The organism is Agromyces sp. GQ35, from assembly GCF_059758475.1.
Genome location: NZ_JCAXEO010000001.1, coordinates 337405 through 568090 on the forward strand (window position 1 = coordinate 337405; position 230686 = coordinate 568090).

Annotated in this window: 193 protein-coding genes, 3 tRNA genes, 2 pseudogenes and 1 riboswitch (2 of these 199 running past the window's edge); of the genes and pseudogenes, 85 read left to right on the top strand and 113 right to left on the bottom strand. The window is 69.4% G+C overall.

All coding sequences use genetic code 11. From position 1 onward, the window contains the following. Together AC6CH0_RS01655 and radA are read left to right on the top strand one after the other, a co-directional pair. A protein-coding gene (locus AC6CH0_RS01655) for an SGNH/GDSL hydrolase family protein (protein ID WP_498097927.1) crosses the window boundary here: on the top strand, positions 1-323 show its final stretch. Its footprint begins 472 nt before the window's first position; 323 of the gene's 795 nt are visible here — the last part of the coding sequence; the start codon falls outside the window, past its left edge; its stop codon occupies positions 321-323. A gap of 9 nt (positions 324-332) precedes the next feature. Continuing rightward, complete coding sequence (gene radA / locus AC6CH0_RS01660) at positions 333-1697, top strand: DNA repair protein RadA (protein WP_498097928.1); 1365 nt, start codon at positions 333-335, stop codon at positions 1695-1697. Positions 1698-1758: 61 nt separating this feature from the next. Here the strand turns inward: radA and AC6CH0_RS01665 are convergent, their stop codons facing one another. Next, a complete protein-coding gene (locus AC6CH0_RS01665; RefSeq protein ID WP_498097929.1) occupies positions 1759-2169 on the bottom strand; it encodes a dehydrogenase in 411 nt (136 codons plus the stop codon). Between the two features lie 301 nt (positions 2170-2470). Here AC6CH0_RS01665 and AC6CH0_RS01670 point away from each other — a divergent pair, with 301 nt between their 5' ends. Next, positions 2471-2815, top strand: a complete 345-nt coding sequence (locus AC6CH0_RS01670) for a hypothetical protein (protein ID WP_498097930.1) — start codon at positions 2471-2473, stop codon at positions 2813-2815. A gap of 8 nt (positions 2816-2823) precedes the next feature. Here the strand turns inward: AC6CH0_RS01670 and AC6CH0_RS01675 are convergent, their stop codons facing one another. From AC6CH0_RS01675 to AC6CH0_RS01705, 7 genes are all read right to left on the bottom strand, one after another. Beyond that, on the bottom strand, positions 2824-2973 hold the full coding sequence (locus AC6CH0_RS01675) for a hypothetical protein (protein WP_498097931.1): 150 nt from the start codon (positions 2971-2973) through the stop codon (positions 2824-2826). A gap of 105 nt (positions 2974-3078) precedes the next feature. Beyond that, on the bottom strand, positions 3079-3714 hold the full coding sequence (locus AC6CH0_RS01680; RefSeq protein ID WP_498097932.1) for a hypothetical protein: 636 nt from the start codon (positions 3712-3714) through the stop codon (positions 3079-3081). Between the two features lie 120 nt (positions 3715-3834). Next, positions 3835-4338: an amino-acid N-acetyltransferase gene (locus tag AC6CH0_RS01685; RefSeq protein ID WP_498097933.1), complete on the bottom strand. Its 504-nt coding sequence runs from the start codon at positions 4336-4338 to the stop codon at positions 3835-3837. Beyond that, a complete protein-coding gene (locus AC6CH0_RS01690) occupies positions 4335-4796 on the bottom strand; it encodes a MerR family transcriptional regulator (RefSeq protein WP_498097934.1) in 462 nt (153 codons plus the stop codon). Before AC6CH0_RS01690 ends, AC6CH0_RS01685 begins: the two co-directional genes overlap by 4 nt. Then, positions 4748-5188 (bottom strand): hypothetical protein, encoded by a 441-nt coding sequence (locus tag AC6CH0_RS01695; RefSeq protein WP_498097935.1) that lies wholly within the window; start codon positions 5186-5188, stop codon positions 4748-4750. Before AC6CH0_RS01695 ends, AC6CH0_RS01690 begins: the two co-directional genes overlap by 49 nt. Before the next feature lie 105 nt (positions 5189-5293). Then, positions 5294-7825 (bottom strand): ATP-dependent Clp protease ATP-binding subunit, encoded by a 2532-nt coding sequence (locus tag AC6CH0_RS01700; RefSeq protein WP_498097936.1) that lies wholly within the window; start codon positions 7823-7825, stop codon positions 5294-5296. A 200-nt stretch (positions 7826-8025) separates the two neighbouring features. Next, the gene (locus tag AC6CH0_RS01705) at positions 8026-14133 is read right to left on the bottom strand and encodes a prealbumin-like fold domain-containing protein (protein WP_498097937.1); all 6108 of its coding nucleotides are present in this window, start codon (positions 14131-14133) and stop codon (positions 8026-8028) included. Positions 14134-14486: 353 nt separating this feature from the next. Between AC6CH0_RS01705 and AC6CH0_RS01710 the strand changes: the two genes are divergently transcribed. Together AC6CH0_RS01710 and AC6CH0_RS01715 are read left to right on the top strand one after the other, a co-directional pair. After that, entirely contained in the window at positions 14487-15116 is a 630-nt protein-coding gene (locus AC6CH0_RS01710) for a hypothetical protein (protein WP_498097938.1), read from the top strand. After that, the gene (locus AC6CH0_RS01715; RefSeq protein WP_498097939.1) at positions 15116-15352 is read left to right on the top strand and encodes a helix-turn-helix domain-containing protein; all 237 of its coding nucleotides are present in this window, start codon (positions 15116-15118) and stop codon (positions 15350-15352) included. The genes AC6CH0_RS01710 and AC6CH0_RS01715 overlap by 1 nt, the downstream gene beginning before the upstream one ends. A 40-nt stretch (positions 15353-15392) precedes the next feature. Here AC6CH0_RS01715 and AC6CH0_RS01720 read toward each other — a convergent pair whose 3' ends face one another. After that, on the bottom strand, positions 15393-15851 hold the full coding sequence (locus AC6CH0_RS01720) for a hypothetical protein (protein WP_498097940.1): 459 nt from the start codon (positions 15849-15851) through the stop codon (positions 15393-15395). A gap of 115 nt (positions 15852-15966) precedes the next feature. Here AC6CH0_RS01720 and AC6CH0_RS01725 point away from each other — a divergent pair, with 115 nt between their 5' ends. Next, the gene (locus AC6CH0_RS01725) at positions 15967-16995 is read left to right on the top strand and encodes a pirin family protein (protein WP_498097941.1); all 1029 of its coding nucleotides are present in this window, start codon (positions 15967-15969) and stop codon (positions 16993-16995) included. A 7-nt stretch (positions 16996-17002) separates the two neighbouring features. Here AC6CH0_RS01725 and cls read toward each other — a convergent pair whose 3' ends face one another. The 17 genes from cls to tilS form a co-directional block, all read right to left on the bottom strand. Continuing rightward, the gene (cls, locus tag AC6CH0_RS01730; protein WP_498097942.1) at positions 17003-18469 is read right to left on the bottom strand and encodes a cardiolipin synthase; all 1467 of its coding nucleotides are present in this window, start codon (positions 18467-18469) and stop codon (positions 17003-17005) included. Positions 18470-18474: 5 nt separating this feature from the next. Then, positions 18475-18651, bottom strand: a complete 177-nt coding sequence (locus tag AC6CH0_RS01735; protein ID WP_498097943.1) for a hypothetical protein — start codon at positions 18649-18651, stop codon at positions 18475-18477. A gap of 132 nt (positions 18652-18783) precedes the next feature. Beyond that, entirely contained in the window at positions 18784-21213 is a 2430-nt protein-coding gene (locus tag AC6CH0_RS01740) for a prealbumin-like fold domain-containing protein (protein WP_498097944.1), read from the bottom strand. A 301-nt stretch (positions 21214-21514) separates the two neighbouring features. Further along, positions 21515-21673, bottom strand: a complete 159-nt coding sequence (locus AC6CH0_RS01745; RefSeq protein WP_498097945.1) for a hypothetical protein — start codon at positions 21671-21673, stop codon at positions 21515-21517. A 4-nt stretch (positions 21674-21677) separates the two neighbouring features. After that, complete coding sequence (lysS, locus tag AC6CH0_RS01750) at positions 21678-23210, bottom strand: lysine--tRNA ligase (RefSeq protein ID WP_498097946.1); 1533 nt, start codon at positions 23208-23210, stop codon at positions 21678-21680. 68 nt (positions 23211-23278) lie between these two features. Beyond that, positions 23279-24145 carry a pantoate--beta-alanine ligase gene (gene panC / locus AC6CH0_RS01755; protein WP_498097947.1) on the bottom strand — a complete coding sequence of 289 codons (867 nt, stop codon included), beginning with the start codon at positions 24143-24145 and terminating at the stop codon, positions 23279-23281. Then, positions 24142-24900 carry a Rossmann-like and DUF2520 domain-containing protein gene (locus AC6CH0_RS01760; protein WP_498097948.1) on the bottom strand — a complete coding sequence of 253 codons (759 nt, stop codon included), beginning with the start codon at positions 24898-24900 and terminating at the stop codon, positions 24142-24144. The genes panC and AC6CH0_RS01760 overlap by 4 nt, the downstream gene beginning before the upstream one ends. After that, entirely contained in the window at positions 24890-26755 is a 1866-nt protein-coding gene (locus tag AC6CH0_RS01765; protein WP_498097949.1) for a PH domain-containing protein, read from the bottom strand. The genes AC6CH0_RS01760 and AC6CH0_RS01765 overlap by 11 nt, the downstream gene beginning before the upstream one ends. Then, positions 26752-27282: a PH domain-containing protein gene (locus tag AC6CH0_RS01770; RefSeq protein WP_498097950.1), complete on the bottom strand. Its 531-nt coding sequence runs from the start codon at positions 27280-27282 to the stop codon at positions 26752-26754. Before AC6CH0_RS01770 ends, AC6CH0_RS01765 begins: the two co-directional genes overlap by 4 nt. Next, positions 27275-27748, bottom strand: coding sequence for a DUF3180 domain-containing protein (locus tag AC6CH0_RS01775; protein WP_498097951.1), 474 nt, complete (start codon positions 27746-27748; stop codon positions 27275-27277). Before AC6CH0_RS01775 ends, AC6CH0_RS01770 begins: the two co-directional genes overlap by 8 nt. Beyond that, positions 27745-28230 (bottom strand): 2-amino-4-hydroxy-6-hydroxymethyldihydropteridine diphosphokinase, encoded by a 486-nt coding sequence (folK, locus tag AC6CH0_RS01780; protein WP_498097952.1) that lies wholly within the window; start codon positions 28228-28230, stop codon positions 27745-27747. Before folK ends, AC6CH0_RS01775 begins: the two co-directional genes overlap by 4 nt. After that, on the bottom strand, positions 28227-28613 hold the full coding sequence (gene folB, locus AC6CH0_RS01785) for a dihydroneopterin aldolase (protein WP_498097953.1): 387 nt from the start codon (positions 28611-28613) through the stop codon (positions 28227-28229). The genes folK and folB overlap by 4 nt, the downstream gene beginning before the upstream one ends. Then, positions 28606-29418: a dihydropteroate synthase gene (folP, locus tag AC6CH0_RS01790; RefSeq protein ID WP_498097954.1), complete on the bottom strand. Its 813-nt coding sequence runs from the start codon at positions 29416-29418 to the stop codon at positions 28606-28608. Before folP ends, folB begins: the two co-directional genes overlap by 8 nt. Beyond that, entirely contained in the window at positions 29411-30007 is a 597-nt protein-coding gene (folE, locus tag AC6CH0_RS01795) for a GTP cyclohydrolase I (RefSeq protein WP_498097955.1), read from the bottom strand. The genes folP and folE overlap by 8 nt, the downstream gene beginning before the upstream one ends. Positions 30008-30045: 38 nt before the next feature. Further along, positions 30046-32061 carry an ATP-dependent zinc metalloprotease FtsH gene (gene ftsH / locus AC6CH0_RS01800; protein ID WP_498097956.1) on the bottom strand — a complete coding sequence of 672 codons (2016 nt, stop codon included), beginning with the start codon at positions 32059-32061 and terminating at the stop codon, positions 30046-30048. Between the two features lie 75 nt (positions 32062-32136). After that, the gene (gene hpt, locus AC6CH0_RS01805; RefSeq protein WP_498097957.1) at positions 32137-32688 is read right to left on the bottom strand and encodes a hypoxanthine phosphoribosyltransferase; all 552 of its coding nucleotides are present in this window, start codon (positions 32686-32688) and stop codon (positions 32137-32139) included. A 71-nt stretch (positions 32689-32759) separates the two neighbouring features. Beyond that, positions 32760-33818, bottom strand: coding sequence for a tRNA lysidine(34) synthetase TilS (gene tilS / locus AC6CH0_RS01810; RefSeq protein ID WP_498097958.1), 1059 nt, complete (start codon positions 33816-33818; stop codon positions 32760-32762). 102 nt (positions 33819-33920) lie between these two features. Here tilS and ppa point away from each other — a divergent pair, with 102 nt between their 5' ends. Beyond that, on the top strand, positions 33921-34406 hold the full coding sequence (ppa, locus tag AC6CH0_RS01815) for an inorganic diphosphatase (protein ID WP_498097959.1): 486 nt from the start codon (positions 33921-33923) through the stop codon (positions 34404-34406). Between the two features lie 100 nt (positions 34407-34506). Here the strand turns inward: ppa and AC6CH0_RS01820 are convergent, their stop codons facing one another. Together AC6CH0_RS01820 and AC6CH0_RS01825 are read right to left on the bottom strand one after the other, a co-directional pair. Continuing rightward, the gene (locus tag AC6CH0_RS01820) at positions 34507-35775 is read right to left on the bottom strand and encodes a C40 family peptidase (protein ID WP_498097960.1); all 1269 of its coding nucleotides are present in this window, start codon (positions 35773-35775) and stop codon (positions 34507-34509) included. Continuing rightward, positions 35768-37096, bottom strand: a complete 1329-nt coding sequence (locus AC6CH0_RS01825) for a peptidoglycan DD-metalloendopeptidase family protein (protein WP_498097961.1) — start codon at positions 37094-37096, stop codon at positions 35768-35770. The genes AC6CH0_RS01820 and AC6CH0_RS01825 overlap by 8 nt, the downstream gene beginning before the upstream one ends. A gap of 221 nt (positions 37097-37317) precedes the next feature. Between AC6CH0_RS01825 and AC6CH0_RS01830 the strand changes: the two genes are divergently transcribed. The 4 genes from AC6CH0_RS01830 (at position 37318) to AC6CH0_RS01845 (ending at position 38089) form a co-directional block, all read left to right on the top strand. Further along, a tRNA-Glu gene (locus AC6CH0_RS01830) sits at positions 37318-37390 on the top strand. Between the two features lie 65 nt (positions 37391-37455). Continuing rightward, a tRNA-Asp gene (locus tag AC6CH0_RS01835) sits at positions 37456-37529 on the top strand. Positions 37530-37618: 89 nt separating this feature from the next. Next, positions 37619-37694 (top strand) — tRNA-Phe (locus AC6CH0_RS01840). A 170-nt stretch (positions 37695-37864) separates the two neighbouring features. After that, positions 37865-38089, top strand: a complete 225-nt coding sequence (locus AC6CH0_RS01845) for a hypothetical protein (protein WP_498097962.1) — start codon at positions 37865-37867, stop codon at positions 38087-38089. A gap of 18 nt (positions 38090-38107) precedes the next feature. Here the strand turns inward: AC6CH0_RS01845 and AC6CH0_RS01850 are convergent, their stop codons facing one another. The 3 genes from AC6CH0_RS01850 to AC6CH0_RS01860 all read right to left on the bottom strand — a co-directional run bounded on the left by AC6CH0_RS01850 (position 38108) and on the right by AC6CH0_RS01860 (position 41042). Further along, the gene (locus tag AC6CH0_RS01850) at positions 38108-39130 is read right to left on the bottom strand and encodes a PHP domain-containing protein (RefSeq protein ID WP_498097963.1); all 1023 of its coding nucleotides are present in this window, start codon (positions 39128-39130) and stop codon (positions 38108-38110) included. A gap of 15 nt (positions 39131-39145) precedes the next feature. Beyond that, entirely contained in the window at positions 39146-39925 is a 780-nt protein-coding gene (locus AC6CH0_RS01855) for a DUF2510 domain-containing protein (protein WP_498097964.1), read from the bottom strand. Between the two features lie 73 nt (positions 39926-39998). After that, the gene (locus AC6CH0_RS01860) at positions 39999-41042 is read right to left on the bottom strand and encodes a zinc-dependent alcohol dehydrogenase family protein (RefSeq protein ID WP_498097965.1); all 1044 of its coding nucleotides are present in this window, start codon (positions 41040-41042) and stop codon (positions 39999-40001) included. Positions 41043-41256: 214 nt separating this feature from the next. On the opposite strand from AC6CH0_RS01860, the gene AC6CH0_RS01865 reads away from it, so the two are divergent. Then, complete coding sequence (locus AC6CH0_RS01865) at positions 41257-42225, top strand: EamA family transporter (protein WP_498097966.1); 969 nt, start codon at positions 41257-41259, stop codon at positions 42223-42225. A 9-nt stretch (positions 42226-42234) separates the two neighbouring features. Next, positions 42235-42933: an alpha/beta fold hydrolase gene (locus AC6CH0_RS01870; RefSeq protein ID WP_498097967.1), complete on the top strand. Its 699-nt coding sequence runs from the start codon at positions 42235-42237 to the stop codon at positions 42931-42933. A gap of 368 nt (positions 42934-43301) precedes the next feature. Here the strand turns inward: AC6CH0_RS01870 and ypfJ are convergent, their stop codons facing one another. Next, positions 43302-44177: a KPN_02809 family neutral zinc metallopeptidase gene (ypfJ, locus tag AC6CH0_RS01875; RefSeq protein WP_498097968.1), complete on the bottom strand. Its 876-nt coding sequence runs from the start codon at positions 44175-44177 to the stop codon at positions 43302-43304. Between the two features lie 243 nt (positions 44178-44420). Beyond that, positions 44421-45371: pseudogene (gene pip, locus AC6CH0_RS01880) on the bottom strand (prolyl aminopeptidase); the annotation flags it as partial. A gap of 97 nt (positions 45372-45468) precedes the next feature. Between pip and AC6CH0_RS01885 the strand changes: the two are divergent. Both AC6CH0_RS01885 and AC6CH0_RS01890 read left to right on the top strand, forming a co-directional pair. Then, positions 45469-46482, top strand: coding sequence for a malate dehydrogenase (locus AC6CH0_RS01885; protein ID WP_498097969.1), 1014 nt, complete (start codon positions 45469-45471; stop codon positions 46480-46482). A gap of 68 nt (positions 46483-46550) precedes the next feature. Further along, positions 46551-46736: an HPP family protein gene (locus tag AC6CH0_RS01890; RefSeq protein ID WP_498097970.1), complete on the top strand. Its 186-nt coding sequence runs from the start codon at positions 46551-46553 to the stop codon at positions 46734-46736. A gap of 3 nt (positions 46737-46739) precedes the next feature. Here AC6CH0_RS01890 and AC6CH0_RS01895 read toward each other — a convergent pair whose 3' ends face one another. Next, on the bottom strand, positions 46740-47534 hold the full coding sequence (locus AC6CH0_RS01895) for a TetR/AcrR family transcriptional regulator (RefSeq protein ID WP_498097971.1): 795 nt from the start codon (positions 47532-47534) through the stop codon (positions 46740-46742). 84 nt (positions 47535-47618) lie between these two features. Here AC6CH0_RS01895 and AC6CH0_RS01900 point away from each other — a divergent pair, with 84 nt between their 5' ends. Next, complete coding sequence (locus tag AC6CH0_RS01900) at positions 47619-48656, top strand: ATP-binding cassette domain-containing protein (RefSeq protein ID WP_498097972.1); 1038 nt, start codon at positions 47619-47621, stop codon at positions 48654-48656. Beyond that, complete coding sequence (locus AC6CH0_RS01905; protein ID WP_498097973.1) at positions 48653-49492, top strand: ABC transporter permease; 840 nt, start codon at positions 48653-48655, stop codon at positions 49490-49492. The genes AC6CH0_RS01900 and AC6CH0_RS01905 overlap by 4 nt, the downstream gene beginning before the upstream one ends. A 60-nt stretch (positions 49493-49552) precedes the next feature. On the opposite strand, the gene AC6CH0_RS01910 is transcribed toward AC6CH0_RS01905, so the two are convergent. The 4 genes from AC6CH0_RS01910 to AC6CH0_RS01925 all read right to left on the bottom strand — a co-directional run bounded on the left by AC6CH0_RS01910 (position 49553) and on the right by AC6CH0_RS01925 (position 53339). Next, entirely contained in the window at positions 49553-51685 is a 2133-nt protein-coding gene (locus AC6CH0_RS01910) for an acyl-CoA dehydrogenase family protein (protein ID WP_498097974.1), read from the bottom strand. Positions 51686-51921: 236 nt separating this feature from the next. After that, the gene (locus AC6CH0_RS01915; RefSeq protein ID WP_498097975.1) at positions 51922-52317 is read right to left on the bottom strand and encodes a DUF7144 family membrane protein; all 396 of its coding nucleotides are present in this window, start codon (positions 52315-52317) and stop codon (positions 51922-51924) included. After that, the gene (locus AC6CH0_RS01920) at positions 52314-52727 is read right to left on the bottom strand and encodes a DUF7144 family membrane protein (RefSeq protein ID WP_498097976.1); all 414 of its coding nucleotides are present in this window, start codon (positions 52725-52727) and stop codon (positions 52314-52316) included. Before AC6CH0_RS01920 ends, AC6CH0_RS01915 begins: the two co-directional genes overlap by 4 nt. Positions 52728-52835: 108 nt before the next feature. Then, positions 52836-53339 carry a MarR family winged helix-turn-helix transcriptional regulator gene (locus tag AC6CH0_RS01925; protein WP_498097977.1) on the bottom strand — a complete coding sequence of 168 codons (504 nt, stop codon included), beginning with the start codon at positions 53337-53339 and terminating at the stop codon, positions 52836-52838. Between the two features lie 83 nt (positions 53340-53422). Between AC6CH0_RS01925 and AC6CH0_RS01930 the strand changes: the two genes are divergently transcribed. After that, a complete protein-coding gene (locus AC6CH0_RS01930) occupies positions 53423-54046 on the top strand; it encodes an NAD(P)H-dependent oxidoreductase (RefSeq protein ID WP_498097978.1) in 624 nt (207 codons plus the stop codon). A gap of 23 nt (positions 54047-54069) precedes the next feature. On the opposite strand, the gene AC6CH0_RS01935 is transcribed toward AC6CH0_RS01930, so the two are convergent. The 3 genes from AC6CH0_RS01935 to AC6CH0_RS01945 form a co-directional block, all read right to left on the bottom strand. After that, positions 54070-55902 carry a glycoside hydrolase family 3 protein gene (locus tag AC6CH0_RS01935; RefSeq protein WP_498097979.1) on the bottom strand — a complete coding sequence of 611 codons (1833 nt, stop codon included), beginning with the start codon at positions 55900-55902 and terminating at the stop codon, positions 54070-54072. A 134-nt stretch (positions 55903-56036) separates the two neighbouring features. Next, complete coding sequence (gene recQ, locus AC6CH0_RS01940) at positions 56037-58076, bottom strand: DNA helicase RecQ (protein ID WP_498097980.1); 2040 nt, start codon at positions 58074-58076, stop codon at positions 56037-56039. Between the two features lie 94 nt (positions 58077-58170). Beyond that, the gene (locus AC6CH0_RS01945; RefSeq protein ID WP_498097981.1) at positions 58171-59073 is read right to left on the bottom strand and encodes a MurR/RpiR family transcriptional regulator; all 903 of its coding nucleotides are present in this window, start codon (positions 59071-59073) and stop codon (positions 58171-58173) included. Positions 59074-59161: 88 nt separating this feature from the next. On the opposite strand from AC6CH0_RS01945, the gene AC6CH0_RS01950 reads away from it, so the two are divergent. Genes AC6CH0_RS01950 through AC6CH0_RS01975 form a run of 6 tightly spaced genes read left to right on the top strand, consistent with a single transcriptional unit; the run spans position 59162 to position 65441 of the window. After that, positions 59162-60349 (top strand): C45 family autoproteolytic acyltransferase/hydrolase, encoded by a 1188-nt coding sequence (locus AC6CH0_RS01950; RefSeq protein WP_498097982.1) that lies wholly within the window; start codon positions 59162-59164, stop codon positions 60347-60349. Further along, complete coding sequence (locus tag AC6CH0_RS01955) at positions 60346-61992, top strand: ABC transporter substrate-binding protein (protein ID WP_498097983.1); 1647 nt, start codon at positions 60346-60348, stop codon at positions 61990-61992. Before AC6CH0_RS01950 ends, AC6CH0_RS01955 begins: the two co-directional genes overlap by 4 nt. 2 nt (positions 61993-61994) lie before the next feature. Continuing rightward, a complete protein-coding gene (locus tag AC6CH0_RS01960; protein WP_498097984.1) occupies positions 61995-62945 on the top strand; it encodes an ABC transporter permease in 951 nt (316 codons plus the stop codon). Further along, a complete protein-coding gene (locus AC6CH0_RS01965) occupies positions 62942-63802 on the top strand; it encodes an ABC transporter permease (RefSeq protein ID WP_498097985.1) in 861 nt (286 codons plus the stop codon). The genes AC6CH0_RS01960 and AC6CH0_RS01965 overlap by 4 nt, the downstream gene beginning before the upstream one ends. Further along, positions 63799-64587 (top strand): ABC transporter ATP-binding protein, encoded by a 789-nt coding sequence (locus tag AC6CH0_RS01970; RefSeq protein ID WP_498097986.1) that lies wholly within the window; start codon positions 63799-63801, stop codon positions 64585-64587. Before AC6CH0_RS01965 ends, AC6CH0_RS01970 begins: the two co-directional genes overlap by 4 nt. Continuing rightward, complete coding sequence (locus AC6CH0_RS01975) at positions 64584-65441, top strand: ABC transporter ATP-binding protein (RefSeq protein ID WP_498097987.1); 858 nt, start codon at positions 64584-64586, stop codon at positions 65439-65441. Before AC6CH0_RS01970 ends, AC6CH0_RS01975 begins: the two co-directional genes overlap by 4 nt. Positions 65442-65512: 71 nt before the next feature. Here AC6CH0_RS01975 and AC6CH0_RS01980 read toward each other — a convergent pair whose 3' ends face one another. The 4 genes from AC6CH0_RS01980 to AC6CH0_RS01995 all read right to left on the bottom strand — a co-directional run bounded on the left by AC6CH0_RS01980 (position 65513) and on the right by AC6CH0_RS01995 (position 74531). Then, on the bottom strand, positions 65513-70063 hold the full coding sequence (locus AC6CH0_RS01980) for an ExeM/NucH family extracellular endonuclease (protein ID WP_498097988.1): 4551 nt from the start codon (positions 70061-70063) through the stop codon (positions 65513-65515). Between the two features lie 228 nt (positions 70064-70291). After that, positions 70292-72829 carry a DEAD/DEAH box helicase gene (locus AC6CH0_RS01985; RefSeq protein WP_498097989.1) on the bottom strand — a complete coding sequence of 846 codons (2538 nt, stop codon included), beginning with the start codon at positions 72827-72829 and terminating at the stop codon, positions 70292-70294. A 55-nt stretch (positions 72830-72884) separates the two neighbouring features. Continuing rightward, positions 72885-73613, bottom strand: a complete 729-nt coding sequence (locus AC6CH0_RS01990; protein ID WP_498097990.1) for an LGFP repeat-containing protein — start codon at positions 73611-73613, stop codon at positions 72885-72887. Positions 73614-73874: 261 nt separating this feature from the next. Next, on the bottom strand, positions 73875-74531 hold the full coding sequence (locus AC6CH0_RS01995; protein WP_498097991.1) for a TetR/AcrR family transcriptional regulator: 657 nt from the start codon (positions 74529-74531) through the stop codon (positions 73875-73877). Positions 74532-74626: 95 nt separating this feature from the next. Here AC6CH0_RS01995 and AC6CH0_RS02000 point away from each other — a divergent pair, with 95 nt between their 5' ends. Then, positions 74627-74920, top strand: coding sequence for a hypothetical protein (locus AC6CH0_RS02000; RefSeq protein ID WP_498097992.1), 294 nt, complete (start codon positions 74627-74629; stop codon positions 74918-74920). Between the two features lie 89 nt (positions 74921-75009). Then, positions 75010-77199 carry a hypothetical protein gene (locus AC6CH0_RS02005; protein ID WP_498097993.1) on the top strand — a complete coding sequence of 730 codons (2190 nt, stop codon included), beginning with the start codon at positions 75010-75012 and terminating at the stop codon, positions 77197-77199. On the opposite strand, the gene AC6CH0_RS02010 is transcribed toward AC6CH0_RS02005, so the two are convergent. The 4 genes from AC6CH0_RS02010 to AC6CH0_RS02025 form a co-directional block, all read right to left on the bottom strand. Then, positions 77174-77899 carry a DUF1353 domain-containing protein gene (locus AC6CH0_RS02010; protein WP_498097994.1) on the bottom strand — a complete coding sequence of 242 codons (726 nt, stop codon included), beginning with the start codon at positions 77897-77899 and terminating at the stop codon, positions 77174-77176. The two genes, AC6CH0_RS02005 and AC6CH0_RS02010, sit on opposite strands and share 26 nt — an antisense overlap. Before the next feature lie 53 nt (positions 77900-77952). Then, positions 77953-78873 carry an AEC family transporter gene (locus AC6CH0_RS02015; RefSeq protein ID WP_498097995.1) on the bottom strand — a complete coding sequence of 307 codons (921 nt, stop codon included), beginning with the start codon at positions 78871-78873 and terminating at the stop codon, positions 77953-77955. Positions 78874-79034: 161 nt separating this feature from the next. Next, entirely contained in the window at positions 79035-79838 is an 804-nt protein-coding gene (locus AC6CH0_RS02020; protein ID WP_498097996.1) for a hypothetical protein, read from the bottom strand. Between the two features lie 346 nt (positions 79839-80184). Continuing rightward, the gene (locus tag AC6CH0_RS02025; protein ID WP_498100982.1) at positions 80185-81174 is read right to left on the bottom strand and encodes an aldo/keto reductase; all 990 of its coding nucleotides are present in this window, start codon (positions 81172-81174) and stop codon (positions 80185-80187) included. A gap of 118 nt (positions 81175-81292) precedes the next feature. Here AC6CH0_RS02025 and AC6CH0_RS02030 point away from each other — a divergent pair, with 118 nt between their 5' ends. Both AC6CH0_RS02030 and AC6CH0_RS02035 read left to right on the top strand, forming a co-directional pair. After that, positions 81293-82249 (top strand): arginase family protein, encoded by a 957-nt coding sequence (locus tag AC6CH0_RS02030; RefSeq protein WP_498097997.1) that lies wholly within the window; start codon positions 81293-81295, stop codon positions 82247-82249. Next, on the top strand, positions 82242-82853 hold the full coding sequence (locus AC6CH0_RS02035) for a GyrI-like domain-containing protein (protein WP_498097998.1): 612 nt from the start codon (positions 82242-82244) through the stop codon (positions 82851-82853). Before AC6CH0_RS02030 ends, AC6CH0_RS02035 begins: the two co-directional genes overlap by 8 nt. Positions 82854-82906: 53 nt before the next feature. Here AC6CH0_RS02035 and AC6CH0_RS02040 read toward each other — a convergent pair whose 3' ends face one another. From AC6CH0_RS02040 to AC6CH0_RS02050, 3 genes are all read right to left on the bottom strand, one after another. After that, positions 82907-83347, bottom strand: coding sequence for a VOC family protein (locus tag AC6CH0_RS02040; protein ID WP_498097999.1), 441 nt, complete (start codon positions 83345-83347; stop codon positions 82907-82909). Positions 83348-83437: 90 nt separating this feature from the next. Next, positions 83438-83911, bottom strand: coding sequence for an SRPBCC family protein (locus AC6CH0_RS02045; protein WP_498098000.1), 474 nt, complete (start codon positions 83909-83911; stop codon positions 83438-83440). Then, positions 83908-84366, bottom strand: coding sequence for an ArsR/SmtB family transcription factor (locus AC6CH0_RS02050; protein ID WP_498100984.1), 459 nt, complete (start codon positions 84364-84366; stop codon positions 83908-83910). The genes AC6CH0_RS02045 and AC6CH0_RS02050 overlap by 4 nt, the downstream gene beginning before the upstream one ends. A gap of 212 nt (positions 84367-84578) precedes the next feature. Between AC6CH0_RS02050 and AC6CH0_RS02055 the strand changes: the two genes are divergently transcribed. Beyond that, on the top strand, positions 84579-85001 hold the full coding sequence (locus tag AC6CH0_RS02055; RefSeq protein WP_498098001.1) for a VOC family protein: 423 nt from the start codon (positions 84579-84581) through the stop codon (positions 84999-85001). A gap of 93 nt (positions 85002-85094) precedes the next feature. Here the strand turns inward: AC6CH0_RS02055 and AC6CH0_RS02060 are convergent, their stop codons facing one another. After that, positions 85095-85553 (bottom strand): MarR family winged helix-turn-helix transcriptional regulator, encoded by a 459-nt coding sequence (locus tag AC6CH0_RS02060; protein ID WP_498098002.1) that lies wholly within the window; start codon positions 85551-85553, stop codon positions 85095-85097. Positions 85554-85680: 127 nt separating this feature from the next. Between AC6CH0_RS02060 and AC6CH0_RS02065 the strand changes: the two genes are divergently transcribed. Together AC6CH0_RS02065 and AC6CH0_RS02070 are read left to right on the top strand one after the other, a co-directional pair. Further along, positions 85681-86910, top strand: a complete 1230-nt coding sequence (locus tag AC6CH0_RS02065) for an MFS transporter (protein ID WP_498098003.1) — start codon at positions 85681-85683, stop codon at positions 86908-86910. 33 nt (positions 86911-86943) lie between these two features. Further along, positions 86944-87645, top strand: coding sequence for a type 1 glutamine amidotransferase domain-containing protein (locus AC6CH0_RS02070; protein WP_498098004.1), 702 nt, complete (start codon positions 86944-86946; stop codon positions 87643-87645). 13 nt (positions 87646-87658) lie between these two features. On the opposite strand, the gene AC6CH0_RS02075 is transcribed toward AC6CH0_RS02070, so the two are convergent. Both AC6CH0_RS02075 and AC6CH0_RS02080 read right to left on the bottom strand, forming a co-directional pair. Next, the gene (locus AC6CH0_RS02075) at positions 87659-88027 is read right to left on the bottom strand and encodes a TFIIB-type zinc ribbon-containing protein (protein WP_498098005.1); all 369 of its coding nucleotides are present in this window, start codon (positions 88025-88027) and stop codon (positions 87659-87661) included. 272 nt (positions 88028-88299) lie between these two features. Beyond that, positions 88300-88506, bottom strand: coding sequence for a cold-shock protein (locus AC6CH0_RS02080; RefSeq protein WP_022893778.1), 207 nt, complete (start codon positions 88504-88506; stop codon positions 88300-88302). Positions 88507-89011: 505 nt separating this feature from the next. Here AC6CH0_RS02080 and AC6CH0_RS02085 point away from each other — a divergent pair. Then, positions 89012-89860, top strand: a complete 849-nt coding sequence (locus tag AC6CH0_RS02085; protein ID WP_498098006.1) for an NAD-dependent epimerase/dehydratase family protein — start codon at positions 89012-89014, stop codon at positions 89858-89860. 72 nt (positions 89861-89932) lie between these two features. On the opposite strand, the gene AC6CH0_RS02090 is transcribed toward AC6CH0_RS02085, so the two are convergent. Beyond that, complete coding sequence (locus tag AC6CH0_RS02090) at positions 89933-90136, bottom strand: cold-shock protein (protein WP_498098007.1); 204 nt, start codon at positions 90134-90136, stop codon at positions 89933-89935. A 363-nt stretch (positions 90137-90499) separates the two neighbouring features. Between AC6CH0_RS02090 and AC6CH0_RS02095 the strand changes: the two genes are divergently transcribed. The 3 genes from AC6CH0_RS02095 to AC6CH0_RS02105 are packed head-to-tail and all read left to right on the top strand — an operon-like array spanning position 90500 to position 92831. Next, the gene (locus tag AC6CH0_RS02095) at positions 90500-91063 is read left to right on the top strand and encodes a VanZ family protein (protein WP_498098008.1); all 564 of its coding nucleotides are present in this window, start codon (positions 90500-90502) and stop codon (positions 91061-91063) included. Between the two features lie 48 nt (positions 91064-91111). Beyond that, the gene (locus tag AC6CH0_RS02100) at positions 91112-91948 is read left to right on the top strand and encodes a sulfite exporter TauE/SafE family protein (RefSeq protein ID WP_498098009.1); all 837 of its coding nucleotides are present in this window, start codon (positions 91112-91114) and stop codon (positions 91946-91948) included. Next, positions 91938-92831, top strand: coding sequence for an NINE protein (locus AC6CH0_RS02105; RefSeq protein WP_498098010.1), 894 nt, complete (start codon positions 91938-91940; stop codon positions 92829-92831). Before AC6CH0_RS02100 ends, AC6CH0_RS02105 begins: the two co-directional genes overlap by 11 nt. Before the next feature lie 38 nt (positions 92832-92869). On the opposite strand, the gene AC6CH0_RS02110 is transcribed toward AC6CH0_RS02105, so the two are convergent. The 3 genes from AC6CH0_RS02110 to AC6CH0_RS02120 are packed head-to-tail and all read right to left on the bottom strand — an operon-like array spanning position 92870 to position 96153. Beyond that, a complete protein-coding gene (locus AC6CH0_RS02110; RefSeq protein WP_498098011.1) occupies positions 92870-94327 on the bottom strand; it encodes a hypothetical protein in 1458 nt (485 codons plus the stop codon). After that, on the bottom strand, positions 94317-95117 hold the full coding sequence (locus AC6CH0_RS02115; RefSeq protein ID WP_498098012.1) for a TIGR03943 family putative permease subunit: 801 nt from the start codon (positions 95115-95117) through the stop codon (positions 94317-94319). Before AC6CH0_RS02115 ends, AC6CH0_RS02110 begins: the two co-directional genes overlap by 11 nt. Continuing rightward, the gene (locus AC6CH0_RS02120) at positions 95110-96153 is read right to left on the bottom strand and encodes a permease (protein WP_498098013.1); all 1044 of its coding nucleotides are present in this window, start codon (positions 96151-96153) and stop codon (positions 95110-95112) included. Before AC6CH0_RS02120 ends, AC6CH0_RS02115 begins: the two co-directional genes overlap by 8 nt. Positions 96154-96375: 222 nt before the next feature. Here AC6CH0_RS02120 and AC6CH0_RS02125 point away from each other — a divergent pair, with 222 nt between their 5' ends. Then, a complete protein-coding gene (locus tag AC6CH0_RS02125; RefSeq protein WP_498098014.1) occupies positions 96376-97500 on the top strand; it encodes a carboxylate-amine ligase in 1125 nt (374 codons plus the stop codon). 39 nt (positions 97501-97539) lie between these two features. Here the strand turns inward: AC6CH0_RS02125 and AC6CH0_RS02130 are convergent, their stop codons facing one another. Genes AC6CH0_RS02130 through AC6CH0_RS02155 form a run of 6 tightly spaced genes read right to left on the bottom strand, consistent with a single transcriptional unit; the run spans position 97540 to position 104444 of the window. After that, entirely contained in the window at positions 97540-98442 is a 903-nt protein-coding gene (locus AC6CH0_RS02130; RefSeq protein ID WP_498098015.1) for a MurR/RpiR family transcriptional regulator, read from the bottom strand. Then, a complete protein-coding gene (locus AC6CH0_RS02135; RefSeq protein ID WP_498098016.1) occupies positions 98442-99818 on the bottom strand; it encodes an anhydro-N-acetylmuramic acid kinase in 1377 nt (458 codons plus the stop codon). Before AC6CH0_RS02135 ends, AC6CH0_RS02130 begins: the two co-directional genes overlap by 1 nt. Next, complete coding sequence (locus AC6CH0_RS02140) at positions 99815-101284, bottom strand: glycoside hydrolase family 3 protein (protein WP_498098017.1); 1470 nt, start codon at positions 101282-101284, stop codon at positions 99815-99817. Before AC6CH0_RS02140 ends, AC6CH0_RS02135 begins: the two co-directional genes overlap by 4 nt. Before the next feature lie 4 nt (positions 101285-101288). Then, positions 101289-102119, bottom strand: coding sequence for a carbohydrate ABC transporter permease (locus AC6CH0_RS02145; RefSeq protein ID WP_498098018.1), 831 nt, complete (start codon positions 102117-102119; stop codon positions 101289-101291). Beyond that, the gene (locus AC6CH0_RS02150) at positions 102116-103111 is read right to left on the bottom strand and encodes a carbohydrate ABC transporter permease (RefSeq protein WP_498098019.1); all 996 of its coding nucleotides are present in this window, start codon (positions 103109-103111) and stop codon (positions 102116-102118) included. Before AC6CH0_RS02150 ends, AC6CH0_RS02145 begins: the two co-directional genes overlap by 4 nt. Positions 103112-103139: 28 nt before the next feature. After that, positions 103140-104444, bottom strand: coding sequence for a sugar ABC transporter substrate-binding protein (locus AC6CH0_RS02155; protein ID WP_498098020.1), 1305 nt, complete (start codon positions 104442-104444; stop codon positions 103140-103142). Between the two features lie 109 nt (positions 104445-104553). Here AC6CH0_RS02155 and AC6CH0_RS02160 point away from each other — a divergent pair, with 109 nt between their 5' ends. Then, a complete protein-coding gene (locus AC6CH0_RS02160; protein WP_498098021.1) occupies positions 104554-105561 on the top strand; it encodes a BadF/BadG/BcrA/BcrD ATPase family protein in 1008 nt (335 codons plus the stop codon). Positions 105562-105634: 73 nt separating this feature from the next. Here AC6CH0_RS02160 and AC6CH0_RS02165 read toward each other — a convergent pair whose 3' ends face one another. After that, a complete protein-coding gene (locus AC6CH0_RS02165) occupies positions 105635-106135 on the bottom strand; it encodes a PKD domain-containing protein (protein ID WP_498098022.1) in 501 nt (166 codons plus the stop codon). A 302-nt stretch (positions 106136-106437) separates the two neighbouring features. Continuing rightward, the gene (locus AC6CH0_RS02170) at positions 106438-107031 is read right to left on the bottom strand and encodes a hypothetical protein (RefSeq protein WP_498098023.1); all 594 of its coding nucleotides are present in this window, start codon (positions 107029-107031) and stop codon (positions 106438-106440) included. Positions 107032-107422: 391 nt separating this feature from the next. Between AC6CH0_RS02170 and AC6CH0_RS02175 the strand changes: the two genes are divergently transcribed. The 3 genes from AC6CH0_RS02175 to AC6CH0_RS02185 all read left to right on the top strand — a co-directional run bounded on the left by AC6CH0_RS02175 (position 107423) and on the right by AC6CH0_RS02185 (position 112767). After that, complete coding sequence (locus tag AC6CH0_RS02175) at positions 107423-109156, top strand: ABC transporter ATP-binding protein (RefSeq protein WP_498098024.1); 1734 nt, start codon at positions 107423-107425, stop codon at positions 109154-109156. Beyond that, a complete protein-coding gene (locus AC6CH0_RS02180) occupies positions 109153-111246 on the top strand; it encodes an ABC transporter ATP-binding protein (RefSeq protein ID WP_498098025.1) in 2094 nt (697 codons plus the stop codon). The genes AC6CH0_RS02175 and AC6CH0_RS02180 overlap by 4 nt, the downstream gene beginning before the upstream one ends. A gap of 237 nt (positions 111247-111483) precedes the next feature. After that, positions 111484-112767: an MFS transporter gene (locus AC6CH0_RS02185; RefSeq protein WP_498100986.1), complete on the top strand. Its 1284-nt coding sequence runs from the start codon at positions 111484-111486 to the stop codon at positions 112765-112767. Between the two features lie 47 nt (positions 112768-112814). Here the strand turns inward: AC6CH0_RS02185 and AC6CH0_RS02190 are convergent, their stop codons facing one another. Further along, on the bottom strand, positions 112815-116729 hold the full coding sequence (locus AC6CH0_RS02190; protein WP_498098026.1) for a S8 family peptidase: 3915 nt from the start codon (positions 116727-116729) through the stop codon (positions 112815-112817). A gap of 118 nt (positions 116730-116847) precedes the next feature. Here AC6CH0_RS02190 and AC6CH0_RS02195 point away from each other — a divergent pair, with 118 nt between their 5' ends. Further along, a complete protein-coding gene (locus tag AC6CH0_RS02195) occupies positions 116848-117837 on the top strand; it encodes a TrmB family transcriptional regulator (RefSeq protein ID WP_498098027.1) in 990 nt (329 codons plus the stop codon). Positions 117838-117924: 87 nt separating this feature from the next. After that, the gene (locus AC6CH0_RS02200) at positions 117925-121089 is read left to right on the top strand and encodes a M14 family metallopeptidase (RefSeq protein WP_498098028.1); all 3165 of its coding nucleotides are present in this window, start codon (positions 117925-117927) and stop codon (positions 121087-121089) included. Between the two features lie 57 nt (positions 121090-121146). Here AC6CH0_RS02200 and AC6CH0_RS02205 read toward each other — a convergent pair whose 3' ends face one another. Next, the gene (locus AC6CH0_RS02205) at positions 121147-121659 is read right to left on the bottom strand and encodes a methylated-DNA--[protein]-cysteine S-methyltransferase (protein ID WP_498098029.1); all 513 of its coding nucleotides are present in this window, start codon (positions 121657-121659) and stop codon (positions 121147-121149) included. A 233-nt stretch (positions 121660-121892) separates the two neighbouring features. Between AC6CH0_RS02205 and AC6CH0_RS02210 the strand changes: the two genes are divergently transcribed. Continuing rightward, positions 121893-122144: a hypothetical protein gene (locus AC6CH0_RS02210; protein WP_498098030.1), complete on the top strand. Its 252-nt coding sequence runs from the start codon at positions 121893-121895 to the stop codon at positions 122142-122144. Positions 122145-122378: 234 nt separating this feature from the next. On the opposite strand, the gene AC6CH0_RS02215 is transcribed toward AC6CH0_RS02210, so the two are convergent. From AC6CH0_RS02215 to AC6CH0_RS02235, 5 genes are all read right to left on the bottom strand, one after another. Beyond that, on the bottom strand, positions 122379-123779 hold the full coding sequence (locus AC6CH0_RS02215; protein ID WP_498098031.1) for an HNH endonuclease signature motif containing protein: 1401 nt from the start codon (positions 123777-123779) through the stop codon (positions 122379-122381). 135 nt (positions 123780-123914) lie between these two features. Next, positions 123915-125078, bottom strand: coding sequence for a LacI family DNA-binding transcriptional regulator (locus AC6CH0_RS02220; RefSeq protein WP_498098032.1), 1164 nt, complete (start codon positions 125076-125078; stop codon positions 123915-123917). A gap of 33 nt (positions 125079-125111) precedes the next feature. Further along, the gene (locus tag AC6CH0_RS02225; RefSeq protein WP_498098033.1) at positions 125112-126083 is read right to left on the bottom strand and encodes a carbohydrate ABC transporter permease; all 972 of its coding nucleotides are present in this window, start codon (positions 126081-126083) and stop codon (positions 125112-125114) included. Positions 126084-126086: 3 nt separating this feature from the next. After that, positions 126087-127061, bottom strand: coding sequence for a carbohydrate ABC transporter permease (locus tag AC6CH0_RS02230; protein ID WP_498098034.1), 975 nt, complete (start codon positions 127059-127061; stop codon positions 126087-126089). A 142-nt stretch (positions 127062-127203) separates the two neighbouring features. Beyond that, positions 127204-128511 carry an ABC transporter substrate-binding protein gene (locus AC6CH0_RS02235; RefSeq protein ID WP_498098035.1) on the bottom strand — a complete coding sequence of 436 codons (1308 nt, stop codon included), beginning with the start codon at positions 128509-128511 and terminating at the stop codon, positions 127204-127206. Positions 128512-128721: 210 nt separating this feature from the next. Here AC6CH0_RS02235 and AC6CH0_RS02240 point away from each other — a divergent pair, with 210 nt between their 5' ends. Together AC6CH0_RS02240 and AC6CH0_RS02245 are read left to right on the top strand one after the other, a co-directional pair. After that, complete coding sequence (locus AC6CH0_RS02240; RefSeq protein WP_498098036.1) at positions 128722-131169, top strand: beta-galactosidase; 2448 nt, start codon at positions 128722-128724, stop codon at positions 131167-131169. A 134-nt stretch (positions 131170-131303) separates the two neighbouring features. Continuing rightward, positions 131304-133586: a glycosyl hydrolase 53 family protein gene (locus AC6CH0_RS02245; RefSeq protein ID WP_498098037.1), complete on the top strand. Its 2283-nt coding sequence runs from the start codon at positions 131304-131306 to the stop codon at positions 133584-133586. A gap of 99 nt (positions 133587-133685) precedes the next feature. Here AC6CH0_RS02245 and AC6CH0_RS02250 read toward each other — a convergent pair whose 3' ends face one another. Further along, entirely contained in the window at positions 133686-134405 is a 720-nt protein-coding gene (locus AC6CH0_RS02250) for a hemerythrin domain-containing protein (RefSeq protein ID WP_498098038.1), read from the bottom strand. Between the two features lie 297 nt (positions 134406-134702). Between AC6CH0_RS02250 and AC6CH0_RS02255 the strand changes: the two genes are divergently transcribed. Genes AC6CH0_RS02255 through AC6CH0_RS02280 form a run of 6 tightly spaced genes read left to right on the top strand, consistent with a single transcriptional unit; the run spans position 134703 to position 142056 of the window. Beyond that, complete coding sequence (locus AC6CH0_RS02255) at positions 134703-135776, top strand: LacI family DNA-binding transcriptional regulator (RefSeq protein ID WP_498098039.1); 1074 nt, start codon at positions 134703-134705, stop codon at positions 135774-135776. 45 nt (positions 135777-135821) lie between these two features. Next, positions 135822-137102 (top strand): extracellular solute-binding protein, encoded by a 1281-nt coding sequence (locus AC6CH0_RS02260; RefSeq protein ID WP_498098040.1) that lies wholly within the window; start codon positions 135822-135824, stop codon positions 137100-137102. 14 nt (positions 137103-137116) lie between these two features. Next, entirely contained in the window at positions 137117-138061 is a 945-nt protein-coding gene (locus tag AC6CH0_RS02265; protein WP_498098041.1) for a carbohydrate ABC transporter permease, read from the top strand. After that, positions 138058-138891, top strand: a complete 834-nt coding sequence (locus tag AC6CH0_RS02270) for a carbohydrate ABC transporter permease (RefSeq protein WP_498098042.1) — start codon at positions 138058-138060, stop codon at positions 138889-138891. Before AC6CH0_RS02265 ends, AC6CH0_RS02270 begins: the two co-directional genes overlap by 4 nt. A gap of 1 nt (position 138892) precedes the next feature. Further along, positions 138893-139996, top strand: a complete 1104-nt coding sequence (locus tag AC6CH0_RS02275) for a glycoside hydrolase family 130 protein (RefSeq protein ID WP_498098043.1) — start codon at positions 138893-138895, stop codon at positions 139994-139996. Beyond that, complete coding sequence (locus AC6CH0_RS02280) at positions 139993-142056, top strand: hypothetical protein (RefSeq protein WP_498098044.1); 2064 nt, start codon at positions 139993-139995, stop codon at positions 142054-142056. The genes AC6CH0_RS02275 and AC6CH0_RS02280 overlap by 4 nt, the downstream gene beginning before the upstream one ends. Before the next feature lie 167 nt (positions 142057-142223). Here AC6CH0_RS02280 and AC6CH0_RS02285 read toward each other — a convergent pair whose 3' ends face one another. Then, entirely contained in the window at positions 142224-143627 is a 1404-nt protein-coding gene (locus AC6CH0_RS02285; protein ID WP_498098045.1) for an HNH endonuclease signature motif containing protein, read from the bottom strand. A gap of 138 nt (positions 143628-143765) precedes the next feature. On the opposite strand from AC6CH0_RS02285, the gene AC6CH0_RS02290 reads away from it, so the two are divergent. Continuing rightward, positions 143766-144053, top strand: coding sequence for a DUF1905 domain-containing protein (locus AC6CH0_RS02290; protein WP_498098046.1), 288 nt, complete (start codon positions 143766-143768; stop codon positions 144051-144053). 135 nt (positions 144054-144188) lie between these two features. Next, the gene (gene glsA / locus AC6CH0_RS02295) at positions 144189-145403 is read left to right on the top strand and encodes a glutaminase A (protein WP_498098047.1); all 1215 of its coding nucleotides are present in this window, start codon (positions 144189-144191) and stop codon (positions 145401-145403) included. A 59-nt stretch (positions 145404-145462) separates the two neighbouring features. Here the strand turns inward: glsA and AC6CH0_RS02300 are convergent, their stop codons facing one another. Together AC6CH0_RS02300 and AC6CH0_RS02305 are read right to left on the bottom strand one after the other, a co-directional pair. Continuing rightward, positions 145463-145828, bottom strand: a complete 366-nt coding sequence (locus tag AC6CH0_RS02300; protein WP_498098048.1) for a hypothetical protein — start codon at positions 145826-145828, stop codon at positions 145463-145465. Between the two features lie 94 nt (positions 145829-145922). After that, complete coding sequence (locus tag AC6CH0_RS02305; RefSeq protein ID WP_498098049.1) at positions 145923-147182, bottom strand: hypothetical protein; 1260 nt, start codon at positions 147180-147182, stop codon at positions 145923-145925. 89 nt (positions 147183-147271) lie between these two features. Here AC6CH0_RS02305 and AC6CH0_RS02310 point away from each other — a divergent pair, with 89 nt between their 5' ends. Both AC6CH0_RS02310 and AC6CH0_RS02315 read left to right on the top strand, forming a co-directional pair. Next, complete coding sequence (locus tag AC6CH0_RS02310) at positions 147272-147856, top strand: dihydrofolate reductase family protein (RefSeq protein WP_498098050.1); 585 nt, start codon at positions 147272-147274, stop codon at positions 147854-147856. A 136-nt stretch (positions 147857-147992) separates the two neighbouring features. Next, positions 147993-148370 carry a YciI family protein gene (locus tag AC6CH0_RS02315; protein ID WP_498098051.1) on the top strand — a complete coding sequence of 126 codons (378 nt, stop codon included), beginning with the start codon at positions 147993-147995 and terminating at the stop codon, positions 148368-148370. 104 nt (positions 148371-148474) lie between these two features. Here the strand turns inward: AC6CH0_RS02315 and AC6CH0_RS02320 are convergent, their stop codons facing one another. The 3 genes from AC6CH0_RS02320 to AC6CH0_RS02330 form a co-directional block, all read right to left on the bottom strand. Beyond that, positions 148475-150040, bottom strand: a complete 1566-nt coding sequence (locus tag AC6CH0_RS02320) for a DUF3482 domain-containing protein (RefSeq protein ID WP_498098052.1) — start codon at positions 150038-150040, stop codon at positions 148475-148477. After that, the gene (locus AC6CH0_RS02325) at positions 150037-151551 is read right to left on the bottom strand and encodes a DUF2868 domain-containing protein (RefSeq protein ID WP_498098053.1); all 1515 of its coding nucleotides are present in this window, start codon (positions 151549-151551) and stop codon (positions 150037-150039) included. Before AC6CH0_RS02325 ends, AC6CH0_RS02320 begins: the two co-directional genes overlap by 4 nt. Positions 151552-151714: 163 nt before the next feature. Next, the gene (locus AC6CH0_RS02330) at positions 151715-152779 is read right to left on the bottom strand and encodes a hypothetical protein (RefSeq protein ID WP_498098054.1); all 1065 of its coding nucleotides are present in this window, start codon (positions 152777-152779) and stop codon (positions 151715-151717) included. 455 nt (positions 152780-153234) lie between these two features. Between AC6CH0_RS02330 and AC6CH0_RS02335 the strand changes: the two genes are divergently transcribed. Genes AC6CH0_RS02335 through AC6CH0_RS02345 form a run of 3 tightly spaced genes read left to right on the top strand, consistent with a single transcriptional unit; the run spans position 153235 to position 159039 of the window. Next, positions 153235-155916, top strand: a complete 2682-nt coding sequence (locus AC6CH0_RS02335; protein WP_498098055.1) for a DNA methyltransferase — start codon at positions 153235-153237, stop codon at positions 155914-155916. Further along, positions 155909-157882 (top strand): DEAD/DEAH box helicase, encoded by a 1974-nt coding sequence (locus AC6CH0_RS02340; RefSeq protein WP_498098056.1) that lies wholly within the window; start codon positions 155909-155911, stop codon positions 157880-157882. Before AC6CH0_RS02335 ends, AC6CH0_RS02340 begins: the two co-directional genes overlap by 8 nt. Next, positions 157879-159039 carry a GIY-YIG nuclease family protein gene (locus AC6CH0_RS02345; protein WP_498098057.1) on the top strand — a complete coding sequence of 387 codons (1161 nt, stop codon included), beginning with the start codon at positions 157879-157881 and terminating at the stop codon, positions 159037-159039. Before AC6CH0_RS02340 ends, AC6CH0_RS02345 begins: the two co-directional genes overlap by 4 nt. Positions 159040-159290: 251 nt before the next feature. Here the strand turns inward: AC6CH0_RS02345 and AC6CH0_RS02350 are convergent, their stop codons facing one another. After that, positions 159291-159632: a gamma-glutamylcyclotransferase family protein gene (locus AC6CH0_RS02350; protein WP_498098058.1), complete on the bottom strand. Its 342-nt coding sequence runs from the start codon at positions 159630-159632 to the stop codon at positions 159291-159293. Between the two features lie 66 nt (positions 159633-159698). Next, complete coding sequence (locus AC6CH0_RS02355; protein ID WP_498098059.1) at positions 159699-160952, bottom strand: hypothetical protein; 1254 nt, start codon at positions 160950-160952, stop codon at positions 159699-159701. A 95-nt stretch (positions 160953-161047) separates the two neighbouring features. Here AC6CH0_RS02355 and AC6CH0_RS02360 point away from each other — a divergent pair, with 95 nt between their 5' ends. The 3 genes from AC6CH0_RS02360 (at position 161048) to AC6CH0_RS02370 (ending at position 164697) form a co-directional block, all read left to right on the top strand. Then, positions 161048-162199, top strand: a complete 1152-nt coding sequence (locus tag AC6CH0_RS02360) for a DUF2510 domain-containing protein (protein ID WP_498098060.1) — start codon at positions 161048-161050, stop codon at positions 162197-162199. Between the two features lie 70 nt (positions 162200-162269). Further along, positions 162270-162728 carry a nuclear transport factor 2 family protein gene (locus AC6CH0_RS02365; protein ID WP_498098061.1) on the top strand — a complete coding sequence of 153 codons (459 nt, stop codon included), beginning with the start codon at positions 162270-162272 and terminating at the stop codon, positions 162726-162728. Positions 162729-162900: 172 nt separating this feature from the next. After that, complete coding sequence (locus AC6CH0_RS02370) at positions 162901-164697, top strand: acyl-CoA dehydrogenase (protein ID WP_498098062.1); 1797 nt, start codon at positions 162901-162903, stop codon at positions 164695-164697. Positions 164698-164835: 138 nt separating this feature from the next. Here AC6CH0_RS02370 and AC6CH0_RS02375 read toward each other — a convergent pair whose 3' ends face one another. The 10 genes from AC6CH0_RS02375 to AC6CH0_RS02420 form a co-directional block, all read right to left on the bottom strand. Continuing rightward, on the bottom strand, positions 164836-165786 hold the full coding sequence (locus AC6CH0_RS02375; RefSeq protein WP_498098063.1) for a DMT family transporter: 951 nt from the start codon (positions 165784-165786) through the stop codon (positions 164836-164838). Between the two features lie 76 nt (positions 165787-165862). Then, the gene (locus AC6CH0_RS02380) at positions 165863-167215 is read right to left on the bottom strand and encodes a coiled-coil domain-containing protein (protein ID WP_498098064.1); all 1353 of its coding nucleotides are present in this window, start codon (positions 167213-167215) and stop codon (positions 165863-165865) included. A 323-nt stretch (positions 167216-167538) separates the two neighbouring features. Then, complete coding sequence (locus tag AC6CH0_RS02385; protein ID WP_498098065.1) at positions 167539-168276, bottom strand: IclR family transcriptional regulator; 738 nt, start codon at positions 168274-168276, stop codon at positions 167539-167541. Between the two features lie 156 nt (positions 168277-168432). Further along, positions 168433-169407, bottom strand: a complete 975-nt coding sequence (locus AC6CH0_RS02390) for a carbohydrate kinase family protein (RefSeq protein ID WP_498098067.1) — start codon at positions 169405-169407, stop codon at positions 168433-168435. After that, positions 169400-170398, bottom strand: a complete 999-nt coding sequence (locus AC6CH0_RS02395) for a glycosyl hydrolase family 32 (RefSeq protein WP_498098069.1) — start codon at positions 170396-170398, stop codon at positions 169400-169402. Before AC6CH0_RS02395 ends, AC6CH0_RS02390 begins: the two co-directional genes overlap by 8 nt. Before the next feature lie 87 nt (positions 170399-170485). Then, positions 170486-171556, bottom strand: coding sequence for a LacI family DNA-binding transcriptional regulator (locus AC6CH0_RS02400; protein ID WP_498098071.1), 1071 nt, complete (start codon positions 171554-171556; stop codon positions 170486-170488). Positions 171557-171635: 79 nt separating this feature from the next. After that, a complete protein-coding gene (locus tag AC6CH0_RS02405; RefSeq protein ID WP_498098073.1) occupies positions 171636-173006 on the bottom strand; it encodes a right-handed parallel beta-helix repeat-containing protein in 1371 nt (456 codons plus the stop codon). 82 nt (positions 173007-173088) lie between these two features. Next, complete coding sequence (locus AC6CH0_RS02410; protein WP_498098075.1) at positions 173089-173928, bottom strand: carbohydrate ABC transporter permease; 840 nt, start codon at positions 173926-173928, stop codon at positions 173089-173091. Beyond that, positions 173925-174809 (bottom strand): carbohydrate ABC transporter permease, encoded by an 885-nt coding sequence (locus AC6CH0_RS02415; RefSeq protein ID WP_498100988.1) that lies wholly within the window; start codon positions 174807-174809, stop codon positions 173925-173927. Before AC6CH0_RS02415 ends, AC6CH0_RS02410 begins: the two co-directional genes overlap by 4 nt. Positions 174810-174915: 106 nt before the next feature. Then, entirely contained in the window at positions 174916-176235 is a 1320-nt protein-coding gene (locus AC6CH0_RS02420; RefSeq protein WP_498098076.1) for an ABC transporter substrate-binding protein, read from the bottom strand. 301 nt (positions 176236-176536) lie between these two features. Between AC6CH0_RS02420 and AC6CH0_RS02425 the strand changes: the two genes are divergently transcribed. From AC6CH0_RS02425 to AC6CH0_RS02445, 5 genes are all read left to right on the top strand, one after another. After that, positions 176537-177028, top strand: a complete 492-nt coding sequence (locus tag AC6CH0_RS02425) for a hypothetical protein (protein ID WP_498098077.1) — start codon at positions 176537-176539, stop codon at positions 177026-177028. A gap of 239 nt (positions 177029-177267) precedes the next feature. Then, positions 177268-177362: riboswitch (TPP riboswitch) on the top strand. Beyond that, complete coding sequence (gene thiM / locus AC6CH0_RS02430) at positions 177353-178246, top strand: hydroxyethylthiazole kinase (protein ID WP_498098078.1); 894 nt, start codon at positions 177353-177355, stop codon at positions 178244-178246. It overlaps the preceding riboswitch by 10 nt. Continuing rightward, on the top strand, positions 178243-180579 hold the full coding sequence (locus AC6CH0_RS02435) for a bifunctional hydroxymethylpyrimidine kinase/phosphomethylpyrimidine kinase (RefSeq protein WP_498098079.1): 2337 nt from the start codon (positions 178243-178245) through the stop codon (positions 180577-180579). Before thiM ends, AC6CH0_RS02435 begins: the two co-directional genes overlap by 4 nt. Then, the gene (locus AC6CH0_RS02440; protein ID WP_498098081.1) at positions 180576-181877 is read left to right on the top strand and encodes an MFS transporter; all 1302 of its coding nucleotides are present in this window, start codon (positions 180576-180578) and stop codon (positions 181875-181877) included. The genes AC6CH0_RS02435 and AC6CH0_RS02440 overlap by 4 nt, the downstream gene beginning before the upstream one ends. A 64-nt stretch (positions 181878-181941) precedes the next feature. Continuing rightward, entirely contained in the window at positions 181942-182607 is a 666-nt protein-coding gene (locus tag AC6CH0_RS02445; protein ID WP_498098082.1) for a DUF305 domain-containing protein, read from the top strand. Positions 182608-182707: 100 nt separating this feature from the next. Here AC6CH0_RS02445 and AC6CH0_RS02450 read toward each other — a convergent pair whose 3' ends face one another. The 4 genes from AC6CH0_RS02450 to AC6CH0_RS02465 all read right to left on the bottom strand — a co-directional run bounded on the left by AC6CH0_RS02450 (position 182708) and on the right by AC6CH0_RS02465 (position 186144). Then, on the bottom strand, positions 182708-184465 hold the full coding sequence (locus tag AC6CH0_RS02450) for an LVIVD repeat-containing protein (RefSeq protein ID WP_498098084.1): 1758 nt from the start codon (positions 184463-184465) through the stop codon (positions 182708-182710). 237 nt (positions 184466-184702) lie between these two features. After that, positions 184703-185218, bottom strand: a complete 516-nt coding sequence (locus AC6CH0_RS02455; RefSeq protein ID WP_498098086.1) for an SRPBCC family protein — start codon at positions 185216-185218, stop codon at positions 184703-184705. After that, positions 185215-185604 (bottom strand): ArsR/SmtB family transcription factor, encoded by a 390-nt coding sequence (locus AC6CH0_RS02460; RefSeq protein ID WP_498098088.1) that lies wholly within the window; start codon positions 185602-185604, stop codon positions 185215-185217. Before AC6CH0_RS02460 ends, AC6CH0_RS02455 begins: the two co-directional genes overlap by 4 nt. A 144-nt stretch (positions 185605-185748) precedes the next feature. Next, positions 185749-186144 (bottom strand): RidA family protein, encoded by a 396-nt coding sequence (locus tag AC6CH0_RS02465; protein ID WP_498100990.1) that lies wholly within the window; start codon positions 186142-186144, stop codon positions 185749-185751. Between the two features lie 132 nt (positions 186145-186276). On the opposite strand from AC6CH0_RS02465, the gene AC6CH0_RS02470 reads away from it, so the two are divergent. Beyond that, the gene (locus tag AC6CH0_RS02470; protein WP_498098089.1) at positions 186277-187257 is read left to right on the top strand and encodes a helix-turn-helix transcriptional regulator; all 981 of its coding nucleotides are present in this window, start codon (positions 186277-186279) and stop codon (positions 187255-187257) included. 307 nt (positions 187258-187564) lie between these two features. Continuing rightward, positions 187565-188197, top strand: coding sequence for a hypothetical protein (locus AC6CH0_RS02475; protein ID WP_498098090.1), 633 nt, complete (start codon positions 187565-187567; stop codon positions 188195-188197). Positions 188198-188257: 60 nt separating this feature from the next. Here the strand turns inward: AC6CH0_RS02475 and AC6CH0_RS02480 are convergent, their stop codons facing one another. Beyond that, complete coding sequence (locus AC6CH0_RS02480; RefSeq protein ID WP_498098092.1) at positions 188258-189577, bottom strand: hypothetical protein; 1320 nt, start codon at positions 189575-189577, stop codon at positions 188258-188260. A gap of 271 nt (positions 189578-189848) precedes the next feature. On the opposite strand from AC6CH0_RS02480, the gene AC6CH0_RS02485 reads away from it, so the two are divergent. Beyond that, positions 189849-190796 carry an alpha/beta fold hydrolase gene (locus AC6CH0_RS02485; RefSeq protein WP_498098094.1) on the top strand — a complete coding sequence of 316 codons (948 nt, stop codon included), beginning with the start codon at positions 189849-189851 and terminating at the stop codon, positions 190794-190796. Between the two features lie 87 nt (positions 190797-190883). On the opposite strand, the gene AC6CH0_RS02490 is transcribed toward AC6CH0_RS02485, so the two are convergent. Beyond that, a complete protein-coding gene (locus AC6CH0_RS02490; RefSeq protein ID WP_498098095.1) occupies positions 190884-192326 on the bottom strand; it encodes an MFS transporter in 1443 nt (480 codons plus the stop codon). Between the two features lie 196 nt (positions 192327-192522). Here AC6CH0_RS02490 and AC6CH0_RS02495 point away from each other — a divergent pair, with 196 nt between their 5' ends. From AC6CH0_RS02495 to AC6CH0_RS02510, 4 genes are read left to right on the top strand one after another with little or no spacing between them, the layout of a single operon-like run. Next, positions 192523-192735, top strand: a complete 213-nt coding sequence (locus AC6CH0_RS02495; RefSeq protein WP_498098097.1) for a heavy-metal-associated domain-containing protein — start codon at positions 192523-192525, stop codon at positions 192733-192735. Positions 192736-192743: 8 nt separating this feature from the next. Further along, a complete protein-coding gene (locus AC6CH0_RS02500; RefSeq protein WP_498098099.1) occupies positions 192744-193691 on the top strand; it encodes a DUF8832 domain-containing protein in 948 nt (315 codons plus the stop codon). Positions 193692-193735: 44 nt separating this feature from the next. Then, positions 193736-196003, top strand: a complete 2268-nt coding sequence (locus AC6CH0_RS02505; protein WP_498098100.1) for a heavy metal translocating P-type ATPase — start codon at positions 193736-193738, stop codon at positions 196001-196003. 49 nt (positions 196004-196052) lie between these two features. Then, a complete protein-coding gene (locus AC6CH0_RS02510) occupies positions 196053-196325 on the top strand; it encodes a hypothetical protein (RefSeq protein ID WP_498098101.1) in 273 nt (90 codons plus the stop codon). Between the two features lie 73 nt (positions 196326-196398). Here the strand turns inward: AC6CH0_RS02510 and AC6CH0_RS02515 are convergent, their stop codons facing one another. Continuing rightward, positions 196399-196764, bottom strand: coding sequence for a winged helix-turn-helix transcriptional regulator (locus AC6CH0_RS02515; protein ID WP_498098102.1), 366 nt, complete (start codon positions 196762-196764; stop codon positions 196399-196401). A 99-nt stretch (positions 196765-196863) separates the two neighbouring features. Here AC6CH0_RS02515 and AC6CH0_RS02520 point away from each other — a divergent pair, with 99 nt between their 5' ends. The 3 genes from AC6CH0_RS02520 to AC6CH0_RS02530 all read left to right on the top strand — a co-directional run bounded on the left by AC6CH0_RS02520 (position 196864) and on the right by AC6CH0_RS02530 (position 199670). Further along, a complete protein-coding gene (locus AC6CH0_RS02520; protein WP_498098104.1) occupies positions 196864-197736 on the top strand; it encodes an SDR family oxidoreductase in 873 nt (290 codons plus the stop codon). A gap of 144 nt (positions 197737-197880) precedes the next feature. Then, entirely contained in the window at positions 197881-198558 is a 678-nt protein-coding gene (locus tag AC6CH0_RS02525; RefSeq protein ID WP_498098106.1) for a DedA family protein, read from the top strand. A 44-nt stretch (positions 198559-198602) separates the two neighbouring features. Beyond that, a complete protein-coding gene (locus AC6CH0_RS02530) occupies positions 198603-199670 on the top strand; it encodes an NAD(P)H-dependent flavin oxidoreductase (protein WP_498098107.1) in 1068 nt (355 codons plus the stop codon). A gap of 30 nt (positions 199671-199700) precedes the next feature. Here AC6CH0_RS02530 and AC6CH0_RS02535 read toward each other — a convergent pair whose 3' ends face one another. Next, a complete protein-coding gene (locus AC6CH0_RS02535; RefSeq protein WP_498098109.1) occupies positions 199701-200258 on the bottom strand; it encodes a dihydrofolate reductase family protein in 558 nt (185 codons plus the stop codon). Between the two features lie 165 nt (positions 200259-200423). Between AC6CH0_RS02535 and AC6CH0_RS02540 the strand changes: the two genes are divergently transcribed. Continuing rightward, positions 200424-201536: an epoxide hydrolase family protein gene (locus AC6CH0_RS02540; RefSeq protein ID WP_498098111.1), complete on the top strand. Its 1113-nt coding sequence runs from the start codon at positions 200424-200426 to the stop codon at positions 201534-201536. Between the two features lie 42 nt (positions 201537-201578). Then, the gene (locus tag AC6CH0_RS02545) at positions 201579-202001 is read left to right on the top strand and encodes a hypothetical protein (protein ID WP_498098112.1); all 423 of its coding nucleotides are present in this window, start codon (positions 201579-201581) and stop codon (positions 201999-202001) included. A 74-nt stretch (positions 202002-202075) separates the two neighbouring features. Here AC6CH0_RS02545 and AC6CH0_RS02550 read toward each other — a convergent pair whose 3' ends face one another. The 4 genes from AC6CH0_RS02550 to AC6CH0_RS02565 all read right to left on the bottom strand — a co-directional run bounded on the left by AC6CH0_RS02550 (position 202076) and on the right by AC6CH0_RS02565 (position 207251). Continuing rightward, positions 202076-204013 (bottom strand): glycoside hydrolase family 127 protein, encoded by a 1938-nt coding sequence (locus AC6CH0_RS02550; protein WP_498098113.1) that lies wholly within the window; start codon positions 204011-204013, stop codon positions 202076-202078. 2 nt (positions 204014-204015) lie between these two features. Continuing rightward, on the bottom strand, positions 204016-204942 hold the full coding sequence (locus AC6CH0_RS02555) for a carbohydrate ABC transporter permease (RefSeq protein ID WP_498098115.1): 927 nt from the start codon (positions 204940-204942) through the stop codon (positions 204016-204018). Then, positions 204942-205889: a carbohydrate ABC transporter permease gene (locus tag AC6CH0_RS02560; RefSeq protein WP_498098117.1), complete on the bottom strand. Its 948-nt coding sequence runs from the start codon at positions 205887-205889 to the stop codon at positions 204942-204944. Before AC6CH0_RS02560 ends, AC6CH0_RS02555 begins: the two co-directional genes overlap by 1 nt. 69 nt (positions 205890-205958) lie before the next feature. Continuing rightward, complete coding sequence (locus AC6CH0_RS02565; RefSeq protein WP_498098118.1) at positions 205959-207251, bottom strand: ABC transporter substrate-binding protein; 1293 nt, start codon at positions 207249-207251, stop codon at positions 205959-205961. A gap of 169 nt (positions 207252-207420) precedes the next feature. Here AC6CH0_RS02565 and AC6CH0_RS02570 point away from each other — a divergent pair, with 169 nt between their 5' ends. Then, positions 207421-208452 carry a LacI family DNA-binding transcriptional regulator gene (locus tag AC6CH0_RS02570; RefSeq protein ID WP_498098119.1) on the top strand — a complete coding sequence of 344 codons (1032 nt, stop codon included), beginning with the start codon at positions 207421-207423 and terminating at the stop codon, positions 208450-208452. 22 nt (positions 208453-208474) lie between these two features. Here the strand turns inward: AC6CH0_RS02570 and AC6CH0_RS02575 are convergent, their stop codons facing one another. The 5 genes from AC6CH0_RS02575 to AC6CH0_RS02595 all read right to left on the bottom strand — a co-directional run bounded on the left by AC6CH0_RS02575 (position 208475) and on the right by AC6CH0_RS02595 (position 221910). Further along, entirely contained in the window at positions 208475-208882 is a 408-nt protein-coding gene (locus AC6CH0_RS02575) for a hypothetical protein (RefSeq protein ID WP_498098121.1), read from the bottom strand. Positions 208883-208907: 25 nt separating this feature from the next. Next, positions 208908-212834, bottom strand: coding sequence for an OmpL47-type beta-barrel domain-containing protein (locus AC6CH0_RS02580; protein ID WP_498098122.1), 3927 nt, complete (start codon positions 212832-212834; stop codon positions 208908-208910). A gap of 105 nt (positions 212835-212939) precedes the next feature. Further along, positions 212940-219065, bottom strand: a complete 6126-nt coding sequence (locus tag AC6CH0_RS02585; RefSeq protein ID WP_498098123.1) for an OmpL47-type beta-barrel domain-containing protein — start codon at positions 219063-219065, stop codon at positions 212940-212942. 224 nt (positions 219066-219289) lie between these two features. Next, entirely contained in the window at positions 219290-220219 is a 930-nt protein-coding gene (locus AC6CH0_RS02590; RefSeq protein WP_498098125.1) for a 5'-3' exonuclease, read from the bottom strand. Positions 220220-220251: 32 nt separating this feature from the next. Continuing rightward, a complete protein-coding gene (locus AC6CH0_RS02595; RefSeq protein ID WP_498098127.1) occupies positions 220252-221910 on the bottom strand; it encodes a DUF885 family protein in 1659 nt (552 codons plus the stop codon). Between the two features lie 87 nt (positions 221911-221997). On the opposite strand from AC6CH0_RS02595, the gene AC6CH0_RS02600 reads away from it, so the two are divergent. From AC6CH0_RS02600 to AC6CH0_RS02610, 3 genes are all read left to right on the top strand, one after another. Further along, the gene (locus tag AC6CH0_RS02600; RefSeq protein WP_498098128.1) at positions 221998-223935 is read left to right on the top strand and encodes a BCCT family transporter; all 1938 of its coding nucleotides are present in this window, start codon (positions 221998-222000) and stop codon (positions 223933-223935) included. Between the two features lie 177 nt (positions 223936-224112). After that, positions 224113-225141, top strand: a complete 1029-nt coding sequence (locus AC6CH0_RS02605) for an FUSC family protein (protein WP_498098130.1) — start codon at positions 224113-224115, stop codon at positions 225139-225141. Positions 225142-225358: 217 nt separating this feature from the next. Next, on the top strand, positions 225359-226183 hold the full coding sequence (locus tag AC6CH0_RS02610) for a TspO-related membrane protein (RefSeq protein WP_498098131.1): 825 nt from the start codon (positions 225359-225361) through the stop codon (positions 226181-226183). Between the two features lie 18 nt (positions 226184-226201). Here AC6CH0_RS02610 and AC6CH0_RS02615 read toward each other — a convergent pair whose 3' ends face one another. After that, positions 226202-226423, bottom strand: a complete 222-nt coding sequence (locus AC6CH0_RS02615) for a hypothetical protein (RefSeq protein ID WP_498098132.1) — start codon at positions 226421-226423, stop codon at positions 226202-226204. A 126-nt stretch (positions 226424-226549) separates the two neighbouring features. Here AC6CH0_RS02615 and AC6CH0_RS02620 point away from each other — a divergent pair, with 126 nt between their 5' ends. Continuing rightward, a complete protein-coding gene (locus AC6CH0_RS02620) occupies positions 226550-227641 on the top strand; it encodes a DUF2207 domain-containing protein (RefSeq protein ID WP_498098133.1) in 1092 nt (363 codons plus the stop codon). Positions 227642-227984: 343 nt separating this feature from the next. Continuing rightward, on the top strand, positions 227985-228860 hold the full coding sequence (locus AC6CH0_RS02625) for a hypothetical protein (protein WP_498101122.1): 876 nt from the start codon (positions 227985-227987) through the stop codon (positions 228858-228860). Positions 228861-228920: 60 nt separating this feature from the next. Here AC6CH0_RS02625 and AC6CH0_RS02630 read toward each other — a convergent pair. Beyond that, positions 228921-229175, bottom strand: a pseudogene (locus AC6CH0_RS02630) (transposase); the annotation flags it as partial. A gap of 79 nt (positions 229176-229254) precedes the next feature. On the opposite strand from AC6CH0_RS02630, the gene AC6CH0_RS02635 reads away from it, so the two are divergent. Continuing rightward, the gene (locus tag AC6CH0_RS02635; RefSeq protein ID WP_498098134.1) at positions 229255-229950 is read left to right on the top strand and encodes an alpha/beta hydrolase family protein; all 696 of its coding nucleotides are present in this window, start codon (positions 229255-229257) and stop codon (positions 229948-229950) included. 83 nt (positions 229951-230033) lie between these two features. Here the strand turns inward: AC6CH0_RS02635 and AC6CH0_RS02640 are convergent, their stop codons facing one another. After that, positions 230034-230686, bottom strand: partial view of an ATP-binding cassette domain-containing protein gene (locus AC6CH0_RS02640; RefSeq protein WP_498098135.1) — the final stretch only. 1660 nt of this gene lie beyond the right edge of the window; the window shows 653 of its 2313 coding nt (coding positions 1661-2313); its start codon lies off the right edge, out of view; it ends in the stop codon at positions 230034-230036.

The window sequence follows — 230686 nt, forward strand, 5'->3', positions numbered from 1 at the left end:
CGATCTTCGGCGAGCTGCCCGCCGGCGCCGTCGTCGCCGACCTGCCGTGCTTCTACTTTCCGCACAACGAGCGCAAGGTCGCCGAGGCGAATCGGATGCTGCGCGCCATCGCCCGCGAGCACGAACTCGTCGTCGTGCCATTGCACGAGCTGACCCGCCGGCAGGGGCTGCGCGGTATCCTCACCCAATTCGCCCGCGACATGTTCCACCCGAACGACCACGGGTATGCGGTGTGGGCCGAGGCGTTCCGTCCGGCGGTCGCACGCGTGGCAGCTCGGCTCGGCGCGCGTGCCGACGCGCTCACTGTCGGCGGCCGCGGCTAGTCTCAGGGCATGGCCCGCTCGACCTCCACGTTCCGCTGCTCCGAATGCGGCTGGAGCACCCTCAAGTGGGCGGGTCGATGCGGTGAATGCCAGCAGTGGGGCACGGTCGTCGACGTCGCCGAGGCCACTGGCATCGTGCGCGCCGTGCAGGCAGTGCAGCTGGGCGACGCCCGCACTGCGAGGTCGATCCTCGACGTGCAGACCGAAGACGCGGCGCACCGGCCGAGCGGCATCGGCGAGTTCGATCGGGTGCTCGGCGGCGGCATCGTGGCCGGCGCGGCAATCCTCCTCTCGGGTGAGCCAGGGGTCGGCAAGTCGACGCTCCTCCTCGAGGTCGCTGCGCGGGTCGCCGCCGGCGGCCGGCGCGTCCTCTACGTCACGGCCGAAGAATCGGTCGCCCAGGTGCGGCTCCGCGCGGGGCGCACGGGCGCGCTGCACGGCGAGCTCTTCCTCGCAGCAGAGACCGACCTCGCGACGATCCTCGGGCAGGTCGACGCCATCCGCCCGGCGCTGCTCATCGTCGACTCGGTGCAGACCGTGTCGTCGTCGCTCTCCGACGGGCTGCCGGGGCAGCCGAGCCAGGTCCGCGAGGTCGCCTCGACCCTCATCCGCGTCGCGAAAGAGCGGCAACTGCCCGTGCTGCTCGTCGGCCACGTCACGAAAGACGGCAGCATCGCCGGGCCCCGTCTGCTCGAGCACCTCGTCGACGTCGTCTGTCAGTTCGAGGGCGACCGCCAGACGGCGCTGCGGTTCGTGCGCGCGCTCAAGAACCGCTTCGGCCCGACCGACGAGGTCGGCTGCTTCGAGATGACCGGCGAGGGCATCTCAGAGGTGCCCGACCCATCGGGCCTCTTCCTCTCGAGCGGCCGCAGCGCGGTGAGCGGCACGTGCGTCACCGTCGCCCTCGAGGGCCGACGGGCGCTGCCCGTCGAGGTGCAGGCGCTCGTCGTCTCCACCAAGGCGCCGCAGCCGCGCCGGGTGGTCAACGGCGTCGACCCGTCGCGCGTCGCCATGATCATCGCCGTGCTCGAACGCCGCGCAGGGCTCAAGACCCTCGGCGATCACGACGTCTACGTCTCCACCGTGGGTGGTGTGCGACTCGCCGAGCCCGGCGCCGACCTCGCGATCGCGGTCGCGATCGCATCGGCCATGCGCGACCGAGCCGTACCGCACGAGCTCGCGGCGTTCGGCGAGATCAGTCTCGCGGGCGAAGTGCGCCCGGTCACAGCCGCGAAGCAGCGCACCTCCGAAGCGAAGCGGCTCGGCTACACGACCATCCTCGACGTCGAAGCCGGCAGCGTGCACGCCGCCGTGCAGCGCGCGATGATGGCCTCGACCGGCCCGCGCGAGCGAGAGCTCGACGCGGCGTTCTGAGCCCCGCAGACCGCGAGCAGCGGCTCGCCAGCCCCGGCCGGCGAGTGCGCCACCAACGGCGTTACGCCTCGAGCGCCCGCAGCAGCTCAGCGGGCGCCGCCTGCATCGGGTGCGGCCCGGCGATGTCGAGGAACACCGTCGTGATCGTCGACTCGTACCGCTTGAGGAACGAACGCAGCCATGCCGGGCTCTGCAGGCCGACGGCCGGCGGCAGGTTCGCCGGCTTGTTCGCCGCATCACTGAAGAGCAGCAGTGCGACCTCTCCGGTCTTCGGGTCGCGATAGGTCCAGACCTCGCCGCCGTCGAGCGGCTTGTCGCGCGGCCCCGGCTTCACGAGCGGCACGACGGTGTTGCCGTGGCGCAGAGCCAAAGCGACCGCCGCGATGTCCTGCCGTTCGAGTGCCTCCGCGAGCGCTTGCGAGCGGAACTCCACGGGCTCGGATGCTTGCTTGCCTCGTGCCTTGCCTGCCATCCCACAAGGGTACCGAGCGGATGCCGCGCAGCAGGCCGCCGTCCGCCCATGGCGCATCCCGGGCATCCACCACGGGTGTATCGGAACGACCGGAACAAGATGGTGTTCTTTGCAAGAAAGAGTCCTAAGATGTCTGTGCCGGACCGTGAGGGTCCGAGGTGTCGACGAAGACTCGGCGTTCTCGTTGACCCCACGGCGCCGGCACATTCGCTCGATTCCTGCCCGACTGACCATGTCACCGGGCGCTCGTAGCATCGACGTATCACGCGCGGGCCGGCGCGCTCCACTCGAAGGAGCACCCATGGCCAGCAGCCTCCCGAAACCCATCAGGTTCGACGGCGACACCTGGGTGTGCATGCGCAACGACCCCGCCCTGCCGAAGGCGCTCATCCGCCGCTATCGCGACGTGAAGCGAGGCGACGTCTTCCTCGTCATCAAGTGGGCGCTCGACCCCGCCGAGCAGCAGCTCATGTCGTCGGCGTCGTCGCTCGACGCCGCCAACGCCCTCGTGCGCTTCGATCCGCCCCCCGGTACCGCCCCGGCATTCGCCGGCTACCCGCACCCGACCGCCGCCCGGTCGGGCGCCCCGACGGCGAGCGGCGAGCCCGCCTCGAAGACCCGGCCCGAGCCATCGAGCCGCCGATAGCGGCCGGTCTACGCGAGCCGCCGGTCATCCGTCGGCAGGTCGGTGTAGTCCCACTCGTGCTCGCACTCCTTGCACTTCGCATGAAACGGCATCACGCCGAGCCGAACCTCGTTCTTCGTCACGCTCAGGTCGCTGGAACCGCAATCATCACAGATCATCTTCCAACGCTCTCACCCCGCGACGACCACGGGTATCCCCCGAACGAAGGGCAGCTCGCCGAACTCGACGCAGCCGATGCGACGAACGCGAGAGGTACGCCGGAGTTAGTAGAGCAGGAACTGCTTCTGCTCAGCCGACTCGAAACCGTCGACAGACACCGCGAGGTGGTACGAGGCGCCGTCGGCCGGCACGGTCTCGCGGGCACCGCTGCACGTGTCGGGGGTCGAGCGGGTGCGGTCCCAGATGATGGGCACACTCGAACTCACCGGCGTACCCGGTGTCAGCGAGACCTCGGCGTCGATCGCGTCGACCTGGCAGTCGGTCGAGGTCCAATAGGTCTCGCTGCCGCTCGTGATCGTGAAGACCTGCGCCTTGGTGCCGGCGTTCAGCACGCAGACGTTCGTGCCGATGTTGGTGATCGTGACGGAGAGCTGCGGTTGCTCGCCGGGCTCGTACGACGACTTGTCGGTGATCGCCTCGACCATGACGTTCTCGGGCGCGCACGGGTCGCCGTCGGCCGCGGTCGGCTCGGTCGGGATCGCGGTCGTCTCTGGCGTCGTCGTCGGGTCTGCACTCGGTGAGCCGCCTGCGGCACCACCCTCGTCGCCCTGGCTCGCCCCCGGGCGCACGATGACGAGCACGATCGCGATGATCACCGCGATGAGCCCGATCAGCACGACGAGCCGCCGACGTCGATACACCTGCGGCGATTGCCGCCCGGCGGGTGTGTTCGTCGACATGCACACAGGGTACGACCGGGATGCCGCCGCCCGCGGCATCCGCTCGGCGCGCCGAATCTCGTCTCAGTGAAGCTTCAGCATGCGCACATCACCAGCAGCCGAATCTCGACAGCGTCACCCTCAGAGAAGCTTCAGCATGCGGGTGTTGCCGAGGGTGTTCTGCTTGACCCGGGCGAGGTCGAGGAACTCCGCGACGCCCTCGTCGTTCGACCGCACGAGTTCGGCGTAGACGTCGGGATCGACGGTCTCGCGACCCATGTCGACGAAGCCGTGGCGGCCGAAGAACGCCGTCTCGAACGTGAGGCAGAAGAGCCGGTTGAGCCCGAGCTCGCGCGCCTCCACCTCGAGGGCGGCGAGCAGGGCGTGTCCGACGCCGTGGCCGAGCCAGGCCTCGTCGACGGCGAGCGTGCGCACCTCGCCGAGGTCCTCCCACATGACGTGCAGTGCACCGGCACCGATGAGCCGCCCGTCGTCGGTCTCGGCGACCCGGAACTCCTGCACCGAGCCGTAGAGGTCGACCCGCTCCTTGCCGAGCAGGATGCGTCGGGTGACGAGCGGTTCCACGAGGTCGATGATTCGGGGAACATCGCTCGTGCGCGCGCGGCGCACGTGGAACTCGGTCATTCCCCCATCGTATTCGTCGCGACCTCGCCCGGGCGGGCGACGGCCTCGATCACCGGACAGCGCGGGTGCGTCGGGCCGGTCTCGATGAGCACTGCGAGAGCGGCCCGCACGCGGATCAGGTCATCGATCTTCTCGTCGAGCTCGACGAGCTTGCCTGCCACCTGATCGGCGACATCGTCGAGGGTGATGAGTTCAGGGGCGTCGGAGAGTCGCAGCACGTCGCCCACCTCACGAAGGGTGAACCCGAGGCGCTGCGCCCGCCGGATGAACCGAACGCGCTGCACCGCTTCGGGTGAGTACGAGCGGTAGCCGGCGAGGGATCGCTCGTCGGGCTCGACGAGCCCCTGCCGTTCGTAGAAGCGCACCGTGCTGACGGCGACGCCGGCAGAGCGGGCGAGCAGCCCGATCGTCAGCGTGTGCGCAGGCGCAGCAACCCGCTGAGCTGGAGTGCCAGCCATGCGACCTCCCCGATCAGGAACACGACGATCGTCGCGCTCTGCCCATTCAACAGCGCCCACGTCATCCACAGGGCGAACACCGCACGACCGATGGTGTCGATCATGATGAACCGGGGCTCGGTGCGCAGCAGCCTGGCGATCGCCCACATCGTCACCGCGGTGCCGAACATGCTCGTGAACATGAGGGCGGTCGCATCGAACGCGGGCAGTTGCGCACCCGGGAGCTCGAAGGCGTCGTGCGCCCAGCGGGTCGCGCCGAGCAGCAACGAGGCGGTGAACGGGGTGGCGAACCCGACGGTCACGATCAGGTCGTAGACGGCGCCCGCGCGCCCCCAGCGCGGACGGACGAAGTCGGCAGGCGTCGGGCGGACGAGCGTGAGTGATTCGGTCATGCCGCCATGTTCGACCCTGCACCATGGTGCAGGGTCAAGTCCGAGGGCGGCGGTGGCGACGACGAAGGGCGGATGCCGCAGCATCCGCCCTTCGAATCGTGTCGGCTATTCGCCCGCCGCGGCCGCCAGGTCGGGGCTCACCGGGCCGGTGCCGATCGCGGCCGCCGTGTTCACGCCCACGCCGACGGGCAGCGCCCGCTGGGTGGTCGTGAACAGGAACTCGCCGTCGGCGAAGTCGACGTGCACGTGGTCGCCCGAGTTGAGCTCGCCGTGCAGGATCTTCTCGGAGAGTCGGTCTTCGACCTCGTGCTGCACCGCGCGACGCAACGGGCGGGCACCGAGCGACGGGTCGAACCCGACCTCGATGAGCCGTTCCTTGGCCGACTGCGTCAGCTCGACGGTCATGTCGCGGTCGAGCATGCGGTCGCTCAGTCGCTTGATGAAGAGGTCGACGATCTGCAGCAGCTCGGGCTTGGAGAGCTGCGGGAACACGATGATCTCATCGACGCGGTTCAGGAACTCGGGCTTGAAGTGCTTCTTCAGCTCTTCGTTCACCTTGCCGCGCATGAGGTCGTAGCCCGTGCGCGGGTCGCCCTCGAGCTGGAAGCCGACGGGCCCGCCCGAGATGTCCTTCGTACCGAGGTTGGTCGTCATGATGATGACCGTGTTCTTGAAGTCGACGACGCGGCCCTGGCCGTCGGTCAACCGGCCCTCTTCCAGGATCTGGAGGAGCGAGTTGAAGATGTCGGGGTGCGCCTTCTCGATCTCGTCGAAGAGCACGACGCTGAACGGCTTGCGGCGTACCTTCTCGGTGAGCTGGCCACCCTCTTCGAAGCCGACGAAGCCAGGAGGGGCACCGAACAGTCGCGAGACCGTGTGCTTCTCGCCGTACTCCGACATGTCGAGCGAGATCATCGCCGCCTCGTCGTCGAACAGGAACTCGGCGAGCGCCTTGGCCAGCTCGGTCTTGCCGACGCCCGTGGGGCCGGCGAAGATGAACGAGCCCGAGGGCCGCTTCGGGTCCTTCAGGCCGGCACGGGTGCGGCGAATGGTCTTGGCGAGGGCCGAGATGGCCTCTTCCTGACCGATGACGCGCTCGTGCAGGGCCTTCTCCATGAAGACGAGTCGCGACGACTCCTCTTCGGTGAGCTTGAAGACGGGGATGCCGGTGGCCTGCGCGAGCACCTCGGCGATCAGGCCCTCGTCGACGACCGCGGTCGTCTTGACGTCGCCCGACTTCCACTGCTTCTCGAGGCGCAGGCGCTCACCGAGGAGGTTCTTCTCCTCGTCGCGCAGCGACGCGGCCTTCTCGAAGTCCTGCTCCTCGATGGCCGTCTCTTTCGCGGCACGAACGACGGCGATCTTCTCGTCGAACTCGCGCAGCTCGGGCGGGCTCGAGAGGATCGACAGGCGCAGGCGTGCGCCGGCTTCGTCGATCAGGTCGATCGCCTTGTCGGGCAGGAAGCGGTCGGAGACGTAGCGGTCGGCGAGGTTCGCCGCGGCCACGAGCGCACCGTCGGTGATCGACACCTTGTGGTGCGCCTCGTACCGGTCGCGCAGACCCTTCAGGATGTTGATCGTGTGGGGCAGGCTCGGTTCGGCGACCTGGATCGGCTGGAACCGGCGCTCGAGCGCGGCGTCCTTCTCGAAGTGCTTGCGGTACTCGTCGAGCGTGGTTGCGCCGATCGTCTGCAGCTCACCGCGAGCGAGAAGCGGCTTCAGAATCGATGCAGCATCGATGGCGCCTTCGGCAGCGCCGGCGCCGACGAGCGTGTGGATCTCGTCGATGAAGACGATGATGTCGCCACGCGTGCGGATCTCTTTCGTGACCTTCTTCAGGCGCTCTTCGAAGTCACCGCGGTAGCGGGAGCCGGCGATGAGCGAGCCGAGGTCGAGCGAGTAGAGCTGCTTGTCTTTCAGCGTCTCGGGAACCTCGCCCTTGACGATCGCCTGGGCGAGGCCCTCGACGACGGCGGTCTTGCCGACGCCGGGCTCGCCGATCAGCACGGGGTTGTTCTTCGAACGACGCGAGAGGATCTGCATGACCCGCTCGATCTCCTTCTCGCGCCCGATCACGGGGTCGAGCTTCGATTCGCGAGCGGCCTGCGTGAGGTTGCGGCCGAACTGGTCGAGGATCTGCGAGCCGCCCTGCGGGGTCTGCTGCTCGTTGGCGCCGCCGACCTGCACCTGCTCTTTGCCCTGGTAGCCCGAGAGCAGCTGGATGACCTGCTGGCGCACCCGGTTGAGGTCGGCGCCGAGCTTGACGAGCACCTGCGCGGCGACGCCCTCGCCCTCGCGGATCAGGCCGAGCAGGATGTGCTCGGTGCCGATGTAGTTGTGGCCGAGCTGGAGTGCTTCGCGCAGCGACAGCTCGAGGACCTTCTTGGCGCGCGGCGTGAACGGGATGTGCCCGGTCGGCTGCTGCTGACCCTGCCCGATGATGTCTTGCACCTGCTCGCGAACCGCATCGAGCGAGATACCCAACGACTCGAGCGCCTTGGCGGCGACGCCCTCACCCTCGTGGATGAGACCGAGCAGGATGTGCTCGGTGCCGATGTAGTTGTGGTTCAGCATCTTGGCCTCTTCTTGGGCCAGGACGACGACACGACGGGCTCGGTCGGTGAATCTCTCGAACATTTCTACTCCTCACGACCCCGCTGGGAAGGGGCGCCGATACATCGAGCGTAAACAAGGCGGATGCCCCGTGGGGCGCTGTTCGCCGTGGGCGCATCGTTGCACGGCCCGGAACGCCACACGGCAGCCCGCGGAGATCGGCAGCGGCGTGCGGAGAGGGCCGCCAGTCCGAACTCGACCGACGGCCCTCTCAACCCGGTGCGCTAGGCGCCCTGGCGACGGCGCAACAGCATCAGCACCCCGCCCGCTCCGGCGAACAGCAGGCCGGCCCAGAGCGCCCCGAGCGTGACGCCGGTGACCGGCATCGGCGGCGCCTTCTTGACCTTGACCGGGGCACATGCCTCAGCCGCGTCGCTGCCGCTCCAGAAGTCGACCTCGGCGCGGTTCAGCAGGCCGCTGCCCGATTCCCCGAAGCCGACCGTGCAGTCGGCCTGGGCGGCCGTCACGGTCGTGGCGACCCTCGCTCGCACCGACACCTGGTAGTGATGCGTGCCCTGCGCGGGGATGACCGCATCCTCGGCGACCAGGATGTCGCTCACCCCGTTCCAGCCGTGGTTCAGCGTCACGCCGTCGAGCGACTCGACCGTGGCGGTGATGGGCGTGATCCCGCCGCCGTAGAGGAGCTTGTCCCTGAGGTCGTACTCCTCGTCGAGGTAGGAGTCGCTCGTCACCGTGACGGTGTACTCGATCGACCAGGTGCCGTCGCCGTGGTCGACGACGCTGCCGGCGTCCACGACCTTGTCGATGTCGACCGGCCCGCGCTTCGTGTTCTCGAAGGAGCAGACCACCGTCTCCTGCAAGCCCACGAACACGGTTGCCGTGGCATCCTCGTACACCGGTTCACCGCTGGAGCCGACGCACTCGAGGTCGGTGAGCACCCAACTCGGCAGGTCGCTCGTCTCCGTCACTGCGTAGTCACCCGGTTCGATGAGCCCGGTGCTGTAGGGGTCGGCTTCGTCCGTGAGCGAGAACTCCGTGGGCTCGCCATCGAGCGGCGCCCATTCGAAGTCGAACTCCTGCGGATCGGCGGCCGGGATGGTCGTCTTGTCGACGATCAGCACGCCCCATTCGGTGTTGGTGTACGTGCAGGTCACCGTCTCACCCGGATCGAGGTCGATCGTGCCGACCAAGCCGTCGACGGTCGAGCCGGGCTCGCCTTCGCCATCGACCAGGGTCTCGGTGCAGATCAGGTCGGTTCCGTCATACCCCACGGGGTCGGATTCCGTCACCGTGTAGTCGCCCGGATCGACGTTCTCGAACACCTCCTGGCCGGTTCCGCCTTCCGTCGTGATCTCGAACTCCTCAGGATCGAGCCACGTTCCCGTGAACTCGAATGTCGAGTCGGCGCCCTCCACGTTCTTCACGATGATGATCTTGCCGCGCGCGATGTTCTCGATCTCGCACGAGATGGAGTCGCCCGGTTCGATCGTGAAGTCGCTCACGTCGAGCGGGTCGGTCGACTGGTCGGCATGCGTGACCGTGCAGACGAGGTCGCCCGCGATCCAGCCGCTGCCGGGATCGGCCTCGGCGAGTGAGAACCGCGACCCGGGGGTCAGGTTCTCGAAGATCGCGACGCCGGATCCGCCGACCGTGGTCACCGACTCGACGATCGGGTCGCCGACGGGCTCCCCTGCGTCATCGAGCGGCTGCAGCTCGAACTCGAACGTGCCGTCGCCGCCGACGGCCGACTTCGTGACGTCGATGTCGACGGGCACGGCGCGGTTCGTCACGAAGCAGTCGATCGACACACCGACCTCGGCCTCGAACTGGAATCCGGGTGCCTCAGCGTCCAGGTCGGCCAGTGGGCCGCCCTCGATCTCGCACGTGATCTCACCCTGCTCCCAACCGGGCACCTCTTCCTCGGTGATCGTGTAGATCGCTCCGGGGATCAGGTCGCTCCAGCTCACGACATCGGCGTCGGGACCGATCCCCGAGCTCGTCTGGGTGGCGTCCTGGCCGGCCGGAACCGGGTCGATGGTGAAGTCGAAGTCCCAGGCGAAGCCCTCAGCGACCCCGCTCACCGTCTTCTCGACGTCCACGTCGGCCGGTGCGGCGACGTTCGTCACCTCGCATTCGAGCACGAGGCCCGGCGTGACGACGAACTGGAAGCCCGGGTCATCCGATGCGTCTTCGATCTCGCCCGCGTTGCAGACGATGTCACCGATGGTCCAGCCGTCGGGGACATTCGTCTCGATCAGGGTGTAGGTCGAACCGACGTTGAGGTCGCCCCACGTCGCCGTGGCGCTCCCCGGCAGGGCCGAGTTGTCGACCGTCTCCAGGTCGGGAGTGCCATCGGGCTCCTCGATCAGCTCGAAATCGAAGCTCCACTCGTATGACGGGTCCACGCCCTCGACGGACTTCGTGAGCGAGACCTCCCCCACGTCAGCCGTGTTCGTGAACGTGCAGGTCACGACAGCGCCAGCGGCGAGTTCGATCGTCGTGCCGTCGCCGTCGCGCACACCGCAGTCGATGCCGGTGAGCTCCCAGAACTCGGGCACGAGCTCGTCGACCGTGTAGGTGCCGGGCGGGATGAGACCCGACGACCACGGGTCGCCCTCATCGTCACTCGAGTCGTTCAGCACGAAGTCCTGCTCGGGCTGACCTCCGCCGGCGAAGGCGAACTCGAAGTCCTGGTCGTACTCGTTGGGGATCGTCTCCTTGTCCACGAGGATCTCGCCTCGCTGCACGTTGGAGTAGGTGCAGGTGACGGTCTCACCGGGATCGAGGTTGATCGTGCCGACGAGCCCCTCCGTGGTGGAAACGACGCCCTCGGCATCCGTGTCGACACAGTCGACGAGCGTTCCGTCGTACCCTGCCTCGGGAACCTCGGTCACGGTGTAGGTGCCCGGCTCGATCTCGGTGAAGGTCTCCGAGCCGGTGCCGCTCTCGGTCGTGATCTCGAACTCCTCGGGGTCGAGCCACGTGCCGGTGAAGTCGAAGGTGGTGTCATCGCCCTCGACCTCCTTCACGATGACGATCGTGCTCTTCGCCACGTTCTCGATCTCGCAGGCGATGGAATCGCCCGGCTCGATCGTGAAGTCGCTGACGTCGAGCGGCTCGGTCGACTGGTCGGCATGCGTGACCGTGCAGGTGAGCGCACCCGCGGTCCAGCCGCCGCCCGGATTCTGCTCGGCGAGCGAGAACCGCGATCCAGGTGTGAGGTTGTCGAAGGTCGCCATACCGGTTCCACCGACGGTGGTCACGGACTCCTCGATCGGGTCGCCGACGGGATCGCCGTTCGCGTCGAGCGGCTGGAGCAGGAAGGTGAACTCCCCATCGCCGCCCACCGCGGACTTCGTGATGTCGAGGTCGACGGGAACGGCGCGGTTCGTCACGAAGCAGTCGATCGAGACGCCGACCTGGGCCATGAACGCGACACCGGGTTCGGCGCCGTTCAGGTCGTCGAGCGTCCCTTCCTCGGTCTCGCAGACGATGTCGCCTTGTGCGAACCCGAGCACCTGCTCCTCGGTGATCGTGTACACGACGCCGGGAGTGAGACCGGTCCAGCTCACGACGTCCGAGTCAGGACCGACACCAGAGCTCGTCTGGGTCGCGTCCTGCCCGGCGGGCGTCGGGTCGATCGTGAAGTCGAAGCCCCACGCGTAGCCGTCGGTCACTCCGCTCACGGTCTTCTCCACGTCGACGTCGGCCGGCGATGCCGCGTTCGTCACGGTGCATTCGAGCACGAGGCCCGGCGTCACCACGAACTGGAAGCCGTCTGCAACCCCATCGGCGTCGGCCAGGCCGGTGCAGGCGATGTCACCGACCGACCACCCGTCAGGCACATCGGACTCGACGAGCGTGTAGGTCGACCCGACGTTGAGGTCGCCCCAGGTCGCCGTCGCGCTGCCGGGCAGAGCCGAATTGTCGACGGTCTGCACGTCGGGCTCGCCGTCGGGCTCCTCGATGAGCGCGAAGTCGAAGCTCCACTCGAAGGCGGGATCGACGCCGGTCACCGACTTCGTGAGCGAGACCGCACCCGAGGTCGCCGTGTTCGTGAACACGCAGCTCACGATTTGGCCGGGCACGAGCGTGATGGTCGTCGTCGTGCCCTCACGATCGCCACAGCTGATGTCCGTGAGGCTCCAGTTCAGCGGAACGGTCTCGGTCACCGTGTATTCACCCGGAACGATGTACCCGGACGTCCACGGGTTCGCCTCGTCGTCGGTGGCGTCGTTCAGGATGAACGGCGTCTGGAACACCCCGTTGCTGAAGACGAACTCGAAGTTCTGGTCGTACTCGTCGGGCACGGTCTCCTTGTCGACGAGCAGCTTCGCCCGTTGCGTGTTCGTGAACGTGCACTCGACGGTCTCACCCGGATCGAGTTGAATCGTGGCCTCGAGGGCATCGACCGTCGTCGGTTCGCCGTTCTCGTCGCTGTCGGTGCAGACCAGCATCGTCGTGTCGTACCCCTCGAGCTCGTCCTCGGTGAGGGTATACGTACCCGGCGTGACGTTCTCGAAGGGGTCGTGCGATCCGGTGCCGTTCACGGTCGTGATCTCGAACTCGTCGTCGGGCGTCAACCAGCTGCCGTGGTAGGTGAAGGTGGCGTCGTCTTCACCGAGCACCGACTTGTGCACGATGATCCTGCCGTCTTGGCGGTTCGTGAACGTGCACTCGGTGGTCTGGCCGGCGACCGTCGTCACGGTGACCGAGGTGTCGACTTCTTCGCCGGCCGTCGAGCAGGTGATGTCGACGAGGTCCCAGTCCGCGCCGAGCGTCTCCGAGATCTCGACCAGGGAGTCGGGCGCATACTGGAACGTCGCGCTCTGCCCGTCGCTCAGCAGGTAGGCGTCCTGACCCGTGGTCTCGAAGGCGAACTGCACGGCGGAGCCGTCAGGCAGCGTCTCCTTCTTCACGGTGACGAACGAGGTCGCGTTCGTGTACGCGCAGTTCACCGTCTCACCTGCGACCGTCGCGATCGTGGTCGTGCCCGCGGCGAGGTCTTCTGCCGTCGGTACGATCTCCTGCCCGTCGACGGTGCACACGATGTCGGCGAGGGTCCACAGCGCGTCGGGGGTCTCGGCGATCGTGACCTCGGTTCCCGGCGCGAACTGCAGGGCCGGCGAGGTCTCACCGTCACTCAGCGGGTCGATCGGGTCGCCGTTGACCGTGAAGGCGAAGTCGCCCTCGGCGCCGGCGGGATTCGTGATCTTCGACACGTCGAGGAACGAGGTGGCGTTGGTGATGACGCACGACGTCGTCGTCCCCGTCTCGACGGGGAACGTGTCGGTCGGTTCGTCGAGCACGATCGGGTCGCCGTCGCCGACGGTGCAGGCGATCGAGTACTGCGTCCACGGGGCGCCACCGGGGATCGACTCGACGAGGGTGAAGTCGGTGCCGGGGTCGACGTCGGTATAGGTGTCGGTCTCGTCGATGAGGAGGTCGCCGCTCACGTCGTAGTTCGTGCTGTCGACGGTGTACCCGAACAGTGTCGGGTCGTCGGTGGCGAGATCGTTCAGCGACTCCTTCGTCACCTCGAGCGCGCCGCACGTGGACGGCGGCGAGACGCTGAGGGGCGCGACGAAGCCCTTGAGGTTGCCGTCGCCGCTGCCACCGGTGATCGAACGCAGGTAGACCGTGGCGACGTCCGTGACCGGGGGGCAGCCCGGGGCGACATCGGCGAGTTCGGTCAGGTCGAAGCCGACCTCGAAGAAGCTGCCTTCCTCACCGTCGATCTCGATGGTGCCGACGGCGCTCGCGAATCCGGTGGTGTCGATCGTGCAGTCACCGGGATCCGAGTTCACGTCATCGGGGTAATCGGCCTGGTCATCGTAGGGGCAGAGCTGACCCAGCACCGGGTCGTTGCCGCCGTCCATGTTGATGTAGGCGACGATGCCGCCCTCACCGTGGAGCGGCTGCGGTGTCAGAACGTCGTCGGCTCCGGTGGGAACCATGTTGGCGCCGGCGAACGAGAGGTCGATCGCGTACTTGCCCGTGCCGCTCTCTCCGGTGCGCTCCCAGGCAACGTAGAGGTAGTAGTGCCCGTCGGGGCCGACCTGCGCGTACGTGTACACGGTGGCGAAGTCGGCCTTGTCGGGGGTACTCCCCGCCGCGGTCCAGGTCGCCGGGTCGTCGACATCCTTCGACGAGGCGCTGTACGTGCCGCCCTGGGTCGTACTGTCGAAGTCGACGTTGTCCCAATCGAGCACGCCGGGTGGACAGTTGACTGGCGTATCGCCGTCGATCTCGAAGCCGCCGAGGTCGCAGTCGGGAGCGGCTGCGGCCGGAGAGGCGAGGACGATCGGGCTGAGAAAAGCGGTCAACAATGCGGAAATGGCGACGACAACGCCGCCCTTGCGTGAGAGCACGGGTCGGGTTCCTTACGTGTCGGGTCCACCGCCCTCGGGTTGGGCAGCGGCACGTAGCACGAACGTTAGTCCTGAGGTTTCGTCATGAACATGGCCCCAAACGGGGGCCAGTCGCACTTCGCCCTCGAGACCCACCCGCCTGAAGGCGCGGCAAACAGCCTGATCCGACCGCGGAACCCCGGAAGTACACGGAACCGTGCCGCTCGAGGCGCGAGGGATTGGCTTCGTCATTGCAAGCCTGAACCCTCAGCCGTTATCGAACTGTGACCTAATCACGCCCGTGCGTTGACCTCGGACCTTCTTGGAGGTACCGTATCGTTTATCGTTGTTATCGATATTCGTTAGGGAGAAACATGAGCACCAGCACCACCACCACATTCACCCCCGTCGTCAAGCGCAGCGACGCCGTCGCGCTGTGGATCTTCATGGCCGCCGGCGTCGGCATCGCGATCTGGGCGGTCTGGTCGGCGGTCGCCCGCATCATCGAGGTACTGCCGAATCGCGACGTGCCGGTGCTGGCCGAGTTCTCGGGCACGATGGCCGACGCCCCGATCGGCGTCGACGGCGCCCCCGTCGCGATCGAGATCGACCGTGCGATCATCACCGCTCCAGCCCTTCCCGGAGCGTCGCTCTGGGCGCTCGTCATCCAGCAGGCCGTCGTCGCCATCGCCGTCGTCGGAGTCGTCGTCTGCCTCGTGTGGCTCGCCCGCAACGTCAGCCGCAGCGTCGTCTTCAGCCGTACCAACACCGTGCTCGTCACCACTGCAGGATTCACCGGGATCGTCGGCTACTTCATAGTGCCGTTCCTCGGCAACATGGCGGCGAACGGCGCCTTCGCCGTGCTCAGCGAGCGAACCTTCGACAACGTCATCCTCGCCGTCGAACCGTTCCCGCTCATCCTCCTGACATTCATCGCAGCGACGGCCGCGACCGTGTTCGCGGTCGGCGAGCGCCTGCAGCGTGATACCGACGGTCTCGTCTGATGGCGCCCGCCGAGCCCGACGAGGCATCCGACATCCACTGCCGCCTCGACGAGCTGCTCGAAGCACGCGGCATGACGCTCACGCGGCTCGCCGAGCTCGTCGGCGTGAGCGTGGTGAACCTCAGCGTGCTGAAGAACGACCGGGCACGCGCCATCCGCTTCTCGACCCTGCAGGCCGTGTGCGAGGTGCTCGACTGCGAGGTCGGCGAGCTGCTCGTGATGCGCCGCGAGCGGTGATCGGGCGAACGAGGGCGGTGCCGGCAGCGAGCAGCGAGCGCTACTTGACCGGAACCTCGACCTCGGTGCCGGCGACCTCGACGATGAGCGGTTCGGTCGTCGTCACCGTCATGGGCGTCCAGAAGACGGTGGTGTGCGGCACGAGGTCCATGGTGCAGATCTGGTTTTCGGGGTGCTCGGCGAGGTCGATGGCAACTCGGTTGCCCTCACCCGCCTTGTCGATGACGCGGATGTTCGTGCCGACCTCTGGGCACGTGGAGCTGCCCGAGACCGTCACCGCGAGCTGGCCGCCCTGGCCGAGCCAGGCCGCCTGCGGCTCGCCCTCGACGTGCTCTTCGCCCTCGTGCTCGCCGTCGGCGTCGCCGGCGTGGTCGGAGACGGGCGCGCCCGAGTACTCTTCTGCCGGAGACGTCGGCGGCGCGCAGGCCGCGAGCAGGAAGACGGATGCCAGGGCCGCGGTCGCGAGACCGGCACGACGGAAGCGCACAGAGGAAGCCATGCGGACATGCTATCGGCTCGGGGCGGATCGGCCGGTCCAGCCGACCGCTTCACTCGACGATCGTCGCCGGTACGACCCCTGCCGCGGTGTCGCCGCGCGCGGGTAGGCTGCCGACATGAGCAACCTGGAACGCGACCCGGTCGAGCTGCTCTGCCCGCCAGAGGCCCCGAGCGGGCCGGTCGTGCAGGTGCTCGCACCCCGCGACGTACCCCTCGGCGGCCCTCGTGCGATGAACGTGCGGCGCACCCTCCCCCAGCGCGGCCGCACCACGATCGGCGCCTGGTGCTTCGCCGACCACTACGGCCCCGACGAGGTACAGGTCACCGCCGGCATGGTGGTGCCGCCGCATCCGCACACCGGCCTCCAGACGGTCAGCTGGCTCTTCGAGGGCGAGATCGAGCACCGCGACTCCGCAGGCAGCCATGCCCTCGTGCGGCCCGGCGCCGTCAACCTCATGACCGCCGGTCGCGGCATCTCGCACTCCGAGGTGTCGACGCCCGCGACGACGCGGCTGCACGGGGTGCAATTGTGGGTCGCACTTCCCGATGCCTCGCGGCACGTCGGTCCGTTCTTCGAGCACGCCGACGCCGAACCGGTCATCGTGGGCGACGCCACCGTCCGGGTGTTCGTCGGCGCCCTCCCGGGCGGCGTCGCGCCCGAGGCATCCGTCACCGTCTTCTCACCGCTGCTCGGCGCGCAGCTCGACCTGCCGCCGTTCGGCACGGTCGAGCTCGAGCTCGACTCCGCGTTCGAGCACGGCGTGCTCGTCGACTCCGGTCCGGTCGAGATCAGCGCCACGGATGCCGCGACCGGCGAGTTCGCGACCGACACCGTCTCGACGACTGCCGCGTGGAGCGAGCTCGCCTATCTCGAAGCCGGTCGTCGCCGCATCCGGCTCAGTGCCGAGGCGCAGCCCGTGCGCGTGATCCTCCTCGGCGGCGTGCCGTTCGGCGAAGAGCTCGTGATGTGGTGGAACTTCATCGGCCGCACCCACGACGAGATCGTCGAGTTCCGCCGGCAATGGCAGGCCGACGTGATCGCCCGAGACAACCCCGACGGTCGCTTCGGCACCGTCGCGGGCTACGACGGCACACCGCTGCCCGCACCAGAACTGCCCACCGTACGGCTGAAACCTCGGCGTTGAGTGCCGACTACTGCAGCGCCGAGGTGAGCCGGGCGAGGTTGTCGAGCACCGTCGAACGCAGCGGCTGCTGCATCCAGTCGTCGAGCGTGAGCTCGCGGCTGTCACGCCGATAGCCGTCTTCGACCGCGCGCATCTCGCGCACGAACGACGCCCCGCGCACGAGCAGCGACACCTCCATGTTGAGCTCGAACGAGCGGATGTCCATGTTGCTCGAGCCGATGACGGCGACATCGTCGTCGATCGTGAAGTGCTTGGAGTGCAGGATGTACGGCGCCTTGTACATGTAGATCTTCACTCCGCCGCGCAGGAGCGCCTCGTAGTAGGAGCGTTGCGCGTGGTAGACGAGCGCCTGGTCGCCGATCTCCGAGACGAAGAGCTCGACGTGGATGCCGCGCTGGGTCGCCCCGCTGATCGCACGCAGCATCGCCTCATCGGGTACGAAGTACGGGCTCGTGATGATGATGCGCTCTTCGGCCGCGTAGAGCAGCGCGAGGAAGAGCTTCAGGTTGTTCTCGTTCGGGAACCCGGGGCCGCTCGGCACGACCTGGCAGTCGAGGTCTTGCGCCTCGGCCGGCTGGTCGAGCGAGGCGGCGAGGTCGCGCACCGGCTCCTCACCCGTCTCGAGATACCAGTCGGTGGCGAAGATGGCATCGAGCCCCGCGACGATCGGCCCTTCGACGCGGGTCACGAGTTCTTTCCACTTCAGGCCGCGACGGATGTTGCTGCGCTTGTTGTAGCTGCGGTCGATGACGTTCTGCGAGCCCATGAAGCCCACCTCGCCGTCGACCACGAGGATCTTGCGGTGGTTGCGGAGGTCTGGACGCTGGTACTTGCCCTTCAGGGGCTGCACCGGAAGCATGAGTTGCCAGTTCGCGCCCATCGCGGTCATGCGCTTCAGGGTCTTGCGATAGCCCTTCACCCTGAAGGACGCGACGTGGTCGAGCAGCACGCGCACATCGACGCCTCGTGCGACCGCGTCTCCGAGCGCATCGAAGAACGGCGCCGTCGTGGCATCGAGGGCGAGGATGTAGAACTCCACGTGCACGTACCGTTTCGCGTCGCGCACCGCGTCGGTCATCGCATCGAGCGATCCCTGGTAGTCGCCGATGAGGCTCGCGCTGTTGGAGCCGATGAGGGGCATCGAGCCGAGGTTCCGGTTGAGCCGCACGACACCCTCGAACCACGCCGGCCAGTGACCGGGATCGCTGACCCGCTCGACGCCGTGCGTCGACTCGCGGATGTATCGATCGACCTCGGCCTGCTTGCGGCGCCGATGCCTCGGCAGCTTCGGGTTGCCGATGAGCAGGAAGAACAGCACCCCGATGTACGGGAGGAAGAAGATCGTGAGCAGCCACGCCATGCCCGCGGTCGGACGACGGTTGCGGGGCACCACGATGATCGCGGTGACGCGCACGATGAGATCGACGACGATGAGGATGCCGGCGACGAGGAGCGCCGTCTGCTCAGCATCCATGCCGGTCAGGCTGCCGGTCGGTGCCGGGCGAGCTTCGCCCGCTCCTCCGCCTCGATGCGGGCGTACGCCTTGCGCTCATTGCGATCGGAGTGGATGATCGCGCGCATCACGAACCAGAAGATGAGCCCGATGAGCACGGTCGGCGCAAGCGACCAGATCGCATTCGCCCAGAAATCGTCCATAGAGCACCAGAATACGGGGCAATCCTCGGATTCCGCTCATCGGCTTCCGATCAGAGGTATTGCTCAGCGAACAACGCGGGCAGCGAGCGACGGGGTCCGGCTACCCGTACCGGACCCCGCGCCGCGTTCAACTCATTCGCCGCCGAGGCTTCGACGACGCACGAGGAACAGTAGGCCTCCGGCGAGGAGGGCGAACATCGCCACTCCGACTCCCGCGGCCAGGTCGACACCCGTGACGGCCATCGGCGGCCGAAGCGTGTTCGTGATGGCGCACGCGATGTCGTCGCCGGGCGCCACCTCGAAGTCGGCTGCATCGATCACGACGGGTTCACCGCCGCCGGCCGGGGTGACCTCGCACGACATCGGCCCTGCGGACCACTGGCCTTGAACGGGCGTCTCCGTGATCGAGTAGCGGTGACCCACATCGACGAGCTCGAAGACCGCAGTGCCGCTGCCGCTGACCGTGGTGATCTCACGGGTGCGCGGGTCGTCGTCGGAGCCGAGCTGCGTGAGCACGAATCCGAAGGTGCCGTTGCCGCCCACCGTGGACTTCTTCACCGTGACGGTTCCCGGGTTCGCCGCGTTCGTGAACACGCAGCTCACGACCTCGCCTGCCCCGAGTTCGATCGTGGTGCCGTTGCCCTCGACCACGCCGCACGAGATGTCGTCGAGCGTCCAGCCGGCGGGCAGCAGCTCGTCGACCGTGTACGTGCCGGGCACGATGAATCCCGAACTCCAGAAGGCGTCCTCGGAGTCAGTCGAGTCGTTGAGGGTGAAGTCGACGGTCTCTTCACCGTCGCCGAAGACGAACTCGAAGTCCTTGTCGAACTCGTCGGGCAGCGTCTCCTTGTCGACGAAGATGAGGCCGCGCTGGGTGTTCGTGAACGTGCACTCCACGGTCTCGCCGGCGTCGAGGTCGATCGCAGCCGAGAAGTCCTCGAAGTCGACGAGGGTGCCGCTGTCGGGATCGACGCAGACGAGGTTCGTCGTGTCGTAGCCCGTGATCGGGTCTTCGCTCACGTCGTAGGCCCCGGGAACGAGCTCACTGAACGTCTGGGTTCCGAAGCCGTCGACCGTCTCGATCGAGAAGTCGCCGAGTGCATCGCTCGAGAACTCGAACACGGCGTCGTCGACGCCCTCGACGAGCTTGTTGATGATGATCGTGCCCTGCTGCTCGTTGGTGAACACGCAGCTGACCGTGGCGCCCGCGATCGTCGTGACGGTCGCGCCGTCTTCGATCGCGACCTCTTCGGTGTCGCACGTCACGTCGACGAGGTCCCAGCCTTCCGGCACGGTCTCGGTGATGTCCACCTCGGTTCCGGGAGCGAACTGGAACGTCTCCGATTCGCCGTCGACGAGATCGAAGCCCGCGCCGCCGATGGTGAAGTCGAACAGCCGCGCCGAGGCATCCGGAAGGGTCTGCTTCTCGACCGTCACCCACGAGGTCGCGTTGGTGATCACGCAGTCGGTGGTCTCCAGGGTGACGACCGGGAAGGTGGTTCCGGTGGCGGCGCCGTTCTCGTAGAGCACGTACTCGGTGCCGTCCTGCGTGCAGACGATCGAGTAGAGCGACCACGGGGCACCGTCGGGGATGACCTCGTCGAGTGAGAAGGCCTCGCCGGGTTCGACGTCGAAGTACGAATCGGTCTCATCGATGACGAGGTCGCCGTCGATCGGCACTTCGCCGCCCGTCACGGTGTAGTCGAACACCGTGCCGCTGGGGTCGGCCAGGTCGTTCAGCGACTCCTTGGTCACGTTGAGGTAGCCGCAGGTCGACGGGGGCGTCACCGTGAGCGGCGCGACGTACGCCTTCAGGTTGCCCGCAGCGCTGCCGCCCGTGATCGACCGCATGTACACGGTCGCCGCGTCTTCGGTGGGCGGGCAGCCCGGCTCGATGCCGGTGAGTTCGGTGAGGTCGAAGCCGACCTCGAAGAAGGTGCCGCTCTCACTGATGGCGCTCGCGAATCCCGAGGTGTCGGTCGTGCAACCGGCGTCGGAGTTCACGTCGTCGGGATAGCTGGCCTGGTCGGCGTACTCGCAGAGCTGCCCGAGCAGGGGCGGATCGCCGCCGTTCATGTCGATGTATGCGACCACGCCACCCTCGTCGTGGAGCGGCTGCGGCGTGCCGTCGGGCGCGACGTTCGTGCCCGCGTACGACAGGTCGATCGCGTACTTGCCCGTGCCACTGTCGCCGGTGCGATCCCATGCGACGTAGAGGTAGTAGTGGCCGTCGACGACGCGCGCCAAGGTGTAGACCTTGGAGAAGTCGGCCTTGTCGGGCGTGGAGCCGGCGGAGGTCCAGGTGGACGGGTCATCGACGTCCTTCGAGCTGGCGCTGTAGGTGCCGCCCTGCTCGGTGCTGTTGAACCCGATGCCGGGAGTGTCCCAGTCATCGAAGCCGGGCGGACAGTCTTGCTCGGTCAGGTTGCCGTCGATTTCGAAGTCACCGAGATCGCAGACCGGGTCCGCGTAGGCCGGTGCCGCCAGGGCGACCGGTGCGAACAGGCCGGCGACGAGAGCACCGGCAGCGAGCAGCGCAGTGCGCTGGCGTCGTGAAAACACGTTGAACCCCTTTATGTGTTCGGATTCGCAGTCACCTCGGGTTGTGGTTCTGCGGCCACATGATCCGGAGGTTATCCGAGTTGAGAAGTCCTCGAAACGGCCGAAATCCCCGGAACTCAGGGGTGAGAGCGCTCTCACAATTGACGCAGGGAGGCCCGACTCGCGAAATGGGGGACACGCACGAATTCGCTCCGAACACGCGACGGCGGTCCACCACGCGGAGCGCGCGCGCGACGCCACGATTCGGGGGACGCCAGCCCGTTACCGAATCGTGATGGAACCGCTGCCCCCCAAAGGGGGATCAGCCTGCGGTGAGGATGCCCCAGACGCCGGAACCGAGCAGGTAGAGCCCGATCGCGCCGACCACGATCCAGATGCCGAGGCGCATGTTCGACGGGCGCTTCGGATCGCGCTCGGGGTCGAGCTCGGACTTGGGGAGATAGTCGTTCACGCGAGGCATCCGCTCATTTGACCAGTGGGAAGAGGATCGTCTCGCGAATGCCGAGACCGGTGAGTGCCATCAACAGGCGGTCGATGCCCATGCCCATGCCACCAGACGGCGGCATGCCGAACTCGAGGGCGCGCAGGAACTCCTCGTCGAGGCGCATGGCCTCGGGGTCGCCGCCTGCCGCGAGCTTCGCCTGCTCGACGAAGCGCTCGCGTTGCACGACCGGGTCGACGAGCTCGGAGTAGCCGGTGGCGAGTTCGAAACCGCGGATGTAGAGGTCCCACTTCTCGACGACGCCCGGGATCGAGCGGTGCTCGCGCACGAGCGGAGAGGTGTCGAGCGGGAAGTCCATGACGAACGTCGGGCGCACGAGACCCGACTTCACGTGGTGCTCCCAGAGCTCTTCGACGTACTTGCCGGGCAGCGGGTGATCGACCTCGACACCGGCGTCGTCGGCGAGCTGCTTCAGGCGCTCGACCGGCGTCGACGACGTGATCGTCTCGCCGATCGCCTCCGACAGCGAGTCGTACATCGAGATGCGCGCCCAGTCGCCGCCGAGGTCGAAGTCGGTGCCGTCGGCCCAGGTCACGACGTGCGAGCCCGACGTCGCGATCGCGGCATCCTGAATGAGCTGCTGCGTGAGGTCGGCGATGGTGTTGTAGTCGCCGTACGCTTCGTAGGCCTCGAGCATCGCGAACTCGGGCGAGTGCGTCGAGTCGGCTCCCTCGTTGCGGAAGTTGCGATTGATCTCGTACACGCGCTCGATGCCGCCGACGACGGCGCGCTTCAGGTACAGCTCGGGCGCGATGCGCAGGTACAGCTCGGTGTCGAAGGCGTTCGACTGCGTCACGAACGGTCGAGCGGATGCCCCGCCGTGCATGACCTGCAGCATCGGCGTCTCGACCTCGATGAAGCCGAGACCGTCGAAGGTGCGCCGGAGGCTCGCGTTGACCTTCGCCCGGTCGATGACGTTCTTGCGCGCCTGCTCACGCGAGATGAGGTCGAGGTAGCGGCTGCGCACGCGCATCTCTTCGGAGAGCTCGTTGTGCAGGTTCGGCAGCGGCAGGATCGCCTTCGAGGCGATGCGCCACTCCTTCACCATGATGGACAGCTCGCCGCGTCGGCTCGTGATGACCTCGCCGCCGACGAAGACGTGATCGCCGAGGTCGACGAGCTCCTTCCACTCGGCGAGGGACTCCTCGCCCACCTCGGCGAGGGAGACCATCGCCTGGATTCGGCTGCCGTCGCCCGACTGCAGCGTGGCGAAGCACAGCTTGCCCGTGTTGCGAGAGTGCACGACCCGGCCGGCAAGACCGACCTGCTCGCCACTCGCCTCGTCGACGCCGAGCCCCACGAAGCGGTCACGCACCTCGGAGATCGTCACCGTGATCGGCAACCGCACGGGGTACGCACCGAAGGCGGGGTCATCGGATGCCGCGATCAGCCGCTCGCGCTTGGCGAGACGCACGGCCTTCTGCTCGGAGATCTCAGCGGCGCTGATCTCTTCGGCAGTGGGCTCGGGCGTGGCGTCCGTCTGGTTCTCGGCCATCGTTCTCTCTCGTTGCGCGAACAGGTGCTGCACCAGCCTACTTGGGCGCTCCTGGGCGCCCGCCCGGCTCAGCCGAGCGCGATGGCGGCGTTGTCGATGAGACGGGTGGCGCCGACGCGTGCCGCGACGAGCACCACGGCTGCACCCCGCGCGTCGTCGGCGACGGGCAGGAACGTCTCGGGGTCGACGACCACGAGGTAGTCGAGGGTGACCTCGTCGTGGTCGCCGAATGCGGCAGCCCCCTCGGCGAGCACCTCGGCCAGACCGTCGGGCGCCGCGGCATCCGCTGCTCGCAACGCCTCCGACAGCGTCAGCGCGGCGTCGCGATGTGCAGGGTCGAGGTAGCGGTTGCGGCTGGAGAGCGCGAGACCGTCGGCCTCGCGCACCGTGGACACCACGTCGATCACCGTCGGCACGTCGAGGTCGCGCACCATGCGGCGCACGAGGAAGACCTGCTGCGCATCCTTCTGGCCGAAGACCGCGGCATCGGGGCAGGCGATGTTCAGCAGCTTGGCGACCACGGTGAGCATGCCGTCGAAGTGCCCCGGACGGGATGCGCCCTCGTAGAGCGAGCCGACCCGGCCGGCGGTGAGCTTCGTGCCCGCCTCGCCGTGCGGATACATCTCGGACGCCGTCGGCGCGAAGACGAACTCGACGCCGAGGCCCTCGAGCGCCGCGACATCCGCTTCGAGGGTGCGCGGATAGCGGTCGAGGTCTTCGCCGGGGCCGAACTGGAGCGGGTTCACGAAGATCGACACCACGACGACGTCGGCGAGTTCGCGAGCGCGCGCGACGAGTGCGAGGTGGCCGTCATGCAGCGCACCCATGGTGGGCACGAGGGCGACGGATGCCCCGGCCGCACGCCGCTCGTCGAGGAGCCCGCGCAGTTCGGCGATCGTCGGCACCACCCGGGTGCCGTCGGCGACCTCGATCACGCGCCACCCCCCAGTGGCCAATCGGATCCGGCCTCGTCGATCGTATCGGCGCCCTCGGCGTACGCGCCGCTGTCGTGTCGGGCGAGCGCGTTCTCGACGGTGGAGCGCACGAGCGGCGCGAGCACGGCGCCCGGCCGGCCGACGCCGATGCCGTCGAGCAGGCCGCTCGCCTGATCGACGATCGCGCTCGAGAAGGAGACGGCCGTGTCGATCGCCTCGCCGTAGGCGGCACGATCGACCTCGGCCACGACGAACGGCTCGCCGCCCATCTCGACGACGAGCGCCTGCCCGATCGGCAGCACGGGCGCCGGCGCGGTGACAGCGAACCACGTTCCGGGAAGCCGTGCAAGGTCGATGCTCGTGCCCGTGAAGCTCATCGCCGGGTGCACGGCGAGCGGAATCGCGCCGGCGGCCCGAGCCGGGTCGAGGGCGCCGGTGCCGAACCGCGCGACGGTGTGCAGCACGAGCTGCCCGGGCTGCCAGACGCCGGCGTCGGCGAGTCCGGCGACGAGTGGCCCGAGCTCGGCCTCGGGCACCGCGAGCAGCACGAGTTCGCTGCGCTCGATGACGTCGGGGATCGCGAGCACCGGCACCGAGGGGAGCATCGCGGCCGCCCGTTCACGGCTCGCGTCGGAGACCGCCGAGATGCCCGTGAGCGCGTGGCCGGCGCCCGCGAGGGCCGAGGCGAGCACGGCACCGACGCGCCCGGCGCCGATGGTGCCGACGCCCAGCCGGCCGGGGCGCTCAGCCGGCATGGCGGGGACCCGGCTCGTCGATCGGTTCGGCGGGTGCCGTGGGCACGTGCGGCTCCGCCGCCGCGACGTCGGGCACGCGGTCGATACCGGATGCACCGGCAGTCTCGCCGGTCGTCACACGGGCGGTCACGACGTCGCGCGACTCGAGCGCGGCGCCCCAGTGATGCGAAGTGTCGCTCGCTGCGCGCTCGACCGCCTCACGCGACAGGCGCTCGAAGAGGCCGAAGGCATCGGAACGATCGGCCACGGGCAGCGACACCGTGACCGGGCCGGCCACGGTGTGCAGGCGCAGGGTCGCGAGACGAAGCCAGCGCTCGATCGGACCGACCGACACCGCGAGCGACTGCATGCGGGCAAGCGGCACGAGACTGAGGCTGCGCACGAGCGCGCCGCGCCTCGCGACGGCGACACCCGAGGCGGTGGCCAGGCCGATGCGTCGCCACGAGAACGGTCGCAGCCAGGCGGCGCGCTTCGGCGTCGTCGAGAACCCGCCCGCCGCGCCGCGTCCGACGAGGCCCGTGTCGACCAGCGGCTCGATGTCGGCCGCGACATCCGGCAGCAGGAGCGCGAGCACGCGGTGCACGTCGGCCGTGGTGCCGACCGGCAGCACGATGGTGCGCTGCGCGGCCTCGCCCGAGGCGGAGATCGACTGCCCGGCGACGTTGATGCGCACCGACCACCAGCCGAACGGCCGCCAGAAGACCCACTGGGTGGCCTCGATCGCGTGGATCCGGCCCGGCGGAATCGTCTGGTTGGCGGTGGAGAGCAGGCCGTGACCGATGCGCACGCCGTCGGGGGTGCCCGCGATCGAGTAGCGCAGCGACTTCGTGATGCGCGACCACACGTAGCTCACGAGACCGATCGCCGCCGGTACGAAGCTGAAGAGCACCCACATCTGGCCGGTCGTGACCCCGATGACGATGATCGCGGCGAGGATGAGCGCCCACATGGTCGAGCCACCGAGCAGGGTCGAGCCGATCACCCGGCCGAGCGGCAGGTGCACGATCGACTCGGGCGGAGCCAGGGTGGGGTCGAGCTCGGGCGCGAGGAACTCGTCGACCCGCTGGGTGACGAGCGCTCCGGCACGCGCGGTGACCGGCGTTCGCGCCCCTGCAGCGTCCGACGCGAACGCACCCTCGTGGGGTGCGCCGGCCACGCCGTGGGAACTCGCGCCCGCCTCCGGCTCGGCCGAAGCGACCGTGCCGAGTGCGGCACCCGCTGCCGCACTCACCGGTGGCTCGGCGCTCTGCTGACGCTCCGCGCGCGCACCGGAGGCCAGGCGCAGGATGTCGGCGCGGAGGGCGTCGGCGAGCGACGAACCCAGGTAGGCGAGCTGCACGTTCGCCGACTGGCCCGCGACCGAGACCTCGAGTTTCGCGGTGCCGAAGAGCCGCGCGAAGAGGGGCCGGTTGACGTTGATGCCCTGAATGCGGTCGAGTCGCGCACTGCGGTGCGAGCGGAAGAGGATGCCGCTGCGCACCTCGACCGCTTCGTGCGTCACCCGGAACGTGTGCATGCGCCAGGACAGCCAGAACCCGACGATGACCGCGATGATGGCGACCGCGAGCCCGAGCACGGCCCAGCCGACGAGGCCCTTCGACACGATGCCGCCCACCGGGTCGTTCGCCCAGTCGTTCCGCCATGTGCTGTAGCCGTCGTCGATCTGCTCGCCCGTGCCGGGCGCGAAGATCGTGAGGAAGACCTCGATGACCCGCTCGCGGAGGTTCGCGATCACGAACCCGAGCACGGCGATGAACACGAGTCCGCCGCGCAGCAGCGGGCTCGCGGGGTGGAGGCGGTGCCAGTCGCCGTCGGCGAGGTTCACCACCCCCTGCGGGCGCTCGACTCGGCTCACAGCCCCGCCCGGCGCGACTCGGCGAGGGCGACGAGCTCGTCGCGCAACCGGTCGGCCTCCGCCATCGGCAGTCCGGGCACCGTGACCGCGGTCGCTGCGGCCGCGGTCACGAACTTGAGGTCGGCGAGCCCGAGAGAACGGGCGACCGGACCACGCGTGATGTCGACGAGTTGCATGCGCCCGTAAGGCACCGCCACCTGGCGCTGGAACATGATGCCGCGGCGGAACAGCAGGTCGTCGGCGCGCAGGCGGTACTGGATCGACCGTACCCGGCGCGGCTCGAACGCGATCGCGATCAGCGAGAGCACGGCGATGGCGATCGCAACCCAGATCGCCCATTCCCATTCCCAGAGGAAGTGGGCCAGCAGTGCGGCGCCGACGAACACGATCATGCCGATGATCGAGCCGATCACCTCGACGACGATGTACTTCGGCGAGACGCGCTGCCAGCCGGTGTCGGATGCCGCGGCGTTCTCCGGCTCGGCGGGCACCGTCTCTGCTGGCGGGAGGCCGGGCGACTCAGGCATGCGCGTGCTCTTCTTTCTCGGTGTCGGTGTCGTCGGGCGGAAGCGTGCAGAAGTACTCGGCGATGAGGCCACCGGCCAGCAGGAGCCCCGCGCCGATCGCCGTGCCGAAAGCGAGCCAGATGGTGCCGGCGGTCGGCACGACGCTGCGGGTGAGCAGGAAGAGGGCGATGCCGAGACCGAATCCGAGGATGAGCGATCCACTCAGGCTGCACGCCTTGGCGAGCACGGCGGTGCGCATGGCGCGGAACGGGTCGAGGTGCTTCGTCGCCTTGCCCTTCACTGCACGGCGCACGGGCCAGGCGAAGGCCACCACGAGCACTGCGACCCCCGCGAGCGTGATCGGCAGCGAGATCGGCGGCACGATCGCCTTCGATCCGTTCGAGACGATCGCGAGATCGATCAGGTACCCGGCGACGAGCCCCGCGAGCACGAAGGCGATGACGATCGAGGCATGAGTGCGCTTCATCGGCGCACCACCTCGTCGTCTGCCGCCGCGCGAAGCACGGCGATGGGCCCGCGACCCGGCAGAACGGCGTCGGGTTCGACGTCGAGCCACGGCTGGAGCACGAACGCCCGCTGCCACGCTCGCGGATGCGGCAGCACGAGTCGTTCGTCGGCGAGCTCGGCACCGCCCACGTCGATGAGATCGAGGTCGAGCGTGCGGTCGCCCCAGTGCTCGCTGCGCACCCGGCCGTGCTCCTGCTCGATGCGCTGCAGCACGTCGAGCAACGCGTGCGGGTCGAGCCGGGTGTCGACGACGACCACGCCGTTGATGTACCGGGGCGCGTCGCGGTCGACGCCGGCATCTTTGATCGCGGGCGTCTCGTACACGGGCGACACGGCCACGAGCTCGAGCCCGACGGTCTCGGCGAGCTCGCGCACTGCGACGGCGATCGTCGCCTCACGGTCGCCGAGGTTCGCCCCGAAGGCGATCACGGCGCGGGTCACTCGCGACTCCGCACGATGGTGACGGCGACGTCGGCGAAGGGAACGCTGATGGGCGCCTGCGGCTTGTGCACGGTGACCTCGACCTCGTCGACCGCCGCGAAGCCGAGTGCAACGGCGGCGACGCGCTCGGCGACCGTCTCGATCAGGTCGACCGGATCGCGTTCGACGGCGGCGACGACCGCCTCGGCGAGCTCCCCGTAGTGCACGGTGCGGGCGAGGTCGTCGGTGGATGCCGCGGCGGCCAGGTCGACCGCGACCGACACGTCGATCACGAACTCCTGGCCGTCGACCCGTTCGAACTCGAACACCCCGTGGTGCGCGCGCACGCGAAGCCCGGTCAGGGAGATGCGATCGCCCCGGTCGCGTTCGCGCAGTTCAGCCACGTCGTCCACTCTGCCATGCGCCGAGCACGTCGAGGGCGCGACGCGTGCCTCGCACGTCGTGAACTCGCACGCCCCAAGCACCCGCCTGCGCGGACAGCACGCTGACGACCGCGGTCGGCAGGTCGCGATCGGCGACGGATGCCTCGGCGGGCAGCATCGCTCCGAGGAAGCGTTTGCGCGAGGCACCGACGAGCATGGGCAGGCCGAGGCCCGCGAGCACATCGAGGCGCCCGAGCAATTGCCAGTTCTGCTCGCCGCGCTTGGCGAAGCCGAGGCCGGGGTCGAGGATGAGCTTCTCGGGCGCGACGCCGGCGGCGACGAGGTCGTCGACCCGTTGGGCGAGCTCGTCGCGCACCTCGGCGGCGACATCGTCGTACTCGGCGAGCGAGTCCATGCGGTCGGAGTGACCGCGCCAGTGCATGGCGACGTAGTGCGCCCCCGTCTCGGCGGCGATCGACCCCATCGCCGCATCGGCGAGCCCGGCCGAGACGTCGTTGATGATCTCGGCGCCGACCTCGACGGCCGCCTGCGCGGTGGCCGCTCGCATCGTGTCGACGCTCACCCGGATGCCGCGGCCGGCGAGTTCCCGGATGACCGGCACCACCCGCCGCAGCTCTTCCGCGGGCTCGACGCGGGCCGCGCCGGGCCGTGTCGACTCGCCGCCGACGTCGACGATGTCGGCGCCATCGGCGACGAGCGCGAGACCGTGGGCAATGGCCGCTTCGGCGTCGAACCACTGCCCGCCGTCACTGAACGAGTCGGGCGTGACGTTCACCACACCCATCACGAGAGTGCGTTCAGGCATGGGCCTGAGCCCCGATCAGGGTGATGATCTCGCTGCGCGCGACCGGTTCCGACAGTGCCCCGCGACTCGCGATCGTGACGGTCGAGCTCCGCTCCTGGCGCGAGCCCCGGGTCGTGACGCAGCGGTGCTGCGCGTCGAGCACGACGAGGACGCCCTTCGGGTCGAGCCCGGCGACGAGGGTGTCGGCGATCTCCTCGGCGAGACGTTCCTGCAGCTGCGGCCGGCGGGCGAGCGTGTCGACGACCGCAGGGATCCGGCCGAGCCCCACGACCCGGTCGCCGGGCAGGTAGGCCACGTGCGCCGTGCCGACGAACGGCAGGAGGTGATGTTCGCACACCGAACGGAACGCGAGGTCGCGAAGGATCACCGCGTCGCTCGTCGCGGGCACACCGGCATCCGTCGCTCCGATCGGCACCGTGTCGGCGAGGTGACTGAGCGGATCGACGTCGAGTCCGCCGAAGAAGTCGGCGTAGGCCTCGGCGACGCGCTGCGGCGTGCGCTCGAGACCCGGTCGCGTCGGGTCTTCACCGATCGCGAGCAGGATCTCGAGCACCGCGCGCTGGATGCGCTCGGCGTCAACTCCGGCCATGGCTCCCCCTCTTCGGGTCGACAGCGTTCGACCGGCGGCTACGCCGTGGCCGGGCGCGGGTTCGAGCGCGGCGCGCGCGCCACGCTCTCTTCGGCCGGCGGCTGCCCCGAGTCGACCCCGCCGTCGACGGCGCCCTGGTCGATCGGCATCTTCTCGGTCGGGAACGCGATCGGCGGCCGGTCCGAGACCGGGCGCTTCTCGCTCGAGAGCCACTGCGGTCGCTCGGGGAGCTTCTTCACGTTCTTGAAGAGCTCGGCGATCTGCTTGTGGTCGAGCGTCTCTTGTTCGAGCAGCTCGGCCGCGAGGGTGTCGAGGATGTCGCGGTTGTCGTTGAGCACCTGCCACGCCTCGTCGTGCGCCTGCTCGATGAGCGAACGAACCTCGGTGTCGACCTTCAGGGCGATCTCTTCGGAGTAATCGCGCTGGTGGCCCATGTCGCGACCGAGGAAGACCTCGCCCTGCGACTGGCCGAGCTTGATCGCACCGACGTTCGCGCTCATACCGTATTCGGTGACCATCTTGCGAGCCGTCGAGGTGGCCTTCTCGATGTCGTTCGAGGCGCCGGTCGAGGGGTCGTGGAACACGATCTCTTCGGCGACTCGCCCACCCATGGCGTAGGTCAGCTGGTCGAGCAGCTCGTTGCGGCTCACCGAGTACTTGTCTTCGAGCGGCATCACCATCGTGTAGCCGAGGGCCCGGCCGCGCGGCAGGATCGTGATCTTGGTGACGGGGTCGGTGTAGTTCATCGCCGCCGCGGCGAGGGCGTGGCCGCCCTCGTGGTAGGCCGTGATGAGCTTCTCCTTGTCTTTCATGACGCGGGAGCGACGCTGCGGGCCGGCGATCACCCGGTCGACCGCCTCGTCGAGAGCACGGTTGTCGATGAGCTGTGCGTTGGAGCGCGCCGTGAGCAGCGCGGCTTCGTTGAGCACGTTCGCGAGGTCGGCACCGGTGAACCCCGGCGTCTTGCGCGCGAGCACCTCGAGGTCGACGCCGTTGGCGAGCGGCTTGCCCTTCGAGTGCACCTCGAGGATCTTCTGTCGGCCCTTGAGGTCTGGCGCGTCGACGCCGATCTGCCGGTCGAAGCGCCCGGGGCGCAGGAGGGCAGGGTCGAGGATGTCGGGACGGTTCGTCGCCGCGATGAGGATGACGTTCGTCTTCGGGTCGAAGCCGTCCATCTCGACGAGCAGCTGGTTCAGCGTCTGCTCGCGCTCGTCGTGCCCGCCGCCGAGGCCGGCGCCGCGGTGGCGGCCGACCGCGTCGATCTCGTCGACGAAGATGATGGCGGGCGCGTTCTGCTTCGCCTGCTCGAAGAGGTCGCGCACACGGGATGCGCCGACGCCGACGAACATCTCGACGAAGTCGGAGCCCGAGATCGAGTAGAAGGGCACGGCCGCCTCGCCTGCGACGGCTCGCGCGAGCAGCGTCTTGCCAGTGCCGGGAGGGCCGTAGAGCAGCACACCCTTGGGAATGCGGGCGCCGACGGCCTGGAACTTGGCCGGCTCCTTCAGGAACTCCTTGATCTCGTGGAGCTCTTCGATGGCTTCGTCGGCACCGGCGACGTCGTCGAAGGTGACCTTCGGGCTCTCTTTCGAGACGAGCTTCGCCTTGGACTTGCCGAACTGCATGACCTTGCTGCCGCCGCCCTGCATGCCCGAGAGCATGATCCAGAAGAAGAGGCCGATGAGCACGAGCGGCAGGAGGATGCCGAGCATCGAGAGGAACCAGTTCGGCTGCGGGACCTCGTCGTTGAAGCCGTCTTTCGGGTTCGCGTCGTCGACCGCGGCGACGACGTCGACGCCACGCGGAGTGATGTAGTAGAACTGCACCTGCGTACCGAGCTTCTCGTCGGCCTTCGCGAGGGTCAGGTCGACTCGGTTCTCACCGTCGACGATCTTCACCGACGCGACCTTGCCGTCTTTCAACAGCTCGAGTCCCTCTTGCGTCGACACCTCCTTGAAACCGGAGGCGGTGATGAGGCTCGATCCGATCCAGACTGCGACGATCGCGAGCAGAATGTAGATGATCGGCCCGCGCAGGATCTTCTTGATGTTCATGGTCTTGCAAGGCTACATTGGCGCGGCTGCGCCCCGGCCGAATGTTCGCTGTGGGCTGCGCCGGTCGCGGAGGGCTCAGGAGTAGACGTGCGGCGCGAGGATCGCGACGTCGCGGAGGTTGCGGTACTGCTCGGCGTAGTCGAGGCCGTAGCCGACGACGAACTGGTTCGGGATGTCGAAGCCGAGGTACTTCACCGTGACCTCGACCTTCGCGGCGTCGGGCTTGCGCAGGAGGGCGCAGATCTCGACCGACTCCGCACCGCGGGACTCGAGGTTGCCGAGCAGCCAACTGAGGGTGAGGCCCGAGTCGATGATGTCCTCGACGATCAGCACGTGCTTGCCGGTGAGGTCGGTGTCGAGGTCTTTCACGATGCGCACGACGCCCGACGACTGTGTTCCCGCGCCGTACGAGGAGACGGCCATCCAGTCCATCTTCATGTGCGGGCGGAGCTCGCGGGCGAGGTCGGCCATGACCATGACCGCGCCCTTCAGCACGCCGACGAGCAGCACGTCGCGGCCCTCGTAGTCGGCCTCGATGCGGCGGGCGAGTTCGGCCAGCTTCGCGTGGATCTCGGCTTCGGTGACGAGCACCTCGGTGAGGTCTGCCTCGATCTCGCGCGCGTACATGCCGGCTCCTTCTGTGACGTCGAACGGATGCGTCGAGCCTACGCTGCGCCGAGCTGTCGAGCGGTCGCGGCTCAGTGGTCGCGCGGCAGCACCTCGGTCGAGCCGGTGGCACTCAGCACGACGTGGGCTCCGGCGCGCGTGGCGCGCACGCCGTCGGGCAGGTCGATCGGGCCCTGCCCGTGCCAGTCGGTGACGAGCCGGGTCACCTCGAGCGTCTGCGCACGGCTCAGCGAGACGCCGAATTCGCTCAGCACCACGTGGCGCACGATGCGCTGGCGCAGCGCCGCCGGATTCGCCGCGAGCGCCCCGGCCGAGATCGCGATGCCGGCCTCTGCCGGCTGGCAGATCTCCTCGATGACCTCTTCGATCTGCTCGGAGAAGGCCTCGTCGTCTTCGCGCAGGTGCTCGGCGGTGCGCACGAGCGCCTCGGCGATGCCCGGGCCGAGCTCGGCTTCGAGCAGCGGCAGCACCCGTTCGCGCACGCGCACCCGCGCGTAGGCCGGGTCGGCGTTGTGCGGGTCGTCCCAGGGAGCGAGGCCGGCGTCGAGACAGGCCTGTCGTGTGGTCGCGCGGCGGATGCCGAGGAGCGGCCGGGCGTAGCGGCCGGCACGCGCCGGCATGCCGGCGAGGCTCGCGGCGCCCGATCCCCGGGCGAGGCCGAGCAGCACGGTCTCGGCCTGGTCGTCGAGGGTGTGACCGAGCAGCACGAGTGCGGCGCCCGTCTCGGCGGCGGCGGCATCGAGGGCGGCGTAGCGCGCGGCGCGAGCGGATGCCTCGGGCCCGCCCGCAGCCGTCACGTCGACCCTGCGCACCAGCACCGGATCGAGCCCGAGTGCGCGCGCCTGCGCGGCAGCGGCGGCCGCGACATCCGACGACCCGTCTTGCAGGCCGTGATCGACGATGACCGCGCCCGCCCTGAGCCCGGCGCGCGGCGCCTCGAATGCGGTCGCCGCGGCGAGCGAGAGCGAATCCGCTCCCCCGGACAGCGCAACGAGCACGAGTGCGGGCGTCTCGACCTGCTCGTGCGCGACCGGAAGCGCCCCGCGCACCGCACGCCGCAGGTCGGCGATCGGCGGGGTCAGCCGCGGCCGGCGCGGGCTCGCGGCATCCGTCGGCTGGTCAGGAGGCATCAAGTAACCTTATTCCGCCGATCGCGCCCGCCTCCGAATGGGGCGGTCGCAGGCCGAGCCTCAGCACGACCGGCCGAGCTTCCACGATCAAGGAGAACCAGCATGGGCGAGTACGCCGCCATCATCGAGATCCCCAAGGGGAGCCGCAACAAGTACGAGGTCGACCACGAGACCGGCCGCGTCTTCCTCGACCGCGTGCTCTACACGACGTTCGTGTACCCGACCGACTACGGCTTCTTCGAGAACACCCTCGGCGACGACGGCGACCCGCTCGACGTGCTCGTGCTGCTCGACTACCCGCTCTTCCCGGGCGTGGGCGTGAAGGTGCGCCCCGTAGGTGTCTTCCACATGACCGACGACGGCGGCGGCGACGCGAAGGTCGTCGCGGTGCCCGCCGGCGACCCGCGGTGGAACCACATCCAGGACCTCGCCGACATCCCCGAGTTCACGCGCAAGGAGATCGAGCACTTCTTCGAGCACTACAAGGACCTCGAGCCCGGCAAGTGGGTCAAGACCGAGGGCTGGGCCGACGCGGCAGAGGCCGAGGCGCTCATCGCGAAGGCGATCGAGAAGTTCCCCGGTCACTGACCAGGGCGTGACGTGAACGGATGCCGCGAGCCGCGACATCCGGAATCGAAGGGGCGGGCCTCACGGCCTGCCCCTTCTCGCGTCTCGTGACCTGCGTCGATCAGCCCGCCGGGCGCGCCGCCGCCGAGGGGCTCCCCCAGATCGGCCACTCGCGCACGGGCTTGCCGTAGTCGGGCGCCTCGAGGATGCGACCCCCGCCGAGGTAGATCGCGACGTGGTAGTAGCTGCCGCCCGATCCCCAGAACAGCAGATCGCCGCGCTGCACGTTGCCGAGCGAGACCGCCTTGCCGCGGCCGGCGAGCGTGTAGTACTGGTTCGTCGCCGAGTGCGTGCCGATGCCGATGCCGGCGGCGGCGTACGACGCCCGGGTGAGCCCCGAGCAGTCCCACACGTCGGGGCCGGCACCGCCGAGGCCGTAGCGCTCGCCGAGCTGCTGGCTCGCGAACCAGATCGCCGTCTCGACGGCGCCCGCGTTCGGCGGTGCAGGGTCGGGATTGGGTGCGGGCGTTCCGCCGCCGCTTCCGCCGCCGGGCGACGGGGCAGGCCCGGGAGCGGAGGGCGCAGGACGCGTCGCCTCCTCGAGTGCCGCCGCTGCCGCGGCGCGCGCCTGGCCCTCGACGCGCTCGCGCTCGAGCGCCGCCGTCGTGTCTTTCAGCGCCGCGAGTTGGGCGTAGAGCTCGGCGGAGCGCTGCTCCTGCACCGTGACGGCCGACATCGCGGCCTCGGCCGCGGCATTCGCCTCGGTCGCCTTGGTCTCGGCGAGCGCGGCGAGCCGGGTGCGCTCGGTCGCGGCCGTGGCCGCCTGCGCGCGCAGAGCGTCGGCGGTATTGCGATCAGCGATCGCCTGCTCGTACACCGCTTGCGCCTGCTCACCGAGCTTCGACGCCATGCCGAGCTGCTTGAGCAGGCCGTCGGCGTTCTCGCCCGAGAACACGAGCTCCGAGGTCAGGTCGTTGCCCGCGGTCTTCGCGAGGTGCGCGGCGAGCAGCCCGGCCCGCATCTTCGAGATCTCGGCGACGGCGTCGGCCTCGTCGGCCTGCTGCCCGAGCGTGCGCTCGCGCTCGGTGGCACGGTCACGCTGGTCGACGGCGATGCGATACGACTCGGCCGCCATCTGCGACGCCTGCACCGCGACATCCGCCGCCTGCTGCAGGCCCGCGAGCAACTCGCCCACCCGGCCGATCTCGGCCTGCTTGGTCGCCTCGTTGGTCTTCGCCTGCTCGATTTCACTCCATGACGGGTAGTCGGGCTCGGCCATTGCCGGCCCGCCTGCCGCGACGACCGATGCGGTGACGGCGCCGACCGCGACCGTCGAGAAGACGGTGGCGGGTTTCACGCGCGACACCGGCCTGGTTCTGTTCTCAGCCAAAGGAGATCCCCCGATCTGCCATGAAGGGTACCGGGTTGATGCGAGTGCCGCCGTGATAGACCTCAAAGTGCAGGTGGCAGCCGTCGGAAGCACCGGTCGTGCCGCTCGAGGCGATGTTCTGCCCGGCGTCGACCCACTCGCCGACGCCGACGAAGCGGCCGCCGTCGCGGATGTGGGCGTAGCCGGTCGACAGGCCGCCGCCGTGGTCGATCTTGATGAAGTTGCCGTAGGTGCCCGAGTAGCCCGAGAACGTCACGACGCCGCTGTTCGCCGCGTAGATCGGCGAGGAGCACCCGGTGCCCAGGTCGACCGCGTAGTGGAAGCTGCCGGAGCAGCCGCCGCCCGAGCAGATCGGCGAGCGCGGGCCGAAGCTGCCCGTGATGCGGCCGGCGGCGGGCTTCGCCCAGCCGGAGGTGACCACCGCGCCGGGCGAGCCGCTGCGAGCCGCCTCTTCGCGACGCTTCCGCTCCTCTTCCTGACGGATGCGCTCACCCTCCTGGTACGCCGCCGCGGTCTTCGCTTCGGCGTCCTTGAGGAATGCGAGCTGCGCTTCGAGTTCGATCTTCTTCGCCTGCGACTCGGCCAGCGCGGCCTCTGCGGCCGCTTGCGCCTCCTGCGCGGCCACGAGCGCGGCTTCGGCGGCGATGCGCAGCTTCTCGCGTTCGGCCTGCGCCACCTCGGCCTGGCCCGCCAGCGCGAGCGCGGTGTTCTTCTTCTCCTGCGCCCGGTCGTAGATGCTCGAGGTGCGCTCGACCATCTTCTCCATGCTGCCGAGCTTGGACAGCAGCGCCTCGGTCGCCTGCGAGTCCCCGGCGTCGAGGAAGAGGCTCACGCCGACGTCGCTGCCGCCGGAACGGTAGAGCTGCGCGGCGACCTGGCCGGCGTTCGTCTCGGCGACCTGCGCCTCGGCGGCAGACGCATCGGCCTGCGCCTGGATCTGGTCGGCCCTGATGACTGCTTCGTCGTACTTCTGCTGCGCGACGAAGAGCTCGTCGGTGCGCTTCTCGGCCTCTGCCCGGGTGAACGCGACCTCGGCTTCGAGTTGCGCGATGAGCGCGGTCACCTGGGTCACAGCCGCGGCGCCGGCGGCGGTGTTCGCCTTCGCCGCCTGCAGCTCGTCCCAAGTGGGGTAGGTGGCGGCGGTGGCAGGTTGCGGTGCCGTGAGCACCGGGCCGACGAGAGCCGCAGCGACGATCGCGACGACGGCTGCGAAGCGGCGCGACGCGTGCCGTCGTCGAGCACCCCGATCGGAGTGTTCGCCCCGTGCAACCGGGCTCGTTCGGGCTCGGTCGGTGGGCGTGCGGTCTGTGGTGCGGTACATCTTTCCCCGTCCACGCGGGCTCGGGTCCCCGCGCTCCTCGCTCTCGGTTCGGGCACTGGCAGCCCCACGATAGGCGTGGGATCGGCGCTTTCCGGGCATTTCAGGCGCATGTCCGCGGATGCCGCATGCCGGGCTCCGTTGCATCCGCGGTCCTCGTTTTGCCATCTCGCCCGACTGCACGTATGCTTGGCTGTCGGCGGGCGTGCCCAGCACAGCCCTCCGGCCCCATCGTTTAGTGGCCTAGGACACCGCCCTTTCACGGCGGCAGCACGGGTTCGAATCCCGTTGGGGTCACTGCACGACATACAATTGAATAGCTTCGGTGTTGCAAGACACCACGGTGCCGCAAGGCACCACGAGGCCCTGTAGCGCAGTTGGTTAGCGTGCCGCCCTGTCACGGCGGAGGTCGCGGGTTCAAGTCCCGTCAGGGTCGCTCAGGCGACAAGCCCTTTCCCTTACGAGAGAAGGGGCTTTCTCCTTATTCGAGGCAGCAGTTCGATACAGGTCGAGCGGATGCCCCGAGGCTCTGTAGCTCAGTTGGTAGAGCGCACGACTGAAAATCGTGAGGTCACGGGATCGACGCCCGTCGGAGCCACCATCCGAAGCCCCCGGTTCGCCGGGGCTTTCGTCGTCTCCACGTCGTGCGCACGCCGCGGCCGGGCGGATTCGCCAGACTGAGCGGCAGGCCCGTCATCCCGCAGCGACGACACAGTGCGCACGCCGGGTCAAGGGGTTGGCGGCCGGGTCGAACCCTGCGACCGTCGAGTCATGGATGAGCAGAACGAACCGATCGAAGACGGCCACGACGACGCGAGCCTGCAGCAGAAGCTCGCCGGCCTCGTGCAGCAGTTCCGCAGCGACCTCGAGACCGGGTCCGTCGACGACCTGCGCACGATGGTGCGGCAGCGCCTCGAGGATTCCGGGCTGCCCGCGTCCGACGGCGATGTCGACGCCGTCGTCGCCGCGGTGGAGGCCCGCCCCGCGAACGGGTGACCGACGCGTTCGAGCTCGTCAGGCCGCGCGGTCGCGGGTCCACTCCAGCAGCCGCTCGACCGGCCAGGTCGTGACGATGCGCTCGGCGGGTACGCCGTTGGCCGCAGCGCGGGCAGCGCCGAGCTCGAGGAACGTCAGGTGGCCGGGTGCGTGCGCGTCGCTGTCGATGGAGAACAGGCAGCCGGCCTCGAGCGCGAGCTGGATGAGCTCGTCGGGCGGGTCCTGCCGCTCGGGGCGCGAGTTGATCTCGACCGCGACGCCGTGCTCGGCGCACGCATCGAAGACGGCGTGCGCGTCGAACGTCGATTGCGGGCGGGTTCCGCGCGAACCCTCGACGAGGCGACCCGTGCAGTGACCGAGCACGTTCGTGCGCGGGTCGGCGATGGCGCGCAGCATCCGCTTCGTCATCTCAGGGGCTTCGGTGCGCAGCTTCGAGTGCACGCTCGCGACCACCACATCGAGGCGGTCGAGCATCTCGGGGGTCTGATCGAGTGAACCGTCGAGCAGGATATCGACCTCGATGCCGCGCAGCAGGCGGATGCCGCCGACCCCCGCCTGCACGTCGTCGATCACCTGCTGCTGCGCCAGGAGCCGCTCGGCGCTGAGACCGTTGGCGACTCGGAGGCTCGGCGAGTGGTCGGTGACGGCGAGGTATTCGAGCCCCAGCGCGTGGGCCGCCTGCGCCATCGCCGCGAGGCTCGTCGTGCCGTCGGACCAGTCGGTGTGGCTGTGCAGGTCGCCGCGCAACTCCGACCGGAGCCCGGTCGGCGCACCCGACGGTGCCAGTCCTGTTCGGGCGCGCAACTCGGCGAGGTAGTCGGGCACTGCGCCATCCGCCGCCTGGGCGATGACGGTGAACGTCGTGCCGCCGATGCCCTTCGTACGCTGGAGGCGACCATCGCGCACGCGCTCCGAGACCTCGTCAGCGTCGAGCGGCCGGATCACGTCGGCCGCCCGACGGAACGCCTTCGACTTGAAGGCGGAGGCCCGGTCGCGCTCGAGCAGGAACGCGATCTCCTCGAGCGCCGTCACGGGATCCATGACACCATTCTGGCCTCAGTACGTGGAGGGGTACATCTCGATCGCGGTGGAGATGCTGTTGGAGACCACCACGACCGCCCAGGCGATCGCGGCGATCGTGAGGGCGACCGTCACTGCGATCGCAGCCCACATCGGTGCGAATCCCCGATCGGCCTGCTTCCGCACGACGACGGAACGGCCGATCACGTACACGAGGGAGGAGAGGAACGCCCACGCCCAGTGGAACCGGCGCTCATAGCCGAGGCGCTTGAGCGCCGAGCTGTCGAGGAACGCGAACCAGACCGACACCCCGTAGACGAGCCAGCTGAGCAGCATCAGCGAGAGGTACGCGGGATCGGAGTACGGACCGAGCGCCGATTCGACCGGCGATATCGACCCCGGCATCGACATCGACCGGACCATGTAGCCCTCGAAGTCCCACAGGAACAACGGGATGATCGCGAGCACGGGCAGCGCCACGAGGAGCCAGATCCAGACGGTGTCGACGGGCGTGCCCGCCGGGACCTTCTTCGTCTCCTGCCCGCCGTACGGGGCGACCGAGCCGGCGTAGGCCGGCGCAGAGGCGTAGGCCGGTGCTGAGGTGTAGGCCGGTGCTGCAGCGCCGACAGGCGCGACCGGCGGAGTCACGGGCTCGACGGGCGCAACATATCCGACGGTCGCGGCCTGCTGCACAGGCGCCGTCGGAGCCGCGGGCGCAACGTGCTCGGTCCACCGCCCGCCGTCCCACCAGCGTCGCCCATCGGCGCCGCTCGGGTCGGGGTACCAGCCGGCGGGTGCAACACGGCCATCGCTCATCGATTCCTCCTGAGGGGTTTCAGGTCATGCTACGGGCAGCGGATGTCGCGCACTGCGCCCCGGGCGGATGTCGCTACAGCTCGACGACCGTCATGCCCGAGCCCGCCCCACCTGCCCGGCCCATCGCGGCGAGCGCCTCGGGCACCTCGTCGAGCGTGATGCGTCGACCGACGAGTTCGATCGGCCGGAAGTCGCCCGAGGCGACCGCACTCAGCATGAAGGGGTATTCGTGCGCCGCCATGCCGTGGCTGCCGAGGATCTCGAGCTCTCCGGCGATCACGGCATCCATCGGCATCGCGGCGAGCGCCGAGTCGCCGACCATGAGCCCGATCTGCACATGACGACCGCGCTTCTTCAGGCTCCGCACGGAGGCGAACGACGTCTCGGTCGAGCCGTACGCGTCGACGGAGACGTCGACTCCGCCGCCCGATGCCTCGAGGATGCGTTCGGCAGCACCCTCGCCGCCCTGCACCGGCACAGCGCCGAGGCTCTCGGCTGCGGCGAGCGCGGCGTCCGAGACGTCGACGCCGTAGACCTTCACGCCGGCCGCGACAGCGATCATGACGGCCGAGAGGCCGACCCCGCCGCATCCGTGCACCGCGATCTGCTCGCCCGGCGCGAGCCGGCTGCGCGAGACGATGGCGCGGTACGCGGTCGCGAACCGGCAGCCGAGCGACGCGGCCTCGACGAAGCCGAGCGAGTCGGGCAGGCGGATCAGGTTGAGTTCGGCCTCGTCGATCGCGACGAGCTCGGCGAACGAGCCCCAGTGCGTGAAGCCCGGCTGCGACTGGTGGTCGCAGACCTGTTCGTTGCCCGAGCGGCACTCGTCGCAGCGCCCGCAGGCGCAGATGAAGGGGGCCGTGACGCGGTCGCCGATGCTCCAGCCCGAATCCGCCGCCAGCTCGGAGCCGAGCACGGCGATCTCACCGGCGAACTCGTGACCGGGCACGTGCGGCAGCGAGACGGTGTCGTCGTGCCCCATCCAGGCGTGCCAGTCGCTGCGGCACACGCCGGTTGCGCGTACTCGGATGACGGCTCCACGCGGCGGACACTCCGGCTCCGGCACGTCGACGAGTTCGGGCGTCTCGCCGAAGGCGTTGAAGAGCACGGCGCGCACAGGAGTCCTTCCGTTCGGGTCAGGGATGCCGCGGGGCGATCGGCGTCGTTCGCCGTGCCGGGCGCACGACATCCGCGAGCCTACCGGCCCCGGGCCCGCGCTTCCTCGTCCGGCTGCGGGTCGAGCACGCGCCCGCGGGTCGAGATGGTGGAAACCTCCCGATCCGGTTTGGAATGACTCCGCAGACAGCGGTGAGATTGTGTAACAATATGCCATGCGATTCGTGACCGCCGTGCTGCTCGCTGCCGTCTGCTTCGGCACCACGGGCACCGCGCAGGCGCTCGGGCCCGAAGCGAGCCCGGCTTCGGTCGGGGCGGCGCGAATCCTGATCGGCGGTGGCGCCCTCGGGCTCCTCGCGCTGCTCATCCACGTCGCCGGGCGCCGGCACGGTGCGGCAGGGACACCCGCCGCGCCGGCGCCCGGCGTCACCACGAGGCATCCGCTGCCCGCCTGGCTGCTCGTCGCCATCGGCGCCGCGGGCGTGCTCGCCTACCAACCCGCCTTCTTCGCCGGCACGGCCGCGAACGGCGTCGCGGTCGGCACCGTCGTGGCCCTCGGTTCGGCACCGGTCATCACGGGCGGGCTCGACTGGGTGCTGCGGCGGCGCTACCCCGGCCACCGCTGGGCGGTCGCGACCGTGATCGCGACGGTCGGCGTCGGCATCCTCGCCGCGGCGACCAGCGGCGGCAGCGGCAGCGCCGAGCCGCTCGGCCTTGCAGCTTCGCTCGCTGCCGGCGCCTCGTACGCGGTCTACACGCTCGCCGCCAAGGCACTGCTCGACCGGGGCTGGACCAGCGCGGCGAGCATGGGCGCGCTGTTCGGCACCGCTGCGGTCTTCAGCATCCCGCTCCTTGCGGCGACGGATGCCTCGTGGCTCGCGACCGGTCCCGGCATCGCGATGGCCCTCTGGCTCGGCCTCGTCACGACGACCCTCGCCTACCTGCTCTTCGGCTTCGGACTCGGCGGGCTGGCACCGGCCACGGTGTCCACGCTGACGCTCGCCGAGCCGCTGACCGCCGGCGTTCTCGGCGTCATGGTGCTCGGCGAGACCCTCACGGCAGGCGCGGTGCTGGGGTTGCTCGTGCTCGCCACCGGCATCGTCGTGCTCGCCACCGCGAGCCGAGCACGTCGACCCGGCATCGCGGTGGGCCGGATCGACCCCGATGTCGGAAGCCGGCGCTAGCGTCACCCCATGGACGTCATACTGATCCCCGGATTCTGGCTCGACGCGTCATCGTGGCAGCGGGTGACGCCGGCGCTCGAAGCGGCGGGCCACCGCGTGCACCCGCTGACCCTGCCCGGCCTCGAGTCGGTCGATGCCGATCGATCCGGCATCGGCCTGCGCACGCACATCGACGCCGTCGCCTCGATCGTCGACACCTTCGACGCGCCGGTGGTGCTCGTCGGGCACTCCGGCGGCGGCGCGATCGCGCACGGCGTGGCCGATGCGCGGCCCGACCGCATCGCGCGGGTCGTCTACGTCGATGCGGGCCCGTTGGCCGACGGCGACGTGATCAACGACGAGCTGCCCACCGAGGGCGCCGACCTTCCCCTTCCGCCGTGGGAGGCGTTCAGCGACGAAGACCTCATCGACCTCGACGAGGGGTTGCGCGCCGAATTCCGGGCGATGGCGATTCCCGAGCCGGCGGCGGTGGCGAGCGATCCGATCCACCTCGTCGACGAGCGGCGCTACGACGTCCCGGTCACGGTCATCGCGTGCGAGTTCCCGAGTCGGTTGCTCGGCGAGTGGATCGCGGCCGGCTCGCCGTTCACGCGGGAGCTCGCCAAGATCAGAGACGTGAGCTACCTCGACGTGCCGACGGGCCACTGGCCGCAGTTCACGAAGCCCGTTCAGCTCGCCGAGGCGATCGTGTCGGCGGTCGAGAGCTGATCTGCGCGCCGCCCGAGCTCGGCGGCGCCTCGTTCTCGTGCACCCGTGTGCCGAGACGAGTGCCGTCGGCGGCCGGCTCGCGCATCGGTTCGGCGTACCAGTGGTCGACACCCCGGCCGCAGGTGCAGGCGAGCGCGACGGTCTCGTCGATCGTCACCGCGCGGAAGAACTCACGGTGCGGAATAGGGGTGTCACGTCGTCGCATGCTCGGGCTCCCGTTCTGCGCACGCCGCGGTGCGCTTCACTTGAGAGACGAGGAAACCGCAACATCATGACGCGGGTTGCGTCAGATCGCCTGCAGCAGCGTCGTTGATCTCAGCCTCCCCGAGCCGTTCCACGAACGATTCGCGGCAGTTCGCGACGACTGATCAGAGTGCCGAGGGCGAGGCCGCGAAGGTGTCGCATGCGCCTGCGCCCTGCTCGAAGCCGGTCTTGAACCACTTCATGCGCTGTTCGCTCGTACCGTGCGTGAACGAGTGCGGCGTGACCTGCCCCTGGGTCGCCTCCTGGATCCGGTCGTCGCCGACCGCCGATGCCGCGCTCAGGGCGTCGCGGTACTGAGCCTCGGTGATCGGCTGCAGGAATGGCACCCCGCTGTCGTCCTCTACCGTCGATGCGTTGGCCGTCCACGCCCCGGCGTAGCAATCGGCCTGCAGCTCGACTCGCACGGCGTTCGAGGAAGGCCCGGTCTGGCCGTCCTGCGAACGCTCGAGTGTGCCGTCGAGGTTCTGCACGTGGTGTCCCCACTCATGAGCAATGACGTACATCTCGGCGAGCGGTCCCCCACTGGCCCCGAACCGACTGCGCAGTTCGTCGTAGAAGGTCACGTCGATGTAGATCGTCTGGTCTGGCGGGCAGTAGAAGGGCCCGGTCGCCGCTGAGGCGCCACCGCAGGCGGTCGTGACGGACTGATCGAAGATGATGAAGTTCTGCGGCGAGTTGTAGGCGATGCCGAGCTCGGCCGCTTCCGTCTCCCAATAAGCCTCGAGCGACGCCGATGCGCCCTTCATGCGGCACTCGACGTTCTCGTTCGCGTCTTGGCCGGTGAGGCACTGGTCGAGTGCCGAATCGCTCGCCGCGGGCTGGCCGCCGCCCCCGACGAGCCCGGTCAGGTCGACGCCGAGCAACTGGGAGATGAGGAAGATCGCGAGCACGCCGACGCCGCCGCCGACGGCGATGCCGGTGTTGCGACCGCGTCGGGAGGTCTTGCCACCGCTGATGTCGGCGTCGGGATTGAACGTCATGATCCGAAGTTACTCCGCGCCGCGCGACCGTGGGAGCCCAGTGCGTTCGTCCTCGTCGCTGGCGTCGTCGTCGTCGTCGTCATCGTCGTCATCGTCGTCGTCGTCATCGTCGTCATCGTCATCGTCATCGTCATCGTCGTCATCGTCGTCATCGTCGTCATCGTCGTCATCGTCGTCGTCATCGTCGTCATCGTCGTCATCGTCGCCATCTTCGACGGCCCGACCGCCGTATCCGTCGCCGCCGGCGAACCGGTCGGTCGCCGTGATCAGCGCGTCGAGGATGCCCGGCTCATCGAAGGCGTGGCCGGCGTCGTCGACGATCGTGAGCTCGGCCTCGGGCCACGCTCGGTGCAGGTCCCACGCGGTCATCGCGGGGGTGCACATGTCGTATCGCCCCTGAACGATGACCGCCGGGATGCCGCGGAGCCGCGAGGCATCCCGAATCAACTGCCCCTCCTCCCACCATCCGCCGTGGCGGAAGTAGTGGTTCTCGATGCGCGCGAACGCCGTCGCGTACTCTGGCGCGGTGAATCGGGCGATGGTCGCCGCCTGCGGCAGCAGTGTGATCGTCGACGACTCCCAGCGCGCCCAGGCGATGGCGGCCGGCTCGTGCACTTCGGGGTTCGGGTTGCTGAGCAATCGGCCGTACGCCTCGATGAGGTGGGCGCGCTCGAGCGCAGGAACCGGGGCGAGGAACTCCTCCCACAGGTCGGGGAAGACGGCGGCCGCGCCGCCCTCGTAGAACCAGTCGAGTTCCTGCCGACGCAGGGTGAAGATGCCGCGCAGCACGAGTTCGGTCACCCGCTCGGGATGGGTCTCGGCATAGGCGAGTGCGAGCGCACTCCCCCACGAACCGCCGAACACCTGCCACCGGTCGATGCTGAGGTGCCCGCGCAGGCGCTCCATGTCGGCCACCAGGTGCCAGGTCGTGTTCGCGGCCAGGTTCGCGTCGGGCTCGCTCGCGTGCGGGATCGACAGGCCGCAGCCACGCTGGTCGAAGAGCACGATCCGATAGCGCTCGGGGTCGAAGAGACGGCGATGCTCCGACGTCGTTCCAGCACCGGGACCCCCGTGCAGGAACACGACCGGCTTCCCCTGCCGATTGCCCGACACCTCCCAATAGATGTGCTGGCCGTCCCCCACGTCGAGCATGCCGGTCTCCAGCGGCTCGATCTCCGGATACATCTCTCTCATGGCGCCACGGTAGCGATCAGCGGATGCCGCGGCCGGATGCCGCGCCGCAGGCGGGTGCCGGGTGAGCAGGCCATGGACGCCGGGTTAGGCTCGGAGCATGGCTGCGAAGAAGCCGATCACCGTCACGCTCACGGGCGCCGGCGGACAGATCGGGTACGCCCTGTTGTTCCGCATCGCGTCGGGAGCGCTGTTCGGCCCCGAGACGCCCGTGCGACTGAACCTGCTCGAGATCCCGCAGGGTGTTCGGGCGGCCGAGGGTGCTGCGCTCGAACTGCAGGACTCCGCGTTTCCGCTGCTCTCGCACGTCGAGGTGACTGACAACGCTCGAGTGGCGTTCGACGCCGCGAACGTCGCCCTGCTCGTCGGCGCTCGACCGCGCACCGCCGGCATGGAGCGCGGCGACCTGCTCGCAGCCAACGGCGGCATCTTCGGCCCGCAGGGCGAGGCGATCAACGCGGTCGCCGCCGACGACATCCGCGTCGTCGTGGTCGGCAATCCGGCGAACACGAACGCACTCATCGCGTCGGCCCACGCACCTGATGTGCCGGCCGAGCGCTTCACCGCGCTGACCCGCCTCGACCACAATCGGGCCCTCGGCCAGTTGGCGGCGACCGTGGCGAGCCCGGTCGGCGAGATCCGCGGCGTGACGATCTGGGGCAATCACTCGGCCACGCAGTTTCCCGATGTCGCGCACGCCACCGCGGGCGGCGACTCGGTGCCTGCCCTGCTCGCCGCCCGCCTCGGCGGTACCGACGCCGTCAGGGCGTGGCTCGCCGATGAGTTCATTCCCCGTGTCGCGAAGCGGGGTGCCGAGATCATCGAGGTGCGCGGCTCATCGTCGGTCGCGTCCGCGGCGAGCGCGACGATCGATCACGTGCGCGACTGGGTCGCCGGCACCCCCGACGGGTGGACGAGTGCCGCGATCGTCTCCGACGGCTCGTACGGCGTGCCCGAGGGGCTCGTCTCCTCGTTCCCTGTGGAGTCGAGGGACGGCGCTTGGCACATCGTGCAGGGCCTCGAGGTGGACGCGTTCGCGCGGCAGCGCATCGCGGCATCCGTCGCCGAACTCGAAGACGAGCGCGAGGCCGTTCGCGCCCTCGGCCTCATCTGACCTCGCCGGTCGAGTAGGCCGCCCGCGGCCGTATCGAGACCCGCACCCGCGGCCCGTAGGCTTGTGGCATGGCCGAACCGATGACTCCCGCACGTCGCACCCAACTCATCGTCGGGCTCGTCGTCGGCGCGATCGTCGGGGTCGGCATCAGCCTGTGGACCGGGTTCTGGCTTTGGCTGGCAGCCGGCATCGTCGTCGGCATCGCCGCCGGTGCCCTGATGAAGCCCCCGGCAGACGAGTCGCCGAGGAAGTGAACCTCAGCGGGCGTCGCCGGTGCCGCTCGGTGCATGCGTCGACGCGACGTACTGCTCGATGCCGTCGATGACCCGCGCGAGTCCGAAGGCGAATGCTCCGAGCGGGTCGGCAGGCGCTTCGTACGCCTCACCGGCCGCCTGACCGACCCTGCCTGAGATCGGATACCGACTCGGGTCCATGATCTGCTCGAGCAGGGGCGCGTTGCGCTCCCACCACTCGACGTCGGACTCCGCGCTCGAGCGGCGCAGGCGCTCGGCATCGAGGTAGGCCCTCGCGGGGCCGCCGACGAAGCCGAGCAGCAGGGTGACGACCCGATCCATGTCGAGGTCGCTGAGGCCGAGTCCGTCGATCGCGCCGAGGCACCATTCCCAGTGGTCGGACACGTTCGGTCCGAGCGGGGGCCTGCTCGTGTCGATCGCGAGGAGCCATGGATGCCGCAGGTACTCCTCCCACTGGAGCCTGGCGATCTCGGTGAGCCGCTCGCGCAGGCTCCCGTCGAGCGCGGGAAGTGCGACCTCGCCGGCGACGTGGTCGACCATGAGGTCGATGAGTTCGGCCTTGCCGGGCACGTAGGTGTAGACCGACATCGGCTTGAGGTCGAGCCGGTCGGCGATGCGACGCATCGAGAGCGCCTCGATGCCCTCTTCGTCGGCGATCTGGATGGCGGTCTCGACGACCTGGTCGACGCTCGAGCGCTGCTTGGGGCCGCGGGAACCGAGCGGCTCGCCCAGCCGCCCACGCCAGAGGAGCCGGAGTGTTCGGTCGGGTTCACCGCGCCCCGTGGATTCGGTCGACATGGCGCTAGCCTACATTCTTCGTATGGTGTACGGTTTGCAGGGAATAATTCCGTATGGCGTACGTTGAAGGATGCGATGACACTCATGCCAAAGTCCAGAACCCCTGAATCCATGGCGCTCCGAGCCCGAGGGCTCCGCAAGCACTACGGCGCCGAACACGCCCTCGACGGCTTCGACCTCGAGATTCGACGAGGCCAGGTGCACGGCCTCCTCGGCCCGAACGGTGCCGGCAAGACCACGGCCGTTCGATGCCTCACGACCCTGACCGAGCTCGACGACGGCACGGCCGAGATCGACGGCATCGACGTGCGCCGCCACCCGGCGCAGGTGCGTGAGCGCATCGGCCTCGTCGGCCAGTTCCACGCCGTCGACGAGGCGCTCACCGCACAGCAGAACCTCGTGCTCTTCGCCCGGCTGAGCGGCCTGTCGAAGTCTCGAGCACGTCGCCGTACCGAAGAGCTGCTCGCTTCCTTCGAGTTGACGGATGCCGCGTCCCGCGCGGTCTCCGGATTCTCCGGCGGCATGCGACGGCGACTCGACATCGCGGCGAGCCTGGTGCTCACCCCCGCGATCCTCTTCCTCGACGAACCGACCACCGGGCTCGATCCGCGAGGACGAGCCACGGTCTGGCAGGCCGTTCGGGAGATCGCCGCGGCCGGAACAACGGTGCTGCTGACGACGCAGTACCTCGACGAAGCCGACCAGCTCGCCGATCGCATCTCGGTCATGGACCACGGCAGGGTCGTCGCGGAGGGCACACCAGCGGCGCTCAAGCGGCAGCTCGGCGGTGACCGCGTCGCCGTGGTGATCGCCGACCCGGCCCGCCTCGATGAGGCGGCGGAGCTCATCGGGCGAACAGTCGTCGCCGAGGCATCCGTCGATCGCGACACCCGCACCGTCACGGTGGAGGTCGATGACAGTCAGAAGGCGCTCGCGCCGATCGTGCGAAGCCTCGACGCGGCAGCTCTCGTGGTCGATGACCTCGCGCTGCGCCGGCCCACCCTCGACGAGGTGTTCCTGCACCTCACCGGCTCGGGCGGAGGCACCGCCGGCGCGGCAGCGCCGGATGCCGTGCTCCGGCCCGACCACGCACCCCTTCACGAGACCGAGGAGGCACGATGACCACCATCACCCCGCCCACCGCCATCGCCGGCGCATCCGTCGTGCGAGACCGTCGCCCGAATGCCGCGCGCGAAGCGTGGCTGATCGCCGGGCGCGACATGACGCACTGGGTGCGAGAGCCATGGGGAGTCATCTTCGGGCTCGCGTTCAACATCATGCTGATCCTGATGTTCGGCTTCCTCTTCGGTGGGGCCATCGAACTGCCCGGCGGCGGCGACTACATCGCCTTCCTGCTGCCCGGCATGTTCGCGCTCACGATGCTGTTCGGACTCGAATCGACCATGACCGCCATGGCCGAAGACGCGAAGCGCGGCATCACCGACCGGTTCCGATCGCTTCCCATTGCGAGCGCCTCCGTCGCACTCGGGCGCGCGATCGCCGACCTCGCCTCGTCGGCGCTGAGCCTCGCCGTGCTCATGCTGGGCGGCCTGCTCATCGGCTGGCGGCCGACGACCGGCCCGGGCGAGGTCGTGCTCGGCATCGTGCTGCTGCTCTGGCTGCGGTTCGCGCTGCTGTGGCTCGGCATCTTCCTCGGCCTGCGCTTCCGCAGCGCCGGCGCCACCACCGCCGTGCAGGTGCTCGTCTGGCCGATCGGGTTCCTCTCGACCGTGTTCGTCTCGGCCGAGACGATGCCCGGCTGGCTCGGCGTGATCGCGACGTGGAACCCGGTATCGGCGACCGCCGCCGCGACGCGTGAGCTGTTCGGCAACCCGACGGGTGCGACGAGCGGATGGTTCGCCGAGAACGCCGTGCTCGCGGCATCCCTCTGGCCTCTGGTGATCACGGCCGTGTTCCTGCCGCTCGCCGCCGGGGCGTACCGGCGCCTGCGGCGCTGACACCGCGAACGCACGAAGGCCGGGCCCCGCTGCGGAGCCCGGCCTTCGTGCGAGAGGAAGCTACTGCTTCTTCGACTTCTCGGGCACCGGCAGCGTTCCCGCCGCGCGCTGCGCGGCGTAGTAGGCGCGCGCCTCGTCTTGGCGTTCGAGCTCGGCACCCGTCGCGATCTTCGCGCGCAAGTGCTCGGGGGCGTAGCCGAAGGCGTCGACCAGGTCCTGCGCGTGCGGCCGCAGCCGCTCGACGAGACGGTCGATGTAGGCGCTGACCGCCTGGGCCCGCTTCGGGGCGAGGCGGCCGTGAATGAGGTACCACGCGAGGTGCTTCTCGATGAGGCCGAGGCCGAAGAGATCGCGCACCCAGGTGAGCACCTGCTTGGTGCCCGGGTCGCTCGTCTTCGCGAGGGCACGCGTGAACGCCTCCCACTGGAGCAGCTCGCCGTGCGCACGCGCAGCTTCGATGAGCTCGTTCTGGTTGCGGTTGAACGCCGCGGCGGCATCGGCCTTGGGGAGCTTGCGCGCGTCGCGCAGCCGCCCGGCGATCTCGCCGATCATGGCCTCGACGCGGTCGGTGAGCAGCTCGCGCTGCGTCTGCTCGTCACGCAGCTCGCTGACCGATCGAGCCGTCGAACCGAAGTCGGCGATCGTCTGGGCGAGGCTGCGGAGCCCGGTGCCGTGGTAGGCGCGGTCGGCGGTCTGCTGCACCACGTAGCGGGCCATCGCTCCGGCATCCGCTTTGGCGAACTGCTTCGAGAAGTCGGTGAGCAGGCGCTTGGCCACGAGCTGGAGCAAGACGTTGTTGTCACCCTCGAAGGTGACGTAGACGTCGAGGTCCTGGCGGAGGCCGACCATGCGGTTCTCGGCGAGGAATCCCGCGCCGCCGGTCGCCTCACGCGCCTCTTGGAGGGTCTCGAGCGCGTGCCACGTCGAGAGCGGCTTCAGCGCGGCCGCCATCGTCTCGAGGTCTTGCCGGTCGTCGTCGGTGTCGGCCTTGCCCGAGAACACCGCGTCGAACTTCACGAGGAACTCGTCGTGCGCGAAGAACTGCGCGTACGTCGTCGCGAGTTTCGGCAACAGCCGGCGCTGGTGGCGCTGGTAGTCGAGCAGCACTTCTTCTTCGGTGTCGCTCGCCGCGTTGAACTGGCGGCGCTGGTTGCCGTAGGTGATCGCGATCGTGAGCGCCATCGCGGCCGCTGCGGTCGCGGCGCCGTCGAGCGAGACCCGCCCCTGCACGAGTGTGCCGAGCATCGTGAAGAAGCGTCGCCCTGAGCTCGCGATCGGGCTCGAGTACGTGCCGTCTTCAGCAACCGAGCCGTAACGGTTCAGCAGGTTCTCGCGCGGCACCCGAACGTTCGTGAAGTGCAGCCGGCCGTTGTCGATGCCGTTCAGGCCGCCCTTCAGTCCGTCGTCTTCGCCGCCGATGCCCTTGAGGAACCCGCCCTTGGTGTTGCGCAACGGCACGTAGAAGGCGTGCACCCCGTGGTTCACGCCCTTCGTGATGAGCTGGGCGAAGACCACCGCGGCAGTGCCGTGCACGGCCGCATTGCCGAGGTAGTCCTTCCACGCGCCGCGGAACGGGGTGTTGATGACGAACTGCTGCTTGGCCTCGTCGTAGGTGGCGGTCGTGCCGATCGCCGCGACATCCGAACCGTGGCCGGTCTCGGTCATCGCGAACGCGCCGGGCACCTTGAGCGACATGATGTCGGGCAGGTACGTCTCGTGGTGGTGCTCGGTGCCGAGGTGCAGCACTGCGGCGCCGAAGAGGCCCCACTGCACGCCCGCCTTGATCTGCAGGCTCGGGTCGGCGATGACCAGCTCTTCGAATGCCGCGATGTTGCCGCCGTGGTCGTCGTGGCCGCCGAGCGACGACGGGAAGGCGCGGTGCACGGCGCCGTCTTCGACGAGGAGCTTCAGTTGCCCGAGCACGCGTTCGCGATGCTCGGCCATGGGCTGGCCCTCGATGCGCTGCAGCTCGGGCCGTGCAGCGCGGTCACGCGACGCGAGCCGGATGTCGGCCCAGGTGCCGAGCAGCTGCCGCCCCAGTTTCGCCACATCGACGGTCGGCTGCGTGGTCGCTGCGCTCTCGACCGGGGCGGATGCCGCAGAGCGGGCCGACTTCGGCGGTGCCGTGTCTTCCGAGCGCTGCGGCGCGGCCGTCTGCTGCTTCGAACCTGTGCGGGGTGCCGTGTCAACCATCGTCGGTGTCTCGTCCTTCGTGTGCGTTCTGGGCCTCGTTCCACGCTATGCCGGGGTCGGTCGGTGCGGAAAACCTGCATGCGCGCCCTACAAAGGGGCGCGCGAAGGCCTCGCCACCTGCTGTGGCGACCCTACAAACCGCACTCGGGACGCCCATGGACTATCGACAACGGCGCGTTCCCGCGCGCCGGCGTTTCCGCGAGGCTCGCTTCCTCGAGCCAGCCGCGCGCGCGGTGTCAGCCGCGGAAGAACGCGTTCGCGCGACCCGTCCAGAGGAAGGCCAGCACGATCACGGCGATGGCGACGCTGAAGTACTCGCCGATCGCGCCGGCCGGATAGGCGATCGCGAGGAAGATCGAGGCCGCGATCGAGAGCACCTGGAAGACCGTTACGGCGATGCGAGCGCCGGGGCTGCCACGCAGGAGGCCTCCGGCCACGATGATGACGATCGCGCCGATGAGGATCGCGACGATCGCTGAGGTGATCAGCTGGCTCGCACCGCCGAACTGCTCGACGGTCGCGGCCACGCTCGTCTGGAAGAGCAGGATCGTGCCGCCGATGATGTCGAGGAGGCCCGAGATCCAGGTGAGCACCGCGATGAACGTGACGCCGCCCGGTCGCACGGCGCTCACACTGCGCTCCGGCTGCCGAAGAAGACGCTCGCCCGGTGCGTCCACAGCAACAGCACCACGACGAGCGAGACGACGATGCCGAGCCACTCGCCGACGGCACCGCCGAGATACGCGAAGGCCAGGAAGAGCGAGCCGATGATCGAGAGCACCTCGACCACGGTGATGACCAGCCGCGCGACCTCGTTGCCGCCGAGCAGCCCAGCGGCCAGCACGATCACGATGAGACCGAGCACGATCGAGCCGATGGCTGCGGCGTAGAGCGGCCCGGAGCCGCCCAGACCGTCGGCGACCGAAGTGACACCCGCTTGGAGGAGCAGGATCGTGCCCGACACGATGTCGAGGGCGCCGGCGATCCACGCGAGTATCGCGACGATCGTCACCCCTGCCGGACGAGTCGCTTGATCGGACATGTCGTACCCCCTTGCCCCTGGGCGCCGCCCTCGGCGCGCACTTGCGCCGATCGTAGCGTTCACCACGGCACGCCGTACAGCATCCGCGCTACAGCGAGGGCGATCTCGTCAGCGCGCGCCCTCGAGCCCGGCGGCCTGTTCCCCCTTCGCCGCGGGTGCAGCGGCGAGTGCTGCGGTCATCGCGCGAAGGGTCTGCACGGTGACCGCGAGGCCCTCGGAACCGGCTGCGCCGGCGACTTCGGCGACGACACCGGCGAAGACGCGGTCGCCGCGCTCGGCGAGCTGCCGGCCACTCGGCGTGAGACGAAGGAGCTTCTCGCGGCGCGAGTGCGGCGCCGGGAGGACGACGAGGTCGCCGGCGCGTTCGGCGGCCTCGACGTGGCGGCTGATGCTGCTCTTCGTGAATCCGAGGAGCTCGGCGACGTGCTGCTGATTCAGGTCGGCCTCGTGACCGCACAGGGTGCCGACGAGGGTGTAGCGCTGCACGGAGATGTCGAGGGCCGCCCGCAGCTCGCGGTCGAGGCGGCGTTCGAGCAAGGCGGTCATCTTGCGGCCGAGAGTCCAGAGCTCGACGACATCGGTGATCGAGACGGATGTTTCGGCATCGGACATGGAGCAAGTGTATCGAAATTCGCTCCCATTCATGACAGTTGCTAGTGTGACTGTTCCATCTGCAACTGTTTGAGGAGCCGCTGATGCATGCACTGATCGTCTTCGACCACCCGTACGGGGCGGACGCCGCCGACAACGTTCCGCACCGTCGAAGCTTCTCGGCGGCGCTGCTTGCCCGGGCTCGTGCGGGGCTCGAGACCGCCGGGCACACGATCGACGTGATCGACCTCGCGGCCGACGGCTTCACTCCCGCGCTCAGCGCCGACGACCTCCGTGCATGGCGCCAACGCTCCACGATCGACCCGCAGGTCGTCGACTACCAGCGCCGGCTCGCCGCGGCCGACCATCTCGTGTTCATCTTCCCGACCTGGTGGATGGCGATGCCCGCCGCCACCAAGGGGTTCCTCGATCGCGTACTCGTGCGAGGCTTCGCCTTCGAAGAGCCCGTGCCGGGGCGGGCACTCACCCGCCTCCTGACACGGCTCGACGGCGTCACGGTGCTCACACCCATGACGACCCCCGGCAGCATCTACCGGTGGTGGTTCGCCCGACCGGGACAGCGCATCCTCTTCCGCGGCACGTTCGGGCTCATCGGCATCCGGCGCCTGCGCTGGCTCTCGTTCCCCGAGACGAGTCGTCGCGGGCCCGAGGCTCGAGCGCGCATGCTCGACCGCACCCATCGCTACTTCGCCGCGTTGCGGGCCTGAGGAGCGAGAGGTCGGCCACTGCCTCAGTCGGCGTACCGCAGGCCGTGCCCGAAGCGGAACAGCGGGTCGGCCGTGTCGAACGGCACATCGGGACGGTTCGCCTCCACCGCCGCCATGCTGCTCGGCAGGTCGAACGGCAGCTTGCCCTGCGGCGCAGCAGCACCGGTCAGCACGTCGAGCAGAGCGCGAGGGCTCGCCCCCCAGTTGGCGGTCAGCCCGGCGAGCTCGTCGACGAACGGCGCGAGAATGGCCGGCCGGTCGAGGAACACGTCGACCACGGTCGGCACCGCAGCAGCCACCGCACGCACGTGCGCGATCTGCTGCGCCGTGAAGTCGAGCGAGCCCGAGTGGAAGAAGTTCTCGAAGAACGTCGGGCGCTCCTCGAAGGGCGCCGCGAGGCGCAGGATCGCGACATCGGCATCGGCCGGCGACTCCACGACCGCCCCGTACTCTCCCGCGATCTCGGGATCGACGCCCTCGACGTACAGTCGAAGGCCGCGAGCGAGCGGCAGCACGGGCCGCACCGCGCCCGAGGCATCCGACCGCTCGCGGTTCACCAGCAGCGTCATGGCTGCACGCTGCGCCGCCTCGCCCGCGGCGACGAACTCGGGCGAGCCGACGATGCGCTTCGCCCGCTCGACATCGACGTACGGCTGGTCGAAGAGCCCGAGCACGAACTTCTCGCGCAGCAGGCGCCGGGCAGAGACATCGAGGCGCTCCTCGGTGATCTCGCCCGATCGCACGAGCTCGACGAGCATGTCGGGTGCCGCCTCGCCGCCGAACTGGTCGACTCCCGCATCGATGACCTTCTTCATACGTTCGCGGGGCGTCAGGTGCTCGACGCCCCAGGCCCGGGCCGGGAACGGCGCGCCCATGATGGAGGAGTCGTTGATGAGCCCCCAGTCGGTGCAGACGATCCCGTCGAAGCCGTAGCGCTCGCGCAGCAGTCCGGTGATGACGGACTTGTTGAATCCGAAGCCGACCTCCTCGTACTCGGTGCCGACGGGCATTCCGTAGTACGGCATGATCTGGCTCGTGCCCGCCTCGAACGCCGCCTCGAACGGCTTCAGGTGCAGCTCGAACTCGCCGCCGGGGTAGACCTGCTCGCGGCCGTGCGCGAAGTGCGGGTCTTCGCCGTCTTTCTGGGGGCCGCCGCCCGGGAAGTGCTTCGTCATCGTCGCCACCGAGTCGGGGCCGAGCTCGACGCCCTGGAAGCCGCGGATGTAGGCGGCGCCGAGGCGCCCGGCGAGCTCGGGGTCTTCACCGAAGGTCTGCAGTGCGCGCGACCAGCGGGGTTCGGTCGCGAGGTCGATCTGCGGATGCAGCGCCACGCGGATGCCGACGGCCGTGTACTCCTGCCGCGCGATGTCGCCGAATCGCTCGACGAGCGCCTCATCGCCGATGGCGGCGAGGCCCATGGTCTCGGGCCAGACCGAGAACGACCCCGCGAGCATGCCTGCAAGCGGGTTGTCGGTGTAGGAGTGTCGCGGGTCGGTCGACACGGTCACGGGAATGCCGAGCCGGGTCGCGGCCGCGAGCTCCTGCAGGCGGTTGTGCCACTCGGCGATGAGCTCGGGCGTGGGCGGCGCCTGCAGCACGTTGAAGTGGTTCAGCAGGCGGCCCGAGACGTACTCCTCGGTCGACGGCAGCCCGAAGGTCGGGTCCCCCGCGGAGAGCGTGCCATCGTCGCCCGTGCCGATCATGGTCTGGAAGAAGAGACCCGCCTTCTCGTCGAGCGTCATCTGGCCGAGGAGGATCTCGACGCGTTCGGCGGTCGGCAGGCTCGCGTCGCGATAGCGCAGGTCGAGGTCATCGGATGCCGCGGCATCCGTCTCGCGGTTCGACTGATCGGTCATGCCAGCACTCCTTCATGCTCGGGTGGGGCCGCAAGCGGCATCGGTTCGATCATAAACCGAATGTCGCTTGGTTTTCGACCGTTACGAGTTTCCCGGCTCGAGGCGCCGTGTCAGTGCTCGACGAGTCGAAGCGATCAGGCGCCGACGACGGAGAGGAGCGCCTGCCCGTAGGCCTCGCGCTTCTTGGCGCCGATGCCCGTGATGCCATCGAGTTCATCGAGGCTCGTCGGGCGGGCGACCGCGACGGCGCGCAGCGTGGCGTCGCCGAACACGATGTACGCGGGGACACCTTGCTCTTTCGCCTCACCGGCGCGCCATGAGCGCAGTTGCTCGAACAACTCGGCCTGCGCCGGCTCGAGGTCGGCGGCGGCCGTCGCCGCCCTCGGGCCACGCGAGCGCGTCGCTCGCTCTGGCTCGGTGCGAAGCATCACGGCCCGAGTGCCCGACAGCACCTCGGCCGACGCCTCCGTCACGGTGAGCGTGCCGTACTCGCCGTGAGTCGCGAGCAGGCCCTGGGCGAGCAGTTGGCGCACGACGCCGCGCCACTGCTGATCGCTGAGATCTTGGCCGATGCTCCACGTGGCGAGCGCATCGTGGCCGTACTGGCGCACGCGCGGCGTCTCTTTACCGCGGAGGATGTCGATGAGGTGGCCGGCGCCGAACTTCTGCCGTCGTTCGCGCTGCAGCCGCACGATCGTCGACATCAGCTTCTGGGCCGGCACCGTGCCGTCCCACGAGGCGGGCGGCTCGAGGCAGGTGTCGCAGTTGCCGCACGGCTCGCTCGGCTGACCGAAGTAGCCGAGCAGGTTCTGGCGGCGGCACTGCACGGTCTCGCAGAGGGCGAGCATCGCCTCGAGGTGCTGCGACAGCCGGCGCCGATGCGCGAGGTCACCCGGACTCTCGTCGATCATGCGGCGCTGCTGCACGACGTCTTGCAGGCCGTACGCGAGCCACGCCGTGGCAGGCGCGCCGTCGCGGCCCGCTCGGCCCGTCTCCTGGTAGTAGCCCTCGACCGACTTCGGCAGGTCGACGTGCGCGACGAAGCGCACGTCGGGCTTGTCGATGCCCATGCCGAAGGCGATCGTCGCCACGACGACGACCCCGTCTTCGCGCAGGAACCGCTCCTGCGTGCGGCGGCGAAGGCCCGCGTCGAGGCCCGCGTGGTAGGGCAGCGCGTTGACGCCGTGCTCGGCGAGGTACCCCGCGATCTTCTCGGTGCTCGCTCGCGACAGGGCGTAGACGATGCCGGCGACGGGGTTGCCCGCGGCATCCCGGCCTTCGGTGCGGATGAACTCGAGCAGTTGCTTGCGCACCTCGAGCTTCGAGTCGATGCGGTACTGGATGTTGGGCCGGTCGAAGCTCGAGACGAAGTGCTTCGCCCCCACGAGGCTCAGGCGTTCGGTGATCTCGCGGTGCGTGGCCTCGGTCGCCGTGGCGGTGAGGGCGATGCGGGGCACGTCGGGCCAGCGCTCGGCGAGCTCGGAGAGCGCGAGGTAGTCGGGGCGGAAGTCGTGGCCCCATTGGGCGACGCAGTGCGCCTCGTCGATTGCGAAGAGGGCGACGGTGCCCTGGGCGAGGAACCGCTTGGTCGCTTCGCTGCCGAGTCGCTCGGGTGCGACGTAGAGCAGGTCGAGTTCGCCGGCGAGGTAGGCGCGCTCGACCTCTGCACGCTCGTGCGACTGCTGGCTCGAGTTCAGGTAGGCGGCGCGGACGCCGTTGCGCACGAGGGCGTCGACCTGATCGTGCATGAGGGCGATGAGCGGGGAGACGACGATGCCGGTGCCCTCGCGGAGGAGCGAGGGAATCTGGTAGCAGAGGCTCTTGCCGCGGCCGGTCGGCATGAGCACCACGGCGTCGCCCCCGGCCGCGAGCTGAGCGATGATCTCGGCCTGCTCGCCGCGAAAACTGTCGTAGCCGAAGACGGTGTGCAGCGCCTCGACCGCGGAGCCGAATCGTGCCGGAGCCGCGGCTCGAGCCGCACCGGTGGCCGAACCGATGCCCGTTGCACCGGCCGCATTCACAGCCGCGAACGCAGGCTGACGACCGCCCCCGCCGGCGGGCACGGACAACGCCGGGTCTGCGGGCGGCGCCCATTCGTCGTCGGGCGGGGGCGCCTGTTCGTCGGGATCCCACGGGACCTCATCGGCCCAATCGGGTTCCGCGTTCCAGCTCATCCGTCGAGTGTAACGAGCGCTCCCGACCTCACGGCGCGATCGGCGTGCTTCCGATGCGCACTGCGAGACGACGGCCCTGTGGAGGGCGAGCGGCTCAGTACCCCAACCGCGCGCGGAGCACGGTGAGGGCGTGCGAGGTCTCGACCGCGAGGTCCGGCGCGAGCGCCGAGACCGACTGCGCCAGCACGTCGGCGACGAGGATCGAGGTCAGCACCTCGGCAGTCAGCCCGGTGGGCGTGTGCGGCGCGGTGAGCGTGACGGCGACCCGCGGCGCGAGTCGCTCACGCAGTTCGTCGGTGACGAGCACGGTGTGCGCGCCGACTTCACGCGCACGCCCGACGATCGCCTCGAGTTCGGAATTCACGCGCCCGGGTGCGAAGAGCACCACGACATCGCCGCTCCGGAGCGGCAGCAGTGCATCGGCCAGCCGGAACCCGTCGGCGTCGAGGTGCCTGGCCGATCGGCCGGCGCGCCCGAGTCGCAGGCAGAGGTGGGTGGCGGCGACGGCCGAGGCGCCGACACCGTAGGCGTAGACCTGGCCCGCGCGGGCGATGAGCGAGGCGGCCGCGGTGACGTCGTCGACCGAAAGCGCCCGCCGGGCGAGTTCGACCTGATCGCGCGCCTCGTCCCAGACACTCGCGGCGATGCGGCCGGTGTCCTCGCCCGCGTGGTCGAGCCGTTGCCGGACACGCTCCTCAGGCGAGACCGCCTCAGTGAAGGGCGCGGCGACCTGGCGTTTCAGGTCCGCGAGGCCCGCGTACTCCAGCTTCTGCAGCGTTCGGATGACCGTGGCGTTGCTCGTGCCCGTCTCGGCCCCGAGCTCGGCCGCCGTCGCGAAGAGCAGGCGTTCGGCCGGGCTGCCGGCGAGCAGGCCGCCAACGGCCTGCTCCGCCTTGGACATCTTCTCCCAGGCGCCACGCACGCGACTTCGCAGTTCGATCACGCCGGGATTGCGCGTATCGGTTGTTACAGATTGCAGGTCGTGTGTATCATTCATTCCACGAGCATCCTATCTCGTAACGATCATTCCAACGAAGACGCCGGTGATCCACATGCTAACCGGCGCAGAGAGAACGCCGCCGGACATGAGCACCACCATCCGCACGATCGAGATCAGCGGCGCCCCATTCGAACGGGGCGCGCAGTACGGCGAGGCCGCCGCCGATCTCATCTCGTCGGCCGTCGAGTACTACGAGGCGGCGTTCGGTCAGCAGGCCGGCCTCACCTGGTCGGCCGTTCGAGATCAGGCCGCGAACTGGCTGCCCTCCTGTCGCGACGCGGCTCCCGACGTCGTGCGAGAGCTCGAAGGCGTCGCCGCCGGCAGCGGGCGCGACCTGCTCGACCTGATGGCCTTGAACCTGCGCGGCGAGATCATCTACGACCAGGGCTCCACCCGCACCCGGCCGATCGACCCCGAGGAGGAGCGCGACTCGAGTGACGGCTGCACGAGCTTCTCCATCACCGGCGCGGCAGCCGGCGACGGTCACAGCTACGCCGGCCAGAACTGGGACTGGCGCGCCGGCACGCAGCACACCGTCGTCATCGTGCGGGTCGTGCAAGACCCACTGCCAACGCTCATCATGCAACTCGAAGCGGGCCAGATCGGCCGGCACGGTGTGAACTCCGCGGGCCTCGCGCTGAACGCCAACGGGCTCGGCGGTCGCTTCGACGCCTCGGTCGGGCTCCCCCAGACCTTCATTCGGCGCATGACGCTGAACCAGAGCGAACTGCCCGACGCGATCAACACCCTCGTGCGCACGAACGCCCACATCTCGAGCAACGCCCTGCTCACCGACCGCTCCGGCTTCTCGATCGACCTCGAGATCACGCCGACCGGCATCGACTGGGTCTACCCCGACGACGGCCTGCTCGTGCACGGCAACCACTACCAAGCGTCTGTGCCCCCGCAGCTCGCGGGCCACTACCGGCCGGTCTCGGCCGACTCGCTCTTCCGCGTGCCGCAGGCGCAATCCGGCCTCGAGCGGGTGCGTCACGCGAACGGCCGCGACGAGACCCTCGCCGGCATCCGCACCGCGATGAGCGATCACCTCGGCTACCCCGAATCCGTCTGCACCCACCCCGACGAACGACGTCCGGCGGTGCGGCAATGGTCGACGCTCCTCTCCAGTTGCGTCGACCTCACGACCGGCGACTACTTCGTCACGAACGGAACGCCGTGCGACCACCCATATGAGATCCTGCCCTGGAACGCCTTCGACGGACCGGGCTCGCGCTTCACCACCCCCACCCTGCCAATGGAGGCACACCGATGAACACCAGCCACCGACCCCGACGAGCCGCCTGGCTCGCGATCGCCGCGGGCGCGGCCATCGCACTCACCGGATGCACCGCCGACGGCTCCGGCCCATCGGCCGCCCCGGTCGCCGACATCCCGTTCGGAGCCACGACGCCCGCGGCATCCGGCCCCGTCGACTCCGTCACCTGGATGCTCCCGGCCGAGCCGGCGACCTTCGACTTCGACATCGACAGCGGCGCCGCTGAGAACACCGTCTTCGCGAACGTCTGCGAGCGGCTGATGGCCGTGCAGCCCGACCTGACCACGGTGCCCCACCTCGCCGAGAGCGCCGAGTGGGTCGACGACACGCACGTCGTGTTCACGATCCGCACCGATGCGACCTTCCACGACGGCAGTCCGGTCACCGCCGACGACGTGCTCTGGAGCATGCAGCGCCACGCCGCAGAGGGCGCCGACGAATCCGACGAGTACGCGAACGTCACCGCGATGGAGAAGACCGGCGCCAACGAGATCACGGTCACGCTCGCGCAGCGCGACGCCATCTTCATCCAGGCGATGGCGGGCAACGGCGGCATGGTGCTGAACCCGCGCGTCGTCGAGGCGCAGGGTGAGGACTTCGGCGCCCCGGGAACGCCCGACGCATGCTCGGGGCCGTACACGCTCGGCGAGTGGAAGCCCGGCACGAGCCTCACGATCGAGAAGACCGAGGACTACTGGGATGCCTCGCGCGAGGTGCTCGCCTCCGAGGTCGTGTTCCGGTGGGCCGACCAGTCGGCCGTGGTCAACGCGCTGACCGCCGGCGAGGCGGACGGCTCCTACCTCGACTCGCCCGCCTCGGCGATCCCCCTGCAGTCGGTCGACGCCGTCTCACTCGCACAGGGTCCGTCGACGAACGCCTGGGTGCTGCTCGCGACCGAGCGCGGCGCGCTCGCCGACGAGCGCATCCGCCAGGCACTGTCGCTGGCACTCGACCGTGCCGGCATTGCGAAGGCGGCGTTCGGCGACCTTGCGGAGCCCTCGAAGACGCCGATCGGCTCGGGTGCGTGGGGCTACGAGCGTGGCGCCTTCGAGGCCGCCTACGAGGAGCTCGAGGGTGCACCGGCGAGCCCGAGCGCGACCGACCTCGACGAAGCGAAGCGACTCGTGGCCGAGGCCGGGGCGCCGACCGATCCCATCGTGATCGCGAGCGACGGCGGCTCCGTGCGCAACGTCGTCTCCAACGCGCTCGTCGCGGCTGCCAAGAGCATCGGCCTCGAGGCGGAGATCGCCACGATCCCGTCCGCCCAGTACGGCGACTTCTACTCGGACGCCGACGTCCGCGGCCAGGCCGACCTCTTCTCCGACGAGTACTACATCTCGAAGAACGACCCCGTCGGCTTCTACAAGAACGGCGCATCCACCGCCTCGGTCAACTTCGTCGGCTTCGACGACCCCGAGTACGACGAGCTCGTCACCCAGGCCTTCGCGGCGACGGATGACACGGAGCGCGCCGAGCTCGCGATCGAGCTGCAGCGCCGCTGGGTCGAGGCGACGCCGTGGCTGCCCGTCACGCAGAGCCCGTCGACGGTCGCATACTCGTCGACGCTCACCGGTCTGCCGTCATCAGCCGCGTACCTCTACTACCCCTGGGCCGCCGACCTCGGCTCCTCGCAGGGCTGAGCATGACGACGGCGCTCAGGCGGCTCGCGGGCATGGCCGTGACGTTGGTGGTGGCATCGTTCATCATCTTCGCGGCCATGTACGCGGCGCCCGGCGACCCGGTGACCTTCCTCATCGGCAACCCGGAGAACCTCACGCCCGAGCGCATCGCCGCCGTGCGGGCCGAGTACCACCTCGACGAGCCGCTGTTCGTGCAGTACTGGCTCTGGCTGAGCGGCGCCGTCACGGGTGACCTCGGCACCTCGTTCCAGTACCACCAGCCCGTCGCGGCGATCATGTCGAGTCGGCTCCCCGCCACCCTGTCGCTCGTCGCCTACGCGGCCGTGCTGTTCACCGTCGCCGGTGTCGGCCTCGGCGTGTGGGCGGCGGTGCGACGGGGTCGGGTCGCCGACTCGGCGGTCGTCGGGGCGACGACGCTCGCGGCATCCGTACCCTCGTTCGTGGTCGGCATCGTGCTCGTCTCGTTCTTCTCGGTGCAGCTCGGCTGGTTCCCGGTGACGGGGGCCGGTGAAGGCTTCGCCGATCGGCTGCACCACCTCACGCTGCCCGCGATCGCCCTGTCGGTCGGGGCGCTCGCGATCGTCAGCCGAGTGACCCGGCAGACGATGGTCGAGCAGTTCGACTCCGAACACGTGGAAGCGGCGCGGAGCACGGGCCTCGCCGAGCGACTCGTCGTGCTGCGACACGTGCTGCGAAACGCGTGGGGGCCGATCATCACGATGATCGCACTCGTCATCGCGAGCATGCTCGCTGGCACCGTCGTCGTCGAGAGCGTCTTCGGCATCAGCGGCATCGGCTCGCTGCTCGTCGATGCGATCAATACGCACGACTTCCCGATCGTGCAGGCGGTGCTGCTCTACATGGTCGTCGCCTACATGGTCGTGACGACACTCGTCGACCTCCTCCTGCCACTGCTCGACCCGCGGATCGGAAGCCGGGTGAAGACCTCATGACCACCACCACCACGGCAGACGCCCTGCTGACCCGCACCGGGCTCGGCCGACGACGACACGACCCGCTCTTCTGGATCTCGACCGGGTTCCTCGCCCTCGTGGTGCTCGTGGCCGCGTTCGCCCCGCTCATCGCTCCCTACGACCCCGAGGCCATCGACTTCACGGCCATCTGGGCGTCACCGAGCCTCGCGCACCCGCTCGGCACCGACCAGCTCGGCCGCGACCTGCTCTCGCGCCTGTTGCTCGGCACACGGGAGAGCCTGATCGGCCCGTTCCTGCTGCTCGTCGGCGCCACGGTGCTCGGCGTCGCGATCGGCATCGTCGCCGCGTGGAACGGCGGCTGGATCGACGTGCTGCTCGCACGCATCACCGACGTCATGTTCGCCTTTCCGGGCCTGCTCTTCGTGGTGCTCGTCATCGCCGTGTTCGGCGAGGGGCCCGCCACGGCGGTCGTCGCTCTCGCTCTGGCCTACGCCCCGGTGATCGCGAAGTTCACGAGGAGCATCGCCCTCTCGGAGCTCGCCCGGCCCTACGTCGACGCGTATCGCGTACAGGGCGTGGGCGGCGGGGCGATCGCTGCGCGATACGTCGTGCCGAACATGACGCCCGCGCTGCTCGGCTACCTCGTCGTGCTGTTCGGCGAAGGCCTCATGGGCCTCGCGACCCTCAGCTACCTCGGCTTCGGCGCGCAACCGCCGAGCTCGGAATGGGGCCTCATGGTGCAGGAAGGACAGGACGGCATCGTGCTCGGCCATTTCGGACCCACGCTCGTGCCCGGACTCGCGATCTCGGCAGTGGTCGTCGCGGTGAACATCGTCGGAGTTCGCCTGTCGGAGCGGATGGGGGCCCGCGGATGACCGCGGTGCTGCTCGACATCGTCGATCTCTCGCTCCGCTACGGAGACATCCGGATCCTCGATCAGGTCAGCCTGCGCGTGCACGCCGGGGAAACCGTGGGGCTGGTCGGCGAGTCGGGATCCGGCAAGTCGAGCACGGTTCGCGCGGCGCTCCGCCTGCTGCCATCGACCGCGCAGCTCGGCGGCAGCGTGCGGGTCGGAGGGCGCGACGTGCTCGGTGCGGATGCGCGCGAACTCCGCGACATCCGCTCGACCGAGGTCGCCCTGATCCAGCAGGACCCGCGCGGCGCGCTGAACCCGGTGCGGCGCATCGGCGACTCGCTCACGGAGCGCCTCGTGCTCGTGCACGGCGTCGGCCGGGCCGAAGCGAAGCGCCGCGGACTCGAGCTGCTCGAGGCTGTGGGCATCTCCCGACCCGAGCTTCGGTTCCGCCAGTACCCGCACGAGCTGTCGGGCGGCATGCTGCAGCGGGTCGTGATCGCGGCCGCGCTCAGCACGACGCCGAAGCTGCTGCTCGCCGACGAGGCGACGAGCGCTCTCGACGTCACGACGCAGGCCGAGGTGCTCGCGATCCTCCGCGACCTGCAGCGCGAGCGCGGGCTCGGCATGCTCTTCATCACCCACGACCTGCACCTCGCGGCGGCGTACTGCGATCGGGTGTACGTGATGCTCCGCGGCGAGATCGTCGAGGAGCTGCAGGGCGCCGACCTGTTCGCGGGAGCGAACGAGACGTACACGCGATCGTTGCTCGACGCCGTGCCGACGATCAGGGGGCACCACGCATGAACGCCGTCACCACGCCACTCGTCGTCGCCGAAGCGCTGCGTCGAACGTTCCAGCCGGCACGCGCCGCCGACCCGGTGGTCGCGGTCGACGACGTCTCGTTCGCCATCTCGGCCGGCGAATCGCTCGGTCTCGTCGGAGAATCGGGCTCCGGCAAGTCGACCATCGCTCGCATCCTCGCCGGCCTCGAGCGAGCGGATGCCGGGAGCCTCACGGTCGACGGCCGGGACCGGCTCGTTCACGGCCGCGGGCGGCGATCCCGGCTGGAGCGCGCACGTCAGGTGCAGATGGTCTTCCAGGACCCGTACGGGTCGCTCGATCGTCGTCTCACCGTCGAGCAGACGCTCGTGCACGCCATGCGGCTCCACGGACTGGCGGCGCGCACGGACGTGAGGGCGCGCGTCGCGGAGTCGCTCGACCGGGTGAGACTGGCCTCGACCCACGGGTCGCTGAAGCCGCACCAGTTGAGCGGTGGGCAGCGACAGCGGGTTGCGATCGCGAGGGCCATCGCAGTGTCACCATCGGTGCTCGTGCTCGACGAGGCGGTGTCGGCCCTCGACGTCTCGGTGCAGGCGCAGATCCTCGAGCTGCTCGGGGAGATCCGCCGCGACTCCGGCATCGCACTGCTCTTCGTCAGTCACGATCTCGCGGTCGTCGACGAGGTGGCCGATCGCACGCTCGTGTTGTTCCACGGCCGGGTGGTCGAGCACGGTGTGACGCGCGAGGTGCTCCGATCTCCGCAACATGCCTACACGCGACTCCTCGTCTCGTCGGTGGCCGGCCCCGGTTGGGATCCGCACGAGGTCATCGAGCGACGTGCCGCGTTCGAGCGAGGGCTGCACGTGCCGATGCGCTGACGTCGAGCAGGCGGAACGCCGAACGGGGTGACGGTCGGATCGACCGTCACCCCGTTGGGCGTCGTGTGGTGCTACCAGACCAGGATCGGCACCGCGAATGAGCTGGAGTCGGCATAGGGTGCCGCTCCGTCGAAGCTCGAACGCAACAGGTGCACGCCGCGGCTGAGCGGGGGCAGGTCCACCTTGAACTTGCCCTTGTCAGCGGCCTCGAGCTCGACGGTCGCGAGCACCGTCGTGCCGTCGGTGATCGTCACCGTTCCCACCGGCCTCGAGCCGTCGTGCGAGATCACGATGCCCTGGTACTTGAGCTTCGCGCCGGCCTTGGCGAACAGCTTGTTCGGCACGCCGACGGTCGTGGTGTCGACCTCGTCGACCGGCGCCTCGATCGTGATCGGCACCTCGACGCTCGTTCCCGTCGACGCGACCGAGATCACGAGCTGCTGCGGACCCTCGAAGCCCTCGGGCACGGTGATCGAGAGGCTGGCGCGACCGATCTCGTCGAACTTCTCGAGCAGGGTGCGGTCGACCGGCGCCGTGCCGAGCACCGAATCGCCGATCGACACGGTGACCTCGCCCGCCGCGACCTCGGTCGTGCTGAAGTCGAGCGAGCTCAGCTCGAGCTGCACCGACTCGCCGGCCACGTATTCGGTGCCGTTCGCCGGAGCCGAGATCGTGACGCCCACCGACCGCTGCGCGAGGTCGGGGGTCGCCGTGCCGTTCGCGGCGAACCACTCGACCGTCGACGCGAGGTCGACCTTGCCCGTGTCGGAGCGGTTGGTGCCCGCGGCGAAAGTCGTGAAGCTGTCACCGCCACCCGCGAGGAACGAGTTGGCGACCACTCGGTACGTCGCCGCCGGGTCGATCGGCGTGCCGTTCAGCGTGATCGACGTGACGTGCGAGCCGGCCGGCGCCGTCGGGTCGTAGACGACCTCGACGCCCTTGTTGACGCCGAGCTTCAGCAGCGGACGGGTGACGCTCGTCTGCCACTGCTCCTCGAACACCTGCTTGATCTGGGCGCCGGTGAGGTCGAGCGTCACGAGCGTGTTGGCGAACGGCTGCACGGTCGCGGCCTCGCGGTAGGTCACGTTTCCGTCGGGGTCGTCGACGCCGCCGGACGCGTACTTGAGGTCGGTGCGGATGCCGCCCGGGTTCATGAACGCGATGTCGGCGTGACCGTCGACGTTCGCCGCCCACAGGTGCACGTCGGCGAGGAAGTTGCCGATCGTGGACTCACCGCCGCGGTTCTCGACGAGCACGGGGTTGCCGTTCGCGTCGACGCCGGGCTGCTGTGCGCGGTTCAGGTCGCCGGTGATGTCGCCGACCTTCTGCTTGCCCAGCACGTCGGCCTTGGCGGTGGCATCCGCGACGATCGCCGCCACCTCGGGAACCGGCTGGTAGACCGACACCCACGGCGACGTCGGGGTCGCGCGGGTCATGAGGGGCTTCAGCTCGTTCGTGATCGAGAGGAGCTCCTTCGAGATCGGGTCGACCTGCAGCTGCATGAGCCCGAACTGCTCGCCGTACTGTCCGGCCGAGACGACCGGTCGGCCGTCGACCGTGTGGTTGTACGGCAGGTGCGTGTGCGCGGAGACGATCGCCGAGACCGAGTCGTCGACGCCCGCGACGATCTGGGCGAACGGCGAACCATCGGTGAGCGCTTCGACCTTGGTCGAGGCGGCACCCTCGTGCACGAGGAGGATGAGCACATCGGCCTCTCCGTTGGCGGGGTCGCCGTCTTTCAGGTCGGCAGCCGACGCGTTCACGGAGTCGACGACGCTGCGCACCTCGAGCTCGGCGATGCCCGCCGGGCTGACGAGCGAGTCGAGGTCTTCGGTCACCGCGCCGATGAACCCGACGGTCACGCCCTCGAAGGTCTGCGTGAAGGTCGGTGCGAGCGCGGTGTCATCGGTGCCCTTCAAGAACACGTTGGCGCTGATGTACTCCCAGTCGGCCCGGTCTTGCACGCGGTCGCGAAGGTCGGCCCAGCCCTGATCGAACTCGTGGTTGCCGGCTGCGCTCACGTCGAGCCCGGCGGCGTTCAGTGCGTCGATCGTCGGGTTGTCGTTCTGGATGAACGAGGTGAAGGTCGAAGCGCCGATCAGGTCGCCCGCGGCCGCGAACACCGTGTTCGGGTTCTCGGCGCGGATCTGCTCGACCGCTCCGGCGAGCTCGGCGATGCCCGCCGACGGGGCGGACTTCTCGATGCGACCGTGGAAGTCGTTGATCGTCACGACGGAGATGTCGACGACGTTCTCGAGTTCGGCGAGGTCGATGCCGATGAGGGTCGGGTCGTGGTCGCTCGATCGGAAGACCGAACCGTCGTCGGCTGCTTCGCGGCCGTACTCACGAGCGCTCCACTCGGGCGAGTTGATCGCCCAGCGACCGATGCCGGTGACCGCCTCGGCTCCTTCGGCGTTCGCCAGCGCGTGGTCGAGCGAGCCGAGCTCACCGTCGAAGGTGTAGGTGTACTCCCCCGGCGCGAGCGTCGGGAGCAGGTCGGTGTACCCGGCCCCGGTCAGCACCTGGATCGGGTCCTCCTGCGCGTAGGCGTTGAAGTCGCCGAGGAGGAAGACCTCGTCGGCCGATTCCTCGAGCTGCGCGGCGAGCGTCAGCAGCGAGGTCGCCTGCGCGACCCGGTCGGCGTTGAAGTGCCCCTGGCCGTCGGCGGGCTCGGTGCCCGAACCGCCCTTGGACTTGAAGTGGTTGGCGATCACGGCGAGATCGGTGCCGTTGGCGAGCTCGAAGCTCTGGCCGATCGGCTCGCGCGCGTTGCCCCAGACGGCCTCATCGGTGATCGTGAGCGCTTCTCCGTTGGGCGAGACCGCGTCGGAGCGGTAGATGATCGCGTTCTGGATGAAGTCGGTCGTCGCCGCGGTGAGCGCCGCCGGGGTGGGAACGAAGCTCCAGACCTCGGAGCCCTCGGCCTCGTTGAGTGCGGCCACGAGCGCGCCGATCGCCTCGTCGGCGGTGCCGTCGACCTTCAGCGAGTTCTCGATCTCCTGCAGGGCGACGATCTCGGCATCGAGCGCCGTGATCGCCTCGACGATCTTCTCCTCCTGCAGCGCGAACTCCTCGGCGGTGTCGGCGCCACGGGCATCGGGGTTCTGGCTGGTCAGCGTGGTGAAGTAGTTGAGCACGTTGAAGACGCCGATCTGCACGTCGCCGCCGACCGCGGGCACACCGCTCGGACGCGTGTTCTGCGTCTCGAACGTCGGCTTCGGCTCGGCGGTCGCGTTGTCGATCGGGGTCGCCGGCTGCAGGCGCCAGGCGTTGAAGCCGTAGCTCAGCACGTACGGCGTCGACGGGAACACGATGCGGTCACCGTTGCGCACGACCGTCGCTTCGGTGAGGTACGGCTGCTCGTTCGGGTGCGCGGCGTTGTCGACCCGGGTGTTCCAGCCGTCGTCGAGCACGAGCAGACGGGCACGGTTCTCGGCGGCGATCTCGGTCGCTGCGGGCCCGGCGTCGACCTGCTCGGTGCTCTTGACCGGCAGCGTCTCACCGGCGGCGAGCCAGAGCGAGCCGAAGCTCGAGGACTCGTGGGTGCTCGAGACGAGGTACGACCCGCTCGGGGCGACGAGCATGCTCTCGAGGGGCTCGCGGGCGGAGCCGACGAGGCTCGCGGGCAGCTCGCTCGCAGCGGGCACGCCCGCTCCGGGCGTCACGACCTCTGCACCGTCGGCGCTCGTCGTGATCTGGGTGAGGCCGAAGTACTCGCTCACCGTGCCGGTGACGCGCACGAGGTCGCCGACCGCGCCGGTGGCGGGCATCTGGAAGACGAACAGACCGTCGGATGCGCCGGGCGTGGTGTCGGCGCCTGCGGTCTGGATGGTCACGCCGCCGTAGCCGCCCGAGCGGTAGTCGCCGGTGATCACGCCTTCGACGGTGACCGCGGTGCCGACGAGCGGGCTCGCGTCGCCGGTGCCCTGCACCTCGGCGATCGTCGCCTCGGTCGGGGCGGGCGGTTCGGTGTCGCCGTCGGAGCCCTGCGGGGTGACGGTCTCGGAGAACGTGAAGTCGGCCGAGTTGACGTCGGTGTCGGCGAAGTCGGTGCGCACGATGCTGCCGGGCGTCGAGTTCGATCCGGGGTACGCGGCCACTGCGCCCTCGAAGTTCACCGAGGTGCCGTAGCCGACGTAGTCGACCACTTGTGCGTGGTTCACGATGGAGCCGGTGCCGGGGTTGATCGCGCCGGGGACGTTCGCGAGGAAGAGCGATCCGGTGGTGCCGCTCGGCGCCCAGGTGAAGGCGGCGTCGGTGGCGGGCAGGGCCGCGCCGTTCGCACCGTTGCTGTTGAGTCCGATCAGGTAGTAGCTGTTCGGCGCGATCTCGCCGCTGAGTGCGCCCACGCTGTTTGCCGCCGCGGTGCTCGTCGCGGTGCGGTACTGCAGCGACCAGCCGTCGACCGGCACCGCGGTGTCGGTCGGGTTGTAGAGCTCGACGAACTTGTTGATGTACGGCTGGTTGGCGCTGCCGCCCCGCGTGTACACCTCGTTGATGACGACGCTCGAGCCGTCGACCGCGGCGAGCGCCGGCGGGGCTGCGAGCAGGCCGGCGACGAGTGCCCCGGCGGACGCGGCCGCCACGGCCGCGAGACGTTGGATGGTGCGGCGACGATGCATGACTCTCCCCTGAGCGATTGGAATTCCCAGCAGGGGCGCGCTTGCACGTGCCGTGCTTGGGGGACACTGCCCCGTAGCCTATGTGCGGCCTGTGACCCTGCCAAGGGGTATTCAGGTGGCGACTCCCCTGATTTCACGCGGTGTTCACAGAGTGTCGCTCAGATGAGCAAACGCAGAGATCGGTGCCGCTCGAATGAGCGGTCTCGCGAATCGCAGCGCCCGGAGCGGTCAGAGGCGCACGAGCTCGACGACCCGCACGACGGCGATGCCCTCCTCGACCGAGGCGTCGAGATCGACCTCTGCACGGATGCGCCAGTCGTGGTCGCCGGCGGGGTCGTCGAGCGTCTGCTCGACGCGCCAGACGCCCTCCGCGGCATCCGTCTCATCGATCGCGACGAGCTTCGGCGACCGCGCCGCGGGGCCCGTGCCGATCGCATCGTGCTCGTCGTAGTACCGATCGAGCGCGTCGGGCCAGCCGACGTCGGGGTCGAGTTCGGCGAGCTCGTCGTCGCGTTCGAGCGCGGCGAGCTGCACCCGCCGGAACAGCTCGTTGCGCACGAGCACCGTGAAGGCGCGCCGGTTGGTGAGCACCGACGGCGGCGCCGGCGGCACCACCGCCTGTTCGTCTTCGGGGAGGTGCGACGACGGATCGATGAGCTCGTTCCACTCGTCGACGAGGCTCGAGTCGACCTGGCGCACGAGCTCGCCGAGCCACTCGATGATGTCGAGCAGCTCTTCGTTCTTCGCCTCGGTCGGCACGGTCTGGCGGACGGCCCTGAAGGCGTCGGAGAGGTAGCGGAGCACGAGTCCCTCGCTGCGGGCGAGCTGGTAGAAGCCGACGTATTCCCCGAACGACATACTGCGCTCGAACATGTCGCGGACGACCGATTTCGGCGACAGCTCGAAGTCGCGCACCCACGGCTGACTCGAGGCGAAGACCTCGAACGATTGGGCGAGCAGCTCGTCGAGCGGCTTCGGCCAGGTGACCTGCTCGACGAGCTCCATGCGCTCGTCGTACTCGATCCCCTCCTGCTTCATACGGCCGATGGCCTCGCCGCGCGCCTTGAACTGCTGCTGCGAGAGGATCGGGCGCGGGTCGTCGAGCGTGGACTCGATGACGCTCAGCACATCGAGGGCGTAGTGGCCGGTACCGGCGCCGTTCTCGGCGGTCGCCTCGGGGTCGAGCAGTTCGATCGCGGCGAGCGCGAACGGTGACAGCGGCTGATTGAGGGCGAAGTTCGGCTGCAGGTCGACGGTGAGGCGCACACCCGGCATTCCCGCGCCGTCGGGGGCGGGCACCAGCTCGACGACGCCGGCGTCGCGGAGCGTTCGGAAGATCTCGAGCGCACGCCGGGCGAGCTCGAACTGCCGCGGGCGCGGCTCGTGGTTGTCGAAGACGAGCGAGCGGATGTCGCCGATCACGTCGCCCCCGCGACCGATCACGTTGATGAGCATCGCCGCGGTGAGCTTCAGCTGCGGCACGAGCGGCTCGGGCTCGGCGGCGACGAGCCGGTCGAACGAGGCCTCGCCCCAGGTGATCTGGCCGGCCGGCGCCTTCTTGCGCACGATCTTCTTGATCTTCTTCGGATCATCACCCGCCTTGCGGACGGCGGCGTCGTTCTCGATCTCGTGCTCGGGTGCGAGCACGACGACGGTGCCCGCGGTGTCGTAGCCGGCCCGCCCGGCGCGCCCCGCGACCTGGTGGAACTCGCGGGCGCTCAGCTGCCGCATCCGCTGCCCGTCGAATTTGACGAGCGCCGTGATCAGCACCGTGCGAATGGGCACGTTGATGCCGACGCCGAGGGTGTCGGTGCCGCAGATGACACGCAGCAGCCCGCGCTGCGCGAGCGTCTCGACGAGCCGGCGGTAACGAGGCAGCATGCCCGCGTGGTGCACGCCGATGCCCGATCGCACGAGCCGGGAGAGCGTCTTGCCGAACGCCGTGTTGAAGCGGAACCCGCCGAGCGCCTCGGCGATCTCGTCACGCTGCTCGCGGGTGATGACGCGGATCGACGAGAGCGCCTGCGCGCGCTCCATCGCGGCGGCCTGCGAGAAGTGCACGATGTAGACCGGCGCCTGCCGGGTCTCGATGAGCTCTTCGACGGTCTCCTGCACGGGTGTCTTCGCGTACGAGAAGTGCAGCGGCACCGGCCGGTCGACGCCGGTCACGAGCGCCGTCTCACGGCCTGTGCGGCGCTTCAGGTCGGCGGCGATGCCGGTGACGTCGCCGAGCGTCGCCGACATGAGGATGAACTGTGCGCGGTGCAGCGTGAGCAGCGGCACCTGCCACGCCCAGCCGCGGTCGGGGTCGCCGTAGTAGTGGAACTCGTCCATCACGACCTGGTCGACGTCGGCATCGGGCCCGTGACGCAGCGCGAGGTTCGCGAGGATCTCGGCGGTGCAGCAGATGATCGGGGCATCCGGGTTCACCGAGCTGTCGCCGGTGACCATGCCGACATTCGCGGCCCCGAAGATCTCGGCGAGCTGGAAGAACTTCTCGGAGACGAGCGCCTTGATGGGCGCGGTGTAGTAGCTGCGACCGCCTCGAGCGAGGGATGCCGCGTGGGCGGCCACCGCGACGAGCGACTTGCCGGTGCCCGTCGGCGTGGAGAGCACCACGTTCGCGCCGGAGACGATCTCGATGACGGCTTCGTCTTGCGCGGGGTAGAGCGGCAGCCCGCGACCTTCGGCCCACCCGACGAACGCGTCGTACATCGCATCGGCGTCGTACGGGCTCGGGGCCAACTCGGGCAGGGTCGGGGTCATCCGTCGAGTCTGTCACGCGTGCGGGAGCGCGCAGCGCGCAGCACCCGCCTGTGGGTCACACGTCGGGGGCGAAGTCGGATTGCAGCCGGTCCGCGCTGCCGCCCGGCGCGTCGGGCGGTTCGACCGTCGACCTCGGCTCGATGAGCACGATCGGACCGGTCGACGACGACCACTCCACGCTGCCGTGCTCGAAGACGCCGCGCAGCACCCCTGATTCGGGAGAGGTCTCGACGTCGCACACCGGCAGGCCGAGCGGCGATCGTTCCCAGCCGAGCAGGGCCCAGATGTCGCGCACCATGCCGTACACGATCGCGGGTCCGTGCGCCGGGGTCCAGTAGATCGAGCCGCCCTCGAAGTGCGCGAAGCCGCCGGCGAGCCGGCCGCCGTGCTCCGACTCGGCGAGCGGTTGCTCGTCAGTCGTCGGGAAGCCGAGGAAGGAGGTCTCGGCGCCGACGCCGTGCCAGTGCTCGGCGATCAGCCCGTGCACCTCGTGGGCGCCGGTGCGCTCGGACCAGTACACGGCGCCGCGCTCGTACTCGCGGCGATACAGCTCGCCCGAGCCGATTCGCGTGTGCGGCGCGGTCGCGTCGCCGAGCCACGAATGCTCGGCCCGCTTGGCGCTGATCGCCGGAACGGCGAGCAGCAACTGGTTCGCCGGGTCGTATCGCACGGCGGTGCGGAACTCGCTCCAGCCGAGGGCCCGGTCGAGGGGCGTCGAGCGCACTTCGCCACGCGCCACGGCGGCCTGGCCGGTTCGCTGGGGTCGCGTCATCCGCTCGGTCATGGCTCGGGCCTTTCTACCGGGCGCCACCCGGCGCAAACGGGGGAAGCCGGCCTGCACCTCGTGTTCGGGACGCGGTGCCGGCCGGCTGCCAGATCACCACTGCGCGGTGACAGTTCCCCCTGCGGTCCACGGAGCGGTGATCGCTGTCCACGATACGAAGCGCCGCGGATGTCGCGGATCAGGGATATCCCTGAACTTCACGGAACCGTGGCGATGGCAGGCACCCTCCCGCAGGGGACGGTCGAGCCCGGTCGGAGACCGTCAGCTGCGCTCGGCGGCTGCGGCCTGCGCGGATCGGGCGAGCGACTCGACCGACTGCACGATGACCTCGCGTCGAACGGCGGCGCGGCGCGCAGCGTCGGCAGCGGCAGTGGCAGCGGCTTTCGGGCTGCCATCGCCGGCCTCGCCCGTGGCGCCGACGACGAGCAGGGTGTCGAGGTGCCCGAGCACGGGCCATCCGTTCACGAGGGTCACGATCGTGAGCAGGAGTTCCGCCGCCTGCTGCAGGTCGATGCCCGGCAGCACGTCTTGGAACCGCTCGGCCTTCACCCGGTGGTACTCGATGCGGGCGGCGTCGGCTGCGGCGCTCGCTCCCCGCTCGAGCCCCTCCCAGAAGAGGAGGCGCGGAATCGTCGCTTCGGCGACGTGGTGGTCGAAGAGGCGGCCGGCGTAGTCGCCGGCGGCGGCAGGCCCGGTGCCCGTCACGGGCACGGCGTCCATCGTCGCCCGCAGCTCGGTGGCGAGCACGGTCGCGAAGAGCTCGTCTTTCTTGCCGAAGTACTGGTAGATGCGCTCCTTGTTGACCCCGGCGTTCGCAGCGATGCGATCCATGCGGGCACCGGCAAGTCCGTGCTCGCTGAACTCGGCAGTCGCAGCCTCGAGCAGGAGGCGTTTCGTGCGCTCGGTGTCCCAGGCCATGTTGCCAGTCTAGCAAATCTCCAACTGGATAGTTGCGAAAGTGTCGGAACCATGGTTCAATTACAACCAATCAGTTGGACATTACGAGGAGTCACATGAGCACCACCGCCCCCACCCCCGCCGCAACGGCGACGGCACCGGCCTCGCCGACGGCGCAGGCGGCACCGCCCTCGGTGCACGCCCGCGCCGTGATCACCTGGCTCGCGATCTTCCCGCTCGTGGCCATTGGCATGATGCTGATCGGCCCGTTCTCGGAGTCGTGGCACCCGGTGCTCCGCGCCTTCGTGCTCACGCTCGTGGTCGTGCCCGTCGCCGTGTACCTCGTGGTGCCACGACTGATGGGTGCCTACGCCGCCCTTCGCCGACGCCGGGCGGTTCGTCAGGGGTGACCCTGACGCGCATCTCCTCGGCGACACAGGCGACACGGGCGGCACCAGCCGCTAGCGTTCGCTGAGACGCACTCGTCCGAGGAGAAGCCATGCGCATCGCGCCCACCCCGACGCCCGACACCCCGCCGGCGCCCGACGACCGGGTCGACCGGGTCGATGAGGTCGACGCCGCAGAAGCGGACATCGACACCGAGACCGGCACCACGGATCGCACCCACCGCACCGGCGTCGATGACACGAGCGCCGCGGCATCCGATGCCGGCACCTTCGATCGCGCGCTCGTCGTCGTGCACGGCATGGGCAACGCGTACCGAAGCCAGATCCTGCTCGAATGGGCCGAGCCGCTGCTCGGCCGCATGGACTGGCTCGCCCGCGACAAGGTCATCGGCGGTGAAGAGCGACACGGCGTGCAGATCCACTCCTCCGACCTGTCGGGTGAGGTGCCGATGGTCACCGCGACCGTGCGCTCCCCCGGACCGGGTACGCAGGCGGGAGCGACCTCGGACCCCGCCGACGACGTGCTGCTCAAGATCGCGATCCTCGAAGCCCGATGGTCGGAATCGTTCGTGCCGATGAGCCGCGGCCAGGTCTTCCAATGGGCCGTCGTCTTCATGTGGCGCATGATCTGGCGCGTGCTCGACCTCTTCCTCGGCACCATGGTGCTCGTGCCGTGGTACACCCTCGTGCGGCACCTGACCGCCCCGGCAGCCGCGCCCCGCGAACTGCCGAGGCTCGTCGACCTCGTCATCGATCTCGTCAGGCTCGTCGTCTGCAGCGTCGCCTTCGCCGTCACCTGGCTCTTCCTCGTGCTGCTCGCAACGGTGCTCACGCCCGTGCTGCCGCTCATCAGCCCGCTCCTGCTCATTCCGTGGTTCAAGGACCTCGCGCAGGGCGCCATCGACGGCATCATCGAGTCCATCGGCGACGTCGCGGCCTGGAAGGAACGGCCATTGCGCGCATCGGCGATGCGACTCGTGGTGCGCAATACCCTCGCCCGTGCCAAAGAGCTCGTCGGCGACGGCGACGTGCACCTCTTCGCACATTCGCAGGGCGCCGCCGTGGCGACCTTCACGCTGTTCGAGGAACTGCGGCCGCAAGACTACAACGTCAGCAGGCTCACGACGGTGGGCGCCGCGGTCGTGCTGCTCGGTCGCGAGAAGTGGCTCGGTCGCCCAGACGAATACGCGCCCGTCGCGAAGTGGATCGAGCGCAACTCCGGCGTCGATGCCGACCGCCAGGTCGCGTGGGCGAACCACTGGGCGATCTGGGACCCGTTCTCGGCCGGCCCGATCGCCGACACCGCGCCGGGCCGGCGAGAGCGCTGGCGCAACGCGTACTTCCCCGGCCGGGCGAGCGTGAGGGGGCCCGAGGAGCACGCCGTGCACAACACGAGCCAGCCCTTCCTCGACCACTCGGTGTACTTCGAGAACACGATCCAGGTGGTCGAGCCGACCGCGCGGCACCTGCTCGGCCCCGGGTTCCCGCCGGCGCCGGCCTCGGTGGCCTACGTCGAGAACCGGCTCTCGGTGATCGACAAGAAATCGCTCGGCATCAACATGCTGGCCGCGGTGACGATCGCGGCGATCCTGCCCGGGCTGCCGGGTGTGCCGGCGCTCGTCGCGACCGTCGCGAGTTGGGTCGCCGGCGCGATCGGCTTCGTCATCGGCGTGTTCCCCGGCGGGCAGGATGCCGCTGAGGCGGTGCCGGCCGCGATCGCCTCGGCGTCGATCGTCACCGACCCGGCGTCGTTCGGCCCGTGGAGCTGGTTCCTCGCCTCGGCGCTCACCCTCGCGGTGCTCGTCTGGCTGAACCAGCTGCTCTCGCGGGTCAGCCGTCGCTCACGTGAATGGGATCGGTGTCCGGTCGAGCCGAGGCACTGGCTCGTGCTGAGTTCGATCCCCCGCGCGTTCTACGTCGCCGGCGCCTTCCTCTGCGTGTGGTTCGCGATCCGCGCGTGGGCGGCGCCGCCGCTCGAGTGGCTGATCGTCGACGCCGTGATCCTCGCGATCGTGGCGGTGTTCGTGTTCGTCGAACCGCTCTACTCCCCCGTTCCGGTGATCGTCGAGGCGCGCACCGATGACGACGCGGCAGGCGGCCGGACGATCGCCGCGGCATCCCGGCCGATGAAGCTCCGCGACGCGGTGCGCACCGAGGAGTTCACGCGCGACCTCGCGGCCCGACGCCGTCTGCTCCGCCCGCAGGGCTGGCGCGCGCGCGTCTGGGCGCGGTGGTTCCATGACTGGCGTCCGCCGGTCAGCGGGAGCGAACCGTCGGCCTGAGCACCCCGGCGGGGTCGCCGCCCGTCATGAGTTCGACCAACGCCTCGAGCAGCCGGAACGGCACGATCGCGACGAGCTGCACGACCGCGACCGGCCCGAGCCAGCCGAGCGAGAAGCTCAGCACGAGCATCGCGGCGCCGAGCCGACCCCACACCAGCGCGGCGAGCGCGACCAGGGCGATCAGCAGGAGCCACGGTGGCGCCCAGAACGCGGCGACGGATGCCCCGAGCACGACGATGCCGCCGAGCACCGCCTGCCCGACGAACGCGAGCCCGGCGGCGCCGCCGAACTCGCGCTCGCGGTCGGCCGAGACCCACGCCCACATGATCCACGCCCGCAGCATCGGCACGCCCTGCTCGCGGAGGGCGGTGCGGAACACCCGATCGTCGACGCGGCGCTGCGTCAGGGCTGCACGTCGGTCGCCGAGCCCGGCTGCGATCGCGGAGCGCGAGTCGTGCAGCAGGGCGGGCGCCGATTGTCGGCCGTAGCTCGCGATGAGGCCCCACAGCCACGACGGCACCGAGGCGAGGTCCGACCCGCCCGGGGTCTCCGAGACGTGAGGCGGTACCTCATACGTGATGCCGCCGACCGGGTCGAGGTAGCGGAACGGCTGCCGCACCTCGAAGCGGTGCCCGTCGGCCGGGCGCTGGGCGAGCAACAGCTCGTCGAGAGGCTGCCCGTCAGCGGTGAGGAATGGCATCGCGGTCTCCTTCGCTCATGCCCCATGATGCCCCGACCCACCGCCCGCGGCGCTCAGCCGAGCAGCAGCGCCACGGCGAAGAGCACCGGAACGGAGCCGATCGTCGTGAGGAACACGGTGTCGCGGGCCACGACCTCGGCGGTCTCGTATCGCTGCGCGTAGTTGAAGACGTTCTGCGCGGTGGGGAGTGCGGCCAGCACGGTCACGGCGTAGAGCTCGATGCCGTCGAGGCCGAAGACGAACCGGCCGACGGCCCAAGCGGTGACCGGCATCACGAGGAGCTTCAGCGCGGTCGCGAGCAGCACCTCGCGGCGTCCGCTCCCCGGCTCGAAGAGGCGCTGGCCGTGCAGCGAGAGCCCGTACGTGATGAGCATCAGCGGCACCGCGGCGTGACCGATGAGCTCGATCGGCTCGAGCACGATCGCCGGAAGTTCGATGCCCGAGACCGACACGAGCACGCCCGCGAGCGATCCCACGATGATCGGATTCGTGAGGGTCGTGCGCACGATCGCCCATGCCGAGGTGTGACCGTGCACGCGAGCGCCGAGCACCGCGAGCGCCACCGGAGCGAAGAGCAGCAGCTGCAGCAGCACGACGGGTGCCGAGTATGCGGCGTCGCCCAGCATGTAGACGGCGATCGGGATGCCGAAGTTGTTGCCGTTCACGTAGCCCGATGCGAGCGAACCGATGACCGTGCGCTCGAGACTGCGCCGCCAGAAGGGCATCGCGACGAGTGCGAAGAGGAGCATCATCGCGACGGCCGCAACCGCGGAAACCGGGAGCAGCGCGGAGAAGAGCGCGCCGACGTCGGCCGTCGCGAGCACCGAGAAGAGCAGGAACGGCGCGAGCACGTTGAAGTTCAGCCGGGCGAGCATCGGCTTCGCCTCCGGGCCGAGCACGCCGGTTCGTCCGGCGACCCAGCCGACGAACACGGCGAGGGCGATGACGGCGAACCCCGTGAAGATCTGGATCACGCGCTGCGCTCCGGTTCATCGGGGTGCTGCACGGCGCTCATCGCCTCCGACACTACCGGCGCCGCGCGGGGCCGTTGGTCGAGCAGTGAGCGAAAGCGAGCGTATCGAGACCCGTCACCGGGTCTCGATACGCTCCTTCGTCGCTACTCGACCGGCGGTGCTCAGGCGTTGCAGCCCCAGACGTACCTGCCGTTGTAGTACACGGGGTGCATCTCTTTTCCGGTGCACGGCCCGCAGTCCTCATCCCGCGGTGCCGCCGGCAGGCCGGGGTAGTACTCGGCGGTGTAGGGGTTCTCGGCAGCGGCGGCAGCAGGAGCCTCGCCGCCTCCGCCGGCGGGTGCGCCGGCCTCGGATCCCGTTGCGACATCCGAGCCTTCCGACCACGACCCGGTGTCGTCGGACTGCTCGGCGGCCACGCGGGCGGCCTCGGCGGCGGCAGCGGCCTCAGCAGCGATCTGCGCTGCGACGGCTTCGCGATGCGCGGCGAGCGCAGAGGCCAGCGCGCCCTGCTCGGCGCGCAGCGAGGCGACGGCCGCGGTGACGGCGGCAGCCGAGCCACCCGATGCCACCTCGGCGATCACGCCGTTGCGAAGCGACACGAGGGTCGCGACGCCGTCGGCGCCGAGTTCGGCACCTGCTTCGGCGATCAGGCCCTGCGCACCCTGCAGCGCTGCGGTGGCGAAGCTCGCCGCCGCGGCATCCCGGATGCCGGTGACGTCGACGCCCGCCGCACCGATGCCGACGCGGTCGCCGACCTGGGCCACCGCGAGCTCCTGGGCCCGGGTGAGGTCGGCTGACGCCTGCGCGCTCTGCGCCTGGCTGGCCACGCCGAGCGTGACCACGATCAGGCCCGCGAACGCGAGTCCGAGCATCCGATTCACCTGGATGCGACTCCGACCTGACTTCGGATGCAAGGGCACCGCTGCCCCGCCGTGTTCGAACGCCATGACTCGTCGAGTGATCATTCGATTCCTTCCTTCATACGACCGATGATGCGATCTGCGCCCGTCGTGCCGACGGGTCGAAGGAGGGAGCGGTGGCGACCCCGTGTTCAGAGCAGCATCGTGACGGCCTTCGCCCCCAACGATGCCCCGATGTCGTCACTGTCAGCCCCCCGCTAACACCACACTCGTGCAGCGTATCGACGTTGGGCGGTCTTGGGCGAGCGTTCGCCGGTTTTCCCTGTGACATGTTCGGGGCCGGGGAGTTCGCGGCGCCGTTCGTGTCAGGATCATTCGTCTCGCGGAGGACACTCGATATCCACCGTCCCGCGCGACACGAGTGGTCCTGAACTGGGGGGTGCGCCGGCGACTACCAGCGCTCGTGCACCGCGGCGCGGATGTCGCGGTCGTAGATCTCCCGCACGGCGACGGTGACCGACGGCGGCAGTTGCAGCGACCCCGCAGCGGCGTTGGACCGCGCCTGCTCTGGTGAGCGCGCCCCGGGGATCACCGAACTCACGCCGGGCTGCGCCGCGACCCACGCGAGGGCGACCTGCGCCGTCGTCGCGGCCGGCACCGCCTCGCGGGCCACCGTCGAGAACTCGGCCGCCGCGCGCACACCGGTCTCGTAGTCGACCCCCGAGAAGGTCTCGCCGACGTCGAAGGACTCGCCGTGACGGTTGAAGCTGCGGTGGTCGTTCGCCGCGAAGATCGTCTCGCTCGTGTACCGCCCCGAGAGCAGCCCGCTCGCGAGGGGCACCCGGGCGATGATGCCCACGCCGGCGGCCGCGGCCGCGGGGAGCACCTCGTCGAGCGGCTTCAGCCGGAACGCGTTGAGGATGATCTGCACGGATGCCACGTGCGGACGTGCGATCGCGGCGAGCGCCTCCTCGACCCGTTCGACGCTAACGCCGTATGCGGCGATCGCGCCCTCGTCGACGAGTGCGTCGAGTGCGTCGTAGACCCGGTCGTCGGAATACACCGAGGTGGGCGGGCAGTGCAGCTGCACGAGGTCGAGCGTGTCGACGCCGAGGTTCGCGCGAGACCGATCGGTCCACGCCCGGAAGTTCGCGAGCGAGTAGTTGGCGTGCTCCTGCGGCATCCGTCGCCCCATCTTGGTGGCGATCGTGACGCCCGACTCGGGATTGGCGCGCAGCCAGGTGCCGATGAGCGACTCGCTGCGTCCGTCGCCGTAGACGTCGGCCGTGTCGAAGAACGTGACGCCGGCAGCGTACGCGGCGTCGAGCACGCCGAGCGCGTCGGGCTCGGCCACCTCGCCCCAGTCGGCGCCGAGCTGCCAGGTGCCGAGGCCGATGACGGAGACGGTGCGGCCGGTGCGGCCGAGAGTGCGAGTCTGCATGGTGCTCCAGTGGTCGGGTGCGGGGGCTTCGGTCACGGTTCGATGGTGTCACGGGCGAGCGGATGCCGCATCCGCGGGCAGCCGCAGCGGTGTCGGTGGCTCACGTGAAGATGGGCGCATGGGCATCGACATCATCGCCGCACCGTCGAACCTGGGGTTGCGGCCGCCCGAACCGGGCAGTGTACCCGGCACGGCGAAGGCTCCCGAGGCGCTGCGCGAAGCCGGGCTCTTCGCCGCTTTCGGGCGGCTCGAGGCACGCGACGCGGGCACGGTGATCGCCGCTCGCTATCGAGCGAACGTCGAGCCCGGCGACACCGTGCGCAACGAGGCGGCGATCATCGATCACAGTCGGCGTCTCGCCGGTCGCGTCGGCGCGTCCATCGGCGCGGGCAACACCCCGTTCATCGTCGGCGGCGACTGCAGCATCATGCTCGCCCCCGCCCTCGCCCTGCGCCGCCGCGGCCGATTCGGGCTCGTCTATCTCGATGGGCACGGCGACTTCCGTCACCCCGGCAACAGCGAGGTCGTGGCGTCGCTCGGTGGCGAAGCCCTGGCCGCGGTGGTCGGGCTGCACGCGCCGGCGCTCAGCGACCTCGACGGGCTTCGACCGTTGGTGCGCGCGGGCGATGCCGTGCAGCTCGGCTCACGCGACGACGAAGCCGATGCCGCAGAGCTCGCCGACACCCTCGGTGCCACCCTGCCCGCCAGCGAAGTCCGGCGCATCGGCGTGGAAGACGCGGTCGAGCGAGTGCGCGCCGTGGTCCGCGCCGCCGGTGTCGACGGCTACTGGATCCACCTCGACGTCGACGCCCTCGACCCCGAGTGGATGCCGGCTGTCGACAGCGTCGACCCTGGCGGTCTCGAACCGGCCGAGCTGGTGGCGCTGCTCCGGGCCCTCGCGCCCGAGGCCATCGGTGCCGACGTCGCGATCTTCGACCCCGACCTCGATCCGACCGGCGAGTACGCCGAGGCGCTGACCACGATGCTCGAGACCGGGTTCGCCGAGCTCGGCACCCGCGCCGCCTTCGCCCGTACGATCCCCGCCAGCGACGCCACCGGAGGCGATGATGCCTGACAAGTACGACGTGAAACGTGAACTCGCGTGCTACTCCGCACCTCGCGGCCGATTCGAGCTCGTCGACGTGCCCGAACTCGCGTATTGCATGATCGACGGCCGCGGCGATCCCAACACCGCGCCCGACTACGTCGCGGCGGTCGAGGCGCTCTACGCCGTCTCGTACACCGCGAAGTTCCGCAGCAAGCGCGAGCTCGACCGCGACTACGTCGTCGGGCCGCTCGAGGGGCTCTGGAGCGCCGACGACCCGTCGACGTTCGTCACGCGCGAGAAGTCGGCGTGGTCGTGGACGATGATGATCTGGCAACCCGACTGGCTCTCACCCGAGCTCGTCGCCGAGGCCGCGTCCGCAGCGACGGCGAAGGCGCCCGCAGCCGATCGAGTGCGCTTCGAGCGTCTCGCCGAGGGTCGTTCGGTACAGACGCTGCACCTCGGCTCCTATGACGATGAGGGCCCCACGCTCGCCCGACTGCACGACGAGTTCATGCCCGAGCACGGGCTGCGCTTCAACGGCCGTCACCATGAGGTGTACCTCGGCGACCCGCGGCGCACCGCTCCTGAGAAGCTGCGTACGATCCTTCGGCAGCCGGTCACCGAGGCGTGAAGGCCCGAGGTCGGCCGGGCTGATCGCGGCGGGTCGACCGAGCGGACGACGGCTCAGAGCTCCTGTTCGGCGCCGAAGCGCTGCCGCACCTCGACGGGAATGAGCGGCTTCTCGGCGCGAGCCGTGATCTGCTGCACGACCCACGTATTGCCATCGGGGTCGGTGAAGCCGAAGAAGGTGCCGCCGTCGCGCTCGTCGAAGACGGTGATCTCGCCCACCTCGACGCCACGATCCAGCAGTTCCTCGCGGGCGGCGACGGCGTCGGCCACCACGAGCTGCAGACCGTGCATCGAGCCCGGCGCCATCTCGTTCTGCGAGGGCAGCGAACCGATCACGATGGAGCAGCCCGACCCCCGTGGGGTGAGCTGCGCGACGTGCATGTGTTCGTTCTCGGTGTTGTGATCGAGCTCGAATCCCACCTTGTCGCGGTAGAACTCGATCGAGCGGTCGAGGTCGCTCACCGGCACGATGACGACTTCCAGTGTCCAATCCATGACGTGCTCCATTTCGTGTGGTGCGAACGGGTGCCGAAGTTCGACGGGTGGATGTCGCGGGCGAACACATCGCCCGCGACATCCGCTCGCTCATGCAGCGAGCACGCCGTCGAGGCGCTCGTACCCCTCGCGCAGTCCGAGCTCCATGTTCGACTGGACCATGCCGTCGCGGGCCTCGAGACTCGGGTACGTGGAGTGGATGCGGAGCCGGGTACGACCATCGCCGAGGTCTTCGAAGGTCATCGCCTCGATGGCCACGACGTCGGGGAAGCCCTCGAACTCGAAGGTCTGGATCGCGAACTCGTTCTCGCGCACCGAGTGGAAGGTGCCGTTGAACGCGTAGTCCTCGCCGTCGGTGCCGGTGTGCACATAGCGGTACCCGCCCTGCGGCACGAAGTCCCAGCGTTCGATCTTCATCTCGTAGCCGTTCGGCCCGAGCCAGCGCTTGACGAGCTCGGGGTCGCGGTGCGCGTTGAAGACGGCGTCGACGGGAGCGTCGAACTCGCGCTCGATGTCGATGAAGGGCAGCCCCTCAGGGGCGGTGATGGTGACGGGGTTCGTCATTGTCCTGTCTCTTTCGTGTGGGCGCCGGCGGTCTCGTCGGCAGCGGTGACATGGGTGTCGCTGGTGTCGCCGCGATGCTCGTCGAGCGCATCGGGGGCGACGGATGCCGCAGCATCGTGGCCGCGGTCGGTGGCGAGCAGCGCGTCCAAGGCGCGGAACTGCTGCTCGTGGATCAGCCGGTAGCGGTCGATCCACGCGGTGAGGGCTTCGAGTTGGGCCGCTTGCAGGTGCACCGGACGGCGCTGCGCGTCTCGCGTTCGCGTGACGAGCCCGGCGGTCTCGAGCACCTGGATGTGCTTCGACACCGCCTGCTTGGTGATCTGGAACGGTTCGGCGAGCTCGTTGACCGTCGCCGGCCCACGACTCAGGCGGGCGATGATGCCGCGGCGCACCGGGTCGGCCAGCGCCATGAAGGCCCGGTCGAGGCGGTCGTCTGCGCTCGGATCGACGATCATCACCCGCTCCTTTCTCAACCGATTCATTGATCAATCATTTGGTTGATTAAAAGATACGACGATCGGTTGCAGCTGTCAACACCCGCGTGTCGCTCGCCGCGCGAGTGCGCAGCTCCAGACGGCCATGTCCCGGTCACCTGCCTGCTCTTGCCGAGGGATCGTCGAGCGAGGAGGATGCCTCTCAACGCACCCACACGTCGAAAGGTTGCATCATGGTCACGCTCAACCCGTACCTCAACTTCCGCGACAATGCGCGGGAGGCGATGGAGTTCTACCACTCCGTCTTCGGCGGTGAACTCACCTCGAGCACCTTCGCCGAGTTCGGCCAGGCCGACGACCCGGCCGACGCCGACAAGATCATGCACAGCCAGCTCGAAGCCGAGAACGGCCTCGTGCTGATGGCCGCCGATACGCCGAGCTCGATGCCGGATCCCGGCTCAGGCGGCCCGATCTCGGTGTCACTCTCCGGCGGCAGCAGCGAAGACGCCACGCTGCGCGGCTACTGGCAGAAGCTGCTCGACAGCGGATCCGAGATCGTGCCGCTCGAAGTGGCGCCATGGGGCGACGCGTTCGGCATGTGCACCGATCGCTACGGCGTGACCTGGCTCGTGAACATCAGCGGCACCCGCGAGTAGCCCCCGCCGGTCGAATAGGCGCGCAGCCAGCACCCGCCGGTCGAGTAGGCGCGCAGCGCCGTATCGAGACCCGAGACCCCGAGCCCCCGCGACTCAGCCCGCAGCCGCCGGCAGCGCGACCCCGTGCAGCGCTTCCACGACGGGCGCGAGTTCGGGCTGATCGCCGGCCTCGGCCAGCACTCGCTCGAGCGTCTCGTCATGGATCGGCCGCGCCCGTTCGTACAGGGCCCGACCGGCGGCGGTCAGCTCGGTGTAGATGCCGCGCCGGTCGTCGGCGCAGAGGATGCGCGTGAGCAGCGCTCGATCTTCGAGCCGATTCACGAGGCGCGTCGTCGCGCTCGGGCTGAGCGCGGCCGCCCGAGCGAGCTGCTGCATGCGCATGTGCCAGCCGTCTTGACGATTGAGCGCATCGAGCACGGTGTACTCGACGACCGAGAGCTCGACGGATGCCGCGAGCGCGCGCTCGAGTTCGGCTTCGATGAGTCCGTGCAGGGCGGCGAGCGTGCGCCAGCCCTGTGCGCGTACCTCGACGGCGTCGTCGGCGATGCCCATGGTGCTCCTCGGTCAGGTCTGAGAGATAGTTGCTTGCGCTTTCTATTTGCGTATGCAAGTATTAACGTCGCTTGCGCAATAGAGCGCGTCTGCAACTATTCGCCTCAGTGTAACAGGAGACCAGCGCATGCCCCTCGGACTCATCGCCCTCGCCATCGGCGGCTTCGGCATCGGCCTCACGGAGTTCGTCATCATGGGCCTGCTGCCCGAGGTGGCCGCAGACTTCGGCGTCACCGAGGCCGCGGCCGGCTGGCTCATCTCGGGCTACGCGCTCGCGGTCGTCGTCGGCGCCCTCGGCCTCACCGCGGCCACGACCCGGCTCCCCCGAAAGCCGGTGCTCATGGGGCTGCTCGTGCTCTTCATCGCCGGCAACGCGATCTCGGCGATCGCGCCGACGTACGAACTCATGATGACCGGCCGCGTGATCGCCGCCCTCTGCCACGGCGCGTTCTTCGGCATCGGCTCGGTCGTCGCCGCGGGCCTCGTCGCCCCCGAGAAGGCCGCCGGCGCCATCGCGATCATGTTCACCGGCCTCACCGCCGCCAACGTGCTCGGCGTGCCCTTCGGCACCTTCCTCGGCCAGGAGTTCGGCTGGCGCTCGACGTTCTGGGCGATCTCGGCGATCGGCGTCCTCGCCCTGATCGGCATCGCCGTGCTCGTGCCGAACGCCCGCGCCGGAGCATCCGATGGCCCGCCCCCGAGCCTCCGCCGCGAGCTCACCGCATTCCGCTCCGGCCAGGTGTGGCTCTCGCTCACCGTCACCGTGCTCGGCTTCGGCGGCATGTTCGGGGCCTTCACCTACATCGCGTACACGCTCACCGAGGTGAGCGGATTCGCCTCGAGCACCGTGCCGTGGCTGCTGGTGCTGTTCGGCGCCGGCCTCGTCGTCGGCAACTGGATCGGCGGACGCCTCGCCGACCGCTCGATCGACGGCACGTTGCTCGGCTTCATCGCCGCCCTCCTCGTCGTGCTCACGCTCTTCGCGCTGCTCGCCGCGAGCCCGGTCGCCACGATCGTGCTGCTCACCCTCATGGGCGGGTTCGGCTTCGGCACGGTCCCCGCGCTGCAGAGTCGTGTGATGCGATACGCCGACCACGCCCCCACTCTCGCCTCGGGCGCGAACATCGCCGCGTTCAACCTCGGAAACGCCCTCGGTGCCTGGGCGGGCGGCGTCACGATCGCCGCCGGCCTCGGCTACACCTCGCCGATCTGGGTCGGCTCGGTCATCACTGCCGCCGCACTGGTCGTCATGGTCGTCGCGTGGGCGGCCGCCCGGCGCACGCGACGCATCGAGCCGGCGGATGCCGCAGTGCCCGCGCAGCTCGACGACGCCCGCACCGCGGCACCCGTCGTCTGACCTCACCGCACCACCCTCGAAAGGAAACCCGCAATGAGCAACGTCCTCATGATCGTCACCGGCGCCACCTCCCTCACGATGAAGGACGGATCGCAGCACCCGACCGGCTTCTGGGCCGAAGAGCTCGTCACCGCGCATCGCGATCTCATCGCGGCCGGTCACACGGTCACGATCGCAACACCGGGTGGCGTCACCCCGACGGTCGACGCGGGCAGCCTCGACCCGTCGCAGGCCGGCGGCGAGGCGCAGGCGCGTGAGCTCGCCGAGTACCTCGATGCGATCGCGGGCGACCTCGCCGCGGCAGTGCCGCTCGCCGACGTGGCGTCCGCCGACTTCGCCGCGATCGTGCTGCCCGGCGGCCACGGCCCGATGACCGACCTCGCGTTCGACGCGGATGCCGGCCGCGTACTCGTCGCCGCGAACGACGCAGGCACGATCATCGCGCCGTTCTGCCATGGCCCGGCCGCACTGCTCGCGGCGAAGCTCGCCGACGGATCGAACGCCTTCGCGGGCCGCCGCCTGACCGTCTTCACCGACGAGGAGGAGCGCACCGGCGGCACAGGCGACAACACGCCATGGTGGGTCGAGTCGGCGCTTCGCGACGCCGGCGCCGTGATCGACCCGGCCGCTCCCTGGAGCGACCACGTCGTCGTCGACGGCAACCTCATCACCGGCCAGAACCCGCAGTCGAGCGCCTCGGTCGCCCGCCGGGTGATCGAGGCACTCGCGGCCTGAGCGAGTCCGGCGATCAGTCGAAGAGCTCGGAGAGCCAGCTCTCCTTCTTCTTCTTGCGGTAGCCCTGGTCGCCGTACCCGCGGTTGTCGTACCCGCGGTTGTCGTGACCACGGTCGTCGCGTCCACGGTCGTAGCCGCGATTGTCGTAGGGCTGCTGATACGCCTGCTGACCGTATGCCGGGGCTGCGGGCTGTGCCGGCGCGGCCGGGGGTGGGGTCGGTGCAGACGGAGCGGAGCCTGCGAACTCGCGGCTGCCGCGCTCGATGATCTTGTCGAGTTCGCCGCGGTCGAGCCAGACGCCACGACACGTCGGGCAATAGTCGATCTCGATGCCGCTGCGCTCGCTCATCACGAGTACGGTTCCGTCACTGGGGCACTGCATGGGGGCTCCTCCTTCGGGGCCGACCGGAATCGATCGGGATGTTCGACGGCGTCGAGCCTAGGGAGCCAAGCTTTGAAGAAGCTCCGGAGCGTGGGTCTCGATACGGCCCTGGCGGGCCTACTCGACCGGCGAGGCCGGCGGGGCTGAAACGCACAGAGCGGATGCCGCGGCGCGTGCCTCACGAAGAGGCGGCTGCCGCGACATCCGCTCGTTGATCAGGTTCGACGCGCTCAGTGAGCGCGGTTACCCCTGATCGAAAGGGATGCGAGAACTTACGAAATGACCGTGATGTTCTCAGCCTGCAGACCCTTGGGGCCGCGGGCGGTCTCGAATTCGACCTTCTGGTTCTCCTCGAGCGAGCGGTAGCCGCCCGATGCGATCGCGCTGAAGTGCGCGAAGACGTCGGCCGAGCCGTCGTCAGGAGCGATGAAGCCGAAGCCCTTGTCGGCGTTGAACCACTTGACGGTTCCGGTAGCCATATTCTTTTCCTTCTGTAAAGCCGAGCCGCCGAAGCGGCTGCGACGTGCACGACCTCAGGTCGTGCGGGGTTCCGACGGCGACGTCCGACGCCGGAAGTTGGTGGTGCGAGCAAGTCGCACGCGATGCGCGGCTCGAGCCCCGACTGAGCAGTCGGAAACGCGAGACGCGACGATGATGGATCTGCGGGAGAGACTCGAGAGGTCCGACTCGACGGCAATGGCCGAGAAGGCGATGTCGTGTCGCACGAGATGAGTGGAACGGGTGCGGGGCTTCGTCGCCTGCATCGCACCGAAAGTTACGGCGTGAGAGATGTTTACTTCGTCCCGACTTGTTCGTCGACTTCCCAGCCGTGTCACGCGGAGAGAATTCCCCCGCTGCAGATGAGTCAACTATAGCCCATCGCATGTGCGAGTGCTGAGAATCTTCGCCGACCGCAGGAGAAACGTCATCGCGACCGCACGACGGTGCACTCCCGGGCCCGGCGCTCGGTGTCAGACTGGACCCATGCGCATCGTCGTCACCGGAGGCTCGGGCAAGCTCGGCCGCACCGTCGTCCGTACCCTTCGCGACGAAGGGAACGAGGTGGTGAACCTCGATCGCTTCGGCGAGCGCGAGAGCACCACCCGCGTCGATCTCACCGACTACGGCCAGGTGATCGATGCCATCGCCGGCATCGACGACCGGCACTCCGGCACCGACGCGATCGTGCACCTCGCCGCCATCCCCGCGCCCGGCATCGCCAGCGACGTCGAGACCTTCCAGAACAACATCACCTCGACGTTCAACGTGTTCCAAGCCGCCCGACGGCTCGGCATCACGCGCATCGTGTACGCCTCGAGCGAGACCGTGCTCGGGTTGCCGTTCGACGTACCGCCGCCGTACATCCCGGTCGACGAGGAGTACGCGGCGCGCCCCGAGAGCACCTACTCGCTCGTGAAGCACCTCGAGGAGCAGCTCGCGATCGAACTCGTGCGCTGGAATCCCGAGCTCTCGATCACCGCGCTGCGGTTCTCGAACGTCATGGACCCGGCCGACTATGCGGCGTTCCCCTCGTTCGACGGCGACGCGAGTCTGCGCAAGTGGAACCTCTGGGGCTACATCGACGGGCGAGACGGGGCGCAAGCGGTGAGCCGCGCGCTCGCGAACGCGGGCCCGGGCTTCGAGCGCTACATCATCGCCGCGGCCGACACCGTGATGTCGCGCTCGAACGCTGAGCTCGTCGCCGAGGTGTTCCCGGGAGTGCCGCTCCGCGGCGAACTCGGAGCGAACGACACGCTGCTCTCGATCGAGAAGGCTCGACGGGAGCTCGGCTTCGAGCCGCAGCACTCGTGGCGTGACTCGCCGGTCGGGTAAGACGCAGCACCCCCACAACGAACGCCCCCGCGGCCGAGGCTACGGGGGCGTTCGTGTCGTGAGTTCCGGGGCTCAGAGGCCCTGGATGTTCTCAGCCTGCAGACCCTTCGGGCCCTGCGCGACCTCGAACTCGACCTTCTGGCCCTCTTCGAGCGAACGGTAGCCGTTGCCCGAGATGGCGCTGAAGTGCGCGAAGACGTCGGCCGAGCCGTCGTCGGGAGCGATGAAGCCGAAGCCCTTTTCGGCGTTGAACCACTTGACGGTTCCGGTTGCCATACTGCTGTCCTTCTGTCGTCTAGGGCCGCTGGTGCAAGCCCGATGCGATCGACGGTCGATCGCTGCCCCGCACGGCGGGTTGCCGACGGAGCGGGGGCGAGGGGCGGGTGTGCGCTCAGGCATCCGCCGTCTCGTATCGGGTCATGCCACGCGGATCGGTCCGCCTCCGGGCAATCAGATGGAGGCACGGGCGAGCGCCCGCTTGATGGAGGAATCAGTGAACATACCCTATCGGGTGACGTTCAGGTTCACACGCTACGCGACCGAATCGTGACCTGGGAAGACCTTGTGCGAAATTCCTCGTTCGAACGCGCGCCGGAACAATTCCAGCGCGCATGCAGCGAAAGGGTGCAGAATCATGGGATGAACCGCCGCCCCCTCGGTCTCGTCGCTGCTGCCTACGCAGCCATCGTGCTCTGGGCGACGATCGGTCCCGCACCCTGGCGCACGGCAGGCAACCAGGTCGACGGCGGCATCCTGAACCCCGATGCCTGGACCGCCCCGGTCACCTGGACGACCGGATACTTCTCGGAGATCGCGCTGAATGTCGCGATCTTCGTTCCCGTCGGCGTGCTCGCAGCCCTGCTCCTCCCCCGGCGGCGCTGGCCCCTCGCACTCCTCATCGGTTTCGGCTTCACCGCGCTCATCGAACTCGTGCAGCTGCCCGAGCTCGATCGCATCTCCGATCCCCGCGACCTCGTGGCCAACACGGCGGGCAGCGTGCTGGGTGCGCTGCTCGTGCTCGTCGCCCGCGGCGTGCGTCACGCCGGCCTCGTCGCGGAGGAGTTGCGCGAGTCCGCGTTCGCACCGATCTCGGAGGCAGTGCCCGTTTCCGACCTCGACGCCGAGGCCACGCTCGCCGAATCCGCGCTCGTCACCGCCCACGTCGAACCCGCGCAGTCCGTGCACGCCGAGCAGGCCGCGTAGCCCGGCAACCCCGCGGGCCCCCACCGTCTTCGCCAGTACAGTTGGCGGGTGACCTCCGCCGAGACACCCGCACCCGTGGCTCGCCCTCGAGTCTCCTGGCTGCGGCTCGCCCTGATCGGCGTCGTCGGCGGGCTGCTCTCCGGCGCATTCGGCGTCGGCGGCGGCATCCTCATGGTGCCCCTGTTCATCGCCTTCGCCGGCATGGACCAGCGCCGTGCCTCGGCCACCTCGCTCGCCGCGATCGTGCCGACGGCGATCGCCGGCTCCATCGCCTATTTCGCCAGCGGCGAGGTCGCCCTGCTTCCCGCACTGTTCGTCGCGGCGGGCGGCATCATCGGATCCTGGCTCGGCGCGCTGCTGCTCCGCCGCCTGCCGATCGGTTGGTTGCGTTGGCTCTTCATCGCGCTGCTCGTGGCGGTCGCCGTGCGCATGCTGCTCGTCGTGCCCGAACGCGCCGCCGCCCAACTCGACCTCGACGCCCTCACGATCCTCGGCATGGTCGCCCTCGGCCTCGTGATCGGCATCGCCTCCGGCCTCTTCGGCGTCGGCGGCGGGCTCATCATGGTGCCGGCGTTCATCGTCTTCTTCGGCATGGGCGACCTCGTCGCCAAGGGAACGTCGCTCGCCGTGATGATCCCCACCGCCATCAGCGGCACCGTCACGAACGCTCGCGGCGGCATCGTCGATCTGCGTGCGGGAATCATCGCGGGAGTCGCGGCGACGGCGGCGTCGTTCGGCGGCGTCGCGCTCGCGCATGTGCTCTCGCCCGAGTGGTCGACGTGGCTGTTCGCCGCGCTCGTCGTGTTCGCCGCTGCGCAGCTGACGGTACGGGCCGTACGGTTGCAGAGGAAAGAGCAGAAGGAGAGGAACGAACGTGTCGCTTGAGCCAGAGTTTGCGCCGGAGCGTGCCGCCGGTTGGTACGACGACGAATCGGATGCCGCGCTGCTGCGCTACTGGGACGGCGCCGCGTGGAGCCCGCACACCGCTCCGAAGCCGGTGGGTGCCGCTCCGAATCCGCTGCCCGCCGCCGCCTCGGCGACGGAGGCGCCCGTGCGCCCGAACACGCCGCCGGCTCCCCCGGCCTCGGCCGCGCCGCCCCTGTTCATGCCTGCCGCGGCACCCCCGCCCGCATTCTCGCCGCCCGGTTCCGCGCCGGCCCCGGCCTTCGATGACATCGACGAGTCGACGACGGCACGGCCAGCTCGCCCGACCGCTGCGGGCGCTCCGGCTCCGCTTGCTCCCGCCGCGCCTCCCGCGGTCCCCGCGTTCCCCGGCGCTGCCGTGCCTCCGCCGCCCGGGTTCCCCGGCGCGTCCGCGCCGCCCGCGTCGCCCGCCGCATTCCCGTCGCACACGCTGCCGGCGCCGCCGCCGTTCGGCATCGAAGAGCAGACGACGGCGCCCCTGCCGCCCGGCGCGGCCGGGGCATCCGGCCCGCAATTCTCCTACGACGAGTACCGCACGGCCGGTCGCACGTTCATCGCGGCCTGGCTCTTCGCGCTGCTCCTCGGATTCTGGGGCGCCGACCGCTTCTATCTCGGCAAGTACGGCACGGCCGTCGCCAAGCTGCTCACCCTCGGCGGGCTCGGCATCTGGGTACTCGTCGACCTGCTCCTCGTGCTCACGGGCGCGCAACGCGACCGCGACGGCCGGCCGCTCGAGGGATACGAGGAGCACAAGCGCATCGCCTGGATCGTCACCGGCGGGCTCGTCGCGCTCTCGCTGCTGTCGAGCATCGTGTCGTTCGTGGTGAGCCTGGTCGTGCGCTGATCAGACCGGTCGTGCGCTGACCGGGGCGGCGGCCACGGTCAGGCGCACCAGTCGGAGAATCCGCCGGTCATCGTCAGCACGGTGCGGCCGGTGGCGATCTCGACCACCGAGGTCATCGTCTCGGTGAACCCGGGGTTGTCGGAGTAGCCGTCCGGTCGGCCGCTCTCCGCCGACGCGGCGACGGCCACGTACTGCCCGTTCGGCGAGACGCAGTACTCGCGGATCAGGCTCGTCTCATCGGCTGGAGCGAAGACCTGTCGCAGAGCGCCCTCCGCGTCGACCTCGGCGAGCACGGAACTGCGAACGTTGCGATCGCCCTCGACGGCCACCGCGACGAGCGAGATGAGGTACCTCGAGGCTCCATCGAGCATCGTGATCTGCCCCGGATACACGTGCTCGGCGAGGTCGGCCGACGCGAGCTCGAGGGTCGTGGTCGTGCCGTCGCTCAGATCGATGCGGGCACCGCGATCGGGGTCGGCGACGATCAGCTGGGTAGTGCCCGGCACGAAGCCCCGGAGCTCGGCGTGCGCGCCGAGCGGCGACGTCGGCTGCAACCCGAGCACGTCGACGAGGAAGACCGACTGCTCGAAGTCCTGCACGACGACGGATGTCGTGCCGGGCACGAACATCCACGAGGCGACGCGCAGCGGGGTACCGTCGAGACCGAGCACCGGCGTCGGCTCCATCGCGCCGACTCCCGACATGTCGACGACCATGAGCGCATTGTCGAAGTCGCGCACGCCGTCGATCTCAGGCGTGGTCAGCACGAAGGCGGCGAGCGGATTCGTCGTCGATGCCGCGAGCTCACGGATCTTGGCGCCCGGCAGCAGGCCGAACTGCTGGGGGTCGCCGGCGCGGGCGTCGACGACGAAGAGCCCGTTGGACTCGTCGTCTTCGACCGTGGCGGCGAGCACCAGCTCGCCGGAGTTGGCGAAGTCCTGGATGCGCGGCGCTTCGAAGACCACCTCGCCCTCCGCGCCGCCGCCGAGCGGCTTGCGCTGCACGAGGTCGGAGTCGCCCTGGCCGCTGCGCCGCGTCAGCGTGTACGCCTCCTGGCCGGGCGTCTCGAACCGGTACTCGAGCGTGGCCGGCACACCCTGGAAGGCGCCGACGACGCCCGGCACCCGCACGGTGTACTCGGCGCCGCTGTCGAGTGGCGTCTGGAACGTGACGGTGATGGTGCGGTCGTCGGTGCTCGCAGCGACGGCGGCCTCGGGCTCGACGCTGATCGCCTCGGCGTCGATCGACGCGACCGGCTGATTGACCTCGAGCGTCAGCTGCTGCCCCGCGAGCACCGTCGCGCGTTCGGCGTCGATCGCACCGCCGTTCAGCCTCGGCCCCTGCGCAACGCTCGCGAAGGCGAAGCCGCCCGTGATCACCGCGAGGGCGACGATGCTGCCGACCAGGCGGCGAGTGAAGCGGTGCTGCTCACGTGAGCCCTGCGCAGCTCGGCGCCGGCCCTGCCCGTCGGACGTGCGCTGTTCGTCAGTAGACATACGGCTGGTTCGGTTCCTCGATGCCGGCGAGCTCCCTCGGCACGAGCACGACGGGTTCAGTGGTGGATCCGGTCGGGTTGACGGCGAGGGCACCGGATGCCTCGACCCACTGATCGGCGGTGAACTCCTCCTGCCAGCCCGGCCGGTAGACCGGCACGCCGACCGGCTGGGCGTCGACGGCGCAGCAGGTCACGACGAAGCGGGCCACGTAGAAGACGTTCTCGGGGTCGTCGGTCGAGGCGAGCACGAAGCCCGACACCTCGACCACCGTGTCGGCGTAGTCGTTCACGTCGGGATTCTGCCGGAGCAGGAGTGCCCAATCCTTGACGGTGAACTGCGAGGTGTCGCCGCCGACGAGGACCGGCGCCGAGTCGGCGATCGACGCGCCGCCGCTGTTGATGCTGCGCTGGGATGCCGTGGCCGAGGTGAGCGTGGCGGGCGGCAGCACGAGCAGCGCTGCGGCCGCCGCCACCACGACCGTCGCACCGAGCGCGGCACGAACGGTTCCGGCACGGGCGGGGCGGCGTGCGCCGGTCGCGGACCCAGGGACATCCGGAAGGTCGTGCTCGTCGTGCTCGTCGTGCTCGTCGTGCTCGTCATCGAGTGGTGCGAATGCGAACGCGGCGACCGCGAAGACGGCGCCGATGACGGCCATGATCACCGTGAACCAGAAGTACCGCGGGTGGATGTAGAGCCCGAGCCGGTCGGTGAGCGCGAGCCACACGGTCGCCACGATGCCGATGAGGGAGAGCGCGATGCCCTGCCAGCGGGCGACGAGTCGTCTACGCAAGGGTGTTCACCGCCAATCCGAGCGCCGCGCTCGCGAGGCCGACGACGATCGTGAGCTGTACGAGGGTCTTGGCCGTGAACGTCGTGCGCATGAGCGCGAGCATCTTGACGTCGATCATCGGCCCGAACACGAGGAACGCCACGATGGCGCCCGGCATGAACGTCGAGCCGAACGCGAGGATGAAGAACGCGTCGACGTTGGAGCAGATCGCGATCACGAACGCGAGCGCCATGAGGGCGAACACCGACAGCACCGGGTTCTGGCCGAGCGTCACGAGCACGTCGCGCGAGACGGCGACCTGGATGAGTCCGGCGACGGCCGAGCCGACGAAGAGCGCCGGCAGCATCGTCGCCGTCTCCTTCGCGAACATGTCGACGCTGCGCCGGCTGCGCGTGGCGGGCACCTCGTCGTGGGCGTGTGCGCAGCTGGCCTGGAACCTGGGGGTGAGCAGGCTCATCGGGCTCGGGTGCCGACTGTAGATCCAGCCGATGAGGTTCGCGATCACGAACCCTCCGAGGATGCGCGAGACGAGGATGCCGTCGGACCAGCCGAACGCCTGGTAGGTCGTGATGATCGTGACCGGGTTCAGGATCGGGGCGGCGAGCAGGAACGTCATCGATTCGCCGACGGTCAGGCCGCGCAGGATCAGGCCGCGGGCGAGGGGCACGTTGCCGCACTCGCAGACGGGCAGCAGCACGCCGAGCAGCGAGATCGTCACCCGCCGCACGACGGCGTTCTTCGGCAGGTGCCGCAGCAGGAAGCCGTCGGGCAGCCACACCTGCACGCCGATCGACAGCAGGATGCCGAGGAAGACGAACGGGAGGCTCTCGATGACGACGCTGATCGAGAGGGTGAAGAAGTCCTGCACCGTGTTCGAGAGCATGTCGCCGAGCGTCTCGGGTGCGAACACGCGGATGCCGATGAAGAGCAGCACGAGGCCGATGCCCAGCGCGAGGCCGATCAGCGCTCGAGAACGGCGCGGAGCGTCGGGCGCGGCGGGCGGCGCGGTGCGCGCTGGAAGCTGGAGGCCGCTCATCACCTCCAGCGTAAACGCTCGCCCTGTGCCCGGCTGAGAGTGTCGCCGCGTGCGGCAGCCGTGCCGCTGGCCCGCTGCGCGCCCGTCTCGACGGGCGCCGTCTGCAGCCGCGCCGAGCCCCGGCAGCAGAACTCCGGGTGCGTGCCAAGGGCTTGACACCCTCGCACCGGGTGAGCAGAGTTCGAGCAACCGAGATCGACGACGACGAAGGGGGCGATCACGATGACGACGCAGGCCGAGACGTTCGGAGTCGAGGAGGAGTTCGTCTTCCTCGACCCCGAGACGCTGCGCCCGGCGGATGTCGGTGCCAGCGCGTTCGACGACCTCGTCGGCCGCCCGGGGCTGCAGCCGCTGACGCATCGGGAATTCCTCTCCGCGCAGATCGAGCACGCTTCGGCCGTCTTCACCTCGATGAGCGAGGCGCAGGCCGCACTCGTCGGCTTCCGCCGCGAGCTGGCCGAAGCGGCATCGCGCATCGGCGTGGTCGTCGCGAGCGTCGGCGCGCCGCCCGATGCGCAGCCGTTCCCCACGATCTCGGAGCTGCCCCGGTACCTCCGCATCGTCGACGACATGGGCGGGGTGATCGCCGACCATCAGATCCAGGGGCTGCACGTGCACGTCGGCGTGCGCGACCACGACGACGGTGTGCGTGCGCTCAACGCCTCGCGCACGTGGTTGCCGTTGTTCTCGGCACTGACCGGCAACTCGCCGATCTGGCGCGGCCACGACACGGGGTTCGAGAGCTGGCGCAACGTCACCCAGCGTCGATGGACGACGACGGGGTGCCCGCCGGTCTTCCGCGACGGTGCCGACTACGACCGCAGGCTCGAGCGCCTGATCGGCATCGGCGGCATGAAGGACCGCGCGATCATCATGTGGAACGCCCGTCTCTCCACGCACGTGCCGACGATCGAGTTCCGGGTCTCGGACGCGCAACTCGAGGCCTGGTCGTCGGTGCTGCTCGCCGCGCTCTGTCGCGCGTTCGTCGCGTGCATCGTCGACGAGCGGTTCGGTCGCGCCGACGCGGTGCAACCCGTGGCCGAGTCGGCGCCCGGCCCCGAACTGCTGAACGCCTCGCTCCTGCACTCGGCACACTCGGGGCTCAGTGCCGAAGTGCTCGACCCCGTGCTCGCCGAACTCCGCCCCGCCGAAGAGACGTTGGAGCGGGTCATCCGCATCTTGGAGCCCGCGCTCGAGGACGCCGGCGACCTCGAGCTCGCGCGTGCCGGGGTCGCCAGACTGCTGCGCGAGGGAACGGGGGCGGCGCGACAGCGTGCGGCGTACGAGGCCCGCGGCGTCGACGGACTGCGCGAGCTCTACGAGGCGACCTTCACCGCCGACGAGTGAGCCGGTCGCGCTGCATGCGCCGAACCGGCCGCACCGGGTTCAGCCTTCGTCGCCGTTCGACGAGCGCTTGCGCTTCGCCGCGAGGCGGTGACTCTCGGTGACCTGATGGGTGCGTCGCAGCGGGGCCGCGACGTCGCCGTGCCGGCGCTGCGCGATGCGGACGAAGAGGAAGTCGACGAGCGCGAGCTGGGCGATGCGACTCGACATCGCCCCCATGCGGTAGCTCGACTCACGGGCGCGGGTGATGAGCACGAAATCGGCGAGCTCGGCGATCGGTGACTCGGGCGAGTTCGTGATCGCCACGGTGACCGCGCCCGACTCGCGGGCGGTGGCCAGTGCGTTGTTCGTCTCGGTCGTGAGGCCCGAGTGCGAGATGCCGATCGCGACATCCGTCGGCTTGCGCAGCGCGGCCGACACGAGCGCGAGGTGGATGTCGACCGAGCAGAACGCCGAGATGCCGATGCGCGCGAGCTTCTGCTGAAGATCCTGCGCGGTGAGGCCGCTCGCCCCGAACCCGTAGAGATCGACGTGCCCGCCGACGTCGATCGCGTCGACCACGCCGTCGAGCACGGTCGTGTCGAGCCCGGCGACCGTCTGCTCGATCGCGAGCACCTCGTGGAAGGCGATCTTGGCGAACACGTCGTCGGCCGAGTCGTCGGGGCTGATGTCGGAATCGGCGAGCCCGAACCGGTCGCGCTCGGCCGCCTCGCGGCTGACGGCACTCGCGACCTCCATGCGGAACTCGCGGTACCCGCTGTAGCCGACGGTCTGGCAGAACCGGGCGACGGTCGAGAGCGACGTGCCGCAGACCCTGGCGAGGTCGGTGATCGTGAGGTCGACGACGAGCGCCGGGTCGGCGATGATCGCCTCGGCGACGCGCGCCTCGGAGGAGCTCAGGCGCGGCAGCGCCTCTCGCACGGCGGTGAGTACGTTCGCCGACATCACGCGGTCCCCGCTTCCTGCTCCGACGATGCCGGCGCGTTCGCGCCGCCTCCGCGCGGCCCGGCGCTGCGCGGCATTCCATCCTCAGGGACGACTCCGTCGAGCGCGTTCACCTGCGTCACCCCAGTATGGGTCACAGCAACGGATGCCACGGGGCCGATCGGCGCCGGAATCGCCAACGGCGCGCGGCCCGGAGCCCAGCGGCCGAGCACGCGGGCGGCCGTGCCGGGGGTCGGTGATGCCGGCACGCCGTGCCAGCTCAGGAAGCCGAGGAGCGCGAACATCAGCGACTCCTTGAAGGCCGGGTCGATGCCGCGCTCGGCGCTCGACGAGACGACGACGCCGCGCTCGGCGGCGAGCGCGGCGATGCGAGCCATGAGCACGGGGTTGCGCGCGCCGCCGCCCGAGCAGATCAGGGCGGCCGGCGTGCCAGGGAGGGCGTCGACGACCGTTCGCGCGGTGAGCTCGGTGAGCGTCGCTGCGAGGTCGGCGACCGGGATCGACGCAGGGATGGCGCGGTCCGCCGACTGCGCGACTGCCGCGACGGCGCGATCGACCGACGCGAGGTCGAAGGTCTCCCGCCCGGTCGTCTTCGGCACCGGCCCCGAGTAGTACGGATGCCGCAGCAGTTCGTCGAGCAGCGCCACGTGCACCCGGCCGGCGGCGGCGAGTCGCCCGCCCTCGTCGAATCCGCGCGCACCGTGCGTGTCTCGCTCGACGACCGCGTCGAGCAGGCAGTTGCCGGGGCCGCTGTCGAAGGCGGTGACGGTGGCGTCGGCATCAGCACCGCGGCCGGGCGCGACGAGCTGCAGGTTGGCGATGCCGCCGAGGTTCACTGTGGCGATCGTGCGGCCCGTCGCGTGCGCTTCGGCGCCGAGCCAGAGCCGGTCGAGGATCGCCATCAACGGTGCACCCTCGCCGCCCGCGGCGATGTCGGCCATGCGCAGGTCCGAGAGCACGGGCACGCCGGTGCGCTCGGCGATCCACGCGGGTTCGCCGAGTTGCAGGGTGCCGCGGGCGCGGCCCTCCTCGACCCAGTGGTAGACGGTCTGCCCGTGAGAGACGACGAGATCGGGCGTGGCACCCGATTCGCGGATGCCGCGTGCCGCCGCGTCGGCGAAGGCCTGACCGAGTCGGGTGGTCAGCCGCGTCCACTCCCCCGCGGTCTGCGCCTCCCCGGCGCTCACGGCGAGCACCCGGGCGCGCAGCTCGGGCTCGAACTCGACCGTCACCGCGAACAGCGGGGTCATCGTCAGCGTGACTCCCGCAGCGCGGCGAGGCGCGCCCGCGTCGTCCCGACGCCGCCCGTCGATCTCGACGACCGCCACGTCGATGCCGTCGGCCGAGGTGCCCGACTGCAGCGACAGCACGATCACGGTGTCACCCCCGCGTCGAGCAGCTCGCGCACCGCTACGGCCGCGAGTCGGCTCGCCGCCCGCGCGTGCAGCGTCGGCAGCGGCAACGGCTCCCCCGGCATGCCGACGTTCACGACGACGGCATCGGGACGCATGCGAGCGACGTGCTGCACGCGATCACGCTGCGCACCCGGTGCGCCGACGGCGTCGACGAGCACGACCAGCGGTCCGGTGCCCGGCACCGCGGCGTCGCCCCGCAGCACCTCGCCGCCCGCGGCGATCGTCGCCTCGACGTAGTCGCGATCACTGTCGACCGCGAGCGTCGAACGCCCGCGCACATCGAGCACCGTGCGCGGGCCGGGCGACGCGGGAATCACGCCGTCGACGGTGATCGCCGACCGGGCGATCGCACCCGGGCGGAGCGGCATCCGCTCACCGGTGCTTCGCGCATCGACGGATGTCGCGAGCCGCCGCACCCGCTCGGCGGCGCGCTCGACGACGCCGACCGGCAGTGTGCCGTCGTCGAGCGCGGCGAAGATCGCCGACTGCACCTCGCGGAAGTCGCGCACGTCTTGATCGGGTGCCGCTGCTGCGCCGAGGTTCGTCGGGTTCGAGATGCAGAGCAGGTCGGCGCCCGCGAGGAGCGCTTGCACCGCGCCCGGCCCGGCGCCGACGGATTCCCGGACCGCCGCCATGTCGAGTGCGTCGGTGATGACGACACCGTCGAAGCCCATCGAGCGCAGCCGGCCGATCGCGACCGGGTTGAGCGTGGCGGGCTGCTCACCCCACTCGGGCACGATGATGTGCGCCGTCATGACCGCGTCGACCCCGGCGTCGACCGCAGCCTGGAACGGAGGCAGGTGCACGCGTTCGAGCTCGGCGAGCCCGATCGCGAGCTCGGGCATCGCGTGGTGGGAGTCGAGGTGGGTGTCGCCGTGTCCGGGGAAGTGCTTCACGCACGCGGCCGCACCGGCCGAGCGGATGCCGCGGAGCGCCGCCACCGCATGCTGTGACACGACTTCGGGCGTCTCACCGAACGCACGCACGCCGATCACGGGGTTCCGGGGGTCGGTGTTCACGTCGGCGACCGGGCCGAGCACGACGTTCGCGCCGACCGCGAGCGAACGGCGGGCGAGTTCGCCCCCGACCGCCTCGGTGGCGGCGAGGTCGTCGACGAAGCCGAGTTGCGCGGCGCCCGGCAGGGTCGAGCCGTCCACGGCCTCGATGCGGGTGACGGTGCCGCCCTCTTCGTCGATGCCCACGAGCAACGGCGGGCGGATGTCGCGGAGCTCGTCGGCCAGCGACATCCGCTCGCCCTCGTCGCCGAGGTTGTGGGCGAACAGCACGACGCCCGCGAGGCCGCCGTCGAGTTCGGCGCGAAGCCATTCGGGCAGCGCGCGTCCGAGGAAGCCGGGCCAGAGCACGCCGCCGACGAGGGCGCGCAGCGCCGGGTCGGCGGCGCTCGAGGTGCCGGTCTTCAGGCTCACCGCGTCAGCCCTTGACCGCGCCGGCGACGAGGCCCGACGAGAGGCGGCGCTGCACGATGACGAAGAAGATCATGACCGGCAGGGTGATGAGCGTCGACGCGGCCATGATGTAGCCCCACTCGTTCGAGTGCAGGCCGAAGAACGACTTCAGGCCGATCGCGACGGTGTAGTTCTCGGTCGCGCCGCCGAGCAGGGTCATCGCGAAGATGAACTCGTTCCACGCCGTGATGAACGAGAACACGCTCGTCGCCACGAGGCCCGGCATGACGAGCGGCAGCATGACCGAGCGGAACATGCGCCACCAGCTCGCGCCGTCGATGTACGCGGCCTCTTCGAGCTCGACCGGCACCGCGGCGACGAATCCGCGGAGCATCCAGATGCCGAACGGCAGCGAGAGTGCCACGTAGACGACCATGAGGCCGAGCAGGGTGTTGAGCAGCCCGAGGTCGCGCACCTGCACGAACAACGGAATGACGAGCGCTTCGAGCGGCACCATCTGCACGACGAGGATCATGAGCAGCATCGCCGTGCGGAACTTGAACTTGAACCGTGCGACCGCGACGGAGGCGAGCAGGGCGACGACCGCGCTCGCGAGCACGGTGACGATCGCCACCATCGCCGAGTTCCGCAGGAACACGTCGAAGCCGCCCTCGTTCAGCACGTAGGTGAAGTTGTCCCAGGTGAATTCCTTCGGCAGGAGCGACTGGCCGCCGCTCGAGGCCTGCGCGTCGAACGCGCTCGAGACCATCCAGTAGACCGGGAAGAGGGTGAAGACGAGCAGCGCGACGACGGCGATGATCTTGCCGATGTTGCGCGCAGGGGAACGCCGCCTCATAGCTGTTCCTCCTTGAAGAGCGTGCGGATGTAGACGACCGTGATGGCGAGCAGGGCGAGGGTCAGCAGCACCGCGAGCGCCGAGCCGAAGCCGTAGCGGTTCTGGCCGAACGATTCGACGTACGACCACACGCCGAGGTTCAGCACCGAGCGGTTGGATCCGGCGCCGCCCGGCATCAGGTAGACCTGCGCGAAGACCTTGAAGTCCCAGATGGTCGACAGGATGATGACGACCGAGAAGACCGGCTTCAGCGTCGGGAAGATGATCTTCCAGAACCGGCGCCAGGCGCCTGCACCGTCCATCTCGGCGGCTTCGAGCATCTCTTTCGGCACGCCGAGGAGGCCCGCGAGGATCGTGATCGCCACGAAGGGGAAGCCGTGGTGGATGACGTTCAGCAGCACGATGCCGTAGAAGGTCCACTGGTTGGTGAACCAGTTGTACGGCTCATCCATGAGGCCCATGGCCATGAGCGTCGAGTTGACGATGCCGCGGTCGGCGTCGAAGATCCACACCCAGACGTAGGTGCCGGTGACCGCGGGCATCGCCCAGGCGATCATGATCGCGCTCGCGACGATGGTGCGCCACAGGGTGCCGAGCGACGCGAGCAGCAGTGCGACGAGCGTGCCGACGATGACCGTTCCCGCGACCGCGGCGACGGCGAAGCCGAGCGTGTTGGGCAGCACGACCGACCAGAGCGTCGGGTTGGTGAACGCCTCGAAGTAGTTGTCGAGGCCGATGAAGTTGGTCTTGCCGCTGACGATCTCGCGCAGGCCGTAATCCTGCAGGGAGAAGAGCGCGACGCGGATGAGCGGCCACAGCATGAGGCCGCCGAGGATGATGAGCGCGGGCGCGAGGAGCACCCAGGGTCGGGCTTTCGCCCAGGTCAGGAATCTGCGACCGCGGGGGCCACGGCCGCCCGGGCCGCCGGCCACGGATGCGGACGCCGGAGCGCCCTCACCCGCGGCCGACAGGGTTGGTGCGAGGTTCGACAAATCAGTTGCCTCGGTTGTTCCGGTCGCCTCAGTTGCCGTTCATGATGGAGTCCATCTCGGCGGCGGCATCCTTCGTCGCCTGCTCGACGGTCTTCTGACCGCTGAGGATGGCCTGCATCATGGTGTTCGTCGTCTGCTTGGCCTGCACCGCGCCGAACGTCGGGGTGACGGGCACGGAGGCGCCGCCCTCGACCATCTGCTGGGCGAAGGGCTGCACGAGCGGGTCGGTCGAGGCGAGCGCGTCGTCCATGAGCGACTCGAGGCCCGGGAAGTACCCGGTCGAGTCGGCCCACTCCGCGGCGAACTCACCGGTGGTCATGAGCTCGACGAACGCGAACGCGAGGTCCTGGTTCTTCGCCGTGTTGAAGACCGACAGGTGCGAGCCGCCGAGCACCGACGGCGAGATGCCCTCGTCCTGGCCGGGGATGACCGCAGCCGCGATCTTGCCCTCGAGGTCGGGGGCCTTCTCGATGAGCGCCTTCGGCGTCCACGAGCCCGAGAGCATCATGGCGACGTTGCCCTGCGTGAATGCGTCGCGGGCGTCGGTCTCCTTCCAGGTGGTCGCTCCGGCCGACGAGAAGCCGTGCTTCAGCGCGAGGTCGGTGTAGAACTGGATGCCCTCCTGCGACTCCTTGCTCGCGAGGCCCGAGGTCCACTCCTTGCCGTCGAGCTCGGAGACCTCGCCGCCGGCGCCCCACACCCACGGGTAGACGCCGAACTCGGCATTGCCGGGCACCGCGAAGGCGAGCATCTCGGGGTGCGCGGCCTTGATGGCCTCGCCGGCCGAGACGATCTCGTCCCAGCTGGTGGGCGCCTCGAGTCCGAGCTCCTCGAAGATGTCGGCGCGGTAGACGATCGAGCGCACACCGGCGTACCAGGGCATGCCGTAGAGCTCGTCGTCGTAGGTGCCGGCGACCTCGAGGCCGTCGACGAGGTCCTTCTCGAGGCCATCTTGGGCGGCGACGTATTCGGTGAGCGGCGCGAGCGCACCGGCATCCGCGAACTCGGCGGTCCAGGTGGTGCCGGTCTCGGCGACGTCGGGCGTGGTGCCGCCCGCGATCGACGTGACGAAGCGGTCGTGCGCGTCGGCCCACTGCACGTATTCGACCTCGAGGGTGGCGCCGGTCTCCTCGGTGAATGCCTCACCGACCTTCTCGAAGAAGGGCTCTGAGTCGGGGTTGGTGCCCTCCATGATCCAGACGGTGAGCGTCTCGCCCTTCGCGTCGATCGGGCCGTCGTCGGCGGCGGGCGTCTCGCCGCCGCCCGAGCAGGCTGCCAGCGCGAGCACGGCGGTGATGCCGAGTGCTGCGACCGGGAGGAATCGCTTGTTCATGTGGGGGTCTCCTCGTTGAAACTGTCAGTGGCACTCACGTGCCGCGGCTGTGAATCTGAGACGGACAGGGAATCTGAATCAGAACTGACTCTGGAAGTAGTATTCGGGAATGGCGGCCACTTTGCAAGAAACTTCCGAACGTTCGGAATGGGTGCTCGGCATCGACATCGGCGGCACGGGCAGCCGGGCGGCGCTCGAGCCGCTGTCCGGGGGCGCCGAGGCGGTGTCGAGGGCGGGCACCGAGCGTCGCGTACTCGAGGGGCCGCCGGTGTCGGTGACGCCGAACGGCAGCACGGCGCTCGCGGTTGCGGGTTCGCTGATCGAGCGGGCGCGCATCGAGTGGCCGGATGCCCCGATCGCCGCCGTCGGCGTCGGCGCCACGGGCCTCGCCTCCCTCGTGGCTTCGCCCGCCGCGTCGCTCGCCGGCCTGCGCGTCGCCGGCGGGGATGCGCCCGTCGCCCTCGCGATCGATGCACTGACCGCGCACCTCGGGGCCCTCGGCGGCGGGGCGGGCGCCGTCGTCGCCGTGGGCACCGGCGCGATCGCGATCGGCACCGACCTGCGCGACGTGTGGCGGCGGGTCGGCGGGTGGGGGCACCTGTACGACGACCGTGGCTCCGGGGCGTGGATCGGCATCGAGGCCCTGAAGGCGGCGATCCAGACGCACGATGGCGTGACGACGGATGCCGCGGCGCTGCTGGTTGCGGCCGAAACGCGGTTCGGAGAAGCTGCCGGCTGGCCCGCCCAGTTGTACACGCGCGACGACCGGGGTGCGGTGCTCGCGGGGTTCGCGTCGGATGTCGCGGGTCTGGCCGCCGCCGGGGATGCCGAGTCGACTCGCATCATGTCGGAGGCGGGCGCGCTCGTCGCCGCGACGTTGGCCACGGCGCTCGATCCGGCACTCCCGGAGCCCCGGCTCGCTGCCGGAACGGGCGGAGTGTTCGCGGCGGGAGGCGTGTTCGTCTCGGCCTTCGAGTCGGAGTTCGTGCGGCTCGCGCCGGGGGCGAGGCTCGTGCCGGCCGCGGGCGGTCCGCTCGACGGAGCCGTCGAGCTGGCGCGGCTCGTCGCGCTGGGTCGGGTGCCGTCGGGGCATCCGCCGTTCCTCTGGCTCGGGTGACCGATTGGTCGGGTGGTCGAGTGACTGAGTGGTCGGACGATGCGCACTGGGCAGCTGGCTGCCGGCGAGCGGCTCAGCAGCCGGGGCCCGACGGGTTCGTGTTGCAGTCGCCGATCGTGAGCACGGTGTCGAACTCGCCGACGAGCACGCGTTGCGGGTCACCGGCGACGGCGAGGGTTCCGGCGATGCCGCGCCAGCCGGAGCCGGCGAAGCGGTACTCGGCACGGAGCACGACCTCGAGGGACACGGTGTACTCGCCGGACTCGGCGTACACGTGGCTCGTGCCGGTCGGGGTGAACTCGCGCTGCCCGAGCGCGGTCCACGTCGCCCCTGGGCGGCTGCCCTCGACGAGCGCGCCGTCGCTGTGGGACCACCGGTACCCGACGGGCGTGAACCGCACATCGGCCGGCTGGCCGAGCAGTGTGCCCGACACCACCTGCACGGATGCCGCGGCGACGAAGTTCGCCGGAAGATCTTCGACCGCCCAGCCGCCGGGTTCCATGCCGTTGCCGGGCTTCGCCGGTACGAACGACGCGATGTCCCGCAGCGTCACGACGACGGCCGGTGTCGGCACCAGCGCGTCGGGCCCTGTGCTTATGGGGACGCTCCTGCAGCCAGTCGGATCCGTTGGCCTGCAGTTGTCTACCTCGACGCCCAGAACGAAATCCACCGAATTTAGGACTTCGTCGTCTGGGACACTCTCGACAGGAACCGCTGGCTGAAACGCTACTGGCGGCGGCGGCACAGCAGGCTGTTCCACGTGCTCCTCACCGTGAAGCACTACTCCTGAGTCGGTCACGTCACCCACGACATAGTCGATCGAGTTGACATCGCCACCGGCGAAAACCAGGGATGTCGCAAGGACGACCCCGTTGGTCAGCAGAAATCGTCGCCGGACCATGACTGTGCCCCAGAAACCAACAGTCTGCTGGGCTCCGCTGTCGAGATCGATTCGAGTGTCACCTGAATAGGCGATCGTCCGGGCCTATCGGACGGAGTGACATCTTGCCCAGCAGCGTTGAGAACTTGAACCTCTGAAACATCAAGACAGAGGTACACACTGACCGTTGCGATTCCGGATTCATCGAATTGCTCGACGAGGCCAGCCTTGTCGAACACAGTTTCACCTTGAGTGTGCGTCCCGCTTTCTTGCAGCCGGCCAAGCGAAGCTTCAAGGCTCTCTGCGTACGCCGACGTTGCCACCTCGCGGATTCGTGCCGCGTCGGTGCTTCCGCTAGCGGTTAGTTGGTCGACAACCGCCAAGTGCGATGCGTAACCCTCCACCGCCGCCGCCAACGCCTCCTCATCGCTCGCGAAGATCGGCTCTGCGGCGTCCGTCGGGGCGCTCGGCGACGGCGCGGGCTCGCCGCCACCGGTGCACCCGCTCATCAGCAGCGCGAGCGCACCGGCTGCGGCGAGCGCGGTCATCGCGCTTCGGCCGCGGCGCTTCGCGAGTCGGGGGAGGGACATGGCGTTCACCCTAAGCGAGCCGGGGCACCGATCGGCTCGGTTATCCACAGGTCGCCGCCGTACTCGACCCGCCTGACCCCCACCCGCGTGAGGATCGCGTCACCGCTCGGCGCATCGAAGCGGCCGCTTCGATGCGAACGCAATGAACGTGCGCCAAAGCGCTGGCCCCAGCCGATTTCGCTCTCGGTGAACTCGGCCGACGGATGCCCCGTTGCGCTTGCATCGGATTCTTTACCATGTGAGGCTGAATCGCTGCAATGTCGTACGGGGGTGCGATGCTGCAGGTCAAGCGACAGGGTGCAGGTGCCCTGGCCGTCGTCGTCGTGCGCGCATGAATGCGTCGCGCCTGCGGCACCCGCTCGATTCCCTGACTCCTCGCACTGGAGACGCCATGCTCGGAAAACTCCTCGTCCGCTACCTCAAACCCTATAAGTGGCTCCTGCTCGGTGTTCTGGTCTTCCAGTTCATCTCGGCGCTGGCCACGTTCAATCTGCCGAGCCTCAACGCGTCGATCATCGACAATGGCGTTGCCAAGGGCGACACCGCGTACATCTGGTCGACCGGTTCGTTGATGCTGATGATCTCGCTCGGCCAGATCACCGCATCGATCATCGCCACCTACTTCGCCGCGCGAGCCGCGATGCAGGCCGGCCGCGACATCCGCGACGACGTGTTCGAGCGGGTCTCGACCTTCTCCGAACGCGAGGTCTCGGTCTTCGGTCCTGGCTCGCTCATCACCCGCAACACGAACGACGTGCAGCAGGTGCAGATGCTCGCGATGATGGGCGGCACGTTCCTCGTGACCGCGCCGATCCTCGCGATCGGCGGCATCGTCATGGCGCTGCGGCAAGACGTCGGCCTCTCGTGGATCATCGCGGTCGCGGTGCCGGTGCTGCTCGTCGTCGCCGTACTGATCATCGGCCGCATGGTGCCGCTGTTCCGCAGCTACCAGGTGAAGCTCGACAACGTGAACCGCATCATGCGCGAACAGCTCACCGGCATCCGAGTGGTGCGGGCGTTCGTGCGCGAACCCATCGAAGAGGAGCGCTTCCGCGGCGCGAACACCGACATCCTCGTCGTCGGCCGCAAGGTCGGCTCGCTCTTCGTGCTGCTCTTCCCCCTGTTCATGCTCATCCTGAACGTCACCGTCGTCGGCGTCGTCTGGTTCGGCGCGATCGAGGTCGACGCGGGCAACGTGCAGATCGGCACCCTGTTCGCGTTCATGCAGTACGTCATGCTCATCCTCACGGGTGTGCTCATGGCGAGCTTCATGACGATGATGATCCCGCGTGCCGCGGTCTCGGCCGAGCGCATCTCCGAGGTGCTCGACGCCGATACCTCCCTCGTGCGGCCCGAGAACCCGGTCTCCGAGCTGCCGACGCCCGGCACCGTCGAGTTCCAGAACGCCGAGTTCACCTACCCGGGCGCACAGCACCCGGTGCTGTCGGGCATCAGCTTCGCGGCCGCTGCCGGTGAGACCGTCGCGATCGTCGGCTCCACCGGTGCCGGCAAGACGACGCTCGTCTCGCTGATCCCGCGTCTCTTCGACGTCACCGGCGGCAGCGTCAAGGTCAACGGCGTCGACGTGCGCGAAGCCGACCTCGAGCACCTGTGGTCGACGATCGGCCTCGTGCCGCAGCGTCCGTTCCTCTTCAGCGGCACCGTCGCGTCGAACCTGCGGTTCGGTCGAGAGGATGCCACCGACGAAGAGCTGTGGCACGCACTCGAGATCGCCCAGGGCCGCGACTTCGTCGCGGAGATGGAGGGCGGCCTCGACGCGAAGATCTCGCAGGGCGGCACCAACGTGTCGGGCGGCCAGCGCCAACGGCTCGCCATCGCGCGCGCGATCGTGCACAACCCCGGCATCCTCGTCTTCGACGACTCGTTCTCGGCGCTCGACCTCACGACCGACGCCAGACTCAGGCAAGCACTCTGGAGGGAGTTGCCACAGGTGACGAAGATCGTCGTCGCACAGCGCGTGTCCACCATCACCGACGCCGACCGCATCGTCGTGCTCGACGACGGCGGCATGGTCGGCATCGGAACGCACGAGGAGCTGCTCGAGTCGAGCAACACCTACCGCGAGATCGTGGAAAGCCAGCTCGGAGTGGAGGCCGGCGCATGAGCACCGAAACCAAGCTGACACCTGAGGAACAGCTCGAGATCGAGCTCGGCGAGCAGGCGCGCATCAACGCCGACGACTGGAGCGGCGCCGTCGCTCCGGGCAAGGCGAAGAACTTCGGCCAGAGCTTCGGCCGACTGATCGGCCTGCTGAAGCCGCACGCCTTCGCGTTCATCTTCGTGTCGATCCTCGGCGCCCTCGGCGTCGTGCTCACGGTGCTCGCACCGAAGGTGCTCGGCGAGGCGACGAACATCATCTTCGAGGGCGTCGCCTCCGCCGGCCTCGCCGCGCAGTTCCCCGCCGGCACGTCGCAGGCCGACGTGGTCGAGGCACTGCGCGCGGCCGGTCAGACCGATTTCGCGAACATGGTCGCGGCCATGGACAACTTCCAGGTCGGGGCGGGCGTCGACTTCGTGGCCCTCAGCCAGATCATCGTGCTGGTGCTCGGGCTGTACTTCCTGGCCTCGGTGCTCACCTGGCTGCAGGGCTACGTGATCAACATCGTCATGGTGAAGACCATGTGGCGCCTGCGCGAGTCGGTCGAGGCGAAGATCAACCGCCTGCCGCTCAGCTACTTCGACAAGGTGCAGCGCGGCGAGCTGATCTCGCGGGTCACGAACGACATCGACAACATCACCCAGGCGATGCAGCAGTCGCTGTCGACGGTGGTCACCGCGGTGCTCACGGTCATCGGCGTGATGATCATGATGTTCTCGATCTCGTGGCAGCTCGCTCTCGTGGCGCTCGTGTCTCTGCCGCTCATGGCCGTGATCTTCGGCGTCATCGGCCCGAAGTCGCAGAAGGCGTTCGGCATCCAGTGGCGCAAGGTCGGGCGCTTGAACGCCCGCGTCGAGGAGTCCTTCTCGGGCCACGCGCTCGTCAAGGTCTTCGGTCGCGAAGAGACCTCGCGCGAGGCCTTCAAGAAGGAGAACCAGGAGCTGTTCGAGGCCTCCTTCAAGGCGCAGTTCCTCTCGGGCATCATCATGCCCGGCATGATGTTCATCGGAAACCTCACCTACGTCGGCATCGCGGTGCTCGGCGGGCTCATGGTCACGACCGGCCAGCTGCGCCTCGGTGACGTGCAGGCGTTCATCCAGTACTCGCAGCAGTTCACGCAGCCGCTGTCCGAGCTGGGTGGCATGGCAGCGGTCGTGCAGTCGGGCACAGCGTCGGCCGAGCGGGTCTTCGAGCTGCTCGACGCCGACGAGCAAGAGCCCGATGCAGCGGATGCCCCGGCTCCGGTCGACGGCGACGGCACGATCGAGTTCGAGCACGTGTCGTTCTCGTACACCCCCGAGCGTCCGCTGATCACCGACCTGTCGTTCCGGGTGGAACCGGGGCAGACGGTCGCGATCGTCGGTCCGACGGGTGCCGGCAAGACGACGCTCGTGAACCTCATCATGCGGTTCTACGAGCTCGACGGTGGGCGCATCCTGCTCGACGGGCAGAACATCGGTGAGCTGACGCGCCGCGATGTGCGCGAGCGCACCGGCATGGTGCTGCAGGACCCGTGGCTGTTCGCCGGCACGATCCGCGAGAACATCCGCTACGGGCGCCAGTCGGCGACCGACGAAGAGGTGCTCGCGGCCGCGCAGGCGACCTACGTCGACCGCTTCGTGCACTCGTTGCCCGACGGCTACGACACCGTGCTCGACGAAGACGCCTCCAACGTCTCGGCGGGTGAGAAGCAGCTCATCACGATCGCCCGTGCGTTCGTGGCGCAGCCCTCGGTGCTGATCCTCGATGAGGCGACCTCCTCGGTCGACACCCGTACCGAGCTGTTGCTGCAGCACGCCATGGCGGCGCTTCGCGAGGGACGCACGTCGTTCGTGATCGCGCACCGCCTGTCGACGATCCGCGACGCCGACCTCATCCTCGTGATGGAGCACGGCGACATCGTCGAGAAGGGCAACCACGAGGAGCTCATCGCAGCGAAGGGCGCGTACTACCGCCTGTACAACTCGCAGTTCGAGCAGGCGGCGACCGATGTCGACGCCGAGCTCGCCGCGGAGCAGAGCGAGACCGTGCCCCCCTCGGGCTTGAACCCGATCGAGGCGCTCGCAGAGAACGCGGCCGAGAACGCCGAGCTGTAGCAGCGGGTTCTCGCGCACACCGCGCGACGAACGACGAACACCGAACACCGAACGAGCGGATGTCCCAGCCGGGGCATCCGCTCGTTCGTTCTCTCCTCGTTAGGCTGGAACGACGACGGCTCGCATCGGACCTCGCCGTCACCCCTTTCTCCCCCTGAAGGTCTCGTGACGACTGGCATCCCGCTCGTGCGCCCCTGGCGCCTCTGGCTGGTGTGGGGTGTCGGCGTCGCGGCCTACATGCTGTCGGTGACGAACCGCACCTCGCTCGCCGCCGTCGGGGTCGACGCGGCCGTGCGGTTCGACGCAGATGCCTCGACGCTGTCGTTGTTCGCCGTCATCCAGCTCTTCGTCTACGGCGCGATGCAGATTCCGGTCGGCGTCCTGCTCGATCGATTCGGCGCTCGGCCGATCATCACTGCTGGCATGTTCCTCATGGCCATCGGCCAACTCGTGATGGCGCTCGCTCCCGACGTCGGCACGGCGATCTTCGCCCGCATGCTGCTCGGCGCGGGCGACGCGGCGATCTTCCCGAGCGTGCTGCGCGTCGTCGCGGTCTGGTTCTCCGAGAAGCAGGCGCCGTTCATGGTGCAGCTGACGGGCATCGTCGGCCAGTCGGGGCAGCTCCTCGCCATCCTGCCGATGGCGGCGCTGCTGCACGCCACGAGCTGGACCGTCGCGTTCGGCAGCCTCGCCGGACTCGGGGTGCTCTTCACGGTGCTGACGTTCGCGGTGATCCGCAATCGACCACCCGGGCGCGCCGCCGACGTGAGCGTCGACACCGCGACGGGTGCGATGCACGTCGTCACCTCGTCGGCCGACCTCCGAACGGGCTTCCGCGAATCGTGGGCGCACCCCGCGACTCGGCTCGCATTCTGGTCGCACTTCACGACCCCGTTCTCGGGCACCGCGTTCATGCTGCTCTGGGGCTTCCCGTTCCTCACCGTGGGCGAGGGCCTCTCCCCCGCGATGGCCTCGCTCATCTTCAGCATCTACGTCGTCGCCGGCATGCTCGTCGGCCCCGTGATCGGCATGCTCTCGAGTCGGCATCCGATGCGGCGATCGCGCATGCTCGTGCTGCCGATCGTCGCCGTGCAGATGGCCGCGTGGCTCGCGGTGATCCTGTGGCCGGACTCGTCGCCGCTGTGGCTGCTCTTCGTGCTGGCGCTCGCGTTGAGCATGGGCGGGCCGGCGTCGATGATCGGCTTCGATCACGCCCGCACCTACAACCCGCGCCACCGCCTCAGCACCGCGACGGGCATCGTGAACGTGGGCGGCTTCCTCGCCGCACTGCTCGCGATCCTCCTCATCGGCATCGCCATGGACGCCCAGGGCGCGGGCACCCCCGACACGTACACGCTCGAGGCGTTCCGCCTCGCGTTCCTCACCCAGGTGCCGCTCTGGCTGATCGGAGCCGGCTTCATCACCTTCGAGCGCCGGCGCACACGAGTGCACCTCGGACTCGAGGAGCCCCGGGTGCGACGACGCGATCGCGAACGCCGAGAGCCTGGTGGCGACGACTGAGGCCCGAACGGCGATCACGTCGTTCGGGCCTCAGTCGTCACTCACCGTCAGGGCTTTCCGTGCCCGCCGCCCTTCTTCGCCGCACCGGCTTCGAACGCCCGCACAATCTCCTGGCTGAAGGTGTTGCCCGCAGCATCCGTGGCGGTCACCCGCAGGTCGACCCACGAACCGGCGTCGGGCACCGAGATCTTCGCGGTGTACGCCGTGACCACGTCGCGTCCCTCGGCGAACATCGGCGCACCGTCATCCGACGGCTCGTCGACCGTCAGATCGGCGTCGGTGACCTCGAGTGCAACGGGCTGCCAGTCGCCGCCCGGGAGTCGCACCTCGAGCGTGGCATCGGTGATCGCTGCGATGCCGGATGCCTCGGCGATGTGGCCGAGCTCCAGTTCGAGCTTCACCGGGGTGCCGCGCTTGCGCCCCTCGCCGGCCCGGCCGGAGTCGTCGAGGTCCAGGTCGTAGTACGCCTGCAGCATCGGCAGCAGTTGCCGGCTGTAGTCGCCGGCGCCGGTGCCCGTCGAGCGGAAGGTCCACTCGGTGACGGTCGACGTGGACGACGCGAGGTACGTGCCGGCGTGGGTGGCCGTGTTCACGACGCGCCAGTCGGACTCGCCCTCCGGCAGGTCGTCGACGTTCGCGGACTGGTACTGCGACGAGCCGGCCAGCACGCCGTCGACGTAGACCTCGGTGAGTTGCGCGCGGTCGTCGGTGCCCGAGAACACGTTGAACGCACCGGTGTGCTCCGGGCTGCCGCCGTCGGCCCACGACGGCAGGTTCACCTGGGCGTAGGTGCCCGTGCGATTCGGCGCCCAGTAGCCGGGGCCGACGTAGGGGCGAACGATGGCGCCGAAGTAGCTCGCCTCCGTCACCTGCCCGGGCTCGTAGGCGCGCTGCGTGTCGCGCACCTGCCAGCCGGCGTCGATGACCTCGGCGTCTTGGTACCACTCGACCTGGTCGGTGTTCACCCATTCGGTGCGTTCCATGCCTCGCATGGCGCGCAGCGGGAACCCCGAGGCGTGCTCGACGCCCGGCACGAAGTCGTACCGGAACTCACCGACGAGACCCGGGTCGCCGCGGTAGGCGGTGTCGATGCGGGCGAGCTCGCCCGGGCGGTAGTCGAGATCCTCGGGCACGACGCCATCGCTGTAGCGGGCGATGTCCCAGATCTCGTCGGCGTTGACGATGCCGGCGCCGGTGATCGTGACCTTCTTCTTCGCGATCATCTCGAGCACGTGCCGGCCCTGCACACCACTGATCGCGGCGACCGGCAACGGCGCGTCGGTGACGTAGTCCTCGCTGCCGACCCACTCGCTCAGTTCGCCGTCCGCGTCGTTGACGACGAGCAGCATGGCGGCGCCGGCTGCGACCGCGTTCGCCGAGCGCGCCGAGGCCGGGACCGTGTCGGACCTGGTCACCACGGCGACCTGGCCGGCAACGTCGACCGCGGCGAACTCCTCGGCACTGCCGAGGCCGACGTCGACCGCCCTGGCACGCAGCTGTCCGTCGAGCAGGGTCGATCCGGCCTGCACGATGAGGTCGAGCGGTTCCTTGCCGGCCGTCAGCGAGAGCGTCGGCTCCTGCAGGCGCCACCGTGTGGTGAAGTCGAAGCTCTCGGCCTCGGGGGCATCCATCGGCTGCGCGTACAGCTCGTCGGTCCAGACGGGTGCCATCGCGGCACCGCTGAAGCCGTCGACACGGAAGTCCATGCGGCGGATCGTCGCCTCCAGGCCGTCTTCGCCGACGTCGACCGTCACGGGCTTCGTGGCACGGGCGTCGAAGGCGACCGTCGTGGCGCGGTCGAGCACGACGTCGGGGTCACCGACGAGCGCGATCGCCTCGGAGTCGGCTTCACGAGCGACGTCCATGAACGACATGACCGAGTAGAGACCCTCGGGCAGGCGAAGCGTCGTCTCGCCCGCGACACCGAACGAGGTGTACCAGCCGGTCTCGGCGTTCCAGATCCATCCGTAGGTCTCGACGGGGTCGCCCTCGAAGTCGGTCGCGGTGACGGTGAGGTCGTAGCGCTCGGCCTCGGCGATGATGCCGAGGGCGGTGCGCGTGAGCACGGCGTCGCCGACCGCGGCCGTGAGCGTGCCGGAGAGCTGCACTCCGGCCGGCACCTTCGCGGGGTCGGCGGTGAGCGTCACCGGGCGGGTCTCGCCGGCGGGGATCGTCAGCGAGGTGGCATCCATGGTGAGCACCTCGGATGCCGCGGCAGCCGCGCGTCCGGGTTCGAGCCCGCCGTCGTCGCCCGGCGTGGTGTCCGTGAGCGTGGCGACCAGGTCGATCGTCACCTCGGCGTCGCCGCGGTTCGTGTACTCGATCGTGCGCGTGACGGGGGTGGCGTCTTCGCCCCACGTCAGCATGCCGAAGTCGCCCGAGCCTGACGCCAGCACGTCGGTGCCGACCGCGGCGGCCACGTCGAGCACGCCGGCGCCGACCTGGTAGGGCGTGAGCCCGACATCCGTCGCCGTGCTGACGAGCGCGGCACGCAACTGCGCGGCCGAGTACTCGGGGTGCTGCTGCTTCACGATCGCGGCGGCACCGGCGACGTGCGGCGTCGCCATCGACGTGCCGCTCATGCCGATGTACGAGCCCTCACCGGGGCTGTCGACCGAGCGGGCGGCGGTCACGTCGTTGCCGGGGCCGGCGAGGTCGGGCTTCAGGGCGCCCGAACGCACGAGCGGGCCCTGGCTCGAGAACCACGAGAGTTCGCCGGTCGGGTCGTCGACGGATCCGATCGTGAGCGCGCTCTCGGCCGAGCCGGGCGAGCCGACCGTCTCGGGGGCGGTGGAGTTGCCCGCCGCGACGATGAAGAGCGCGTCGGTCTCGGCCGAGATCTCGTTCAACGCGACGGACATCAGGTCGGTGCCGTCGTCACCGTACTGCGTGCCGAGGCTCATCGAGACGATATCGGCACGCTCGGCAGCCCACTCCATGGCGGAGATGATCCACGAGTCCTGGCCTTCGCCGGAGGCGCTCAGCACCTTGCCGACGAGGAGGTCGGCGCCGTCGGCGACGCCACGGTGGGTGCCGCCGCTCGCCGCGCCGCTGCCGGCGATCGTCGAGGCGACGTGGGTGCCGTGGCCGTTGGGATCGGCGGCGACCTCTTCGCCGGGCACGAAGCTCGTCGAATCGGCGAGCACTCGGCCGGCGAGGTCGGGGTGGGTGTCGTCGTAGCCGGTGTCGAGCACGGCGACGGTGACGCCGTCACCGGTGTACCCGGCGGCCCAGGCCTCGGGCGCACCGATGTAGGGCACGCTCGAGTCGAGCGTCGCCTGCACCTTGCCGTCGAGGTGGATCGCCTCGACACCGCCGCCGAGGCTGACGGCTTCGTCGGTGCCGAAGGCACGGGCATCGGATGTCGCGGCATCCGTGAGCGCTGCCCAGGTCGATTCGGCGCTCGCGTGCTCGGCCGTCGCGGCGGCGCTGCCGATGCTCGCGAGGGGCGTGCCGACGGTGACGCCGGGAACGGGGGCCGCGAAGCTGCGGGCTGCTGCGCCGTCCTCGAGTTCGAGGATCACCGGGGTCGCATCGACCGAGGCGTCGTCGTAGCCGTACTCGATGAGCCGGCTGACGTTGAAGAGATCGCGGTCGACGACGCCGGCCGAGAGGTACGGCATCGCGCTACGGGGCAGCACGTGCAGCTCGCCCGCGACCTCGATGGTCTGGAACCCCTCGCCGGGGTCGACGGCGTCGATCTCGACGGCGTGCGTGCCGCCGGCCAGATCGGTCACGGTGACGCGGTCGCCGGTGATCAGGGTGACGGTGTGCGAGCCGCCGGCGACACCGGCGACCGGCGCTGAGGCGGCGGGCGGTGGCGCCCCGGCACCGCCGTTCGATGGATCGGCGGCCGCGGGAAGGGCGGCTGCGCCGACGCCGGCGACGCCGATCGCGAGGCCGCTGATGGCGGCGGCGATCGAGCGACGGCGTCGTGCGAATGGTCTGGTGCTTCGTGGCATAGGGATACCTCTCACGCTTCGAACTGGCTTGCCAAGCAACCTCTCACGGCGGGTTGGCTAGTGTGGTGGCGGAGAGATGCCATGGCCGCGATCCGCCACGACGAGGTTCGGTGCACGCGTGGCCGGTGAGGAACGGAAGGCGCTCGTGCTCGAGGCGATCGGACTGGACGACGAGCACACCGCGCTGTACCGGCTCATCCTGCAGTCGCCGTCGGCGAGTGTCGACGAACTCGCGGCATCCGCAGCGAAGTCACCGGCCGAGGTGCGTTCGATCGTCGCGGAACTCGAACGGCTCGGACTGCTCGCACGGCAGGCATCCGCCCCCGATCGCGTCGTCGCCTCGCCGCCGTCGTTGGCCCTGCGTCCGATGCTCCTCGACCGCGAGCGCCGACTGACCCAGGCCCACGAGGCGCTCATGGAGTTGAGCGAGATCTACCGCAGCGGAGCCGCCCAGCGTGCAGCGCCCGACGTGGTCGACGTCGTGCTCGGGGCGGATGCGGTGCGCCAGCGTTTCGCCCAGCTGCAGGCCTCGGCCACGCAGCAGGTGCGGGTCTTCATGTTGAGCGATGTCGCCTTCCTCGACGCCGACGAGAACGAGGCGGAGGACGATGCCCTGGGCCGGGGCGTCGCCTACCGCGTGATCGTCGAGAAGGCGGTGCTCGAGTGGCCCGGCTTCATCGATGCGGCCCGTGAGGCGGCGCCGTACGGCGAGGAGATCCGGGTGCTGCCGACGCTGCCCACCCGGCTCATCATCTCCGACGACGACATGGCGTTGCTGCCGATGCGGTCGCGGGGTGAGGGCCGGTCGTCGGGCGCGTTGCTGGTGCATCCGAGCGGCCTGCTCGATCTCGTGATCGCGATCTTCGAGGAGTTCTGGACGACCTCGACTGAGTTCGTCTCGGCGGGCGAGTTGCCGGGTACGCACGACGCGGTCGATCGTGACCTGCTGAAACTGCTGCTGCTGGGGCTCACGGATTCGGCGGCCGGGGCGCAGCTGGGCATCTCGGTGCGCACGGTGCAGCGGCGGGTGGCGGAGCTGATGGAGACGGCCGGTGTCGCGACGCGCATCCAGTTGGGTGCAGAGGCCGTGCGTCGTTCGTGGGTGTAGTCGCCCCTTGACGTCCACACCCTCGGCGAGAAAGATGAGGAAGGTTCGTGACCGTTTCGGGTTCGTGAATGTACGAGGGGGTACATCGTGTTCCACGTCCGCATCGTCCGTCAGCTCGCCGTCGCCACCGCCGCGGCACTGATCGTCACTGCCGTGAGCGCAGCGCCGGCTGTCGCGGCCCCGCCGCCACCTGCGGCCGACGACCATCTCGCGGTCTATACGGGCACCGTCGACGCCGACGGGCTCGCTGCGATCGTCGATCTCGGCGTCGACCGGCACGACATCGTCGCGGCGCCGACCGATGGAGACCCGAACGCGCTCGCCGTCGAGGTGATCATCTCGGGTGAGCAGGCTGCGGCACTCGCCGAGGGCGGCACCGAGTTGGAGCAGAAGGCTCCGGATGCCTCGCGGCGCGCGTTGCAGGCCGACCCCACGGTGTTCCGGCGCTATGCCGGCGCGGGCGGACTGCAGGAGGAACTGCAGGCGCAGGCGGCGGCGCATCCGACGATCGCCGAGCTCGAGGTGATCGGCCAGACGGTCATGGGGCAGGACATCACCGCTGTGCGGGTCACGAAGAACCCGGCTCGCACGAAGGACGGCAAGCGACCGGCCACGGTGTTCATGGGCGCGCAGCACGCGCGTGAGTGGATCACACCGGAGATGGTGCGGAGACTGCTCGACCAGGTGCTGAACGAGTACGGCTCCGATCCGAAGATCACGCAGCTCGTGAACTCGACCGAGATGTGGTTCATCCCCGTCGCGAATCCCGACGGCTACGACTTCACCTTCGAGGAGGATCAGCGGCTTTGGCGCAAGAACCTGCGTGACAACAACAACGACGGCGTCACCACGGTGGGCGACGGCGTCGACCTGAACCGCAACTATCCGACTCGTTGGGGCTACGACAACGAGGGCTCGTCGCCGAACCCGGCGAGCGACACCTATCGCGGCCCCGCGCCGGCATCCGAACCCGAAACCCAAGCGCTCGACTCGCTGTTCGACCGCATCACGCCCGAGTTCCTCGTGAACTACCACTCGGCAGCCGAGCTGCTGCTGCACGGCATCGGCTGGCAGGTGGCGACGCCGTCGCCCGACGACGTGATCTACGAGGCGATGGTCGGCGACGACGCCAACCCCGCGGTGCCGGGCTACGATCCCGACATCTCGGCCGAGCTCTACGTGACGAACGGCGACACCGACTCGCACATGCAGGAGGCGCACGGCACACTCGGCTTCACACCCGAGATGGCGACGTGCGAATCGGCTTCAGATTCGGTCCCCGACGACCAGTGGGAAGCCGCCGACTGCGAGAGCGGCTTCAACTTCCCCGACGATGAGGGGCTGGTCCAGACCGAGTACGAGAAGAACGTGCCCTTCGCGCTCGCGGTGGCGGAGTCGGCGCTCGACCCGAACGACCCGGTCTCCGTCGTCGACCGCGAAGCGGCCGACTTCACCGTCGACACCTTCGACGTCTCGCACGGCGACTCCCAGCCTGTGGCGGTCGTCGCCAAGCGCGACCTGCTCGCGAAGTTCATGAACTACCGCATCAACGGCGGCCGCACCCAGATCGCGCTCGTGAAGGAGTGGCAGGGCGGTGAACGCTACGGCGACGAGAACGACGACTACCTCGCCGAGTACCGCGGCACCGTGCGCGGCGCGCAGCCTGGCGACACCGTCGAGGTGTGGTTCTCGGCGTTCCCGTCGGTTCGCGATCTGCTGAAGGGCGAGAAGGTGCGCAAGATCGAGAGCGAGCACTTCAGCTACACGCTCGCCCAAGACACGGGCAACGAGGTGCTCGTGATCGCGAACGAGGACTACACCGGGGTCAACCCGAGCTACCCGGCGGGCACGACCGCGCCGAAGTACCTCGACGAACACGTCGCCGCCCTCGAGGCGAACGGCGTGACCCCCGACGTGTGGGACGTCGACGCGCAGGGGGTGCCGCACGACCTCGCCGTGCTCGGTCACTACGACACCGTGCTCTGGTACCTCGGCGACAACCGCCTGACGCAGGACCCTGAAGACGAGCTGACCGAGGTCGGCAGCGGCACGCTGCCCGACCTGTCGGTGGCCGAGCGCACGCAGTACCTCACGATCTCGGTGCGCGACTACCTGAATGAGGGCGGCAAGCTCGCCTACACGGGTGAGACGACCGGGTACTACGGCACGCTCGCCGGCACACTCGGCGGTCTCTACTACGGTCTCAACGGCGCGCCCGACCAGCCGTGCGCGGTCACCCAAGACCTCTTCAGCGACTGCCTGCTCTACGCCGACGACTTCACGCAGTACTGGCTCGGGGCGTACAACCGCACGCCGCTCGCGGCGGGTGGCGTGCTCGGCACCGCTGCCCCGTTCGACGGGTTCGAGTCGCTCTTCGGCGGCCCGGCGACATCCGACAACCCCGTGGACGAGGCGGGCGCGCTGATCCCGACGAGTGAGGTGTTGCCCGCCGACGAGTTCCCGCAGTTCGAGAGCTCGGCGGTCGCCGACTACCTCGACCCGCAGGGCCCGTTCATCGCGATCGAGGGTGAGTGGGCGATGGCAGCGACGCACATCGACGACGGGTACCAGCGTCTTGCGCGCGAGTACGACCTGTCGAGCGTGACGGCGGCGGATGCCCCGGCATTCGAGGCGCAGTTCTCGTTCTCGACCGAGGAGGCGTACGACCACGTGATCGTCGAGGCGCGCCAGGTGGGCACGGATGACTGGACGACGCTCGCCGATGCGAACGGTGGCACGACGCCGGATGTGCCCGCCGAGTGCGAGGCGGGGTTCTTCGTCGACGAGCATCCCCAGCTCGAGCACTACCTGACGGTCGGCGACCCCTGCGAACCGACCGGTTCGAGCGGTCAGTGGAACTCGCTCACCGCATCGTCGAACGGTTGGGTGCCGGTGTCGTTCGACCTCGCCGCCTTCGCCGGCCAGCAGGTCGAGGTCGTGGTGAGCTACGTGACCGACCCGTTCACAGGTGAGACCGGACTCATCGTCGATGACACCAGCTTGGAGGTGGCCGGCGTGCCGACCCAGGCCGAGGGCTTCGAGTCGGGACTCGGCGCGTGGACGGTACCCGGCGCCCCCGAGTCGAGCCCGGGCAACGTGACCGACTTCGAGCGCACTCGCGGTCTCGGCGGCGTGGTCTCTGCGGTTCGCGCAGCCGACTCGATCATGCTCGGCTTCGGTCTCGAGCAACTCGAGTCGGATGCCGCTCGAGCGGATGCGGTCGGCCGGATCCTCGCGTACCTGCAGGACTGAAGTGAGGGGCACGGGCGTCGAGTGCAGTCGACGCCCGTGCCGCTCTCACTCGATGTGCTAGAACAGTCGAGCCTGGGCGACGACCGGCGCGCCCTCGAGCTCGAGCAGCATCCGCTTGCGTTCGAGACCGCCGGCATAGCCGGTGAGTGAGCCGTCGGCGCCGACCACGCGATGGCACGGCACCACGATGCTGATGGGGTTGCGCCCGACGGCGTTGCCGACGCGTCGCGCGAGATTTCGATCGCCGAGCCGCGCGGCGAGCTCGCCGTAGCTGGTCGTTGCGCCGAGTGGGATGTCGCGGAGCATCGCCCACACCGCCTGTTGGAATTCGTCGCCCGTCGGCGCCGTCGGCAGGTCGAATTCGCTGCGCTCCCCCGCGAGGTACTCGGCGAGCTCTTCGCCGAGTCGCGTGATGAGCCGGTCGCCGCGCGCGTCGACCTCGACGCCGATCGTGCCGGAGGCCGGCGGGTGCCAGTGCCCTTCGAAGTAGATGCCGGCCAGCGCGTCTCCGTCGGCGACGACCAGCAGGTCGCCGAGCGGCGTCGTCAGGGTGGCGTGGCGGCGGGTCATGACTCCATCATCTCCCCTGCCCGGCTGCGTGCATCCGCGAATGACCGCGGAAAACGGACTTCATCGCTGCGGTGGTGCACCGAGGGGCTTGGTGCGCTGGAATGCGCTGGGATGCGCTGGGATGCGCGAATCGTGTCAACCCCTGTCGCCTCGCCCGCCCCCGCGCGAAGCTGAGACGACGCAGCTGATCGGTGACGCACGCCGCCGGTCGCCTATTCACGAAGGAGCACGCAATGACCGACTCCACCACGCCCGATGGCTCGAACCCGACGTCTGCCGAGTCGGATGCGATGAGCTCCGACGAGACCCGGCACTCCAACGAGCCGAACTCTGAGAACGAGAGCCGCACGAACGAGGCGAAGGAGCCCGCCCCGGCGTCGCCGCCCGACGACGAGGACACTCCCGGTGCGCCCACGAGCAGTGCGCCGCTCACCGATTCCACCGATGGCGGCTTGGACGGCGGGGATCCAGGCGTCGAGGAGTAGTCGCCACACGGCGTCGGCACTGACGACGTAGGGCCACCATCGTTGCGTCGCCGGCGTCGACGCAGCGCCCCTGTCGCTCCGCCACCCTCTCGACGCAGTGATGCATCGCCGCCACGATGCGCGTCGATCACGCTCGAGTTCAAGACCGCGTGGATGCGTGCGACAGCCGTCGACCTTCACACGGCGCGGCACTGTTGCGAGGCGCGCGGGCTCGATCGAGACGCTCGCCCGTGCTCAAGCGACGGCGGCGGGCTTTCGTTCGAGGTGGTCGGCGAGGCGGGTTGGGGATTTCGTGGCCGGGTGCCAGGTGCCGCCGGGGTCGAGCCACGCGGGCGGCCGGATCTGTGGTGTGCCCCTGGTCATGCGGACACCCCACCCGGAGGTGTCGATCGTGCGGTGATGGAACCAGCACAACAGCACACCGTTGTCAGGATGCGTCGGGCCACCATTCACGTCGGGGATCACGTGGTGGATCTCGCACCAGGATGCCGGCACCCGGCAGCCCGGGATGAGACACCCGCCGTCGCGGAGGGCGATCGCACGGCGTTGGTGCGGGGTGAAACAACGTTCCGGTGAGCCGAGCCGGATGATGCGGCCGGAGTCGTCGAAGGTGACCTGTTGGGTGCCGCCCGTGCAGATCAACTGCCGGGCGGCACGGAGTGACACCGGGATGTCGATTCCGTCGGCGTGCGCGACACCACGCCCGGACTCGAGATCCGCCGCGCGCACGCTCACGAGCACCGTCGGTGCGGCACCACCGATGCTCGGGTGCTCACCCGAGCGGGCAGCGGTCTGAATGATCGCGGCGATGACGTCGTGGCGTTGTTGTTCGGCGGTGCGGGTTTCGCCGTTGGCGGCGATGTTCGCGCGTTCTTCGGCGGTCATGAACCCGCCACCTGATCGTGGTGCCAGATGCGCGTCGAAGAGCCGGGTGAGGGCCGCGGCGACTTCGGGTAGGAGTTCGCCGGTGACGGGGATGAGTCCGTCGCGGGCGCGTCCGATGCGGAACCCTCGGCGGCGCATGGCGCGTTCGTCGTCGGGTTCGGGGCCGTCTTGATCGAGGAACACCGCCCACGCCTGGGCTTGCACCCGCAGCTCGTCGGCGGTGCACCGCACCGGGTACGCATCACCGGCCCCAAGCGCTGCCGCGACCAACTCACGTTCAGCCACGGCGAGCGCGGTGGGGTCGGCGACTCGGCGGGTGGCGTCGAGTTCGCGGATGATCGTGCCCGCAGCATCCGCCCCGAGCTCACCACCGGCCACCGCCGCACCAACCACAGCAAACCGGGGAGGCACCGGCTCACCGGTCAGCCCCATGCCCGGCCGGGTTGCTACACCCAGAGCAACGCGTCGCCGGGCTTCGCCGCCCGACACTTGGGTGACCCGCTCGAGCAACTCGGAAGCGGTGCGGCACCCGCGCCGGGTCGAGAGCCGTTCGGTACCCAGCTCGACCCGCGAACGCTCACCGATCTCACCGGCACACGCCGCCCGGTGCGCGTCGATCACCCGGCCGACCGTCTCGAACGCGGCCGTCGCGGCGAGCAGCTCATCATCAGACCAACCCGCGACATCGACACGAAGCACGTCAAGGAGCGTGGTTCGCACCTCTTCGAGGGTCGCGGCGAGTTCGGTCATGACCCCAGTCTGCCGCCACCCACCGACATCCGAACCGACCCGATATCGACCCGAAAACAGCAGGTCAGCCTGTGAATACCTCCACCCGAACACCACCTGTGGAGGACAAGTCACACGAGCCCGACTCAAGCGCCCCTACGCCGACTCGCGCACCACCAGCTCCGTCGGCAGTGTCATGCGCCCGGCAGGCTGCCCGTCAATGACGTCGAGCAGCATCCGCACCATCTCGTGTGCGATGCGCTCGAACGGCTGGTGCATCGTGGTGAGCGCCGGCTCCACTCGTGTCGCGATCGGCGCATCATCGAACCCCGCGACGGCCACGTCGTCAGGCACCCGCAGGCCGCGTTCACGCAGCACGTCCATCGCCCCGATGGCCATCGCATCATTGGCGGCGAAGACCGCGTCGAGATCTGGCACCCGCTCGAGCAGCTCCTCCATGGCGCGCGCGCCACTCGCGCGCGAGTAGTCGCCCTCGGCGACGAGTTGCTCGTCGAACGCGTCGCCGAGTTCCAGACGGTACCCCTCGAGACGGCCGATGCCACCAGAGGTGTCCATCGGCCCGGTGATGGTCGCGATCCGCGAGTGCCCACGCGCCGCCGGGCCCGCTGCGCCGGCCGACCCCGCCGAGCCTGCCCCGCGGCCCGACCCATCCACCGCCGACCCCGCAGAGCCTGCCCCGCGGCCCGACCCACCACCACGCGCCGCCGAGCCCGACGACCCCGCCGCCCCGACCCCACCGTCACGCAGGTACGCCACCATGTCGCGCGCACCCTCGAGATCATCGGCGGCCACGTACCCGATGCGTCGCTCGTAGCCGAGCGGCACCCCGCAGGCCACCACCGGCAGTTCGGCGGCGACGAGCGTCTTCAGGAACCCCTCGCGTCCGCGGTGCGACGAGACGAGCAGCGCGCCGTCGACGTGTCCGGCCATGATGAACTCTGTCGCCCGGCGCTGCTCGTCGTCGGAGCCGGCCATGAGCAGCACGAGCGGGATGTCGCGTGCCGCGAGCGCGTCGGCGGCGCCACGCATGAGCACCGAGAAGTTGGGGTCTTCGAAGAGCCGGTCGTGCGATTCGGTGAGCAGGAAGGCGATGGAGTTGGCGCGTGCCGTCGCGAGGTTCCGCGCGTGCGGATTGATGCGATAGCCGGTCTTCTTGATCGCACGCTCGACGGCTTCGGCGGCGGTCGGGCTGACCCAGTGCCCGCCGTTGAGCACGCGTGAGACCGTGCCGCGCGAGACGCCGGACTCGCGGGCGACGTCTTCGATCGTCGGTCGCCGACGCTGGGAGGACTCTGCCACGACGATCAGCCTAGGCCGCTCGACCCGAGCCGCTCACGCCTTCACGGCGCCGGCCGCGAGATCGACGCGCCAGTAGCGCTGCAGCACGAGGAACAGCGCGATGAGCGGCACGATCGACAGTAGGGCGCCGGTGATCACGAGCGTGTACATGGCGGGCAGCGATGCACCCTGGTTCAGCAGCCCCGAGAGCCCGACCGTGATCGGGAAGAGCTCGTCGTTGCCGAGCATGATGTACGGCAGCATGAAGTTGTTCCAGACCGCGACGAACTGGAACAGGAAGATCGTCACGAGCCCCGGCCCCATCATCGGCAGCGCGATGCGATGGAAGATGAACAGCTCGCGGGCACCCTCGGTACGGGCCGACTCGATGATGTCGGTGGGCACCGCCGCCGCCGCGTAGATGCGTGCGAGGTAGATGCCGTACGGGCTGATCAACTGCGGCAGCAGCACCGACCAGTACGTGTTCGTCAGGCCGGCCTGCGCGAGCAGCAGGTATTGCGGAATGGCGAGGATGACGCCGGGCACGAGCACGCCCATGAGCAGCACCTTGAACACGACGCCCTTGCCCGGGAAGGTGTACTTCGCGAGCGCATAGCCCGACAGCGCCGAGACGTACGTCGAGATGACGGCGCCGACGCCGGCGTAGAGGGCGGTGTTCAGCATCCAGCGCCAGTAGAGGCCGTCGCGGTACTCGGTCAGCGCGACGATGTTGTCCCACAGGTGCGTGCTCGGCGCGAAGGTGAAGGAGGAGAAGAGCTCGGAGGCATCCTTCGTCGAGGCGATCAGCACCCACGCGACCGGCAGCAGGCAGTAGAGCGCCCCGAGCAGCAGCACGGCGGTGGAGCCGACGGCGATGGGCACGCGCCGGTCGCCGGCGCCCGAGCCACGGCCGCCACGGCCGGCGCGCCCGGCACGTCCGTTGCGCCCGGCACGGTTCGCGCGACGAGCGGATGCCGCGTCGAGCTCGGGCAGCACGGCGGCGCGGGTCTCGGTGGTGACGGTCATGGCTCAGTCCTCCTGGCCGAAGGCGCGCCGCTGCACGACGCGAAGGAAGATGAAGGAGATCGCGAAGGTCGCGAGCGCGATGATGATGGATGTCGCGGCGGCCGAGTAGATGTCGTCGCGGGTGAACGCATCCCGGTACACGAGCATGAGCGGCGACCAGCTCGTGGAGAGGCTGTTCGTGAGCGGACGCAGCGTGGTCGGCTCGGCGAAGACCTGCAGCGTCGCGATCATCGAGAACAGCGCGGTCATGACGAGCGCGGGCATGATGATCGGTACCTTGATGCGCCAGGCGATCTGCACCTCGGAAGCCCCGTCGATGCGTGCGGCCTCGTAGATCTCGCTCGGCACCGCCTTCAGCGAGGTGTACATGACGATCATGTTGAAGCCGACGCCGCCCCAGAGGCCGATGTTCGCGATCGCGAAGACGACGAGGCCGGGCGAGAGCATCGACGGCACGTCCCAGCCGAGGCGTTCGAAGATCCAGTAGAAGGGGCTGACCGCCGGCAGGTAGAGGAAGCCCCAGAGCAGTGAGGAGATGACGGCCGGCACGGCGTACGGAAGGAAGATCGAGACCCGCGAGAAGCCCTTCGCACCCGTGCGGCGCGCGTCGAGCAGCAGCGAGAAGAGCAGCGCGAGCCCGAGCATCGTCGGCACGAGGATGAGGCCGTAGAGCAGCACCCGGCCGACGCTCGCGAGGAACTCGGGATTGCCGAGCGATGCGAGGTAGTTGTCGAGGCCGACGAACTCGCGGGTTCTGGAGCCGGTGCCCAGCCCGAGCCCCTGCACGACCTCGCTCTGCACCGAGAGCACGACGGTGTAGAGAATCGGCGCCGCCATGAAGAGGGCGAACAGGATGATGCCGGGGGCGAGCATCATCCACGGGGTGAGGTGACGGCGAGCTGCGCCCGGCCCGCGCTTGGCGGGAGTCGACGACGCGCGTTGCGCCGCGCCGCGCGGGGCTTCGACGGTGGCGGTCATGTTCGGGTCCTTCCTGGGGTGATGGTGACGCCGGTCGAGGAGCGGAGCGTATCGAGACCACTCGCGGGGTCTCGATACGCTCGCTTCGCTCCCTACTCGACCGGCGGGGCGGCGCTGGCGCCCCTCCTCGACCGGCGGGCGGCTACTTCGCGACGGTGAAGCCGCTCGACTCGAGGTCGTCGACGGTGATCTTCTGCATCGCCGTGACCGCCGCGAGGAACGCGTCGACGGTCTTCGCCTCGGCCGCCTTCGCGAACTCGTCGTTGTAGGCGCTGAACGCGACGTTCACGTTCGGCCCGTACTGGAACGGCGCGACGGATGCTGCGGCATCCGCTGCGACATCGTAGAAGTCGGGCTGGTTGCTGAAGAACTCCGGCGCTTCAGTGAGCGCGGATGCCGCGGCATCCGTCGAGGCCGGGTAGATGCCGGTCTCGGTGACGAGCGCCTGCACGGCGTCGGGGTCGGTGTTCAGCCAGGTGGCGAACTCGACCGCCGCCTCGACGTGCTTCGACTGCGAGGTGACCGCGGTCGACGAGCCGCCCCAGTTGCCGTTGGCGGCGTCGCCGTCCCAGGTGGGCAGCGTCGCGGCCTTCCAGAGTCCGGCGGTGTCGGCGGCATTGCCCGAGAGCACGCCCGGACCCCACACGGCGCCGAGCCAGCCGACCTGCGTGCCGTCGTTCAGGCCCGCGTTCCACTCCGGCGTGTACATCGGCTTGTTGTCGATGACGCCCTCCTGCACGAGGCCGCCCCAGTACTCGGCGACGCGCTGCGTGGGCTCCTCGTCGATGCCGACGCCCCATGCCTCGCCGTCGATCGACCACCACTCCGAGTTCGCCTGCTGCGCGAGGCCGGCGAACCAGCCCGCGTCGTTGGACGAGAAGGTGCCGAGGTACTTCGACGGATCGGCGGCGCGCAGGGCGCGGGCGACATCGGCGTACTCGGCCCACGTGGTGGGTACCGAGAGTCCGAGCTGCTGGAAGATGTCGTCGCGGTAGAAGAACATCATGGGGCCGGTGTCTTGCGGGATCGCGTAAACGGCGTCGCCGCCGAGCGTGACCGAGTTCCACGTGCCGTCGCTGAACTGGTCGGCGAGGTCGGCGGCACCGGCGTCGCTCAGGTCGGCGAGCGCGTCGGAGGAGACGAGGGTCGGGATCTTCTGGTACTCGGCCTGGATCAGGTCGGGCGCACCGCTGCCGGCCTTGATGGCCGTGAGCAGCTTGGTGATCGCGGGGTCGCCGCCGTCTTGCTTGTTGACCGTGACCTGAATCTCGGGGTGCTCGTCGTTCCAGAGGTCGACGACCTTGTCGAGGTTCGGCGCCCAGGCCCAGTAGGTGAGCTCGATCGGGTCGCCGGCGGTGCCCTCCGACCCTGTGTCTGCTGAGCAGCCGGTCATGATGAGCGCTGCTGCTGCCAGCGTCGCCACGGCGCCGGTGCGGAATGCTGCACGCATTCGTCCTCCTTGTCGAAAGCTGTGATTGCGGGAGTGCCCGTGACGCCGCACGACGGGAAGGACGACGGCGTACCTGTGAGCGCTCCTAGTAACGCACAGCCGCCATTTGCTTGTCAACTGAAACAAGTACGGATGGCGAACGCTGGGTGTTCTGTGTTAGAACTGTGACCGCACACAGCCTGTGCACGCAGCTTGAAGGAGACTTCCGTCGTGACATCCGTTCCATCGCCCGCGCGCGACGTCGCCCTGCTCACCGTGAGCCATGAGCCATGGGCCGAGCCGCTGACACGCCCCGCGATGAGCAACGAGCTCGACCGGCACGAGCGCGTCTCGCTCACGAACCGCTACGTCGAACTCGTCGGGCGACCGGCGATTCCCGTCTCGGGCGAGATGCACTTCAGCCGGGTGCCGCGCAGCGAGTGGAACGAGCGGCTGCGCCTCATGCGCTCGGGCGGCGTCACGGTCGTCGCCGCCTACCTGATCTGGATCCACCACGAACCCGAGCGCGGCCGGGCGAGCTTCGCCGACAACCTCGACGTCGCCGCCTTCGTGCGCTGCGCCGCCGACGCCGGCCTCGACGTCGTGCTGCGCATCGGCCCGTGGTGCCACGGCGAGGTGCGCAACGGCGGCTTCCCCGACTGGGTGCAGCAGGCGCCGGTCGCGCACCGCACGGATGACCCGGGCTACCTCGCCCTCGTCGAGCCCTGGTTCGCCGCGCTCGGCGAGCAGCTCGCGCCGCTCTGCGGACCGGGCGGCAACGTCATCGCCATTCAGCTCGACAACGAGCTCTACGACCAGCCCGGGCACCTCGCGACCCTCAAGTCGCTCGCCCGAGCCAACGGCCTGGTCGCCCCCATCTACACCGCGACCGCGTGGGGCGGCGCCGAGCTGCCCGACGGCGAGGTGCTGCCGCTCTACGGCGGCTACGGCGACGGCTTCTGGGTCGACGCCGACCACGACTGGGACACGACGTTCCGCGAGCACTTCTTCTTCTCGCACACGTGGGACGACCCCGGCATCGGCGCCGACCTGCGCGACCACCCCGGCATCGGCCGGCGCGGCGAGACGCCCCGCCTGCCCTCGGCGTCGTTCCCCGCCGCCACGTGCGAACTCGGCGGCGGCATGGCGACGGCCTACCACCGGCGTCCGCTCCTGAGCGGGGCGGATGTCGCCGCGGTCGCGCACAACAAGATCGGCAACGGCTCGGGCTGGCAGGGCTACTACATGTACGCGGGCGGCTCGAACCCCGGGCCGGCGCTGCAGGAGTCGCACGCGACGGGCTACCCGAATGACCTGCCCGAGTTCGACTACGACTTCCATGCGCCGGTCGGCTCGGCCGGGCTGCTCGCGGCGAGCCACGCCGCGCTGCGGCGCCAGCATGCGTTCCTCGCGGCGTTCGGCGACGGCCTCGCGCCGATGCCGTCGACCCTGCCCGAGCACCTCCCGACGAACGTCGACGACGCCGAGACCCTGCGTTGGGCGCTGCGCAGCGACGGGGCATCCGGTTGGGTGTTCGTGACCTGGCAGCAGCCGCACCGCCCGCTCGAGACCGCCCGCGACGTGCAGTTCGCCGTCACGCTCGACGCCGGCACCACGCTGTTCCCGCACACGCCCATCGACGTGCCCGCCGGCACGATCGCGCACTGGCCGCTGCACCTCGAGCTCGGCGGCGTGCACCTCGACTGGGCGACCGCGTCGCCGCTCACGGTGCTCGCCGGCGAGCAGCCGACGCTCGTGCTCGTCGCCGAGGCGGGGATCCCGGTCGAGCTCGCGACGGCGGCGACGGTCACGGCCGCAGGCGCGGGTACGGGTACGGGTACGGGTACGGGCACAGCCGAGGCGCTGAGCCGTCCGGCGCCCGGTGTCGTTCGCGTCGAGAGCGAGGTTCCGCAACGACTCGAGCTGCAGCAGGGCGAGGGCCGGCTCACGGTGCTCGTCGTGCCGGCGTCGTTCGCCGACGCCGTGTGGGTGCTCGACGGCAGCGGCCGGCGGCGACTCGTGCTCTGCCGTGACGCGCTGTTCGAAGACGCCGAGGGCCGGCTCGCGGTGCGCGCGGCGCACGCCCCCTCGGTGCAGGAGTACCTGCCGGAACGCGGACGGTTCGACGCCGTCGACGTCTCCGTCGTGGCATCCGGTGCCGGTGCCCATGCCGATGCCGATGCCGATGCCGGCGCCGGCACCCGTACCGCCGGCGACGCCGAGCCCGCCCGCTCGGGCCGGGAGGTGCCCGTGCTCCCCGGCGCACCGGCTCCCGGCGCGACCCCGCCGTCGAGCTACGGCGACCGCGCCGGCCGCGCCTCCGCGCCGAGCCGCGACGAGGTCGCCCGCGACGCCACGAGCTGGACGCTCGAGCTCCCCGGCGACCGCCGCGGCCGCCGGTTCCTCGAGATCGAGTGGGCCGGCGACGTCGCCCGACTCGAGGCCGACGGCATCGTGGTGGCCGACCGCTTCTGGGACGGCACGCCGTGGGTCATCGGGCTCGACGCGCTCGGCATCGCGGATGCCGCGGAGCTGACGCTTCGCATCGTGCCGCTGCATCCCGAGGCATCCGTGCACCTGCCCGATGCCGCCGCGACCCGGCGACGTGCGACGGCCGGCCCGCTGCTCGACCTCGACGGTGTGCGTCTCATCGAGGCACCGCTCTGGCGGGAGCGCTGATGCGCTGAGCCGTCGTCGCTCTCCACCCACCGAACCGTGTTCCGCCCGTCCGGGCGGAACGACACCGCAGCGCCGCGGATCCACTCGCCCTCCGGGCGACCCGCTCGGGCTGCCGACTGCAGAGGAGCAGGATCGTGCACCAGCATTTCCGAGCAAGAACGGGAGTCGTCGCGGTCGCGGCGGCTCTCGCGGCACTGGTCGCGGTGCCGGCGGCCGCGACGACCGGCGCATCGCCGGCGTGGGCGGCGGCCGACGGCACGAGCACGAGCACCAGCGGCACGGGCACCACCGGGCACACCGATAACACCGGCACGGACACGAGCACGAGCACGACCGGCAGCACCGCCACCGACCCCGTCGACGCCGGCATCTTCGTCGAGCGCGTCGAGGGCCTCTCCCCCGACTTCGCGAACGGCGTCGACGTGTCGACGGTGCTCTCGCTCGAGGAGAGCGGCGTGGTGTTCCGCGATGACGCGGGCCAGCCGGCCGACCTGTTCGACGTGCTCGCCGACCACGGCGTGAACACCGTGCGCGTTCGCGTGTGGAATGACCCGTTCGACGCATCCGGCAACGGCTACGGCGGCGGCAATGTCGACGTCGCCCGCGCGGTCGAGATCGGCTCGCGGGCCACCGCATCGGGGCTCAGCGTGCTCGTCGACTTCCACTACTCCGACTTCTGGGCCGACCCCGGTCGTCAGCTCGCGCCGAAGGCGTGGCAGGGCCTGTCGCCAGAGCAGACCGTCACGGCGCTGCACGACTTCACGGCCGACGCGCTGCAGTCGTTCGAAGATGCCGGTGTCGACGTCAGCATGGTGCAGGTCGGCAACGAGACGAACAACGCGATCGCGGGCTACTCGCGAGCCGGCACGGCGATCGACGCGCAGTTCGCCGCCCTCATCTCGGCGGGCAGTTCGGCGGTGCGAGAGGTGCTGCCCGATGCGCTCGTGGCGGTGCACTTCACGAACCCCGAGACATCCGGCCGCTACGCCACCTATGCCGCGGGCCTCGCCGAGTTCGGCGTCGACTACGACGTGTTCGCGAGCTCGTACTACCCGTACTGGCACGGTTCGACCGAGAACCTGACCGCGTCGCTCTCGCACGTCGCGACGGCGTACGGCAAGCAGGTCATGGTCGCCGAGACGTCGTGGGCGCACACCCTCGGCGACGGCGACGGCTATTCGAACGTCATCGGCGAGGGTACGATCACCGATGACTACCCCGCGAGCGTGCAGGGTCAGGCGACCGAGCTGCGCGACGTCATCGCCGCGGTCGCGGACGTCGGCGATGCGGGCATCGGCGTCTTCTACTGGGAGCCGGCGTGGCTGCCGGTGGGGCCGGCATCGGATGTCGCAGCGAACGAGCTGCTCTGGGAGCGCGACGGCTCGGGCTGGGCGACGAGTTTCGCGAGCGACTACGACCCCGTGCACGTCGGCGAGTTCTACGGCGGCTCGGCGTGGGACAACCAGTCGCTCTTCGCGTGGGACGGCACGCCGCTCGAGTCACTGCGCACCTTCGAGTACGTGTACACGGGCGCGGTCGCTCCGCGCGAGGTCGTCTCGGTCGAGCGGCTTGAGCTCTCGGTGACGGATGGCACGCCGGTCGCGTTGCCCGCGACGATCACGGTCACCTTCAACGACGGCAGCACGGAGCATCCGCAGGTCGACTGGGGCGACGCGGTCGACTGGATCCGCGGACCCGGCGAGTACTCGGTGCCCGGGCGCACCTCGACCGGCCTCGTCGTGACCGCGTCGGTGACGGTGCTCGCCGCGAACCTCGTGCAGAACGGATCGTTCGAGTCGCCGGACCTCGGCGCGTGGACCCTCGCCGGCCCGGCCGCACGCACGCAGACCGCCGACGGCTCCGACGGCGACTTCGCGCTCACCTTCTGGAGCGGTCAGGCGTACACGACGTCGGCCGTGCAGACGCTCTCGGGCGTGCCTGCCGGCACCTACTCGGTGCAGGCGACGACGCAGGGCACGGGGAGCGGATCGGCCGACTCGCGCGTGCTCTCGGCGACGAGCTCGGCGGGCAGCTGGAACGCTCCGCTGCAGTTCACCGCGTGGAACGAGATGCACACCGCGACGCTGCCGACCGTGGTCGTCGGCGCCGATGGCATCGTCGAGCTGCGGGCCGACTTCGCGCTCTCGGCGGGCGCATGGGGCGTGCTCGACGACGTGCGGCTCGTCGCCGTGTCGAGCGCCGAACCCGTCGACACCTCGGCGCTCTCGGCGGCGCTCACGCGTGCCGCCGCCATCGATCGTGATCGCTACACGGATGCCTCGCTCGCGACGCTCGACGACGCGATCGCCGTCGGCGAGGTCGTGCTCGCCGGCTCGCGCGCGACCGTCAAAGAAGTGAAGCAGGCGACGAAGCTGGTCGACAAGGCGGTGAAGAAGCTCGCGGTCGTGAAGGAGTAGGCCTCCGGCGCGCTCGCGAGCGAACGAGCGAGGCGGGGCGGGGCGGCGACTGCAGCGAGGTCGCCGCCCCGTCACCGCGTTCTGGTCAACGCCGCCTGGTCAGCGCCGCCTGGTCAGCGCCGCCCGGTTCTTCTCGTACTTCGGCTTGCCGACCAGCCGCCAGATCAGCCGCACCGGCGCCGGCAGGTGCTCGCGCTGCCACTCGGCGCCGCCGTCGGGCTGCGCCGCGAGGATCGCGCCGAGCTGCACGAACATCTTGCCCTTCGGCGTCGCCTTGCGCCCGTGATCGCCGAGCGCGTCGACCTCGGCCTGGGTGAGCGTCGTCTCCATGACGGGCACGATGTGCTGCTCCTCGTCGGGGAGGTGCGCGGCGAGCGCGGACGTGATGCCATCGAGTGCGGAGGTCACGCCCGCGGCATCCGTCGCCCGACCACTCGCCCGCCAGGCCGGCAGCGCCGCGTCGAGCGCGTTCAGGTGCACGAGCATCTCGGCGTGCTGCAGCTTCATGCGGGCGATGTGCCCGGCGCACGACGGCGCGCGGCCCTCGAGCGTGTCCCAGAGCATCGTGTCTTCGCCCTCGTGGTGCGCGTGCAGGCTCGTGGAGAGCATCGCGAGGTGGTCGCCGACCACGTCGGCGTGTGCGGTGTCCGCTTCGGCGACGCCCTCGACGAGCGCTCGCCCCTCGCCGAACCCCGCGCGGAAGAACCGGTGGATCTCGGCCATGCCGCTCGCGTCGCACGTCGTCGCGGCGCCGGGGCTGCCCTGGCCGCCCGCGCGGTCGGGCGCATCGCCGCTGGAAGGCAACGCGGTGGCGGGCATGGCAGCTCCGTTCCTCGGCGAGTGGCGCAGTCGAGGCGACCCTACGACGTCACGGATGTCGCGGCAAGACCCGACGCGTTGACGAGCGCCGCGCCGCACCCACCGCGCCCTGCCCGCACCACGCCGCCCTCCACCGCGCCATCCCGCGCCACCCCACCCCGCCCGCGTCGCCTCCCACCGCCCCATCGAAGCGACACCCCTTGCGGCGTACCGAGATCTGCGACTATGGTGACCTAAACCGGTTCAGACGCTCCTTGTTTCGAGGAGCCGTCCGCCGATCAGCCAATGGAGGCTCTGATGACCGAAGACGTCGGGCCCGCCGCCCGCCCCACGATCATCGATGTCGCACGTCGCGCGGGCGTCAGCAAGAGCCTCGTCTCCTTCGCCCTGAACGACCGTCCGGGTGTGAGCGCCGAGACGCGCGACCGCATCCTCGAAGCAGCCCGCGACCTCGGGTGGACCCCGAGCCTGCGGGCCCGATCGCTCAGCGTCGATCGCTCCTACGCGCTCGGCCTCGTGATCGGCCGCAGCGTCGACGTCATCGCCGCCGACCCGTTCTTCCACTCGTTCATCGCCGGCGTCGAGAGCGAGTTCTCGACCGCGGGCCAAGTGCTCGTGCTCACTCGCGCGACGCCCGGCCGCGAAGAGGCCGCGACCTACCGCGGGCTCGCGGCCGACAAGCGCGTCGATGGCGTGTTCCTCACCGACCTGCGCACGGACGACGACCGCATCCAGCTCGTCGAAGAGCTCGGACTCGCCGCCGTCACGCTCGGGCGCCCCGACGTGCCGTCGCCGTTCCCGTCTGTGTCGGTCGACGATGGTCACGGCATCCGCGCTGCCGTCGACCACCTCATCGCGCTCGGCCACCGTCGCATCGCGCATGTCGCGGGGCCCTCGAACATGCTGCACGGCCGCCGCCGTGCCGAGGCGTTCGCCGCCGCGGCCCGGGCGGGCGGCGTCGAGCCGATGGCCGCCGTCGAGACCGACTTCAGCGCCGTCGACGGGGCGCGCGCGACCCGCGAACTCCTCGCGCTCGGCACAGATCGACCGACCGCGATCGTCTACTCGAACGACATGATGGCCCTCGCCGGCCTCGCGGTCGCCCAGCGCGCGGGCCTCCGCGTGCCCCACGACCTCTCGATCACCGGCTTCGACAACACCGAGCTCGGCGAGCACACCTTCCCCTCCATCACCTCGGTCGCGACGGATGCCGCTGACTGGGGCGCCCGGTCGGCACGGCTCCTGCTCGCGGCCATCGCCGGGCAACCGGTCGACGACGTCGAACTCGCACAGCCGCGACTCGTCATCCGCGAGTCGACGGCGGCCGTACCCGCCGCGGCCGCACCACCCACCGAACCACCCCGCACGTAATCCGTACCCGCGCGGCACCGACGCCGCCGACGAAAGGAGCCGGCCATGCGCCGACGCATCATGATGACCGCCGTTGCTGCGGCAGGGGCGTTCGCCCTCACCGCGTGCACGAGCGGAGGAGGCGGTGACGGCGGCACGGAAGGTCGTGGCGACATCACCATCTGGTACTCCAACAACGAGGCCGAGATCGCTTGGGGTGAGCAGATGGTCGAGGCCTGGAACGCCGAGAACCCCGACGAGCAGGTCAAGGCGCAGGAGATCCCGGCCGGCGCCTCGAGCGAAGAGGTCATCGGCGCCGCGATCACCGCGGGCAATGCGCCGTGCCTCGTCTACAACACCTCGCCCGCTGCCGTGCCGCAGTTCCAGAAGCAGGGCGGCCTCGTGAACCTCTCGGAGTTCGACGACGGCGACGGCTACATCACCGAGCGCAGCGGCGATCTCGCCGATCAGTACCGCTCTGAGGACGGCGGCTTCTATCAGATGCCGTGGAAGTCGAACCCCGTGATGATCTTCTACAACAAGGCGATGTTCGCCCAAGCTGGCCTCGACCCCGAGAACCCGTCGCTCGCGACGTACGACGAATTCCTCGAGACAGCGCGCACGCTCGTCTCGTCGGGCGCGTCGCAGTTCGCGATCAACCCCGCACCCACGAGCGAGTTCTTCCAGAGCTGGTTCGACTTCTACCCGCTCTACGCGGCGCAGTCGGGCGGCACGCTGCTCGTCGAAGAAGGTGCAGCGACCTTCGATGACGAGAACGGCACGGCCGTCGCCGAGTTCTGGGCGACGCTCTACGCTGAAGGGCTCGCCGGCAAGGAGCAGTACCAGGGCGACGCGTTCGCCGACGGCATCTCAGCGATGTCGATCGTCGGCCCGTGGGCCGTCTCGGTGTACGGCGAAGACGTCGATTGGGGGGCGGTGCCGGTTCCGACGCAGGATGGCACCGCAGCTGAAGAGACCTACACGTTCAGCGATGCCAAGAACATCGGCATGTTCACCGCCTGCGAGAACCAGGCCACCGCCTGGGACGTGCTGAAGTTCTCGACGAGCGAGGAGCAAGACGGCGTCTGGCTCGACGAGACCGGGCAGATGCCGTTGCGGCAGAACCTGACCGAGGCGTACGCCGACTACTTCGAGGCGAACCCCGCCTACGAGCAGTTCGGCGATCAGGCCGCTCGCACCGTCGAGGTGCCGAACGTGCCCAACTCGATCGAGATCTGGCAGACCTTCCGCGACGGCTACTCGAACTCGGTGATCTTCGGCGAGGAGCCGGTTGCGACCTTCCTCACCGACGCCGCCACCGAGATCGACGAACTCGCCCAGGGCTGATCGGAGCTCCGATCATGACCACCGTCGCGGCACCGCCGGGCACGACGACGGAGCCTGAGGAGACGCCCCCGAGCCGCCGCAAGCGGTGGCTCGGGGAGCATCCGCTCGGCCTGCTGCTGAGCACGCCGTACCTGCTGTTCATCGGGCTGATCTTCGCTTACCCCATCGTCTTCTCGGTGTGGATGTCGTTCCAGGACTACTTCTTCGCCGCACCCGGCGCCCAGGTCGACCGCCCCTTCGTCGGGTTCGACAACTACCTCGAGGTGATCGAGGACCCCGCCGTCTGGCGTTCGTTCGGCAATGTGGGCATCTTCCTGCTGATCAACGTGCCACTCACCGTCGGGCTGTCGCTGCTCCTCGCGACCGCGCTCGACAAGGTCGTGCACGCCCGCACGTTCTTCCGGGTGAGCTACTACGTGCCGTACGTGACCGCCTCGGTCGCCGTCGTCGCGGTCTGGCTCTTCCTGTTCGCCGGAAGCGGCCTCGTGAACCAGATCCTCGGGCCGCTCGCGCCCGAGCCGTCATGGCTGATCAACTCGGCCCTCGCGATGCCCACCATCGCGCTCTTCGTCACGTGGAAGGGCCTCGGGTTCTACATCCTGCTCTACCTCGCGGCCCTGCAGAACGTCAGCAAGGAGCTCTACGAGTCGGCATCGGTCGACGGTGCCGGGGCGGTGCGCCGGTTCTTCTCGGTGACCGTTCCCGGCGTGCGCCCGGCGACGGTGCTCGTCTTCCTGCTCGCCACGATCACGGGTGCAAACCTCTTCACGGAGCCGTACCTGCTCACGGGTGGCGGCGGCCCGAACGGCGCCTCGACGTCGCCGGTGCTCTTGATGTACCAGAAGGGCATCGAGCAGGGGAATCCGGATGTCGCATCGGCACTCGGCGTCATCCTGATCATCTTCGTGCTGATCATCGCGTGGGTGCAGTACCGCTTCCTGGGGGGTAAGGAGTCATGACCCGTATCGGCACCGGACTGCGGTACGTGCTGCTCTCCCTCGGGGCGCTGGCGTTCCTGTTCCCGTTCTATTACATGATCGTGGGCTCGCTGCAGACCGCGCCCGACCCGACGCTCGCGGGCGCGTTCCCCGACCCGGCGAACATCACAGGCGCGAACTACGTGAACATCAACGAGCGGGTGAACCTCTTCCAGGGGCTCGCGAACTCGGGGATCTTCACCGGCGGGGTGCTGCTCGGCACGGTCGTGTTCGGCGTGATCGCGGGCTATGCCCTCTCGGTGCTGAAGTGGCGCGGCCGCGGTGCGACCCTCGTGCTCGTGCTGCTCGTGCAGGTGGTGCCGTTCCAGCTGCTGATGATCCCGCTCTACGTGATGATCGCCCGCGACTACGGCCTCTCCGACAGCTACCTGGGGATGATCCTGCCGTTCGCCATCAACTCGACCGCGGTGCTCATCTTCCGCCAGTACTTCCTGCAGCTGCCGAAGGAGCTCTTCGACGCCGCCCGCATCGACGGCGCCGGTGAGTTCCGCATCCTCTGGTCGGTGGCCCTGCCGCTCGTGCGGCCGGCGCTGCTGACGGCGGTGCTGCTCACCTTCATCGGGCCGTGGAACGAGTTCCTCTGGCCGTTCCTCATCACCAAGGAGGCGGCGCTCCAACCGCTCGCCGTCTCGCTCGCGAACTTCATCTCCAACGTCGCGGCATCGACCTCCAACCCGTTCGGGGCGATGATGGCCGGCGCGGTCGTCCTCGCAGGCCCGGCGGTCGCCCTGTTCATCATCTTCCAGCGCTATTTCGTCTCGAACGATCTCGGCTCCGGAGTGAAAGGCTGATATGTCCACCATCACCGCTGTTCCCTACACGCTCACCCGCATCGGCGTCGTCATGCGCCCAGTGCCCGGCGATCCGAGCGAGGCCGAGGGTGTGCTGAATCCGGCGTCGGGTCGAACCCCCGATGGCACGCTCTACCTGCTGCCGCGGCTCGTGGCCGAGGGCAACGTCTCCCGGGTCGGGCTCGCCCGCGTCGAGATCGACGACGGCGTGCCGGTCGGCGTCGTGCGCGAGGGCGTCGTGCTCGAACCCGATCGCGGCTGGGAGCGGGGCGCGGACAACGCCGGCGTCGAGGATCCGCGGGTCACGCGCATCGACGCCCTCGACTGCTGGGTCATGACGTATGTCGCCTTCGGCCCGCTCGGTCCGCGCACCGCCATCGCCGTCTCGAACGACCTGCGCGAGTGGCGCCGCCTCGGGCCGGCGCTCTTCGCCTACGACGACGCGCTCGACATGGACCTCAACCTGTTCCACAACAAGGACACGACGTTCTTCCCCGAGCCGGTCACCGCGCCCGACGGCACCCCGAGCCTCGCGGTGCTGCACCGTCCGATGTGGGATCTCAGCGAGACGAAGCCCGGCCAGGGCGTGCGGCTGCCAGCCGGCATCACCGATGCCCGCCAGTCGATCTGGATCGCGTACATTCCGCTTGATGCGGCGCTCCGCGACATCCGCGCGATCACCCTGTGGCAGCAGTCGCGCATGCTCGCCGGGCCCGAGTTCCCGTTCGAGGAGCTCAAGATCGGCGGCGGCCCGCCGCCGCTGCGGGTGCCCGAGGGCTGGCTGCTCCTCCACCACGGCGTCACCGGCACGATCGACAGCGCCTTCTCGCAGCAGCGGAACGTCAACTACGCGGCGGGCGCCATGCTGCTCGACGCCGAAGACCCGACGATCGTGCTCGCGCGCACGGCCGAGCCGCTGCTCGCGCCCGAGACCGAGGAGGAGCGCAGCGGCATCGTGCCGAATGTCGTCTTCCCGACCGCCATCGAAGAGATCGACGGCGAGCACTACGTGTTCTACGGCATGGCCGACTCGCAGATCGGAGTTGCGCGGCTCGACCGCGTGTCCGATCTCGATCGAGTCACCGAAACGGAAGGCACATCATGATCACCACGGATGCCCCTCGCCGCCCCGTGTGGGCGACGCTCGCGCTCGGCACCGCCGCCGCGCTCGCACTCACCGGGGCGCTCGCGTCACCGGCGCACGCTGCGTCGGCGTCGGCGTTGGAGGCGGCGCCCGCGCCGCTCGCGAACACCGCGCACCTCGACTTCCTGCTCGACACGGCGACTCCGCCCGCGCAGGCGGGGCACACGACCTACCGACTCGCCGAGGAGCCCGAGCTCGTGCTCCCGTGGACCTACGCCGATGCGCGCGACGGCGGCACCTTCGAGCGGGTCGGCGGCGGACCGCTCGACCCCGCAACCGGCGACTGGGGGCAGGGCGCCTACAACGCCGACGACGTCTCGCGTGCCGCGGTGGTCTACCTGCGGCACTGGCAGCAGACGGGCGACGAAGCGAGCCGCGTGCACGCCTACGAGCTGCTGCGTTCGCTCGCCTACCTGCAGACCGCCGAGGGCGAGCATGCGGGCAACGTCGTGCTGTGGATGCAACCCGACGGCGAGCTGAACCCGAGCGCCGAGCCGGTCGAGCTGCCCGATCCGTCGGACTCCGACGCGAGCTACTGGCTCGCGCGCACGATCTGGGCGTTCGGCGAAGGCTACGCGGCATTCGCTGAGACGGATGCCGCATTCGCGGCCTTCCTCGCCGAGCGGTTGGGGCTCGCACGCGAGGCGGTCGACCGCCAGGTGCTCGACCGCTACGGCGAGTTCGAGACCTCCGATGGCATGAAGGTGCCCGCGTGGCTCATCGTCGACGGCGCCGACGCGACGGCCGAGGCCGTGCTGGGCCTGTCGGCGTACGTCGAGGCGGCGCCCGACGATGACGCCGCACGCACGACGCTCGAGCAGCTCGCCGAGGGTATCGCCGCCATGGGTGCGGGCGACACCGAGTCGTGGCCGTACGGCGCGATCCTGCCGTGGGCGCTGTCGCGCTCGATGTGGCACGGGTGGGGGTCGCAGATGCCGGCGGCGTTGGCCGAGGCATCCGTCGCTCTCGGCGATGCTGCGCTCCTCGAACCGGCGATCGCCGACTCGAGCGGGTTCACGACGACGCTGCTGACCGCCGGCGGGCCCGACAACGGCTGGTTCCCGACGCCGTCGGATCGGGTGCAGATCGCCTACGGCGCCGACTCGCGCGTGCAGTCGCTGCTGTCGGTGGCGGATGCCTCGGGCAGCACCGGGTTCGCGGAGCTCGCCGCGATGCAGGCGGCGTGGTTCTTCGGCGCGAACCGTGCCGATGAGCCGATGTACGACCCCGCGACGGGGATCACGTACGACGGCCTGCAGCCCGACGGCTCGATCAACCGCAACAGCGGGGCCGAGAGCACGATCCATGGGCTGTTGACGATGATCGCGCTCGACGCGCGTCCCGCACTGGCGGCGAGAGCGACGACGGTGACGGATGTCGCTGAGCTCGACGGTCTTCGCGTCGTCGAGGCCGAATCGGCGACGTCGACGAACGGCTCGGTGCAGACGCCGGCGTCGGCGTGGACCGGGGAGTCGCTCTACAGCGGCGACGTGCTCGTGCTCGAACGCGGGCAGCACGCGACGTTCGACGTCGGAATCGCGGCCAGGGTCGGGGCCGTGGATTCGCCGCGTTCGATCGAGCCGGTCGCGTGGCTCGACGAAGACGCTCGTGCCCGCTCGATCTGGACCGCCGGGCGCACACCGCTCGGCATGCTCGACGGTCGCGGCGAGCCCCAGGGCATCAGCCCGGTGCCAGGCGTGCTGCTGCCGCGCTCGCTGCGTGCTCCGCTCGCTGCCGGGAGCGCATCGGTCGCGGTGTCGGTGAAGACCGGAACCGTCATACTCGACGCACTGCTCGTGCGGCCCGCGGTCTCGCGGCTCGTACTCGAAGGCACGGGCGGGGCGACCGAACTCGCGCACTCGACGACGTCGAAACGACAGCAGGTGACGGTCGGCTTCGATGACGTCGCCTCGATGGCACGGATCTACGACGGCCGAGGTGCGCTCGTCGACGAGCGCGCGTTGAGCGGGCGGGGCGAGGTGTTCGTTCCATCGGGCGGGTTCGCGGTCGTGAGCCGGTGAGCGTCGCACTTGGCGCGCCGCGACAAGCGCCGACCTTAGCGATCGCACCAGCCCGCCGACCCCGGCCGCTCCAGCAACCTCACCGACCTCACTGACCTCACCGATCGGATGAACTCCCACTCGTTCGCTTTCTGGCGCCGCGCACGCGCGCACCTCACGCGCGCAACTCACGCGACGGCGACAGGTCTTCGTTCGAGTTGGTCGGCGAGGCGGGTGGGGGATTTCGTGGCGGGGTGCCAGGTGCCGCCGGGGTCGAGCCATGCGGGTGGGCGGATCTGGGGTGTGCCTCTGGTCATGCGGATGGCCCAGCCTGAGGTGTCGATCGTGCGGTGGTGGAACCAGCACAACAGCACCCCGTTGTCAGGATGCGTCGGGCCGCCGTCGGCGTCGGGGATGACGTGGTGGATCTCGCACCAGGATGCCGGCACCTGGCAGCCCGGGATGAGGCAGCCGCCGTCGCGGAGGGTGATCGCACGGCGCTGATGGGGAGTGAAGCAACGTTCCGGTGAACCGAGCCGGATGATGCGGCCGGAATCGTCGAAGGTGACCTGTTGCGTGCCGCCGGTGCACATGAGTTGCCGGGCGGCACGCAGCGACACGGGAATGTCGATGCCGTCGGCATGCGCACCACCACGCCCGGTGTGTAGGTCAGTGGCGCGGACGCTGACGAGGACCGTGGGCGCGGCACCGCCGATGCTGGGATGCTCCCCCGAACGGGCAGCGGTCTGGATGATCGCGGCGATGACGTCGTGGCGTTGCTGGTCGGCGGTGCGGGTTTCGCCGTTGGCGGCGATATCGGCGCGTTCTTCGGCGGTCATGAACCCGCCACCCGACCGGGGCGCCAGATGCGCGTCGAACAACCGGGTGAGGCCTGCAGCGACTTCGGGCAGGAGCTCACCGGTGACCGGGATGAGCCCGTCACGGGCGCGTCCGATGCGGAACCCCCGGCGCCGCATCGCCCGCTCGTCGTCGGGTTCGGGGCCGTCTTGATCGAGGAACACCGCCCACGCCTGCGCCTGCACCCGCAACTCATCCGCCGTGCACCGCACCGGATACGCATCACCCGACCCGAGGGCCGCGGCGACCAGCTCACGCTCGGCGGTCTCGAGCGCGACCGGGTCGGCGACTCGGCGGGTGGCGTCGAGTTCGCGGATGATCGTGCCCGCAGCATCCACCCCCAACTCACCACCGGCCAACGCCGCAGCCACCAAAGCAAACCGTGCCGGCACCGGCTCACCGGTCAACCCGACACCAGGCCGGGTCGCCACACCCAGAGCAACACGTCGCCGTGCTTCACCGCTCGACACCTGGGTGACCCGTTCGAGCAGCTCGCCAGCAGTGCGGCATCCGCGGCGGGTCGAGAGCCGCTCGGAGCCCAACTCGACCCGCGACCGCTCCGCAACCTCCCCGGCACACGCCGCGCGGTGCGCGTCGATCACCCGGCCCACGACTTCGAACGCGGCAGTCGCCGCGAGCAGCTCGTCATCAGACCAGCCCGCGACATCACCGACGCCCACCACGTCGAGGAGGGTAGTGCGCACCCCGTCGAGGGTCGCGGCGAGTTCGGTCATGACCCCAGTCTGCCGCCACCTACCGACATCCGAACCGACCCCGATGAACCACAAAACAGCAGGTCACCCTGTGAATAACTCCACCCGAACACCACCTGTGGAGGACAAGTCGCAGCACCCCACCGATACGATCGCGACATGCGCTTCGCCTTCACCGCCGAGATCTACGAATGGACGGCGCGGAAGAACTGGTTCTTCGTCGACGTGCCGCCCGAGCCGGCCGCCGACATCGCCGACCAGCCGCGCATGCCGCGCGGCTTCAACTCGGTGCGCGTCGTCGTCACGGTGGGCGCGACCACGTGGAAGACCTCGATCTTTCCGAGCGGCGAGGTCTACGTGCTGCCGATCAAGCGCGCCGTGCTGAAGGCCGAGGGCATCGGCGAGGGCGACGAGATCGCCGTCGACCTCGACGTGCTCGACGGCTGACGAGGCGGTCCGGCGCCGGGTCGCCCGCGAGCACTCCCGCGGCGTCGCGAGCACTCCCGCGGCGTCGCGAGTTCACCCGCGAGCTCGCCCGAAGCTCTCCCCCAGAGCTCCACCCGACCTCGTAGGCTGAGCCCCATGAACGCGGAACTCCGGGACCCGGTTCGACGCATGCTCGAGACCGTGCTCGACGACGTTCGACCACTGGCCGAGGGCGAAGTCGCCACGTACATCCCCGAGCTCGCAACCGTCGACCCCGACCAGCTCGGCGCCGCACTCGCGAGCACCCACGGCGGCGTGCACGAGGCGGGCGACTGCGACGCGACGTTCACGATCCAGTCGGTGTCGAAGCCCTTCGTGTTCGCGCTCGCCGTCGACGCGCTCGGCCTCGCCGAGGTGATCCGGCATGTCGGCCTCGAACCGAGCGGCGAGCCGTTCAACGCGATCAGTCTCGAAGAGACATCCGGTCGCCCCCTCAACCCGATGATCAACGCGGGCGCGATCGTGACGACCTCGCTCATCCGCGGCGACACGGCCGACGAGAAGTTCGCCGTCGTGCGGGCGGGAATCGAGCGGTTCGCCGGCCATGACCTCGCGGTCGACGACGACGTCTACGCATCCGAAGCAGCCACCGGCGATCGCAATCGGGCGCTCGCCTACCTCGCGCAATCGGCGGGCACGCTCGCGTCGACGGCGGATGTCGCGACGAACGCGTACTTCCGCCAGTGCGCGCTCACCGTGAACGCGCGCGACCTCGCCATCATGGCCGCGACGCTCGCGACGGGCGGCGTGAACCCCGTGACCGACGAGCGCGTCATCAGTGAAGACGCCGCCCGCTGGACGATGGCCGTCATGACGAGCTGCGGCATGTACGACGCATCCGGCGACTGGCTCGTGCGGGTCGGGCTGCCCGCGAAGAGCGGCGTCGGCGGCGGCATCGTGGCGGTGCAGCCCGGACAATTCGGCATCGGCACCTTCAGCCCGCGCCTCGACGCCCGCGGCAACAGCGCGCGCGGCGTCGCGACCCTCGAGCTGCTCTCTGAACGGCACGGCCTGCACATGCTGCAGCACCACGGCGCGCCGCTCTCGCCGATCGCCTCGCTCGAGCGCAGCGGCGACGACACCGTCGCGATGCTGCGCGGCGAGATCTTCTTCGCGGGCGCTGAAGAGGTGCTCGCGCGCCTCAGCCCCTTCGTCAACGACGACGGATGCCTCGTGCTCGACTTCACCGACGTGACGCGTGTCGGCGACGGCTCGAAGCGCGTCTTCGCGGCCGCACCCACCACCGTGGGGCTCACGCGAGACGGGCGCCCGCGCGTCGTGGTGCGCGACCCCGAGGGCGTGCTCGACTGAGGCGAGCGCTGCGCTGCAGCTGCCCCTGCCGCTCCCGCTCGCCTACCGCTACCGCTCGCCTACCGCTCGCCGAGCAGCAGCCCGCGCTCGGCCGCCTCGCGACGCACCGTGTCGATGAAGTCGCCGTACGCGTTCTTGCTCTTCGCGTAGCCGATCGCGCCGCCCTTGACCGCGCCGAGCGCACCGTCTTGGTCGAACCGCAGCCACGTGTTGCCGTGCGGGTCGACCCCGATGTCGAAGGTGAACGTGATGTGGAAGTTCTTGCCCGCCATCGCCCCCAGCAGCAGCGTCTTCGTCAGGTTGCCGCGCTCGAGCTTGATGCTGCCCTGCGTCGGCTGCGTCGCCTCGTAGCCGAGGCCCTGGGCGATCGCGACGACGACCGGAACGGTCTGCTGGTCGTTTCCGGAGAGGATGAGTTCGGGCATGGTTTCGGGCTCCTTCAGAAGTCTGGCCAGATGACGATATCGCGTGCAGCGCACGCCGCACATGGTGAGCCCTGCCCATGTGCAGGCGGAGCCGTCAGGATCCGCCGCCGTCGCCTCCACCGCCCCCGTCGAAGCCGCCACCTCCGAAGCCGCCGTCGAGACCGCCGCCACCGAATCCGCCGGCACCTCCGCCGCCGTCGTAGAAGTACCCGCCGCCCCATCCCTGGTTGTCGGCGATGAGCGGCACGCCGAACCGCGCGTCGTCCTTCATCCACACGGCCCTGCCGCCGACCCGGATCGGCTGCGACAGCTGGATCCCGAGCAGTGCGATGCACGAGACGAGTCGATCCGCCGAGAATCCCTCGGGCGAGCGGTACCAGGCCGGTGCCGTGCCGGTGCGCGCGGCGACCTCCGCCACGCGCCGAATGGACGACTGCTCGTCGAACAGCACGGCCCACGGGAGCAGTTGCTCGCCGGCAGCCAGGCTCTGAACCGCCGCGACCGCGACGTGGTCACGCAGTTCGTTCGCCCGTTCGCGGAGCCGCATGCCGGCGCCGTTCAACGGGATCCAGCGGGGCAGGAACACGCGCACCGCCAGCGCCACCGCGCCGATGACGATCGCGCTCCAGGCGATGGCGTCGGAGGTGCGATCGCCGAAGCCGAGCGAGACGAACCCCAGGGCGACCCCGAGCGCTCCGCCGATCGAGGCGGCCCGCAAGCGGCGCGCCGGGCGGGGCTCGCGGTAGACCGCCGCGGCGTCGCGGAACGCGCTGCTCGTCGCCGCGGCGAGTCGTGGGTTCGCCGTCACGACACGGTCGACATCGACGGTCGAGCCATACACGGGCAGGCTCGACTCCCCCGCGAGGCCGGGTGAGAGCAGGGCACCGACGATGCCGACCTCGGTGTCACTCGACTCCGCGCCGGCACGAATCGCGAGCGGGTTCGCTGCAGTGAAGACGAGGCGGATGTCCCTGCCACGGCCGTCGCCGTCGACGTCGTGTGTGGCCCGACGATCGTGGATCGCGATGACGCCGTCGCAGGCGAGCTGCATGACGGTCGCCGGCAGCCAGCGCGCCGCCGCCGTACCCGAGACGAATCCGGCGGCGAGCAGGCCCGCCGCTCTCGGCTCGGTGACGGCGAACGCGCCCTCGGCGTCAGGCTTCCGCAGCCACGCCGCGATGAGCGTCCCGACGGCGACGGCCGCGGTCAGCGCTCCGGCGAGCGCGATGATCGGCACCAGCGCGGTGCCGAGCGCGACGTCGCCCGCGGGTGCGGCGAGCGGCTCGGTATCGACGCCTGCCCCCGCCACCTCGACCATGACCTGTCGCAGCGCCGCGACGAGAGTTGGTGCCATGAGCGGAGGCTACTCCCGTCGATTCCTCCTCGCCAGCTGCGACGCGTTCGGCCACGATGGAAGCGTCCATCCCTTCAGGAAGAAACACCATGCGCAGAATCACCGTGACGAACAACGTCTCGCTCGACGGTGTCATGCAGGCACCCATGTCGGCCGACGAAGACACCCGCGGCGGCTTCACCCTCGGCGGTTGGGCGCTCGGCGCGAACGCCGACCCTGAACTCGGCGCCGAGATGGCGAAGGGCATGGCCGACACCGGCGGCATGCTCTTCGGCCACCGCACCTACGACCACATGGAAGCGTTCTGGCCCCACCAGACCGACGGCAACCCCTTCACCGAACATCTCAACACCACCGAGAAGTTCGTCGTGACGCGCGACCCCTCGCTCGAGCTCACGTGGCAGAACTCCACCGCAGTGGTCGGTGAGGCCATCGACACGGTCGCCGAACTCAAGGCGACGGATGCCGCTGACCTCGCGATTCTCGGCAGCGGCGAGCTCGTGCGTGCTCTGGCCGCGGCGGGGCTGATCGACGAGTACGTGCTGATCATCCACCCCGTGCTGCTCGGCAGCGGGCAGCGCATGTTCGACGGGGTGCACCAGCAACTGCGACTCGTGAGCAGCATGACGACCGGCACCGGCATCACGCTGGCGCGCTACGCGCCGGCATCCTGACTCGCCTTCGCGGACTCGGGGCCCGTACCCACTCGAGCGAAATGAATTTCGAGCCCCGTGTCGATCTGAGCGGGCATTCGTTCGACGCATGAGTAGAGGGGCCACCAACGGCGCCCGACGACGAAAAGGATTGATCATGACGCAGTACTTCCTCACCGTTCCGCACGACTCCGCCGAAGAGCCGACGATGGCGTCGATGCAAGAGCTCGACCCTGCCGAGCTCGCCGCAGTGCTGGCCGCAGTCGACGCCTTCAACACGGAGCTGAAGGACGCGGGGGCGTTCGTGTTCGCGGGCGGCCTGTACCCGCCGTCGACCGCGAAGACCGTCGACGCCTCGTCGGGCGAGCCGCGAGTTCTCGACGAGCCCTTCGTGGAGGCGGACGCGTACGTCGGCGGCTTCTGGGTGATCGAAGCGGCAGACGAGGCGGCGGCCATCGAATGGACGACCAAGGCATCGCAGGCACTGCAGGGCCGCATCGAGGTCCGCGCCCTGCAGGAGGCACCCGAGGCGTAGCCACGGGCAGAGCCTGTCGGGGGCTGAGCGCACTGAGCGCTCGGCCCCGAGTGCTGCCCTCACGCACAGGCAACTCGACGGGTGGCGCTCGCAGTGCCCGAGCTTCAGTCGCCGTCGAGGGCGCCCGGATAGAGCTCGTCGAGAAGACCGAGAGCGAGCTCGCGCAGCAGCGCTTCGAGCGACCGTTGCACCGCCTCATCGCCGTCGGCGCGACGGCCCCAGATCAGCGCGAGGCGATCCCGCTCGGCGACGATGGCTTCGACGACCATCGGCCGCCAGTGCGGCGGGTACTCGCCCTCGCGCCAGGCACCGCGCCCGCGCCCGTAGTGAGCCACAGCGAGGTAGCGCAGTAGCGCCGAGGTGACGAGCCCGTCGAGGAACGCCTCCTCCCAGCGCAGGCTCGACTCACTGCGGCCGCGCACGACGTTGACTCCTTGCGCTACGCCCGCCCCGCCGAGTGCACCGAGTATCGCGCCGGCGACCATGCCGGCGCCGAACGTGAGACCGCCGGCCATGAGGTCGGCGCCGAGGCCGGTGAGGGCGCCCGAGACCACACCGCCCAGCGCGGCCGTGCGGGTCGTGTCGAGCGGCTCGTCGACGTGGATGTCACCGGCGACCCGTTCGAGCACTTCGTCGGCCGCGCGCCCCTCGAGCCGGTGGATCGCGATGAGCCGCTCCATGCCCTGCCGCTGGTCGGCCTGCAGGCGGGCAGTCATCTGCTCCGCGGCATCCGTTCGGGCTTGCGATCGCTCCGGGCTCGGCAGGCCCAGCGACCCGCCGATGCGCTTCGCGAGCGACTGCGCCGACGAGCCCGAGCCCGCCCCGTCCGGCAAGGTCACGCGCTCTGACGCAGCCCGCGCGATGGGCCCGGCGAGCGCACCCATCGCCGCGTCGAACTCGCCCATGCGCAGCTCACGCCAGGCGGTCGACAACCGCGCGAAGGCCCGCCCCGAGGCATCCGGAACCAGCGGTTCGATCGCCGCGAAGAGCGTGAACTCCTGCACCCAGCAGCGCGCGAACGCGTCGAACGCGAGCACGTCGCGCACGTTGGTGGAGGGGCCGAGCGCGGCACGCCAGCGCGCGGCATCCGCGTCTTCTACGGAACGCTCGCGCGGCGGACCGGTCTGGTTGAGCAGCACGAGCACGGGCTTGCCGATCCACTCGAGCACCTCGAGCTCGGGGGCGAGGTAGCCGGCGTCGGCGGGCGCCTCGGCCGCGTTCACGAGGTAGAGCACCACGTCGGCCTGCTCGGCGACGTTGCGCACCGCGAGCTGGCTGAGCCACAGCGCGCGGTCTTGATAGCGGTCCCACACCTGCGTCGTGAACCAGCCGATGGGGTTTCGGTTCTGCCGCAGCCGGCGCGCGAGTCGCACGCTGTCGCCGAAGCCGGGGGTGTCCCACAGCGTGAGCAGGTCGCCGTCGGAGGTCTGCACGAGCGGGAACGGCGTCGCCTCGGCGGTGACGTGCGGGGCGTCGCGCACCTCGCCGACGTCGCGCCCGAGCAGCGTGCGCGCGAGCGTCGTCTTGCCCGCGTTGGTGTGCGAGATGAGCGACAGCGACACCGCTCCGGCATCAAGCCCCACCACTCCCGCCGGTCGAGTAGGCGGCGAAGCAGCCGTATCGAGACCCTCACGCGCGTCGGGCGACTCGGATGCCGCGTCGTCGCTCATCCCCGCCCCCTCGCCTCGTTCGCGCCGCCGCCATCATGATCGGATGCCGCAGCAGCAAGCTGCGCCTCGGCCGCGGCCAGATCGGGCCCGGCGAGGTCGACGAACACCGCAACACTCCCGTGCGCCTCGAGCAGCTCGCTCCACGCCGCGCGGCGCTCGTCACGTCGCTGTGCGTCATCGCCCCATCGCGCGAGAAACGCCGACTCGTCGACGAGCACGACGGTGGTTCCGGATGCCGCGGCAAGGCCGGCCCCGCCGCCGCCACCACCGCCGAGCGCCGTGAGGAACGCTCCATGCGCGTCATCCTCGGGCGTGGCCGTGAGGCTGAACAGCGGCAGGCGAATCTCGCCGGCGTCGGTGAAACCGATGCCCGCGGCATCCGTCGCCTGACTCTGCTCGACGTCATCACCCCACGCGACGGGCGCATCGATCGTCGGCGCCGCGTTGCCGAACGCCCGCGCGAGCACGGCCTCGAGCCCCGCCCGCGCCTCGGGCTCGAGGGTATAGCTGTACGGGATGACGCGCACCCGCGCCGGCTCGCCCACCCACCCGGCGACGAGCCGGCAGTAGTACGGCTCGTCGAGCGGCAGCACCACGCGCTTCGCCCGGCGCCGCTCGACCAGCCCCGCGACAAGGGCGAGCACGAGCCGCGGCACGATGACGACGGCGGCGACCGTGGCGGCCATGAGGTGCATCCACATCGCGGCGTTCTCGCTCGCGGGCGCCCGGATCGCCTCGATCGCCGCCACGTCGGGCACCGGGATGCCGGTGATCCACGATCCCGGTGCGAACGTCACGGCGAGCAGCGCGCGCACCTGCTCGGCGCCGAGGAACGTGCTCTCCCACGACGCGCGGTACTCGAACGCGAGGCCGCGCAGATAGAGGCCGGCGATCACGCCGAGCGCGGTGGCCGCCGCCGCGAGATGCAGCACGCGTGCGGCGCGCGCTCCGTAGAGTGGCGCGGCGACGCGCGCCCAGTCTCGGGGCAGCGTTGCAAGCACGGTTCGCCTGGCGGCGATCGCAGCATCCACTCGGGTCTGGTTCTGAGGTGCGCGCACCGACGCGATCCGGATCAACACGGACCGCACCGGCCCAGCCGCGCCGCGCCCGAGCACGAGCGGCCGAACGAGCAGCCAGATGTACACGAGCAGGTTCCACGCGACGAGCGCGAACACCGGCGGTGCGAGCAGGTTGATGCTCGACCCACCGCCGATGCGATCGATGAGCAGCCCGAACAGGAACGCGGCGACCACCGTCACGATGCCCACCCACGGCCGCCACCGGATGCCCCGCACCGTACGCGTCACGGCCGGCTGGCGCGTGCCGACGCGCTCGAGCACGAGCTGCGCGCGGCGACTCAGGAACTCGTCGGCGCGCGCCCGCTCCCCCACGATGGTCGCGGCTGCCCGGCTCGCCCACTCGCGGTCGGCATCGGACCACAGCACGCGATCGCGATCAGTCGTCTCAACGGCGCGCGCCGCGGTCGTCTCGAGGGCGGCCGACTCGTCCATATCGCGGAGTCTATGCCGCTGGTGCGGGAGTATCTGCGTTCGCGCGTGCCCGATCGACCGCGGTCGAAGTGGAGGCGGTCGGGGAGGAGGACTTCTTTTTGATCGTCGCCGCTCGTGACGCGGATGTTCAGCTGCCCGCCGGCGGAAACGTGCGATAGGCATGTCATGCATCCACCCGACCGATTCTCTTTCGTTGTGCGAGCAACCGCGCAACGCGTGCAGCAAGCCCGCCAGCGGCCAGGAATTCGGCTAGCGCGTCACTGGCCGCTTGTTCACATCGACGGATCGCTCGATCGGTTGCCCAGATATCAAGTACCCGAAGTCGTGCGCTACTCCAGGCTGGCCAGTGGCCGAACAGCAGTGCAACTGTCGCGCCGAATGCGAGCAACGTCGCGAGCGCGATCCACCAAAGCGACGCCATTGCGAGGACGATCAAGAGCGACGCAAGAAGGACGACGGCGAAGGCTCCGAATCCGAGGAGTGGCCCAGTCCGCCATGCGCCAGGCGTTGAACGATCGACGCCTGCTACTCGCGCGCCCGTCAGAACGAGAGCTGGTAGCGACAGGGCCAGGACGAAAAAGACGCCATCAGCCACGAGCGGCCACGGTAGTTGGAGTACGAGATACACCGCTGGTACGTGAATGAACGGGGTGAGCAGCAACACCTCAAGAGTCGCTCTGGTGCGCCTGCGGGCGTCCGCCGACGCATCCTGTCGCCAACCCACGCCGAGCACTTCGCTCGCTCGTGCCGTCGCATTCGCGAGCGAAAGTTCGGCTCGAGCAAGTCGTTCGGCTGGCGAGAACCGCGGCCCGCCAATCGAGAGTTGCGTCACACCCACCATCGCCCACGCGACTAGGAGTGCGAACAGGTAGGGCGGCCAGTAGACGGGTGCGGTCAGTGGGAGCAACATGCCGTACCCAAAGCCATACGCAAGCGTCATCAGCAGGATGCCGACGATCAGGTCGACCCGACGTAGAAGTGAGCGAGGAATCTCGAGCGTACGCTTTCCCCATTCGGTCAAGACGGAGATTGCAGCGGCCGCGGCAAGCGCGAGGCCCGCTGCCCCCGAAAGCATCGGGAGCATCGTCGTGAGTCCAGGCTCGATACTGGCGACGACGCGCGCAACCGCATCGGTGATCTCGCCACCGTACTGCGCTTGCACAGCTCCGACCATGACAACCACACCGATCGGCACGATGAGGACGTTGACCAGCCAGCCGGACATCATCAACCAAAAGCCATCGGCTCGTTTGGCTGGTTCATTTCGCGAGCTAACTTCACGGTCGCTTGAGATGAGTCGACGACTTGCGGCGGCGGATGTCGTGGATCGCATTTGGCTCCTCAGAGACTTCGGACAACGCCGAAGATTCCGATAGTACGAGCGACCGACGACACTAATGCCTATAGAGGTCTTCGCCTACCTCAGTTGTTCACAACCTGCCGGGGAACTACGCCTAGGCCAACCAGGAACGACCCCAGCACCGCTCACCCTCGGCGGTCCGGAGCCTTGGCTGCCGCCCACAAGCTGCACACGGTGTGGAATCGTCGGAAACGACGAGCCCGAGCTCACGGCGCGCGGATAGGATCAGTCACGCTGGATCGAGGCGGGCGAGGGAAGTGTTGCGTGAGTGAAGCTTGGCGTTCCGATGTTGGAGCGACCACTGAGTCCATCGGCGGCGTGGGTTGAGGCTCAATCTCAAATCAGTCGAGGAGCGAGTCCGACCACTTGGCGGGCGTAGCAGGTACGACCGCGAGTTCATCTTCGAGTTGCTGGCGGCCTATGGCCGGTCCTCGAGCAACATCACCCGGCTTCGCAATGGCTCTCTGAACGTCGCGAACGATGCTACGACCGAGGTCGCTCAGAAGAACGTCGTCTACTTCAAACAAACCGCAGACGACCTCTACGCCGTCATCGACGACCTCCGCAGCGCGCCCAGCGTAGTTCGTTACAGCACACGCTTTGTCATCGTCACGGACTACACGGATCTGCTGGCCGTCGATACCAAGACGGGTGAGACGCTCGCAATCCCGATCTCGGATATCGACAAGAGCTTCACGTTCTTCTTGCCGTGGGCGGGCATGGAGAAGGCGCAGTATGTTGCCGAGGCTCATGCCGATGTCAAGGCTGCCCAGCGGATGGCGAAGCTGTTCGACGAGCTGCTGGCGATCAACCCAGAGCTGAACACCACGACGCTCGGACGTCACGCGCTCAATGTGTTCTTCGCCCGCCTGCTGTTCTGCTTCTTCGCGGAGGACACCAGCATCTTCCGCGAGGGGCAGTTCACACAGGCGGTCGGCACCCTGACGCAGCCCGATGGCACGGACGTCAGCCAGTTCCTGACCGACCTCTTCGCCGCTCTCGACACCGCCGACCCTGCCGACAAGCCGACGCACTTGGCGCGCTTTCCCTACGTCAACGGGCGCTTGTTCACGGTCGAAGAGCACCATACGGTGCCGGCCTTCAACAAGAACGCCCGCGACTTGTTGCTGGAGAGCGGTCAGCTGCTGTGGAACGAGATCAACCCGGACATCTTCGGCTCCATGTTCCAGGCGGTCGTCACGCCCGGCCAGCGCTCCGATCTCGGGCAGCACTACACGTCGGTACCGAACATCCTCAAGACCATCGAGCCGCTGTTCCTCGACGGACTCAAGGAGCAGTTCGACGCGGCGTTCGACAGCGCTCCCAAGCTGGAGGCTCTGCTGCGGCGCATCTCCCAGATCAAGGTCTTCGACCCTGCCTGTGGATCGGGAAACTTCCTGGTCATCGCCTACAAGGAGCTGCGCAAGCTCGAGCACGCCATCCTCGAGCGCCTCCAGGCCTTGCAGCGAGAGAAGTTCACATTCAGTCTGCTGGGCTCCCGGATCAACGTCGAAAACTTCTACGGCCTGGAAATCGACGATTTCGCTGTCGAGGTTGCGATTCTCTCGCTCTGGATCGCCAAGCACCAGTCGAACGTTGAATTCCGCGAGAAGTTCGGCATTGACTTGCCGCTGATCCCGCTTAAGGAGGCGGGGAGCGTGCACCAAGGGAACGCAATCACTCGTGACTGGAACGAGGTGTGTTCGAACGATGGCGATGAAGAAATCTACGTGATTGGAAACCCGCCTTACCTTGGTAGCCGAAACCAGTCGACCGAGCACAAGCGAGATCTGCAGTCGGTCACACCGCGATACAAGAGTCTCGACTACGTCAGCGCTTGGTTCATCAAGGGCGCTGAGTACATTCGAGGGACCAAGGCCGAGCTGGCGCTCGTGTCGACCAACTCGGTTACCCAGGGTGAGCAAGTTGGTCTCCTCTGGCCTGACGTCCTCGGCGACGACCTCGAGATCGGCTACGCCTACACCTCATTCCGGTGGTCGAACCAAGCAAAGAACGCGGCAGGCGTCACATGCGTCGTGGTGGGAGTTCGGAATAAGAGGGACGCTGCAAAGTTCATATTCTCCGACGAGCTTCGGTACGAAGCGAAGAGGATCAATCCGTACCTTGCTGACGGGCCCGATATCTGGATCGGCCGTAGGAGTGCGCCCCTGAGCCCGGCCCTCCCACGGCTTGGCTTTGGCTCGATGCCAAACGACGGCGGGAATCTCTTGATGACCGATGAACAGCGGGATGCTCTTCTGGCACGACGGCCAGAAGCATCTCGATTCCTTCGGGGCTTCAGCGGTTCCGATGAGTTCATCAAAGGCAAGACTCGCTGGTGTCTCATTATCGAAGACGACGACGTGGAGGCGGCACGTCAGATCGATGAGATCGCAACACGGTTGGAGCGAGTGCGCGTACACCGCGCGAAGAGCACCGAAAAGTCAACCCGCGCATTGGCTGAGACTCCTCATCGGTTCTACTTCTTTGCTCATCGAGACAGCAACTCGGTTATCGTCCCAGCCACGAGCTCCGAGCGCCGCAAGTACATTCCGATCGGCTATCTCGACAGGGACACGGTCATCTCGAACTCGGCCAATGCTGCGTATGGGGTGCAACCGTGGACGTTCGCACTTCTCACATCCACCATGCATATGACCTGGGTGCGGGCAGTCGCGGGTCGGATGAAGACTGACTATCGCTACTCCGGAACAATCGTCTACAACAACTTCCCGGTGCCCCACCTGACCGTTCCGGCCAAGGATCAGCTCACCGAAGCAGCCCTCCGCGTGCTCGACGTGCGTGAGTATCACTCGGAGAAGACGCTGGGAGAGCTGTATGACCCGGACTTGATGCCCGATGATCTTCGGCTGGCGCATCAGCAGCTGGACCATGTTGTCGATGCCGTATACCGCAATCGGGGCTTCGAGAGCGACGAGGAGAGATTGTCATTCCTCTTCGGTATGTATGGACAAATGACTGCCGAGGAGAGCGCCCGTGGCTGATATCAAGAAGCCTGTGAACGTCGTCAACGTGCAGTACGCACAGACCGGTAGCAGCGTCCACACCAACGAGCTCGGCATGCGTGAAATGCAGCGACGGGTCTGGGAGCAGCGCGTTGCGCAGCATCTACTGATCAAGGCGCCGCCGGCCTCGGGGAAGTCCCGCGCACTGATGTTCGTTGCACTCGACAAGCTCTACAACCAGGGCCGCGAGAAAGTCATCGTCGCTGTGCCCGAGCGCTCCATCGGCGGATCGTTCGCCACGACCAACCTGACGCGGTTCGGCTTCTTCGCGGATTGGGAGATCAAAGACGAGCACAACCTCTGCATACCGGGGTCCTCGTCGGGCAAGGTGCAGCAGTTCATCGACTTCCTGAACGGATCGGACGCCACGCTCGTCTGCACGCACGCGACCCTGCGCTTCGCCTACGAGAAACTGCCTGCGTCAGCCTTCGACGGCACGGTGCTCGCGATCGACGAATTCCACCACGTCTCTGCAGACACTTCGAGCAACCGTCTGGGTGACCTCCTCAAGGGCGTCATGGCCGGGTCGGATGCCCACATCGTGGCAATGACTGGCTCCTATTTCCGTGGCGACTCGGTGCCGGTGCTTTCGCCGGAGGACGAAGCCAAGTTCACGCCGGTCACGTTCAACTACTACGACCAGCTCAACGGCTACGAGCACCTGAAGTCGCTCGGAATTGGGCATCACTTTTATCAGGGTCGCTACACAAGCGCCATCCACGAGATCCTCGATCTGGACAAGAAGACAATCATCCACATCCCCAACGTCAACAGTGGCGAGTCCACCAAGGACAAGATCGAGGAGGTCGGATTCATCCTCGACGCCATCGGTGACATTGTTGGGACCGAGACGGAGGAATCCAACGTTATCCGGATACGCCGCCGGGACACCGGGCAGATTCTCCTCGTGGCTGATCTAGTCGACGACAACGACCAGATCGCTAGAGCGGAAACCCTTCACTACCTAACGACGGTGGCATCCAAGGAACGCGAAGCGATCGATATCATCATCGCGCTCGGAATGGCGAAAGAGGGATTCGACTGGCCATTCGCTGAGCACGCTCTCACGGTGGGATATCGAGCTTCTCTGACTGAGGTCATTCAGATCATCGGTCGCGTCACCCGCGACAGTGCCGGCAAGCAGCACGCCCAGTTCACGAACCTGATCGCCCAGCCCGACGCGACGACCGATGAGGTGAAACTGTCGGTCAACAATATGCTCAAGGCGATCACCGCTTCGCTGCTAATGGAGCAGGTTCTCGCGCCGAACTTCATGTTCAAGACGAAGACCGGCAACGACGATTCGCCCCAGCCAGGCGAGCTGAGGATCAAGGGCTTCAAAGAGCCCTCGACAGATCGGGTGAAGCAGATCGTTGCGACAGACCTAAACGATCTGAAGGCGACGATCCTGCAGGACGACACGTTTATCAAGGCCGCTGCGGGTAACCTCGACGCTGAGGCGACGAACAAGGTGCTGATCCCGAAGATCATTCGGGATCGCTACCCCGACCTTGATGAGTCCCAGGTTGAGGAGCTTCGTCAGCAGGTCGTGGTGGACTCGGTGATCAAGAATGGCGAGGTGCGCGATGTCGGGGACAAGAGGTTTATCCGCATGTCGGACAAGTTCGTCAACATCGACGACATTGATATCAACCTGATCGACAGGGTGAACCCGTTCCAGCGGGCCTTCGAAGTGCTGTCCAAGTCGGTCACTCCGCAGGTGCTGCGCATCATCCAGGACACGATCACCGCCACCCGGATCGAGATTAGCGAGGAAGAGGCGCTGCTGCTGTGGCCGAAGGTCCAGCAATTCGTGAAGGTCAGCCGTCGTCAGCCGGACGTACGCAGTATCGACCCGGCTGAGAAGCGCTACGCTGAGGCATTGCTGTTCTTGCGGAAGAAGAAGCAGGAGCACGACGCCCAGCAGAGGTTGCAGCAGCCATGAGCGCGGCCGACTTCCAGAGCATCTTCGACTCCGATGAGGACGGCCTGCTCGAAACACCGGAGAAGCCCCCCAAGCTGACGTCCGCGGATCGGCTCGAGCGCTCGTTCCGTGAGATCATCGAGTTCTATCGCGAGCACGACCGTCGGCCGAGCTCGGACATCCGCGAGATCGCGGAGCGGAAGCTTGGCGCACGCCTGGATGGCATCCTCGCGAACGAACAAAAGACTGCAGCGTTGAGGAACCTTGACGAGTTCGGACTGCTCGAGGAGCCCACTGCGCCCGCGTCCCTCGACGACCTGCTCGGTACCGATGACCTCGGTCTGCTCGAAGATTCCACTGGGCTTCTCGACACCTCCGACCTCCCACAGCGCAAGAGCCCCGAAGCGATCGAGGATGTCGCCAAGCGAGTGCGTGCCGATGATTTCGAACAGTTCGAGCCGTTGTTTCATCAGAAGCACGCGGAACTCGCCGACGGCACCTCGAAGCTAGTTGCGTTCCCGGGCATCCAGCACATCTCCGAGGGAGCAGTCTTCGTGCTGAACGGTGTCATGCTGTTCATTGCCGAGGTCGGAGAGACTGAGTATAAGGAGTCGACGGTTCGGGTGAACCGTCGTGAGCGACTTCGCGTCATCTTCGAAAACGGCACCGAGTCGTCGATGTATCGACAGTCCATGGGGATTCGTATGGGAGAAGGGCACGGATTGGCTGTTGTTCCGACCGAGTTCAACACGATTCTCACGGACGACGAGGAGACCGGATACATCTACGTACTCCGCTCTTTGAGCGACGATCCGCACATCTCGGAGATCAGCGACCTCCACAAGATTGGCTTCTCCCGCGGGCCCGTGGAAAAGCGAATCGCTAACGCGTCGAAGCAGCCAACGTACCTAATGGCTCCGGTCGAGATCGTCGCAAGCTACCGCACGTACAACATGAGGACCTCGGCACTTGAGCACCTGCTGCACAGAGTGTTCGCCGAGGTTCGACTGGACGTTTCGCAGGTGGGTCGCGACGGTCGAACCTACGAGCCATCCGAGTGGTACGTCGTCCCGCTCGAGATCATCGATCAGGCCGTTTCGTTCATCACTTCGGGTGCGATCGTCGACTACGACTACGACGCTGAAAGCAAGAAGCTGAAGCTGAAGCTGCGCCGCTGACCACGCATGCGCTGTTCGTCGAACACCGATTGTCGGCCAGCCCCAGCCACCGAACTTCGACCGGTCGCACCAGTTCTAGAGCCACAGCCACGTCCCCTCTGCGCAAGAACCTCGAACTACAGCTACGGTCGTCTGCGCGGGCGGCGAAGGTAAGCACTCTTGGGGGCCATGACGTCGGAGGTCAACAGTTCCGCGGCCCCGCGCGGCGTGGGTGTAGCTGAGCCAGGCGGCCAGGCTTGCCTTCGGTCTGCTCAGTTGGCCGCGTACACCCACGCGTCGCCGCCCGAGGCGAGGTGTGCGCGGACGCGGCGGTAGTCGTCGACCTCGTAGTCGTCGGCTGCGGCGAGCTGTTCGGCGGTGACCTCGAGGACGGCGCCGTCGACCCGATCGGCGGGGTCATCGGTGCGCTCGAGAATCGGGTGTTCAGCCTCGCCACTCAAGGCCACGACCGCCGGATCGGCGATGCGCAGCATCCGGAGCCGCCAGCCCACGAGCGCGTCGGTGGTCGTGGGCAGCTCAGTGCCGAACAGCTGCCGCTGCACCTGTGGCAGGCGCAGGGTGCCGTAGCTGAAGAGGCGTTCGGTTGCGGGCATGATTTGAGGGTAGCGGCGAGCCCGCGGCATCCGTGAAGAGACGCTCGTGAGCTTGTGACCGGCGCGTCATCCCAGGCCGGCCCACTGCCTGCGATCTTGTCGACGTGACGCGTTAATGTCGCGCCGGGCGAGGTGCAGGGCCTCGCCCGCGAGAGACGCGACGGTCCGAGCCATCGTCATCGCCTGCGTTCGGTGATCCACGTGGAGTACGGTCACGGTCACCTCAGGGCTTCCGAGGCAGTGACCGAGGTCGATCCGAAGGCGCTCGGATTCGGCGAGCCTCATCAGGGCTTCGGCGCCGATCCATCCCGGGTGGCCGGCGATGGCATCGCGGGCGACGTCGAGCTTTCGGTCTGCGTCCTCGATCGCGTGGTGCAGGAGGTTCACGGGAGGCATCGGCACCGCCGCGCGCTCGCGGGCCGACGCGATCGCGGCTTCCAGCGCCGCATGCGCCGTGTGCAGTCGGTTCAGGTGGGCGAGCGGGTCGGTGTTGACGCCGGCCGGCGGGAGGCCGGCAAGCGCCGCCTGCAGCTCGACGATCGCGTTCGCGACGCTGCGGGAGTGGGGCTTCTCGAGCGCGACGGCGAGGTCCCGTCGAGACTCCTCGACGATCGCGCCGAGCATTGACTCTGCTCGCAACGCCTCGACCTCGAAGGACTCCACCGCATCGAGGAGGGTCGCTGCTCGCCGTACCGATTCGGTGGATGCTTCGAGCGCGAGATCGCCCTGCTCGCGCTGCCCCGCCATACGCCGTCGCTCGGCCACGCCCACGCTGTGCTCGGCGAATGCGAGCAGCTGCTCGGCCTCCGCGGGGTTGGCCTCCACGTCGGTGAGCGCCTCGCGCGCGTAGCGGGCGGCGAGCTTGTCGGTGGTGTCGCGGGCGTCTGGAATGCGAGCGCGGAGGCGCGAGACATCCGCTCGCACGCCCGCGATGATCTCGGGAGCCCGCCGCGCTCGAGCGACTTGGGCGGCGAGTGCGGAGGTCTGCTCATCGAGCACGTGGCCGATCTCCTCGCACAGCTGCACGATGAGCCGGTAGCGCGCCAGCACCTCTTCGGCGGTGCCGGGGATCGCCTCGTGATTGAGCCGGTTCAAGCGGAACGCGTCGCTCAAGTCTCTGCGTACGGCGATGAGCGCTTCGCTCGCGAACGCGGTGGCGTGAGCACCCAGCTCCGCCTCGGCGAAGCCGAGCTCGTCGGAGGTGACGCGGATGCGCTCGTCGGCGGCGAGCACGGCAGATGCAGCCCGCTTCGCCAGCTCGGCGTCGTGGACTGCGAGTTCTTGCGCTCCGAACCTGCGCCTGACCCTGAACCCGGCCATGTTCCGATCCTATGTTCGTCGCTCGGCGCCCGCTATGGACCTGGGAACCTTGTTCGACCAGTGCAACGAGACGCCTGCTCTGTCACCATCGAAGTATGAGCGACCCGACGAGGGCGCCCGCCGGCTGGTACGAAGACGGGTCCGGCGCGCGGCGGTACTGGGACGGCGACGCCTGGACGCAGTACGTCGCGCCCGCTGCCGAGACCGTGCCGTCGTCGCAGCTCGGGCCCGACTCGGCGACCACCGAAGTGGTGCCGACGGGTGGTGACGGCCCGACGATTCCATTCGTGTGGGGGTCGCGGGGGTCGGATGCCGCGGGGCGCAGCTACCGCGATACCCCGACGACGCCATACGCGGCGACGGCGGCGACGGCTCCGTACGCAGCGACCGCTCCGACCACGCCGTACGTGGCCGTCAACGCGAGCACCGACGCGACGACCGAGAGCTACGCCGCACCTTTGGCGACGGTGCTGCGGGGGCATCCGTTCACCGAGCCGTCGAACCCCGGGCCGCACGTGGTGGGCGTCATCGCACTCGTGGTCGCAGTCGTGGGGCTCGTGGTCACGTTCATCCCCGCCGCGAGCGGCTTCGCATGGATCCTGGTGCCCGTCGCGCTCGTGCTCTCGATCATCGGCCTGTTCCTGCGCGGCGCGAAGTGGCCTGCGATCACCGGGCTCGTCGTGTCGATCATCGCCGCGGTCGTCGGGCTCGTGATGTTCGTGAACTTCGTCGTCGGGTCGGTCGGCGACGTGATGGACGGCATCGACGAGGCGATTCCCGACGTGCCGGCGCTTCCGCTGCCCGAGCCCGACCCCGTGCCCGAGCAACCCGAGGTGCCGGACGCGGGCGACCTCGCGTTCGGCGAGACGATGACCTGGGACGACGGCGTCGCGCTCACGGTCTCCGTGCCCGAGCCGTACACCCCGAGCGACTTCGCGGTCGGCGCGACGCACGCGAGCAACGTCGTGTTCACGCTGACGATCACCAACAACTCGACGGCGGAGCTGCAGCCCCTGCCACTCCCGAGCCTCTCGTCGAGCGATCAGGACGTGAGCCAGATCTTCGACATCGGCAGCGATGTCTTCACGCCGGGTGACGACGTCGGCTTCCCGCCGGTGGACGCGATCGCGCAGGGCGGATCAGTGAGCTGGCGGGCCGCCTGGTCGGTCGACGACCCGAGCTCCCTCACGCTGGAGGTGGCGCCGAGCCTCCTGCATCCGAGCGCGACGTTCACGAATGCGCCCTAGTCGGCGAGCGTTCGCTCCTCGACCCCCGCGACGCTGTTTCACAGTACCGTCGCCCTGCTAGCGTGTGCCCATGCCAACCCCGGTGCAACCCCTCGTCGAGTCGATGTTCGCCGGGGTCGAGGCCCTCGATGTCGATGCCGCGACCGCCCCGATGCGCAACGACATGGTGCTCTACGACCCGCACTACCCGTATCCCGACATGGTCGGCATCGCCGCCGTGCGCGATGGGCTCTCGTGGGCGTTCACGCAGATGTCGAGCATGCGCTTCGACATCGAGCGATGGTTCTTCGATGCCAACGGCACCTCGGTCGTGGTCGAGACCTCCACCCACCACGTGCTCAAGATGGGCGGCAAACGCCTCGACTTTCCGCAGGTGTTCGTGATCGACACCGACGGCGAGCACCTCACGAAGATGCGCGCGTACGAGCCCTACGGCCCGCACGGCATGACGGGCTTCGGACTGAAAATCGGGCACGCCGTGTACCGGCTCACGCACCGGCGGGGCTCGAGCGTCACGCCGTCGAGCTGAGAGACGCCCCGCCCAACGCCTGGTGCGCGAGGACGCAGGCGCGACATCCATCATCGCCTCCCCCTCAACCGCGTTGTGGGATGCTGCCAAACCAGCCAGCCGACCGACGACGCGCATCGTGGAACCCGCAGAGATCACGACCCACCCACAACAGCCGAGTTACGCTGCGGGCATGAGCGCATTCCGACCCCCAACAGCCGATATCGCCTTCATCCTCGAGCACGTGGTGGACTACGACGCAGTCGCGCTCCTCCCCGGGTATGAGCACGCCGACCTCGAGACGGTCTCCGAGATCCTCGATGAGGCCGGCAACTTCATGGCCGAGGTCGTGGCACCCACCAACCGTGCCGGCGACCTCGAGGGTTCGAAGCTGAACTCCGACGGCTCCGTCACCACGGCCACCGGCTTCAAAGAGGCCTACTCGGCCTACGTCGACGCCGGCTGGGGCTCGGTGCCGCTACCCGAGGCGTTCGGCGGTGGCGGATTCCCGCGCACCATCGGCCTCGCGCTCCAGGAGCTCATGGCGACCGCCAACATGGCGTTCGCGCTTGCGCCGCTGCTCACGCAGGGCGCGATCGAGGCGCTCCTCCACTACGGCAGCGACGAGCAGAAGCAGCAGTGGCTGCCGAAAATGGTCACCGGCGAATGGGCCGGCACCATGAACCTCACCGAGCCGCACGCCGGCTCCGACGTCGGCGCCCTCACCACGAAGGCGGTGAAGCGCGCCGACGGCAGCTACGGCATCACCGGTCAGAAGATCTTCATCACCTTCGGCGACCACGACCTCAGCGAGCAGATCGTGCACCTCGTGCTCGCTCGCACCCCCGACGCGCCGGCCGGCACGAAGGGCATCTCGATCTTCATCGTGCCGAAGTTCCTCATGAACGACGACGGCTCGCTCAGCGAGCGCAACGCGGTGCACACCGTCGGCGTCGAGCACAAGATGGGCATCCACGGTTCGCCCACCTGCGTGCTCTCGTACGAAGACGCGACCGGTTACCTCGTCGGTGAAGAGAACATCGGCATGCGCATCATGTTCGTCATGATGAACAGCGCCCGGCTCTCGGTCGGCATGCAGGGCCTCGCCGTGTCGGAGCTCGCCTACCAGCAGTCGCTCGACTACGCGCGGGAGCGCCTGCAGGGCCGCGCGATCGGCGCGACGCAAGACTCCCCCATCATCGACTTCCCCGACGTGCGCCGCATGCTCATGACCCAGAAGGCGTACATCGCCGCGATGCGCCGCATGATGCTGCTGACCGCGACCTACACCGACGTGTCGACGCACCACCCCGACGCCGCCGTGCGCGCCCGGGCGAACGAGATCGTCGGCCTGCTCACGCCCGTCAACAAGTCGTTCGGCACCGACCTCGGCAACGAGCTCACCTCGCTCGCGCTGCAGATCCACGGCGGTATGGGGTTCATCGAAGAGACCGGCGCAGCACAGCACTACCGCGATGTGCGCATCGCGGCGATCTACGAGGGCACCAACGGCATCCAGGCCGCCGACCTCGTGGGCAGAAAGCTCCCGGTTCGCGACGGGGCATCCGCACTCGAGTTCATTGCCACCATGCGCGAGCTCGACAATGAGCTCGCGGCGGCCGGTGACGAGTTCGCCTCGATCCGCACGCAGCTGAACGCGCAGCTCGACACCCTCGAGCAGACAACGGCGTGGATGCTCCGCACCGGCGCCACCGACCCCAACGCCGTGTTGTCGGGGTCGACTCCGTACCAGCGCATCTGGGGGCTCGTGCTGGGTGGCTGGCTCATGGCGAAATCCGCGCTCGCCGCCCGTGGACTCGATGCCGACGGCATCGCGGAGTCGCAGTTGCCGCTGGCCCGGTTCTACGCCGAGCAGCTGCTGCCGCAGGCGGCCGGCCTCGCCGGCGCCGCCACGGCCGGCTCGCGCGACCTGTTCGCCCTCGACGCTGACGCGCTCGGCGATGTCGTGCGCCGTGGGGCGCGCGTCTGAGTTCGTTCGGCACCTGCACGATCACGGGCGGGCTGACCGCCATCACGTGCGGAGGGCGCTCAAGACCGGGTCGGATGCATCGGGGTAGGGCCGGCCGCCGCGCTGAAGAGCACGTTGCCCCTCTGCTGCAAGGCGCGACTACTCGACCGCGCGCTCGCGGTTCGACGGCTCGGCCGCCTTCGCTGCGCTGGCCGCCTCCGGCCCCGGCGCCGGTGCTGGCGCTGGAGGCTCGAGTCGACGGCGCGTCACGAGGTAGGAGCCGAGCAGCACGAGGACGAAGCCGACGATCGTCCACACGGTGATGCGCTCGCCGAGCACCAGCACGCCGGCCGCGATGGCCACGGCCGGGTTCACGTAGGTGATGGTCGTCGCCTTCACCGGCCCGATCTCGGCGATCAGCCCGACCATGAGCAGGAACGCGAGGGCGCTGCAGACCACGGCGAGCACGATGATCGCCACGATCACCTCGGGCGAGGGCACGGCGGTCGGCCAGCCTCCGGTCAACAACACGAACGGGATGTAGATGACGGCGGTCGCCGCGAGCGACACGGCCACAACCCCGACGCCCGGGAGATCCGACATCCATCGGGCGAGGATCGCCGGGCCGAGTGCGTACCCGACGACCACGATGCCGATCTCGGCGACCGCCAGCAGGTCGGAGCCCGCGACATCGAACCCCACGAGGGCGGCGACGCCGAGCATGCCGAGCACGATGCCGACCCAGTTCACGCGCGAGAGCCGAGTCGGCTGCCCCATCGCGAACGCGACGGCCACACCGGCGAGCGGCACGGCGGCCAGCAGCAGCCCAGCGGTCGAACTCGGCAGTCGCTGCTCGGCTGAGCTGAGGAAGTACCACGGCAGCACGATCTCGACGATCGTGTAGACGAGCATCGGCTTCCACCGCCGCACGACCGACACCACCTCGCGCCGGAAGAACGCGAGCGGCACCAGCAGAATGGCCGCGAGGCCGGCGCGCGCCAGCACCACCATGCCGGGCTCGAGCTCGCCCACCGCCACCTTGATGAAGAGGTACGGGATGCCCCAGGCGATGCCGAGCGAGACGAACAGGATGAGTCCGCGACGAGTCACTCGCCCATTGTGATCGCTGCCGCCGCCAGCCGCCGACAACGTGCTGCCGAGTGGGCGCGAAATCCTGCCGAACGCGTCAGTCGAAGATGCCGTCGAGCACGCTGCCGATGACGAGGCCGCCGAGGATGCCGCCCATCAGGTCGCCGCCGCCACCGCGGCGACCGCCGCCGCCCCAGCCCTGGCCGCCCCACTGTCCGGGATCTTGCGGACGCGACGAGTCGATGTCGCGCTGCGCGAGCTGCAGTGCTTCGGCCGCGAGGTACGCGACGCGGCGGGCCATCGCCATCGCCTGCTCGCGGTGATCTTCGCCGATGACGGCGACCGTCGCGGCGGGTGCGCCGAGGAAGTGGTCGAGGTCGAGCCGGATGCGGTCGGACTCGGCCAGGCGAGTGCGCGCGTCGGCACCGATCCAGCCGCGGTGCCCGGCGATGACGTTGCGGGCGACGGCGAGCTGCCGGTCGGCGTCGTCGATGGCGTGGTGCACGTGCTCGATGGGCGGAATAGGGCGGGCCGCGCGCTCGCGAGCGACGGCGATCGCGGCATCCAGCCCCGAGTTCGCCTCGCGCAGACGGCTCAGCTGGGCGAACGGGTCGGTGTTGACGCCGGCCGGCGGCAGGGCGGCGAGGGCGCCCTGCAGCGCGGTGATCGCCGTCGTGACCGCAGCGGTGTGCGGCTCCTTGAGCGCGACGGCGAGATCGCCGCGGGAATCCTCGACGATCGCCGCCAGGGTCGACTCGGCGCGCAGCGCCTCGACCTCGAAGGTCTCCACCGCATCGAGCAGCGTCGCGGCCCGGCGCACCGATTCCGTCGACGCCTCGAGCGCGAGGTTGGCCTGCTCGCGCTGCCCCGCCTCACGCCGGCGCTCGGCCACGCCCGCGCTGTGCTCGGCGAATCCGAGCAGCTGCTCGGCCTCGGCCGGGTTGACCTCGACCTGGGCGAGCGCCTCGCGCGCATAGCGGCTGGCGAGCCGTTCGATGGTCTCGCGGGCGTGCGGAACACGGGAGCGCAGGCGCGCAGCATCCGCTCGCACTCCGGCGATGATCTCGGGAGCCCGGCGCGCACGCGCGATCTTCTCGGCGAGCGCCGAGGTGCGCTCGTCGAGCACCTCTTCGGCCCACTCGCACAACTGCGCGATACGGGCGTTGCGCTGCCGCAGCTCGTCGGCGGTGTCGGGAATCTCGTCGTGGTTCAGCTGGTTCAGCCGGAACGCCTCGCCCAGATGCTCGCGCACCGCGGCGAGTGACACGCTCAGCTCCATGGTCGCGTCGCGCCCGAGCTCGGCCTCGGCGAAGGCGAGCTCGTCTGCAGTGACGCGGATGCGCTCGTCGGCGGCGACCAGGGCGCTGCCGGCCCGCTTCGCCAAGTCGGCGTCTTGGGCCTGGAGTGCAGCATCGTCTTCGCGTTTGCGCTTGCCCCAGAATCCGGCCATGCATTCGATCCTAAGGGCGGCGCAGAGGGGCCGCGCTGAGAGCCGGCTGCGAGCAGCTTCGCGCGGGGAGAGCACCCGAACACTCCCCCCGCGCACGAGCTGTCGCAGCAGCGGAACCCTGCCGAGCCATCCCCCCGGTTGGCCGATCGCGTCAAGCGATCCTGCAGCGACGCAGACACGCGCCCTCTGTCGCGTGTTGGTCACGCTACGGGCCGGGAGCGCACGCGGCAACGCCAAGATTTCAGATGATGAACAGCGGATGCCTCGGCGCGCGAGCCGCGGCATCCGTCGCCGTCGATTCAGCCGTCGACCTCGCCGGCGCTTCAGGCGCCCGACTGCCCCAAGCGGTCGCTGCCGAGCTGCAAGGAGAGGCGCGCTGCGGCCTGCTGCAGGCGCTGCACGAGGGCGGGATCGGCCCGCTCGACGTCTTCGGTCGGCAGCGACACGGCGAGTGATGCGGTGATGCCCCCGGCGCTCACCGGCACGGCGACACAGGTGTAGCCGATCGCGTACTCCTCGCGGTCGACGACGCTCTCACGCGAGCGCTCCAGCTGGTCGAGCAGCACGCGCCGGTCGCTGATCGTGTGCTGCGTGAGTTCGGCGAGCGGATGCCGCGACACGTAGTCGAACCGCTGATCTTCGGGCAGCACGGCGAGGATCTGCTTGCCGAGCGCCGTCGCGTGCGCGCTGCTGTGCAACCCGACCCAGAGCTCGACCCGCGGATTGTGCACGGCATCGACGATGTCGACGAGGTGCACCTCACCGTCTTCGTAGCGCGAGAGATACGCCGTGGCGCCGAGCTCTTCGGTCACCCCGCGGAGCGCGCTGCGCACTCGCGAGAGGAACACGCCGTGGGCGGCATCCCCCGAGAGGAATGCCGGGAACCGGTCGCCGAGCAGCAGCCCGTCGGGTTCGCGCGCGAGGTATCCCTCGTGCACGAGCGTGCGCACCAGGTTGTAGGTGGTGCCGGGGGTCAGGCCGCTCGCCGCGACGAGCGCCTTCACGGGCATCGGCCGCGGCTCGTTGGCGACGATGTCGACCAGCCGCAAGGCGCGTTGCACCGAGCCGATCAGAGTCGGATCCGATTCTCGAGCGTCACGTGACGGCATCGGTTCTCCCCACTGCACCTGCGCTCATGCTAACGCCGCGGGTGCGCCTGCGACGCGTTTCGTTGCTTCGTGAGACGCGTCGGACGATGGATGGGGCGACTCGGTCGTCTACCAGACCATGGAGCCGATCGACCCCGTGGTGCAGCGCTCGATCGCCGCGGCACGGCGCAGGAGCGCGATGTCGGCGTCCGTCGGAAGGTCGGCGCCGACGCGACCGACCGTGACGGCGGCAGCCGCGGCAGCGAAGGTGCCGATGCGTTCGAGGTCGGACCGGTCGAACGCGTCGACCGGAGCATCCGAACGCAGGATTCCGGCGAGCAGCGCCGCCATGAAGCTGTCCCCCGCACCGACCGTGTCGCGCACGTCGACGGCAAACGATTCGACCACGACGCTGTCCGCCGGAGTCGCGATCACCGCCCCGTCGCGACCGCGCGTCATCGCGGCGACGCTGACGCCGGCACCGAGCAGGCGGTCGAGCACCGATCCATGCGACTCGCCGGGATACAGCCACGCCGCGTCCTCGTCGCTGAGCTTCACCACGTCGGCGAGTTCGACGTATCGCTCGAAGGCGACGCGTGCGTCGGCACAATCCCCGATGAGCGCCGGCCGTATATTCGGGTCGATCGAGACCAGCACCCCGGCCGGTCGTGTGCTGAGCGCAGCGGCGACGCGCGTCGCACCGGGTTGCAGCAGGAGCGCGATCGACCCGGCATGCACCACCCGTGCCGCCTCGGTCACGATCGGCTCGGTCACCCGCCACTCGATGTCGAAGGCGTAGCGGGCGGAACCGTCGGGGTCGAGTTCGGCGAGCGCCGTCGAGGTGCGCTGCAGGCTGATCGAAGCGGGCTCCACCAGAACTCCGGATGCCTCGAGCCGATCGAGAATCGTCCGGCCGTCGTCATCCGCGGCGAGCGCCGTGCGCAGCCTGGTGCGCACACCGAGCCGAGCCAGGCCGAGCGCGACGTTCGCCGGCGACCCGCCCGGAGAACGCGTGAGCTCACCTCGCGACCCCACCAGGTCCATCACCGCTTCGCCGATGACGAGCACGTCTTCGCCGGCGGCCGGCGGCTCGTGCTCAACCATGGGTCGCCGCGCCGGGAACCGAGAGCTGGGGCGCCAGCCCCGCGACATCCGCCGGGATCGTCAGACGCCCACCGACCCACGAGACCGGCACGGGGTCGATGATCTCGCCGATCCACTCCCCCGTGGGCGACGTGTTGCGGAACGCGAGCAGCTGCCACACCCCAGCACGGTCGAGCACGAGCCGCCCGACGTAGAGCGACTCGTCGGCGACGCGGTATGCCCCGGCGATGTCGAAGGGCCCGGCAGGGTCGTCGACGTTCACCGCCCAGATGCCGCCACGCTCGCCGCGCGCCCTGCGCTCGCTCGAGAGCTCCGAGCCGAGGCACGAGAACAGCAGCACCCAGCGCCCATCGACCTGCTCGAGCTGCAGCACCTCGAGCTGCCCGAAGCCCGAACCGACCACCGAGCGCGGCGGCTCGACCCGCCACGTCTCGAGATCGGCCGACCACGCGGTGCCCACGACGCCCCGCGACGACGGGTCGCCGGCATTGGCGCGGGCGGTCAGGAGCATCCGCCACCCCTCTCCCGAAGGGTCGCGGAACACCCACGGGTCGCGCCACGCCTCGTCGGGCCAGGCTCCATCGGCGAGCCGCTCGTACCATCGCGGGTCGGGGGCGACGAGCGCGCGACCCGTCGTCGACCAGTTCACGAGGTCAGCGGATGTCGCGGAGCCGACCCGCTGCACGAGTCCGCCGTGCTCGCGGTCGACGCCCGTGTAGAACATGCGCCACGTGCCGTCGTCGGCGCGCACCACGGAACCCGTCCACGTGGCGAGGTCGTCGAACGCCGGAGCATCCGAGGGAACGATCGCGTCGGCGAGCTCGGTCCACTCGACGAGGTCGGTGGAGACGGCGTGGCCGATGGTTGCGCGCCAATGCCGACGGTCGGGGTCGTGCAGTGCGCGTGAGGCCTTGAGGAAGAAGAGGTGGAACTGGTCGCCGTCGTCGGCGAACCAGAAGTCCCACACCCAGGATGAAGCAAGTCGAAGCATGTGTGCCCTCGTTCAGGTCGGTGGAGTCGGTGAAGTCGGTGGAGTAGCCGGTCGGAATGTGCGAGTGGGTACCGGGCGGCGGCCGAGTCAGCGCGCCGGGCCCGCGACCGACGCCCGTTCCACGATCGGGCAGTCGAGCAGCACGGGGTGCGCGCCGAGCACCGGCACCCCGGCAGTGCCCACGCCCCCGGCATCGCCCTCGATGAGCGAGGCGAGTGTCTCGACGGCCCACGCGCCCATCTCGTAGTGGGGCAGCGCCACGGTGGTGAGCGGTGGATACAGGCTCGAGGCGATCGGGTCCTGGTCGTCGAAGCCCACGATCGAGACGTCGGCCGGGATCACCAGGCCGAGCTCGGCCACGGCCCGGTAGGCGCCCATCGCCATGCGGTCGTTGTAGCAGAACACCGCGGTGGGGCGCGTCGCGGGGTCTGCTCCATGGTCGAGCAGGCCCATGGTGGCCTCGTAGCCGCCGATCGCCTCCGACTCGGCCTCCGCGACGAACCGGTCGGGGTCGAGGCCGGCCGCCATCATGCCGTCACGGTAGCCCTGCAGACGACCGCGGGTGGCGGGCACGTCGACCGAGCTCGCCGCGAACGCGATGCGCCGGTGCCCGCGGCGAACGAGCAGCTCGACGACGGATGCCGCGCCGGCCCGCTCATCGGGCAGCACCGACGGGATCTCACCATCGCGGTCGCGCGCACCGATCAGCACCGCCGGAACCGCGTGCAGTTCATCGGGCGGCACGACCTCGTCGTGGTAGACGGTGGCATAGATGATGCCGTCGGCCTGCCGGTCGATGAACGCCTGGATCTGCGAGGACTCGACCTCGACGCTCGTGCTGAGCCGGGAGTTGATGATCGCGAGGGTGAGGTTGTTGCGACTCGCCTCCTCCTGCGCGCCGAGGATGATGCGACCGGCGTGCGGGGTGGTGGCGATCTCCTCGGTGAGCAGCCCCACCATGCCCGACGCCTGCGTGCGAAGGCCGCGCGCGAGCCGGTTGGGCTGGTAGCCGAGCTCGGCCGCGAACTCGCGCACACGAACCTTCGTCTCGTCGCTCGTGCGGGTGTGCGGGGTGTCGTTGAGCACGTGCGAGACGGTCGTCACCGAGACGCCCGCCGCCGCCGCGACGTCGCGTATGCCGACCTGCTTGCGAGGCATCCGTCTCCCTGTTCTCATCTCACCGTCTCACCTTCGTACCAGTTCGTACCCGACCCCGCGCCCTGCACCCCGCGATCGCCTACCCGGGGGCGATCGCCGGGGTCGCCCTGAACGCGTTCGCAGCACGGTCGACGACGACTTGGGCATCGGTTCCGGAATCCAGGATCGTGTTCCGCGTCGAATCTGAGTCGACCCGAACGGCCGTGACGGCGAGGCTGTCCGAAGCCTCGGTCGTCAACAGGGCGTCCACCTGGGCTGCGAAGCAGGAGTCGCTCGACGTGGTGCGCACCTCCATCGCGACGACGTGGTTGCTCGAGACGTAGTTGCCGCCTCCCGCCACGAGTCGGATGATGACGGGGGTCGCGCCGGCCGGCCGGATGGTCTGCGTGTCGACCACCTCGGAGAAGTGGTTGCCGATCACGGAATTGTTGCTGCCGTCGACGCTGAGGAGTCCGAAGAGGTCGTCCAGTCCGTTCCCGACGCCCAGGAACGGGGTCCACGGCTCTTCGTCGCGCAGGAAGTGGTTCGTGGCCACGAGGTTCTCCGAGCTGTTCGCCGCGAGCACCACCATGCCGGGGGAGAACGAGTGCAGACGGTTGCCCGTGACACTCGAACGCGTGACGCCATGGAGATGGACGCTGCTCGCGCCACGGGGGAACACGTTGTTGGCGGTGATCAGCAGCCCGCCGTGATTCTCGGCATAGATCGAGTAGCCCTTGAAGCCGGCTCCGATCAGGTTGTCAGTGATCTTCGACGCCTGTCCCCACCCGCGCAGCTCGATGCAGCTGCCGCATTCGGCGATGAAGTTGTCGTGCACTGAGAGCGCGTCGGCGTTGTAGATCGTCAGCGCGTGCTCGAGGTACACGAACCCCATGCCGGTGATGCGGAACGAGTCGTTGGCGCTGCCGACGTAGATGCCCGTCTTGCCGTTGACGTAGGTGTTCTCGGGGTGCAGCTCGGAGCCGTCGCCGACGAAGTGCATCCCGTCGATGCAGAAGTTCGCGAACTCGACCGAGCTGATCCGGGGGCTCCCGCTTCGCTCGATCACGAAAGCGGCACCCGCGGACTCGTTCGCCTCTGCCGCCCCTGCCGCCTCCGCCTCCGCCTCCGCGACGGGAAGGTCCACGACGATGCGGCTGCCGCCGGGCCACAGCTCGTGCAGATCGGGCCACTCGTCTTCAGGGACGTTGAACCGGATGCTCGACGAGGTGAAGCCGTGTCCCGAGCCCTCGATCCTGAGGAAGCTGACGTCGATCACCACCTGCGTACGAAGGTGGTAGTCGCCCGGCGGTACGTAGATCACCGCGCCGGGCTTGCCGCCGTGGTGCTCGTCGGTGGCCGTCTGCCGCGCCTTGATGTCGGCGATGATGCTGTTGATGACCTCGCCGACATCCTCGGCCGCGTTGCCGACGGGCCACGTCGTCACGTCGTAGCAGTTGACGCTTGGCATGGCGTGATCGCCTTTCGTGTCGTGAGTTCTCGGGCCTCGGCCGCGCAGGTGCGACGTGTTCGCGCCAGTCATGTGCCGTCGCTCAGCCCTTGACGGCGCCGAGGGTGAGCCCGGCGACGATGTGCCGCTGGAGGAGGAGGGTGAGGAGGATGACGGGTACGGAGTAGACGGCGGCGAGCGCCGTCATGCCCGCCCAGTCGAGGCCGAACTGGGTCTGGAAGTTCGCGATGACGATCGGCGTCGTCTGCGCCCGCACGCTCGTGAGCAGGAGGGCGAAGAGGAACTCGTTCCATGAGGCGAGGAACGCGAAGATCGCCGTGACGGCCAGGCCGCCCGTGACCACGGGCAGCACCACCCGCCACAGGGCCTGCAGCCTGGAGCATCCGTCGACCTTCGCCGCTTCGTCGAGCTCGTCTGGCACCGCTTCGAAGAAGCTCGCCATGAGCCAGATCGACAGTGGCAGCGAGATCGTCGTATGCGCCAGCGCGAGGCCGAACGAGGTGTCGGTGATGCCGAGGTTGCGCATCACCTCGATGAGCGGAGCGCCGACCGCGATCGTCGGCACCATTCGCGTCACGAGCGCCGCGACGATGAACACGCGCCCGCTCGGGGTTCGGAATCGCGTGATCGCATACGCCGCGGGCACCGCGAGCACGAGCGACAGTGCCGTCGAGATCACGGCGGTCACGACGCTGTTCACGAGCGCCGCCGGCACGCCGGCACGGCTGAGCGCCGACACGTAGTTGTCGATGGTCCACACTTCGGGGAGCACCGACGGCGGCACGGCGATCGCGTCGAGCGGTGTCTTGAACGACGTCAGCAGCAGGTAGAGGAACGGGAATCCGTACAGTACGAGGGCAGTCGCGAGCAGCACCCAGAGGATGAGTCGGCTTGTGCGGCCTCGGGTTTCGAGGGGGTTCATCGGGCGTTGCCTCCCGGTCGCCAGATCAGTGCGATGGCCGCGATCGACACGGCGAGCATCGCGATCAGGTACACGGTGCCCATCGCGCTCGCGAGGCCCGGATCGCCGAACCGCGTCATCGTGCGGTAGATGAGCAGGCTGAGCGTCGTCGTGCTGCCCTGCGGGCCGCCGTCGGTCTGGATGAGGATGATGTCGAACGCGCGTGCCGCGTCGATGCCGCGCACGATCAGCGCCACGGCGATGACGGGCCGCAGCAGCGGGATGATGATGCTGAACAACAGTCGCCAGAAGTTCGCGCCGTCGATGCGCGCGGCCTCGACGACGTCACCCGGGATGTTCTGGAGTCCCGCGAAGAGCACGAGCGTGATGAACGAGGTCGTCAGCCAGATGTCGGGGATCGCGACCGAGAAGAGCGCGATGTTCGGATCGCTCAGCCACTGGATCTGGTCGGGGCTCGAGATCACGCCCCATTCGAAGAGCAGCTGGTTCACGATGCCGAAGTTGTCGATCAGCAGGAACCGCCACAGGAGGCCGGCGACGACGGGCGCGATCATGAGCGGATACATGAAGAGCGTGCGGAAGCCGTTCGAGCGCCGGCCGAGCGCCGTGAAGAGCAGCGCAACCGCGAGACCGAGCACGAACTCCGCGGTGACGACGATCGCGGTGTAGAGGAGGGTGCGAACGGATGCGCCCTGGAACGCCTCCGAGGCGAACGCCGTCGCGTAGTTGTCGAAGCCGACGAACTCGCGGGGGCCGCCCGCGATGGGCGAGATCTCGAAGAAGCTGTCGGTGACGAACTTCACGAGTGGCCAGGCGACGAAGACGGCCAGGAAGATCGCGGCCGGAAGCATGAGCATGAGGGCGAAGCGACGGTCGCTCATGCTCCGGCGGGGCGGGCGGAGCCGGCGGGGCGGGATGCCGCCCCCGGCCGGGGCGACGGTCGTCGCCGCCCCGGCGGGTGCAGTGCTGGTGGAGACGGTCATCGGTCTACTCGACGATCGCCTCGATCTGCGCCTTCGCGTCGGCGAGGAGTGCGGCGTTGTCGGCCCCGGGCTCCACCGCCTTCTGCAGCAGCGGCACGAGCACGGAATCGACGATCTCCTGCCACTGCGGCGTCGCCGGACGGGCGAGCGTCTGCGGGGCGTTGAGCGTTTCGAGCAGCGCCTCATAGTGCTCGTTGCCCTCGCCCACCTTCGACTCGAACGCCGAGACACGGGCCGCGAGGCCGAGCGAGGTGTCGAGCGAGAGCTCGTTGTGCTCGTAGGCGAAGCTGATGAACTCCTTCGCCTCGTCCTGCTTCTCGGATGCCGTCGGCACCGACAGGTACCACGCCCCGGGCACGCCGGCGATTCCGCCGGGCCCGGCGATCATGGGTGCGGCGCCGATCGAGTCCTTCACGACCGAGTCCTCGGGCGTGGAGGCGTAGGCGTGTCCCCAGAACCGCATCATCGCGAGCTGCCCCTGGTAGAAGAGGTTCTGCGAGCCGCCCCAGTCGATCTGTGCGGCGCCCGAGGGCGCGTACGGGAGGAGGCTCGTGTAGAAGTCGAGCGCCTCGAGGTGCTCGGCGTCGTCGATCGTGACCTCGCCGCTCTCGGCGTCGAGCACCATGTGCTCCTCGCCGGCCTGCGAGACCGTCGCGAGCCACTCGGTCTCGACGGCGCCCTTCACATCGGTGCCGTAGAGGTCGGTCTGGCCGTCGCCGTCGGTGTCGCGCGTGAAGAACTCCGCGACATCCGTGTACTCCTCCCAGGTGGTGGGCGGAGCGAGCTCGTAACCGTACTTCGCCTGGAAGTCCGCCTGCTCCTTCGGGTCCTCGAAGAGGTCGGTGCGATAGAAGAGGATCTCGGAGTTCGTCCAGACCGGCATGCCGACGAACGCGCCGTCGACCTGCGCCTCGCTGACCAGCCCGGGGAAGAGGTCGCCTTCCACCTCATCGGTGAAGAGGTCGTCGAGCGGAACGACGCCGTCGGCGAACGCGCTCAGCCAGATCGCGTCGAGCGCGGCGACGTCGAACGAGACCTGCCCCGACGAGAGCTCAGAGGAGATGCGGTCGTAGAGGCCGGCGTACGGCAGCTCGACGAGCGTGACGGTGGTGCCGGTCTCCTCCTTGTAGGCGTCGGCGACCGGCTGGAGTTCGGCGAGCCCGCCTCCTTCGACGAGCACGGTCAGTTCGTCGGATCCGGCGGCCGCCTCGCCGCCGCCGACGCCGCAGCCCGACAATGCCAGCGTCGATGCCCCGAGGGCAGCGATCGTCATGGTGAGGCGGGTGCGCGTGGCGAACGCGGTCTTTCGTGTGCGAAGCTCCATTACTTCGACTCCATTCGTGTGTGGTGTCAAGGGTGTTCGGGATGTGCCTAAACGTTTTGCCAAAACGATTCGGCATGAGCATATGTCGCGACTGACAACGTGGTCAATACTTCGCTGGTGCCAAAATTTCGGGTCGTGATTTTGGCAGGTGCAGCCCGCCTCGCGCGCCTGGCGCTCACGACGCCGACAAGTGCTCGCAAGTGCATCTCGCCGAATTGCAGGCGAACCATCCCGACCTCGCGCACTTCTTCCACAATGATGGGGAGGTGGACATCTCCTCCTCCGTCTGGAACGAAAGCGCATGAAGCGACACGGCGCGGCCAAACGCACACTGCTTGCCGTCGTGCTGGCGGCATCCCTCATGAGCGGAGCGCTGACCGGCTGCGGCTTACTGCCGTCGGGTATGGGCACGGAGAAGGGGCCCGCCGACTACGGAGACGTGGCGGGTGCCGTGACGGCCGCAGAGCCCAGAGTGGTGGCGGTGGAGGACGTCGGCCGCCACCTGAACGGCTTCGCCTATGCGCTCGATCTCTCGCTCGTGACGGACTCTGCCGAGCCCTTCACTGCTGAGGAACTCGATGCGGTGGTCGAAGCGATCTGGGGAGCCCTGCCGTGGGAGCCGAACACGATCAGCATCACCGCCGGCGCGGACACGGCGGAGGGGCACGAGATCGTCGACCTCAGGGCGGCTGCCGCGGAGCTCGAACCTCTCGGCGTCACGGACGCAGGAACGGGCGGCGTCAGCCTGACCGGTATGGACGCGCGCTACGGCGAGTGGACGGCACCCGACTGAGCGGTCGCGGGCTACTGTTCCGTCTTCGGGGCGCCGGCTTGCGAAGAGCTTGCCGGCGCGGAAAGTTCTCGTGCGTCTGAGTGACGCCTGCAGCGTCGCGCTCGGCTGAGGCGGGCGTCGGCCAGCTTCGGGCCTGCATCACTCCGGCACGCTCTTTCGGTACTTCGGTACTTCGGTACTTCGGTACTTCGGTACCGGTTTTGGCGCCTCGACACTCTCTTGGCTCCGCTAGGCTCGCACGCAGTGACACGGGGTGCCGCAATCCGCGGCTGAGAACAGACCCGTCGAACCTGATCTAGTTCGGACTAGCGAAGGGATGTCGCGATGCTGACACGCACGCTCATCGACCCTGCCCACCTCATCGAGTCGAGCGGCGCGCTGCTCGACCATGTGCGAACGACGACGCCGCTGGTGCACTGCATCACGAACGGCGTCGTCACGAACTTCACCGCGAACGCGCTGCTCGCGCTCGGCGCGGCTCCCGCGATGGTCGACATCGTCGGCGAAGCCGGACCGTTCGCGACCGTCGCGAGCGGCCTGCTGGTGAACCTCGGCACGCCGCAGCCCGAGCAACGCGATGCCGGTCGCGAGGCCGTGCTCGCCGCTCGCGGCGCGCAGACGCCGTGGGTGCTCGATCCGGTCGCGATCGGCATGCTGCCGATCCGTACCGCGCTCGCGCACGAGCTGCTCGCCGAGCGACCGGCCGCGATTCGCGGCAACGCCTCCGAGGTGCTCGCCCTCGCCGGCGCCGGTGCCGGCGGACGAGGCGTCGACGCCGCCGACAGCACGGATGCCGCGGCATCCGCTGCCCGCTCGCTCGCCGCGTCGGCGGGGTCGGTCGTCGCGGTGTCGGGCCCGGTCGACCTCATCACCGACGGCCGGCGCACCGTGCGCATCTCGAACGGCGATGCGCTGCTCACCCGGGTCACGGGTGGCGGCTGCGCCCTGGGTGCGGTGACGGCGGCGTTCCTCGGAGCGGCTCGCGGCACCGAGCACGATGCGTTCGCGGCGGTGGTCGCTGCGAACCTCGTGTACACGGTGGCGGCCGAGCTCGCCGCCGACGGGGCATCCGGGCCCGGAAGCTTCGCCGTGCGGTTCCTCGACGCGCTCGCCGCGGTGGATGCCTCGGCGCTCGCGGAGCGGGCGCGAATCACGGTCGACGACGCCGATGCCGATGCCGACATCGCGAACGCCGCGACGGCCGGAGCCGTCGCGTGAGCGGCCCGGGCTCGCTCGACCTGTCGCTCACCCTCGTCACGGATGCCGCGCTCTGCGGCGAACGCGGAGTGGCCGCCGTCGTGGCCGACGCCGTCGCGGGCGGGGTGACCACGGTGCAGGTGCGCGACAAGCACGCCGGGCACGACGACCTGCTGCGCGAACTCGAGGTCGTCGCGGCGGCCATCGCCGGCCGCGCGACGCTGCTCGTGAACGACCGCCTCGACGTCGTGCTCACGGCGCGCGAGCGCGGCATCCGCGTCGACGGGGTGCACCTCGGCCAGGGCGACACGCCCGTGCTCGAGGCGCGCGAAGCCCTCGGGCCGGATGCCGTGATCGGGCTCACGGCGAACACACCCGCGCACCTCGGCGCCGTCGCGCAGCTGCCGCAGGGCACGATCGACTACCTCGGCGTCGGCGTGATTCGACCGACCTCGACGAAACCCGATCATCCGCCGGCGCTCGGCATCGACGGGTTCGCGCGCATCGCCGGGCTCGCTGCGAGCATCGGGATGCCGTGCGTGGCGATCGGGGGCATCGGGGCGACGGATGCCGCGGGGTTGCGGGCGGCCGGAGCGGCGGGGCTCGCCGTGGTGTCGGCGGTGTGCGCGGCAGCGGATCCGGCGGAGGCCGCTCGGGAGATCGTGCGGGCATGGGGCGGGGGGCTCGCGGGGGGTCTCGATACGCGTCCTCCTGCGTCGGGCGCTACTCGACCGGCGGGTGGGGTGGGCGCTACTCGACCGGCGGGTGGGGTGGGCGCTACTCGACCGGCGGTGCCGCGGGTGTTGAGCATTGCGGGGAGCGACCCCTCGGGCGGGGCCGGCGTGCAGGCCGACCTCAAGGCGATCGCCGCGGTCGGCGGATACGGCATGGCCGTCATCACGGCGCTCACCGCGCAGAACACGCACGGGGTGCGCGCGGTGCACGTGCCGCCCGTCGAGTTCCTCCGCGCTCAGCTCGACGCGATCTCCGACGACATCACGGTCGACGCCGTGAAGCTCGGCATGCTCGCGAACGCCGAGGTGATCCGCGAGGTCGCCGACTGGCTCACCCGTGTTCGCCCGCCCGTCGTCGTGCTCGACCCGGTGATGGTCGCCACGAGCGGCGATCGCCTGCTCGACGCCGACGCCGAGCAGGCGATGCGCGAGCTGCTCCCCCTCGCCGACCTCGTCACCCCGAACCTCGCCGAGCTCGCCGTGCTGGCCGGCGACGCGCTCGCGACGACGCGGCCCGAGGCTCTCGACCAGGCCGCCGCCGTCTCGAGCACCTACGGCGTGCGCGTGCTCGCGAAGGGTGGTCACCTCGGCGGCGACAGCGCGCCCGACGCGCTCGTCGACGCGCGCCTGCACCGAGCCCCGTCGGCGCGCAGCGCAGACCATGCAGGCCGCCCAGAGAGCTCGGCCGAGCGACGGGATGCCTCCGTGCACGAGTTCCCCGGCGAGCGCATCTCCACGACCGCGACGCACGGCACCGGCTGCTCGCTCTCCTCGGCGATCGCGACGCTCCGGGTCACCCGTGGATCGTGGCATCCGGCCGTCGCCGACGCCCGCAGCTGGCTTCGCGAATCGCTGCGCCACGGCGAATCCCTGAACGTCGGCAGCGGCAACGGACCCGTGCACCACTTCGCCGGGCTGTGGCGGCGGGGCGGGCTCGTCACCGCGCCGACGCCCGCCGAGGTCGAGGCCGAGTGGTGGGCCGACGTCGCGGGAGTGCGCCACGGCATCGACGAGCTGCCCTTCATCCGCGGCCTCGCCGACGGGTCGCTCGCGCGGAACGACTTCGAGTACTACCTCGCCCAAGATGCGATCTACCTCGGCGAGTACTCCCGTGTGCTCGCCACCGCGTCGACCATGGCACCGGATGCCTCGGAGCAGGCGTTCTGGGCCCGCGGCGCCCACAACTGCATCGCCGTCGAAGCCGAGCTGCACCGCGACTGGCTCGCCGGGGCATCCGCTGCCCTCGACGAACGCGGACCGGTGACGACCGCCTACCTCGATCACCTGCTTGCGACCTCGGCCCGCGGCGACTACGCCGTGCTCGCCGCCGCGGCGCTGCCCTGCTACTGGCTCTACGACGACCTCGGCCGGCGGCTCGCCGGCGGCGACTTCGGCGAGCAGACGGCGGCGCCGGGGCATCCGTACGCCGACTGGCTCACGCAGTACGGCGACCCGGCCTTCGCCGAGGCGACGCGCGAGGCGATTCGCATCGTGACCGGTCTCGCAGCGCGTGCGACCCCGCAACTGCGCGAGCGGATGCTTCGGGCGTTCCGCATCTCGGCCGAACACGAACTGGCGTTCTTCGCCGCGCCGAGCGCCCGCGCGGAAGCCGCAGCGTGACCGCCGCGAATCGCGCGGTCGCCGCGGCATCGTTCGGCACCGTGCTCGAGTGGTACGACTTCTTCCTCTACGGCACGGCCGCGGCGCTCGTCTTCCCTGCGGTGTTCTTTCCGGGCGACGACCCGCTCACCGGCATCCTGCTGTCGTTCGCGGTCTACGCCACGGGCTTCCTGGCGCGCCCGGTCGGCGGGCTCTTCACCGCCTGGCTCGGCGACCGCTACGGACGGCGCGCGCCGCTCACGGCGACGATCCTCGTGATGGGTATCGCGACCGCGTGCATCGGCCTGCTCCCGTCGTACGCGATGGTCGGGGCGCTCGCGCCGACGCTGCTCGTGACGCTCCGTCTCGTGCAGGGCGCGGCGACCGGCGGCGAGTTCGGCGGCGCCGTGCTGCTCGCGCTCGAGCACTCCCCCTCCGAGAAGCGCGGGTTCCGCGGCGGACTGCTCTCGAGCGCGGTCTACGCCGGGCTCATCCTCGGCAACCTCGCGTTCATGCTGCTCGTCGCCGCACTCGATCCGCAGAGCCTCATCGACTGGGGCTGGCGGGTGCCGTTCCTCTCCAGCCTCGTGCTCGTCGGCGTCGGCGTGTACCTGCGCCGCCGGGTCGGCGAGACGCCCGAGTTCATGCGCCTGCGCGAGCGGGGTGCGCGGTCGCGGCATCCGATCTCCGAGGTGCTGCAGCAGCCGCGCAACGTGCTCGCCGTCTTCCTCGTGCGCGTCGGCCAGAACACGACGTTCTACGTCATCGCGGTCTTCTGCCTCGGTTACGCGACCTCGGTGCTCGAACTGCCGAGCTGGGTGACGCTCACCGCGCTGCTCGTCGGCGCCGGGGTCGCCGCGGTGCTCTGCCCGCTCTGGGGCGCACTCGGGCAGCGCGTCGGCGCGGCCCCGCTCGTCATCGGCGGGCTCGTGGGTCTCGGACTGCTCGCGGTGCCGCTCTTCCTCGCGCTCGACACGGGCGTCGCCGCGCTCATCATCGGCGTCGTCGTGCTCGCGATCGGCGTGCTCAACTCCGCGGCCGACGGCGTGCAGCCGAGCTGGTTCGCGAGCCTCTTCGACACCCGGGTGCGCTACACCGGACTCACGATCGGCCGCGAGGCCGGTGCGATCGTCGGTGGCGGGCTGGCCCCCCTCGCGGCGGCGGCCCTCGTCGGCTGGGCCGGGCACTGGTGGCCGGTCGCGGCACTCATGATCGTGGGTGCGGTGGTCGGAGTGATCGGGGCACGGATGGCGCGGCTCGACCATCAGCGGCCCGACGTGGTTCCCCTGCGTCGCGTCATCGAGTTGAATGGACGGTGATGTGCGGCCGGGTCCACGGACGGCACGACAAGCTGATGCCCTTCACTGAAGACGAGGTATGCGCATGACGGTTCTCGAGCGTTCCGGTGTCGCGTGCCTCGCGCTCACGCTCACGTTCGGGCTCGCCGCATGCACCGGCGGTGCCGAAGAGGCCCCGCCCACGAGCCCGATCGTGCAGCTCGGTGCGCCGGGCGAAGAGAACCACACCCTCTCCCCCGACGACGCGAAGCAGCTCGACACTCCGAAGCACACCGAGATCGACTCGCAGTTCATGCTCGACATGGTGCAGCACCACAACCAGGCGCTCGTCATGACCGGGTTCGTCGACGAGCGAACCGAGAACCGAGACATCCGCCTGCTCGCCGAGCGCATGCAGGTCAGCCAGGAAGACGAGATGGACCTCATGACCCGGTGGCTCCAAGACCGCGTGGTGCCGCTGAACGACGGGCACGGCGGGCACGGTGCGCACGGCGACGGCGGCACGATGCCGGGCATGCTCACCGACGAACAGCTCGCCCAGCTCGAGGCCGCCGAAGGGGCGGCGTTCGAGCGACTGTTCCTCGAGCTCATGATCCAGCACCACCGGGGCGCGCTGCAGATGGTCGACGAGCTCTACGCCGACGGCGGCGGGCACGAGTCGGAGATCGACCAGTTCGCACGCCACGTCGAGTCGGATCAGGGCGTCGAGATCGCCCGCATGCAGCAGATGCTCGCCCAGCGTTCGTCCTGAGTACGGCGCGGCCGACGCGAAACGAGAAGGTGCCCAGCGGCCTCGAGCCGCTGGGCACCTCGTCCTGCGAGGAGGCCGACCAGCGGCCTCCCCGACCGCATCACCCGAAGGTCGCGGACAGTGCGTTCAGCGCCTGCACCACTGCGGAGTCGGGAGCAGCACCCGACTTCTTCACGGCGTTGGCGAGCTGCGCGGTGATGGCGTTGCCGTTCGCAGCGCCGCCCGCGAGCGACTCGGCCTTGTCGACGTGCTTGCGCACCTCGCTCAGTGCCTTGCCGCTCAGGCTGCCGTTGCGCTCGGCCTGGTCGATGAACGACCGTGCCACCGCGAAGCTCGGCTCGTGCACGAGGCTCGTCTGCATCTGCGCATTGAACTCGTCGAGCTGGATCTCGCCGGCGGCGGCGATCTCGTTGACCGAGAGCTGGTCACTCGCCGTGAGTGCGAGGCTGTCGAAGCCGCGCGCGATCTCGCTGCCGAGCACGTTGCCGTTGTACCAGTAGGTCGACCAGTACCCGCCGAGGTTCAGCGCGCCCGCGTTCGGGAAGTTCACCGGGCCTCGGTCGAGGTAGGCGATCTCCGTCGGGTTCGCGGTGTCGGTGAAGTCGATGATCGACAGCCCGCCCTGGTACCAGGCCTGCACCATGATGTCGCGACCGGGCACCGGAACGATCGAGCCGTTGTGCGCCACGCAGTTCTCCTGCGCGGTCTGCGGCACGGGCAGCTTGTAGTAGCTCTTGAACTCCAGCTTGCCGTCGACGATGTCGAACAGCGCATTGGCGCCCCACTCGGGCTGGTCGGTGACGCGGCAGCGTGCAGCAGTGCCGCCGCCCCATTCGTCGGTGAAGACGACCTTGGTGCCATCGTTGTTGAACGTCGCCGAGTGCCAGTACGAGTAGTTGACGTCGGAGACCGCGTCGAGCCGAACCGGGTTCACCGGGTCGGAGATGTCGAGCAGGATTCCGTTGCCCTGGCACGCCCCGGCAGCGAGCCCGATCTCGGGGTACGCCGTGATGTCGTGACACGTGTTGGTGTTGGGATTCGGCCCGTACGGCGTGCCCGACGGGTGCAGCGGCTGCGTCGGCCCGTTCTGCAGACCGTTGAACGCGCCGGTCTCGGGGTCGCTGAAGATGCGCGGCTGGCTCACGACCGCGGCGGAAGCCGGGTCGGCGAGCGGCACCTGGATGACGTCGATGCGCCACTGCGTGGGATTGCCCGTGGTGACCGGTTCGGTGCTGGCCGGAGCGTTCTCGCAGCCCGGGAGCTCGAGCGGCGACCGCACGCCCGATGTGCCCGAGTTGTAGATGTACACGTTCTCGGTGTCGTCGGGATCGGCGACCAGGGTGTGCGTGTGCGAACCGCGACAGGTCTGCACGCCCGGCAACTGCACCGGGTTGTCGATGTCGCTGATGTCGAAGATGCGCACGCCGCGGAAGCGCTCGGCGTTCACCGCACCCGGCGCGCCCTGCGCGCCGCAGTCGATGCGGCCGCGTGTCTCTTCGACCGACATGAAGAGCAGGTTGCCGTAGACCGACACGTCGCCCTGGCCACCTGGGCACACGAACGAACCGCGCAACGACGGCGCCGCGGCATCCGACACGTCGTAGACCTGGAAGCCGTTGAAGTTGCCGACGATGGCGTTGTCGCCCGAGAACGCCAGGTCGGAGTTCACGAAGCCGAAGTTGCCGGGATTCGCATCGAACGGGGCGACGCGCGGCAGGCTCGCGAGCAGCTGGATGTTGCTCGTCGCCGTCTGCGCGTCGAGGTAGCCCGGTGGCAGGTCGATACGCGGATCGTCTTCTGCGGCGGCCGCTGCGCCGGCCGCCATCAGGGACGAGCCGAGCAGCAGTGCTCCGGCCATCGCGAGCGCGCGTCGGCGCCATCGTAACGTTCGGGGTGCGGTTCTCATCGGTGGTTCCCCTCTTCTCGCTTCGTTGCGATCGATGCCGTCCGACAGGCGAGCAGCACCGCATGGTGCTGCTCGCAGGCCCCTGGAGGCCGATCTCTGGGTCAAACGTATCGGTGCGGTCGCATCGGCGCAGCAACGAATTTCGGCGGCGGCCGAGAGGTCACCGCCGAAGGGGGACTCGGCCCGACCTCAGCGCGCGAGCCCGTCGTAGTGCGCGCGCATCGCGGGGAAGTACGCATCCCACGGCACCGTCGTCGCGTCGCCATCGTCGAGGGCCACCCCGAGGCGGTCGAGGTAGTACTCCCACCCGGGCCCGACTTCGCCGAGATCGTCGACGACGGCCTGGGCGAAGACGAGCGTGGTCACGCCGTCGGATTCGCTGAGCTCGAACCGCAGGCGCCATTGGTCGTCACCCACCGAGGTGGTGCCCGCGAAGCGGTGCGGCGGTTCGCACACCTCGATGCGGTACTCCTCGGCGGCGACGTCGTCGCCCTCGGCGGTCATGAAGAAGTCCACGCGCCCGGTGCGCGGGTCGCCCTCCCAGCGGCCGATCCACCGCTCGAGTCGCTCGGACTCGGTCATCGCCGCCCACACGGCGTCGATCGGCGCGCGGTACCGCCGGGTGAACTGGATCTCCTGCCCGAGCGGACCGTCGGCGATGACGCCGGTGGGTGTCGGACTGGCGGTCGGAGTGTCGTTCGTCATGCGATTCCCTCTCGTTCGGTGACGCCCGGTTCGCGGGCAGCCCTGCGCACCTCGAGCTCGAGGGCGTCGAAGTGCTCGGGCGCGATCGGCGGAGAAGCCGGCGACGGATGCCTCGCGCCGACCTCGACGGCGAGACTCTCGTCGAGCCGGGCGAGCAGTGCTCGCACCGGCGCGAGTGCCGCAGGGTCGAGCGAGTACACCCGTGTGCGCCCCACGGCTTGCGCCCGCACGAGTGCCGCCTCGCGCAGCACCCGCAAGTGACGGCTCACGGCCGGCCGACTGTGCACCTCGTTCGCGGCGAGCGCGCCCGCTGTGCGCGGCTGCTCTGCGAGTGCCAGCAGGACGCGCCGCCTGGTGTCGTCGGCGATCGCCTCGAATACGTCCACGTGAGAAGCGTAACACAGAGGTTACGCATTTCCGAAGGGAGAGTACGGGTGCAGCCCGTCGGCAGGCCGCTCGTGCCGGCTGAGCCGGCACGAGCAGCACGAGTCGCCGGGATCGCCGGGATCGCCGGGATCGCCGGGATCGCCTCAGGCGACGGCCGTACCCTCGAGTTCGACCAGCTGGCCGGGGATCGCCAGCCGCGTCACTCCGAGCATGGTCGTGGTCGGCGCGACCTGGGCGGCACCCAATCGCGACGCCAGCGCCCCGTAGTGCTGGAACAGCAGGTCGACGTCGGTCGTGTACACATTGAGCCGCACGAGGTTCGCGAGCGACATGCCGGCCGCGACGAGCACCGCCTCCAGGTTGTCGACGCTCAAGCCCAGCTGGGCCGCCATGTCGCCGTCATGCAGCGGTACGCCGTCGTCGCTCATCGCCGTCTGCCCCGAGCAGTACAGCGTGCGGGTCTGCCCCGAGACGACCTCGCCCTGGTTGAACCCCATCGCCACCGACCACGTCACCGGGTTGATCACCGTTCGTTCGATTGCCACTTCTGCTCCATTCGTTCGCTTGGGAGTGCCCGCGCAACGGCTCGAGCGCCGCCGTCCATGACCTCCTTCTCGAGCCTTCCAACGAATCACGACACCTCATGTCAGGTATTCCGATAGATTTCTCGCATGCGCGCCGATCGCCTGGTTTCGCTCGTACTGCTGCTGCGTCAGCGCGGTCGGCAGTCGGCGACCGCGCTCGCCGCTGAGCTCGAGGTCTCCACGCGCACCGTGCTGCGCGACATCGAAGCGCTCTCCGCCGCCGGAGTTCCGGTGTACGCCGAACGCGGCCGTCACGGCGGGTTCGAGCTGTTGCCGGGGTTCCGCACGGAGCTCACGGGGCTGAACCACGACGAAGCCCTCGCCGTCGTGACCGCCGGGTCGGGCCGCGGCGAGCAGATCTTCGGCCTCGGCTCGGCACTCGCGTCGGCCATGCGCAAGGTCGTCGACGCCATGCCCGACGACCACCGAGTCACCGCGAGCGACGCGGCCCAGCGATTCCTCGTCGACCCCGAGACCGACCTGCTCTCTCGCCGGCAGATCACCGAGGAGATCCCCGACCACGTCATGCTCGGGGTGCGGCGCGCGGTACTCGCCGGACACCGGCTGCGCATCAACTACGCGGCGGTCGACCGCACCCCGAAGTGGCGCACGGTCGACCCGATCGGCCTCGTCACCGTGCGCGCGAAGGGCTACCTGCTGGCGATGGTGTCGGGTGCGGATCGCACCTATCGGCTCTCCCGCATCCTGGCCGCCGAGGAGCTCGACGAGCCCGCTCAGCGACCCGACACGGTCGACCTCGACCGGATCTGGCGGGAACGCAGCACACGGTTCCGCACCGGCGGCGACCAGTTCACCGTGCAGCTCAGGATGGATTCGGCACGGCGGGAAGAACTGGTGGGCACCGCCCTGGCCGTGCTCGCCGAAGCACCCGACGCCGACGGCTGGCTCCGCCTGGAGGTGTCGTTCCAAGATGCCCGGCACGCCGAGTGGGCGCTGTGGCAGCTCAGCACGGACGCCGAAGCCGTGGCGCCCCAGTCGTTGCGGGCCGCGCTGCGCGACCGCGCCACCACGATCGCCACTCGCTACGCAGATACTGACGCCGACTAGCGACGATCGAGCGCGCTCCGTGCAGACCTCCCTCGGGTGCGAACTCCGAGGAGCACAGAGTCCCCCGCCCGGGGGCTTTCCGGTATCGGCCGTCGCTGCCATGCTCGGCGGTACCGACCCGAAGGTGTTCCTCGTGACCCCACCCCCGCCCGGCGGCCCACGCGATTGGTCGCCGGCAGATGTGAGCACTCCTGTGCACAGTCTCGCGCCGCCGGGAGCGCGGCCCGTTCGTGGTGCCGGTCATGTCGATGGAATCGGTTGGGGCCGGTTTCTGGCATGGACCGCACTGGCCTTCGGCCTGGCGAGCATGGCAACCGTTCTGATCGTGCCGATCGCTCCCGAATCATCGAGGCTGCTCTGGTTCGCCTTCTTCGCGAGTACCGCCATCTGGGCGGGATTCATGGCCGAGCCGCGGTACAGATCTGCACGTGGGCGTGGCTCCCCCATCGCCAAGGCGGGTATCGCGCTCGGAGTGGCCGCCCTTGCAACCACGATCTACGCATTCGTCGTTGTCGTGTCGGCGAGCGCAGGCACGATGCTGCCGGCCCCCGCCCACTGGATCGACGCACCCACAGGCATGCGCCAGATCACTCCAACGCGCACGCTCCCGAACTCTCCCGAGAATGCGCCAGCCGCGGAACAGCCGATCGAAGCAGAGCGCCTGACGCTTGCGCAGTCCGCAGGTACTGCGGCCTCCTCTCTCGAGCAAACGGCATCGCCCGACGGCACGTGGCCGGCGACACTGTCGGTGACGACGGATGGTGCTGAGTTGCGATCCCCCGACGGTGCTCTGCTCGCCCCCCTTCCTCCCGGAACGCAGGTCGTCTACTCGACATCGTCTGACCGCCGACAGTTCTCGCTCATCCTCGTGGGACCGCTGGGCGCAATGGCCCGGTACGAGTCGACGACTGCCATCGTCGACAGCTCCACACCAGGCTGAGCTTCACTCAAACTCTGGGACGGTGTTGATCGGCTCACCGCAGACGCCCGCTCCACGAGCTCACTCCGCGGCGAGCGCCTCCCGGGCGTGACGGTACTTCTCGACGAGGCGCAGCTGCGTCTCGCGGTCGAGCCGGCGCAGGCGCCACGGCGCGCTGTTGTCGTCGACATCGGCCAGCTTCACCCGGCGAGCGTCGGGGTGGCGGCGGATGCGCGCGTAGTACTCGTCGTCGGTGACATCCGGCCGGCGGGTGAGCAGCGTCACGATGTCGACGATCTCGGGCAGCACGCCCGCCTCGAGCAGCTCCTGCGCGCTGACCGCGGTGTCTTCGAGCACATCGTGCAGCCAAGCGGCCGCGGCCGGAACCGACTCGGTCAGCGGATCGAAGTGCTCGGCCACGCGGCCCGGGTGATCGATGTACTCGGCGCCGACGCGGTCGAGCTGGCCGCGGTGCGCGACGAAGGCGATGCCCTTCGCGAGAGACACCTGAGCGGCGGCATCGACGGCGGGGCCGGATTCCGGTGCGGCCTCATGAGCGGCTTCCGGCGCTGCCGCGTGAGACGGGTGGCTCCCGACGGCGGCGACCGGCATCGGCACGGCACCGATCGGCACCACGGATGCCAGTGGCTCGGCTTGCTCGATGCGGTTCATTCCCATCACCACGTGGTGCTCCTCGTTGCTCGGTGCTTCGTCGTTCTCATCATCGGTGTCTTCGTCATCGTCATCGTCATCGTCATCGTCATCGTCGACGCCGTCATCGTCGACGCCGTCATCGTCGACGCCGTCATCGTCGACGCCGTCATCGTCGACGTCGTCATCGTCGACGCCGTCATCGTCGTCATCATCGTCATCGGGTACCCGAGCGAGCTCGATCCAGGTCGGCTCGGTGGGCGCTTCAGTCTCAGCTGTCACCTCGGCCGTCAGCGCCGCCTCGGCCGCACGCGCCGCCTCGGCAGCCGCCTCGGCCAGTGGATCGCGGCCGAGCACCGGGCGCACGAAATTCAACTCGGCCTGCAGCTCGGCCATCTCGCGTGCGTCGAGCTCGAGCAGCGAGCGCGCGTTGCCCTCGCCGCTGCCGGCGAAGTAGTCCTCGTCGACCTCGGTCAGGCGGTCACCGTCGCTCGTCGCGAAATAGCGGCGGCGCCCGGCATCCGTCACCGGAATGATCACCTCGACGAACTCGCCGCTCGGCTCCTCGCTGCAGAGGTAGTAGCGCTGCACGTCTCGGGGAGACGGATGCCTCCCCCACTCCGGCGCCGGAAGGCGACGCGGTCGCAGGGTGCCACCGACGTCGGCGCTGCGACGGCCCGCGCGAGGCGCGCTGTCGGCAGCAGACGTTCCGAACCCGAGCAGCGGCTGGTCGTCGGCATGAGTGGTCACTCGGGCTCCTGGGGGTCGGGCCGGCGGCGCTCCGCGGGGGTCGGAGTTGCTCGCCGCCTCCGATGCTAAACCGGTTCCCCGCGATCTGCACCTGACCGGGCCTCCGCCGACCGGCGTAGTACCCGCGGCGGAGGCGTGTCGTACCGCCGCCTGATTCGTGGGCGAGCGACGTTCCGTACGGTGAAGCGCGGGCGACACCGACCGTCGATCGGGGTCTCCTGCTGCGTCATCTCGATCGTGTCCACGCACTCGCGGCACCGGAAAGATGAAGATGAAGAAGTTCCTGCGAATCACGCTCACCACGATCGCGAGCCTGCTCGGCATCGTCGTCGCTGCGTTGATCACCACGTCGGCGATCAACGCGATCGCGAGCAATTCCGAGGCCGCGAGCCTCGAGCCCTACGGCGAGCTCGTCGCCGTCGACGGCAAGCAGATGAACGTCTCGATCACGGGTGGCGGCGATGAGACCATCGTGCTCCTGCCCGGTTTCGGCACCGCGGCGCCGGCACTCGACTTCCTGCCACTCATCGATGAGTTGGCGCCGCGCTACCGGGTCATCGCCGTCGAGCCATTCGGCTACGGCCTGAGCGACGAGACCGATTCGCCCCGTACCTCGGCCAACATCGCCGAGGAGATCCACTCGGCGCTCCAGAGCCTCGACGTCGACCAGTACATCCTCATGGGCCACTCGATCGCCGGCATCTACGGGCTCGAGTACGTGGATCGCTACCGCGACGAGGTCACCGCGTTCGTCGGCATCGACTCGAGCGTGCCGACGCAACCCGGAATAGACGCGGTGGTCGACACCGCCTCCACGCAGGCGCTGAAGGCGCTCGGCCTGACGAGGATCCTGACCGAACTCGCGGGCGACCCGTACGCCGGCCTGCCGTACGACGCTGAGACGAAGGAGCAGATGAAGATCCTCTCGTTCCGCAACTCCTTCAGCGACACCTACGTCGACGAGATGCAGCACATCGCAGCGAACTTCGACGCCGCCGAGCAACTCGCCTTCCCGAAGGATCTCCCGCTCCTGCTGTTCGCCCAGGCCGACAACCCCGAGATCGAGACCTGGGTTCCGCTGCACGAGGAGCAGGCGGCGGCATCGGATCGTTCCGAGCTCGTGCTGCTCGAGGCCGGTCACTACCTGCACCACACCGCGTCGAAGCAGATCGCCGCGGGGGTCGAGGAATTCCTGGCACGGGACTCGTCGGGGCAGTAGCGCACCGATGACGGCGGCCCCGTGTCGATGCTCGCGGCCGGGTGCCGGATCCATCACGCATCGCTGCCCGATGGATCCGGCACGCTGCTACGCCGAGACCGACTCGTCGGCCGTTGAAACGGGCGCGGCCACTGGGGTCCGGGGCTTCGTCATCGCCACGGCGGTGACCAGGGCTCCGACGAGGGCGAGGATGCCGGCACCGATGAAGGCTGCGGAGTAGCCCTGGGTCAGTTCGACCCGGGATGCGTCGGTGCCCGAGATTCCGGAGACGATGGCAGTGAGGATCGCCAGTCCGAGCGCTGATCCGATCTGGTAGCTCGTGCTCACGAGCCCTGAAGCGACACCCGTTTCGGCGGGCGGTGCCGCGTTGATCGCGGTGCCGAGCGAGGGCACGAACGCCAGCGACATCCCGAGTGCCGCCAGCAGCGACGCCGGCAGCACGTCGACGGCGTAGTTGCCGTCGGGGCGCACGAACGACAGCCACGCGAGCCCCCCGGCGAGCAGGAGCAGGCCGGTGACGATCAGCGGCTTCGCGCCGAACCGTTGTTGCAGCCGTGGCGCCAACGCGACCATGACGAGCACGATGAGGCCGGTCATCGGGAGGAGGGCGGCGCCAGCCGCGAATGCGGTCGCGCCGAGCACCTGCTGCAGGTACAGGTTCAGGAAGAACCACATCGAGACCCAGGCAGCACCCAAGAGCAGTTGTGCACCGTTCGCAGCACCGAGCAGCGGCTCTCGGAGCAGGCCGAGGCGCAGCAGCGGATTCCGGCTGCGCGCCTGGATGCTGAAGAAGATCACCAGCAAGACGATGCCGGCGGCGAGCACGCCGAGCGTTTGCACCGTGAGCCACCCCACCTCTGGCGCATTCACCACGGCGTAGACGACGGCGGCGAGTCCGGCGGTCACGGTGAGGGCACCACCGATGTCGATCGACCCGGCCGCCTTCCTGACCGTTCGGGGAAGCGACGTCGCCGTGAAGGCGAGCACGAAGATCGCGATGGGAATCGTCGCGTAGAACACCCAGGGCCAGCTCGCGTACTCGGTCAGCACTCCCCCCAGGAAGACGCCGGCAGTGCCGCCGATCGGCGCAGCGGCGCCGTAGACGGCGAATGCCTTGGGAAGCTCGGGCGTACCGCCGAAGAGCATCATGAGCAGCGTCAGGGCGGCCGGCGCGATCATCGCGGAGCCGGCGCCCTGGATGGCACGGCCCGCGATCTCGAGCCCGACGTTGCTCGCGGCTCCGGCCAGTAGCGAACCCGCGATCAGGACGACCCAGCCGAGCACGAAGATCTTCCGGGCACCGAAGACGTCGGCGAGGCGACCGCCGAGCAGGAGCAGGCCTCCGAAAGCGACGACGTAGGCGTTGAACACCCACGACAACGACTCGGGCGTGAAGCCGAGTTCTCGCTGAATGTCGGGCAGGGCGACGCCGATGATCGAGGTGTCCATGATGACGACGAACTGCGCCGTGGCGATCAGCACCAGGCCGAGCCACCGCTTGCCCGGCGAGATGGACGAATGGGTAGACATGTGATTTCCTCCTGAGGCGTTGCCGGAGATACCGGCGATGTGAGCGAGGTGATACCTATAGGGGGTATAGGTGTCAAGTGAGCGGCGTCGCGCCCTCGGGGTGATCAGCCTGGCGTTTGCGAGGTACCCCACTGGGGTATATGGTGGTGATGTGAGGTACCCAGTAGGGGTATCGGATGACGCAGAGGAGATCTCCATGGCCACGAACGAGTACCAGGTGACGGGCATGACCTGCGGGCACTGCGAGATGTCGATCCGTGAAGAGGTCGGCCAGATCACCGGGGTGCACGACATCGCGGTGAGCGCGCAGACGGGCAGGCTCGCGGTGACGGGAGCCGACACCGTCGACGACGCACAGGTACTGGCGGCCGTCGAGGAGGCGGGGTACTCGGCGGTGCGGACGGCATGAAGACCGGCGTGCGCCTCGCTCTGTACGGGCTCGGGCTCGTTGCAGCCTTCGGCGGGGCGTTCCTCATCGCGGGCGCCGTCATTCCCGGCAGCGTCGTCGCCGGGTGGACAGAAGGGACCGAGATGAACGGACATGACGAGGGCCACGGTTCCGAGAACCCGGCGCCCCAAGGCGCCGCAGAGACGGCAGCAGCGTTGAAAGGCCTCGCGCTCGACATCGACGGCCACGTACTGTCGCCGGTGCATGCACCCGCGGCCGTCGGCGAACCCGGCGAGCTGAGCTTCCAGATCCAGGATGCCGCGGGCGCACCGGTGACCGAGTACACGACCGCCCACGACAAGAAGCTGCATCTGATCGTGGCCCGATCCGACGGCAGTCATTTCCGCCACGTGCACCCCGTGCTCGACGAGTCGACGGCCACGTGGTCGTTGCCGTGGGAGTGGGCGGCCGCCGGCAGTTATCGCGTCTTCGCGGACTTCACGACCGCCGGCGATGCGGCGCAGCCGCTGACGCTCACCCGCACCGTGCAGGTCGCGGGAGTGTTCGAGCCGGTGGCGCCGCAACCGAGTCGCATCGACGAGGTCGACGGTTTCAGCGTCTCGCTCGACGGCGACCTCGTGGCGGGCTCGTCGAGCGAGCTCACGATCACCGTGACGCGCGGCGGCGAACCGGTCACCGCCCTGGAGCCGTACCTCGGCGCCTTCGGTCACCTCGTCGCCCTGCGCGAAGGCGACCTCGCCTTCCTGCATGTGCACGCCGAGGGCGACGAGCCCGCGGCCGGCGACACGGCCGGGCCCGAGATCGTGTTCGCGGCAGAGGCGCCGACCGCGGGTCGCTACCTGATGTACCTCGACTTCCAGGTCGACGGCCAGGTGCGCACCGCCGAGTTCGTGGTCGATGCCGTGCACGGTACCGGCTCCGCCGCCGAGAGCGGAACGCATTCGGAGGGGCACTGACCGTCAGGTCCGCCCGCCCAGAGAACAGACACGAGGAAGCAGATATGAGCACAGCACCCGCGAGTGCCGCGCAAGGCGTCGAGTTGGACATCGGCGGGATGACCTGCGCCTCCTGCGCGATGCGCATCGAGAAGAAGCTGAACAAGCTCGACGGTGTCATCGCGACGGTCAACTACGCGACCGAGAAGGCGAAGGTCACCGTGCCGGACGGATACGATCCGGCGCTGCTGATCGCCGAGGTCGAGAAGACCGGGTACTCCGCCGCCGTTCCCGCACCCACGGGCCGCTCGAAGTCCGATGCATCCGCTGAGGGCGCCGATACCGAGGACTCGGAGCTGACCTCGCTTCGCCACCGACTCATCGGCTCGATCGTGCTGACCCTGCCCGTGATCGCGATGGCCATGATCCCGGCGCTGCAGTTCACCTACTGGCAATGGGCTTCGCTCGCTCTCGCCGCCCCGGTGATCGTATGGGCGGCGTGGCCGTTCCACAAGGCAGCGTGGACGAACCTCAAGCACGGCGCCGCGACGATGGACACGCTCATCTCGATGGGCACGTCCGCCGCATTCCTGTGGTCGCTCTACGCGCTGTTCCTCGGCACCGCCGGCACCCCCGGCATGACGCACCCGTTCGAGTTCACGCTCGCCCCCTCCGACGGAGCGGCGAACATCTACCTCGAGGTCGGCGCCGGGGTGACCATGTTCATCCTCGCCGGCCGATACTTCGAGAAGCGCTCCAAGCGACAGGCGGGCTCAGCCCTGCGCGCGTTGCTCGAACTCGGCGCGAAGGAGGTCTCGGTGCTGCGCGGCGGCGCCGAGACGAAGATCCCCGTCGAAGAGCTGCAGATCGGCGACGAGTTCATCGTGAGGCCGGGCGAGAAGATCGCCACCGACGGGGTCGTGGTGTCCGGGACATCCGCCGTCGATGCATCGATGCTCACCGGCGAATCGGTACCGGTCGAGGTCGCCGAGGGCGACCCGGTCACCGGTGCCACGACGAACGCCGGCGGCCGGCTCGTGGTGCGAGCCACCCGCGTCGGGTCCGACACGCAGCTCGCGCAGATGGCCAAGCTCGTCGAAGATGCGCAGACGGGCAAGGCGGAGGTGCAGCGCCTGGCCGACCGGATCTCGGGCGTGTTCGTGCCGATCGTGATCGTGATCGCGTTCGCCGTACTCGGCGGCTGGCTCGGCGCGGGCTTCCCGGTCACTGCGGCGTTCACCGCAGCGGTGGCGGTGCTCGTGATCGCCTGCCCCTGCGCACTGGGACTGGCGACGCCCACCGCCCTGCTGGTCGGCACCGGCCGCGGCGCGCAGATGGGCGTGCTCATCAAGGGCCCTGAGGTGCTCGAATCCACCCGGAAGATCGACACGGTCGTGCTCGACAAGACCGGCACGGTGACCACCGGCAAGATGACGCTCGTCGATGTGGTCGTCGAGCCCGGCACCGATCGTGCCGAGCTGCTGCGACTGGCCGGGGCGCTGGAGGATGCCTCGGAGCACCCGATCGCACAGGCGATCGCCAAGGGTGCGACACAGGAGGTCGGCACGCTGCCGACCCCCGAGGACTTCGCGAACATCGAGGGCAAGGGCGTGCAGGGCATCGTCGACGGCCACGCCGTGCTGGTCGGCCGACAGTCGCTGCTCGCCGAGTGGTCGCTGCACCTGAGCCGCGAACTGGCGTCGACCAAGGCGCGCGCCGAGGGTGAGGGCAAGACCGTGGTCGCGGTCGGCTGGGACGGGCAGGCACGAGGCATCCTCGTCGTCGCCGACACGGTCAAGCCGACGAGCGCCGAGGCGATTGCACGGCTCACGGCGATCGGCCTGACCCCCGTCCTCCTGACCGGTGACAACGCGGCGGTCGCCCGTCAGATCGCCACGGAAGTGGGCATCGAGGAGGTCATCGCCGAAGTCCTCCCGAACGACAAGGTCGACGTCATCGCCCGACTGCAGGGCGAAGGCCGGGTCGTCGCCATGATCGGCGACGGCGTCAACGACGCCCCCGCCCTCGCCCAGGCCGACCTCGGCCTGGCGATGGGCACCGGCGCCGACGTCGCGATCGAAGCCTCCGACATCACGCTCGTGCGCGGCGACCTGCGCAGCGCGGTCGACGCGATCAGACTCTCACGCGCGACCCTCGGAACGATCAAGACCAACCTGTTCTGGGCATTCGCCTACAACGTGGCGGCGATCCCCGTCGCTGCGCTCGGCATGCTCAACCCCATGCTCGCAGGGGCCGCGATGGCGCTGTCCAGCGTCTTCGTCGTGGGCAACAGCCTGCGCCTGCGCGGGTTCAGGAGCATCGCCGACCAGTGACGCGACGACCCACCACCTCAGAGAACGACACGAAAGGGAACCACCCACGATGACGAACGACCTCCAGGCGACCGCCAGCTGTTGCAGCACCAGTGCCCCCAACCCCGCCGCAGCGGGCAGCGGTCATGAGAACCTCCTCGGCGGCGGCAGCGACGACCTCACCACGTGCCCCGTCATGATCGGCAGCACGGTCAGCAAGAGGGCTGCCGAAGCGGCGGGCCTGTACCGCGACCACGAGGGCGAGCGGTTCTACTTCTGCTGCGCCGGATGCGGACCGGCGTTCGACTCGAACCCGGCCAAGTACGCCGCCAACATGGCGTAAGGGCGCGGATGCGGGGCCTGCGGCACGGAGGTCGTGCACGCGGGCCCTGTCGCCTGCGATCCGCGCCGAGCGCTCAGCGCTCGGCGATGATGTCGTCGGCGCGCTGCGCGACCCACTCGACGAGCGGAAGCATGCGTTCCATCAGCTCACGGCCGAGTTCGGTGAGCGAGTACTCCACCCGCGGCGGCACCTCGGGGTACGAGGTGCGCGACACGATGCCGTCGGCCTCGAGCGTGCGCAGCGTCGAGGCGAGCATCTTCTCGCTGATGCCGTCGACCTCGCGGCGCAGCTCGCCCCAGCGCAGCGTGCCGTCGGACAGCGCGAGCAGCACGAGCACGCCCCACTTGCTCATGATGTGGTCGAGCACGACGCGGGTCGGACACCCATCGGTGAAAACTTCGCCCGATGTTTCGCGGATCTGCGCAAGACTAACCACCATGTGGGTACCTTACTTCAAAGTGGGTACCATCGCGAGGGAAGGTTGGCGTGCGACATCCGGTTGCTGTGGGAGACCGCAATCGGAAGGAACACCGACACCATGACCATTCTCGTCACCGCCGCCTCGGGCCAGCTCGGCCGCCTCGTCGTCGACTCGCTGCTCGCTCGCGGCGCCGCACCCGAGACGATCGTCGCCAGCGCCCGCGACACGTCGAAGCTCACGCACCTCGCCTCCCGCGGCGTCCGCACCGTCGAGCTCGACTACGCGCGCCCCGAGACCATCGCCCCCGCACTCGACGGTGTCGACACCGTGCTGCTCGTCTCAGCGTCCGAGCCCGGCAGCCGCGTCGCGTTGCACCAGAACGTGATCGACGCCGCGAAGACCGCGGGCATCACGAAGCTCGTGTACACGAGCGCCCCGCAGGCCACCACCGCCGACTTCGTGCTCGCCCCCGACCACAAGGCCACCGAAGAAGCCATCGCAGCCTCCGGCGTTCCCGCGGTGATCGTGCGCCACAACTGGTACACCGAGAACTACACGGCGGATGTCGCACGCGCCGCGTCGACCGGCGTCATCGCGGCGTCCGTGGCCGACGGCCGCGTCGCAAGCGCCACTCGCGCCGACTTCGCCGACGGCGACGCCGTCGTGCTGCTCGAGGACGGCCACCTCGGCCAGGTCTACGAATTCGGCGGCGACACCGCCTGGACCTACGACGAACTCGCGGCCGCAACCGCCGAGGTCGTCGGGCGTGGCGTGACGTACACGCCCCTCACGACCGACCAGCACGTCGCCGCGCTCGAGTCGGCCGGCCTCGACGCCGGCACCGCCGGCTTCGTCGCCGGCATCGACACGGGCATCCGCAACGGCGTGCTCGGCGAGACCGACGGCACGCTCTCGCGCCTCATCGGCCGGCCGACGACCCCGCTCGTCGAGGGGCTTCGTGCCGCCGTCGGCGAGTCCGCGGCGGCGTAGACATCTCGCACGATGGCCCGGCGCCTGCGCGCCGGGCCATCGTGGGTTCGGCCGACGGCTCACCGGCGTCCCTACCGGGGTACTACATCGGATGGGACGACAGAGGGACGCGCTCACGGGTACCGCGTCCATAGCGTCGAAGGCATGGAGTTCCTCACCGACATCTTGCTCTCGCTCGTGCAGTCGCCGTGGGTCTTCGTGGTGATCTTCGCCGTCTGCGTCATCGACGGATTCTTCCCCCCGGTGCCGAGCGAGACCGTCGTCATCGCGGCGGCCGCAGCGGGTGCCGCAACGGGCGACTGGGCGATGCTCGTCGGTGCCGTGCTCGCCGCTTCGGCGGGTGCGTTCCTCGGCGACAACATCGCGTTCACGATCGGGCGCACCGTCGGACTCGATCGATGGCGATGGATGCGACGCGATTCCGCCCAGCGCGCGATCGTCTGGGCCCGCGAGGGCCTCGCTCGGCGGGCGACCGTGCTCATCCTGACCGCGCGCTACATCCCGGTCGGACGAGTCGCCGTGAACGTCACCGCCGGAGCTGCCGACCTGCCGCGGCGGCGGTTCGTGCCACTCTCCGCCCTCGCCGGAATCAGCTGGGCCGTGTACTCGGTCGCGATCGGGTTGTTCGCGGGCCAGTGGCTCTCGGGGAACCCCGTTCTCGCGGCGCTTCTCGGCGTCGCCATCGCTCTGGTGATCGGCATCGTCATCGATCGGGTCAGCTCGACCATCGCTGCGCGGCGCGCCCGCCGTGGCGTCGAGACGGTGGCACCGCCTGAGGTGCTTCCGGCTCCGGCGGTGGCGGAGGCCTTCGCCCGGCGCTGATCGGCGAGGCGCCGAAACCGTTCGCGGCGGAGGAGGATGGGAGCATGACCGACTCGTTCCTGACGTTCGAGCTGGAGCACCCGATCGTGCTCGGCCCGTTCGGCGGACTCTCCTCGATCGAACTGACCGCCACGGTGTCGAACCTCGGCGGACTCGGCTCATTCGGCCTCTACGGGTACGACGCGGCCCGCATCGCCGAGACCAGCGCGGCGCTGCGAGCGGCCACGAGCCGGCCGTTCGCGCTCAACCTCTGGTTGCCGCTCGAACACGAGCAGCCGGCACCGGATGCCCCGAGCGAGCCGGTCTCGTTCACCCGCGCGCTCGACGCGGTGCGGGGGTACTTCGACGAGCTCGAGCTGTCGCCGCCGACAGCGCCCGCGTCGCCGGACTCGCTCCTCCCGAGCTTCGAGGAGCAGTGGGCGGCAGTGCTCGAGGCGCGCCCGGCCGTCGCGAGCTTCGTCTACGGCGTGCCGACGGCCGCGGTCGTCGAGAGTGCTCGCGAACGCGGCATCCGGATCGTCGGAACCGCGACGACCGTCGACGAGGCCGTCGCGCTCGCGCAGGGCGGCGTCGACGCGATCGTCGCGACGGGGTTCGAGGCCGCGGGCCACCGCGTCGCGTTCCTCGAACCGGCAGAGGCGTCGCTCGTCGGATCGTTCTCCCTCATTCCGCAGGTCGCCGATGCCGTCGACCTCCCGGTCATCGCCGCCGGCGGCATCGCCGACCGACGAGGCGTCGCCGCAGCCTTCGCCCTCGGCGCGAGCGCGGTGCAAGTCGGCACGGCGTTCCTGCGCACTCGCCAGTCGGCCGCGAACGACGCCCATCGGCGCGCCATCCCCGCCACCGCGGCACACGAGAGCGTACTGACCCGTGCCATGAGCGGGCGACTGGCTCGCGGCGCCGCCAACCGGGCGATCCGCGAGATCGAGGCATCCGGAGCCATCGCCCCGTTCCCGTTGCAGAACTGGCTGACCGGCGCCTTCCGCGCCGAGGCGGGGCGCCGCGGACGCCCCGATCTGCAGTCGCTCTGGCTGGGTCAGTCCGCACCGCTCGCCGTGCGGGTCGAGGCATCCGAGGTCTTCGATGAACTCGCTGCCGGGGTACCCGCATGATCGACCGCTCGGCGCCGCCGAGGCATCCGCTCAGCGCACGACGTCGAAGACCTGCTTGACGACACCGTTGGAGTACGACTCGTGCTCGACGAGGTCGAGCCGCGTGTACGGGTCGCCGGCGCCGAAGAGGCGCTTGCCGTCGCCGAGCAGCAGCGGGAACACGAGCAGGTGGTAGCGGTCGACGAGCCCGGCGGCGGCGAGACCCTGGGCGAGCGTGGCGCTGCCGTGCACGATGATCGGGGCTCCGTCGCCCTCTTTGAGCTTCGCGACGTCATCGAGTGAGCGCAGCACCCGGGTGTTGTTCCATTCCGGGTCCGACAGGGTCGACGAGACGACGTACTTCGGCATCGCGTTGTACTCGGCGAAGTCGTCGACCATCGTCGGCCAGACCGGTGCGAACTCGTCGTAGCTGACCCGGCCCATGAGCATCGCCCCCGCCTCGAGCTGCTCACGGCCCTTGATCTCGTAGGCCTCCTCGACGAACGGCACGTCCTTGAAGGTCCAACCCGCCCGCGGGTGCGACCCGCCGCCGGGCGAGTCGATGACGCCGTCGAGGCTGATGAACTCCGTGACGATGAGGGTGCGCATGAGATGAATCCTTCCGGGGCGGTATTTCCGCTCTCATTCTGGACGTCGAACGGAAGCTCGCGCGATCGACATCCGCGACGGAATGTCTCACAGATCTTTTCGCCTCGTCCGGATGCGCGTGTCGGTGTCGGTGTCGGTGTCGGTGGCCGGGCGTAGCTTCGGCCCATGAGCCAAGTGCGCCCCTTCGAGCTCCATGTGCCAGACGAGGTCATCGACGATCTGCGTGCGCGACTCGCGCGCAGCCGGGTGCCCGACGATTCGCCGCGGCGCCCGCCGTCGGGCATGTCCGCCGCCTACCTGCGCGAACTCATCGACTCGTGGCGTCAGTGGAACTGGCCGGCGCGAGAGGCATGGCTCAACGGGCATCCTCAGTTCATCGCCGAGATCGACGACGCCTCGGTGCACTTCGCGCATCTCCGTTCAGAGCGAGCGGATGCCCCGGCACTGCTCGTCATGCACGGCTGGCCGCACACCTTCGCCCTGCAACTCGACTTCGCCGACCGCTTGCCCGACTTCCACGTCGTCGTCGCGAGCCTGCCCGGGTTCGCCTTCTCCTCGCCGTTCGCGGCCGGCCCGATGTCCGAGAAGCGGCTCGCCGCCACGATGCACGCCCTCATGACCGAGGTGCTCGGCTACGAGCGCTACGTCACCTACGGCGAAGACGTCACCGCGAACGTCAGCGATCTCATCGCGGCGCGGTACCCCGAACACGTGGCGGGCATCGTCGCCACGCACGCGCACTTCCCCACCGGCGAGGAGCGCGAAGCCCTCACCGATCCAGCCGAGCGTGCGTTCTTCGACGACCTCTCTGCGCGCCACGGGCCCGACGGCGCCTACGGACACGTGCAGGCCACCCGGCCCGACACGCTCGCGTTCGCCCTCAACGACTCTCCGGCGGGGCTCCTGGCCTGGCTCGCCGAGAAGCTCGTCGAGTGGAGTGACACCCCGGCCGGCGAACCACGCGCGGTCGAGCAGCGCATCTCGCGAGAGCACATCCTCACCGAGGCGACGATCTACTGGGTCACCCAGACGATCGGGTCGTCGTTCCGCCCGTACTACGAGGGCGCTGACCAGCCCGACCCGATCCCACCCACGTCGGTGCCCGCCGCGGTCTTCATCCAGCGACACGAGGCGGGGTACCCCGAGTCGCTTGCGCGGAGCCACTACCTCGACCTCCGCGTCTTCGACCGGCTCGACGCCGGCGGCCATTTCACCGCGGCCGAGGTGCCCGACGAGCTGGCTCGGCGTGTGCGGCAGTTCGTGCAGTCGCTCGACTGAGTCGGTGGTCGCACGCCGCGGCATCCGCTCTACGATCGCAAGATGAGCGCACCGCGGGAGCCGAGCGAGCCGAACGAGCCCGAAGGGCCGTGGTGGACCGGCGACGACGACATCGGCGGCATCGGTTTCGCCCGGTTCTTCGCGTACACCAGCCTGCTGATGGCGATCGCCGCGCTCGTGCTGGCCGTTGCGGCGCCGCTCGCCGGCGATGCACTGCGCACCGTCTGGATCACGGGCTTCGCGGTGACCGCCATGTGGATCGCCTTCATGGCAGTCCCCCGCTACCGCCGAGAGGGCGTGCGCCCCTCGGCCGCGGTGCGGGTCACGATGGTGCTCGGAGTGCTGACCATCGTGATCATGATCTACGCGTTCGCCGTGATCGCGCTCGCGTCGACGGGCGTGCAGCTGCCGGCGCCGTCGTACTGGTTCGGATCGACGCCCGGCCCGCGCGGCGTCACCATCTGATTCGGTCAGCGACGCTGCGCATGGCGCGCTGACCTCGGCGGGCGCTGCCTCGGGCGTGCGATGGCCACCGACCGCTACGTCGTCGGCACCCAGACCCGCATCGTGGACGGACCGCGATTCGCCCAGTCGTGGTACCTCACGAGCGGCACTGCCGCACCCGCGCCCGTGCGCCGATCGACGAGCGCCACGATGGGCCCGAGCTCGGAGTCCGCCGGCTCCACCGCCGGGTCGACCCGAAGGTCGGCGAGATCGGATGCCTCGAGCGGCGTGCCGACCAGATCGACCGACTCGAGCGCGAACACCTCGGGGCCGCGCTCGACCGTGAGGCAACCGCGCACCGCGTCGACCCGCGGATCCGGCGCCGTGAACCGCGGCCCCACCGGCAGCTCGAGGGTGACCTCGTCTCCCGCGGCGAACGCGCGGGTCACGGAGGTCATTCCGGCACGGCCCTGCGGGTTGGCCGGCCAGACCTGCTCGACGTCGTCGCCGGCCGAACGCACGGTGAGCCGTGCACCCTCGGCCCAGGCCGGCACACGCAGCGACAGCGTCCACTCCCCGCCGGCGTCTGCGAGCACGCGCACCCGCACCGTGCCCTCGCGGGGATAGTCGGTCGAGACCTCGAGCGCGATCTCCCGTCCGTCGTCGAGCCGAGTGCGAATCGTCGATGCCGCGTACTGGTGCAGCTGCACGCCCGAGTCGTCGGCCGTGGCGAGGTAGGCGGAGAGACTCGCGAAGGTGCGAGCGACGTTGGGCGGGCAGCACGACACCTCGAACCACGGCGCCCGCAGCGACGACGAGGCGCGCGGCGACACCTCGTCGGCGTCGGCGGGCGCGCCCGGCCGTCGCTGGTGCAGGGTGTTGGCGTAGTAGAAGGCCGTTCCCTCGGCCGACGGCGAGGTCGCCACGACGTTGAAGAGCGTGCGTTCGATGAGGTCGGCGTACTGCGCATCTCCGTGAGCCAGCAGCATCCGCCAGCTGAACATGATCGACGCGACGCCGGCGCAGGTCTCGGAGTACGCGCGGTCCGAGGGCAGTTCGAAGTCTTCGCCGAACGCCTCGTCCTGATGGTGCGAGCCCTGGCCGCCGGTCACGTAGGTGCGGCGCTCGACGGTGCGGCCCCACTGGTGCTCGAGGGAACCCAGCAATTCGGCGTCGGAGGTCTCGACGGCGACGTCGGCTGCGCCGGCAGCGAGATAGTTGGCGCGCACGGCATGCCCGCGAAGCGTCTCCGCCGCTCGCACCGAGACGTCGTCCTGATAGTACGAACGACCCCACTCGATGTCGCGCAGCGTGCCCCGCCCGTGCCGCTCGACGAAGAGCTCCGCCTGCCGCAGGTAGCGCGACTCGCCGGTCGCACGGGCGAGTTCGGCCAGCCCCACCTCGATCTCGGCGTGCCCGCAGATGCGCTCGAGACCGCCCTCGCCGAACACCTCGCAGACGAGGTCGGCCGCTCTCCGGGCGATGCCGAGCAGGCCGTCATCGGCATCGGGCCGGGTGCGCGCCCGGGCCACCGCCGCCTGGAAGAGGTGGCCGAGGCAGTACAGCTCGTGGCCCCATTCGAGGTCGCTCCAGCGCGGGCCCTGGCCGACTCGGCCGAATCGGGTGTTCAGGTAGCCGTCGGACTCCTGCGCAGCGGCCACCCGCTCGACGACGGCGCGGAACCGACGTTCGAGCTCGTCGCTCTCGCCCGCGGCTCCCCCGGCGGCGTCGCGGCGCCCGATCTCCCACGCGACCGCTTCGAGGTACTTGTACACCTCGGAGTCGGCGAACTCCCGGCCGCGCCGACCCTCGGGCAACGCGCCGGCCGCAGCGAGATCGAAGTTCGCGAGCCACCCCTCGCGCTCGAGCCAGTGCTCGACGTGGGCGAGCGTGTTGCGCCCGTTGACCGACTGGCGTTCGCCCCAGAAGCCGCCGGTGATCGATACCTCGTCGAGCCCCAGCGGGCGCAGCACACCCGTCGTCGGGGCGACCGGAACGGCGTGGGTGGTGGTGGTGGGTGTGGTGAGGGTCATGTTCATCCCTTGAAGGCGCCCGACATGAAGCCGCGCACGTAGTGTCGTTGGAGGATCAGGAAGAGCAGGATGCACGGCAGCGCGAGCACCACGACACCGGCCTCGGTCGCTCCGTAGTCGACGACGCCCTGCGCCTGCCCGCGGAGGTTCGAGATCGCGAGCGGCAACGTCATGCGGTTCGAGTCGTTGATGAGAATGAGCGGGGCCATGAAGTCGTTCCACGCCGCGAGGAACGCGAACAGGCCGACCGTGATCAGGCCCGGCTTCACCGCCGGAATCAGCACCCGCCAGAGTGCCGAGAAGGTCGAGCAGCCGTCGACCATCGCCGCCTCGTCGAGCTCGCGCGGAATCGACTCGAACGAGATGCGCATCATGAACATCGAGAACGGCAGCTGGAACATGGTCAGCACGAGCGCGACGCCCACGAGCGAGTTCGAGAGCCCCACGAGGTTCAGCAGCACGTACAGCGGAATGAGCAGCGTCGCGTAGGGCACCATCAGGATCGCGAGCGTCGAGAGGAACAGCACGTTCTTGCCCGGGAACGAGAACCGGGCGAACGCGTACCCGCCGAGCAGCGAGATCGTGAGCGTGAGCAGCACGGTCAGCAGCGAGACGAAGAGCGAGTTGCCGAGATAGACCCAGATGCCCGCCTGGTAGTTCGCGAGGGTGGCGTAGTTGCCGAAGCCCCAGCCGTCGACCTGGTTCGTGCCGGCGAGCGGCGATACCGACGAGATCGCGGTCCAGATCAGCGGGTACAGGAAGATCAGCGCGAGGCCGGCGGTCAGCACCCAGTACGGCGTGCGCAGGGCGATGCCGGCGAACGAGGTCGACGGATGCCGCGGTGTGCCGCGCCGTGCGCGCGAGCCGCTGCCCGCGGCATCCGTGACGATCGCCCGCGTCGTCGCCGCCGATGCGGTGTCGGTGCTCATCAGTCCTCCGCCTTCTTGCCGAATGCGCGGATCTGCGCGATGTTGATGACGACGAGGGCGAGCAGCACGATCACCGAGAGCGCACCGGCCACGCCGAGGTCGTTGGGGCCCTGGAAGGCGACGCTGTAGATGAGCTGCACGATCGTGATCGTCGAGTTGTCGGGGCCGCCCTTCGTCAGGATGTAGAACTGCTCGAATGCGAGCAGCGAACCCGTGACGCAGAGCACCGTCGTGAGCGCGAGCGTCGGACGGAGCAGCGGCAGGGTGACGTCGCGGAAGGTCTGCCAGCGCGAGGCGCCGTCGATGCGAGCCGCCTCGTACACGTCGTCGGGGATGCCCTGCAGGCCCACGAGCATGAGCAGCATGTAGAAGCCCGCGTAGCGCCACACGATGAGGAAGATCGTCGACCACAGCGCGCCGTCGGGCGTGCCGAGGAAGGTGAAGCCCCACGACGCCATGAGGTCGGCGAACGGGCCGGCGATCGGCGAGTAGATCACGTAGAAGAGCAGCGAGGCCGACGCGAGGCCGAGGGCGCTCGGAATCAGGATCGAGGTGCGCAGCAGGCCCTTCCACCGGCTCGACTCCTGCACGAGCAGGGCGAGGCCGAGGCTGAGGGCGAGCAGGATGACGGTGGTGAGCACCGTGTACTTGAGGGTGAAGACCACCGAGTCGATGAAGAAGCGGTTCGAGATCGCGACCTGGTAGTTCTCGGGGAAGTTCGGGCCCTGGTTGCCGCTGAGCAGCGGCCAGTCGGATCCCGACATCTGGAGCACGAGCAGGAGCGGCAGCACGAAGAGCAGCAGCACGAAGATCGCGGTCGGAGCGGCGTAGAGCCAGCCCGCGAGTGCGCCGTGGGTGCGCCGGCCACGGCGGCGTGCAGGGCGCCGCGCGCCGGACGCGGCGGGTGGTGCCGGCGGTGACGCCGGAGGGTGGAGTGTCGCGGTCATGCGAGGAGCCTTTCGAGGTGGGCACGACCGGCGCTCGGGGGTGCCGAGCGCCGGTCGGTGGTCGATCCGTTACTGCGAGAGCACCGCGGTGATCTCGTCGTTGTCGGCGTCGACGGATGCCCCGTCACCGAGCACCGCGTTGCGCACGAGTGTGAGCCACGGGCTGTTCGGCGCGTTGAAGGCCTGCTGGAAGTTGATCGCCACGGGGGTGTCGCCTGCGCCGGCGACCTCGTTGATCGTGACGAGGCGGGGGTCCTTCGCGGAGAACTCGTTGTCGGCGAGGTCGGCGCGGGCGACGACGTCGTTGTTCTTCGCGAGCACGCCGACCTGCGCTTCCTCGGACATCATCCAGTTGAGGAAGTTCCACGCCTGAGCGGCCTTCTTGGAGTCCTTCGAGATGCCGAGGCCGTCGCCGCCCACGAACGTGGAGGCACCGCCCTCGGGGCCCGGGATTCCGGCCACTCCGGCGTCGAACTCGGTCGAGGAGAGCAGGGTCGCCGGGTAGAACATGAGGCCGACCTTGCCCTCGGTGAAGCCAGCGGTCCAGGTGGGGCCCGCCTCGTCCTTCGACGACGGCAGCACCGCGCCCGAGTCCCACAGGTCCTTCCAGACGGAGTACATCTCCTTGGCCGGATCGCTCGCGAGGAGCGACTCGGTGCCGTCGTCGGAGAGCACCTCTTCACCGTCGGCCCACATGCTCGGGAACCAGGTGAAGACGAGGCATCCGCCGCAGTTCAGGCCGGTCGCCGTGCCGTAGGTGTCGGGCTTGTTCAGCGCCTGCACGGCCTTCGCCGCATCGGCGAACTCCTGCAGGTTGGCCGGGGCCTTCTCGGGGTCGAGGCCCGCTTCGGCGAAGAGCTCCTTGTTCCAGAACATCATCGAGAGGTCGAGCACGAACGGCAGCACGTGCTCCTTGCCGTCGAGGGTGCCGGCCGAGAGGTGACCCGCGTTGATCTCGTCCTTGAAGTCGAGTCCGTCGATCTGGGTCGAGATGTCTTGGAAGAGCCCCTGCTCGACCCAGTTCGGCACGTAGACGATGTCGGCGGCGAAGAGGTCGGGCAGGCCGCCCGAGCCGGCTGCTGCGCCGACCTTCGCGACGTAGTCGTCGTTCGGCACGACCGTCAGCTCGACCTGGTTCTCGTGCGTGTCGTTGTACGCCTCGACGAGAAGCTTGGCCTGCTTCTCGAGTGGGGCGCGAGTCCAGAGCGTCAGCGTCGAACCGTCGTCGACGCCCTCTGCCCCGGCGTCGGCGAGGCTCGACGCCGGCTCCTCGGTGCTCGCGCAGGCGGCGAGGCCCGCGATGAGCGCTCCGGCGGCGAGCACTCCGAGCGCCCGCCGCGTTCGGCCAGTCATGCGTGTCATGTGGATCTCCTCATACTCGTCGTTGAGCGGGCTCGCTGAGCCCGGGGTGCAAGGGCACTCGGTCGGGACTTCGAAAATACCGAAATGCTTTTCGGTACGTTACTCTTGGGATTCGGGCGGCGTCAAGAGCCTCGTCCGGTAACGTTTGCGTCACGAGAAGGGGGTCGCAATGGCGCGGGTCGAAAATAGTGCCGCAGCGGGTCGGCCGGCGACGCTCAGTGACGTCGCACGCATCGCCGGAGTGTCGATCGCAACGGCGTCGAAGGCGATCAACGGGCGCGACGAGGTCGCCCCGGCGACGCGACGACGCGTGCTCGAAGCCGCCGAGCAGATCTCGTTCACCCCGAACCAGCTCGCGCGCAGCCTCCTCGCCGGGCGCACCGGCACCGTCGGGCTGCTCACGAGCGACCTCGAGGGCCGCTTCGTGATCCCCATCCTGATGGGCGCCGAAGACGCGTTCGGCGCCGGCCAGGTGAACGTCTTCCTCTGCGACGCCCGCGGCGACGCGATCCGCGAGCAGCATCACCTCAAGGCCCTGCTCAATCGACGCGTCGACGGCATCATCGTGGTCGGTCGCCAGACCGATCCCCGGCCCTCGCTCGGCCACACCCTGCCGGTGCCGGTCGTCTACGCCTATGCGCCGTCAGACGACCCTGCCGACCTCTCACTCACCCCCGACAACCGCGCCGGGGGGCGCCTCGCAGTCGAACACCTCATCTCCTGCGGCCGCAGTCGCATCGCCCACGTCACCGGCGACCCCTCGTACGCCGCCGCGCGCGACCGACTCCTCGGCGTGCGCGACGGCCTCCAGGCCGCGGGCCTCGAGCTGGTCGGCGACGCGATGTTCTCCGTGTGGTCGGAGCACTGGGGTCGCGATGCCGCAGCGATGCTCCTCGCGCAGCATCCAGAGGTCGATGGCATCGTCTGCGGCTCCGACCAGATCGCCCGCGGCGTGCTCGACACGCTGCGCGACCTCGGTCGGCGGGTACCCGAAGACGTCGCCGTCATCGGGTACGACAACTGGGAGATCCTCGCCACCAATGCCCGGCCCGAACTCACGAGCATCGACGCGAACCTGCAGGAGCTCGGGCGGCTCGCCGCGAAGCGCGTGTTCACCGCCCTCGACGACGAGACCCGCTCCGGCACCGAGCACCTTCCCGTGCGCCTCGTGATCCGCGGGTCGACGATCGCGCGGCGCTGAGGCGACTCCTCCGATCGCTCGCCTACTTGGGCACGAAGACCGGGAAGCCGCAGGCGAACCACATCTGGGCCGCGTACGTCTGCCTCAGCACGCCCTGCTTGATGATGTCGGAGCCGTTGCCGTCGGAGGCGACGTGGTACATGAGCGCGTACAGGGTTCCACTCGACGGAGTGGGCTGGAGGTTGTCGAAGTGTCGTCGGTCGCCGACGTCGAGGATGAAGTGCTCGTCGATCGGCTGCACGCCACCGGGCTCCCAGTTGGTCGCGATCGACACGCCGACCCGGTGGTCGCAGTTGTTGGTGAAGGTGACCGTCGCTCCGAGGTCGATCGTGGGTCCCTGTGCCTGAGCAGGCTGGGCGACCATGAGTCCCGCGGCGAGCAGCGCTGCCGCCGCTGCCCCGGCGAGTGTGCTTCGTGTTCGAGTCTTCATGCTCCGACCGTAGGCTGCGACCGGCTCAGCGTCGATGGGTACCTCTCACCATTCGTGCCCGCCGAGCCTGGAGCAGCGCCCCGAGGCCGGCGAGCAGCACTGCGAGTGGAATGAGGGATGCCGCGGCCGATCCGGTCGACGCGAGCGAGCCACCCGCAGAGACGCGGGCGGAGCCGAGCTGCGCCGTCGGCGGTTCGGGCTCACCCGGGCCACCCGGCTCTGTCACGACGACCTCGAGTTCTCGCGTCGATTCGACGTTGCCGGCGACATCCGTCGACCGGTACGCCACGGTGGTGGTGCCGATCGTCGAGACGACGACGGGTTCGGCACCGATCGCCGCCCACTCGCCGTTCCCGAGGCGCACCTCGGTCGTGGCGACCCCCGAATGCGCATCGCTCGCGGTGAAGGCGAGTGCGACCGGGTCCGAGCCCGGCTCGTCGGGCAGGCCCGCCACGGCCGACTCCGGTGCGATGCGGTCCAGTCGCACCGTGATGCCCCGGCGCTCCGAGACGTTGCCCGCGACATCCGATGCCTCAGCCTCGACGAGGTGCTCACCCGAATCGCCGAGCACCAGCTCGCCGCTCCATTCGACCCACTCGCCGTCGCCGATGCGGGTGCTGATGCGCGGCGACGGGTCGTGGTCGTCGGCGGCGGCCGCGATGATCCGCACGGGATCCCGGTGCCAGCCGCTCGTGCCCGGTTCGGTCTCGACGCCCAGGGTGAGCGTCGGCGGTGCGACATCCGGCTCGGCCACTTCGGCCGCCCATGCCTCGAACTCGAGCATGCCGCTCGAGCCGCCCGCTTCGGCGGTTCCCCACGATTCCATGACCGCGCGAAGCTTCGTCGTGGTCACCGCGCTGAACGCGACCTCGTTGATCGTCTCCGACGAGCGCTCGTAGGCGTCATCGGTCGCCACGTCACGCCATTCGCCCGTGACGAGGTCGACGAACTGCAGCCTCCAGGCCGACGGCGGGATCATCCCCGCCCCCGAGGCATCCGACGAGTCGCGGAAGAAGAGCACCCCTGCTCGGTCGACGGTCACGATGCGGTCCCACTCGAGCTGCACCCACTGCTCGCCGACCATCGGCCACGTGCCCCACGATGCGCCCGACGCGGCACCGTCGTTCACCGCCGTCACGGCGTTCCATGCCGACGTGTACGAGGCCGTCGGAACGGCGAGCGGCGCGATGTTGCCGACCAGCGGCGCGGTGTTCGAGCGGGGCACCGTGACGGATGCCGGATCGGAGAGATTGCCGGCGGCATCCCGCGCCCGCAGGTAGACGACATGCCGCTCGTCGTCGACCGTCACCGGGGCGGTGTACGACGCCCAGCCGGTCGGGGCGTCGACGGCGTACTCGACCGCGGCGACGCCGGAACCGGTATCGGCCGCGGATGCCGACACCGCGCGCGCGTCGATGTCGAACGCACCGGCGACGGTCGGCCGGCTCGCATCGATGCGAACGGCGACGGATGTCTCGGCCGACACGTTGCCCGAGGCATCCGTCGCCCTGGCGCGAACGAGGTGGTCCCCGTCGCCGCTCACCGTCGTCTCGGCGAAGCGCACGTTGTCGCTCGGCTGCCAGGCACCGTCGCCGATCGCGAGTTCGATGCGGGTGCGGAGGTCGCGATCGTCGGTCGCGGTGGCGCGCACCGTCACGGGTGACAGCCACCAGCCGGCGGCACCGTCGACCCCGTCGAGCGACAGCTCGACGGCGGGCGCGACCGTGTCGAGGGTCTCGCCGAACACCTCGAGTTCGCTGAGGCCCACCGCCGCGTTGGTCGAGCCGTCCGACTGGGCGCTCAGCACGAGCCGGAGCCCGGTCGTCACGACGGGGTCGAACGAGACGCGGTTCGGCGCCTCGCGCTCGGTCGAATACCCGTCGGCATTCGACACCTCCCGCCACTCCCCGTCGACGAGCACCTGCGCGATCCAGGATTCGGGAACCGCGATGCCGTCGCCGGAATCCGGCCCGGACTGGTCGCTCCAGAAGTGGGCACCGACGCCGTCGACCCGCACCGGCTCGGGCCAGCTGTAGCCGACCCAGCGGCTCGCCGGACGCTCGGCCGACCACGTCGCCCAGACGGCATCGTTCGCACCACCGGTGTAGACGATGGCGCCGTCGTTCAGGGCGCCCACGCGGTTCCAGCTCGCGGTGGACTCGGCCTCCGGCGTTCCCGCAAGCGCGAGGTTCGCGCGCCACGGGTTCTCACCGAGCACGGTGACGGTCGCCGTGGCGGCACCGGCCGCGTAGCCCTCGACGAAGCCGGTCACCGTGAATTCGCCGGCGGCCGCCAGGTCGACCGGGTCGACCGGATCCCAGTGCACGGCTGCGCCGATCGTGTCGTCGCCGTACTCGAGCGAGACCGTGTCTGGCAGCTCGGGCTGCACGCCGACGACGGTGCTGACGGTGACGGGAGCGACGCCCGTCGGCTGCGCGGCGTGCACCTCCCATTCCTCGACGGCGAGCGCGGAGTACTGCGGCGGACTCGCCACGTTCGGCGCGGCGTTCAGCACGGCGCGCAGCCGGGAGGTCGTCACGGCTCCGAAGCTCACGTCGTGCACGGCGGTGGTCGAGGTCGGGTAGCCGCTCGGGCTCGGCACGTCGTGCCACTCGCCGTCGTTCCAGTACTGCAGCAGCCACGACGAGGGGTCGGAGACGCCGTTCCCCGTGCCGGGCGCGACGTCGCGCCAGAACTTGATACGGGCACGGTCGACCCGTACCGGGGTCTCCCAGTCGTACTGGATCCACTGCTGCGCCGGGCGCGTGCCGGTCCAGCTGCCCCACATGTCCGGCGGCAGCGGGTTCGGCCGGATCAGTTCGTCGTTGAGCGACTTCATCCAGTACTGCGTCGGAATCGGCTGGTTCGACGCCGACACGGTGGCCCACGGTGCCACGTTCGACCGCGGCGTGAGGTCGGGTCCGCGCTCGGGCGTCGTCGTCACCGGCAGGATCCGTGCCGGCGAGACGGAGTCGTCCCATTCGAGGTGGTCGATCGCGACGGATCGACGGAAGTGGTTTCCGCCCTCCGCATCGGCCGTGTGATAGGCGATGAGCCACTCGCCGCCGAACTCGGTGATGGCCGGATGACTCGTGGTCGACGAGACCGGCGCGAGGATGCGCCCCTGGAAGGTCCATGGCCCGGTCGGGTTCGGCGCCGTCGAGTAGGCGATGCACGCGTGGTAGTTCGCGGGGGTGCAGGAGCTCGTCGGACCGGCGTTGTTCGCGGCATACGCGAGGTAGTACGTGCCGTTGCGCTCGAACAGCCACGGGGCCTCGAAGAAGCCGGTGATGCCGCTCGCGATGTTCGCGGGCGAGCCGACGAGCGTCTTCATGTCGGCGGCCAGCTCGGTCGACATCAGACGACCGAAGCTGCCCCAGTACATCCACACCCGTCCGTCGTCGACGAGCACGGTCGGGTCGATGTTGTGCGCGTCGTTGCCGAGGATCGCCTGGGAGACGATGGGCCCGCCGGCATGGTCCGTCCACGGCCCGAGCGGCGAATCGGCCACGGCGACTCCGATGCCGAACTTGTCGGGCGAGGTGCTCTCCGCCTCGTGCACCGGCACGTACCAGTAGAACCTGTCGTCGCCGCCCTCGACGACCTGGCCCGCGTAGGCGCGCCCGGGCGTCGCCCAGTCGAAGACGTTCTCGGGGCGCATCAGCGAAGGGTGGTGCTCCCACGCGCCGCCATCGACATCGGTCGTGGAGAAGGCCTGCCACTCGTTCATGATGAAGTCGTTGACCGTGGCCTCTGCCTCATCGCGGCCGGCGAAGACGTAGAGCGTGTCGTCGACCACGAGCGTCGCCGGGTCGGCCGAGTAGACCGAGCCGTCGCCGATGATCGGGTTCTCCGTGGCCGCCGTCGCCGGCGCCGCGGGAAGCACGGCGAGCAGCAGCGCGCCGATGGTGCCGAGCGCCGTCGAGACGGTGGTGGTGCGCATGCCTGGCATGTGGTCTCCTTCGACCGTGGTGACGCGGGTGCGGGTGGAGCGAGGGCGGGTGGAGCGGGGATGCAGGCCGGGATGCGGGCGGTCGCCCGCACCCCGGCCCGGGACTCACTCGGTGGGTCGGCGACGGCGGCGCGCCGTCACCAGGGCGATGCCGAGCCCGACCACGATGGCGCCGAGCGCGATCCACACCATGGCCCCCGTGATCTCGGGCACCCCGGTCGAGGCGATCGAGCCGCTCGGCCCGGTCGTGCCGGCCCCGGGGCTGCTCGTCCCCGGAGCGACCACCGTGACCGTCGCGGTCAGCTCGCCGTCCGGCACCATGAGCGCCACGGCGTGCAAACCCGGCTCGGCGTTCGCCGGAACGATGAACGTGCCCGACGCAGTGCCGTCGTCGCCCACGACGAGGGTGCCGATGCGCGTCGGCTCCGAGCGGAACTCGACCGCGAACACCGCACCCGGCTGGGCGCCCGTGAGCGAGATCGGCAACGTGCCGCCCGGAGCGACCTGCGTCACGCCGATGCGCATCACCTCGTCGCCGGTCAGCGACCCGCTCGGTTCGGGCTCCTCGCCCGGCCCGGGGCCGGTCGACTTGGCCGGGATCGCGAGTTCCGCGATGTCCGAGACGTTGCCCGCGACATCCGTCACCCGCACTCGCGCCGTGGTGGCCGCATCGCCGACGACGACCGCGGCCGTGTAGGCCGTCCAGGCGCCGTCGCCGAGTCGAAGCTCGACGAGGGCGACCCCGGACGCGGCATCACCGGATCCGACCGTCACCGTGCGGGTGTCGACGTCGAACGCCGGCGATCCCGTCGGCGCCGTCGCGTCGCGTCGCACCTCGACCGCGACCGGCTCCGACACGTTGCCCGCGGCATCCGTCGCACGGAACCGCACCATGTGCACGCCGTCGTCCTCGACCGGCACACCGTCGGCGTAGGCGGCCCATACGCCGTCGCCCAGCTGCACCTCGATCGATGGAGCGTCGTCGCGATCATCGAGCGCGGTCGCCGAGACGGTGACCGTTCCCGTGTGCCAGCCGCTCGCCGGCAGTGCCGGGTCGATCGCCGGAGTGACGACCGGCGCCTGGGTGTCGGGCACCTCGACGGGCGGCGCCTCGAAGACCTGCCATTCCTTGATGCCGAGGCTGCCGGCTCCCGACTCCGTGCCGGACGCCTCCAGCTGCAGCCGCAGTTTCGTCGTGGTCACCGGTGCGAACTCGACGACGTTGTACTCGTCGAGCGCGACTCCGTAGTCGGCGGATGCCTCGATGGGCACCCAGCCGCCGGCGTCACCGGACTCGGGGTCCCAGTACTCGGCGTGCCATGCCTTGGGTGCATCGATGCCGAGGCCCGCCTCGTCGAGGTTCGAGATGAAGTACACGCCGAGCTCGCCGATCGTGACCGGCTCCGTCCAGTCGTACTGCACCCACTGCTCGCCGATCTCGGGCCATGCGCCCCACACGTTGGTGTTGTCGTTCGGCGTGACGTCGCCCGACGAGGTCGGCTGCACGTCGTCGTTGAGCCCGGTCACCCGGTTCCAACCGGCCGTGACCGAGGCAGTCGGCGTCGCCAGCAGTGCCACGTTGCGGCGGTGGTTCCCGTCGCTCGCGGGCACCGTGCGTTCCTCCACGGCGCTCACGTTGCCCGCGACATCCGTGGCCCGCAGCTCGATGCGCACCTCGTCGAGCCCGACGAGGATCGACCCCGTCACCGCTCGCCACTCCTCGTCGGTCTCACCGGCGAAGCGGTACTCGAGCGAGGCGACACCCGAGCCGCCATCGGCCGCCGTCGCCTTGACGGTGCGACCAACCGCGTCGGTCGCGATCGTGAGGGCCGGAGCCGTCACGTCGATGCGGAACTCGGATTCGGGAACGCTCGACACGTTGCCCGCGGCATCCGTCGCCCGCGCCTCGACCACGTGCGAACCCTCGGCCGACACGAGGACCGGTGCGGAGTACGCCGTCCAGGCGCCCCCGTCGACGCGCACCTCGATCGCTGGAGCAGGGTCGCGGTTGTCAGTGGCCGACGCCGACAGCGTGACCTCGCCGCGGTACCAGCCCGATGCCGGCGCCTCGGGCGCCGTCGTGAGCGTGACCGCGGGAGCCTGCGTGTCGGGGCCGGTCGAGCCACCGCCGACGGACACCGTCGCGAGGGCGGTGGTCGCGCCCGGCAGCTCGGTCTGCACCTCGCCATCGACGGTGAACTCGCCGTCGCTCGCGTAGTCGGCCGGGTCGACCGCGTCCCACTCGACGGGCAGGTCCTCGCGGGAGCCGTCGTTGTAGAGCACGCCGAGCAGCGCCGGCAGGTCTGGCGCGACGCCCGCAGAGGTCTGAACGGCGACCGGGTCGACCGCGTTCACCTGGCCGGGCGCGGTCGCCCGCACCCACACGGTCGCCGAGGCGGGCACGGGCGAACCCGCCACGATCCCTGCGACGGTGAAGCTCCCCTCGCCGGCCACCTGATCGGCGGTGACCGGTGCCCACGCGACCTCGAGGTCACCGTGGCTGCCGTCGGTGAACGTGCCGTCGACGGTCGCGGGCAGCTCGGGCAGCTCGCCCACGTTCGTTCGCACGTCGATCGGCTCGATCGACACCGGCGCGTCGGCGAACACCTTCCACTCGCTCACGCCGACCGCCGCGAAGCTCGTGCCCGAGCCCATCGCACTCAGCACGAGGCGGAGGCGCGTCGTGGTCACGGCGCCGAACTCGGTCGAGTTCGGCTCGTCGCGGAGCACGCCGTACTCGCCGGGCGTGGGAACGTCGACCCACGCACCGCCGTCCCAGTACTGCGCCTTCCACGACTTCGGCACGTTGACGCCGGATGCCGAGTTCACGTCGTTCTGGTCGCGCCAGAAGCTCACCTCTGCGCCCGAGACCCGCACGGGCTCGTCCCACTCGTACTGCAGCCAGCGCGTCGCCGGGTGCGAACCCGACCACGTGCCCCAGAGCTCGGTCTGGGCTCCGCCGGTGTGCAGCACCGTGCCGTTGTTGACGGCGTTCACGTTGTTCCAGCCGGCCGTGAACTCGGCCGTCGGCGTGGCGTCGGGCGCGACGTTCATGCCGCGTGCGGCGACCTCGCCCTGCACGGTGACGTCGACCGAACTCGCGGCCTCGCCGTCATCGGCGGTGAGCCGCAACACGTACGTGCCGTCTGCCGAGAACCGAGCGGTCGTCGATGCGGCGGCCGGGTCGTCGAACAGCACCGTCGCGCCATCGGGTGCGGAGACGATCGACCAGTCCACGGCGAGATCGCCGCCCGGCAGTCCGTCGTCCTTGGCCGTGCCGACGAGCGCCGCCTCACCGGCGGTCGACGCCTGCACGTCCTGCCAGGCGGTGACGAGCGGTGCCTGGTTCGTCGACGCCGGCGCCTCGACGCCCGTGCTGAAGAGCTGCACCTCCTTGATGCCGGTCTTCGCGCCGCCGGCGTGGGTGACCGTCACCCGCACGGCATCGCCCGTGACCTCGGGGAACTGCGCCTGGTTGAGGTTCGCCCGTGGGTAGACGGGGGTGCGCGCCTGTTGCGGGATCGGCGACCACTCGCCGCCCTGGCGCACCTCGAGGGTGTAGACGGCCGGCTCGCGGTAGCCCGCGACGGTCGCACTCGACGAGGAATCATAGAAGTACACGCGTGCATCGTCGAACGTCTGCTCGCCGCCGAGCTCGACCGTGATCGAGTCCTTCGCGTTCGGCGAGCCGGCGGTGCCCCAGAAGGGCTCGTTCACGGTCGTGCCGTTGACGGCGGCTTCCGCAGCCCGTCCGCTCGCCGAGAAGGTCGCCGAGACGGGCGCGCCGGCAGCGAGGTTCGCCGAGCCGGTGCTCGCGGTCGCGACATCCGCCCCGGCCTTGGCGAAGAGGTCGATCACGCGAGCGCCCTCTGCGAAGCGCACCTCTTCCGGTGCCTGCACCGGCGAGGTGTTCGCCGTGACCTGCTGGGCGTCGCCCTCGATCTCCAGCTCGCCCGTCGCCGGGTCGTAGATCACGTGTGCGAGGTCGTCGACGGTGAACGCGAGCTCGCCGTCGAGGAAGACGGAGTACCCGTCGGGCACCGCTGGCCCGTAGTGGTCGGTGCCGCCGGGCTCGTCCCACGTGACGGTGAGGTCGCGATCGCGGTATCGGATGTTGTTCGCCGAGAAGTGATCCCAGCCGATGCCGATCGGGTCGAGCTCGATCTTCGCGTCGCTGCGCGGACGCAGGCCCATCGCGTCCTCGATCATCGTGAAGTTCGTGGCGCCGAGGATCGTGTGGTGGATCCACGACCGGTAGCCGATCGACTGCGGGTCGGCCGAGCCGTCGGACCAGAATTCGTTCTGGTCGGGAAGACGGTTGTCGCCGCCGTTCTGGTAGTGCGCCCAGGCGTTCCAGTAGAGGAGCTTCTTGTACCAGTCGGCGTCGATCGCGTCGGTCGGGTAGTCGCGCAGGACGCGCGAGACCATGCGGAAGGTGACCGTCGAGTTGATGACCGAGAAGTTGTTCGAGCCCGGTCCGCCGTAGTCGGCCTGGTCGGCCTGGTTCGCCGTGTAGAACGGGAAGATCGGGTACTCCGAGTCATCCGCGAAGAGCCGCAGCGCATCGACGTAGTCGTCGTCGTAGTCGGCGTCTCCGGGCTTCGGCATCAGTCCGACGCTGAAGGGGTAGTAGTTGTTGATCTCCTTCCACTTCGCGTGGGCGCCATCACTCGTCCACCGGTGCTTCAGCAGGTTCTCGTCCGCGTCCCAGAGCAGGTCGAGCACCTTCGTCTTGATGTTCTGCGCGAAAGCGTCCATCTCGTCGGCCTTGGCGGTGTCGCCCGCGAGGCGGTACGCCTCGGCGGCGGCCGTCGCGTTCGAGTAGAGGTAGGCGTTCTCGGCACGATCCATGTACGCGTTCGGCCGCTCGTGGAACGACACGGCATCGGCGTCGTTGCCGGTCATCGCGCCCCAGTTGTAGTCGATGAGTCCGCTGTCGTCGCTGTCGTAGGCGTCGATCAGTCCCTCGACGTCGTTCTCGGCGTAGGTCGCGAGGTTCTCGGCGATGGCGGTCGGGCCGCCGTGCAGCTGATACGAACGCCAGGCCGCCTCGGAGATGTACTGGGTGTAGCTGTTCGACCAGTTGGCGGGGTCGCCGGGGTTGTCGACGAACTTCGCGCTCTTCGAGGTCTCGCCGGCGGCGACCCACGGCCCGTACGAGTAGATCGGGTCGCGGAAGTACTTCAGGTCGTCGATGAACATGCCCGTCGTGAGCACGATCGAGTTGTTGTAGCCGAGCACGCCCTCCATCGAGGTCGGGAACTGGTACGTGTTTCCGGGAATGTCGGCGTCGAGGAAGTTGAACCGCATGAGCCACCAGCGGTAGAACAGCGTCTTGTCGATGTTGTCTTCAGGCGTGTCGAGGTAGGGCACGTTCTCGGCCCACCACCGGTTGTAGGCGGTGACGTGCGAGGTGTACGCGGCGCCGGGCGCTGTCGCGCGCACGGCGTCGTATTCGGTGCGGGAGGCCGCGATCTCATCGGTCACGAGGCCGAGTTGCACCTTCGTCGTCGCGCTGCCTCCGGCGGGCACGGCGACGGATGCCTCGAGCGCGCCGTCGGCCGGAGTGAAGCCGTCGCCCGAGAACCTCGGGTGCAGCACCGTGAGGTCGTTGAGCGCGTCGACCGTGCCGGTGAGTTCGCCGCCCTCGACGATGGAGACGTACGGCGACACCGCGCGCACGGTGACGTCGAGCGCCGGGCCGGTCGAGCGCAGCTCGAGATTCGTGACGAGCACGTTGGCGTCGGTGATGAACTTCGTCTGGACGACCTCGAGCCCGGCACCGGCGTTGCGGTGCACGCTGCGCCAGTAGCTCGGCGTCTGCTTGCGCTGGGCCGTGTCTTCGGTGAGGGTCACGTTCGAGCCGCCGACGAGCGCCGTGATCGTGTAGCCGCCGCGCCCGTCGATCGACTCCCAGTAGGCGAGCTGCCCGGCGAACCCGAGGGCTCCCGGCGTGTGCTCCTTCATGAACGCAGCGCGGCCGCGAGTGAAGATCCACTGGTTGTTGTCGCCGTGGCTGCCGGCCGTGCCGGTGCGCGCGAGCATCTCATCGATCCAGAAATCGTTTTCGGTGGTGGCACCCGCTCCGGCAGCGAGGTCAGCGTCGAAGATCGCCTGCAGTTGACCGGCCGGCGTGTACTCGACCCCGGTGTCGGGGATCGGCTGCTCGCTTCCGGTGAATGTCGGATACCCGATATCGCTATTCGCCGCAAATGCCGGCGTGGCCAGCAATGTGCTGCCTACGACTGCCGCAATGGCGGCGGTCGCGAGCGCACCCCGCGCGCCCCGCCCTCGTCTTCTCGATGCCCAGACCACGTCGTCCATTCCCTCTCCCGTCGTTGCTCACCGGTGAGCACAACGCACGTGAAGGCAACGTATCGGCGCGGGCAGCGCCACCGCAATCCTTTTCGGAATGTTTCGGCGAACCCGAAAAGCCGCGGGTCGAAACCTCGTACTCAGCCGATCGCGTCGAGCGCTGCGAGCACACGCGGCACCGAGCCGCCGAGGTTCCAATCGGCTCCGAGCGCTTCGAGGGCATCGCGTCGTGCACCCGCTACCGGGCGAAGCCGGGCGTCGAACTCTCCCAGTTCGAGGTCGCGCACGACGCCGACGACCGTGGGGGCGACGTCGAGATAGTCGGACGCGGCGGCGAACTTCGCTCGCATGGTCGCCGACATCGGCGCCGAGGCATCCGCTGCCGCCGCCCGGATGCCCTCGAGGTCGACGAACTCGCGCAGCAGAGACGCCGCGGTCTTCTCGCCGACGCCCGCGACGCCCGGCAGGCCGTCGGAGGTGTCACCGCGCATCACCGAGAAGTCCACGTACTGCTGCGGCAGCACCGAGTACTTCGCCACGACCGATGCATCGGTCAGCACCTCGAGCTTGCTCATGCCGCGTGCAGTGTAGATGACCCGCACGGATGCCTCGTCGTCGATGAGCTGGAACAGGTCGCGATCGCCCGTGACGACGTCGACGGGCATCGACGCGCCCGTGGCGAGGGTGCCGATGACATCGTCGGCCTCGTGCTCGGCCGCCCCCACGATCGGGATGCCGAGGAGGCCGAGCACCTCGCGAATGCGCGGGATCTGCGCGATGAGGCCGCCCGGTGTCTCCTCGACGTCGGTGCTGCCCGGCACGACCTGCTCGACCCGGTGGGCCTTGTAGCTCGGGATGAGCTCGACCCGCCATGCCGGCCGCCAGTCGTCGTCCCAGCAGGCGACGAGGTGCGTCGCCTCGAAGTCGGCGGTGAGCCGGGCGATCATGTCGAGCAGCCCGCGCACCGCGTTGACGGGGGTGCCGTCGGGCGCGGTGATCGAGTCGGGCACGCCGTAGAACGCGCGGAAGTAGAGAGAGGCGGTGTCGAGGAGCATCAGTCGGTCGGCCACAGGCCGATCATGGCACGGCGCCGCCCGCGCTCCTACCCCGGGAAGGTCTCGACCCACTCTCCGGCCGCATCGAGCACGTCGACGTCACCCCGGTCGCCGAGCAGTTCCCAGCGCTGCAGCGAGACCGGCACGTTGCCGTTCAGCCAGAGCGAGTCATGGAACTCGCGCAGCGAGAAGCCCTCGCCGCGGGCGACCGCAGCGTCGGCGAACAGCCGCTTCACCTCGTGCTTGCCCACGTGGTACGACATGGCGAGACCGGGCGTTGCGACGTAGACCGAGGTCTCTTCGGTCGCCGTCTCGACATCCATCGGCACGAGGCGCACGAAGAAGTCGACCGCCTCGTCGAGGCTGAACACCCCGGTCGCGAGGTTCACGTCGACGACCACTCGCAGTGCCCGCAGCCGCATGAAGTTGTGCACCGTCGTCTGCGAGTGCGGCGCGTCGTCGAAGAGCCCGGCATCGAGCATGAGCTCTTCGTTGTAGTGGGCGATGCCCTCGTTGACGACCGAATCGACGTAGTGCCGGCGCATCACGCGCGGGTGACCCCACGACAGCGCGAGCTGCTGGCTGTGCGCCCCCTCGTGGATGATGCCGAGGCGCGGGTCGCGCGCGTTGGCTGCGTCGAAGTACGGCAACTCGACCGCCGGCGCCGGCACGTACGACACGGCGTCGTGCTCGCGCCGCCCTTCACTCGTGAGGTCGTCGGTGACACCGAGGAACGCGAGGGGTTCGAGGTACGCCGGGTAGGCCGAGAAAAGGTAGTGCCGAAGCGACTCGGGCTGGCTCAGCAGACCCGCGTGGTCGGAGAACGCCCGCACCTCGCGCTCCCGCTCGGCCTGGTCGGCGACCTCGGCGGCGACGTCGCGCGCGAGTGGCGCCGGCGCCACGTCACGGTGCCGGTTGCGACTGAGCGTCTCGGCGACGATCGCGCCCCGGTAGTCGTGCAGGGCCGCGCGCACGAGCTCTTCGGGTTCAGCGGCGACGAGCGCCACGTGACGCAGGTACCAGACGAAGGCGTCACGGCCCACGATGACGTCGGCGCCGAAGCTGCCGGCGGATGCTTCGAGCCACTGCGCATACCGGGTGAGCGCCGTGCTCGCGGCGGGCTGCGCCTCGGCGAGCGCGGTCGCCGTCTCAGCGTCGACGTGCTCGGTGAGCGCTGCGACGGAATCGGCGAGCCGCGGCCCGATGCCGGCGAGCTCGGCGGCCGCCACCCGTGCAAGGGTGGCGACGCCGGCACGTTCGAGGTTGGCGATCGCGTGCTCGACCGCACGGGGCATGGCGGTGAGCACCGTCACCAGATCAGCCTGCCGCCCAGTGTCGAACGGCGGCGGGGCGAGCAGCAGGTCGAACCACGGGCCGAGGACCTGACTCGTGAGGAACACGGCGTCGCGCTCCCAGTTGCGCAGCACGTCGAGTTCCCAGCGCACGCGCGCGAGCGCCGACCCCAACAGCCGGTGGTCGATCTGATCGGGAATCGGCAACGCGGCGACATCCCTCGCCCGCCAGCGCTCGACGAAGGGTTCGAGCCCGCGCCGCTGCGCCTCGATGCCCTCGGGGTCGAATCGCGGCAGCCAGCCCGCCGGCCGCTCGATGCGCGGGATGTCGTCGGAGGTGCGGAACGAGTTCACGGCACGCCACTGCCAGAATTCGGAGCCGAGGCGGGCGAGGTCGTCGTCGATCTGGGCCATGCCGGCCACGATAGCCGCGACCGCAGACACGTGCAGGTGCGGCGCGGGCCGGTGCGCCGGGCGACCGGCCTCGCTAGCGTTGAGCGCATGAGCGGTACGCCGAACGAGCCGACCGAGCACGCCCGCCACGCCGCGCACGCCGCGGACGACCCAGTGCCACCGGCCCCGGGGGTGGGCGTTCCGGGCGAAACACTGCCGCGCAGGTCCCTGCCGCCCGTGCAGCGCTGGGTGTTCTGGCCGGCCGCCGCGGTCGTCGCGCTGTTCGTGGCATTCGCACTGATCGCCCCCGATGCGGCGGAGGCGATGTTCGGCGCGATCCAGACGAGCATCGTCAACACCTTCAACTGGTACTACGTGCTCATCGCCGCGTTCTTCGTGGCCTTCAGCCTCTTCGTCGGGTTCAGCCGCTTCGGTGACATCAAGCTCGGACGTGACGACGACGAGCCCGAGTTCTCGCTGCTCTCCTGGTTCTCGCTGCTCTTCGCCGCGGGCATGGGCATCGGGCTCGTGTTCTACGGCGTCAGCGAACCGCTCAGCCACTTCGTCTCGCCCCGCCCCGGCGTCACGGGCACGCCAGAGGCGCTCGCGCAACAGGCGCTCAGCCAGACCTACCTGCACTGGGGCGTGCATGCGTGGTCGATCTACGTCGTGGTCGGGCTGGGGCTCGCCTACGCCATTCACCGCCGACGCCGGCCGATCTCGATTCGCTGGACCCTCGAGCCGCTGCTCGGCAAGCGCGTCGAGGGCGGCTGGGGTCACGCGATCGACGTCGTGGCCCTCGTCGGCACCCTGTTCGGCGTCGCGACCTCGCTCGGCCTCGGCGTGCTGCAGATCAGCGCCGGGCTCGACTCCGTCGGCATCCTCGAGCCGAGCGCCCTGTCGCAGGTCGTCATCATCCTGGTCATCTCGGTATTCGTGCTCGGCTCGGTGCTCTCGGGGCTCACGAAGGGCATGAAGTGGCTCTCGACCACGAACCTCGTGCTCGCCGGCATGCTCGTGCTGTACCTGCTCAGCTTCGGCCCGAGCGAGTTCCTGTTGCGCGAGTTCGTGCAGTCCATCGGCAACTACATCCAGAACTTCGTCGGCCTCTCGTTCAACGTGAGCGCCTTCCAGGGCACGGCCGGTGAGGAATGGCAGGCCTCGTGGACCTCGTTCTACTGGGGTTGGTGGATCTCCTGGGCGCCGTTCGTCGGCATCTTCATCGCGCGGGTCTCGAAAGGCCGCACCGTGCGCCAGTTCGTCGCCGGCGTCATCCTCGTGCCGACGCTCATCGGAATCCTCTGGTTCGCGGTCCTCGGCGGCTCCGCCCTCGCGATCGAGCTCGCCGACCCCGGGGCACTCACCCAGCCCGACGGCACCGTCAACGTCGAGAGCGCGCTGTTCCAGTTGCTCGCGTACGTTCCCGGGACCCCGGTGCTCACGGTCGGCGTCATCGTGCTCATCACGATCTTCTTCATCACCTCGGCCGATTCCGGCGCTCTCGTGATGGGCATGATCGCCACCGGCGGGCAGTTGAATCCCAAGCGCTGGGTGCGCACCTTCTTCACCGTGATCACCGCGCTGCTCGCGATCGCGCTGCTGCTCACCGGCGGGCTCACCGCGCTGCAGACCGCGGCGATCATCATCGCGCTGCCGTTCAGCATCGTCATGCTGCTCATCTGCTGGTCGACGATCATCGCCTTCACCCGGGAACGTCGCGCGTACGCGAAGGCCGAACGCGCCCAGTTCATCGACCACATCGGCGAGCACTACGGACTCGAAGTCGAGGTGCCGCTCGAGCGCGGACTCGTCGCGAGCACGCCGCGCTGGGTTCACGGGCTCCGGCGACGCCTGCGACTGGGCACGGATGCCTCGGTGACGCCCAGACGGGTCTCACCCGCGCTGCTCGCGGAGGAGAACGCACTCCCCGACGCCGTGCCGCTCGCCGACGTCGACGAGGTGGTCGACCACGATCCGCTCGCCGATCACGACGACCCCGACGTGCCCGAGCACGGTGAGGACGATCCGCGGTCGCTTCCGCGGTGACCCACCCGCCGGTCGACGGGCGAGCCCACCGCCGGTCGAAGCGAGCCCACCGCCGGTCGACGGGCGAGCCCACCGCCGGTCGAGTAGCGAGCGCCAGCGAGCGTATCGAGACCACCCCGTGGGTCTCGACACGCTCCTTCGTCGCTCCTCGACCGACGAGCGCGGAGAATGAGTGACATGGGCATCACCGACACGTTCCGCGCGTCCCGGCGCGTGCCGATCCTGCAGGTCGCCAAGGCGTCGGTGGCGACGATCGCGGCGTGGCTCCTCGCGGGCTGGCTGATCCCGGGCCAGCTCCCCGTGTTCGCGGCGATCGCGGCGTTGCTCGTCGTGCAGCCGAGCGTGAACCAGTCGCTCGGCAAGGCGATCGAGCGCTCGATCGGCGTGATCCTCGGCGTGCTCGTCGCCACAGGCCTCTCGCTGGTGTTCGGGCAGTACAGCTGGGTCGTGCTCGTCGCCATCGTGATCGCGATGCTCGTGGCGTGGTCGCTGAAGATGACGCCGGGCACGTCGAACCAGGTCGCGATCAGCGCGATGCTCGTGCTGGCGCTCGGCTCCTCCTCACCGCAGTACTCGGTCGACCGCATCATCGAGACGTTGATCGGAGCGGCGATCGGCATCGTCGTCAACGCGCTCATCGTGCCACCGGTCGCACTCGCCCCGGCCCGACGCGACATCTCCCTGCTCGCCGGCGAGCTCGCGGCATCCCTCGACCGCCTCGCGAGCGCCCTCGAGAGCCCGCAATCGGCGGGCGACCTGCAGCGCCTCATGGTCGAGGCCCGCCTCATGCGACCGATGCGCGATGCAGCGGATGCCTCGATCTCGACGGGCGAGGAATCGCTCACGTTGAACCCCCGCCGCTCAGCGCATCGCACGGAGCTCACCGAGCTGCGCACGCTCCTCGACCGGCTCGGCCCGATCGTCACGCAGGTGATCGGCATGACCCGCGCCTTCTTCGACCACTACGACGCGGCGCTGGCCGACGAGCCGACCGTGCAGGCGATCGCCGAACAGCTGCGCCGGGCAGCGCACGACGTGCGCCTCGCGGTGCATCTCGCCGACGTCGACCCCGAGCCGATGACGTCGGCGATCCCGGCGCTCACCTCGCCGCTCGTCGTGACTCCGCCGAGGTCCGGCCACTGGATCCTGATCGGCTCGCTCATGGAAGACCTGCGGCGCATCCGCGCCGAGCTCGTCGACGAGTAGCGCAGCAGGAGATGTTCGCCCTCCAGATCGGCGGTACTTCGGTACTTCGGTACTTCGGTACTTCGGTACTTCGGTACTTCGCCTGCGGTGACGCAACGACCTGCACGGCAATCGCGCTGAAGCTCGAATCAATCGGAAGTTCGAGGCGCCGGCCGCTCCGTCGCGGATACGTTGGAAGCAGCTCGACCGAGATCCGACGACGACGGCAGGAGCAGACATGAACTCGACCTCCGATGCGCCCTCGAACGGCCGCGACCTGACGAGGCAGCTGACGGTGGCGGTCAGCGCCGTGCTGGCGGTGATCGGCTCGTTCATCGGGTCGGGCGCTGCCGGCGGCACGCCGATCCAGGATGCCGCGGGCGGTGCGCTCGCCGCAGATGCGACCCTCATCGCGCCCGGCGGCGGGGCGTTCTCCATCTGGAGCCTCATCTACCTCGGACTCGTGGCCTACGCGATCTGGCAGTTCCTGCCCTCGCAGCGCGCGGCGACCCGGCATCGCCGGCTCGGTTACCTCATCGCGGCATCGTTGCTGCTGAATGCGGCGTGGATCCTCAGCATCCAGTTCGACCAGCTCTGGCTCAGCGTGCCCGTCATCGCCGTGCTGCTCGTGGTGCTCATCGCCGCCTTCCGCGTCTGCCGGGCGACGCCCCCGACGTCGAAGGTCGACGCGGTCATCACCGACGGCACAGTGGGCCTCTACCTCGGCTGGGTCTGCGTCGCCACGGCGGCGAACGTGACCGCCGCCCTCGTCGCTGCCGGCTTCGACGGCTGGGGCATCGCGCCCGAGGTGTGGGCGGTGTCGGTGATCACGGTCGCCGGCATCGTCGGCGTGGCGATCGCGGCGTGGGGCCGCGGGCGCATCGCACCGACGCTCGCGCTCGGCTGGGGTCTCGCCTGGGTGGCGATCGCCCGATTGACGGATGCCCCGGCGTCGACCGCGACCGGCATCGCCGCCCTCGTCGCGGTGCTCGCCGTCGTCGTCGCGACCGTCTGGGCCAGGCTGTCGCCCCGAGACGCTCCGGCGGCACTGCTCACCGCGTAGGGAGGCTCACCTCAGGCCCTAGCCGAGCAGGTCGCGAACGGCAGCGCCCCACTCGAAGCCGCACTCGCGGCAATCGAAGATCGGCGCATCGTCGAGGGCGAGCGCGCCGGAGATGTCGGATGCCTCGACCGCGAAGTCGAGCGGGCCGTAGACGATCGCGCGCACCGCGAGCGAATCGCAGCGCGGACACGGCTCGTCGACCACCAGGTTCGGTGCGTTGTGCTGCATCTGCTTCGTCATGACCGTCACGGTACGCCGGGCCTCCGACATCGGCGGCAGCGCGCACGCGCGTCGCGCAACCGTCGTGCGCAACGCGCACGGAAGACGTGCAAACGAGCGACCCCCGCGGATCCCTAGACTGGGCGCGTGCTGACCGCCGCCATCGTGTTCGCGATCGTTCCCGCCTTCCTCATTCTCGGGCTCGGGCTCGTCGCGCGCGCCGTCGCCGCCCAGCGGGTGACGCCCCGCGTGGTGCAGTACACCCCCGAACCCGGTACGACGGTGCTTCGCGATGCACTGCTCGTCGACGCCGATCGCCGCGCGACATCCGCGGCGCTCATCGACCTCGCCGTCAAACGCAAGGTGCGCCTGCTCGCCGGCGAGGGCAAGCGCGAACCGATCGGCGTCGAGCTGGTTCCCGGTGCCGTGCTCGCGGCCGAGGAAGGCGCACTGCTCGAGGTGCTCTTCGGCCCCGAGCACACCGGCACACGCGTGCGCCGCTTCTCCTCCGACCGGCGTGCGCTGGCCGGCCGCCTGAAGAGCCTGCTGCTGAACACCGAGCACGCCCTCGCGCGCGACGGGCTCGTGGCCGAACGCCGAGTGACGTGGCCGGGCGTCACGCTCACGGTGCTCGCTTACCTCGGCATGCTCGTCGAGGCACTGTTCCTCGTCATCACGATCATCGGCGGCGAGTGGCCGGCGCTCATCGCGACACTCGTCGCCCTCGGCGCGACGATCGCGACGATCTTCGTGACCCCGGCGTCGTGGCGCAAGTTCCTCCCCGCCGCAGACGCGCGGCGCGAGCACCTCGCGGGCCTCCGGCAGTACATCACGCTCGCCGAAGCCGAGCGGCTGCGCGTGCTCCAGTCGCCGAGCGGTGCAGAGCTGCGAGCGACGGATGCCTCGGCGCCGATCACGCCGCCGGCGGCCACCCCGACGACGCTCGCCGCGCCCGTCGCTGCCGCGGTCACCCGGTTCCACCTGCACGAGCGGCTGCTGCCCTACGCCGTGCTCTTCGGCCTCGAGCGCGAGTGGATCGCGAAGCTCAAGCTCGAGGCCACCGAACTCGGCAACCTCGAGACCCTCGGTGGTCTCGTCGAGGTCACCGCCGACATCGCGCTCGCGATCGACGCCGCCGGAAACGTCATCGAGCTGACCGCAGCGGTCGGCGACCTCGCCGACGGAGCCGGCAACGTGATCGAGGGCATCGGCGGCATCTTCGAGCTCTTCGACTCGTAGCGAACTTCGCGAGTCGTCCTGCCCCATACACGTCGCAACGCTTGCGAGACCGACTGGTGGAGCTTCCCGGAAGCCGTCAGCCACCTCGAAAGGCCGGCGAACGGCTGCCGTGCGACCCGGCACCAGAAGGCTGGTTCCCCGACCTTCGCGAAGCGAACGAAGGCGGTTGAGATCCGGTGGACGTTCCGAAGCTGACGGGCGAGCTCATCGCAGCCGGCCGTCGTGCCGTCCACGAGCTCGCGGCCGCGTCCACCCGCGATGGAGGCACCGCCGCGTGGCTCAATGAATGGCTCGCCCGGAAGGCCCAACTGCCACCGGCCCGATCGCCGACTAGCCTCGGCGCATGACTAACCAGGCGCGAGGCTCGTTCGACAAGCACGTGTTCGAGGAGCGCGTTCGCCGCTTCGACGGCCTCGACGTCACGAGCCTGCCGGCAGACGAGCTCTACGACGAGCTCATGTGGGTCGTCTCGACATCGGCAGCCAAACCGGGCGAGCCCTACTCAGCCGTACTGCCCATGTCCACCCACTGCTATCCATCCGGGACCGTGTTCTGGAGGGCGCGCTCGCTCGCACCGGACGACCACACGATCCCGCTCAGAGACATGCGCTCCGCGGCTGACGCATGGGAGCCGCCTGGTCGATATGTGAAAGACGCCGGACGGCTCAACAAACCGAACGAGTCGCTGTTGTACACCTGCCTCACGATTCCCCGCGCCGCACCCCTGGAGATCCGGGTTGGTGACGGAGAGCGATTCAGTCTCGTGAAATTCCAGGCGACACAGGGCGTGTCGCTGACCGGCATCGGCCTCCCGGTCGACTCGTCCGGCCCCCTCCTGTTCTCGGACGAAAGCGATCGCCTGATCGCTGAGTTCTTCGCCCGTCAGTTCGTGCGCCCGATGAGCGACCCCAACGGCGGCGAGTACTACCTGTCAGAACTCCTCGCGAAGTACAACTACGACCTCCCGCCAGAGATGCACGACGGCTGGCTCTACCCATCAATACAAGTGGAAGGGCAGCTGAATGCGACGTTCCGCCCGGAGCCTGCGCACGCAAAGCTCGAGCTTGTCGGCGTAGCCATATGCATGTTCGACTCCCGAAGGGTGGCGCTTCATGCTCAGTGCTACTCGGATGCGATGGACAGTCCAGACGGACTGCGCTGGTACACCCATGGCAGCGACGTCCAGAAAGAGTGCTTTCCCGAGTTCTCTCAGGCATAGTCGCGTCGCACGCATAAAAGCGCCCGTAACCGCCTTCAATATCTCATTCGCTTCACGCAGGTCCCGGTTCACTCGCTCGAGTTCCTTGATCCGCGCGGACTCCGCCCACGTCACATCGGGCGATCCCCTCCGGTCGATCTGGGCCTGACGCACCCACTGCCGCAGCGACTCCTTACTGATATCGAGCTTCGCGCCGACCTTCTCGCACGCGAGCGTCAACGACGCGTATTCATCGAGATAATCGAGAACCCCGCGTCGCCCGGTCGCGCTGCTCCTGAGGATACTTCTTGGGCATGACTGCCATCCTTCACACAAGAGGAAACGGCATCAAACCCGGCCCGGTTCAGTGTGCCGAGCAGCGCGCGCCGACCCGCGCATGCGGCAGCATTGAGGCATGACGACCGGCGAGCAGTCCATCACGATCGACGTCGACGGCGTGGCCGTCTCGGCCGTCTACGCGCGGCCCCCGGCGCCGGCGGCCACGATCATCGTCGCGCACGGTGCCGGCGCGGGCATGGAGCATCCGTTCATGAGCGGGTTCACCCGGGCGCTCAACGACAACGGATTCGCGACGCTCCGCTTCAACTTCCCGTACCGCGAAGCGGGGCGGCGATTCCCCGACCGGCCGCCGGTCGCGATCGCCACGTGGCGCGCGGTGACGGACGCCGCCGCCGCACGCGCGGCCGATGACGGGCGCCCCGACGAACCGATCTGGGCGGCGGGCAAGTCATTCGGCGGGCGCATGGCGTCGATGGCCGTCGCCGAGGGCATGGCCGTGGCGGGGCTCGTCTTCTTGGGCTACCCGTTGCACGCGCCGGGCAAGCCCGAGAAGCCGCGCGATGAGCACTTGCCGGGCATCGCCGTGCCGATGCTCTTCCTGCAGGGACGCAACGACCCGTTCGCGGCGCCCAACGATCAGCTCGACGACGTCGTGCGGCGCATCGGCCCGAACGCCACGATCGACTGGATCACCGACGCGAACCACTCGTTCGAGATCAAGGGCGCCAAGCGCCCCGCCGCCGAGATCGGCGCCGCGCTCGCGCCGCCGGTCGCGGCATTCGTGCGAGCGAACCACCCGCCGGTCGAGTAGGCCCGCCAGGGCCGTATCGAGACCCTGTCGCGTGGTCTCGATACGCTCCTTCGTCGCTCCTCGACCGACGGCCGTATCGAGACCTACGCCCCGACGTACGCCCGCAGGTGCGTGCCGGTGAGCGTCGCGGCATCCGTCGTCGCTGCTTCGACGAGCTCGCGCGGCGTGCCCTCGAACACGATGCGCCCGCCGTCGTGACCGGCGCCCGGACCGAGGTCGACGATCCAGTCGGCGTGCGCCATCACGGCCTGGTGGTGCTCGATGACGATGACGGTGTTGCCGTCGTCGACGAGCCGGTCGAGCAGCGCGAGCAGCTTGTCGACGTCGGCGAGGTGCAGGCCGGTCGTCGGCTCGTCGAGCACGTAGATCGAGCCCTTCTTCGCCATGTTGATCGCGAGCTTCAGCCGCTGGCGCTCACCGCCCGAGAGCGTGTTGAGCGACTGGCCGAGGCCGAGGTAGCCGATGCCGACGTCGCTGAGCCGCTGCAGCACGGCGCGCGCGGGCTTCTCTTCGAAGAACTCGAGGGCCGCGTCGACCGGCATGTCGAGCACTTCGCTGATGTTCTTGCCGCGCAGCGTGTATTCGAGCACTTCGGCCGTGAACCGCTTGCCCCCGCACTCTTCGCACACGCTCGCGACGCCGGCCATCATCGCGAGGTCGGTGAAGACGAGGCCGATGCCCTTGCAGTTCGGGCACGCGCCAGCCGAGTTGGCGCTGAAGAGCGCCGGCTTCACGC

Bases quoted from the DNA above. Each gene is read 5' to 3' on its own strand.
- AC6CH0_RS02545 (WP_498098112.1), top strand. From the start codon at position 201,579: ATGAGCGCACCGCGGGAGCCGAGCGAGCCGAACGAGCCCGAAGGGCCG.
- glsA (WP_498098047.1), top strand. From the start codon at position 144,189: ATGAACGCGGAACTCCGGGACCCGGTTCGACGCATGCTCGAGACCGTG.
- AC6CH0_RS02120 (WP_498098013.1), bottom strand. From the start codon at position 96,153: ATGAGCGGCCTCCAGCTTCCAGCGCGCACCGCGCCGCCCGCCGCGCCC.
- recQ (WP_498097980.1), bottom strand. From the start codon at position 58,076: ATGAGCTGGAACGCGGAACCCGATTGGGCCGATGAGGTCCCGTGGGAT.
- AC6CH0_RS02145 (WP_498098018.1), bottom strand. From the start codon at position 102,119: ATGAGGCGGCGTTCCCCTGCGCGCAACATCGGCAAGATCATCGCCGTC.
- AC6CH0_RS02280 (WP_498098044.1), top strand. From the start codon at position 139,993: ATGATCACCACGGATGCCCCTCGCCGCCCCGTGTGGGCGACGCTCGCG.
- AC6CH0_RS02175 (WP_498098024.1), top strand. From the start codon at position 107,423: ATGCTCGGAAAACTCCTCGTCCGCTACCTCAAACCCTATAAGTGGCTC.
- AC6CH0_RS01855 (WP_498097964.1), bottom strand. From the start codon at position 39,925: ATGAGCGATGGCCGTGTTGCACCCGCCGGCTGGTACCCCGACCCGAGC.
- AC6CH0_RS02090 (WP_498098007.1), bottom strand. From the start codon at position 90,136: ATGGCAACCGGAACCGTCAAGTGGTTCAACGCCGAAAAGGGCTTCGGC.
- AC6CH0_RS02520 (WP_498098104.1), top strand. From the start codon at position 196,864: ATGACCATTCTCGTCACCGCCGCCTCGGGCCAGCTCGGCCGCCTCGTC.
- AC6CH0_RS02625 (WP_498101122.1), top strand. From the start codon at position 227,985: ATGACTAACCAGGCGCGAGGCTCGTTCGACAAGCACGTGTTCGAGGAG.
- AC6CH0_RS02580 (WP_498098122.1), bottom strand. From the start codon at position 212,834: ATGCCAGGCATGCGCACCACCACCGTCTCGACGGCGCTCGGCACCATC.
- radA (WP_498097928.1), top strand. From the start codon at position 333: ATGGCCCGCTCGACCTCCACGTTCCGCTGCTCCGAATGCGGCTGGAGC.
- AC6CH0_RS02360 (WP_498098060.1), top strand. From the start codon at position 161,048: ATGAGCGACCCGACGAGGGCGCCCGCCGGCTGGTACGAAGACGGGTCC.
- AC6CH0_RS02050 (WP_498100984.1), bottom strand. From the start codon at position 84,366: ATGATCGTCGATCCGAGCGCAGACGACCGCCTCGACCGGGCCTTCATG.
- AC6CH0_RS02215 (WP_498098031.1), bottom strand. From the start codon at position 123,779: ATGACCGAACTCGCCGCGACCCTCGAAGAGGTGCGAACCACGCTCCTT.
- AC6CH0_RS01960 (WP_498097984.1), top strand. From the start codon at position 61,995: ATGACGACGGCGCTCAGGCGGCTCGCGGGCATGGCCGTGACGTTGGTG.
- AC6CH0_RS02025 (WP_498100982.1), bottom strand. From the start codon at position 81,174: ATGCAGACTCGCACTCTCGGCCGCACCGGCCGCACCGTCTCCGTCATC.
- AC6CH0_RS02330 (WP_498098054.1), bottom strand. From the start codon at position 152,779: ATGATGTCCGGCTGGCTGGTCAACGTCCTCATCGTGCCGATCGGTGTG.
- AC6CH0_RS01700 (WP_498097936.1), bottom strand. From the start codon at position 7,825: ATGTTCGAGAGATTCACCGACCGAGCCCGTCGTGTCGTCGTCCTGGCC.
- AC6CH0_RS02125 (WP_498098014.1), top strand. From the start codon at position 96,376: ATGACGACGCAGGCCGAGACGTTCGGAGTCGAGGAGGAGTTCGTCTTC.
- AC6CH0_RS02190 (WP_498098026.1), bottom strand. From the start codon at position 116,729: ATGCCACGAAGCACCAGACCATTCGCACGACGCCGTCGCTCGATCGCC.
- AC6CH0_RS01945 (WP_498097981.1), bottom strand. From the start codon at position 59,073: ATGAATGATACACACGACCTGCAATCTGTAACAACCGATACGCGCAAT.
- AC6CH0_RS01760 (WP_498097948.1), bottom strand. From the start codon at position 24,900: ATGCCGGCTGAGCGCCCCGGCCGGCTGGGCGTCGGCACCATCGGCGCC.
- AC6CH0_RS01865 (WP_498097966.1), top strand. From the start codon at position 41,257: ATGCGATTCGTGACCGCCGTGCTGCTCGCTGCCGTCTGCTTCGGCACC.
- AC6CH0_RS01680 (WP_498097932.1), bottom strand. From the start codon at position 3,714: ATGTCGACGAACACACCCGCCGGGCGGCAATCGCCGCAGGTGTATCGA.
- AC6CH0_RS02095 (WP_498098008.1), top strand. From the start codon at position 90,500: ATGAACCGCCGCCCCCTCGGTCTCGTCGCTGCTGCCTACGCAGCCATC.
- AC6CH0_RS02350 (WP_498098058.1), bottom strand. From the start codon at position 159,632: ATGCCCGCAACCGAACGCCTCTTCAGCTACGGCACCCTGCGCCTGCCA.
- ftsH (WP_498097956.1), bottom strand. From the start codon at position 32,061: ATGAACATCAAGAAGATCCTGCGCGGGCCGATCATCTACATTCTGCTC.
- AC6CH0_RS02605 (WP_498098130.1), top strand. From the start codon at position 224,113: ATGGGCATCACCGACACGTTCCGCGCGTCCCGGCGCGTGCCGATCCTG.
- AC6CH0_RS02445 (WP_498098082.1), top strand. From the start codon at position 181,942: ATGACGGTTCTCGAGCGTTCCGGTGTCGCGTGCCTCGCGCTCACGCTC.
- AC6CH0_RS01920 (WP_498097976.1), bottom strand. From the start codon at position 52,727: ATGTCCGATCAAGCGACTCGTCCGGCAGGGGTGACGATCGTCGCGATA.
- AC6CH0_RS02285 (WP_498098045.1), bottom strand. From the start codon at position 143,627: ATGACCGAACTCGCCGCGACCCTCGACGGGGTGCGCACTACCCTCCTC.
- AC6CH0_RS01990 (WP_498097990.1), bottom strand. From the start codon at position 73,613: ATGACCGAGCGGATGACGCGACCCCAGCGAACCGGCCAGGCCGCCGTG.
- AC6CH0_RS02085 (WP_498098006.1), top strand. From the start codon at position 89,012: ATGCGCATCGTCGTCACCGGAGGCTCGGGCAAGCTCGGCCGCACCGTC.
- AC6CH0_RS01930 (WP_498097978.1), top strand. From the start codon at position 53,423: ATGCATGCACTGATCGTCTTCGACCACCCGTACGGGGCGGACGCCGCC.
- AC6CH0_RS02315 (WP_498098051.1), top strand. From the start codon at position 147,993: ATGACGCAGTACTTCCTCACCGTTCCGCACGACTCCGCCGAAGAGCCG.
- AC6CH0_RS02275 (WP_498098043.1), top strand. From the start codon at position 138,893: ATGTCCACCATCACCGCTGTTCCCTACACGCTCACCCGCATCGGCGTC.
- AC6CH0_RS02160 (WP_498098021.1), top strand. From the start codon at position 104,554: ATGGCGGCCACTTTGCAAGAAACTTCCGAACGTTCGGAATGGGTGCTC.
- AC6CH0_RS02235 (WP_498098035.1), bottom strand. From the start codon at position 128,511: ATGCGTGCAGCATTCCGCACCGGCGCCGTGGCGACGCTGGCAGCAGCA.
- ypfJ (WP_498097968.1), bottom strand. From the start codon at position 44,177: ATGACGTTCAATCCCGACGCCGACATCAGCGGTGGCAAGACCTCCCGA.
- AC6CH0_RS01955 (WP_498097983.1), top strand. From the start codon at position 60,346: ATGAACACCAGCCACCGACCCCGACGAGCCGCCTGGCTCGCGATCGCC.
- AC6CH0_RS02380 (WP_498098064.1), bottom strand. From the start codon at position 167,215: ATGGCCGGATTCTGGGGCAAGCGCAAACGCGAAGACGATGCTGCACTC.
- AC6CH0_RS01770 (WP_498097950.1), bottom strand. From the start codon at position 27,282: ATGCCTGAGTCGCCCGGCCTCCCGCCAGCAGAGACGGTGCCCGCCGAG.
- AC6CH0_RS01690 (WP_498097934.1), bottom strand. From the start codon at position 4,796: ATGGCTGGCACTCCAGCTCAGCGGGTTGCTGCGCCTGCGCACACGCTG.
- AC6CH0_RS02040 (WP_498097999.1), bottom strand. From the start codon at position 83,347: ATGGATTGGACACTGGAAGTCGTCATCGTGCCGGTGAGCGACCTCGAC.
- AC6CH0_RS02130 (WP_498098015.1), bottom strand. From the start codon at position 98,442: ATGTCGGCGAACGTACTCACCGCCGTGCGAGAGGCGCTGCCGCGCCTG.
- AC6CH0_RS01725 (WP_498097941.1), top strand. From the start codon at position 15,967: ATGAGCAACCTGGAACGCGACCCGGTCGAGCTGCTCTGCCCGCCAGAG.
- AC6CH0_RS02455 (WP_498098086.1), bottom strand. From the start codon at position 185,218: ATGACGAACGACACTCCGACCGCCAGTCCGACACCCACCGGCGTCATC.
- AC6CH0_RS02080 (WP_022893778.1), bottom strand. From the start codon at position 88,506: ATGGCTACCGGAACCGTCAAGTGGTTCAACGCCGACAAGGGCTTCGGC.
- AC6CH0_RS01995 (WP_498097991.1), bottom strand. From the start codon at position 74,531: ATGGCCTGGGACACCGAGCGCACGAAACGCCTCCTGCTCGAGGCTGCG.
- AC6CH0_RS02225 (WP_498098033.1), bottom strand. From the start codon at position 126,083: ATGACCGTCACCACCGAGACCCGCGCCGCCGTGCTGCCCGAGCTCGAC.
- AC6CH0_RS02575 (WP_498098121.1), bottom strand. From the start codon at position 208,882: ATGAAGACTCGAACACGAAGCACACTCGCCGGGGCAGCGGCGGCAGCG.
- AC6CH0_RS01715 (WP_498097939.1), top strand. From the start codon at position 15,116: ATGGCGCCCGCCGAGCCCGACGAGGCATCCGACATCCACTGCCGCCTC.
- AC6CH0_RS02600 (WP_498098128.1), top strand. From the start codon at position 221,998: ATGAGCGGTACGCCGAACGAGCCGACCGAGCACGCCCGCCACGCCGCG.
- AC6CH0_RS01890 (WP_498097970.1), top strand. From the start codon at position 46,551: ATGGCCGAACCGATGACTCCCGCACGTCGCACCCAACTCATCGTCGGG.
- lysS (WP_498097946.1), bottom strand. From the start codon at position 23,210: ATGGCCGAGAACCAGACGGACGCCACGCCCGAGCCCACTGCCGAAGAG.
- AC6CH0_RS02020 (WP_498097996.1), bottom strand. From the start codon at position 79,838: ATGATCACTCGACGAGTCATGGCGTTCGAACACGGCGGGGCAGCGGTG.
- AC6CH0_RS02255 (WP_498098039.1), top strand. From the start codon at position 134,703: ATGACCGAAGACGTCGGGCCCGCCGCCCGCCCCACGATCATCGATGTC.
- AC6CH0_RS01965 (WP_498097985.1), top strand. From the start codon at position 62,942: ATGACCACCACCACCACGGCAGACGCCCTGCTGACCCGCACCGGGCTC.
- AC6CH0_RS02250 (WP_498098038.1), bottom strand. From the start codon at position 134,405: ATGCCCGCCACCGCGTTGCCTTCCAGCGGCGATGCGCCCGACCGCGCG.
- AC6CH0_RS02110 (WP_498098011.1), bottom strand. From the start codon at position 94,327: ATGTCTACTGACGAACAGCGCACGTCCGACGGGCAGGGCCGGCGCCGA.
- AC6CH0_RS02045 (WP_498098000.1), bottom strand. From the start codon at position 83,911: ATGACGAACCCCGTCACCATCACCGCCCCTGAGGGGCTGCCCTTCATC.
- AC6CH0_RS01910 (WP_498097974.1), bottom strand. From the start codon at position 51,685: ATGGTTGACACGGCACCCCGCACAGGTTCGAAGCAGCAGACGGCCGCG.
- AC6CH0_RS02560 (WP_498098117.1), bottom strand. From the start codon at position 205,889: ATGACCGCGACACTCCACCCTCCGGCGTCACCGCCGGCACCACCCGCC.
- AC6CH0_RS02180 (WP_498098025.1), top strand. From the start codon at position 109,153: ATGAGCACCGAAACCAAGCTGACACCTGAGGAACAGCTCGAGATCGAG.
- AC6CH0_RS02490 (WP_498098095.1), bottom strand. From the start codon at position 192,326: ATGTCTACCCATTCGTCCATCTCGCCGGGCAAGCGGTGGCTCGGCCTG.
- AC6CH0_RS01970 (WP_498097986.1), top strand. From the start codon at position 63,799: ATGACCGCGGTGCTGCTCGACATCGTCGATCTCTCGCTCCGCTACGGA.
- AC6CH0_RS02310 (WP_498098050.1), top strand. From the start codon at position 147,272: ATGCGCAGAATCACCGTGACGAACAACGTCTCGCTCGACGGTGTCATG.
- AC6CH0_RS02000 (WP_498097992.1), top strand. From the start codon at position 74,627: ATGAGCACCACCGCCCCCACCCCCGCCGCAACGGCGACGGCACCGGCC.
- AC6CH0_RS02185 (WP_498100986.1), top strand. From the start codon at position 111,484: ATGCTGTCGGTGACGAACCGCACCTCGCTCGCCGCCGTCGGGGTCGAC.
- AC6CH0_RS02290 (WP_498098046.1), top strand. From the start codon at position 143,766: ATGCGCTTCGCCTTCACCGCCGAGATCTACGAATGGACGGCGCGGAAG.
- AC6CH0_RS02405 (WP_498098073.1), bottom strand. From the start codon at position 173,006: ATGCCAAGCGTCAACTGCTACGACGTGACGACGTGGCCCGTCGGCAAC.
- AC6CH0_RS02265 (WP_498098041.1), top strand. From the start codon at position 137,117: ATGACCACCGTCGCGGCACCGCCGGGCACGACGACGGAGCCTGAGGAG.
- AC6CH0_RS02530 (WP_498098107.1), top strand. From the start codon at position 198,603: ATGACCGACTCGTTCCTGACGTTCGAGCTGGAGCACCCGATCGTGCTC.
- AC6CH0_RS02035 (WP_498097998.1), top strand. From the start codon at position 82,242: ATGCCTGACAAGTACGACGTGAAACGTGAACTCGCGTGCTACTCCGCA.
- AC6CH0_RS02365 (WP_498098061.1), top strand. From the start codon at position 162,270: ATGCCAACCCCGGTGCAACCCCTCGTCGAGTCGATGTTCGCCGGGGTC.
- AC6CH0_RS02065 (WP_498098003.1), top strand. From the start codon at position 85,681: ATGCCCCTCGGACTCATCGCCCTCGCCATCGGCGGCTTCGGCATCGGC.
- AC6CH0_RS01845 (WP_498097962.1), top strand. From the start codon at position 37,865: ATGGATGAGCAGAACGAACCGATCGAAGACGGCCACGACGACGCGAGC.
- AC6CH0_RS02595 (WP_498098127.1), bottom strand. From the start codon at position 221,910: ATGGCCCAGATCGACGACGACCTCGCCCGCCTCGGCTCCGAATTCTGG.
- AC6CH0_RS01895 (WP_498097971.1), bottom strand. From the start codon at position 47,534: ATGTCGACCGAATCCACGGGGCGCGGTGAACCCGACCGAACACTCCGG.
- AC6CH0_RS02305 (WP_498098049.1), bottom strand. From the start codon at position 147,182: ATGGCACCAACTCTCGTCGCGGCGCTGCGACAGGTCATGGTCGAGGTG.
- AC6CH0_RS02635 (WP_498098134.1), top strand. From the start codon at position 229,255: ATGACGACCGGCGAGCAGTCCATCACGATCGACGTCGACGGCGTGGCC.
- AC6CH0_RS01935 (WP_498097979.1), bottom strand. From the start codon at position 55,902: ATGACCGATCAGTCGAACCGCGAGACGGATGCCGCGGCATCCGATGAC.
- AC6CH0_RS02400 (WP_498098071.1), bottom strand. From the start codon at position 171,556: ATGCCTCGCAAGCAGGTCGGCATACGCGACGTCGCGGCGGCGGCGGGC.
- AC6CH0_RS02230 (WP_498098034.1), bottom strand. From the start codon at position 127,061: ATGACCGCCACCGTCGAAGCCCCGCGCGGCGCGGCGCAACGCGCGTCG.
- AC6CH0_RS02155 (WP_498098020.1), bottom strand. From the start codon at position 104,444: ATGAACAAGCGATTCCTCCCGGTCGCAGCACTCGGCATCACCGCCGTG.
- AC6CH0_RS02535 (WP_498098109.1), bottom strand. From the start codon at position 200,258: ATGCGCACCCTCATCGTCACGGAGTTCATCAGCCTCGACGGCGTCATC.
- AC6CH0_RS02470 (WP_498098089.1), top strand. From the start codon at position 186,277: ATGCGCGCCGATCGCCTGGTTTCGCTCGTACTGCTGCTGCGTCAGCGC.
- cls (WP_498097942.1), bottom strand. From the start codon at position 18,469: ATGGATGCTGAGCAGACGGCGCTCCTCGTCGCCGGCATCCTCATCGTC.
- AC6CH0_RS01720 (WP_498097940.1), bottom strand. From the start codon at position 15,851: ATGGCTTCCTCTGTGCGCTTCCGTCGTGCCGGTCTCGCGACCGCGGCC.
- AC6CH0_RS02320 (WP_498098052.1), bottom strand. From the start codon at position 150,040: ATGAGCGACGACGCGGCATCCGAGTCGCCCGACGCGCGTGAGGGTCTC.
- AC6CH0_RS02515 (WP_498098102.1), bottom strand. From the start codon at position 196,764: ATGGTGGTTAGTCTTGCGCAGATCCGCGAAACATCGGGCGAAGTTTTC.
- AC6CH0_RS02205 (WP_498098029.1), bottom strand. From the start codon at position 121,659: ATGACCCGCCGCCACGCCACCCTGACGACGCCGCTCGGCGACCTGCTG.
- AC6CH0_RS01685 (WP_498097933.1), bottom strand. From the start codon at position 4,338: ATGACCGAGTTCCACGTGCGCCGCGCGCGCACGAGCGATGTTCCCCGA.
- AC6CH0_RS02370 (WP_498098062.1), top strand. From the start codon at position 162,901: ATGAGCGCATTCCGACCCCCAACAGCCGATATCGCCTTCATCCTCGAG.
- AC6CH0_RS02505 (WP_498098100.1), top strand. From the start codon at position 193,736: ATGAGCACAGCACCCGCGAGTGCCGCGCAAGGCGTCGAGTTGGACATC.
- AC6CH0_RS02260 (WP_498098040.1), top strand. From the start codon at position 135,822: ATGCGCCGACGCATCATGATGACCGCCGTTGCTGCGGCAGGGGCGTTC.
- AC6CH0_RS01905 (WP_498097973.1), top strand. From the start codon at position 48,653: ATGACCACCATCACCCCGCCCACCGCCATCGCCGGCGCATCCGTCGTG.
- AC6CH0_RS02410 (WP_498098075.1), bottom strand. From the start codon at position 173,928: ATGAACCCCCTCGAAACCCGAGGCCGCACAAGCCGACTCATCCTCTGG.
- AC6CH0_RS02300 (WP_498098048.1), bottom strand. From the start codon at position 145,828: ATGCCCGAACTCATCCTCTCCGGAAACGACCAGCAGACCGTTCCGGTC.
- AC6CH0_RS01850 (WP_498097963.1), bottom strand. From the start codon at position 39,130: ATGGATCCCGTGACGGCGCTCGAGGAGATCGCGTTCCTGCTCGAGCGC.
- AC6CH0_RS02610 (WP_498098131.1), top strand. From the start codon at position 225,359: ATGAACTCGACCTCCGATGCGCCCTCGAACGGCCGCGACCTGACGAGG.
- AC6CH0_RS02615 (WP_498098132.1), bottom strand. From the start codon at position 226,423: ATGACGAAGCAGATGCAGCACAACGCACCGAACCTGGTGGTCGACGAG.
- AC6CH0_RS01925 (WP_498097977.1), bottom strand. From the start codon at position 53,339: ATGTCCGATGCCGAAACATCCGTCTCGATCACCGATGTCGTCGAGCTC.
- AC6CH0_RS02495 (WP_498098097.1), top strand. From the start codon at position 192,523: ATGGCCACGAACGAGTACCAGGTGACGGGCATGACCTGCGGGCACTGC.
- AC6CH0_RS02420 (WP_498098076.1), bottom strand. From the start codon at position 176,235: ATGGAGCTTCGCACACGAAAGACCGCGTTCGCCACGCGCACCCGCCTC.
- AC6CH0_RS01665 (WP_498097929.1), bottom strand. From the start codon at position 2,169: ATGGCAGGCAAGGCACGAGGCAAGCAAGCATCCGAGCCCGTGGAGTTC.
- AC6CH0_RS01735 (WP_498097943.1), bottom strand. From the start codon at position 18,651: ATGGACGATTTCTGGGCGAATGCGATCTGGTCGCTTGCGCCGACCGTG.
- AC6CH0_RS01710 (WP_498097938.1), top strand. From the start codon at position 14,487: ATGAGCACCAGCACCACCACCACATTCACCCCCGTCGTCAAGCGCAGC.
- AC6CH0_RS02555 (WP_498098115.1), bottom strand. From the start codon at position 204,942: ATGAGCACCGACACCGCATCGGCGGCGACGACGCGGGCGATCGTCACG.
- folP (WP_498097954.1), bottom strand. From the start codon at position 29,418: ATGCCTGAACGCACTCTCGTGATGGGTGTGGTGAACGTCACGCCCGAC.
- AC6CH0_RS02060 (WP_498098002.1), bottom strand. From the start codon at position 85,553: ATGGGCATCGCCGACGACGCCGTCGAGGTACGCGCACAGGGCTGGCGC.
- AC6CH0_RS02475 (WP_498098090.1), top strand. From the start codon at position 187,565: ATGGCAACCGTTCTGATCGTGCCGATCGCTCCCGAATCATCGAGGCTG.
- AC6CH0_RS02540 (WP_498098111.1), top strand. From the start codon at position 200,424: ATGAGCCAAGTGCGCCCCTTCGAGCTCCATGTGCCAGACGAGGTCATC.
- AC6CH0_RS02075 (WP_498098005.1), bottom strand. From the start codon at position 88,027: ATGCAGTGCCCCAGTGACGGAACCGTACTCGTGATGAGCGAGCGCAGC.
- AC6CH0_RS02345 (WP_498098057.1), top strand. From the start codon at position 157,879: ATGAGCGCGGCCGACTTCCAGAGCATCTTCGACTCCGATGAGGACGGC.
- thiM (WP_498098078.1), top strand. From the start codon at position 177,353: ATGCTGACACGCACGCTCATCGACCCTGCCCACCTCATCGAGTCGAGC.
- AC6CH0_RS02010 (WP_498097994.1), bottom strand. From the start codon at position 77,899: ATGCCATTCCTCACCGCTGACGGGCAGCCTCTCGACGAGCTGTTGCTC.
- AC6CH0_RS01695 (WP_498097935.1), bottom strand. From the start codon at position 5,188: ATGACCGAATCACTCACGCTCGTCCGCCCGACGCCTGCCGACTTCGTC.
- AC6CH0_RS02450 (WP_498098084.1), bottom strand. From the start codon at position 184,465: ATGGCCGGAGCACTGCTGCTCGGCTCGTCCCTGATGGCGGCCGGCGCA.
- AC6CH0_RS02395 (WP_498098069.1), bottom strand. From the start codon at position 170,398: ATGCTTCGACTTGCTTCATCCTGGGTGTGGGACTTCTGGTTCGCCGAC.
- AC6CH0_RS01885 (WP_498097969.1), top strand. From the start codon at position 45,469: ATGGCTGCGAAGAAGCCGATCACCGTCACGCTCACGGGCGCCGGCGGA.
- AC6CH0_RS01985 (WP_498097989.1), bottom strand. From the start codon at position 72,829: ATGACCCCGACCCTGCCCGAGTTGGCCCCGAGCCCGTACGACGCCGAT.
- AC6CH0_RS02525 (WP_498098106.1), top strand. From the start codon at position 197,881: ATGGAGTTCCTCACCGACATCTTGCTCTCGCTCGTGCAGTCGCCGTGG.
- AC6CH0_RS01775 (WP_498097951.1), bottom strand. From the start codon at position 27,748: ATGAAGCGCACTCATGCCTCGATCGTCATCGCCTTCGTGCTCGCGGGG.
- AC6CH0_RS02415 (WP_498100988.1), bottom strand. From the start codon at position 174,809: ATGAGCGACCGTCGCTTCGCCCTCATGCTCATGCTTCCGGCCGCGATC.
- AC6CH0_RS02005 (WP_498097993.1), top strand. From the start codon at position 75,010: ATGCGCATCGCGCCCACCCCGACGCCCGACACCCCGCCGGCGCCCGAC.
- AC6CH0_RS02170 (WP_498098023.1), bottom strand. From the start codon at position 107,031: ATGTCCCTCCCCCGACTCGCGAAGCGCCGCGGCCGAAGCGCGATGACC.
- AC6CH0_RS01980 (WP_498097988.1), bottom strand. From the start codon at position 70,063: ATGCATCGTCGCCGCACCATCCAACGTCTCGCGGCCGTGGCGGCCGCG.
- AC6CH0_RS01975 (WP_498097987.1), top strand. From the start codon at position 64,584: ATGAACGCCGTCACCACGCCACTCGTCGTCGCCGAAGCGCTGCGTCGA.
- hpt (WP_498097957.1), bottom strand. From the start codon at position 32,688: ATGTACGCGCGCGAGATCGAGGCAGACCTCACCGAGGTGCTCGTCACC.
- AC6CH0_RS01745 (WP_498097945.1), bottom strand. From the start codon at position 21,673: ATGCCTCGCGTGAACGACTATCTCCCCAAGTCCGAGCTCGACCCCGAG.
- AC6CH0_RS01950 (WP_498097982.1), top strand. From the start codon at position 59,162: ATGAGCACCACCATCCGCACGATCGAGATCAGCGGCGCCCCATTCGAA.
- AC6CH0_RS02485 (WP_498098094.1), top strand. From the start codon at position 189,849: ATGAAGAAGTTCCTGCGAATCACGCTCACCACGATCGCGAGCCTGCTC.
- AC6CH0_RS01870 (WP_498097967.1), top strand. From the start codon at position 42,235: ATGGACGTCATACTGATCCCCGGATTCTGGCTCGACGCGTCATCGTGG.
- tilS (WP_498097958.1), bottom strand. From the start codon at position 33,818: ATGCCTCCTGACCAGCCGACGGATGCCGCGAGCCCGCGCCGGCCGCGG.
- folE (WP_498097955.1), bottom strand. From the start codon at position 30,007: ATGGCCGGAGTTGACGCCGAGCGCATCCAGCGCGCGGTGCTCGAGATC.
- AC6CH0_RS02070 (WP_498098004.1), top strand. From the start codon at position 86,944: ATGAGCAACGTCCTCATGATCGTCACCGGCGCCACCTCCCTCACGATG.
- AC6CH0_RS02510 (WP_498098101.1), top strand. From the start codon at position 196,053: ATGACGAACGACCTCCAGGCGACCGCCAGCTGTTGCAGCACCAGTGCC.
- AC6CH0_RS02030 (WP_498097997.1), top strand. From the start codon at position 81,293: ATGGGCATCGACATCATCGCCGCACCGTCGAACCTGGGGTTGCGGCCG.
- AC6CH0_RS02055 (WP_498098001.1), top strand. From the start codon at position 84,579: ATGGTCACGCTCAACCCGTACCTCAACTTCCGCGACAATGCGCGGGAG.
- AC6CH0_RS02325 (WP_498098053.1), bottom strand. From the start codon at position 151,551: ATGGACGAGTCGGCCGCCCTCGAGACGACCGCGGCGCGCGCCGTTGAG.
- AC6CH0_RS02390 (WP_498098067.1), bottom strand. From the start codon at position 169,407: ATGGTTGAGCACGAGCCGCCGGCCGCCGGCGAAGACGTGCTCGTCATC.
- AC6CH0_RS02425 (WP_498098077.1), top strand. From the start codon at position 176,537: ATGAAGCGACACGGCGCGGCCAAACGCACACTGCTTGCCGTCGTGCTG.
- AC6CH0_RS01670 (WP_498097930.1), top strand. From the start codon at position 2,471: ATGGCCAGCAGCCTCCCGAAACCCATCAGGTTCGACGGCGACACCTGG.
- AC6CH0_RS02565 (WP_498098118.1), bottom strand. From the start codon at position 207,251: ATGACACGCATGACTGGCCGAACGCGGCGGGCGCTCGGAGTGCTCGCC.
- AC6CH0_RS02355 (WP_498098059.1), bottom strand. From the start codon at position 160,952: ATGGCCGGGTTCAGGGTCAGGCGCAGGTTCGGAGCGCAAGAACTCGCA.
- AC6CH0_RS02210 (WP_498098030.1), top strand. From the start codon at position 121,893: ATGACCGACTCCACCACGCCCGATGGCTCGAACCCGACGTCTGCCGAG.
- AC6CH0_RS01675 (WP_498097931.1), bottom strand. From the start codon at position 2,973: ATGATCTGTGATGATTGCGGTTCCAGCGACCTGAGCGTGACGAAGAAC.
- AC6CH0_RS01900 (WP_498097972.1), top strand. From the start codon at position 47,619: ATGCCAAAGTCCAGAACCCCTGAATCCATGGCGCTCCGAGCCCGAGGG.
- AC6CH0_RS02550 (WP_498098113.1), bottom strand. From the start codon at position 204,013: ATGACCCTCACCACACCCACCACCACCACCCACGCCGTTCCGGTCGCC.
- AC6CH0_RS02270 (WP_498098042.1), top strand. From the start codon at position 138,058: ATGACCCGTATCGGCACCGGACTGCGGTACGTGCTGCTCTCCCTCGGG.
- ppa (WP_498097959.1), top strand. From the start codon at position 33,921: ATGGGCGAGTACGCCGCCATCATCGAGATCCCCAAGGGGAGCCGCAAC.
- AC6CH0_RS02570 (WP_498098119.1), top strand. From the start codon at position 207,421: ATGGCGCGGGTCGAAAATAGTGCCGCAGCGGGTCGGCCGGCGACGCTC.
- AC6CH0_RS01825 (WP_498097961.1), bottom strand. From the start codon at position 37,096: ATGTACCGCACCACAGACCGCACGCCCACCGACCGAGCCCGAACGAGC.